This window comes from Pararhizobium sp. IMCC3301 (assembly GCF_030758315.1).
Lineage (GTDB): Bacteria > Pseudomonadota > Alphaproteobacteria > Rhizobiales.
This window is the reverse complement of the sequence record NZ_CP132336.1, coordinates 4,315,956-4,546,641: the sequence shown is the minus strand read 5'-3', so window position 1 is coordinate 4,546,641 and position 230,686 is coordinate 4,315,956. Positions and strand designations below refer to the sequence as shown.

Annotated in this window: 211 protein-coding genes, 1 tRNA gene and 2 pseudogenes (1 of these 214 running past the window's edge); 64 read left to right on the top strand and 150 right to left on the bottom strand. The window is 56.6% G+C overall.

Going from position 1 to position 230,686, the window contains the following annotated elements; translation table 11 throughout:
• Window positions 1–814, bottom strand: the 5' portion of a protein-coding gene (cysS, locus tag RAL88_RS21535) for a cysteine--tRNA ligase (protein WP_306266298.1). Its footprint begins 701 nt before the window's first position; only the first 814 of its 1,515 coding nucleotides appear in the window; it begins with the start codon at window positions 812–814; the stop codon falls past the left edge of the window.
• A gap of 615 nt (window positions 815–1,429) precedes the next feature.
• On the opposite strand from cysS, the gene RAL88_RS21530 reads away from it, so the two are divergent.
• The gene (locus tag RAL88_RS21530; protein WP_306266296.1) at window positions 1,430–2,533 is read left to right on the top strand and encodes a DUF2865 domain-containing protein; all 1,104 of its coding nucleotides are present in this window, start codon (window positions 1,430–1,432) and stop codon (window positions 2,531–2,533) included.
• Here RAL88_RS21530 and RAL88_RS21525 read toward each other — a convergent pair.
• The 12 genes from RAL88_RS21525 to RAL88_RS21470 all read right to left on the bottom strand — a co-directional run bounded on the left by RAL88_RS21525 (window position 2,451) and on the right by RAL88_RS21470 (window position 16,252).
• Entirely contained in the window at window positions 2,451–3,815 is a 1,365-nt protein-coding gene (locus RAL88_RS21525; protein WP_306266294.1) for a glutamate--tRNA ligase, read from the bottom strand. The genes RAL88_RS21530 and RAL88_RS21525 overlap by 83 nt on opposite strands.
• Window positions 3,812–5,056, bottom strand: coding sequence for a nitrate/nitrite transporter (locus tag RAL88_RS21520; RefSeq protein WP_306266292.1), 1,245 nt, complete (start codon window positions 5,054–5,056; stop codon window positions 3,812–3,814). The genes RAL88_RS21525 and RAL88_RS21520 overlap by 4 nt, the downstream gene beginning before the upstream one ends.
• 45 nt (window positions 5,057–5,101) lie before the next feature.
• On the bottom strand, window positions 5,102–6,790 hold the full coding sequence (locus RAL88_RS21515; protein ID WP_306266290.1) for an NAD+ synthase: 1,689 nt from the start codon (window positions 6,788–6,790) through the stop codon (window positions 5,102–5,104).
• Between the two features lie 43 nt (window positions 6,791–6,833).
• Complete coding sequence (locus tag RAL88_RS21510; RefSeq protein ID WP_306266288.1) at window positions 6,834–7,391, bottom strand: hypothetical protein; 558 nt, start codon at window positions 7,389–7,391, stop codon at window positions 6,834–6,836.
• A gap of 70 nt (window positions 7,392–7,461) precedes the next feature.
• On the bottom strand, window positions 7,462–8,433 hold the full coding sequence (locus RAL88_RS21505; protein ID WP_306266286.1) for an ABC transporter ATP-binding protein: 972 nt from the start codon (window positions 8,431–8,433) through the stop codon (window positions 7,462–7,464).
• Window positions 8,426–9,418 (bottom strand): ABC transporter ATP-binding protein, encoded by a 993-nt coding sequence (locus RAL88_RS21500; protein ID WP_306266284.1) that lies wholly within the window; start codon window positions 9,416–9,418, stop codon window positions 8,426–8,428. Before RAL88_RS21500 ends, RAL88_RS21505 begins: the two co-directional genes overlap by 8 nt.
• Window positions 9,415–10,314, bottom strand: a complete 900-nt coding sequence (locus tag RAL88_RS21495) for an ABC transporter permease (protein WP_306266282.1) — start codon at window positions 10,312–10,314, stop codon at window positions 9,415–9,417. Before RAL88_RS21495 ends, RAL88_RS21500 begins: the two co-directional genes overlap by 4 nt.
• A 3-nt stretch (window positions 10,315–10,317) precedes the next feature.
• On the bottom strand, window positions 10,318–11,256 hold the full coding sequence (locus RAL88_RS21490; RefSeq protein WP_306266281.1) for an ABC transporter permease: 939 nt from the start codon (window positions 11,254–11,256) through the stop codon (window positions 10,318–10,320).
• Window positions 11,257–11,317: 61 nt separating this feature from the next.
• Entirely contained in the window at window positions 11,318–12,874 is a 1,557-nt protein-coding gene (locus RAL88_RS21485) for an ABC transporter substrate-binding protein (RefSeq protein ID WP_306266279.1), read from the bottom strand.
• Between the two features lie 157 nt (window positions 12,875–13,031).
• Window positions 13,032–14,357 (bottom strand): MFS transporter, encoded by a 1,326-nt coding sequence (locus tag RAL88_RS21480; RefSeq protein WP_306266277.1) that lies wholly within the window; start codon window positions 14,355–14,357, stop codon window positions 13,032–13,034.
• Between the two features lie 11 nt (window positions 14,358–14,368).
• Entirely contained in the window at window positions 14,369–14,626 is a 258-nt protein-coding gene (locus tag RAL88_RS21475) for a metal-sensing transcriptional repressor (RefSeq protein WP_306266276.1), read from the bottom strand.
• A 243-nt stretch (window positions 14,627–14,869) separates the two neighbouring features.
• Window positions 14,870–16,252: a class II 3-deoxy-7-phosphoheptulonate synthase gene (locus RAL88_RS21470; RefSeq protein ID WP_306266275.1), complete on the bottom strand. Its 1,383-nt coding sequence runs from the start codon at window positions 16,250–16,252 to the stop codon at window positions 14,870–14,872.
• A 209-nt stretch (window positions 16,253–16,461) separates the two neighbouring features.
• On the opposite strand from RAL88_RS21470, the gene RAL88_RS21465 reads away from it, so the two are divergent.
• Entirely contained in the window at window positions 16,462–17,613 is a 1,152-nt protein-coding gene (locus RAL88_RS21465; RefSeq protein WP_306266273.1) for a carboxylate-amine ligase, read from the top strand.
• A gap of 4 nt (window positions 17,614–17,617) precedes the next feature.
• Here the strand turns inward: RAL88_RS21465 and RAL88_RS21460 are convergent, their stop codons facing one another.
• The 8 genes from RAL88_RS21460 to secG form a co-directional block, all read right to left on the bottom strand.
• On the bottom strand, window positions 17,618–17,851 hold the full coding sequence (locus tag RAL88_RS21460) for a hypothetical protein (protein WP_306266271.1): 234 nt from the start codon (window positions 17,849–17,851) through the stop codon (window positions 17,618–17,620).
• Between the two features lie 132 nt (window positions 17,852–17,983).
• The gene (gene gor / locus RAL88_RS21455) at window positions 17,984–19,363 is read right to left on the bottom strand and encodes a glutathione-disulfide reductase (RefSeq protein ID WP_306266269.1); all 1,380 of its coding nucleotides are present in this window, start codon (window positions 19,361–19,363) and stop codon (window positions 17,984–17,986) included.
• 51 nt (window positions 19,364–19,414) lie between these two features.
• Window positions 19,415–19,951 (bottom strand): DUF2059 domain-containing protein, encoded by a 537-nt coding sequence (locus RAL88_RS21450; protein WP_306266267.1) that lies wholly within the window; start codon window positions 19,949–19,951, stop codon window positions 19,415–19,417.
• 18 nt (window positions 19,952–19,969) lie between these two features.
• On the bottom strand, window positions 19,970–20,674 hold the full coding sequence (rpiA, locus tag RAL88_RS21445) for a ribose-5-phosphate isomerase RpiA (protein ID WP_306266265.1): 705 nt from the start codon (window positions 20,672–20,674) through the stop codon (window positions 19,970–19,972).
• An 84-nt stretch (window positions 20,675–20,758) separates the two neighbouring features.
• The gene (gene kdsA / locus RAL88_RS21440) at window positions 20,759–21,601 is read right to left on the bottom strand and encodes a 3-deoxy-8-phosphooctulonate synthase (protein ID WP_306266263.1); all 843 of its coding nucleotides are present in this window, start codon (window positions 21,599–21,601) and stop codon (window positions 20,759–20,761) included.
• Window positions 21,598–22,485 (bottom strand): VOC family protein, encoded by an 888-nt coding sequence (locus tag RAL88_RS21435; protein WP_306266261.1) that lies wholly within the window; start codon window positions 22,483–22,485, stop codon window positions 21,598–21,600. Before RAL88_RS21435 ends, kdsA begins: the two co-directional genes overlap by 4 nt.
• 38 nt (window positions 22,486–22,523) lie before the next feature.
• A complete protein-coding gene (locus RAL88_RS21430; protein ID WP_306266259.1) occupies window positions 22,524–24,152 on the bottom strand; it encodes a CTP synthase in 1,629 nt (542 codons plus the stop codon).
• A gap of 97 nt (window positions 24,153–24,249) precedes the next feature.
• Window positions 24,250–24,621 carry a preprotein translocase subunit SecG gene (secG, locus tag RAL88_RS21425; RefSeq protein WP_306266257.1) on the bottom strand — a complete coding sequence of 124 codons (372 nt, stop codon included), beginning with the start codon at window positions 24,619–24,621 and terminating at the stop codon, window positions 24,250–24,252.
• Window positions 24,622–24,994: 373 nt separating this feature from the next.
• On the opposite strand from secG, the gene RAL88_RS21420 reads away from it, so the two are divergent.
• A complete protein-coding gene (locus tag RAL88_RS21420; RefSeq protein ID WP_306266255.1) occupies window positions 24,995–26,281 on the top strand; it encodes a DEAD/DEAH box helicase in 1,287 nt (428 codons plus the stop codon).
• Window positions 26,282–26,382: 101 nt separating this feature from the next.
• Here the strand turns inward: RAL88_RS21420 and tpiA are convergent, their stop codons facing one another.
• Window positions 26,383–27,138, bottom strand: a complete 756-nt coding sequence (tpiA, locus tag RAL88_RS21415; RefSeq protein WP_306266254.1) for a triose-phosphate isomerase — start codon at window positions 27,136–27,138, stop codon at window positions 26,383–26,385.
• Window positions 27,139–27,346: 208 nt separating this feature from the next.
• Between tpiA and RAL88_RS21410 the strand changes: the two genes are divergently transcribed.
• The 3 genes from RAL88_RS21410 to RAL88_RS21400 are packed head-to-tail and all read left to right on the top strand — an operon-like array spanning window position 27,347 to window position 31,443.
• Window positions 27,347–29,248, top strand: coding sequence for a SurA N-terminal domain-containing protein (locus tag RAL88_RS21410; RefSeq protein ID WP_306266252.1), 1,902 nt, complete (start codon window positions 27,347–27,349; stop codon window positions 29,246–29,248).
• Between the two features lie 31 nt (window positions 29,249–29,279).
• Complete coding sequence (trpE, locus tag RAL88_RS21405) at window positions 29,280–30,794, top strand: anthranilate synthase component I (protein WP_306266250.1); 1,515 nt, start codon at window positions 29,280–29,282, stop codon at window positions 30,792–30,794.
• 43 nt (window positions 30,795–30,837) lie between these two features.
• Window positions 30,838–31,443 (top strand): aminodeoxychorismate/anthranilate synthase component II, encoded by a 606-nt coding sequence (locus tag RAL88_RS21400; RefSeq protein ID WP_306266248.1) that lies wholly within the window; start codon window positions 30,838–30,840, stop codon window positions 31,441–31,443.
• 115 nt (window positions 31,444–31,558) lie between these two features.
• On the opposite strand, the gene RAL88_RS21395 is transcribed toward RAL88_RS21400, so the two are convergent.
• Together RAL88_RS21395 and RAL88_RS21390 are read right to left on the bottom strand one after the other, a co-directional pair.
• A complete protein-coding gene (locus RAL88_RS21395; protein ID WP_306266246.1) occupies window positions 31,559–31,951 on the bottom strand; it encodes a helix-turn-helix domain-containing protein in 393 nt (130 codons plus the stop codon).
• Between the two features lie 267 nt (window positions 31,952–32,218).
• Entirely contained in the window at window positions 32,219–32,947 is a 729-nt protein-coding gene (locus RAL88_RS21390) for an autoinducer binding domain-containing protein (protein WP_306266244.1), read from the bottom strand.
• 417 nt (window positions 32,948–33,364) lie between these two features.
• Between RAL88_RS21390 and trpD the strand changes: the two genes are divergently transcribed.
• From trpD to glp, 4 genes are read left to right on the top strand one after another with little or no spacing between them, the layout of a single operon-like run.
• On the top strand, window positions 33,365–34,390 hold the full coding sequence (gene trpD / locus RAL88_RS21385; protein ID WP_306266242.1) for an anthranilate phosphoribosyltransferase: 1,026 nt from the start codon (window positions 33,365–33,367) through the stop codon (window positions 34,388–34,390).
• The gene (gene trpC / locus RAL88_RS21380) at window positions 34,391–35,188 is read left to right on the top strand and encodes an indole-3-glycerol phosphate synthase TrpC (RefSeq protein WP_306266241.1); all 798 of its coding nucleotides are present in this window, start codon (window positions 34,391–34,393) and stop codon (window positions 35,186–35,188) included.
• Between the two features lies 1 nt (window position 35,189).
• Entirely contained in the window at window positions 35,190–35,669 is a 480-nt protein-coding gene (moaC, locus tag RAL88_RS21375) for a cyclic pyranopterin monophosphate synthase MoaC (protein WP_306266239.1), read from the top strand.
• A gap of 17 nt (window positions 35,670–35,686) precedes the next feature.
• The gene (gene glp / locus RAL88_RS21370; protein WP_306266237.1) at window positions 35,687–36,910 is read left to right on the top strand and encodes a gephyrin-like molybdotransferase Glp; all 1,224 of its coding nucleotides are present in this window, start codon (window positions 35,687–35,689) and stop codon (window positions 36,908–36,910) included.
• Here glp and RAL88_RS21365 read toward each other — a convergent pair.
• The 4 genes from RAL88_RS21365 to RAL88_RS21350 form a co-directional block, all read right to left on the bottom strand.
• Entirely contained in the window at window positions 36,840–38,630 is a 1,791-nt protein-coding gene (locus tag RAL88_RS21365) for a bifunctional diguanylate cyclase/phosphodiesterase (RefSeq protein WP_306266235.1), read from the bottom strand. The two genes, glp and RAL88_RS21365, sit on opposite strands and share 71 nt — an antisense overlap.
• 27 nt (window positions 38,631–38,657) lie before the next feature.
• Window positions 38,658–39,098: a response regulator gene (locus tag RAL88_RS21360; RefSeq protein ID WP_306266234.1), complete on the bottom strand. Its 441-nt coding sequence runs from the start codon at window positions 39,096–39,098 to the stop codon at window positions 38,658–38,660.
• Window positions 39,088–41,130 (bottom strand): ATP-binding protein, encoded by a 2,043-nt coding sequence (locus RAL88_RS21355; RefSeq protein ID WP_306266233.1) that lies wholly within the window; start codon window positions 41,128–41,130, stop codon window positions 39,088–39,090. Before RAL88_RS21355 ends, RAL88_RS21360 begins: the two co-directional genes overlap by 11 nt.
• A 194-nt stretch (window positions 41,131–41,324) precedes the next feature.
• Window positions 41,325–41,447, bottom strand: a complete 123-nt coding sequence (locus RAL88_RS21350; protein WP_306266231.1) for a hypothetical protein — start codon at window positions 41,445–41,447, stop codon at window positions 41,325–41,327.
• 217 nt (window positions 41,448–41,664) lie between these two features.
• On the opposite strand from RAL88_RS21350, the gene lexA reads away from it, so the two are divergent.
• On the top strand, window positions 41,665–42,390 hold the full coding sequence (gene lexA, locus RAL88_RS21345) for a transcriptional repressor LexA (protein ID WP_306266229.1): 726 nt from the start codon (window positions 41,665–41,667) through the stop codon (window positions 42,388–42,390).
• 78 nt (window positions 42,391–42,468) lie between these two features.
• Here the strand turns inward: lexA and RAL88_RS21340 are convergent, their stop codons facing one another.
• The 4 genes from RAL88_RS21340 to cobT all read right to left on the bottom strand — a co-directional run bounded on the left by RAL88_RS21340 (window position 42,469) and on the right by cobT (window position 45,292).
• Window positions 42,469–42,948 (bottom strand): Lrp/AsnC family transcriptional regulator, encoded by a 480-nt coding sequence (locus tag RAL88_RS21340; protein WP_306266227.1) that lies wholly within the window; start codon window positions 42,946–42,948, stop codon window positions 42,469–42,471.
• An 89-nt stretch (window positions 42,949–43,037) separates the two neighbouring features.
• Window positions 43,038–43,688 carry a uracil-DNA glycosylase family protein gene (locus tag RAL88_RS21335; protein ID WP_306266226.1) on the bottom strand — a complete coding sequence of 217 codons (651 nt, stop codon included), beginning with the start codon at window positions 43,686–43,688 and terminating at the stop codon, window positions 43,038–43,040.
• A complete protein-coding gene (locus RAL88_RS21330; RefSeq protein WP_306266225.1) occupies window positions 43,685–44,221 on the bottom strand; it encodes a thermonuclease family protein in 537 nt (178 codons plus the stop codon). The genes RAL88_RS21335 and RAL88_RS21330 overlap by 4 nt, the downstream gene beginning before the upstream one ends.
• Window positions 44,222–44,254: 33 nt before the next feature.
• Window positions 44,255–45,292 (bottom strand): nicotinate-nucleotide--dimethylbenzimidazole phosphoribosyltransferase, encoded by a 1,038-nt coding sequence (gene cobT / locus RAL88_RS21325; protein ID WP_306266224.1) that lies wholly within the window; start codon window positions 45,290–45,292, stop codon window positions 44,255–44,257.
• A gap of 119 nt (window positions 45,293–45,411) precedes the next feature.
• Here cobT and cobS point away from each other — a divergent pair, with 119 nt between their 5' ends.
• From cobS to RAL88_RS21310, 3 genes are read left to right on the top strand one after another with little or no spacing between them, the layout of a single operon-like run.
• The gene (gene cobS / locus RAL88_RS21320; protein ID WP_306266223.1) at window positions 45,412–46,278 is read left to right on the top strand and encodes an adenosylcobinamide-GDP ribazoletransferase; all 867 of its coding nucleotides are present in this window, start codon (window positions 45,412–45,414) and stop codon (window positions 46,276–46,278) included.
• Window positions 46,275–46,451 carry a DUF1289 domain-containing protein gene (locus RAL88_RS21315; RefSeq protein WP_306266222.1) on the top strand — a complete coding sequence of 59 codons (177 nt, stop codon included), beginning with the start codon at window positions 46,275–46,277 and terminating at the stop codon, window positions 46,449–46,451. The genes cobS and RAL88_RS21315 overlap by 4 nt, the downstream gene beginning before the upstream one ends.
• A 2-nt stretch (window positions 46,452–46,453) precedes the next feature.
• A complete protein-coding gene (locus RAL88_RS21310) occupies window positions 46,454–47,137 on the top strand; it encodes a TIGR02281 family clan AA aspartic protease (protein WP_306266220.1) in 684 nt (227 codons plus the stop codon).
• 7 nt (window positions 47,138–47,144) lie between these two features.
• On the opposite strand, the gene dusA is transcribed toward RAL88_RS21310, so the two are convergent.
• The 12 genes from dusA to RAL88_RS21250 all read right to left on the bottom strand — a co-directional run bounded on the left by dusA (window position 47,145) and on the right by RAL88_RS21250 (window position 61,702).
• Window positions 47,145–48,167 carry a tRNA dihydrouridine(20/20a) synthase DusA gene (gene dusA / locus RAL88_RS21305; protein ID WP_306266218.1) on the bottom strand — a complete coding sequence of 341 codons (1,023 nt, stop codon included), beginning with the start codon at window positions 48,165–48,167 and terminating at the stop codon, window positions 47,145–47,147.
• Between the two features lie 311 nt (window positions 48,168–48,478).
• Window positions 48,479–51,565 (bottom strand): efflux RND transporter permease subunit, encoded by a 3,087-nt coding sequence (locus tag RAL88_RS21300; RefSeq protein WP_306266216.1) that lies wholly within the window; start codon window positions 51,563–51,565, stop codon window positions 48,479–48,481.
• Window positions 51,562–52,779 (bottom strand): efflux RND transporter periplasmic adaptor subunit, encoded by a 1,218-nt coding sequence (locus tag RAL88_RS21295; protein ID WP_306266215.1) that lies wholly within the window; start codon window positions 52,777–52,779, stop codon window positions 51,562–51,564. Before RAL88_RS21295 ends, RAL88_RS21300 begins: the two co-directional genes overlap by 4 nt.
• A 1,262-nt stretch (window positions 52,780–54,041) precedes the next feature.
• Complete coding sequence (locus tag RAL88_RS21290; RefSeq protein ID WP_306266214.1) at window positions 54,042–54,182, bottom strand: hypothetical protein; 141 nt, start codon at window positions 54,180–54,182, stop codon at window positions 54,042–54,044.
• Window positions 54,183–54,367: 185 nt separating this feature from the next.
• Window positions 54,368–55,093 carry an SDR family oxidoreductase gene (locus RAL88_RS21285; protein ID WP_306266213.1) on the bottom strand — a complete coding sequence of 242 codons (726 nt, stop codon included), beginning with the start codon at window positions 55,091–55,093 and terminating at the stop codon, window positions 54,368–54,370.
• Window positions 55,094–55,115: 22 nt separating this feature from the next.
• The gene (locus RAL88_RS21280) at window positions 55,116–55,889 is read right to left on the bottom strand and encodes an SDR family NAD(P)-dependent oxidoreductase (protein WP_306266212.1); all 774 of its coding nucleotides are present in this window, start codon (window positions 55,887–55,889) and stop codon (window positions 55,116–55,118) included.
• Window positions 55,890–55,892: 3 nt separating this feature from the next.
• A complete protein-coding gene (locus tag RAL88_RS21275) occupies window positions 55,893–56,459 on the bottom strand; it encodes an SIS domain-containing protein (protein ID WP_306266211.1) in 567 nt (188 codons plus the stop codon).
• Window positions 56,460–56,462: 3 nt separating this feature from the next.
• Window positions 56,463–57,506 (bottom strand): NAD(P)-dependent alcohol dehydrogenase, encoded by a 1,044-nt coding sequence (locus RAL88_RS21270; RefSeq protein ID WP_306266210.1) that lies wholly within the window; start codon window positions 57,504–57,506, stop codon window positions 56,463–56,465.
• A gap of 24 nt (window positions 57,507–57,530) precedes the next feature.
• Complete coding sequence (locus RAL88_RS21265; protein ID WP_306266209.1) at window positions 57,531–58,520, bottom strand: sugar-binding transcriptional regulator; 990 nt, start codon at window positions 58,518–58,520, stop codon at window positions 57,531–57,533.
• A 77-nt stretch (window positions 58,521–58,597) separates the two neighbouring features.
• On the bottom strand, window positions 58,598–59,416 hold the full coding sequence (locus RAL88_RS21260; protein WP_306266208.1) for a carbohydrate ABC transporter permease: 819 nt from the start codon (window positions 59,414–59,416) through the stop codon (window positions 58,598–58,600).
• A 3-nt stretch (window positions 59,417–59,419) separates the two neighbouring features.
• Window positions 59,420–60,286, bottom strand: coding sequence for a carbohydrate ABC transporter permease (locus RAL88_RS21255; protein WP_306266206.1), 867 nt, complete (start codon window positions 60,284–60,286; stop codon window positions 59,420–59,422).
• 72 nt (window positions 60,287–60,358) lie between these two features.
• Window positions 60,359–61,702 (bottom strand): sugar ABC transporter substrate-binding protein, encoded by a 1,344-nt coding sequence (locus RAL88_RS21250; protein ID WP_306266205.1) that lies wholly within the window; start codon window positions 61,700–61,702, stop codon window positions 60,359–60,361.
• 138 nt (window positions 61,703–61,840) lie between these two features.
• Here RAL88_RS21250 and RAL88_RS21245 point away from each other — a divergent pair, with 138 nt between their 5' ends.
• Window positions 61,841–62,857, top strand: coding sequence for an ABC transporter ATP-binding protein (locus tag RAL88_RS21245; RefSeq protein WP_306266204.1), 1,017 nt, complete (start codon window positions 61,841–61,843; stop codon window positions 62,855–62,857).
• 42 nt (window positions 62,858–62,899) lie between these two features.
• Window positions 62,900–63,598, top strand: coding sequence for an HAD family phosphatase (locus tag RAL88_RS21240; RefSeq protein WP_306266203.1), 699 nt, complete (start codon window positions 62,900–62,902; stop codon window positions 63,596–63,598).
• A gap of 144 nt (window positions 63,599–63,742) precedes the next feature.
• Here RAL88_RS21240 and RAL88_RS21235 read toward each other — a convergent pair whose 3' ends face one another.
• Window positions 63,743–66,103 (bottom strand): 1-deoxy-D-xylulose-5-phosphate synthase N-terminal domain-containing protein, encoded by a 2,361-nt coding sequence (locus tag RAL88_RS21235; protein WP_306266202.1) that lies wholly within the window; start codon window positions 66,101–66,103, stop codon window positions 63,743–63,745.
• Window positions 66,104–66,179: 76 nt separating this feature from the next.
• On the opposite strand from RAL88_RS21235, the gene RAL88_RS21230 reads away from it, so the two are divergent.
• Window positions 66,180–66,650 (top strand): Lrp/AsnC family transcriptional regulator, encoded by a 471-nt coding sequence (locus tag RAL88_RS21230; protein ID WP_306266201.1) that lies wholly within the window; start codon window positions 66,180–66,182, stop codon window positions 66,648–66,650.
• Window positions 66,651–66,734: 84 nt separating this feature from the next.
• Here the strand turns inward: RAL88_RS21230 and RAL88_RS21225 are convergent, their stop codons facing one another.
• The 7 genes from RAL88_RS21225 to RAL88_RS21195 all read right to left on the bottom strand — a co-directional run bounded on the left by RAL88_RS21225 (window position 66,735) and on the right by RAL88_RS21195 (window position 73,372).
• Window positions 66,735–67,508: an HpcH/HpaI aldolase/citrate lyase family protein gene (locus tag RAL88_RS21225; protein WP_306266200.1), complete on the bottom strand. Its 774-nt coding sequence runs from the start codon at window positions 67,506–67,508 to the stop codon at window positions 66,735–66,737.
• A gap of 22 nt (window positions 67,509–67,530) precedes the next feature.
• The gene (locus RAL88_RS21220; RefSeq protein WP_306266199.1) at window positions 67,531–68,829 is read right to left on the bottom strand and encodes a TRAP transporter large permease; all 1,299 of its coding nucleotides are present in this window, start codon (window positions 68,827–68,829) and stop codon (window positions 67,531–67,533) included.
• Between the two features lie 17 nt (window positions 68,830–68,846).
• Window positions 68,847–69,320 carry a TRAP transporter small permease gene (locus tag RAL88_RS21215; RefSeq protein ID WP_306266198.1) on the bottom strand — a complete coding sequence of 158 codons (474 nt, stop codon included), beginning with the start codon at window positions 69,318–69,320 and terminating at the stop codon, window positions 68,847–68,849.
• A gap of 81 nt (window positions 69,321–69,401) precedes the next feature.
• Window positions 69,402–70,262 (bottom strand): hypothetical protein, encoded by an 861-nt coding sequence (locus tag RAL88_RS21210; protein WP_306266197.1) that lies wholly within the window; start codon window positions 70,260–70,262, stop codon window positions 69,402–69,404.
• Between the two features lie 4 nt (window positions 70,263–70,266).
• Complete coding sequence (locus RAL88_RS21205; RefSeq protein ID WP_306266196.1) at window positions 70,267–71,406, bottom strand: Gfo/Idh/MocA family protein; 1,140 nt, start codon at window positions 71,404–71,406, stop codon at window positions 70,267–70,269.
• 145 nt (window positions 71,407–71,551) lie between these two features.
• Window positions 71,552–72,574, bottom strand: a complete 1,023-nt coding sequence (locus RAL88_RS21200) for a TRAP transporter substrate-binding protein (RefSeq protein ID WP_306266195.1) — start codon at window positions 72,572–72,574, stop codon at window positions 71,552–71,554.
• Window positions 72,575–72,634: 60 nt separating this feature from the next.
• Entirely contained in the window at window positions 72,635–73,372 is a 738-nt protein-coding gene (locus RAL88_RS21195) for a FadR/GntR family transcriptional regulator (protein WP_306266194.1), read from the bottom strand.
• Between the two features lie 401 nt (window positions 73,373–73,773).
• Here RAL88_RS21195 and RAL88_RS21190 point away from each other — a divergent pair, with 401 nt between their 5' ends.
• The 3 genes from RAL88_RS21190 to RAL88_RS21180 all read left to right on the top strand — a co-directional run bounded on the left by RAL88_RS21190 (window position 73,774) and on the right by RAL88_RS21180 (window position 82,126).
• The gene (locus RAL88_RS21190; RefSeq protein WP_306266193.1) at window positions 73,774–74,175 is read left to right on the top strand and encodes a response regulator; all 402 of its coding nucleotides are present in this window, start codon (window positions 73,774–73,776) and stop codon (window positions 74,173–74,175) included.
• A 75-nt stretch (window positions 74,176–74,250) separates the two neighbouring features.
• The gene (locus tag RAL88_RS21185) at window positions 74,251–80,088 is read left to right on the top strand and encodes a HAMP domain-containing protein (RefSeq protein ID WP_306266191.1); all 5,838 of its coding nucleotides are present in this window, start codon (window positions 74,251–74,253) and stop codon (window positions 80,086–80,088) included.
• Window positions 80,069–82,126, top strand: coding sequence for a response regulator (locus tag RAL88_RS21180; RefSeq protein WP_306266190.1), 2,058 nt, complete (start codon window positions 80,069–80,071; stop codon window positions 82,124–82,126). Before RAL88_RS21185 ends, RAL88_RS21180 begins: the two co-directional genes overlap by 20 nt.
• A 91-nt stretch (window positions 82,127–82,217) precedes the next feature.
• On the opposite strand, the gene RAL88_RS21175 is transcribed toward RAL88_RS21180, so the two are convergent.
• The 6 genes from RAL88_RS21175 to RAL88_RS21150 form a co-directional block, all read right to left on the bottom strand.
• Entirely contained in the window at window positions 82,218–82,988 is a 771-nt protein-coding gene (locus RAL88_RS21175) for a cytochrome c (RefSeq protein ID WP_306266189.1), read from the bottom strand.
• 48 nt (window positions 82,989–83,036) lie between these two features.
• On the bottom strand, window positions 83,037–83,966 hold the full coding sequence (locus RAL88_RS21170) for a hypothetical protein (protein WP_306266188.1): 930 nt from the start codon (window positions 83,964–83,966) through the stop codon (window positions 83,037–83,039).
• Window positions 83,967–84,088: 122 nt separating this feature from the next.
• Window positions 84,089–86,197 (bottom strand): FAD-binding protein, encoded by a 2,109-nt coding sequence (locus RAL88_RS21165; protein WP_306266187.1) that lies wholly within the window; start codon window positions 86,195–86,197, stop codon window positions 84,089–84,091.
• 410 nt (window positions 86,198–86,607) lie between these two features.
• Window positions 86,608–87,594 (bottom strand): LysR family transcriptional regulator, encoded by a 987-nt coding sequence (locus RAL88_RS21160; protein WP_306266186.1) that lies wholly within the window; start codon window positions 87,592–87,594, stop codon window positions 86,608–86,610.
• Between the two features lie 273 nt (window positions 87,595–87,867).
• Window positions 87,868–88,515, bottom strand: coding sequence for a phosphatase PAP2 family protein (locus tag RAL88_RS21155; protein ID WP_306266185.1), 648 nt, complete (start codon window positions 88,513–88,515; stop codon window positions 87,868–87,870).
• A 41-nt stretch (window positions 88,516–88,556) separates the two neighbouring features.
• On the bottom strand, window positions 88,557–89,456 hold the full coding sequence (locus RAL88_RS21150) for a hypothetical protein (protein WP_306266184.1): 900 nt from the start codon (window positions 89,454–89,456) through the stop codon (window positions 88,557–88,559).
• A gap of 431 nt (window positions 89,457–89,887) precedes the next feature.
• Here RAL88_RS21150 and nirK point away from each other — a divergent pair, with 431 nt between their 5' ends.
• Together nirK and RAL88_RS21140 are read left to right on the top strand one after the other, a co-directional pair.
• Window positions 89,888–91,072, top strand: a complete 1,185-nt coding sequence (nirK, locus tag RAL88_RS21145) for a copper-containing nitrite reductase (protein WP_306266183.1) — start codon at window positions 89,888–89,890, stop codon at window positions 91,070–91,072.
• Window positions 91,073–91,287: 215 nt separating this feature from the next.
• Window positions 91,288–92,058, top strand: coding sequence for an SDR family NAD(P)-dependent oxidoreductase (locus RAL88_RS21140; protein WP_306266182.1), 771 nt, complete (start codon window positions 91,288–91,290; stop codon window positions 92,056–92,058).
• 52 nt (window positions 92,059–92,110) lie between these two features.
• Here the strand turns inward: RAL88_RS21140 and petA are convergent, their stop codons facing one another.
• The 6 genes from petA to RAL88_RS21110 all read right to left on the bottom strand — a co-directional run bounded on the left by petA (window position 92,111) and on the right by RAL88_RS21110 (window position 98,651).
• Window positions 92,111–92,722 carry a ubiquinol-cytochrome c reductase iron-sulfur subunit gene (gene petA / locus RAL88_RS21135; protein ID WP_306266181.1) on the bottom strand — a complete coding sequence of 204 codons (612 nt, stop codon included), beginning with the start codon at window positions 92,720–92,722 and terminating at the stop codon, window positions 92,111–92,113.
• 453 nt (window positions 92,723–93,175) lie between these two features.
• Window positions 93,176–93,988 carry an alpha/beta fold hydrolase gene (locus RAL88_RS21130; protein WP_306266180.1) on the bottom strand — a complete coding sequence of 271 codons (813 nt, stop codon included), beginning with the start codon at window positions 93,986–93,988 and terminating at the stop codon, window positions 93,176–93,178.
• A complete protein-coding gene (locus tag RAL88_RS21125) occupies window positions 93,985–95,514 on the bottom strand; it encodes a tripartite tricarboxylate transporter permease (protein ID WP_306266179.1) in 1,530 nt (509 codons plus the stop codon). The genes RAL88_RS21130 and RAL88_RS21125 overlap by 4 nt, the downstream gene beginning before the upstream one ends.
• Before the next feature lie 10 nt (window positions 95,515–95,524).
• Window positions 95,525–96,016, bottom strand: a complete 492-nt coding sequence (locus RAL88_RS21120) for a tripartite tricarboxylate transporter TctB family protein (RefSeq protein WP_306266178.1) — start codon at window positions 96,014–96,016, stop codon at window positions 95,525–95,527.
• 71 nt (window positions 96,017–96,087) lie between these two features.
• Window positions 96,088–97,062 carry a tripartite tricarboxylate transporter substrate binding protein gene (locus RAL88_RS21115; RefSeq protein ID WP_306266177.1) on the bottom strand — a complete coding sequence of 325 codons (975 nt, stop codon included), beginning with the start codon at window positions 97,060–97,062 and terminating at the stop codon, window positions 96,088–96,090.
• Between the two features lie 77 nt (window positions 97,063–97,139).
• Window positions 97,140–98,651, bottom strand: coding sequence for a sulfatase-like hydrolase/transferase (locus tag RAL88_RS21110; protein WP_306266176.1), 1,512 nt, complete (start codon window positions 98,649–98,651; stop codon window positions 97,140–97,142).
• Window positions 98,652–98,774: 123 nt separating this feature from the next.
• Here RAL88_RS21110 and RAL88_RS21105 point away from each other — a divergent pair, with 123 nt between their 5' ends.
• A complete protein-coding gene (locus RAL88_RS21105; RefSeq protein WP_306266175.1) occupies window positions 98,775–99,701 on the top strand; it encodes a LysR family transcriptional regulator in 927 nt (308 codons plus the stop codon).
• Between the two features lie 12 nt (window positions 99,702–99,713).
• On the opposite strand, the gene RAL88_RS21100 is transcribed toward RAL88_RS21105, so the two are convergent.
• The 3 genes from RAL88_RS21100 to RAL88_RS21090 all read right to left on the bottom strand — a co-directional run bounded on the left by RAL88_RS21100 (window position 99,714) and on the right by RAL88_RS21090 (window position 102,821).
• Window positions 99,714–100,607, bottom strand: a complete 894-nt coding sequence (locus tag RAL88_RS21100) for a formylglycine-generating enzyme family protein (protein ID WP_306266174.1) — start codon at window positions 100,605–100,607, stop codon at window positions 99,714–99,716.
• A gap of 133 nt (window positions 100,608–100,740) precedes the next feature.
• On the bottom strand, window positions 100,741–101,451 hold the full coding sequence (locus tag RAL88_RS21095; RefSeq protein ID WP_306269784.1) for a GntR family transcriptional regulator: 711 nt from the start codon (window positions 101,449–101,451) through the stop codon (window positions 100,741–100,743).
• Window positions 101,452–101,645: 194 nt separating this feature from the next.
• Window positions 101,646–102,821: an L-rhamnonate dehydratase gene (locus tag RAL88_RS21090; protein ID WP_306266173.1), complete on the bottom strand. Its 1,176-nt coding sequence runs from the start codon at window positions 102,819–102,821 to the stop codon at window positions 101,646–101,648.
• A 159-nt stretch (window positions 102,822–102,980) separates the two neighbouring features.
• On the opposite strand from RAL88_RS21090, the gene RAL88_RS21085 reads away from it, so the two are divergent.
• The 8 genes from RAL88_RS21085 to RAL88_RS21050 all read left to right on the top strand — a co-directional run bounded on the left by RAL88_RS21085 (window position 102,981) and on the right by RAL88_RS21050 (window position 114,626).
• Window positions 102,981–103,952: a tripartite tricarboxylate transporter substrate binding protein gene (locus tag RAL88_RS21085; RefSeq protein ID WP_306266172.1), complete on the top strand. Its 972-nt coding sequence runs from the start codon at window positions 102,981–102,983 to the stop codon at window positions 103,950–103,952.
• A 112-nt stretch (window positions 103,953–104,064) separates the two neighbouring features.
• A complete protein-coding gene (locus tag RAL88_RS21080; protein WP_306266171.1) occupies window positions 104,065–104,553 on the top strand; it encodes a tripartite tricarboxylate transporter TctB family protein in 489 nt (162 codons plus the stop codon).
• A gap of 25 nt (window positions 104,554–104,578) precedes the next feature.
• Window positions 104,579–106,090 carry a tripartite tricarboxylate transporter permease gene (locus RAL88_RS21075; RefSeq protein ID WP_306266170.1) on the top strand — a complete coding sequence of 504 codons (1,512 nt, stop codon included), beginning with the start codon at window positions 104,579–104,581 and terminating at the stop codon, window positions 106,088–106,090.
• The gene (locus tag RAL88_RS21070) at window positions 106,083–107,096 is read left to right on the top strand and encodes a PdxA family protein (RefSeq protein WP_306266169.1); all 1,014 of its coding nucleotides are present in this window, start codon (window positions 106,083–106,085) and stop codon (window positions 107,094–107,096) included. Before RAL88_RS21075 ends, RAL88_RS21070 begins: the two co-directional genes overlap by 8 nt.
• Window positions 107,093–108,583, top strand: coding sequence for a choline-sulfatase (betC, locus tag RAL88_RS21065; RefSeq protein ID WP_306266168.1), 1,491 nt, complete (start codon window positions 107,093–107,095; stop codon window positions 108,581–108,583). The genes RAL88_RS21070 and betC overlap by 4 nt, the downstream gene beginning before the upstream one ends.
• A gap of 125 nt (window positions 108,584–108,708) precedes the next feature.
• A complete protein-coding gene (locus RAL88_RS21060) occupies window positions 108,709–110,214 on the top strand; it encodes a sulfatase (RefSeq protein ID WP_306266167.1) in 1,506 nt (501 codons plus the stop codon).
• 208 nt (window positions 110,215–110,422) lie between these two features.
• Complete coding sequence (locus tag RAL88_RS21055; RefSeq protein WP_306266166.1) at window positions 110,423–111,412, top strand: efflux RND transporter periplasmic adaptor subunit; 990 nt, start codon at window positions 110,423–110,425, stop codon at window positions 111,410–111,412.
• Window positions 111,405–114,626 carry an efflux RND transporter permease subunit gene (locus tag RAL88_RS21050; RefSeq protein ID WP_306266165.1) on the top strand — a complete coding sequence of 1,074 codons (3,222 nt, stop codon included), beginning with the start codon at window positions 111,405–111,407 and terminating at the stop codon, window positions 114,624–114,626. The genes RAL88_RS21055 and RAL88_RS21050 overlap by 8 nt, the downstream gene beginning before the upstream one ends.
• A gap of 58 nt (window positions 114,627–114,684) precedes the next feature.
• Here RAL88_RS21050 and RAL88_RS21045 read toward each other — a convergent pair whose 3' ends face one another.
• The 9 genes from RAL88_RS21045 to RAL88_RS21005 form a co-directional block, all read right to left on the bottom strand.
• Window positions 114,685–115,365, bottom strand: coding sequence for a class II aldolase/adducin family protein (locus tag RAL88_RS21045; protein WP_306266164.1), 681 nt, complete (start codon window positions 115,363–115,365; stop codon window positions 114,685–114,687).
• Window positions 115,362–116,366: a sugar-binding transcriptional regulator gene (locus RAL88_RS21040; protein ID WP_306266163.1), complete on the bottom strand. Its 1,005-nt coding sequence runs from the start codon at window positions 116,364–116,366 to the stop codon at window positions 115,362–115,364. Before RAL88_RS21040 ends, RAL88_RS21045 begins: the two co-directional genes overlap by 4 nt.
• Window positions 116,363–117,472, bottom strand: coding sequence for an S-methyl-5-thioribose-1-phosphate isomerase (mtnA, locus tag RAL88_RS21035; protein WP_306266162.1), 1,110 nt, complete (start codon window positions 117,470–117,472; stop codon window positions 116,363–116,365). Before mtnA ends, RAL88_RS21040 begins: the two co-directional genes overlap by 4 nt.
• Window positions 117,469–118,731, bottom strand: a complete 1,263-nt coding sequence (mtnK, locus tag RAL88_RS21030) for an S-methyl-5-thioribose kinase (RefSeq protein WP_306266161.1) — start codon at window positions 118,729–118,731, stop codon at window positions 117,469–117,471. The genes mtnA and mtnK overlap by 4 nt, the downstream gene beginning before the upstream one ends.
• Window positions 118,732–119,008: 277 nt before the next feature.
• A complete protein-coding gene (locus RAL88_RS21025; RefSeq protein ID WP_306266159.1) occupies window positions 119,009–120,373 on the bottom strand; it encodes a multicopper oxidase domain-containing protein in 1,365 nt (454 codons plus the stop codon).
• Between the two features lie 11 nt (window positions 120,374–120,384).
• On the bottom strand, window positions 120,385–121,959 hold the full coding sequence (locus RAL88_RS21020) for a cbb3-type cytochrome c oxidase subunit I (RefSeq protein ID WP_306266158.1): 1,575 nt from the start codon (window positions 121,957–121,959) through the stop codon (window positions 120,385–120,387).
• A 31-nt stretch (window positions 121,960–121,990) separates the two neighbouring features.
• The gene (locus RAL88_RS21015) at window positions 121,991–122,467 is read right to left on the bottom strand and encodes a hypothetical protein (protein WP_306266157.1); all 477 of its coding nucleotides are present in this window, start codon (window positions 122,465–122,467) and stop codon (window positions 121,991–121,993) included.
• An 874-nt stretch (window positions 122,468–123,341) separates the two neighbouring features.
• Window positions 123,342–124,133 (bottom strand): DUF2182 domain-containing protein, encoded by a 792-nt coding sequence (locus RAL88_RS21010; protein ID WP_306266156.1) that lies wholly within the window; start codon window positions 124,131–124,133, stop codon window positions 123,342–123,344.
• Window positions 124,133–124,735 (bottom strand): DUF1326 domain-containing protein, encoded by a 603-nt coding sequence (locus tag RAL88_RS21005; RefSeq protein ID WP_306266155.1) that lies wholly within the window; start codon window positions 124,733–124,735, stop codon window positions 124,133–124,135. Before RAL88_RS21005 ends, RAL88_RS21010 begins: the two co-directional genes overlap by 1 nt.
• A gap of 126 nt (window positions 124,736–124,861) precedes the next feature.
• On the opposite strand from RAL88_RS21005, the gene RAL88_RS21000 reads away from it, so the two are divergent.
• Entirely contained in the window at window positions 124,862–126,475 is a 1,614-nt protein-coding gene (locus RAL88_RS21000; protein ID WP_306266154.1) for a winged helix-turn-helix domain-containing tetratricopeptide repeat protein, read from the top strand.
• 47 nt (window positions 126,476–126,522) lie between these two features.
• Here the strand turns inward: RAL88_RS21000 and hutU are convergent, their stop codons facing one another.
• From hutU to hutI, 4 genes are read right to left on the bottom strand one after another with little or no spacing between them, the layout of a single operon-like run.
• The gene (gene hutU / locus RAL88_RS20995; protein WP_306266153.1) at window positions 126,523–128,193 is read right to left on the bottom strand and encodes a urocanate hydratase; all 1,671 of its coding nucleotides are present in this window, start codon (window positions 128,191–128,193) and stop codon (window positions 126,523–126,525) included.
• A gap of 19 nt (window positions 128,194–128,212) precedes the next feature.
• Entirely contained in the window at window positions 128,213–129,001 is a 789-nt protein-coding gene (hutG, locus tag RAL88_RS20990) for an N-formylglutamate deformylase (RefSeq protein ID WP_306266152.1), read from the bottom strand.
• Window positions 128,998–130,527: a histidine ammonia-lyase gene (hutH, locus tag RAL88_RS20985; RefSeq protein ID WP_306269782.1), complete on the bottom strand. Its 1,530-nt coding sequence runs from the start codon at window positions 130,525–130,527 to the stop codon at window positions 128,998–129,000. The genes hutG and hutH overlap by 4 nt, the downstream gene beginning before the upstream one ends.
• 5 nt (window positions 130,528–130,532) lie before the next feature.
• Window positions 130,533–131,747, bottom strand: a complete 1,215-nt coding sequence (gene hutI / locus RAL88_RS20980) for an imidazolonepropionase (RefSeq protein ID WP_371932126.1) — start codon at window positions 131,745–131,747, stop codon at window positions 130,533–130,535.
• 75 nt (window positions 131,748–131,822) lie between these two features.
• Between hutI and RAL88_RS20975 the strand changes: the two genes are divergently transcribed.
• Window positions 131,823–133,190: a formimidoylglutamate deiminase gene (locus RAL88_RS20975; protein WP_306266151.1), complete on the top strand. Its 1,368-nt coding sequence runs from the start codon at window positions 131,823–131,825 to the stop codon at window positions 133,188–133,190.
• Here RAL88_RS20975 and RAL88_RS20970 read toward each other — a convergent pair.
• Window positions 133,180–133,737 carry a HutD family protein gene (locus tag RAL88_RS20970; RefSeq protein WP_306266150.1) on the bottom strand — a complete coding sequence of 186 codons (558 nt, stop codon included), beginning with the start codon at window positions 133,735–133,737 and terminating at the stop codon, window positions 133,180–133,182. The two genes, RAL88_RS20975 and RAL88_RS20970, sit on opposite strands and share 11 nt — an antisense overlap.
• A 73-nt stretch (window positions 133,738–133,810) precedes the next feature.
• On the opposite strand from RAL88_RS20970, the gene hutC reads away from it, so the two are divergent.
• A complete protein-coding gene (gene hutC / locus RAL88_RS20965; RefSeq protein WP_306266149.1) occupies window positions 133,811–134,560 on the top strand; it encodes a histidine utilization repressor in 750 nt (249 codons plus the stop codon).
• Window positions 134,561–134,606: 46 nt separating this feature from the next.
• On the opposite strand, the gene RAL88_RS20960 is transcribed toward hutC, so the two are convergent.
• From RAL88_RS20960 to RAL88_RS20895, 14 genes and pseudogenes are all read right to left on the bottom strand, one after another.
• A complete protein-coding gene (locus tag RAL88_RS20960) occupies window positions 134,607–135,911 on the bottom strand; it encodes a hypothetical protein (RefSeq protein WP_371932125.1) in 1,305 nt (434 codons plus the stop codon).
• On the bottom strand, window positions 135,904–136,917 hold the full coding sequence (locus RAL88_RS20955) for a zinc-binding dehydrogenase (protein WP_306266148.1): 1,014 nt from the start codon (window positions 136,915–136,917) through the stop codon (window positions 135,904–135,906). The genes RAL88_RS20960 and RAL88_RS20955 overlap by 8 nt, the downstream gene beginning before the upstream one ends.
• A 1-nt stretch (window position 136,918) precedes the next feature.
• Complete coding sequence (gene hisD, locus RAL88_RS20950; protein WP_306266147.1) at window positions 136,919–138,247, bottom strand: histidinol dehydrogenase; 1,329 nt, start codon at window positions 138,245–138,247, stop codon at window positions 136,919–136,921.
• Between the two features lie 39 nt (window positions 138,248–138,286).
• On the bottom strand, window positions 138,287–139,087 hold the full coding sequence (locus tag RAL88_RS20945) for an ABC transporter permease (protein WP_306266146.1): 801 nt from the start codon (window positions 139,085–139,087) through the stop codon (window positions 138,287–138,289).
• Window positions 139,084–140,028, bottom strand: coding sequence for an ABC transporter permease (locus tag RAL88_RS20940; protein WP_306266145.1), 945 nt, complete (start codon window positions 140,026–140,028; stop codon window positions 139,084–139,086). The genes RAL88_RS20945 and RAL88_RS20940 overlap by 4 nt, the downstream gene beginning before the upstream one ends.
• A 77-nt stretch (window positions 140,029–140,105) precedes the next feature.
• On the bottom strand, window positions 140,106–141,209 hold the full coding sequence (locus RAL88_RS20935; RefSeq protein ID WP_306266144.1) for a PotD/PotF family extracellular solute-binding protein: 1,104 nt from the start codon (window positions 141,207–141,209) through the stop codon (window positions 140,106–140,108).
• Between the two features lie 32 nt (window positions 141,210–141,241).
• Window positions 141,242–142,324, bottom strand: a complete 1,083-nt coding sequence (locus RAL88_RS20930; RefSeq protein WP_306266143.1) for an ABC transporter ATP-binding protein — start codon at window positions 142,322–142,324, stop codon at window positions 141,242–141,244.
• 224 nt (window positions 142,325–142,548) lie between these two features.
• Window positions 142,549–143,319 carry an SDR family NAD(P)-dependent oxidoreductase gene (locus tag RAL88_RS20925; protein ID WP_306266142.1) on the bottom strand — a complete coding sequence of 257 codons (771 nt, stop codon included), beginning with the start codon at window positions 143,317–143,319 and terminating at the stop codon, window positions 142,549–142,551.
• A gap of 168 nt (window positions 143,320–143,487) precedes the next feature.
• Window positions 143,488–143,904 (bottom strand): annotated as a pseudogene (locus tag RAL88_RS20920) (3-keto-5-aminohexanoate cleavage protein); the annotation flags it as partial.
• A gap of 68 nt (window positions 143,905–143,972) precedes the next feature.
• Window positions 143,973–144,857, bottom strand: coding sequence for a shikimate dehydrogenase (locus tag RAL88_RS20915; protein WP_306266141.1), 885 nt, complete (start codon window positions 144,855–144,857; stop codon window positions 143,973–143,975).
• Window positions 144,847–146,142, bottom strand: coding sequence for a TRAP transporter large permease (locus tag RAL88_RS20910; protein ID WP_306266140.1), 1,296 nt, complete (start codon window positions 146,140–146,142; stop codon window positions 144,847–144,849). The genes RAL88_RS20915 and RAL88_RS20910 overlap by 11 nt, the downstream gene beginning before the upstream one ends.
• Complete coding sequence (locus RAL88_RS20905) at window positions 146,139–146,642, bottom strand: TRAP transporter small permease (RefSeq protein WP_306266139.1); 504 nt, start codon at window positions 146,640–146,642, stop codon at window positions 146,139–146,141. The genes RAL88_RS20910 and RAL88_RS20905 overlap by 4 nt, the downstream gene beginning before the upstream one ends.
• 27 nt (window positions 146,643–146,669) lie before the next feature.
• Complete coding sequence (locus RAL88_RS20900) at window positions 146,670–147,668, bottom strand: sialic acid TRAP transporter substrate-binding protein SiaP (RefSeq protein ID WP_306266138.1); 999 nt, start codon at window positions 147,666–147,668, stop codon at window positions 146,670–146,672.
• Window positions 147,669–147,806: 138 nt separating this feature from the next.
• Window positions 147,807–148,475, bottom strand: a complete 669-nt coding sequence (locus tag RAL88_RS20895) for a GntR family transcriptional regulator (RefSeq protein WP_306266137.1) — start codon at window positions 148,473–148,475, stop codon at window positions 147,807–147,809.
• Window positions 148,476–148,625: 150 nt separating this feature from the next.
• On the opposite strand from RAL88_RS20895, the gene aroQ reads away from it, so the two are divergent.
• From aroQ to RAL88_RS20880, 4 genes and pseudogenes are all read left to right on the top strand, one after another.
• The gene (gene aroQ, locus RAL88_RS20890) at window positions 148,626–149,075 is read left to right on the top strand and encodes a type II 3-dehydroquinate dehydratase (RefSeq protein ID WP_306266136.1); all 450 of its coding nucleotides are present in this window, start codon (window positions 148,626–148,628) and stop codon (window positions 149,073–149,075) included.
• Window positions 149,075–150,139 (top strand): Gfo/Idh/MocA family protein, encoded by a 1,065-nt coding sequence (locus RAL88_RS20885; RefSeq protein ID WP_306266135.1) that lies wholly within the window; start codon window positions 149,075–149,077, stop codon window positions 150,137–150,139. Before aroQ ends, RAL88_RS20885 begins: the two co-directional genes overlap by 1 nt.
• Window positions 150,140–150,470: 331 nt before the next feature.
• Window positions 150,471–150,686 (top strand): annotated as a pseudogene (locus RAL88_RS21765) (SH3 domain-containing protein); the annotation flags it as partial.
• 54 nt (window positions 150,687–150,740) lie between these two features.
• A complete protein-coding gene (locus RAL88_RS20880; RefSeq protein ID WP_306266134.1) occupies window positions 150,741–152,477 on the top strand; it encodes a DUF6600 domain-containing protein in 1,737 nt (578 codons plus the stop codon).
• Window positions 152,478–152,624: 147 nt separating this feature from the next.
• Here the strand turns inward: RAL88_RS20880 and RAL88_RS20875 are convergent, their stop codons facing one another.
• The 8 genes from RAL88_RS20875 to RAL88_RS20840 all read right to left on the bottom strand — a co-directional run bounded on the left by RAL88_RS20875 (window position 152,625) and on the right by RAL88_RS20840 (window position 161,377).
• Window positions 152,625–153,533 carry a DMT family transporter gene (locus RAL88_RS20875; RefSeq protein WP_306266133.1) on the bottom strand — a complete coding sequence of 303 codons (909 nt, stop codon included), beginning with the start codon at window positions 153,531–153,533 and terminating at the stop codon, window positions 152,625–152,627.
• Window positions 153,534–154,439: an NAD(P)-dependent oxidoreductase gene (locus RAL88_RS20870; RefSeq protein WP_306266132.1), complete on the bottom strand. Its 906-nt coding sequence runs from the start codon at window positions 154,437–154,439 to the stop codon at window positions 153,534–153,536.
• Between the two features lie 21 nt (window positions 154,440–154,460).
• Window positions 154,461–155,354, bottom strand: a complete 894-nt coding sequence (locus RAL88_RS20865) for a phytanoyl-CoA dioxygenase family protein (RefSeq protein ID WP_306266131.1) — start codon at window positions 155,352–155,354, stop codon at window positions 154,461–154,463.
• Window positions 155,355–155,486: 132 nt separating this feature from the next.
• The gene (locus RAL88_RS20860; protein ID WP_306266130.1) at window positions 155,487–156,998 is read right to left on the bottom strand and encodes a UxaA family hydrolase; all 1,512 of its coding nucleotides are present in this window, start codon (window positions 156,996–156,998) and stop codon (window positions 155,487–155,489) included.
• Window positions 156,999–157,008: 10 nt separating this feature from the next.
• Entirely contained in the window at window positions 157,009–157,962 is a 954-nt protein-coding gene (locus RAL88_RS20855; protein ID WP_306266129.1) for a phytanoyl-CoA dioxygenase family protein, read from the bottom strand.
• A gap of 113 nt (window positions 157,963–158,075) precedes the next feature.
• Entirely contained in the window at window positions 158,076–159,662 is a 1,587-nt protein-coding gene (locus tag RAL88_RS20850) for a TRAP transporter large permease subunit (RefSeq protein WP_306266128.1), read from the bottom strand.
• A 35-nt stretch (window positions 159,663–159,697) separates the two neighbouring features.
• Window positions 159,698–160,270: a TRAP transporter small permease subunit gene (locus RAL88_RS20845; protein WP_306266127.1), complete on the bottom strand. Its 573-nt coding sequence runs from the start codon at window positions 160,268–160,270 to the stop codon at window positions 159,698–159,700.
• Between the two features lie 78 nt (window positions 160,271–160,348).
• Window positions 160,349–161,377 (bottom strand): TRAP transporter substrate-binding protein, encoded by a 1,029-nt coding sequence (locus RAL88_RS20840; protein WP_306266126.1) that lies wholly within the window; start codon window positions 161,375–161,377, stop codon window positions 160,349–160,351.
• Window positions 161,378–161,578: 201 nt separating this feature from the next.
• Here RAL88_RS20840 and RAL88_RS20835 point away from each other — a divergent pair, with 201 nt between their 5' ends.
• Window positions 161,579–162,229 carry a GntR family transcriptional regulator gene (locus RAL88_RS20835; protein ID WP_306266125.1) on the top strand — a complete coding sequence of 217 codons (651 nt, stop codon included), beginning with the start codon at window positions 161,579–161,581 and terminating at the stop codon, window positions 162,227–162,229.
• 59 nt (window positions 162,230–162,288) lie between these two features.
• Here the strand turns inward: RAL88_RS20835 and denD are convergent, their stop codons facing one another.
• From denD to RAL88_RS20800, 7 genes are all read right to left on the bottom strand, one after another.
• The gene (gene denD / locus RAL88_RS20830; protein ID WP_306266124.1) at window positions 162,289–163,281 is read right to left on the bottom strand and encodes a D-erythronate dehydrogenase; all 993 of its coding nucleotides are present in this window, start codon (window positions 163,279–163,281) and stop codon (window positions 162,289–162,291) included.
• A gap of 39 nt (window positions 163,282–163,320) precedes the next feature.
• On the bottom strand, window positions 163,321–163,746 hold the full coding sequence (locus tag RAL88_RS20825) for a Fur family transcriptional regulator (protein ID WP_306266123.1): 426 nt from the start codon (window positions 163,744–163,746) through the stop codon (window positions 163,321–163,323).
• On the bottom strand, window positions 163,743–164,570 hold the full coding sequence (locus RAL88_RS20820) for a metal ABC transporter permease (RefSeq protein ID WP_306266122.1): 828 nt from the start codon (window positions 164,568–164,570) through the stop codon (window positions 163,743–163,745). The genes RAL88_RS20825 and RAL88_RS20820 overlap by 4 nt, the downstream gene beginning before the upstream one ends.
• A complete protein-coding gene (locus RAL88_RS20815; RefSeq protein WP_306266121.1) occupies window positions 164,560–165,393 on the bottom strand; it encodes a metal ABC transporter ATP-binding protein in 834 nt (277 codons plus the stop codon). Before RAL88_RS20815 ends, RAL88_RS20820 begins: the two co-directional genes overlap by 11 nt.
• Window positions 165,394–165,508: 115 nt before the next feature.
• Window positions 165,509–166,933 (bottom strand): NADP-dependent phosphogluconate dehydrogenase, encoded by a 1,425-nt coding sequence (gndA, locus tag RAL88_RS20810; protein WP_306266120.1) that lies wholly within the window; start codon window positions 166,931–166,933, stop codon window positions 165,509–165,511.
• 55 nt (window positions 166,934–166,988) lie between these two features.
• Entirely contained in the window at window positions 166,989–167,936 is a 948-nt protein-coding gene (locus tag RAL88_RS20805; RefSeq protein WP_306266119.1) for a Gfo/Idh/MocA family protein, read from the bottom strand.
• Between the two features lie 48 nt (window positions 167,937–167,984).
• Window positions 167,985–168,422, bottom strand: a complete 438-nt coding sequence (locus tag RAL88_RS20800; RefSeq protein ID WP_306266118.1) for an NUDIX hydrolase — start codon at window positions 168,420–168,422, stop codon at window positions 167,985–167,987.
• A gap of 211 nt (window positions 168,423–168,633) precedes the next feature.
• On the opposite strand from RAL88_RS20800, the gene phnD reads away from it, so the two are divergent.
• The 7 genes from phnD (at window position 168,634) to RAL88_RS20765 (ending at window position 174,677) form a co-directional block, all read left to right on the top strand.
• Window positions 168,634–169,638, top strand: a complete 1,005-nt coding sequence (gene phnD, locus RAL88_RS20795; RefSeq protein ID WP_306266117.1) for a phosphate/phosphite/phosphonate ABC transporter substrate-binding protein — start codon at window positions 168,634–168,636, stop codon at window positions 169,636–169,638.
• A gap of 90 nt (window positions 169,639–169,728) precedes the next feature.
• Window positions 169,729–170,523 (top strand): phosphonate ABC transporter ATP-binding protein, encoded by a 795-nt coding sequence (gene phnC / locus RAL88_RS20790; protein WP_306266116.1) that lies wholly within the window; start codon window positions 169,729–169,731, stop codon window positions 170,521–170,523.
• Window positions 170,520–171,356: a phosphonate ABC transporter, permease protein PhnE gene (gene phnE / locus RAL88_RS20785; RefSeq protein WP_306266115.1), complete on the top strand. Its 837-nt coding sequence runs from the start codon at window positions 170,520–170,522 to the stop codon at window positions 171,354–171,356. Before phnC ends, phnE (RAL88_RS20785) begins: the two co-directional genes overlap by 4 nt.
• Window positions 171,356–172,174, top strand: a complete 819-nt coding sequence (gene phnE / locus RAL88_RS20780) for a phosphonate ABC transporter, permease protein PhnE (RefSeq protein ID WP_306266114.1) — start codon at window positions 171,356–171,358, stop codon at window positions 172,172–172,174. The genes phnE (RAL88_RS20785) and phnE (RAL88_RS20780) overlap by 1 nt, the downstream gene beginning before the upstream one ends.
• Window positions 172,175–172,388: 214 nt before the next feature.
• On the top strand, window positions 172,389–173,096 hold the full coding sequence (locus tag RAL88_RS20775; protein ID WP_371932124.1) for an ABC transporter permease: 708 nt from the start codon (window positions 172,389–172,391) through the stop codon (window positions 173,094–173,096).
• The gene (locus tag RAL88_RS20770; RefSeq protein ID WP_306266113.1) at window positions 173,089–173,838 is read left to right on the top strand and encodes an ATP-binding cassette domain-containing protein; all 750 of its coding nucleotides are present in this window, start codon (window positions 173,089–173,091) and stop codon (window positions 173,836–173,838) included. Before RAL88_RS20775 ends, RAL88_RS20770 begins: the two co-directional genes overlap by 8 nt.
• A 23-nt stretch (window positions 173,839–173,861) precedes the next feature.
• The gene (locus RAL88_RS20765) at window positions 173,862–174,677 is read left to right on the top strand and encodes a substrate-binding domain-containing protein (protein ID WP_306266112.1); all 816 of its coding nucleotides are present in this window, start codon (window positions 173,862–173,864) and stop codon (window positions 174,675–174,677) included.
• Between the two features lie 4 nt (window positions 174,678–174,681).
• On the opposite strand, the gene RAL88_RS20760 is transcribed toward RAL88_RS20765, so the two are convergent.
• The 10 genes from RAL88_RS20760 to RAL88_RS20715 all read right to left on the bottom strand — a co-directional run bounded on the left by RAL88_RS20760 (window position 174,682) and on the right by RAL88_RS20715 (window position 184,716).
• On the bottom strand, window positions 174,682–175,557 hold the full coding sequence (locus RAL88_RS20760) for a helix-turn-helix transcriptional regulator (protein ID WP_306266111.1): 876 nt from the start codon (window positions 175,555–175,557) through the stop codon (window positions 174,682–174,684).
• Between the two features lie 58 nt (window positions 175,558–175,615).
• On the bottom strand, window positions 175,616–175,744 hold the full coding sequence (locus RAL88_RS20755) for a hypothetical protein (protein ID WP_306266110.1): 129 nt from the start codon (window positions 175,742–175,744) through the stop codon (window positions 175,616–175,618).
• A 4-nt stretch (window positions 175,745–175,748) separates the two neighbouring features.
• A complete protein-coding gene (locus RAL88_RS20750) occupies window positions 175,749–177,086 on the bottom strand; it encodes a c-type cytochrome (protein ID WP_306266109.1) in 1,338 nt (445 codons plus the stop codon).
• Between the two features lie 32 nt (window positions 177,087–177,118).
• A complete protein-coding gene (locus tag RAL88_RS20745) occupies window positions 177,119–178,414 on the bottom strand; it encodes a formate dehydrogenase subunit gamma (protein ID WP_306266108.1) in 1,296 nt (431 codons plus the stop codon).
• Between the two features lie 163 nt (window positions 178,415–178,577).
• On the bottom strand, window positions 178,578–179,186 hold the full coding sequence (gene fdh3B / locus RAL88_RS20740; protein ID WP_306266107.1) for a formate dehydrogenase FDH3 subunit beta: 609 nt from the start codon (window positions 179,184–179,186) through the stop codon (window positions 178,578–178,580).
• Window positions 179,187–179,199: 13 nt separating this feature from the next.
• A complete protein-coding gene (locus tag RAL88_RS20735; protein ID WP_306266106.1) occupies window positions 179,200–182,172 on the bottom strand; it encodes a formate dehydrogenase subunit alpha in 2,973 nt (990 codons plus the stop codon).
• Window positions 182,173–182,301: 129 nt separating this feature from the next.
• A complete protein-coding gene (locus RAL88_RS20730; RefSeq protein WP_306266105.1) occupies window positions 182,302–182,487 on the bottom strand; it encodes a twin-arginine translocation signal domain-containing protein in 186 nt (61 codons plus the stop codon).
• 49 nt (window positions 182,488–182,536) lie between these two features.
• A complete protein-coding gene (locus tag RAL88_RS20725; protein WP_306266104.1) occupies window positions 182,537–183,148 on the bottom strand; it encodes a molecular chaperone in 612 nt (203 codons plus the stop codon).
• A gap of 168 nt (window positions 183,149–183,316) precedes the next feature.
• Window positions 183,317–184,042 carry a DUF3306 domain-containing protein gene (locus tag RAL88_RS20720; RefSeq protein WP_306266103.1) on the bottom strand — a complete coding sequence of 242 codons (726 nt, stop codon included), beginning with the start codon at window positions 184,040–184,042 and terminating at the stop codon, window positions 183,317–183,319.
• A complete protein-coding gene (locus RAL88_RS20715; protein ID WP_306266102.1) occupies window positions 184,039–184,716 on the bottom strand; it encodes a DUF3305 domain-containing protein in 678 nt (225 codons plus the stop codon). The genes RAL88_RS20720 and RAL88_RS20715 overlap by 4 nt, the downstream gene beginning before the upstream one ends.
• A 181-nt stretch (window positions 184,717–184,897) precedes the next feature.
• Between RAL88_RS20715 and RAL88_RS20710 the strand changes: the two genes are divergently transcribed.
• Window positions 184,898–186,889 carry a 4Fe-4S binding protein gene (locus RAL88_RS20710; protein WP_306266101.1) on the top strand — a complete coding sequence of 664 codons (1,992 nt, stop codon included), beginning with the start codon at window positions 184,898–184,900 and terminating at the stop codon, window positions 186,887–186,889.
• A gap of 56 nt (window positions 186,890–186,945) precedes the next feature.
• Complete coding sequence (locus RAL88_RS20705; protein WP_306266100.1) at window positions 186,946–187,524, top strand: histidine phosphatase family protein; 579 nt, start codon at window positions 186,946–186,948, stop codon at window positions 187,522–187,524.
• Here RAL88_RS20705 and RAL88_RS20700 read toward each other — a convergent pair.
• From RAL88_RS20700 to RAL88_RS20680, 5 genes are read right to left on the bottom strand one after another with little or no spacing between them, the layout of a single operon-like run.
• Window positions 187,463–189,004 carry a tripartite tricarboxylate transporter permease gene (locus RAL88_RS20700; RefSeq protein ID WP_306266099.1) on the bottom strand — a complete coding sequence of 514 codons (1,542 nt, stop codon included), beginning with the start codon at window positions 189,002–189,004 and terminating at the stop codon, window positions 187,463–187,465. The genes RAL88_RS20705 and RAL88_RS20700 overlap by 62 nt on opposite strands.
• 16 nt (window positions 189,005–189,020) lie before the next feature.
• Window positions 189,021–189,473, bottom strand: coding sequence for a tripartite tricarboxylate transporter TctB family protein (locus tag RAL88_RS20695; protein ID WP_306266098.1), 453 nt, complete (start codon window positions 189,471–189,473; stop codon window positions 189,021–189,023).
• Between the two features lie 9 nt (window positions 189,474–189,482).
• Window positions 189,483–190,451 carry a tripartite tricarboxylate transporter substrate binding protein gene (locus tag RAL88_RS20690; RefSeq protein WP_306266097.1) on the bottom strand — a complete coding sequence of 323 codons (969 nt, stop codon included), beginning with the start codon at window positions 190,449–190,451 and terminating at the stop codon, window positions 189,483–189,485.
• 26 nt (window positions 190,452–190,477) lie between these two features.
• Window positions 190,478–191,242: an HpcH/HpaI aldolase/citrate lyase family protein gene (locus tag RAL88_RS20685; RefSeq protein WP_306266096.1), complete on the bottom strand. Its 765-nt coding sequence runs from the start codon at window positions 191,240–191,242 to the stop codon at window positions 190,478–190,480.
• Window positions 191,242–192,957 (bottom strand): dihydroxy-acid dehydratase, encoded by a 1,716-nt coding sequence (locus RAL88_RS20680; protein WP_306266095.1) that lies wholly within the window; start codon window positions 192,955–192,957, stop codon window positions 191,242–191,244. The genes RAL88_RS20685 and RAL88_RS20680 overlap by 1 nt, the downstream gene beginning before the upstream one ends.
• 138 nt (window positions 192,958–193,095) lie before the next feature.
• Between RAL88_RS20680 and RAL88_RS20675 the strand changes: the two genes are divergently transcribed.
• Window positions 193,096–193,782: a GntR family transcriptional regulator gene (locus tag RAL88_RS20675; RefSeq protein WP_306266094.1), complete on the top strand. Its 687-nt coding sequence runs from the start codon at window positions 193,096–193,098 to the stop codon at window positions 193,780–193,782.
• A gap of 520 nt (window positions 193,783–194,302) precedes the next feature.
• Here the strand turns inward: RAL88_RS20675 and RAL88_RS20670 are convergent.
• From RAL88_RS20670 to RAL88_RS20650, 5 genes are all read right to left on the bottom strand, one after another.
• Window positions 194,303–196,270: a tripartite tricarboxylate transporter permease gene (locus RAL88_RS20670; RefSeq protein WP_306266093.1), complete on the bottom strand. Its 1,968-nt coding sequence runs from the start codon at window positions 196,268–196,270 to the stop codon at window positions 194,303–194,305.
• Window positions 196,271–196,346: 76 nt separating this feature from the next.
• Window positions 196,347–197,429, bottom strand: a complete 1,083-nt coding sequence (locus tag RAL88_RS20665; protein WP_306266092.1) for a tripartite tricarboxylate transporter substrate binding protein — start codon at window positions 197,427–197,429, stop codon at window positions 196,347–196,349.
• 107 nt (window positions 197,430–197,536) lie between these two features.
• A complete protein-coding gene (locus RAL88_RS20660) occupies window positions 197,537–198,349 on the bottom strand; it encodes a 3-keto-5-aminohexanoate cleavage protein (protein ID WP_306266091.1) in 813 nt (270 codons plus the stop codon).
• The gene (locus tag RAL88_RS20655; protein WP_306266090.1) at window positions 198,346–198,888 is read right to left on the bottom strand and encodes a hypothetical protein; all 543 of its coding nucleotides are present in this window, start codon (window positions 198,886–198,888) and stop codon (window positions 198,346–198,348) included. The genes RAL88_RS20660 and RAL88_RS20655 overlap by 4 nt, the downstream gene beginning before the upstream one ends.
• A 4-nt stretch (window positions 198,889–198,892) precedes the next feature.
• Window positions 198,893–200,170, bottom strand: a complete 1,278-nt coding sequence (locus RAL88_RS20650; RefSeq protein WP_306266089.1) for an aconitase family protein — start codon at window positions 200,168–200,170, stop codon at window positions 198,893–198,895.
• 331 nt (window positions 200,171–200,501) lie between these two features.
• Here RAL88_RS20650 and RAL88_RS20645 point away from each other — a divergent pair, with 331 nt between their 5' ends.
• Both RAL88_RS20645 and RAL88_RS20640 read left to right on the top strand, forming a co-directional pair.
• The gene (locus tag RAL88_RS20645; RefSeq protein WP_306266088.1) at window positions 200,502–202,160 is read left to right on the top strand and encodes a TAXI family TRAP transporter solute-binding subunit; all 1,659 of its coding nucleotides are present in this window, start codon (window positions 200,502–200,504) and stop codon (window positions 202,158–202,160) included.
• Between the two features lie 2 nt (window positions 202,161–202,162).
• Window positions 202,163–202,306, top strand: a complete 144-nt coding sequence (locus tag RAL88_RS20640; protein WP_306266087.1) for a hypothetical protein — start codon at window positions 202,163–202,165, stop codon at window positions 202,304–202,306.
• 170 nt (window positions 202,307–202,476) lie between these two features.
• On the opposite strand, the gene RAL88_RS20635 is transcribed toward RAL88_RS20640, so the two are convergent.
• Window positions 202,477–202,965, bottom strand: coding sequence for a redoxin domain-containing protein (locus RAL88_RS20635; RefSeq protein WP_306266086.1), 489 nt, complete (start codon window positions 202,963–202,965; stop codon window positions 202,477–202,479).
• 59 nt (window positions 202,966–203,024) lie between these two features.
• Window positions 203,025–203,777: a hypothetical protein gene (locus tag RAL88_RS20630; RefSeq protein ID WP_306266085.1), complete on the bottom strand. Its 753-nt coding sequence runs from the start codon at window positions 203,775–203,777 to the stop codon at window positions 203,025–203,027.
• A gap of 86 nt (window positions 203,778–203,863) precedes the next feature.
• Between RAL88_RS20630 and RAL88_RS20625 the strand changes: the two genes are divergently transcribed.
• The 3 genes from RAL88_RS20625 (at window position 203,864) to RAL88_RS20615 (ending at window position 205,652) form a co-directional block, all read left to right on the top strand.
• Window positions 203,864–204,406 (top strand): MarR family winged helix-turn-helix transcriptional regulator, encoded by a 543-nt coding sequence (locus RAL88_RS20625; protein ID WP_306266084.1) that lies wholly within the window; start codon window positions 203,864–203,866, stop codon window positions 204,404–204,406.
• Between the two features lie 107 nt (window positions 204,407–204,513).
• Window positions 204,514–204,708, top strand: a complete 195-nt coding sequence (locus RAL88_RS20620; protein WP_306266083.1) for a hypothetical protein — start codon at window positions 204,514–204,516, stop codon at window positions 204,706–204,708.
• Between the two features lie 239 nt (window positions 204,709–204,947).
• The gene (locus RAL88_RS20615) at window positions 204,948–205,652 is read left to right on the top strand and encodes an AbiV family abortive infection protein (RefSeq protein ID WP_306266082.1); all 705 of its coding nucleotides are present in this window, start codon (window positions 204,948–204,950) and stop codon (window positions 205,650–205,652) included.
• A gap of 160 nt (window positions 205,653–205,812) precedes the next feature.
• Here the strand turns inward: RAL88_RS20615 and RAL88_RS20610 are convergent, their stop codons facing one another.
• The 3 genes from RAL88_RS20610 to RAL88_RS20600 form a co-directional block, all read right to left on the bottom strand.
• Complete coding sequence (locus RAL88_RS20610; protein WP_306266081.1) at window positions 205,813–207,171, bottom strand: hypothetical protein; 1,359 nt, start codon at window positions 207,169–207,171, stop codon at window positions 205,813–205,815.
• A 152-nt stretch (window positions 207,172–207,323) separates the two neighbouring features.
• Window positions 207,324–207,515 carry a hypothetical protein gene (locus RAL88_RS20605; protein ID WP_306266080.1) on the bottom strand — a complete coding sequence of 64 codons (192 nt, stop codon included), beginning with the start codon at window positions 207,513–207,515 and terminating at the stop codon, window positions 207,324–207,326.
• 51 nt (window positions 207,516–207,566) lie between these two features.
• The gene (locus RAL88_RS20600; protein WP_306266079.1) at window positions 207,567–208,352 is read right to left on the bottom strand and encodes a cytochrome c; all 786 of its coding nucleotides are present in this window, start codon (window positions 208,350–208,352) and stop codon (window positions 207,567–207,569) included.
• Between the two features lie 100 nt (window positions 208,353–208,452).
• On the opposite strand from RAL88_RS20600, the gene RAL88_RS20595 reads away from it, so the two are divergent.
• The 4 genes from RAL88_RS20595 to RAL88_RS20580 are packed head-to-tail and all read left to right on the top strand — an operon-like array spanning window position 208,453 to window position 210,972.
• Complete coding sequence (locus RAL88_RS20595; protein WP_306266078.1) at window positions 208,453–208,665, top strand: DUF6494 family protein; 213 nt, start codon at window positions 208,453–208,455, stop codon at window positions 208,663–208,665.
• The gene (locus tag RAL88_RS20590; RefSeq protein WP_306266077.1) at window positions 208,662–209,774 is read left to right on the top strand and encodes an Mrp/NBP35 family ATP-binding protein; all 1,113 of its coding nucleotides are present in this window, start codon (window positions 208,662–208,664) and stop codon (window positions 209,772–209,774) included. The genes RAL88_RS20595 and RAL88_RS20590 overlap by 4 nt, the downstream gene beginning before the upstream one ends.
• Entirely contained in the window at window positions 209,771–210,499 is a 729-nt protein-coding gene (locus tag RAL88_RS20585; RefSeq protein WP_306266076.1) for a biotin/lipoate--protein ligase family protein, read from the top strand. Before RAL88_RS20590 ends, RAL88_RS20585 begins: the two co-directional genes overlap by 4 nt.
• Window positions 210,496–210,972: a DUF6505 family protein gene (locus tag RAL88_RS20580; RefSeq protein WP_306266075.1), complete on the top strand. Its 477-nt coding sequence runs from the start codon at window positions 210,496–210,498 to the stop codon at window positions 210,970–210,972. The genes RAL88_RS20585 and RAL88_RS20580 overlap by 4 nt, the downstream gene beginning before the upstream one ends.
• Before the next feature lie 106 nt (window positions 210,973–211,078).
• On the opposite strand, the gene RAL88_RS20575 is transcribed toward RAL88_RS20580, so the two are convergent.
• Window positions 211,079–212,134, bottom strand: a complete 1,056-nt coding sequence (locus RAL88_RS20575) for a sugar phosphate isomerase/epimerase (RefSeq protein ID WP_306266074.1) — start codon at window positions 212,132–212,134, stop codon at window positions 211,079–211,081.
• A gap of 169 nt (window positions 212,135–212,303) precedes the next feature.
• Here RAL88_RS20575 and RAL88_RS20570 point away from each other — a divergent pair, with 169 nt between their 5' ends.
• Both RAL88_RS20570 and RAL88_RS20565 read left to right on the top strand, forming a co-directional pair.
• Complete coding sequence (locus tag RAL88_RS20570) at window positions 212,304–212,681, top strand: hypothetical protein (protein WP_306266073.1); 378 nt, start codon at window positions 212,304–212,306, stop codon at window positions 212,679–212,681.
• A complete protein-coding gene (locus tag RAL88_RS20565) occupies window positions 212,678–213,283 on the top strand; it encodes a DedA family protein (RefSeq protein WP_306266072.1) in 606 nt (201 codons plus the stop codon). Before RAL88_RS20570 ends, RAL88_RS20565 begins: the two co-directional genes overlap by 4 nt.
• A gap of 7 nt (window positions 213,284–213,290) precedes the next feature.
• On the opposite strand, the gene iolB is transcribed toward RAL88_RS20565, so the two are convergent.
• The 3 genes from iolB to RAL88_RS20550 form a co-directional block, all read right to left on the bottom strand.
• On the bottom strand, window positions 213,291–214,097 hold the full coding sequence (gene iolB / locus RAL88_RS20560) for a 5-deoxy-glucuronate isomerase (protein WP_306266071.1): 807 nt from the start codon (window positions 214,095–214,097) through the stop codon (window positions 213,291–213,293).
• A gap of 21 nt (window positions 214,098–214,118) precedes the next feature.
• Entirely contained in the window at window positions 214,119–216,047 is a 1,929-nt protein-coding gene (gene iolC / locus RAL88_RS20555; protein ID WP_306266070.1) for a 5-dehydro-2-deoxygluconokinase, read from the bottom strand.
• 101 nt (window positions 216,048–216,148) lie between these two features.
• Window positions 216,149–217,246 carry a COX15/CtaA family protein gene (locus RAL88_RS20550; RefSeq protein WP_306266069.1) on the bottom strand — a complete coding sequence of 366 codons (1,098 nt, stop codon included), beginning with the start codon at window positions 217,244–217,246 and terminating at the stop codon, window positions 216,149–216,151.
• 257 nt (window positions 217,247–217,503) lie between these two features.
• On the opposite strand from RAL88_RS20550, the gene RAL88_RS20545 reads away from it, so the two are divergent.
• A complete protein-coding gene (locus RAL88_RS20545; RefSeq protein ID WP_306269774.1) occupies window positions 217,504–217,644 on the top strand; it encodes a DUF2842 domain-containing protein in 141 nt (46 codons plus the stop codon).
• On the opposite strand, the gene RAL88_RS20540 is transcribed toward RAL88_RS20545, so the two are convergent.
• Window positions 217,601–218,692 carry a polysaccharide deacetylase family protein gene (locus RAL88_RS20540; RefSeq protein ID WP_306266068.1) on the bottom strand — a complete coding sequence of 364 codons (1,092 nt, stop codon included), beginning with the start codon at window positions 218,690–218,692 and terminating at the stop codon, window positions 217,601–217,603. The genes RAL88_RS20545 and RAL88_RS20540 overlap by 44 nt on opposite strands.
• Before the next feature lie 8 nt (window positions 218,693–218,700).
• Window positions 218,701–220,131 carry a GumC family protein gene (locus tag RAL88_RS20535; protein WP_306266067.1) on the bottom strand — a complete coding sequence of 477 codons (1,431 nt, stop codon included), beginning with the start codon at window positions 220,129–220,131 and terminating at the stop codon, window positions 218,701–218,703.
• Window positions 220,132–220,353: 222 nt separating this feature from the next.
• Between RAL88_RS20535 and RAL88_RS20530 the strand changes: the two genes are divergently transcribed.
• From RAL88_RS20530 to RAL88_RS20520, 3 genes are read left to right on the top strand one after another with little or no spacing between them, the layout of a single operon-like run.
• Window positions 220,354–220,935, top strand: coding sequence for a polysaccharide biosynthesis/export family protein (locus RAL88_RS20530; protein WP_306266066.1), 582 nt, complete (start codon window positions 220,354–220,356; stop codon window positions 220,933–220,935).
• A gap of 28 nt (window positions 220,936–220,963) precedes the next feature.
• The gene (locus RAL88_RS20525; protein ID WP_306266065.1) at window positions 220,964–222,574 is read left to right on the top strand and encodes an undecaprenyl-phosphate glucose phosphotransferase; all 1,611 of its coding nucleotides are present in this window, start codon (window positions 220,964–220,966) and stop codon (window positions 222,572–222,574) included.
• Between the two features lie 7 nt (window positions 222,575–222,581).
• A complete protein-coding gene (locus tag RAL88_RS20520) occupies window positions 222,582–223,811 on the top strand; it encodes an O-antigen ligase (protein WP_306266064.1) in 1,230 nt (409 codons plus the stop codon).
• 100 nt (window positions 223,812–223,911) lie between these two features.
• Here the strand turns inward: RAL88_RS20520 and RAL88_RS20515 are convergent, their stop codons facing one another.
• The 9 genes from RAL88_RS20515 to RAL88_RS20475 form a co-directional block, all read right to left on the bottom strand.
• Window positions 223,912–224,919: a sensor domain-containing diguanylate cyclase gene (locus tag RAL88_RS20515; protein ID WP_306266063.1), complete on the bottom strand. Its 1,008-nt coding sequence runs from the start codon at window positions 224,917–224,919 to the stop codon at window positions 223,912–223,914.
• The gene (locus tag RAL88_RS20510; RefSeq protein WP_306266062.1) at window positions 224,909–225,157 is read right to left on the bottom strand and encodes a hypothetical protein; all 249 of its coding nucleotides are present in this window, start codon (window positions 225,155–225,157) and stop codon (window positions 224,909–224,911) included. Before RAL88_RS20510 ends, RAL88_RS20515 begins: the two co-directional genes overlap by 11 nt.
• 470 nt (window positions 225,158–225,627) lie before the next feature.
• Window positions 225,628–225,704: transfer RNA gene (locus tag RAL88_RS20505), tRNA-Pro, on the bottom strand.
• Between the two features lie 167 nt (window positions 225,705–225,871).
• Window positions 225,872–226,414, bottom strand: a complete 543-nt coding sequence (locus RAL88_RS20500; RefSeq protein WP_306266061.1) for a MerR family transcriptional regulator — start codon at window positions 226,412–226,414, stop codon at window positions 225,872–225,874.
• Between the two features lie 93 nt (window positions 226,415–226,507).
• On the bottom strand, window positions 226,508–226,807 hold the full coding sequence (locus tag RAL88_RS20495; protein ID WP_306266060.1) for an integration host factor subunit alpha: 300 nt from the start codon (window positions 226,805–226,807) through the stop codon (window positions 226,508–226,510).
• A 116-nt stretch (window positions 226,808–226,923) separates the two neighbouring features.
• Entirely contained in the window at window positions 226,924–227,880 is a 957-nt protein-coding gene (locus RAL88_RS20490) for a beta-ketoacyl-ACP synthase III (RefSeq protein WP_371932123.1), read from the bottom strand.
• Between the two features lie 24 nt (window positions 227,881–227,904).
• A complete protein-coding gene (gene plsX, locus RAL88_RS20485; protein WP_306266058.1) occupies window positions 227,905–228,957 on the bottom strand; it encodes a phosphate acyltransferase PlsX in 1,053 nt (350 codons plus the stop codon).
• Between the two features lie 303 nt (window positions 228,958–229,260).
• A complete protein-coding gene (locus RAL88_RS20480; protein ID WP_306266057.1) occupies window positions 229,261–229,944 on the bottom strand; it encodes a DUF177 domain-containing protein in 684 nt (227 codons plus the stop codon).
• 50 nt (window positions 229,945–229,994) lie between these two features.
• The gene (locus RAL88_RS20475; RefSeq protein WP_306266055.1) at window positions 229,995–230,585 is read right to left on the bottom strand and encodes a ubiquinol-cytochrome C chaperone family protein; all 591 of its coding nucleotides are present in this window, start codon (window positions 230,583–230,585) and stop codon (window positions 229,995–229,997) included.
• Between the last annotated feature and the right edge of the window lie 101 nt (window positions 230,586–230,686).

Sequence of the window (230,686 nt, the reverse complement as noted above, 5' to 3'; positions counted from 1 at the left end):
CCTGAACAAATCCATTATGCATCCAGATGCTGGCCATTTTTGAAGTGCCGAAGGCGCAGCGCGACTGGGCGATCTCGTTTTCATGGTGCGGAAATGTCAGATCAATACCACCGCCGTGAATATCAAACACTTCACCAAGATGTTTTTCCGCCATCGCCGAACATTCGATATGCCAGCCCGGCCGGCCCGGCACTGATATTCCGCCCGGAGAGGCCCAGGACGGCTCGCCCGGAGCGGATGGCTTCCAGAGCACAAAATCGGCGGAATTTTCCTTGTAGTCGGTATCCTCAATACGTGCGATGGCGAGCATTTCGTCCAGAGGCCGGCCCGACAACTGCCCGTATTCAGCCATTGATGCCACTTCAAACAGAACATGGTCCTTATGCACATAGGCATGGCGGCATGTGATCAACTGCTCGATGATCGTTTTCATTTCTTCGATATGGTCGGTGGCGCGCGGCTCGACAGATGGCTTAAGCACCCCCAACTTCGCTATGTCCTCATGGAACTGGCGAGTTGTGCGCCGGGTCACATCCTCGATTGAAACCCCTTCTTGCGCAGCACGGGCATTTATCTTGTCATCGACATCGGTGATGTTGCGGACATATGTGACGTGCTCCGCGCCATACAGATGGCGCAGCAGTCGGAACAGGACATCAAACACAATGATCGGACGAGCGTTGCCGATATGGGCGAAATCGTAGACCGTCGGGCCACAGACATAGAGCCGCACTTTTGACGGGTCGAGTGGCTCAAAGCGCTCTTTTCCGCGTGTCATCGTATTGTAGAGCCAAAGCTCCGGCTGAGTATCCATAAGTGCTTTCCCGCTTCGCCAGACCATATCTGCTGATCCGGACAGACTGAAACCAGCCTGTCATGATCGCCGGCCTCGCGATGCAGCTTCAATATAGGGGAAGAAGACACGGTTCGCGGACCAGCGGGCTGTTAACCCCTGATAATAATTCCGCAAATACAAATCGGCTGATGCGCCATTCTCTGTCCACCGTGTTTACCGGCTGCACTAAAGGCCGTTTCGCGCAAGGCGTCAAGCCTGAAATAGGGAATGGAAAACCGGGAGTTTTCTGAACCGAAACTGAACAACGGGGTCAGTCCAGGTTCATTCCGTTTACGGCAGAATTGGAGCAACAATAAGGGAAGGGAACCAAATGGCGCGTTTTGTGTTTATACTCTCATGTACACTCATCGTCTTGAGCAGCGCTCTGGTCGTGGCTCAGTTTGACCGGTCTGCCGGATCGGGTTTCAGCAATGAGACGAAGGCGTCGATCAATCGATGTATGCAAACGCGCAACTATTGCGGAAAGATGTAATCGGACGGACATTTACCGGCTTGCCTCTCTATGAGGTTTATGGTTCAGCAAGGTAAACCTGAGATAGATAACCGAAAACTTGATCTGAGTGACGGAGCCAAATGCCAAGATTCCCGCTTAAATGTTACCGCTCCGCCGTGCTTTTGGCATTCGGCATTTTGCTTGGGACGAGCGTTGCTGCCCAAGCGCAGTCGCGAATCTGTAATGATCTTGAAAACCGACTGGGATCGCTGCAAAATGGCGGATCTGTTACCAACAACCGCGAATACCAGCGTTACAACAACGCCGCGCAGAAACTGCGCAAACGCCTCGCTGGCGCTCAAAACCAGGCCCGTCGGGCGCGCTGCCGGACCAGCGGTATCCTGTTATTTCAAAGCCGTGAATGTTCCGGTCTGAGCGGGGAAGTCAGGCAACTGGAAAGGGAACTGCGCAGTCTGGAATCGAAACGCTCCCGTTTTGTCCGTAATCCGCGAAGCACGCGGCGCGAACAGCGCGATCTGGTGATTGCGCTGGCACGCAATAATTGCGGCAGACAATATGAGCGGGCAGCGGCCAGATATGGTTACAGAAGCAACCTATTCAACCGGCGTGAAGAACCTGTGGAAGAATACCGGCCACCGAGAGTGACCCACTACCGGACCGTTTGCGTGCGCATTTGCGATGGCTATTTCTTCCCAATCAGTACGTCCACCACGGCGCAGAATTTTTCCCGGGACGAAGCTGTTTGCAAGGAGAAATTCCCGGAAACACAAGTCGAATTATTCTACCACCCAGAAGGCGTGGAGAATGCCATGGAAACGGCACAGTCGATGAGTGGCCAGCCCTACAGCTCTCAATCCTATGCCTTTCGCTATCGCGAAACCTATGACGCATCGTGCAAGTTCGACCGCCGCCGCCTGCAACAGACCCTTCTGCAAGTCACCGGACAAAGCACCGCACAATCCTCAAACCGGCGTATGAGCAATGTCGAATTCGGACAGAACGGTCCTGTACCCCTGCGCCGCCCGGTACTCGGTCTGGATCCGGAAACACAAATGAACCTGGCCGGGGATTTCCGTCCCAATGCGTTACCGTTGCCAGCTGAACTCGTGGTCGATCCACAGATCCGCGATGGTCAGCGCGTCAGGACAGTCGGGCCAGAACGGTTTTACGGCCAATCAGCGGCAAAAGTTTTGTCATCTCCGGTCCGGACTCTGATCCAGTAACCGCTTTGCGCAAGGGCATGAACAAAGCCCTGCCCTTGCGCCCGGTTTCGGATTTTACTGCATTTGCCCAATCCATCCACGTGGATTGCGACCAAGGGTCCTGCGGCAGCAAACCGACCGCCTTGGACACCATATCCCGGTCTTCATCATCAATCAGCGGCTTCGCACCCGATCTGACAATTTCGGCCCACCGGTCAGCATCCGGCAGTTTTTCCAGATTGCCACTGATTGCATCCCAGAACAGCGCGCCATCAACTCCGTCAGGCACAGTCAATCTGTCAGCCACAGCATCATAGGACAGGCCATGCAACAATTTTGCATTCAGGGCGTCCAGTTCAGCCACATTGAATCTGGCTGGTGACTTCGATACTTTCTGCGGATCAAACCGCTGCGCCAGGCCGGCCATGTCCGGGATTGGCTCAACCGCATCGGACGTGCCTATCAGGCTGGCCAGAGACGCTACCGCCATGGCTTCAAATCCGGCTTCCCGAAGTCCCTGGAGCGACAGAGAGCCCAGCCGTTTCGACAGGCCCTCGCCTTCTGATCCGGTCAGCAGATTGTGGTGGCCGAAGGCCGGCGGGATATATCCCAGAGCCCGGAAAATCGCAATTTGCGCGCCGGTGTTGGTAATGTGGTCAGCGCCACGGATGACATGGCTGATGCCAAAGGCGGCATCATCGATGATCGATGGCAAAGTATACAGCCATGAGCCGTCCTCACGCACCAGAACCGGGTCCGACATGGAGCCCAGATCCACAGTTTGCGGGCCCCTGAACACATCATCCCAATGAATTTCCGTACGCTCTATGGATAATACATCGTCCTTGTAATTCGGCAGCAGGAAGCGCCAATGCGGCTGTTTTCCTTCCGCTTCTAGTTTCTGGCGCTGGCCGTCGCTGAGTTCAAGCGCCGAGCGGTCATAAATCGGAGGAAGTCCGCGCGCGCGGCGCCGTGCCCGGCGGCGCTCCAACTCATCTTCGCTTTCATAACATGGATAAAGCAGACCCTTTGCCTTCAGCTCCTCAGTCACAAGCTGATAGTCGGCAAAGCGGGCTGACTGGCGTTCAACGCGCGCTGGCTCAATCCCCAGCCATGCCATATCTGCCAGAATACCGGTGGCAAACTCCTCTTTCGAACGCGCCTTGTCGGTGTCATCAAAACGCAGGATAAAACTGCCGCCATGCTGGCGCGCAAACAACCAGTTATAAAGCGCGGTTCTGGCGTTGCCGATGTGAATGCGGCCGGTCGGAGATGGCGCGAAACGAACAATTGGATTTGTCATGCTGGTTTGTGTTCCTGTGTGGCCGCCATGGATTCCTGCAGGGCTCGGGCACTCAAAGCTCTGGAAACGCCAAAAAGCACTCCCGAGGTGACAATGCAATAGGCGGCCATGGTGAGAAACTGGGTTTCCAGCGGTATGCCGTAATCGATCAGCCAGCCGATCACACCCGGTCCCAATGCGCTGGCAAATACCATGAGCGCGACAATCAATGAACGAATCTCTCCGAGATGTCTGACACCGTAGATTTCCGGCCACAAGGCGCCGAACAAGGTTGAAAACCCACCGCCATTAAGTCCCATCAACACAAATATGACGGGAATACTCCAGGGGCTGTCAAACAGGCCCAGAACCAGCAGTGCCGCCGATAGGGGCAACAGAAAAAACGGTAACATCGCGCGAGCGCTGAAGCGGTCGACACCAAATCCGGTGACAAGGCCGAATATCAGTGTGGTCAGCGCATAGAGTGAAAACCCGCTGGCAAACCATGACAGATCCCAGCCTTTCAGCTCAACCATATAGACCTGGTGGAAGAAAATCGCCGTGCCGATAAAGGGCGGTGACAGATATCCGAATGAGGCAATCCAGAACAATGGATCGCGTATCATTTCCGCGCGCGACCACTGGCGAACCGGATTGGATTTTCTGGATTTCCGGGGATTCTGGGGAATCCGGTCGCGGCCAAACAGCAGCCACATCGCGGGAATTGCGAACAGGACAATGCCCGCCGCAAAGATCAGCCAGGCAAAACGCCAGTCCAAAACCCCTAACAGCAGCACCACACTGAGCGGCAGCAGTGCCTCACCAATCTGATGTCCTGTGTTGGTAATGCTGACGGCCCTGCCGCGCGTCGCCTCAAACCAGCGTCCCACTGCCGTCAGGGCGGTGTGGCTCATCATGCCCTGGCCGAAAAACCGCAGCAGAAAAATCGCGAAAACCAGCATGGGCAACGAGGCAGCAGCGAACAGGAAAAGGCAGGCAATTGCCAGACCAAGCATCGCGACTGCGCCAACCTGGCGCGGCGTATAGATATCGACCAGCTTTCCGGCAAACATCATCAGCGCCGCACTGGCCAGCGTACCGAGCAGGTAAAGGCCGCCAAAATCGCCATTGCTGAGGCCGAATTCGGCGCGGATCTGGCCGCTATACAACGAAATGAAAAATGTCTGACCAAAGCTGGAGGAAAATGTCAGCAGCATCCCGGCCAAAAGCCATGGCGCATTCTGACGCAAAAAGGCAAGCATGCCTGTTCCCTCTCGAAGACCTTATTTCCGAATCGGAAGAATCGCTTAGCCGCGGTCTCTAAAGCGATTTGTGATGGGATAACGGCGATCGCGCCCGTAATTCTTTCTGGTGAGTTTCACGCCAGGCGCGGACTGTCTGCGCTTGTACTCAGCAATATAAAGCAGGTGCTCGATCCGTTCGACCGTCTTGCGATCATGCCCCCGTTCGACAATTTCCGCAATCCGCATTTCATGTTCGACAAGGCATTCCAGAATGTCGTCCAACACCTCGTAAGGCGGAAGGGAGTCCTGGTCGGTCTGGTTTTCGCGCAATTCCGCAGTTGGTGCCTTGGTCAGAATATTGACCGGAACCACTTCACCTTCCGGCCCCAATGCGCCTTCCGGGCGATGTGTGTTGCGCCAGGCACACAGATCATAGACCTGGATCTTGTAGAGATCCTTGATCGGATTGAAGCCGCCATTCATATCGCCATACAGAGTTGCATAGCCGACCGAGACTTCCGATTTGTTGCCGGTGGTGACCAGCATGGGGCCGAATTTGTTCGAAACCGCCATCAACAGCGCGCCGCGGGTCCGCGACTGAATATTTTCTTCGGCAACGCCAGGCTCCGCACCATCAAAAAGAGCCCCCAGGGCATCATGAAAGCCTTCCACCGGTGCAGAGATTGGAACAATGTCGTAGCGCACGCCCAGCGCATCAGCACAGGCCTTGGCGTCCACCAGGCTTTCATCGGAAGTGAACCGGTAGGGCATCATCAGGCAATGCACCCGGTCAGCACCCAGCGCATCGACGGCCATGGCAGCGCAAGCGGCGGAATCAACGCCGCCTGACAGACCCAGCACAACACCGTTGAAGCCATTCTTGTTGACGTAATCCCTCAGACCGAGAACGCAGGCCTGCCAATGCGCCTGTTTCAGTCCAGGCAGATCGGCCAAAACGCCCGGTACGGGCTTCCAGACACGACCGCCGTCAGCGCCCTCCTCCGCCCGCATGGTGACAGTCGCGATATCCTCTTTGAACTGTGGCATCTGCAACGCCAGCGTGCGGTCTGCGGCCAACACGAAGGAGCCGCCATCAAACACCAGTTCATCCTGTCCGCCCAGCTGATTGGTGTAGAGTACCGGCAAACCGGTTTCAACCACCCGGCGCACCAGAACCTGCTGGCGCAAATCCGCCTTCTCTGCCCAATAGGGTGAGCCATTGGGTACCAGCAGCATTTCTGCGCCGGTCTCCAGCAGGCATTCAGCGACTTCGTCATTCCAGGTATCTTCACAGATGGGAATGCCAAGGCGCACGCCGCGAAACGCAATCGGACCGGGCATGGGGCCGACAGAAAACAGCCGCTTTTCATCAAAAGTGCCGTAATTCGGCAGGTCAACCTTGAAGCGGACCCCTTTGACCTCGCCCTCATCTAGCACGGCGACCGCATTATAAAGCTGATCGTTTTCCAGCCAGGGCGTGCCGATCACGACGCCGGGACCGCCATCAGCGGTGTCTTTGGCCAGCGCAGCCACAGCCTCCATGCAGGCTTCAATGAAGGCGGGCTTCTTGACGAGGTCTTCGGGCGGATAACCGCAGATGAACAGCTCGGTCAGAAGCAGCAGATCCGCCTGCTGCTCCGCAGCGCGGCGGCGCGCGTCGCGGGCGAGCGCCAGATTTCCCGCAATATCGCCCAGTATCGGGTTCAATTGCGCAAGGGCTATGTTGAGTTCTGAAGGGGAGTCACTGGTCATGAACAGTCATTTAGCGTGCGAATTTAAATCCGTCTATCCCACATCAGGCAGTCTTTGCTTCAAGCGCTGTTTCGACCGCCGGGCTGAATGCATAGGCGTCCATCATAATGGCGCCAAATTGATGCGAGCGATGCACTTGCGTCGCTGAAGCATCCCTGCCGGCAGCACCGAGAGCGACATAAAATGGCAGCAGATGTTCATCTGTCGGATGGTTCTTTTCGGCAAAAGGTGCAAATTGCCGATACGCCAGCAAATCTTCGAGCGCGCCTTTGGAGAGTCTGTCATCCGTCCAGTTGGGAAATTCAGTGACCCAGTGCGGAGCAGCCGCATCGCGGTCTGCAAGTCCGGTCCTGCCGAAGACCGCACCCAGATTGTGGGTAAAAGACGCTGATCCGACGATCAGGATAGCTGTCGGCTTTCCAATCTCCGCACCCCACTTTTTGAGAAACCTGTGGGCGTCGGTCTGCTGCAGCACCAGATCGGGCGCTCCATGGGAGACAAAAATGGACGGAAGTTCAGCTCTGCCCATGACATCCGCTTTCTGATGATTATCCAGCATATTTTTGAGCTTTGTCAGCGCATCACGGCTTCTGTGTAACATTGCGGTATGAACGACTGATTTGCCGGCAGTCGGTCAACCGAGTGCGGAGTTTGCCGGGGGCACGCGAGTGTCAGATTTCCGGTCGGACAGATTGATCGGCCAGCAGGCAACGGGCCTGTCCGCCATGACCGACAATACGCAAATCCGGCTCATCGGTCCGGCAGGCAGCAATCGAGACCGGACACCTTGTGTGAAAGCGGCAACCCGGAGGAATTGCAGATGGTGAGGGTGGATCCCCTTCAAGCAATTTTCGCTGCCGCGTCGCCTCAATCCGGGGGTCGGCAGAGGGCACCGCGGACAAGAGCGCTTGAGAATAGGGATGTGCGGGCGCATCGAATACGCCTTCCGCGCTTCCTTCTTCCACGACCTGCCCCAGATACATGACCGTTACCGAAGTGCACATTTCACGGATTACGGCCAGATCGTGCGCCACCATGACGATGGTCAGGTCGAGTTCCTGACGCAGTCGCATGAACAGGTTCACTATCTGCGCCCGGATAGAAACATCCAGTGCCGACAATGGCTCATCGCAAATCAGAATGCCAGGGTCCAGCGCCAGCGCCCGCGCGATCGACACGCGCTGCCTCTGGCCCCCGGAAAGAGAACGCGGCAGACGATCCAGAACCGTGTCCGGGAGGGAAACAAGCTGCAACAGATCGGCAATCCGGGCCTGTCTGCCTTTCAGGCCGTGGATAAGCAACGGTTCTTCCAAAGTCTGCCGAACGGTCTGGCGACGGCTCATCGAACCAAGCGGGTCCTGAAATACAAATTGCACGTTGCGTGCAAAATCAAGACGGTTCTCTTTTTGCCACTGGCCGCGTTCACGGCCTGCGATGTGCACCTGGCCGGACGTGGCTTTCTGCAATCCGACGATGGTGCGTGCCAGAGTGGTCTTGCCACAGCCGGATTCTCCGATGATGCCGTGGAAGGCCCCGCGCGTCACACTGAACGATACGCCGTCAACTGCCCGTGTCGCGCCCCCCCGATTATTGGGATAATGCACCTTGAGATGTTCTACCTCAATCGCAGGAATTTCAGACATGAGCATCCCTTTCGCGAAGAGCAACAGGGCATGCCACAGACCGATTGCCGGGCAATGCAACCAGTAACGGACGTTGCACCCTGCATTTGGGTTCAACCTGCGCGCAGCGGTCAGCGAAGCGACAGCCCGGCTCCAACTGTGTCTGGTTAGGCGGCAGACCGGGTATTTCGGTCCGCTCCGCTCCGCGCGGTGCCCGGAAATCCGGGACGGACGCCAATAACCCTCGCGTGTAGGGATGAATTGGATCGGTCAGCACGTCAATCACCGGACCCTGTTCGGCGATCTGGCCTGCATAAAGCACCACCACCCTGTCCGCAGCAGCTGCGACTGCCCCGATGTCATGTGTGATCAGGATGACCGCGATCTGCTCGGTGCGCTGGATATCGCGTAAAAGTTCCAGGATCTGGGCCTGCACTGTCGCATCAAGCGCTGTTGTCGGTTCGTCAGCGATCAGCACCTTTGGCTGCGCCGCCAGTGCCAAGGCAATCATTGCGCGTTGCAGCATCCCACCCGACATTTCGTGCGGGTAGCGATTGAAGCGGTCCCGGGGGTCAGGAATTCCGGTACGGGCGAGCAAAGATACAGCCTTTTCGCATGCCGCAGCGGCCGACAGGCCGAGATGGCGGCGGGCTTGCCTGGCAAGCTGCGGCCCGACTTTCTTCATCGGGTTGAGCGCGCTCATCGGATCCTGGAAAACGACACCGAAAGTGCCGCCGCGCAGGCGCGACAGCCGCGATGCATCCATGGTCAGCAAATCCTGACCGTCGACCTTGACTTTCCCCCTCATATCGATGCGGATACCCTCTGGCAGCAGGCCGAGAGGTGCCAGGGTCATCACTGTCTTGCCAGATCCGCTTTCGCCGACGATGGCGACCGTCTCCCCGGCGGAAACATGGAAACTGACACCGTCAACCGCGCGCACGCTGACTGTGGGTGCATAAAGATCGACGACCAGGTCTTCGATCTCATAGATCGGTGCGGTCATGAGCGGGCCTCTGTCTCAATCTTTGCGCGCGCCACTTCCTCCGCTGTGCGGACAGCCCGCCTGTTGCGAAAGGCGAAACGTGAAATTGGATGTGGCACCTTACTGAGCGCAAAGGCCTCACCCAGCAGATTGAAGCTGACCACGACAAAGGTCAGCGCGAGACCGGGCAAGATCACCAGATGCGGACTTTGTTCAATATAGCTCATACCGTCGACCAGCATCTGGCCCCATTCCGGAGTCGGAGGCTGCACGCCAAGTCCAAGAAACGACAGCGTAGCTATCGAGATTACCAGCGCGCCGGCGTCGGCGCTGGCATAGACGATCACAAGCCCCAGCACATGCGGGAGGATGTGGCGTGTATATATCCAAAGATGGCTTGCGCCCATAACCCGGGCCGCTTCGATGTAGGGCAACTGGAGTTCGGTTGCCACGACAGAGCGGCTCATTCGCGCATAGTTGGCCCACCACGCCATGGTCAGCGCAAAAATCATCGCCCAGTATCCGGCTCCCAGAATACCGATCAGAGCCAAGGCAAAGATCAGACTGGGCAACGCCAGAATGATGTCGATAATCGAAATCATGACCAGTTCAACCACGCCACCGACATAGCCGGCGAACGAGCCAATCACTACGCCAATCACCAAAGCTGAAACAAGCACAATTGCCATTGCCACCATGGAAACGCGGGCACCTCCCAGTAGACGGCTGAAAAGGTCCCGGCCCAGATAGTCGGTTCCCAGCCAATGGGTGGCGTTGGGCCCCTGCAACAGAGCGGAATAGTCCTGCTGGGCCGGATCAAAAGGCATGATCCAGGGCGAGAAGATCGAAACCAAAATGATCACAGTCACCGGTAACAGCGGCAACCAAGGCAACGCGGAAAGTTTTCGAAGAAACATGAGTTAGCCTTCTGCCCGGCGCAGACGCGGATCGATGAACATGCAGAGCATGTCGACGAGAAAATTGACACTGACGAAGAAGACGACCAGCAGAAACAGGCTTGCCTGCATTCCGATGAAATCGCGAAACCGGATTGCGTCGATGAAGAAAGAACCGACCCCACGCAGGGCAAACACCGTCTCGACCACGATCGCGCCAATCGTCATCAGTGTGAACTGGGCGCCGAAAGTCGTCAGATATGGCACTGCGATATTCGGCAACGCCTCGTTTCGCAGTACCTGACCACGGGTCAGACCCTTGGCGAATCCTGTTGTCGCAAATGGCCGCGACATGGTCTCTTGTAAATTAACCCGGACAACGCGGGACAGGACAGAAGCGGGAAACAGAGCAATGGTCAGCGAAGGCAGCACCCAGGAAGACGCCCCCGATGTTCCGAAGCTGGGCAGCCATCTCAGGCTCACCGAAAACACCAGAACCAGCAGCGCAGCGACAAAGAAATTAGGCGTCGATGCACCCAGCAGAGCGCCGCCATGCAGGATTTTGTCGAGGACACCACCATTGCTGGCTGCGCCGCCCAGGCCGGCTCCGACAGAAACCACCAGCGCAATCAGGCCACCGTAACCCAGAAGCAGGCCGGTGACCGGAATGCGCTCTGCAAATTCTTCGGAAATCAGTTTTCCGGTCCGCAGGGAAATGCCGAAATCTCCGGTAATGGCGTTGCTGAACCAAGCCAGATATCGAACCGGCAGCGGATCGTTGAGCCCCAGTTCGTCCTCGATTCGGGCGATCATCGCAGCGTCTGCGCCGGCGCCCGCAGCCCGCTCGGCGATCAGAGCTGCGACATTGCCCGGCGCCGCTGAAATCAGGGCGAATAGCGCGGCCGAAGCCGCAAGAATTAGAAGAACGGCAAGCACAAAACGCCGCATCAGGATGCGTTGCATGAAGGACAACCCTTATTGGTGACGGTCTCCGACCGCGGGCAGTTGGAGACCGTCACGTTTGTCAGGCGGATATGCCTTTAAATGGCAGATCGTAATCAGTTGCAGGGAGGCTGAAGCCTTTCAGGCGGGGCGAGTGCGCCCAGATGCGCTGCTGTACCACCAGTGGGCAGACTGCGACATTGTCCCAGAGCCAGTCGTAAATCGCCTGGATTTTTGCCTCGCGCTCCGGGCCTGTGGCGTCAAGCCCTGCAGCAACAATCGGATCAAGTGCGTCAGAGACGTAAATCTTGCCATCGGGTCCGGTGTCGGTGGCAGTCATAAAAGATGCCCCAAGCGATCCATGGGGATCGTAGGGAGCGCCATAGGTGGTAAAAAACGCTAGGTCATATTGAAATGCCGGCCGCCGTTCGTGCATGGTGGCGTTGTCTACCGACGACACTTTTACTTTGATGCCAATCTCGCCAAGCATGCCCTGCACCATCTCTGCGATCCTGCGGGAGCCGGGCAAAGATTCCTCCGACACAAGCAGATCGAGACTCAAATCCGTTCCATCTTTTGCCCAGCCGCCATCGGATTCGCTCCAGCCGCCTTCTGCCAGAGCTGCTTTTGCAGCAGCAACATCGCGAGTCGGAATTTCGTGCCGCTTGCCGGACAGCGGGATGATACTGGGAAACACATCAGCAACCGGATCGGCGAATCCCTCGAACAGAACCTTGGCAATAGCGGCCCGGTCAATTCCCGTGAACACGGCCTTTCGGACTGCGATATCCTGTACCAAAGGGGAGACCGGCGAGAATCCGATATGCATTACTGCCGTTCCAGGCTCTGCCACGACCGGAATACCTTCACTTTCAAGGGCACGGGCACGGCGTGGTGACAGCGTGGCAACCCAGTCTCCGCCAATTACGTCCAAATCACCCGACCGCAGGCCGTTTGCGCGGGCCAGTTCATCCGGCACCACAATCAGTTCGATTTTTTTGAATTTGGGTTTATCACCCCAATAATTCTCGTTCCGCACCAGTACAGTCCGCGAACTATCATAGCTTTCCACTATCCATGGGCCGGTACCGATCGGTGCCGTCTGCGCACCGTCCGCATTGACTGCTTTGGGTGACAGGAACCGCACCGGGCGAACGATTGTCAGTTCCAGCAGACCCGCAGGCACCGGGCGTTTGAGATGAACGGTGATTTTGTTCGGAGCGTCGATACTGATGCTGTCATAAGCGTCTGCGATGCCGATCCAGTTGAAATCAGCAACTCCCATCCATCGTTTGAGGTTCCATTCTGCAGCGGCCGCGTCAAATGGTGTGCCGTCAGAGAATTTCACGCCTTCACGCAGATCGAAGCTGATCGACCGTTCATCTTGTGCAACCTGCCATGCGGTTGCGAGACCGGGTTCAAGCTTTCCGCCTTGCCCATAGTGGATCAACGCGTCGAAAACGACTGTATAAGCCGAGAGAGTCGAGACGTTCTGGAGAAGATCGAGATCGCCGGTTTCGGCGGCAATGGCGATTTTTAGAACTTCATGTCCGTTTGCCACGGAAATGCGCGGCAGTGCTGCAATCAGCGCAAATGCAGATGCCGCCTGAAACAGGTTTCTGCGGTTCATTGTAAGCATTTTTCCCTCCGTTAAATCGTTGTTTGATCATGAGCGTGACCAATTGACTCATAAAACTACTTTAATGTCTATACATATTTCTGTCATTTACCTTTGTTGAGAGGACGATCATGCCTGCCACAAGAGTAGCTGGCCGTCTCGCAAGTGAGTTGCTGTTTCAGCCATTGGTCGGCCAGTGCGGATGAAGATCGTCGATCACGACGGCGTGCCGGTGATCGGCGGCATCATATTCACGAAGGTGCGGGTGGCCGGCTGGCAAATCGGGATGTGTGTGTGATACGGACGCGGTATCGCCGCGCGGCCACAAAACCACCCCACCCATCATTCCGAAAATTGCAAGCAGAGCGAGGCTTACAAATGCCGAGGCAGCGCCCAACGTGGTTATCAGCCAGCCTGCAAGAGGATAGGTGACAAGCCAACAGGCGTGTGACAGGGCAAAATAAGCCGCATAGATAGCTGGCCGGTCTTCAGGGTGGGCGGAGCGCTTCAACAGCCGCCCGGAAGGCGTCAACACGGTCGAGTATCCGACACCGATGACGAACCATCCTGCCAGAAGGGGATACCATTGGAGGCCCGTGATCAGCGACATTCCGGCGAGTGCCAGTAATGTGACGACAAGCAAGGCGGCCCCGCCTATCATTACCGGTCGGTCCGGCCTGTTACGCAACAGCCGGGGCAGCAGGAGGGCGGCGAACATAGAACCGCCGCCAAATGCGCCAAGGGTAACGGCCACCTGTGTATCACCGAAATCCAGATCGGAGCGCACCAGCACGACGGTGTTGACCAGGACCATTGCCCCTGCAGCCGCCGCCGCAAAGTTCAGCGACAAAAGCCCGCGCAGACGCGGCGTGGCGAGGTATGTGCGCAGTCCTCGCGTGGTGCGGTCGTAGATGCCGCGCCGAGTGGTCGCAACCGGGCTCGGCAGCAAAACGGATAAAACCAAAACGGCAGAGCCGACAAATCCGATGACGGTTCCGAAAAACAAGGCCTGATAGCTGACGAAGGCCAACAGGAGCGCGGCCAGCATTGGGCTGATCAGATTTTCAAGATCATAAGCCAGCCGTGACAGCGACAAGGCACGGGTATAGCGATCTTCCTGTGGCAGGATATCAGGGATCGTCGCCTGGAATGTCGGCGTAAACGCAGCAGATGCGGATTGCAACACGAATATCAGCACATAAACCTGCCAGATATCGCTCACAAATGGCAGGCAAAATGCAACAACTGCGCGGATCAGATCAAGGCTGACCAGCATGGCTCTGCGCGGCCAGCGGTTGGCGAAGGCTCCGGCGATCGGGGCTATGCCCACATAGGCCACCATCTTGATGGTGAAGACCGTTCCCAGGACAAGCCCTGCCCGCTCGCCCGCAAGGTCGTAGGCGAGCAGTCCCAGGGCGACCGTGGCCAGCCCTGTGCCCAGAAGGGCAATGATCTGCGCCATGAAAAGATGGCGGTAAGTGCGATCCGCAAGAACTTCTAACACCAAAAACTCCGCTACAGCAGTTTCGCCATCAAACGCAATTCATCAAGGTCATTCTCACCGCCGTTGCCGAGGCAATGGTCGATATGGTCATGAATCAGCGCACGTTTCGCATTCACTATGGCGCGCTCAACGGCTTGCATCTGGGTCGCAATCTCGACGCAGGGTTTCCCGCTTTCAAGCATGCCAATAACGTGACGCAGATGTCCCTCAGCCCGTTTCAGCCGTGTGACAAGTGCAGGATGAGTTGTATGAATATTCGGATCCGGCATACCTGCTCTATATCCCCCCAGGGGGGATATTGCAAGAACGGTGAAGTCTACCGCGCCCATGACCCGTACGCAGATGAATCGATCCTTGCCGGGATATCCACCAAACCTGGCCTCATTGCCTTTGGCCGACTCTCCCCGGCATCATGATGCCCAATCGACTCGCATGATCCGAGGCACCATCTGCCAAGAAAAAGCCCCGGTCGATGACCGGGGCTTGCAGTAGTTTTTTCGGAAAGTCTGTTGCTATTCGGCCGCGTCGCTGGCCGCAACCTGTGTTCTGTTGCGCTTGCGCTTCAGACGGTCGGCGATCAGAAACGCCAGTTCCAGAGCCTGATCTCCATTGAGACGCGGATCGCAATGGGTGTGATAGCGATCCGACAGCTCGTCATCGGTAATTTCCCGGGCACCGCCGGTGCATTCGGTGACATTTCTGCCGGTCATTTCAATGTGGATGCCACCGGGATAGGTTCCCTCGGCTTCATGCACATCAAAAAAGCCATTCACTTCAGACAGGATCCGGTCAAACGGCCGGGTCTTGTAGCCGTTTGAGGCCTTGATCGTATTGCCATGCATCGGATCGCACGACCACACTACAGAGCGCCCTTCTCGCTGCACTGTACGAATGAGACGCGGCAGGTGCTCGAAGACTTTGTCATGACCAAAGCGGGCGATCAGCGTGACACGACCTGCCTCATCATCGGGATTGACGATATCGAGCAGCTTGATCAGCTCATTTTCATCCAGGGTCGGGCCGCATTTGATGCCAACCGGGTTTTTGATACCGCGGAAAAACTCAACATGAGCATGATCCGGCTGGCGCGTTCTGTCACCGATCCAGACCATGTGGCCGGAGGTGGCATAGTAGTCGCCGGAAGTGGAATCGAGGCGCGTCAGGGACTGTTCATAGCCCAGCAGCAGCGCTTCGTGGCTGGTGAAGAAATCCGTTGTCCGCATCCGCGCGGTGTTTTCCGGGTCGATGCCACAGGCGCGCATGAAATTCAGCGCATTGGATATCTGATCGGATAATTCCTCATAGCGCTCTGACTGAGGGCTGTCCTTGAGGAAATCAAGCGTCCAATTATGGACATGTTCCAGATTGGCATAACCGCCCTGCGCGAAGGCGCGCAGCAGGTTGAGTGTCGCCGCTGACTGGCGGTAGGCCATTTCAAGGCGCGCCGGATCGGGATATCGGCCCTGCGGAGTGAAATCAATGTCGTTGATGATATCACCGCGATAGCTCGGCAATTCTTCAGACCCGATGGTTTCCATATCGGACGAGCGGGGCTTGGCGAACTGGCCGGCAATGCGGCCGACCTTTACGACCGGAACGGCAGCGGCATATGTCAGAACCACCGACATTTGCAGGAATACACGGAAGAAATCGCGGATATTATCCGGATGATGTTCGGCAAATGACTCTGCGCAATCACCGCCCTGCAACAGAAAACCGTTGCCACGGGAAACGTCAGCCAGTTGCGACTTGAGCCGACGGGCCTCACCTGAAAAAACCAGCGGCGGATACGACGACAGACGTTTTTCAGCCGCTTCCAGGGCTGCCTGATCCTGATAATTCGGGACCTGTTTTACAGGGAAGCCGCGCCAGCTTTGTGGGCTCCAGGTGGTCATGTCATCAACTCCTTAACTGTAATCGGCAGGTGCCGTTCCTACGGACCCTGCGCCGACCCTTTTGCGGGTGGCGGTATATACACATGATTACCTCCAGATTCAAAGGTTTCCCGGTCAATTTTCGTCAAGCTGTCAGACAGGTCTGAAAAGTTGTATTTTTACAGGCCTTTGTGGCAGATTGTCTGGACATGCAGGAGGCGCAAGAGACCATGGGAAAACATCAGCAGGAACCGGATTTCACACTTGGCATTGAAGAAGAATATCTGCTGGTTGACCTGGAATCCCGGGACCTGGCTGTCGATCCACCTGCCGGGTTCATGGATGATTGCAAAAAAGCCCTTGGCGAGCATGTCACGCCGGAATTTCTGCGGTGCCAGGTCGAGGTCGGCACAGCGGTCTGTGCAACTCTGGACGAAGCCAGAACCCAACTGAAGCATTTCCGCCGCACAGTTGCCAACGCTGCGGGAAGCTATGGACTTGCGCCAATCGCCAGTTCCACCCACCCCTTTGCCAAATGGGACCGTCAGCAGAACACCGACAAGGAACGCTACAATACACTGGCAAACGACCTGCAGGTTGTAGCGCGCCGCATGGTTATCAGCGGCATGCATGTGCATATCGGGATTGAAAATGACGCCTTGCGCAATGATCTTTTCAACCAGCTGACTTATTTCCTGCCGCATTTGCTGGCTCTGTCGACCAGTTCACCCTTCTGGCAGGGGCGGAATTCCGGGCTGAAATCCTATCGCCTTTCGGTGTTTGACGAAATGCCAAGAACCGGCCTGCCCTATGGCTTCGACAGTGCCGATGAATATCGCCGCACTATCGAGACGCTGGTCAAGGCCGGCGTCATCGAGGATGCGACAAAGGTGTGGTGGGATTTACGCCCCTCACACCGCTATCCAACCCTGGAATTGCGCATTACCGATGTCTGCACCCGGCTGGAAGATGCGCTGTCGATTGCAGCGCTGTATCGATGCCTTGCACGCATGCTGTATCGCTTGCGGGTCGCCAATCAACGCTGGCGCAATTATTCGCACTTTCTGATCAACGAAAACCGCTGGCTGGCGCAACGTCACGGGGTTGAAGGCAAACTGATCGATTTCGGCGCCGGCACGGCAGTGCCCTACTCGGACCTTATCGAGGAATTGATCGAACTGGTTGAAGAAGATGCGCAGGCGCTGGATTGTGCTGCTGAAATTCAACACTGCCGGACCATTGTCGAGAATGGCACCAGCGCGGAGCGCCAGTTAGCAGTGTTTGAAAAAGCCAGGGATTGTGGCCTGGATGATGAAGCCGCCCTTCGAGGGGTGGTGGATCATCTGATCGCCGAAACCCTTGAAGAGTGCGGCCAGAACTGAGCGCTCAAAGGCCGGAGATCGAATAGCCGCCATTTTTGGTTTTTTCGGCATTGATGATCCGGGCGTCCGGCTGCCTTGAGAATTTATGCTGGAGCCATTTCACCCGAAGCACAATGGCCAGAGTAGCCAGGGTCAACATGCCAAGCGCCAGCACACCGGCTCCGACCAGCACCACCAGAGACACCAGAGCGGCAACAATCCGCAAGAGCAGTTGGGCAGTCTGTTTAATCATAATCATAGATCGGTCCAATGTGTGACATTCGCCGGTTTCGTTGTTGTATTATATCGGGTGCCGGTGGCCGGATCACAAGAGGCGGAGGCAGATGCGCCGCGCAGCAGGCATTTCATCCCGGCGGCTCAATCCGGCCAATCAACCGTCCCTTCTGTGGCGGCTGGTCGGCTCTCTCATGGTTACCAGCTCTTCTGCAGCGGTGGGATGCACCGCCATTGTGGCATCAAAATCCGCCTTGGTGGCATTCATCCTGATGGCAATTCCGACCAGTTGCGCCATTTCACCGGATGTCGGTCCGACTATGTGGCAACCGACAACCCGGTCCGTATCGGCATCCACGATCAGCTTCATCAGCATCCGGTCATCGCGGCCCGGCAGAATCGATTTCATCGGCCGGAAGCTCGATTTGTAAACATCGACAGATGCAAATGCCTCGCGGGCCTCGGCTTCGGTAAGACCAACAGTGCCGATCTCCGGCGTGGTGAATACTGCAGTCGCGATGTTGCTGTGATCGACAGTGATATCCTTGCCGCCAAACTCCGTGTCGGCGAAGGCATGACCTTCGCGAATGGCTACGGGTGTCAGATTGACCCTGTCGGTGACATCCCCGACGGCAAAAATATTGTCGATTGATGTGCGTGAATGGGCATCCACCTTGATGGCCCCTTTGGCATTCAGCTCAATGCCAAGCTTGGCAAGGCCCAACCCGTCCGTATTGGCCGAACGGCCAATTGCAAACATGATCTGCTCTGCCTTGAATTCCCGGCCATTGCGGGTATGGCCGACAAGTCCGTCTTCGGTTTTTTCAATATTGGTGAAAACATCACCGCAATCGACCACGATACCGCGGTCAATCATGGATTTTTGCACCAGTTCGCGGACATCTTCGTCAAAGCCGCGCAACACCCGCTCGCCTCGGTAAATCACACATGTTTCCACGCCCAGGCCATTGAAGATACACGCAAACTCCAGAGCAATATATCCGCCTCCGGCAATTATTATCGATTTTGGCAGCTTTTCCAGATGAAAGGCTTCATTGGAACTGATGGTGTGTTCGATCCCGTCAATTGTGGGATCGAAATTGGGAGAGCCCCCTGTGGCAATCAGGATTTTCTTCGCCGTCACATGGCGCTCTTCCTTGACCAGAAACACCGAATGACGGTCACGCAAAGTGGCGCGGCTGTGGAAGATTTCCACACCGGACTTTTCCAGATTGGTGATGTAGATGCCATTCAGGCGATCGATTTCGCGGTCTTTGTTGGCAATCAGTGTTGGCCAGTCAAAACTGATGGCCCCGACCGTCCAGCCATACCCGGCGGCGTCTTCGAAGTCTTCCGAATAATGGGCCGCATATGTAAGCAGTTTTTTGGGAACGCAGCCTCTGATGACACAGGTGCCGCCAACCCGGTATTCTTCGGCGATGGCAACCTTTGCGCCATGCTGGGCCGCAATCCGGGCGGCCCGAACACCGCCTGATCCCGCTCCGATCACAAAGAGATCGTAGTCAAATTCCTGCATCTAATGTTTCCCAACCTGCGACGTTTACTCAGACAATTGCTGTTTGATTTGCTAGAGCTTGTGCCCGCGCAATCCCATTTCGACCCGGACTTTGGCAGCAAGTTCCTGCGCCAGCTCCTCACCCCATTCATTGGTCAACTCCACGGAATCGCGCAGAATAGGCGCATAATTCAAAGCGAATTTTGCACCAACAGGAGATTTATAGAACTCCAGGATGTCTTCCAGTTCTCCCCTTGTGAAACGCATGGTCCACAATTTGGCGGCCTTATCCTGAAGTTCCACTCGTTTGGAAATCAAGCTAACGGCCACCGCATCGGTCACTTCCGCGATGATGGGTGCCAGTTGCGGAGCGCTCCGGGTGAAGGTCTGCCTGGTGCGCGCGGCCATTTCCGGCAAAATATTGTTGTACCCTGCGGTGACGCGCGAGACGTCGAGTATTTCATCGGCGATTTTCAGCGCTTCGGGATCATTCATCATCTTGATGATTTCCGGATCCGTCGGCTGCTGTGCGTCTGAAACTTCAGGCAGCACAGCACCCATCAGCACCAGTGCAAGCAAGGCACTGCGCATCTTGAAGAAATAAGTCATTCCTGGTTCCTCATTCAATTAATCCGCCGGGCCCGGCGTGATCGTAGCCACTCCGTCCGGACCTGCTACAAAGGCAATATCCGCAATATTTATAAACAGGCCATGTTCGACAAGTCCCGGGATCTGAGACAATTCCGCCGCCAGTCCTTCTGGGTCTGGAATGCGGCCAAAAGATGCATCCAGGACCACATTCCCGCTGTCAGTCAACACCGGATTGCCCGCATTTTTGCGCAGTGTCAGAGGTCCGGCGAGCGCGAATGTGTCGCGGCACAAATGTTCTATCGCACGGCGTGTTGCTGCCAGGCCGAACGGGATGACTTCCAGCGGCAGCGGAAACGCGCCAAGTGTCCCGACCAGTTTGCTGTGGTCGGCAATCACAGCCATTCTGTCTGAAGCGCAGGCAACGATTTTTTCGCGCAGATGCGCGGCACCGCCGCCCTTGATCAGGCGCAACGCACTGTCAATCTCATCGGCGCCATCGATGGTCAGGTCGAGATGCGGATATTCGTCCAGAGTGGCGACCGGAATGCCAAGCTGTTTTGCCAGAACGCCGGTGCGCTCCGAGGTTGGCACCGCGATAACGGACAGACCATCGGCGACCAGCGGTGCCAGTGCTCTGACCAGTTCTTCAGCTGTCGAACCGGTTCCAAGGCCGATTTTCATGCCATCTTCGAGCAGTGTCAAAGCGGCTTTGGCCGCTGCGATCTTGAAGTCCCGGCTCATAGCGCATCATCCTTCGCTGCAGTGCATCCGTCACCGGCCTTGTTAAGCCAATCCTGTCGCCATGCGGCCCGGCGCGGCGCTTGTTCAGAATGCTTTGACAACATCGTCCAGGGCTTTCAATTGGTCCAGCAGCGCCGGCATATCGGCGAGTGCAATCATATTGGGTCCGTCAGAGGGTGCAGTGTCCGGGTCCTGATGTGTTTCAATAAACAGCCCGGCCACACCCACCGCGATTGCAGCGCGAGCCAGAACCGGTGCAAATTCTCTCTGACCGCCGGAAGAGCCGCCAAGGCCACCCGGCTGCGCTACAGAATGGGTGGCATCAAAAATAACCGGTGCGCCTGTTTGCGCCATTTGCGGAAGCGCACGGAAATCGGTGACAAGGGTGTTATAGCCAAAACTTGTGCCGCGTTCGGTCAACAGCACATTGCGGTTGCCGCTGCCGGTGATCTTGCTGACCACATTGGCCATGTCCCAGGGCGCCAGAAACTGCCCCTTTTTGACATTGACCACCTTGCCGGTGGCGGCTGCGGCCAGAAGCAGATCAGTCTGACGGCATAGAAACGCCGGGATCTGAAGAATATCGACGGCTTCAGCGACAATTGCGCATTGGTCGCGCTCATGCACATCGGTAATGACGGCCAGTCCCAGATCCTCGCGCAGATCGGCGAATATTGCCATGGCCGCGTCCAGTCCAACACCACGCTGCGCGCCAAGACTGGTGCGGTTGGCTTTGTCGAACGAGCTTTTATAGATGAAATCAATTCCCAGCTTGCCGGTGATTTCCTTCAGCGCGCCGGCCATATCAAATGCATGGTCGCGGCTTTCCATCTGACAGGGGCCGGCAATCAACGTAAAAGGCGCGTTATTGGCAAAGGTGGCGCTGCCCACGGTGACAATTGAATTTGGTGCGGTTGTGTCGCTCATAAGGAGGCCTCTTCAAACACGAAGGGAACGCCCTGCCCCGGTGCTGCCGGCACAATCAGGCGGCCCAGATGAAGGAAACAGTCAATCCCGGCGGCGGTGTAGCGCGCTGCCAGAGCACTGATCGACTGACAGGTGAAAACAGCGCCTTCAAACCGTATCCCCCGCTCGGTTCTGGCCGATGGAATGGCGAAAAGCTGCTGCAGCGCTACCGGGGTAAAACAGAACAGATCGGCACCATCCATATGAAATGACAGCCCGTTTGATGATGACGCGAAATCGCGCATGCCGGTCGCGGCCTGCAGAATGTACTGAAAATCAGTCGGATTTTCCTCCGAGATCAGAACTGCCGAGAGCCCGGTGACGCCGTTTTCGTGCGCGGTTCGGTCCGCCGACCAGAGCGGTTCCATATTAATTCGCTCGCAGGCGAAAAAAGCCGCATCCGGTGCGCGGTCGTCGGCAGCAAAACCCAGCTTCACGCCGATCTCGATTTCACCATCCAGAGTTTTCGCCATGCGTGAAAACGGGAACAATTGCCCGAAACCAAAGCCCTGACTTGCAAATGAGGCCAGGTCTGCGGCAGCGTTTTCAGAGCGCATCGCCAGCATCGAGAAGCCTTCATCATCAACGCGGAACCGATAGGCCTGATCGCGGCGCAGAAATGGGTTGCCCTTTCGGGTTTCGATTTCCGTCAAAGTGCGGTCGGCGATGCCGAGCGGTTCCAGATAGGTGCCATCTGCAAGAAAGATGCAGGCATTTTCTGTACCAAAAGGGTGCTTTGCTTCGGCGGCAACGTGAAATCCCAAAGCTTCATAGCGTACCCGTGCCAGATCCAGATCGCGCACTGGCAACACAAGATGATCGATTGTGGCGGGCGCGTGATCCATGGACCGGTTCCTGGTGTTGTCGGGGGCTTTCCCCGGGCCTAGACGAGACGGCTTTGTTCTATCGCGGCGGCTATGAAAGAGGCAAATAATGGATGGGGGTCCAATGGCCGGGATTTCAGTTCAGGATGATATTGCACACCGATAAACCAGGGATGGTTTGGCAGTTCCACCGTTTCCGGCAATACACCGTCAGGCGACAATCCGGCAAAATTCAGCCCGGCATCTTCCAGTCTCTGGCGATAATCGATATTGACCTCATAACGGTGACGATGGCGCTCGGAAATAAATGTCTTACCATAAATACCGGCAATTTTTGAACCCTCGGCCAAGGTCGCATCATAGGCGCCAAGGCGCATGGTGCCACCCAAATCGCCATCAGCGCTGCGCCTGACAAGCGCATTTCCACTGGTCCATTCCGTCATCAATCCGACCACTGGCGCGTCTGTCGGGCCAAATTCGGATGAGGAGGCCTGTTCGATCCCGGCCAGATTGCGGGCCGCTTCAACGACAGCCATCTGCATGCCGAGGCAGATGCCGAAATAGGGAATTTTGCGTTCTCTGGCGAATGTCGCGGCGGCAATCTTGCCTTCGGTTCCGCGCTCGCCGAAACCGCCTGGCACCAGAATGCCATGGACATGTTCCAGAAATGGTGCCGGGTCCTCTTTTTCGAACACCTCTGATTCAATCCATTCCAGATTGACCCTGGCAGAATTGGCGATGCCGCCATGGGCCAGAGCTTCCATCAGCGATTTGTAGGCATCCTTGAGGCCGGTATATTTTCCGACGATGGCGATGGTCACCTCGCCTTCCGGATTTTTGACGATCCGGGAAATTTCTTCCCAGGCCTGCAGGTCAGGCGCCGGCGCACCGGTGATGCCGAATGCTGCCAGCACTTCCTCATCGAGCCCCTCGTGATGATACGACAGCGGCACATCATAAATCGACTTCACATCAAGTGCCTGGATGACAGCTGATGGGCGGACATTACAGAACAGCGATAATTTGCGGCGCTCTTCTGCCGGTATTTCCCGGTCGGCTCGCACCAGCAGAATATCCGGTTGAATGCCGATTGAGCGCAGTTCCTTGACCGAATGCTGGGTCGGTTTGGTTTTCAACTCCCCGGCCGTGGGGATAAACGGCATCAGGGTCAGATGAATATAAATTGCATCGCCGCGCGGCAGATCATTACCCAACTGGCGAATCGCTTCAAAGAACGGAAGGGCTTCAATATCACCGACAGTGCCGCCAATTTCGCAGAGCACGAAATCATAATCTTCATTGCCGTCCAGCACAAAACTCTTGATAGCGTCCGTGACATGGGGAATGACCTGCACGGTTGCTCCCAGATACTCGCCCCGGCGTTCCTTGGCGATAATTTGCTGGTAGATGCGGCCGGTGGTTATGTTGTCCTGCCGGTTGCCCGGGCGCTGTGTGAAGCGCTCATAATGGCCAAGGTCAAGATCGGTTTCCGCGCCATCATCGGTCACGAACACCTCACCATGCTGGTAGGGGCTCATCGTGCCCGGATCGACGTTGAGATAGGGATCGAGCTTGCGCAGCCGCACTTTAAAGCCACGGGCCTGCAACAAGGCACCAAGAGCTGCGGAACCTAAACCTTTACCAAGGGAGGAGACCACGCCGCCGGTTATGAAAATATATCGCGCCATGGGATTTAAGCTTTACGCCTGTCACATCGATTCGGGAAGCCAAAAGAAAACGCCCGTCGAAGTTGCGGGCGTTTTCCAGAGGATTATTGTTGTCAGTCTATTCAGATACGGGTGCGCTTGGCGCTGCCGGCTCGGCGGGCGTTTCCGGGAGACTGCCTGGCAGAGCATCCAGAATACCGTTGCCGCTGCCATCCAATTGCTCAGAACCGGGTACGTTATCGAGTATCGATCCGGATTGACCTTCATTATTTGCAATGATCGACAAAGCAATCGAAGTGGCAAAAAAACCAATTGCCAGAAAGGTGGTGGCACGGCTGAGCGCATTGGCAGCACCGCGGCCAGTCATGAAATTGCCACCGCCGCCGCCGCCGCCAATTCCAAGGGCGCCGCCTTCCGAGCGCTGTAGAAGAATAACAGCAATGAGCGCAAGCACGACCATCAGATGAATAACGATAATAACCGAGGACATTTGTAACCTGTGTCACGAAGTGATTGTTGCGCGCGCTTCTACACGATCCGCGCCGCAGATACCAGTGTTGAAATGCGCTTGTTGCAGTTGGGGATCATCTGCGCAACTTGCAAGGTGAACTGCTGAACTTCACGATGCAGTGCAACAAAGCCTTGACTTGGCCACACTCCTGTGGGCATAAGCGCGTCATTGGAACGGGGCCATTCTGGCTTTTTGCCGGACATTCGCTATTTCAGCGTCTACCCCGACAACCCCCAATAGTCCCTGAGGTAGGAGCGCATCAGCGCTCGCGCAGACTGGGACATCTTGACCTAGTCCATGCGCCACACAGATCCGCATCATGCGGCTCCCGGGGCCAACCGAAAGAGTTTACGTGACATTTGAATCCCTCGGCCTTGACCGGCCGATTCTGGACGCGCTTGCCTTACAAGGCTACGCGACACCAACCCCTATCCAGGCGCAAGCCATTCCCGAAATCCTGAAAGGCCGCGACGTCGTCGGAATTGCCCAGACCGGCACCGGCAAGACAGCCGCCTTCACCCTGCCCTTGCTGCATCGGCTGATGAACAACAGAATACCCGTCAAGCCCAACAGTGTGCGGGTGCTGGTGCTGTCTCCAACCCGTGAACTGGCTTCGCAGATTGAGAAAGCCGTGCGCAGCTACGGCGCAAAACTGCCACTCAAAAGTGCCACAGTCATGGGCGGCGTTTCGATGCGCCCGCAACGGCAGAAGTTGGCACAGGGCGTTGATATTCTCGTCGCCACACCTGGCCGGCTGCTTGATCTGATCGAGCAGAAAGCACTTGATCTGAAACGTGTGGAAACACTGGTTCTTGATGAAGCCGATCAGATGCTTGACATCGGATTTCTGCCCGCAATCCGGAAAGTCATCGCGATGGTGCCCAAAGAGCGCCAGATGCTGCTGTTTTCCGCAACCATGCCAAAAGAAATCAGAAATCTGACCAGACAACACCTGAAAGATCCGGCAGAAATTTCGGTGACCCCGGTTGCCACCACTGCAGACCGCATCGACCAAAGTGTGATGCATGTCCAGCAACCTTCAAAAATGTTTGTCACCAGCAAAATGCTGAAGCAGCGGGTGCGCGAACAGACGATTGTCTTTACCCGCACAAAACGAGGTGCCGACAAGGTTGCAAAACGCCTGATCGCCGATGGTATCAACGCGGCCGCTATCCATGGCAACAAGTCGCAGAACCAGCGTGAAAAGGCGCTTGCCGCTTTTCGCAATGGATCGCTGCCGGTTCTGATTGCAACAGATATTGCAGCGCGCGGCATTGATGTTCCGGGTGTTAATCTTATTGTGAATTTCGATCTTCCGGAAGTCGCAGAAGTCTATGTGCACCGTATCGGGAGGACGGCCCGGGCCGGCGCCGCCGGCCAGGCGATTGCGCTCTGTGCTCCCGAAGAGCGCAAGCTGCTGCGGGCTGTGGAACGTCTTATTCAGCGGGAGATTCCGGTGATTGCCGCACCTGAGGGCGTGGCTGCGGTTGACATGAGCGTTGAACCTGTCAGCGAACGCAAGGCCGGCCGGCCGAACAAGCCGCACCGGCAACAGCGCAGCAGGCCCAATTCCACCCGCCGCCCGGCTGCCAGATCGCGCGGTCGCTCCGGCCAGCGCCAGGCTGCAGCAGCAGGCTGATCAGAGCTTCTGTTTGAATTTCAGCAAGACACCGGAAAGGGCTGCCATGTGCAGCCCTTTTTGTTGTGTAACCGCCCGGTCGAAATGCCGCGTCTTACAATTCAGGCCACGGCCTGAATAATTCCCAGAAAATCCACCGCTTTCAGACTTGCGCCACCAACCAATGCGCCGTTGACATCGGCAACCGCCAGAAGTTCCGCGGCATTTCCGGGCTTCACAGAGCCGCCATAGAGCAGCCGCATGGCCTTGCCTTCTGCATCCAGGCGCTGTGTCAGAAAGCTGCGGATGAATGCATGGACCTCGGCCACATCCTTTGTACCCGGAGTGAGACCGGTGCCAATCGCCCAGACAGGCTCATAGGCGATGACAGTGTTTTGCGCGGTTGCTCCCTCGGGCACCGAGCCGGCCAATTGCTGTTCCACCACAGCAAGGGTCGTGCCGCCACGGCGTTGCGATTCCGTTTCACCGACACAGATGATGGCTGTCAGGCCGGCATCCCAGGCCGCTTTGGCCTTGTCCGCCACCAGCGCGTCGCTCTCGCCGTGATCCTGACGGCGCTCGGAATGACCGACAATGATCGCGCTGGCACCGCAATCGGCGAGCATCGCGGCGGAAATATCGCCCGTATGCGCGCCGGAGCCTGCGGTGTGGCAGTCCTGTGCGCCCACTGCCATTGCTCGACGATCAGGATGGTTGGCGAAAGCGGCAATCAGCGTAAAAGGCGGGCAGATCATGGCGTCAGCAGCGTTGGACAACTCGGCAGTCAGCCCTTGGGCCATTGCCGCGAACTCAGCCATATCGGCACGCAGACCGTTCATTTTCCAGTTGCCCGCAATCAGTGGCTTCAGTGTGCTCATGAAATCTCTCCGCATTTACTCTTAGGCGCTGGATATCAAAGCGCGATCAGAAAGACCAGCATCAAGCTTGTTGCCTGCTCATCCGGCCAGGTTAAGGTACTGCCCGAAAATTGGCTTTCCTTGTTTCCACAAATTGACTATCACACGGCACATCTATTCCGCACCCGGCACAATAGCCGGTCCGGCTCAAAAATAATCAGGGGAAACCATGCTCAACGCATTGCGTAAATCGGCCAGCACCTGGGTGGCCAAGGTTCTGATCGGCCTGTTGGTGCTCAGCTTCGCTGTCTGGGGTGTCAACGACTTCATCGGCGGCATCAACCGCACCACAATTGCGACCGTCGGGGAGACCACAGTCAGCGCAGAGCGTTTCGACCGCGCCCTGTCAATCGAGATATCCCGTCTGCAACGCCAGATCCAGCAGCCGATAAGCCGGTCTCAGGCGGTGGCTTTCGGCATCCCTAACCAGGTGATCTCGCAACTTGTGACCGAAGCGGCGCTCGACGATGTATCTACGAAACTCAATCTTGGCGTATCCGATGAGCGACTGCGCGATGACATTACTGAAAACCCTGCGTTCACAGGCCCGGATGGCCGATTTGACCGCTCCTTTTTGCAGCAAATCCTGCAATCAAATAGTATGACTGAAAATCAGTTCGTCGCTGATCAACGGGCCTTTTCGGAGCGCCGGCAGATCGCCGAAGGTGTGTCTGGTGGAGCGAAAGTGCCGGAAACGCTGTTGAAAGCCATTCATATTTTTCGCAATGAATCCCGCACTATTCGGTCCATTGCTCTGGATTCCAGCGATCTGCAGGAAATCCCGACGCCAAGCGAGCAGAACCTGACAAGCTATTTTGATGACAATAAAGCGCGCTACCGGGCACCGGAATACCGCTCTGTCTCATTGATCCATCTGACCCTCGACGACATTATGGATGCGGCGGCAGTTTCCGATGATGATGCAAGGCGCATTTACGATGAACGCAAGGACCGGTTTTCCGAACCTGAAAAGCGGCGTGTCGAGCAACTGGTTTTCGCGGATAAGGAAGAAGCTGACGCCGCCAAAGCCAAACTGGACGAGGGCACAGAGTGGGAAACACTGCTGGACCAGCGCGGCGTTGTGCCGGGAGACATTGATCTTGGCCTTGTGGCGCGGGAAGACATTATTGACCAATCGGTTGCGGATGCGGTGTTTTCCATGGCGGAAGGCTCGGTCAGCGATGTTATCGAAGGCCGCTTCGGCCCGGTTCTGGCGCGGGTCACGGCTATACAGCTTGCCTCGACCCGGCCGTTCGAGGACGTCGCCGGTGATATCAAACAGGAAATTGCCCGTGACGAAGCCATCGACCAGATATTCACTGTGCGAGATGCGGTCGAAGACAGCATCGCCGGAGGTGCATCGCTTGCAGAGGTGGCCACAGCGAACAGCTTGAACTTGCGACAAGTCGCAGCCGTCAGCGAAACCGGGCTTGATGAGACGGATGCAGTTATTTCCGATCTGCCGCTCAGCGAGGACCTGACAAGCGGCATCTATGCGAGCGATATCGGAATTGAAAACCCGCCTCTGGAAGGTGACAATGAATTTGTCTGGTACGAAGTCACCGGCGTAACGCCCGAGCGCGAGCGCACGCTTGAGGAAGTCAGCGACAGGGTTCAACAGGACTGGATCCGCGACGAGACAGCAAAGGCGCTTGATGCTCTGGCCTCAAGCCTGGCAGGCAATCTGAAGTCCGATATCAGCTTCACCGCGCTGGCCGAGGCACGCAACAAGCCGATCACTGCCCTGGAAGGCATCACACGGCTGGAAGGCAAGGACGGATTGGCTGCAACCAATATTGCAACTATTTTCGAAGCGAAGGCTGACAGTTTCGGCTTCTTGACCCCGGCAGACCCGACGCAGCGTCTGGTGTTTCAGGTTACCGATGTAACAGTGCCGGCGTATTTCAGCGAAGAGCAGACGGCACTCCAGATTGCCGAGGCGGTTGCTCCGGCGATCGAAAATGAGTTGCTGACACAATATGTCGCCGAGTTGCAGACCAATCTGGGAGTGTCGCTGAATCAGGCATTGCTGAACCAGATGCTGGCTGGAAACGCGGATCAACGGCGCTAGAGCGTTTCATGGTTACATTGAATCATTTGATATGTTGATTGAGCCGCCACAAGATGCCGTGCTTGCGAGCTATGCAAAGGGCGCGCCACAAGTGGTATGGACCACGCTTGTGGCCGATCTGGAAACTCCCGTATCAGCGATGCTGAAACTGTCGCGCAGCGAAGAACATTGCTTCCTGCTGGAATCGGTTGAAGGCGGAGCCGTTCGCGGCCGTTATTCGATCATTGGAATGGACCCGGATCTGGTTTTCAAGACTGTCGCCGACACGGCCTGGTCGGGAAGTGCCGAGGACCTGGCCAAAGATACAATGTCCCGTCTCGACAAACCATCGCTGCAGGCGCTGCGTGATGTGCTGGAAAGCTCCAAGATTGACCTGCCGGAGGCACTGCCGCCGATGGCGGCCGGAATGTTCGGTTATCTGGGCTATGACAATGTGCGGCTGATGGAAAATCTTGCCGAGTCGGGCCCTGATCCGCTGGGGCTCAGCGACACATTGCTGATCCGTCCGCAGATGATCGTCATTTTTGACAATATCAAGGATGAGATCACTCTGATCACACCGCTTCGCCCCGACCAGCATGTCACTGCGGAAACCGCCTATTCACGTGCGGTTGACCGTCTGACACGGGTCATGGACCGCCTTGATGCGCCACTGGAACGCGGATTAGATGCGGACGGGGTGGATCTGACGATCAACATGCAGTCCAATACAACGCCTGACGACTATTACGCGATGGTCCGCAAAGCCAAGGAATATATTTCCGCCGGCGATATTTTTCAGGTGGTTCTGTCGCAACGCTTTGAAACCGAATTCACGCTTCCGCCATTTGCCCTCTATCGCGCGCTGCGGCGCGTCAATCCGGCACCGTTTCTGTATTTCCTCAAATTCGGTGATTTTGCCATTGTCGGCTCAAGTCCGGAAATTCTGGTGCGGGCGCGCGATGGTGAAGTCACGATCCGTCCGATTGCCGGTACAAGGCCGCGCGGCGACACGCCGGAGAAGGACGCTGCCTTTGCCAGGGAGCTATTGTCTGATCCGAAAGAACTGGCCGAACATCTGATGCTGCTTGATCTTGGCCGCAATGATGTGGGCCGGGTGTCGAAAATCGGCACGGTTGAAGTCACCGATCAATTCTTTCTGGAATATTACAGCCAGGTCATGCACATCGTCTCCAATGTGGTGGGAGAACTGTCCGACGAGTTTGACGCCATTGACGCCCTGTCTGCCGGCTTTCCTGCAGGTACTGTGTCCGGCGCTCCGAAAGTGCGGGCGATGCAGATCATTGATGAATTGGAGCGCGACAAACGCGGCCCCTATGGGGGAGCCGTCGGTTATTTTACCGCCGATGGCAATATGGATACCTGCATCGTTTTGCGCACATCTGTGGTGAAGGACGGAAAGATGTATGTCCAGGCCGGTGCCGGCATTGTCGCCGATTCCATTCCGGAAATGGAACAGCAGGAATGTATCAGCAAAGCAAAAGCCCTGTTTCGCGCGGCGGAAGAAGCCGTGCGATTTGCCTCCAGCACAGCGCGCGGTCAATAATGTACCGCCGTAACCCGCAATCGGCAGGCTTTGGGGTCCCGCAATGTTCCTAGTGATCGATAATTACGACAGCTTTACCTACAATCTGGTGCATCTGATCGGACAATTGGGCGTCAAGCTGGAGGTGGTGCGTAATGATAAAATCCGCGTCGAAGATACCCTGGCGCTGAACCCGGAAGGTATTATTCTCTCGCCCGGGCCCTGCACGCCGAATGAAGCCGGCATCTGCCTCGACATCATCACAGCAGCAGCAGGACAGATGCCGATCTTTGGTGTCTGTCTTGGCATGCAGGCCATTGGTCAGGCCTATGGCGGAAACGTCATTCGCGCCAACCGTCTCATGCATGGCAAGATGAGTGACATCGTTCACGATGGTACTGCAATGTTCAGGAAAGTGCCCTCGCCGTTCAGGGCCACCCGGTACCATTCGCTGGTCGTCGAGGATGCCTCACTCCCCGAGACTTTGCAGATCACGGCCAAAACCGACGATGGCAGTCTGATGGGATTGTCGCACACATCACATCCGGTTCACGGAGTGCAATTCCACCCGGAGAGTATCGCTTCGGAACATGGCGACACGATCATGCGCAACTTTATTGAAATCGCGCGTGATTTCAATAAGGTGAACCGGCCACAGGCCGCCGCCTGACTGCAGATTTGCAGAGAGGCTTCAGCTTTGGTTCACAAGATTTTGGGGCATCAAGTCCGATGGAATCAAAGGGGCGATTGCCAGGATTTCAGACTTCAAGGGGCATCCAGGATGATCAGTCTTGTTCCGAGCAAGCCTCGATCAGACTGATGATCTGCTTTTGCAATTTTTCATCCTTGATGGACTCGATCTGCTTTGCCAGATTCAGCAGCCACCAGGGCACGGTTTTTTCTGACGATACGGATTCATCAATCCCGTCAAAGAAATAGTCGATCGGCACCTGCAGAACACGGGACATCTCCCAGAGGCGCCCAGAGCCAATCCGATTGCTGCCCTTTTCATATTTCTGTATCTGCTGAAAGCTCACGCCGAGCTGATCACCCAGTTCTGTCTGACTCATTTCCATCGCCTTGCGCGCCTTGCGCACTTTGCGACCGACATGAAGATCCGCATCAAGCGCCGAGCGTGCATTGTGCATGACAACTTTTGAAGAGGCTGGTTTTTCCATAGATAACATCGTCACCTTCCCACAATTTCTGCCTGTGGTTGCAGCTTTAGCCACATTTAAATGATTAATCAACCCTTAATTATAAGGGTGTTGTATTTTCTTACACGCAATCCTTTGAAAAACGTCGCAAAACCCCGATGACTCGTTCAATTTACGACATCTCCGTCAATGTTGCCAATGAATTAATGGCAACTTGGGAAGCAGCCTGTTGTCCAGACCCGCGATTACTATCGGCTTCCTGGTGAAATCGATATTTTTGAGGGTGTTTTAGTTTCCGATCAAATCGAGTTCGCGTGCTCGCCACAGCGCCGCAAGCTTATTCCTGACACCGAATTTCTGGATGAGGTTACGCGAAATTTCCGCCACATAAATCGGGGAAACGCCGATAATCAGCGCGATTTCAGTTCCCGACATTCCAAGCGCACTGAGCTCGAGCACTTCCTGTTCGCGCGGCCGCAGAACGATTCTGTCTGTGGTCGTCATCACGAGAGCAGACTGATGAAAGGTTTCTGACAGCACCCGGCAGCAGGCGGTCAGCTGTTCTATCGACATGTCCTGCGGGCGATGCGAGGTGCTGGATGCCGAACAGGTTAGAAGTATCCCCACTGTTTTGGACGAGGTTTTCAACCGGGTCGCGACACCCCAGGATAGTCCGTAGCCATTGGCCTGTCTGAAATATTCCACCAGTCCGGGCTTGCCGGTAAATTGCTCCGCTGACCAGTAAAACGGGTCTGCTTCGCTCTGTGCCAGTTCCAGTACCGGGTCAATTCGCGCGAAATCTTTGCGCACATAGATGTCTATCCAGTCAGCAGCATAAGTATGGATAGACTGATCGAACAAAATGACGTTGCCGGAAATCTTTGTATAGGCGAATTGTTGCAGGCCTATCGGGGATATCGCATTGCCAAATGTGGCGCGCAATTCCTTCATCGTGGTGCAGGCTTTCAGCTTGCGCACGCTCAGTTGCAGATATTGGCGAAGCTCCCTTGCCCCCACGCGATCATCCTTTTTATTCGGTTAGACCGTCCATCCTTGAATTTAAACTATAGCATTGATCCTTGTTTGGCGAGTTTGTTTGGTTTGACCTTAGATCCCCCGATTTTTTCAATCTATAACTGCGGTTTGTCCGATTTTTCCCCACTGTCCTACAGCTTTAACATCCAGGTTACTCCATGATTATCAGGCTGTTTCTATGCCTGGGGAGAAACGGTCGGCGAGGACTTCCGGCGCTTGGCGGAGGCAGTCGTCGGTGCACAGCATCGGCGCATGATCAGGCCCCGAACGAGGCTGCTGTTTTGGTGGAAATTGCTGTCATTATATGGCAAGCAGGCAGAACAGGCAGGATGTTAACTGGGAGCGCAGCTCTGACAACGCGGACCTTCAGGACTTGCCGACAGTGCGGATGAGTAGAACATGTTTGATATGAAAGCTACGCTGGCCCGGGTGGCGAGCGGCGATGCCCTTGATCAGGAAACCGCCGAGCAGACCTTCGACATTATCATGTCCGGCGATGCCACACCGGTCCAGATCGGTGCTCTGCTGATGGGCTTGCGGGTGCGCGGCGAAACCATTGACGAGATTTCAGGTGCGGTCAAAGTGATGCGCTCCAAAATGGTGCGCGTGCAGGCGCCGGCCGACGCCGTCGATCTGGTTGGAACGGGAGGTGATTCATCCGGAACCTATAATATTTCGACCTGTGCCAGTTTTGTCGTGGCCGGGATGGGCATTCCGGTGGCCAAACACGGCAATCGCGCGCTGTCCTCAAAATCGGGCGCGGCCGACACGCTGATGGCGCTCGGTGTCAATCTGGACCTCACCCCCGAACAGATCAGCATCTGCATCGACAAGGCAGGCCTTGGCTTCATGTTTGCTCCGGCGCATCACAGCGCGATGAAACATGTTGGTCCGGCGCGTGTGGAACTTGGCACAAGGACGATTTTCAATCTGCTCGGCCCGCTGTCCAATCCGGCATCGGTGAAGCGGCAGATGGTCGGTGTGTTCGATGAAAAATGGCTGGAGCCGCTGGCCCATACGCTGTCACGCCTCGGCTCAATCAAGGCGTGGATCGTGCATGGGTCTGACGGTCTTGACGAGATTACCACCACAGGGCCGTCCCAGTGTGCAATTCTGGATAATGGAACGGTCAGCCGGTGCGTCATTGAACCGGGAAAACTTGGCCTTGAACTGGCGAAGCCGGCAGAACTGGTCGGCGGCGATGCGGCGTATAATGCTGACGCTCTGAAACGGGTTCTGGATGGCGAGCAATCCGCGCACAGGGACATTGTGCTGCTGAATTCAGCGGCAACCGCTGTGGTCGCGGGCCGGGCTGAGACGTTGTCGGACGGGCTGGAGATGGCCCGCGCCAGTATTGATGACGGCAAAGCCCACAGCGCGATGCAAGCCCTGGTGACACTCTCCAACTCGTTCGGAAGCAAATAGATGCAGGGCGTTCTTGATAAAATATGCCGCTACAAGCGGGACGAAATTGCCGCCGCTAAAACCCGCTTGCCTGATTCAGCAATCAAGGCTAAGGCCCGTGATGCCGAGCCAGTCCGAGGCTTCAAATCCGCGTTACAGAGCAAAGTTGATCAGGGCGGGTTTGCGTTGATTGCCGAGATCAAAAAGGCGAGCCCGTCGAAGGGCCTGATCCGTGCGGATTTTGATCCTCCTGCGCTGGCAAAATCGTATCAGTCGGGGGGCGCAGCCTGCCTTTCGGTGCTGACCGATACTCCGTCGTTTCAGGGCCATCCCGATTTTCTGCTGGCGGCACGCACCGCCACCGACCTGCCGGTGTTGCGCAAGGATTTCATGCTTGATCCGTATCAGGTCTATGAAGCCCGTGCGTGGAATGCGGATTGCATTCTGATTATCATGGCCTGCACCAGTGACGATCAGGCCAGGGAATTGGAAGACACTGCATTTCTGCTGGGTATGGACGTCCTAATCGAAGTACACAATGAGGCGGAGACGGAGCGTGCGCTGCGCCATCTGACATCGGATCTGATCGGCATCAATAACCGCAATCTTGATACGTTTGAGACAAGCCTGAGCACCAGCGAAAAACTGGCGGCGTTGATGCCGGATGATAAATTACTGGTCGGGGAAAGTGGCATCAACACCCATGCCGACCTGCAGCGGCTTAAACGATGCGGCATCAGCAGTTTTCTGGTCGGAGAGAGCCTGATGCGCCAGCACGATGTGAGCGCCGCCACCAGACATCTTCTGACCGGGGCCTGATATGGCGAAGCTGACACATCTCAATGACAAGGGTGAAGCCAATATGGTGGATGTCGGTGACAAAGCCGTCACCCATCGCATTGCCCAGGCGGAAGGCCGGGTTGCGATGCTGCCGGAAACCCTTGACATGATCCTGTCCGGCAACGCCAAAAAGGGCGATGTTCTGGGCACGGCGCGGCTTGCCGGTATTATGGCGGCAAAGCGCACGCATGAGCTGATTCCGCTGTGTCATCAATTGCTGATCAGCAAAATTGAAATTTCAATTACGCCGGAAGTGGACAGTTCGACCCTGCATGTCGTGTCCACTGTCAGGGTAAAGGGTCAGACCGGCGTGGAGATGGAAGCCCTGACAGCGGTTTCAATCGCCTGTCTGACAATCTACGATATGGCCAAGGCGGTTGATCGCAGTATGCGCATTGAGGGCATCAGAGTGCTGGAAAAGAGTGGTGGAAAATCCGGCACTTACCGCGCCGACGCCTGACAGAGCTGGAGTTCAGAATGTCACTTCTTCCCGTTGCCGAGGCCAGACAGTTGATCCTGGATGGCAGTTCAACCCTGCCGGCCGAAATTGTTCCTCTGAGCGAGGCGCATTTGCGGGTCAATGCCGATGCCCTGGCCGCGCAGCGGACACAGCCGCCCTTCTCCAGCTCGGCCATGGATGGCTATGCGGTACGCCATGCGGATCTGGCCTTGAACAAATCATTGACCGTGGTCGGCGAAGCGCCGGCCGGACACGGATTTAAAAGCAGGCTGCTGCCACACCAGGCCGTGCGTATTTTCACCGGCGCACCGCTGCCTGTTGGCGCAGACACGATCCTCATTCAGGAAGATGCGGAACGGGCGGAACAGGCGGAAAACACAGAGATCCGCCCGCTGGAGATTCCGCAACCGGGCGCCTATGTGCGCGCCGCAGGCCTGGATTTCACGCTGGGCGATGTTCTGATCCCTGCCCGGCAAATTCTGCGCTCAGCAGATATGGCCCTGCTTGCCAGCATGAACCACGCAAAGGTGTGTGTTATCCGAAAACCGCGCATTGCTGTTCTGGCAACGGGCGATGAACTGGCAATGCCGGGAAGCACCATCGGCCCTGATCAGATTGTTGCCTCAAATAATTTCGGTATTGCGGCGCGGATTTCCGAACTGGGCGGATATCCGGTCGATCTTGGCATTGCCAAGGATACTGAGGCGGATCTGCTGGATGGGTTGAAACGCGCACAGGCCGAACACTGTGACGCAATCATCACGCTTGGCGGCGCCTCGGTGGGAACCCACGACCTGGTTCAGCAGGCTTTTCAGAGCGCCGGGCTGCAACTTGCTTTCTGGAAAATTGCCATGCGCCCCGGCAAACCCCTGATGTTCGGCACTGTCGGCAATATGGTGTTTCTCGGATTTCCAGGCAATCCGGTGTCCAGCATGGTGTGTGCGGAACTGTTTCTTGCACCTTTGATGAAGCAATGGCTCGGCTTGCCCACCACAATGCCTTTCCGCACTGCCAGATTGCTGGAACCGTTGCCGGCCAATGACCAGCGCGAAGATTATCTGCGGGCGGTTCTGCAGGAGACCGACAATTCTGATGCGCTTCCCGGGGTGCGCCCGCTCGGACGCCAGGACAGTTCGATGCTGGCAAATTTCGCCAGAGCGGACTGCCTGATCAAACGGCCACCTTTTGCTCCACAGACGGACTCTGGATCAATTGTGGAGATTCTCCCGCTGCGTCACTGAGCTTGCGCGTCCAGAGTGTCGTAAGTTGTTCCGCGTCCACCGGTCGCGAAAAGTAGTAACCCTGGAGATGGTCCACGCCGATACTTGCGAGGATAGCCGCCTGCTCCTCAGTTTCCACACCTTCGGCGACAATCTTGAGATTGAGCTTGCGGGCGAGTTCGACAACCGCTTGGACAATCGGCTCGGCACCGCCTTCTTTATCGAGATCATTGACAAAACTGCGGTCAATCTTGAGCACGTCGAGCGGCAAATCCTTCAATATGGACAGCGATGAATAGCCTGTTCCGAAATCGTCGACGTGGATGCCGACGCCATACGTCTTCAAAAAGTCCAGATTCCGCTTCGTCATTTCAATATCCTGAATGATGCTCGACTCGGTAAGCTCGATATTGATCAATTCTGGCGATATGCCGGACTTCTCGATCACTGCAATCAGCCGCAGAGCGAAGGTTGGACTGCGGCACTCAATGGGCGAAATGTTCAGCGAAACGCCAACGGCAGGCAGACCGGCATTCTGCCATCGAAGAATGTTGGCGCATGCCTGGGCGAGAAGTTGTGTGCTGAGCTGCGAAATCAGGCCGGATTCCTCTGCCAACGGAATGAAATCCACAGGAGGAATGAACTGGCCGTCCGCGTCGCGCCAGCGGGCAAGTGCCTCGACGCCGATTAACTCATGCGTCTTCGCATCAACGATCGGCTGATAGTGGAGAAAGAACCGGTCGGCGGCGATATCACCCGACATGCGGCGCTTCAGCTCATGTTGCACCTTGACCCTGGCATCCATATCGTTGTCATAAAAACTTATCGAGCCTCTTTTGGTAGCCTTCGACTTGTACATTGCGACGTCGGCGTGGGTAAGCAGCATGTCGGCGTCTGCATCGGTGTCTACCGTTGGAAAAACGGCAATCCCGATGCTGACCGTGGCTTCCAGATTTGTCCGACCGAAGGTGGTAATCGCCCGCACCGTGGTGGAAATTTTCTCGGCGGCGTCGATGGCGCCATCCGCACCATTCAGGTGGGTGGCAAGAACCGCAAATTCATCGCCGCCGACGCGGGCGATGCTGTCGGTGTCACGCAGTTGAGCGCGCAGGCTGTCGGCAATCGCGATAAGCAGGGTGTCTCCGGCCTTGTGGCCATAAAGATCATTGACCTCCTTGAAGCGATCAACGTCGAACATAATCACCGCGCAGTCGAGGCCCGTACGGCGAGCATTGCGTCGCGCCCGTTCGACTTCCTCAAAAAAAGCGCGGCGATTAAGGAGGCCGGTCAAGGGATCGGTGCGCGCGAGGTGGATTAGGGCAATCTCGCTCTTTTTGCGTTCGATGGCGTAGCGGATCGCCCGCAGCAAAGGTCGCGATTGAACTTCGGCCTTGTCGAGGTAGTCGCAGGCGCCGAAATTGAGCGCCTCGGTCGCCGTGGTGATATCCGAATTCCCGGTGAGCACAATGATCGGCACTTCTGGGAGAGTGGCGCGCGCGGCGCGCAGACCATCAAGCCCCGTAGCGTCGGGCAGCCCGAGGTCAAGCAGCACCGCGTCGAAGCGGTTGGCGGAGTCGGCCAGCCGGGCAATGCAGTCGGCGAGAGTGCCAACCGACTGGATGTCAATGCGCATGTCACCCTCAGTCGCGGCCTCCCGCAATGCGATCTCGGCGAGCCGCCGATCACCCGGATTGTCTTCAACCAGGAGAATGTCAAGTTGGGTGCCGTCAAAACTTGACATTTTCCGCTCCGCTGAATTGGTTTGCGCTCACGGAAGTTTCACGACGGTAAACCAGAAGTTTTCGATGGAGTGAACGACGCTCATAAACCCTTCGAAATCGATAGGCTTTGAAACAAATGAGTTGGCGTAGGATTCATACGCCCTGACAATATCAGTTTCTGCTTCCGACGATGTGAGTACAACGACCGGGATCACTTTCAAGACCTGATCGTTCTTGATCTCCTTGAGGATGGAGCGGCCATCGACACCCGGCAGGTTGAGGTCGAGCAGGATGACATCAGGCCTCGGTGCGTCGCTGTATTCCCCCCGGCGATACAGGAAGTCCAGTGCTTTTTTACCGTCCATCACAACACTAAGATTGGTTGCTATCCTTGCCTCTTTGAAGCCTTCCACCGTCAGACGGACATCTGCCGGATTGTCTTCGACCAAGAGTATCTCGATCGCACGTCCTACAATGCTATTCGCCATTGTCTCTTTTCTCCAAATGTTGAAGCGCCGGAAGCGTGAAGCGAAAGGTCGTGCCATCTTCGGGTGCCGGGTCGATCCAAATTGTGCCGCCGTGACGTTCAACGATACGCTTGCACGATGCCAGTCCGATTCCGGTACCCTGATATTTGTCCCGACTGTGTAAGCGCGTAAAAATCACGAAGACCTTTTCCCTGAACTCGGGTGCAATGCCGAGGCCGTTGTCGGAAATAGCAAACTCCCAGAAGTCGCCTTTGAATTCTGCGGCGACACTCACCTGCGGTGGCAATTCGCTGCGGTACTTGATGGCATTTTCTATAAGATTGGTGAACAGCCGCTCCATCTGCACCGAATCGGCCTCAATCACCGGAAGTGGCCCGACATCAATTTTGCCATCGCACTCGGCAAGGCGCTCGCTGAGTGCCTGCAATGCGGACTGGACGACTTGGCCGGTATCGATCATTTCCCGATTCAACGGGCGGTTGCTGACCCGCGAATAGGCCAGAAGGTCGTTTATCAGACATTTCATGCGCACGGCACCGTCAACGGCAAAGCCGATAAACTCGTCGGCTTCCGTGTCGAGCTTGCCGCTATAACGTCGCGACAGCAGGCCCAGATAGCTGCTGACCATCCGGAGTGGCTCCTGCAGGTCATGCGAAGCGATGTAGGCAAACTGCGACAATTCCTGGTTGGATCTTGACAATTCCTCAGTCTTCGCCTTGAGGTCAAGTTCGCGCCTCATGATCCCTGCGACCATCTCCTCGAAAGCACGCGCCAGCGCGCCGGTTTCGTCTTTGCGGTGAACTGCTTTGCGCAGATCGAAGTCCCGCGCCCCGGCTGCAATATTTGTCGCTGCGACCGTCAAATCGCGAAGCGGCCGGATGATGATGCGCGCCAGCAATACGGCGACGATACCAACGGCAATTATAAGAACCAGCGCGAGGAGCACCGTAGAATAGCGTAGGGAATTGATGCGCTGGAATAGTGCCGCCCCGTCCAGAGTCGCCACCATGACAATGTATCGATCCGCCTCCGCCTTGCCGAAGGATACGCGCCTGGCGAAGGCGAGTTCCTCGCCGCGGACGGTTCGAACACTGGTGGAGTATGATTGCGCCTTATCGCTGAACAAGCCGGACAGATGAGGCATATGGTCCTGCATGAGCTGTCGTTCACCGCGATCGAAGCCAAAGGGCAGCGCCGGATCGGGATGGACAAGAAAATCGCCGTTTTGATTCGCAATCATAAGCTGCTCGTCCGCGCCAAGGGTTTCCTGGAGAAGGTCAAACCAATAGGTCGCGTCTACATTGACGACCAGTTCTCCACGCAGGATGCCTGCGTCATCAAAAACCGGTGCCGCGGTACGAACAACCGGGCGATAGGGTTCGACAATCCTGCCAAAATCCCGGTCGAGTTCGAAATCTGACATGTACACGGCACCGTCTGTCAGCTTTGCGGCTTCCCTGAAGAAGGGTTCCTGACCCTTCTCCTGCAACTGGGCCGTCGGCGTGCGCAAGATCATGCCGTTCGTGGGGCGCTCGACGCGGACAACTTCGTGCCCGCCATCGGCGATCTTGATATAGCGCAGCCGAAAGTAGGCAGGCCGGTTTTCCAGAAGCACCTCGAAAAGCGCCGCGAGGCGCCGGGTCCACTCGGCTTCGCTGAGATCGGTTTCCGGGTCGATGCCGCCGTTCAACTGCGCGCGGACAATCCCTTCAACTGGAAGGGTTTGAGACAAAAACAAGGTATCCCGGCTGGCGAATTCGGTCCGCGATGCGAAACGACTGGCGGTGGTGTTGATTGAGGACGAAAGGCGGAACTGTTCGCGCTCGACCAAGGCGTCGACTGCGCCTTGATACATGAAGAAGACTGTACCGGCGGCGATGATTGCTCCACACAAGGTCGTCCAAAGGGCGATCTTTGCCGCAAGCCCGAACAACAACGGCCTGAACCCGGCCTCTTCCGATCGCTCGGACAAGAATTGTGCGCCCTCCAGACCCACCATCCCGGTGTCTGGGTGTGTATCGGAAACTGTCATTGCGACCCCAACCAATCAATAGAGATTAAAATCCCAATAAATTACAAAGATTAAGAATTACGCAAAACGTTTATGGAGCTTCTTTTGCATTGGTCTTTCAACGAGATTTTGTTAACGAGTTAACCTGACTATCCGGTGAAAGTGTTCTGGCGCCAGTGTGTGAATCCTGACTGCGCTCAGGACCGAGCGTTGCATCAGGGATGCAACTCATCGATTTTGCGTTCGCGATGAATGGCTGTGCTGTGCGCCATGCGGATATGGCCCTGACTGCCGGCAAGAACCACGCAATGGTGCCTGTAATCCGCAAACAGGCGCATCGGGTGTGGCCCTGCCGCTGCGATCCGGAGCCGACAGGTCCTGTCCTGTTTACATGCAATGTTTCCGACCGGAGCAGATGTTCCTTCTATGTCTCGGATTTCCGCCTTGCGGAACAAGACAGGAACAGTTACAGTGTTCATGCTTTGTACACATCTGATTTCTATAGTGATGTCGCTTGTGACTACTATGGACAGTCAGAACCCGGGATTGATTGACATGCTGACGCGCAAACAACATGAACTTTTGATGTTCATTCACGAACGCCTCAAAGAATCTGGCGTTCCACCTTCGTTTGACGAGATGAAGGTTGCGCTGGATCTGAAGTCGAAATCCGGGATTCACCGGCTTATCGTCGCACTTGAGGAACGCGGTTTTTTGCGCCGCATGCCGAATCGGGCGCGCGCCATGGAAATCATCAAATTACCGGAATCGGTTTCGCCGAGCCTTGCCGCGCCCAGAAGCAAGGGCTTCTCTCCAAGTGTGATTGAAGGCAGTCTTGGCAAGAAGCGTGAAACCGTCCGCCCGGCCAGTGAGTCCGCAGGCGCGCAGGGTGACGGGCGCTCGGTGTCCATTCCTGTGATGGGCAGAATTGCTGCAGGAACGCCGATATCGGCGATTCAGAACCACAGCCATACCATCCCCGTCCCGGCCGACATGCTGACTTCGGGCGAGCATTTCGCTCTGGAAGTGCGCGGCGATTCGATGATTGAGGCGGGCATTCTGGATGGCGACACCGTTGTCATCAAAAGAGGAATGACAGCAGAAACGGGCGACATTGTCGTCGCACTTATCGACGATGAAGAAGCAACCCTGAAGCGACTTCGCAAAAAGGGTGGCTCTATTGCTTTGGAAGCGGCCAATCCAGCCTATGAGACCCGCATTTTCGGGCCGGATCAGGTCGAGGTTCAGGGCAAACTGGTCGGGCTGTTGAGAACCTACTAAAGCTGCATCGGCGCGTGTGTAACGCGACCTAAGAAAGTAATAGACCGGTGACGTGAGTCATTATTCCAATGAGACAGTTTAGCTGTTAGATTTTGCCAGAGACATATAGTCCAGTGGCAAGATGCTGGTGTTTTTGAGTTCTTCCATTGCGAAGCTGGAACTGACATCGGAAATGTCGATCTTGGCAATCAGTTTCTGATAGAATTTGTCATAGGCCGCAATATCCGGCACCACCACTTTCAACAGATAATCAACCTGGCCGCTCATGCGGTAAAACGAGACCACTTCTGCAAAATCGCTGATGATTTCGGCAAAACGCGTCAACCATTCCTTGCTGTGCTGATTGGTGCTGATTGAAACAAACACCGTCACACCTGCCCCGACCAAAGCCGGATCGAGCACGGCGACACGCCGCTTGATGACGCCATCTTCTTCCATTTTCTGGATGCGCCGCCAACACGGGGTTGTTGACAGGCCGACACGTTTGCCGATTTCCGCAACAGGCACGGTGCTGTCCTTTTGCAGAATTGCCAGAATGCTGCGATCAATTCTGTCCATATCGCCCTCATTGATGCTTCAATGTGTGCCCCTCTTACAGGAACCACCCTGGCACTTCCAGCGCCATTCGCACTGAAAACCGGTCTGGATCAGGGCAGCAGATCGGCTTCGCCGGTCAGGCGCGTGACTTCCTGGCGCAGCACCGGCAACAATTCCTGCTCAAACCAGATATTGCGCTTGAGCCACGCATTATTTCTCCACGAGGGATGCGGCAACGGCATGATGCGCGGTGCCGCGTTATCCCGCTCAGTATCATACCAATATTCCCGCCACGCACTGACGGTTTCGGTCAGACTGGCTTTGCGTCTGAGACCAAGATGATAAGCAATGGCATATTGGCCGATAGCGAGCAGAATTTCGATCTGAGGCATTTCTGCAAACAGCTGATCATGCCAGCTCGCCCGGCATTCAGGCCGGGGTGGCAAATCGGAACCGCTGGCGTTCTGTCCCGGAAAACAGAAGCCCATCGGCACAATGGCGACTTTCGACGAATCATAGAAATCAGTTGCCTCCAGCCCGAGCCAGTCTCTCAGCCGGTCGCCGGACCGGTCGGTAAAGGGCTGGCCGGATTTGTGGACCCGCGTCCCCGGCGCCTGGCCGCAAATGCATATTCTGGCGGTCGCAGACACCTGGAGCACCGGCTTTGGCGTATGTGGCAGCGGATTTCGCAATGGCCGTTCAATGCAGATCCGGCAGGACCGGATGTCTTTGACCAGGCTGTGCAATGGTGCTGTGGTCATTGTCCTATACCGTTGTCGCGGCGCCAGTCTTGCGGCACCTCGAAGTCCAGCTCCCACAATCCGCGCCCCGCCAGCGCTGCCAGCACCTCGAGAGCCTTGTAGTCGCCATAAGATACAGCCCAGCCATCATGCACCATCTGGGCATTGATCGAGGCTTGCGAGCCGGCAGCAACCAGCGCTGCATTGCCCGGCTGCTCTGAGCTTTGCCAGCGGCATACAGCAAGGGTTCGGCCGTGTTTATCCACACCGCGATCGCTGCAGGCCAACGCTTCCTTGCCTACCAGTTGCGCCAGATGGTCTCTGGCAAGACGACCGCATGGCACGGCCCTGCCGGCGCGCAGACAGGTTTGATCCAGCTCCGGCGCATCGATCCCCAGAAGTCGCATTTTTTGCCCGCCGACAGCCAGCGAATCGCCATCAACCACCCGAACTGCCGAATTCAAAGGCTCCCAGCTTTCATCATCCAGCCAGACCACCAGCACTGCAACGGCAAGAATGAACATTGCAGCCTTCAGCAGATCCCGAATCTTCAATTGACCATTCCTGAAACAGGTTTTCCGGCTGGATCAGTCGGTTTCAACGTCGCTGCCGGACACTCCGGCCTGATCAAAAGTTGCCATTCCGGAATGCACTGCTGCCGCCGATTTCACAATTCCTGCTGCAAGTGCCGCACCACTGCCCTCGCCCAGCCGCATCCCCAGATCGAGCAGAGGCCGTTTGCCCAGCCGTTTCAGCACCGCCGCATGGGCCTGCTCGTCCGATACATGGGAAAACAGGCAGTGATCAATTGATGCCGGACTGACTGAATGCAGGATCGCTGCAGAGGCTGTTGCGACAAATCCATCGACTATGACCGGAATGCGCTCAACCCGTGCTGCCAGCATGGCGCCGCACATGGCGGCAATTTCGCGCCCGCCAAGGCGGCGCAAGGCTTCCAGTCCGTTGGTTTTGCTGACGCCGGCTCTGCCGACAGCGCGGCGCACCACATCGGCCTTGCGTTTCAGACCTGCCGCATCGACGCCGGTTCCCGCACCGACCCAGTCTTCCGGACGGCCGCCATACAGCGCATGAAAAATCGCCGCTGCGACTGTTGTATTGGCAATGCCCATTTCACCGATGCACAGCAAATCTGTGCCGCCGGCAATTGCTTCCATGCCGAAAGCCATGGTCGCAGCACAGGTCTTCTCATCGAACGCATCTTTCAACGTGATGTCCGGTGTCGGCAGATCAAGCGCCAGATCAAACACTTTCAGGCCGAGATTATTGGCCGTGCAGAGCTGATTGATCGCTGCGCCGCCAGCTGCGAAATTTGCCACCATCTGCTGGGTGACGTTGGACGGAAATGCCGAAACGCCAAGCTCGGCAATCCCGTGATTTCCGGCGAAGATCGCCACCAAAGGCCGGGTTACCGCCGGAGGGGCCTTGCCCTGCCAGGCGGCCAGCCATTCAACCAGTTCCTCCAGACGACCCAGCGAGCCTGCCGGTTTTGTCAGCGTCGCGTCGCGCGCGCGCACCGCTTCCACCGCTTCAGTGACGGGACCTGGAAGCGACCGGATCAATTCCCGGATGTCTTCAAATGGAAGTGCTGTTATCGATGTATTCATGAGTCCTGGAGCCTATCGGATAAAGGGGCCTGGCAGGCGTTGGGCGGAGTTGCAAACTGATTCCTGCCCATTGCCAACATTCACATTCGATCTATAAAGCGCCTTGGAGAAGACGCAAGATGGCAAACCAGATGAATGACCCGCTGAAAGGTGACAAGAAACCGTCTGGAGCGACGCTCAAAACGGTGATTCCAAGGCTCCGTGCGATGCTGCGTGACTTCCTGCTGTGTCTGGCATTCTTCACAAGACTACCTGTTTCGCTCTCTTTTGAACAGCCAGCCGACATGTCCAAATCATCACGAATGTTTCCGGCAACCGGCCTGATTATCGGCGGTATCGGGTCGCTGGCCATGGCGGTGGCATGGCTGCTTGGTCTGCCGGTGATCGCGGTGTCCGTTCTGGCCGTTGCCACAATGATCCTTGCTACTGGGGCGCTGCATGAGGACGGTCTTGCCGATATGGTGGATGGATTTGGCGGCGGCCGGGACCGCATGCGCAAGCTGGAGATCATGAAGGACAGCCATATCGGCACATATGGTGTTCTTGCCCTGGTGCTTTCACAGGGCCTGCGCATAAGCCTTCTCAGCGCGCTGATCTCGGCCGATCTGATTATCGCGATGGCGGCGCTGACCGGGTCGGCTGTGGCCTCACGTGCCGCCAGTATGGTGTTTTGGTCGGCCCTGCCCCCGGCCCGCAAGGATGGGCTTTCCAGAGATGTCGGTCAGCCTGACAGGGCGGCGTTGACTTTTGCCATGGCGATGACACTGATCGTGCTGCTGGCAGTGTTGTGGTGGAGCGCGGGCCCGGCAGCGCTTGTGGCTGCGGTTGTTGTCAGTGGTCTGTCAATCTGGCTGCTGATCGGGCTGTGCCATCACCAGATTGGTGGTCAGACCGGCGACACGATCGGTGCGGCGCAGCAGATCAGCGAACTTGCTTTTATGGCCGGTCTTCTTATGTCAGTAGGCAATATTGTGGATCTGACATGAAATCACCCTGTGTAAACATCTGCCTGATTGATGAGCCCACCCGGCAATGTCTGGGATGTGGCCGGAGCTTGCGGGAAATAAGCGGCTGGAGCCAGATGAATGATGCCGAGCGCGACGCCATCATGAAAGTGCTGCCGCACAGGCTGCAGCTTCTGCCACAGGTGACCAGTTGAACGTGCTCTGGACACTGCTTCTGGGTCTTGCGGTCCTGTTGGTCGTGCTGATCGTCAGAAACGACGCTGGAACCGTACTTGGCATGGATATCGGGGCCTTCGGGCAACTCGGCGTGCTGTTTGCCCTTCTGGCCTTCATAAGTATCGGCGTGTTTCGCGGGATGCGGACATCCGAGTTTTTCAAGAACGCGCTGATCTGGACCGGCATCGCACTGGCGCTGGTAACGGTCTATGCCTATCGTTTTGAATTAGAATCGGTTGCCACCCGGGTCACCGGGGAACTGGTACCCGGGGTTGCCCTGACCAGCAGCGATGGAAATTCCATTACGGTCAATCGCGGACGCAGTGGTCATTTCTCAGTGAAGGCGGAAATTGGCGGGGTGCCGGTCGACATGCTGGTCGACACCGGCGCCAGCACTGTGGTTCTGAACTATACAGATGCGGAAAATGTCGGGATCGATGTCAATTCACTGAATTTTTCGACGCCCGTGGGCACCGCAAATGGAAATGCCTTTTTTGCCCGTATCGTGCTGGATACAGTGACCGTCGGCGGCATTGAACTGAACAATGTCCGTGCAGCCATAGCCCAACCCGGTAAATTGCAGCAAAGTGTGCTGGGCAACAGCTTTCTCAACCGGCTGTCATCGTATGAATTCAGCGGCTCAAAACTGGTTCTGCGACGCTGATCCCAGCTCAGGCAAGCACCGCCAAATCTTCCGGCAGATGTATCAGATCAGGTTGACTTTTCGGTACAGCAGCGAGAGCGGCTTCAACCACTTCGATACCCGCCGATGGCCTGGCCGCTTCGCAACTTAGGATACGGCGATAGGCCCGCGCGCCTGCAACGCCATGGAACATGCCGATCATATGACGGGTGATCTGGTTCAGCCGACCGCCCGACTGCAGATGCTGTTCAATGATCGGATACATGCGGCGAACCGCGCCGTGGCGGTCTTCGGCAACAGCCGCTTCGCCATAAAAACCATGGTCAACGCCGAACAGCAGTGCTGGCTGGTGATAGGCCGCCCGGCCGAGCATCACGCCGTCGACATGGGATAGATGGCTGCTGGCCTCAGTCAGGTTCTGAATGCCGCCATTGATGCCGATGAACAGATGTCCCAGTCTTTGTTTCAACCGGTAGACCCGGTCATAATCCAGAGGCGGAATATCCCTGTTCTCCTTTGGTGACAAACCATCCAGCCAGGCTTTGCGCGCATGCACCCAAAGCCCGTCGACACCTTGCTCAACGCAGGCATCCGCCAGATCATCAAGCGCAGTTTCGATATCCTGATCATCAACGCCGAGGCGGCATTTTACCGTCACCGGCAAATCGACAGCATTCTTCATGGCGCTGACACAGGCGGCCACCAGTTGCGGCGAGCGCATCAGACAGGCACCGAATGTGCCGGACTGGACCCTGTCGGACGGACAGCCGACATTCAGATTGATCTCGTCATAGCCATAATCTGCGGCAATACGCGCGGCCTCAGCCAGTTTGGCCGGGTCCGAGCCGCCCAATTGCAGCGCCACCGGGTTCTGCCCCTGCGGAATCAGCAGATGACGATCACGGTCGCCATGCAGAATGGCCTCGGCAACAATCATCTCGGTATACAGCAACGCCTTGCGCGACAGGATGCGGTGAAACGACCGGCACCAGCGGTCCGTCCAGTCCATCATGGGGGCGATGGAGAATGTGCGTGCGTTAGTTAAGGTCATTGTTCAGAGTAAAGCAGTGCTTTCAAGCCCGATCTTTGGGCGGAATGGATCATATTTGATCGCCTTTTACCGTGTTTGATCGCTATGTGCACGGAATTTACGCGGATGGGTAATCGTGCGCATTTATTAGTGCCAGACAAAAAGTTAGAGTGCGTCAGCGCAACACGATAGTACTTGGTCCTTATGGATTAAACGGAGTTTGAGGCGGTTGAATTGACTACCATCTTTGCCAAAATTGTTCCCGACGCGTTCGATATTTAGCGGTGTAGGCCTAGAAGAGGCTTACCACATTGAGTGCCAAAACTCCGCCGCTACTCGATCGCCGCCACTTCATGCCTCAACCGCTTGGATGCCATACCGGGTTCAAAGCCCCATACCGCTACCCAACGATAAAACACTGGCGTGAGAAAAAGCGTGAACACGGTGGCGAAACCAAGACCACCAACAATAACCCAGCCAACAGCAATTCGCGCTTCGGCACCAGCCCCAGATGTCAAAATAAGGGGCAGGCCGCCGAACACGGTCGATAGCATCGTCATCATCACGGGTCTGATACGCAGGCGTAACGCATCGCGGATAGCGCTATCGATATCTTGCCCCGCCTCACGCAGCTGATTGGCAAATTCAACGATCAAAATACCGTTCTTTGCCATCACCCCGATCAGCATTACCAGGCCGATCTGGCTGTAATAGTTCAATGACCCACCGGTAAGTAAAATCGCCATCAAAGCAGCAGCAAGGCCGAAAGGGACCGTCAGCATGATAACGACGGCGCTGGCAATGCTTTCGAACTGGGCCGATAGCACAAGAAATACAACTACAAAGGCCACCCCAAATACCAAGTACATACTGGATTGGCTGTCTGTCAGAGATGCGGCTTCTCCTGTAAATGTGATGCCCATGCCTTCGGGTAGTGTATCTGCTGCGAGCTCAGTCAATCGTGCCATGGCATCGCCAAGATCGACTCCCGTACCAAGATTGGCCTGCACCGACACCGCCAGCGACCCACCCTGACGTTCAATCTGAGATTCACTGACCACCGGAACTAGCGTCGCAGCAGCCGAAAGCGGGATATAAGCGCCATCGGGAAGGCGTAGAAAGATTGATTCAAGATTGGAAGGATCATCAATCGGCGGACCACCCGGCACGACGTTTACATCTGTTTCGGTATCGTTTTCGAAGACGGTAACCGCGACACTTCCCTGAACCATTGAACTTATAGTCTGGGTAATTTCGGCTTCAGTTAGACCGAACACACCTGCCATGTCTTCGTCTACACGCACCTCATACTGGGCTTGTACGCTGTCGTTGGATAATTGCGGATTCAGAAAACTATCATCGCCAGACATGGCCGCCACCAAGTCATCGGCGGCCTCAGTCATCGCCGTAACGTCATTTCCGGTGACTGCGAATTGTAAACCTTGTCCTCCGCCACGGATGTTCAGACTGTTGGTTGACCGAGCACTCGCTTGCACGCCAGGCACACTCGTCAACTTACCACTGAGTTCAGAGATAATCTCTGCCTGACTACGGTCGCGTTCGACCCAATCTTGCAGGCGCACAATGATGAAGGCGCTGGTGCCCCCACCAATACCAATGATGCTCTGCACAGCGGTCACTTCGCCGCTTTCACGATATGGGGTTAAAATCTCTTCGATCATTGCGACCTGACCATCGAGATAAGTGGTTGTGGTGTCAGATGCACCACGCGCCTGAACAAGGAAAAACCCCCGATCTTCGGTCGGCGTAATGCTAGAAGAAAGCGTCGTGGCCCCTCCTATTGCAATAATGGCAAAGCCGATTGCAGTGGCAATCACGATCAGCGGTGAGCGGATAGCGTGATCCATAACGAAATCAAAAGCGCGAGACAGCCTCCCCGGTTCGGCAACTGGCTTTTCTGAACCGGCGCGACCTGGGTCTAGAAACGCAGCCATGACCGGCGCCAATGTCAACGCGGTGATGGAAGACAGAGTCACGGCAAAAGCCAAAACAAATCCGAACTCGCTAAAGACGCCGCCGGCCTGACCGGGCAAAAACGAAATCGGAATAAAAACGGCTGCTAGCGTTGCTGTGGTTGATATCACAGCGAAGAACACTTCGTTGGTGCCAGCAGCAGCAGCGGCGAAAGCCCCCATACCTTCTCTGCGCTTTCGCACAATATTCTCAATGACCACGATTGCGTCATCCACAACCATGCCTGTGGCGAGAACCAGCGCAAGAAGGCTTATGGTGTTGATGGAAAATCCAGTTAACCAGATCGCGGCAACTGTTCCCACTAGAGCGACGGGAATCGTTATAGCTGGGATTAACGTCGCAGTGGGTGAGCGCAGAAAACCGAAGATCACTGCGATCACAATGACTGCCGCCAAACCGATAGATTTGACCACTTCGTCTATAGAAGATTCGATAAACACACCATCATCGGAGGTGATGACAATCTCTACACCTTCGGGCAAAACTTGACGCAGTTCTTCAACTGCGGCGTTCACCGCTTTAGATATTTCAAGGGTGTTTCCGGCCGATTGGCGACTAATATCTAGGCCAATGGCCAACTGACCGTTGACGCGAGACAAGACCTCGTTGTCCTCAGGGACGAGCTGCACAAAGGCCACGTCGGACACGTGGGTTGTGGAATTGATTGAGACCTGACCAACGCTATCAACGGTCACATCTGCATTGCCGACACGTAGCGCGAGAGTCTGTGAATTGGTTTCTAACTCACCTAAGGGGGTGTCGTCGCGCAAAGAAGCCAACGCATTGGTGACATCCGAGACGGTCAACCCACGGCTAAGCAGTGAAGGAATATCCAAGGTGACACGGAATTCATTGGTCCGGTTACCACGGGTGGTCACTTCGGCAATCCCGTCAATGACCGAGAGCCGATCATATATCATCCCTTCAGCCAGAACGCTCAGTTCGTCTAGGGTCGCGTCCCCCAGCACGGCCAGACGAATAATGGCATCAGCGTTGCTGTCGCTTTTCGACACTGTTGGATCGTCGATATCGTCAGGGAGCTGACGCAGGGTTGCAGATACAATCTCACGTGCCTCATTGGCAGCGATATCGACGTCAGTGCCTTCAGAAAGATCAATGGTTATCTGGCTCGAACCGGTGCTGGAACTCGATTCGATATAGGAGAGGCCATCGAGAGCGCTCAAGGCGTCCTCAAGAACCTGTGTCACTTCTTGGTCGACTGTTTGAGGAACCGCACCTTCATAAGTGGTACGAACCGACAGGACCGGCTGGTCCACATCGGGCATCTCACGCACGTCTACCGATGTGAGGGCTGCCAAACCGGCGATCAAAATCAGCAAATTAATGACGATACCCAAAAGCGGGCGGGACACGAACAATCCCGCCATCCGGTATCCGCCCTTTGATGGTGTCTGCGCACTCATTGTGCTGCCTCACTCGTGGCGGTTTTTGCTGCATCGGACTCGTCAGTTGCATCTTCAGCGCGCGCAGGCGCGGTGCGCTTTCTGTCGCCGGTCCGTGCGCCTTCTGCCCCTGCCACCGCGATGGCGGATCCGGCCCGCAGTTTTTGCGCCCCTTCAGTTACCACAAGCGTACCTGGGGCAAGATCAGTCTCAATCCAAACCTGCTCATTACGCCGAAACAAAATTGTTGCAGCGACCTGCTCGGCAACGCCATCATTGTTGACCCAGATACTCGACCCGTCGCGTGACCAAGTAATTGCCGTAGCGGGAACCAAAGCCAACGGCTCACTCTCTTGCACAATACGGACTGTAAATGTCATGCCCGGCCAAAGCTGAGCGTCGGCATTGTCAATTAGCGCATGTACAGTCACGCTACGCGTAACGTCGTCGATGCGGCTATCGAAGGATATGATCTCACCTTCGAATATCTCTCCGGCAAATGTCGGCGTGGTTGTCAGCACCTTCTGTCCTGTTGCCAACAGCCCGACAGCGCGTTCCGGTAATTCGAAAACCACCAGCAGTTGTTCAGCGTCATCAATGGTGACAACATCACTGCCCACCGATAAGACATCGCCGACTTTAATATCGCTCATACCCAGCTTACCGGAGATGGGAGCCCTGATTGTCCGGTCATCTAGCGCAATCTGGACGAGTCCAACATTGGCCTCTGCAAGGCGCAGCTCAACCCGCGCCTCTGATATAGAGACATCGGCAATCGACGAGTTTCCTGCCGCGCTCAATTTCTCATATCGCTCAACCTTTTCACGCGCTTGGTCAAGTTCGGCTTGGGCAATTTCGAGATTGAATGTCTCCGTACGTGCGTCAAGCTGAACCAGCACGTCTCCGGCCGAAATCTCCTGATTTGCCGTAAGGTTGGTTTCGATCACTTCGCCCGAAACACTCGAGATCACACTGGCACTATGCACAGCATCGGCGCTGCCAATCGCTAGCAGGATACTTTCATACGGCTGCATGTCCAATGGGGTTACACTCACCGTTGTCGCTTGTAATGCACCGCCACGACCGCCAGGGCCACCGGTAGGTCTACCCGTTTGCGCATCACCTGCACTTTCAGTCGCAGAAGGGTCTCCCCAAAATGATGGGACGCCAAATGTAATTAAATATGCTCCTGCAATTATCAGTGCCGAAACAATCAATATGACAATTCTACGCAAGTTAGTGTCTCCTGAATTAGTCTGTGTTACCCTGGAGCGCCTTTTGACGGCACATCCATTTGGTTGCCACCATTGGCAGCTTCAAAAAAGTTAAATGCGGCCTCAGCAGCGTAACGGTAAAAAATTTCTATTCGGCGATAGCCGAACTTAAAGCGCAGCGGCAACTATCCATTTTGTCAGGAAACTAACCAATTTGTTAGAAATGCATTCAACTCTCACCTCTGAGCGACTTAAGCCGGTATTTGGCCTTGAGGCTGAGGTCATCCGCGATCCTAAAACACGCGATTTCTTTGACCTCTCGTTTCCCACTGCACAAGGTCGTTTTGAAGAGATGTCAAAAAACAGAAATAGGATAAACTCTGCGGTGTGTCCTAAATGAATTTGCAAATCTGATTCAATGGGCGGTGAAATGATCAGAGCATTTGAAACCAATACGCTTAGATTAGTCGGTTCCAGTAAGCATCACTGCAGGCTTTTCCAAAAACATTTACATCCGACATGCTGAAAATTGTATTTTTCATTGCATGTGGCTTTGACTGCACTGGATCATCATTGATTTCCTGGTGCACGTATTGTGCACGCACGCTACAATAACCAGTTGATTTTTATGGGCGTCCCATCCAATCCATCATCGGGGCAATGGAAATTTTAGTGTGTTGATTTATTTGCATTTTGCATCTTCAAACAGTTTCGGCGAGTTATAGCACACACAGCGCGCACGCGTTGGCCGCCATAAACAAGCTTCCCTCCGGTGCCTGCCGGGATCAGAACCGACGCAAGGGCCACTATGCCAGCGAGACCTTGCAGCGCCACGATTGGCGTTCTCGTTGACCAGCATATAGACGATGTGTGCGCAGTTGGGAAACCGCCCGTCACAGCAAGGCGGCCATGCATATAGCTCCCGCCGAAACAGTCAAACGAGTGACGTTTCCGGCAAGATCCTATCGTGGTCATGAGTTTTTGATGTGAGAAGCCGGAGTGAACCTGGTCGACAATGCCGTGGGCCATGGTGCCGACGACAGCAAAATCAGCACCCATATCGGCGTTACCGATATCGGCCCGCTTTGATGAAGCTACACTCATCGCGCGCTTCAAGCCCTTTTCAACGGGCGAACAGACCAACTCCGGCTGTGGATCTGGATTGTCTCTGGCCAAGGATGTCGCGAAGCCGCGTGGCTGTTACCTCGACATCAGCACCGGCGAAGCGATGAGTCAGCTGGCGAAAACGGTATCGCTCAACCTACCCTGCCAGAGTGAATCTGTCAGCGTCTGAAGGTGTCCTTCATATGGGGCGGCATGCCCAAAATATCGAGATCGCTTGCTGCAGGCGTGCGGCCCGATTCAAAAGCAGTTGCCAAACGCTGAGCGGCGAAAATTTGTGCGAAGAATGTTGGTTTTTTCATGATTGTATCCTTTCGCACACTATATAGGTGCAAATGGCATTGTGGAGACCTGTTCAATTGGCATGGCAGCCATGCCTTGCCGCATGCAACGTCTTGACCGGATTTGCGGACTGATCATGTGGATTGACTGCCCCGCTTGAGAGCCGGTGATCCGGTCAAATTATTCAGTGTCATCACGAGACGATCTAGAGATCGACGGCGTTGGGCAACAGGACGAGGTCCCGGATTGTCACATGCTTGGGCCGTGTCAGCATGAAGACGACACACTCCGCGACTTCTTCGGGTTGCATCAGGCTGCCTTCTGCCAGAGCCTGCTCCAGTTTGGCCTTTGGCCAGTCATCCAGAAGTGCCGTCACCACAGGCCCTGGCAGGATCGCCCCGACGCGCACGCCATGTTTTGCCATCTGGCGGCGCACCGTATGGGTAAAGGCCTGCACCGCATGTTTCGAGGCGGTATAGATCGGCTCCCACACCACCGGGATCACCCCGGCGACAGAGCTCGTCAGGATCACATCGCCGGATTTCTGCGCCGCCAGATGGGGCAGCACCGCATGGACCGACCGGAAGGTCGCATTGATATTGAGGTTCAGGACCATATCCCACTGATCCGGGTCCCCATCAAGAATATCGCCGCCCACATAGGCGCCAGCATTGGCATGAAACACATCAAGCCTGCCTGCCGCTGCAAGGATCTGCGGCAGCATCCGGGCTACGCTATCGGGGACAAGCAGATCGGTCACAATGGGATGCGCACCTGCCCCCAGATCGGCGCAGACTTGCCGCAGCGCCGCCTCGTCGCGGTCCACCAGCGCAACCTGTGCGCCAGCTGCCAGACAGTGCCGCGCGCAAGCCAGCCCGATGCCCGATGCCCCGCCGGTGATGGCCACGACCTTTCCTTCGAGAGTGTTCATGGCGTTCTCCTCAAAACCTTGCTCAGATACTGGAATAGCCGCCCTCGATCATCATGATCGCCCCGTTGACGAGGTCGGATGCAGGCGAGGCGAGATAAAGCGCCATGTCAGCAATTTCCACCGGCTCACCGAACCGGCCCAAGGGGGTGCGCGCAATGAAAGGGTCTTTTTTCTCCGGCGGCGACCAAAGCTGTTTGCCCATCTTTGTCAGCACAACCGTGGGACAAATCGCGTTGACCTGCACATTATGGGGGGCGGCCTCGACCATCAGGGATTTTGTCAGCGCGTTCAGCCCGCCCTTGGAGGAGGCATATGCCGCGTGATCCTCAAGTGCGATGACCCCTGTCTGGGACGAGATGTTGATGATCTTGCCCATGCGCCGCGCCATCATCCCCGGCAGCAACGCCCTGGACAGGATGAAGGGCGCGGTCAGGTTCACGGCCAAGGTCCGGGTCCAGTCCTCGACGGCGAAATCCACTACCGGACCGGTGACAGCAATCCCTGCGGAATTGACCAGAATGTCAATCCTGCCTCCCGCTGCGGCCAGCGCCTCGGCCGCGATGGCGGCGGTTTGCTCGCTGGACGCCAGATCGCCCGTGATGGCAGTGAACTTGCGGCCTTTTGCCATGACGACGCGCCCAAGATCGGCCAACCTTTCTGTCGATCGACCATGGCCGATGATATCGGCACCGGCATCGGCAAAAACCTCGGCAATCGCATAGCCGATGCCCGAGGACGCGCCGGTGACAAGTGCTGTGCGACCGGAGAGGCGAAAGCGGTTTTCCCAATCGGACATGATCTATTCCAAATTTGTGTGACGTGCGCGCATGGCTTCGGGAGCAATGCTCAACCGGCCTCGCAGGTCGAGAACAAGAAGTTCGAAAAACAGGACCATCAGCACCTCATACAGCGAGCCCATCGGCAGAACGGAGCTGGCCGCCGGACCCTGATCCGAGGCCATGGTCTGGGCTGGCAGATGCACGATCAGATCGGCCATGGCGGGCACGGGACCATCGCGCGTTGCAGTAATGCAGATCACCTGCGCACCGGCCGCGCGTGCGACATTGCACAGCGCTGCAACGGTGCCAAAATCACCCGGCCCGGCGCTGACAAATAAAACATCCCCGGTTGCGATGGGTGGTGTGGTCATGTCGCCGACCACATGCGCCTCGAGACCCAGATGAAACAACCGCATGGTCAGTGCCTTCATCATCAATCCCTCACGCCCCACTCCGAAGCAGGCGATGCGCCGCGCTTTCGCCAGCACTTCGGTCAATGGCGCAATCTGCGCCAGGACGGATGGGGCAAGACCGGGGCGCAACTCCTCCAGAAGGCGGTCGCACAGCGTGTCTGACGCGCCACTCATGGCTTAGCTGCCCTGCAGTCTGATCTGGATTTTCACATCCGTCGGTCGTGCCTCTACCGCGCGATCAAAAGCGGCAATGCTGTCGGCAAAAGCGAATGTCTCCGAGACCAGCGGCTTGAGGTCGACTTTGCCCGAAGCCAGCAGCTCAATCGCGCGGTCATACATGTTGGCATAGCGAAACACCGTCTCCATCCGGATTTCCTTGGACTGCGCCAGGACGATGTCCATGGGCACCCGTTCAACCGGCATGCCAACCCAGACCACGCATCCTGCCGGAGACACAGCTTCAAGTGCTGTTTGCACCGACGCAGCGGCGCCCGCGCATTCAAAGACCACATCCGCGCCCCAGCCCCCGGTGCCGCTGCCAATCACATCGGCAACAGAGGATTTTGTCACATTGATCGGGTGGATGTTGTCGTACTGCGCGGCAATGCCCAATTTTTCGTCTACAAGATCAGAGATATAGACCTTGGAGCAGCCCCCGGCCAGGGCGGCCAGCGCTACCATGATCCCAATGGGGCCGGCACCTGTGACCAGCGCCACATCGCCGGGTTTGATACGCGCGCGCGCTGCTGCCTGCATGCCGATGGCGAAGGGTTCGACCATCGCGCCTTCGGCAAAGCTGACGTGATCGGGCAGTTTGTAGGTGAAAGCCGCGGGATGGATGACCTCGGGTGTCAGACAGCCATGCACCGGAGGGGTCGCCCAGAACCTGACATCCGGATCGACATTATACGCACCCAGTTTGCTTGCCTTGGACGCCATGTTGGGTATGCCGGGCTCCATGCAAACGCGGTCGCCGACAGCCAGATGGCTCACATGCTCGCCCAACTGCGTCACCACACCCGAGGCCTCATGCCCCAGAACCATGGGCGCTTTGACGACGAAGGGCCCGATCTTGCCGTGGGTGTAATAATGCACGTCACTGCCGCAAACCCCGACCGTATTGATCGCGATACGCACATCTCCCGGTTCAAGCTTGTGCGGCAGGTCAATCTCCCGCAACGACAGCCTGTTTTTTTCTTCGAGAACCAAAGCAATCGACATGTTTTCCCCCTCTTCCTTCATCCCTTATGCGCCTGCCAGTGCAGGCACGTCTTCCCCTTGCAGCAACGCGCGGGCGGTGTGCTCGTCAGTGACCAGCGAGTTGACAAAACAACGTCGCAGCGCAGCGCGGATCACAGGCACCTTGTGCAGACCCCCTGCAGCCAGGATTACATTGGGTATATTATGCAGATCTTCCAGCGAAACACCGATGACCCGTTGGTTCACGACGTGGTCGAGAAGCCCGCCTCTGGCGTCAAGGACATGACCAATGATGTCTCCGACACCGCCTTTGGCGATCAACTCGCGGGAATCAATATCGCGCGGCAGGGCATCGCGTACCAGCAGCGAACTGGACAGATCGCCCGTCGCAAGTGCGACCGCGCCGCAGGAACGCACTTTGTCCAGCATCTCTTTGATTACGTCCTGCTCCATGAAAACGGCCTGGCTTTCCGCGCTACCGGCAAACAGCGGTGCCGTGAAAAAGCTGTGCTCCGCATTGCACAGGTCCGCCAGCCTTGTGGTGATCTCGTAGCCGTTTACATCGGAGCCACGCGTCACCCCGCCCATGATGGATACGATCTCCAGATCCGGCCTGTCGATGGGCTGCATGAATCGTGTCGCCAGATTGAGCGTGTTGCCCCAGGACATCCCGAAGGTCCGCAGGTCCGGCTGCGACAGGACTTTGCCAAGATAGCTGCCAAGCGCCGCGCTCACCAGCGGCGTAACCGAGGCGGGATTCTCCGGAGTTGGTACCACGATGCTGCGCGACAGGCCGTATTGGCGCTCAAGCTGCCATTCCAGATCAGCGGCGGCGGCATAGATTGAATCGACACTGACCCGCAGGATGCCACGCTGCCGCGCCTCGGCCAGACCCTTGTTGACACGCAGCCGCGTGATACCAAAGCGTTTGGCGGCTTCAGCCTGTGTCAACCCTTCGACTTCGCACGCCCAAGCCAGACGGACCAGCAATTGCTCTTCCTCGTCGATCTGGTCAATCTTGATGCGTCGCGCCATGAAACCTCTCTATAAAACACACAGAGTATCGCGCAACGACGAATGAGCTGCTCCAAGCCTGCTGGGCAGGCAAAGTGTCACTTCACTGCCCCCATGGTCAAGCCACGCACGAGCTGCTTGGACGCGATCAGCGCAAAGATCAGGACTGGAATAACAATCAGCGTTGAGGTCGCCATGATCTTGCCGTAGGGCAGATTGTAACCCTCCATGAAGGACACAGCCATAGCCGGGGCGGTCTTGGCTTCCGACCGGGTCAGGATCAGACCGAACATCAGCTCGTTCCATGAGAAAATAAAGGAAAAGATTGCCGAGACTGCCACGCCCGGCATTGCCAAAGGCAGGCAGATCTTGCGCATGATGGTGAATTGAGAGGCCCCTTCAAGACGTGCCGCTTCGTCCAGATCATAGGGAATGCCCCGAAACTGGTCCGTCACAATCCAGATGACAATCGGCAGGTTGAAGGTCAGGTAGATCAGGATCAGCGTGATGTGCTTGTCCAACATCCCAAGATTGCGCGCGATCAGGAAGAACGGCAGCGCCAGCACGATGGGCGACACCATACGGTTGGTGATGAACCAGAACCACAGGTCTTTCTTGCCGCGAAATTCAAACCGCGCCAAAGCAAATGCAGCAGGCACGCCCAGGATCAGCGCCAGTGTCGTTGTCGATATGGCAATCACCAGCGAGTTGATCAGCGTGCGCAATACGCCGTCCTCGAACAAGGCTTCGCGGTAGTTGTTGAGCGTTGGCTCGAATATCCAGACGGGAGGCGATTCAAGCGCCACGATCTGCGTTTTCAATGACGTCGTGACCATCCAGTAGAATGGAAACACGCAGATCGAAATGATGATCAACAACAGGATAATCTGCCACAGGATCGACCGGGAGGTGTTCATGTCTCAGACCTCCTTGTAGAAGACGCGAATGTAGATTTGCGCCAGAACGATGGTGATGATCAGCAGGATAATCGCCTGCGCCGAGGCCAATCCCTGGTCGAAACCACGAAAACCCACGCGCTGGATCATGAGCGATATGAACTCAGTTGCCGCCCCCGGCCCGCCGCGTGTCAATGTGAACACCATGTCGAACAGTTTCAGCGTATCCGCCGTGCGCAGGATCAGCACCGCCACCAGACCGGGCAGCAGGAAAGGCAACTGCACATAGCGCAGCACCACCCACCAGCTTTTGGTCTCCAACCGGGCGGCCTCCTCGACTTCGCCCGGGACCATTGTCAGCCCTGCCAGAAGCACCAGCGCCACGAAAGGTGTCCACTGCCAGACATCCCAGAAAATGATCATCGCAAAAGCATTGGTCGGATCACCAATCCAGTTGATGTTGGCGCCGCCCAGAAGCTGGTTCACGACGCCGAATTTCTGGTTGAACATGACCTGCCCGAGCAAGCCCACAACCGCATAGGTGGTGGCCATCGGCAGCACCAGTCCGAGGCGCGCCAACGTCTTGAGGATCGTCAGCCCCGGCTTGTGCAAGACCAGTGCAATCCCGAGGCCAAGCGCCAATTGCAAGGGCAAGGCGGTGCCGAGCAAGAAAAACGTGCGCCCCATTGCCTGCCAGAAAACTTCATCCGTCAGAACGGTCCCATAGTTCTCGAGGCCAATGAATTCGAGGCGCTTCAACTTTGTCAGATTGAAGAAATGAAGCGAGGTCCAGGCCGCGTAGAGCAACGGCGCGATCCCGACGATCGCCAGACCAAACACAGCCGGAGCTATAAAAGCAAAAATCGTGCGTCTGGAAACCTGTCCGCGCATAGTGCCCTCCCGGCATTCAAATGAGGGGCGGCACGCGCTGCGCCGCCCCAGGTGTTTCAGGTGTTTCAGGTGTTATTGTGCCAAAGGCTTGTCACCGGAATAGTAGCCGGCAGCATCCAGAACGGCTTCCATACGGGTACCAATTTCGGTTGCGCCTTCTTCCGTCGTGACGTCGCCGAGCATTATTTTCGTGCCCCACTCCTGCACGATCTCGGTGATTTCAGGCCACTCCGCGAACCGCGGACGGAATTCAGGCACACCGTCCTGCCAGCTTTCAACCAGCGCAGGGACGAACTTGTAGGTCTCTGCCAGCGCAGGGTCCGCATAAGCGGACTGACGCGCCGGTACACCGCCGCGCTCAAGGTATTCACCTGCATTTGCTTTGGACGTTGCCCACTGGATGAACAACCAGGCTGCTGCCTGCTCCTTCTCGTCAGCTTGTGCAGCAACGGACATGGAGAACCCGCCAAGCGCTGGTTTGCGCCCTGCTGGCCCTTTTGGCTCTGGTGCGATTTCAACGCAATCGGCCACTTTGGAGGTTTCCGGCGACATCACGCCGGAATAGAAAGCCGACCACTCGGTGATCATGGCCACATCGCCCTGAGCGAAACCGTTGACGACTTCAGCGTGGTCATAGGCCACGATCCCATCGGGCATATACTGCATCAGGTCCTGGCGGAACTTGAGACCTGCCTGTGATTCCGCAGAGTTCAGATTGGACTTGAAATCTGCATCCAGAAAAGAGCCGCCAAAAGGCCAGATGACGCGGGCAAAGCTGTCCGCCGACTGCGTTTCATTACGTTTGGACTGCAGAGCGAATGCGTATTTGCCGTCCTTGGTCAGCGCCGGACCATAAACATCCTTCAAATCGGACCATGTCTCGGGCGGGCCATCAAAACCGGCCGCTTCCAGCATGCATTTGTTGTAGAACAGCAGGCCGGAATAATTGTCGACCGGCAGGCCATAAATCGTGCCATTCCAGCCGCCAAACGCGTTCAGGACCAATGGAAAGAAGTCGTCAATGTCCAGATCGGGATCGACAAGGTCCGGGTTGGAGGTGAATTTGTCGATCGGCAGAATCCAGTCGTTCTCAGCGAAATTGCCGATCCAGACGAGATCTATCAATGCCACATCCAAATCACCGCCGGACACGAAGTCACGGACCTGTTCACCCAGCGCATTTTCGTAAGGGTGCTTGATGACGTTGACCTTGATGCCGGTTTCCGCCTCAAAAGCGGGCAGCATGGCTTCGATTGCTTCGTAGCCCGGCCGCAGCAGGAAAACCACGTCCACCGTCGTCCCCGCATATGGCTCGGCCGCTTTGGCCAGGCTCCACTCACTATGACTGGCAGCTGACGCTCCAGTCGCCATGACGCTCGCCATAGCAGCGGAGCAAAGAAGTTTTCTCAGTCTCATTTTGATTTCTCCCAGTAAATATTTGACATTCATTTGTGTCACTGTGCATACAAATGTAAATATTGCACCGTTGTCAATGCAAAGTTTTGGAAAGATTAGCGACACGGCGGCAAATCACGAGGTCAGGGGAGGACGAAAGTGGCAACGGTCGAAATCAGAAAAATCAATAAATTCTATGGCAATACGCAGGCGCTGTTTGATGTGGACCTTGAGGTCGCCGATGGCGAATTCGTGGTTTTTGTCGGGCCTTCAGGCTGTGGTAAATCCACGCTCTTGCGCACACTCGCCGGGTTGGAGGCGATAGACGATGGCACCGTGACCATCGGCGGCAAAGACGTCTCCCATGCAGAACCGGCGGACCGCGATGTGTCCATGGTGTTCCAGTCCTACGCGCTTTATCCACATATGAGCGTGCGCCAGAACATGGAATTTGGCATGAAGGTCAATGGCGTCGATCCAGCCGAACGCACCCAGCGCATCAATGAGGCCGCGCGTATTCTGCAATTGGACGACTACCTCGATCGCAAGCCGGGTCAGCTTTCCGGTGGCCAGCGCCAGCGCGTCGCCATTGGCCGCTCTATCGTGAAAAACCCCAAGGTTTTTTTGTTTGATGAGCCGCTGTCGAATCTGGATGCCAAGCTGCGTGTGCAAATGCGGGTTGAACTTGAAGCGCTGCACAAGCAGCTTGATGCCACCATGATTTACGTCACCCATGATCAGGTCGAGGCGATGACCATGGCGGACAAAATCGTCGTGCTAAATGCCGGGCGTGTGGAACAGGTCGGCTCCCCTATGGAGATCTACCACAAACCAAACAGCAAATTCGTGGCTGAATTCATCGGCTCCCCGGCGATGAATGTGTTTGATGCTTCAGGCCTGCGGGGCCTGGATTTGCGGGCAGAAACCCATTTTGTGGGTTGCCGCCCAGAGCACTTTGAGGTTCTGGAAAAGGGCCAGGGAAATGTCGACGCCGTTGTAAAGGTCAAAGAGCAACTGGGCGGCGAGAACCTGTTGTATCTTGGTGTTTCCGAAGGTTTGACCCTCGTCGCGCGCCTTGATGGCGATGACGAAACTGCAGTGGGTGATCAGGTCGGTCTTGGCATACCGGCGCATCGTTTGCACCAGTTCGATCGCGACGGACGTGCCCTGCGCTAGGAGGCGCGGAGATTCAGGATTCCCAGACCATTTGAAAACCACATGTTCCCCGACCTACTGATTTTTGATTTTGACGGTGTCATTGCGGACAGCGAGAGCATCTCCTTGTCGACCTTGCAAAGCGCCTTGCGCGCCTATGGCAACGATTTGCCGTTGGACGAAGTGCGCCGCCGCTATCTTGGCAAGGCGATGAAGCAGATCAAAAAGGACATGCAGGCGGAATATTCTGGTGCCGACTGGGATGGATTCGACGTACACTGGAATGCAATTCTATTCGACCGGTTCCGCAAAGAACTCAGGCCTCTGCCTGGACTCGTCGCCCTGCTTGATCGGGCCGAAGCTCGCGGCCTGCCCTATTGCATTGCATCCAGCGGCAGTTTGGAGCGAATTGGCTTCGCTCTGGGTGCAATGGGCCTTGGCGCGCGGTTTTCTCATGTGTTCAGCGCAGAACAAGTCACCCATGGCAAGCCGGCTCCCGACCTGTTTTTGCACGCGGCGAAAACCATTGGTGTGCCGCCTCACAGATGTCTTGTGCTTGAAGATTCACCCTATGGAATCCAGGCCGCAAAGTCTGCCGGAATGCGCGCGTTGGGTTTTGTCGGCGGAGCACATCTTGAGGACATTCGGGCAGAACACCGCGATTTACTACTGGAACATGGGGCTCATGATGTGGTGGAGCACCTGAACGAGATCACGTTCGAGAAGATGAGAACACGGTGGAAAATGCCGAATACCGATTGAAGTCAGGGATCGCGGAAAACCGGATCGAAGCAACAAACACACACACAAAGGTTGCTCCAGACCGCTCGCAAACGTCTGGCACCGACAACGGGGTCAACCCATTGTTGTCAACCCATTGTTGTCAACCTATTCTTGTCCGGCACCTCATTCGACATTGCGGCCGAATGTCAGCCCGTTGACCTTTTCAACGATGCTTTGCGCGTCGATGCCATGGTGGCGATAAAGGTCGCCTATCGTGCCGGTTTGCCCGAAATGCTCCACACCCAGCGGGATCGACTGATGGCCGGCGACGCTGCCCAGCCAGGACAATGTGGCGGGATGGCCGTCAATAACTGAGATGATCCGGCAGTGTCGTGGCAAATCGCCCAACAGGCGCTCCACATGCGCAACCGCCGCTTTATTGCCACGCGAACGGGCACGTTGGGCTGCGGTCCAGCCGGCATTCAGTCGATCAGCAGAGGTGACCGCAAGAACGCCGACATCACGTCTACCCTCGCCGATCATGCCCGCAGCCTTGATCGCCTCGGGTGCCACCGCACCCTGATAGGCAATCACCACATCGCAGTTGGGACCGGGTTTGCGCAACCAATAGGCGCCGTCGATCGAGCCTCGCACAAAGTCATCATCGACGCGTTTACCTGGCTGTTCGATCGGGTTTGTGGTCAGGCGCAGATAGACTGAACCGCCGGTTTCGTCGCGCAGCCAGGTGCGCTCGTCCGGGTCGCCTTCGCCGTCTTTTTGCATGTAGGCAAAGGCCCACTCCATGATCACTGCCAGTTCATCGACAAAAGCGGGTTCAAACGAAGCCAGACCATCCTGCGACATGCCGATCAGAGGCGAACCGACCGACTGATGTGCGCCTCCTTCCGGGGCTAGCGTCACCCCTGAGGGCGTGCCGACAATCATGAAACGCGCATCCTGATAGCAGGCATAATTCAGTGCATCGAGGCCACGCGCGACAAACGGATCATAGATCGTGCCAATGGGGATCAGCCGTTTGCCAAACAGCGAATGCGAAAGCCCCGCCGCGCCCAGAAGCAGGAACAGGTTCATCTCGGCAATGCCAAGTTCGATATGCTGACCTTCGGGATCAAACTCCCATTTTGCGGTCGAAGGAATGTTTTCTTTTTTAAACGTATCTTCCTGATGCCACCGAGAGAACAGTTTACGCCGGTTTACCCATGCTCCGAGGTTTGTTGTTCCGGTCACGTCCGGTGATGTGGTTACAATCCGCTCGGCAAGCTTGCTGGTCCCCCTGGACAGTTCATCGAGTATTTTGCCAAAACCCGTTTGCGTCGAGATCTCCCGTTCCAAACTCAGTTCGATTGCAGGCACGTCAATGATATCATCGGCATAGCGCCGCCGCCCCTTTGCAAAAAACGGCACCGAGTCGAGAAAAGCCCGAAGAGCGGCCGGGTCTTCCACCGTCGCAAATTTTTCCCATTCGTCGCCCTCGGCAACACCCATATGTTTCTGCCAAGCCGCCATCTGGGTCTTGTTCATCAAACCGCCATGGTTATCCTTGTGCCCGGCAATCGGGGTTCCCCACCCTTTGATCGTATAGGCGAGGAAACACACCGGGCGATCATGGTCGATGCCGGCAAAGGTTTCAGCCAGGGTCTCGACGCAGTTTCCGCCGAGGTTTTCCATTAGTTCAGCCAACTCGTCGTCGCTATAGGATTCCAGTAACGCGGTTACATCGCCCTGATCTCCCAGAGCATCCATCAGGCGTTCACGCCACACCGCCCCGCCCATGAAAGTCAGCGCCGAGTAAAGCTGGTTGGGACAGTTGTCGATCCAATCGCGCAGCTTCTCGCCGCCCGCCCGGGCGAAGGCGGCTCGCTGCAAGGTGCCGTATTTCAGGCGCACCACATCCCAGCCGAAGGCTTCAAAAATCTGCTCGATCCGCTTGAACAACCCCTCACGCACCACCCCATCGAGGGACTGCCGGTTGTAGTCAATGATCCACCAGCAATTACGCAGCTCGTTCTTCCACCCCTCTTGCAGGGCTTCATAGATATTGCCCTCGTCCAGTTCTGCATCTCCAACCAGGGCGACCATCCGGCCCAGTTTCTGATCCTGTCCCCAGCTCTTTGCCTTGATGTAATCCTGGACAATCGACGCAAAGGAAGTGATCGCAACACCGAGCCCGACCGAACCGGTTGAGAAATCCACGTCATCGACATCCTTGGTGCGGCTTGGATAGCTCTGCGCCCCTCCATATCCGCGAAAGTTTTCCAACTTCTCGCGGGTTTGGTTGCCCATCAGGTATTGCATGGCGTGAAAGACTGGCGATGCATGTGGTTTGACTGCCACCCGGTCCGCGGGCTGGAGCACGGTGTAATACAATGCGGTCATGATCGACACCATTGACGCCGACGATGCCTGGTGCCCACCGATCTTGATGCCATCAGTCTTGGGTCGAATGTGATTGGCATTGTGAATCAGCCAGTGTGACAGCCACAAAAGGCGCTGTTCCACGGTCTTCAGATGATTTGCAGTCATGGCTCAGCCTTTGGTTCGCAGATGTTTCGTGGAGATATTCAGGGCAATTTGTCCCCAATCAAGAAATTCGAATATCATGGCAGAAAACACCAAGTTTGATGAGTTTGATATCAGGATACTGCGCGCGCTCCAGCATGATGGAATAATCCCGATAAACGATCTCAGCGAACAGGTCGGGCTAAGCCCTTCGCCCGTGTCGCGGCGTATTCGAAATCTGGAATCATCTGGCATCATCACGGGCTATCGCGCGGTCATTGACGAGGCGGCGCTGGGGTTCAGTGTCTCGGTTTTTGTCTCTGTCCAGTTGGACAAACAAGTAGATGAAGCACTGGCCCAGTTCGAAGCGGCTATTGCAGAGTTTCCCGAGGTTGTCGAATGTTGGTTGATGACGGGTAACCGCGACTATTTGCTCAGAATCGCGACAACGGGTCTTAAGGAATACGAACAATTTCTGGTCGGAAAGTTGACCAAGGTAAGCGCCGTGGCTTCAATTGAATCCTCAGTTCCCTTGCGGCGGGTGAAAGCCGGAATGGCCAGGATTCCCTAGACTTCACTGAAGATGGAGGCCTCCTCACTGAATCCGGCAGGCCCGGTCCGTCGCCATATGAGAACAGCACTGCAAACTGGTTTGTCATCGGCGCCACAGGTCCATACGGTCCTCAAGTGCGGATGCCAGTATCCTGCAATCCATTCCGGCGAGGACGAAATCGACGGTCAACCCCGGATGATCCAAAAGAACCTCGGGCGATGGAATACCGCCAAGACCGAAATACAGTCCCGCAGAATTGACCGCCCGCCCAATTTTTTCCAGAGCCTCTACCATGGCAGGAGCTTTGGGCTCGCCGATCACGTCAAGATCGACAGATAGGTCGATACACCCGACCAGGATGCCATCGAGACCGGGGACATTGGCGATCGCATCGATGTTTTCGATGCCATTCGCTGATTCAATCATCACAATAGCCAGTGTGGTTCGGTTGGCTTCGTCCATGAGCTGTCTGGTGGGTTTTTGTGGATGACCGAGTTGGGGTGAGGCACCGCCCCAGGAGCGGGCCCCCACCGGCGCGTATTTGCACATGTCAACCAGTTGCCGTGCTTGCTCGGCAGTTTCGACATGCGGACGGATGATGCCCTGGACGCCGCTATCCAGCAGGCGAGCGATGTCGAACAGAGCGGCATTGGGGATCCGCGCCAACGGCGTCACATCCAGAACCCTCAACATATTGGCTAGCAGATCCACATCCTGGGGCGAGATCAGCGTGTGTTCCAGATCGATGAAGGCCCAATCGAAGCCGGCTTTGGATGCGAGCATCGGCACTTGCGCCGAGGCAGGCATGGACGCGGCAAGCCCGATGGCGGTTTTACCGGACTGCATCGTCCGGATCATGATATTATCGATGCTCATGAGCAGTCTCCTGATTTGTTACTCACTGGAAAACCTTTGCGGGGAGCCATTGAGAGATTTCCGGAAACGCGGAGAGTGCCAACAAACAGGTCAGCATGACCGCGTAGAATGGAGCAATCGATCGCAGGATATCACCGATCTTTAAATCACTGACCGAGGATACGGCAAAAATACTGAGACCGAAGGGAGGCGTCATCATCCCGATCATGGTGTTGAACACCATGACGATACCCAGTTGTTCGGGCTGTATCCCCAACGACAAGGCGATGGGCAGCAACACCGGAGTAAGCAGGATGATGATGGTCAATCCGTCGATAAACATGCCGACGACGATCAGGATCAGATTGATGACAAGAAAGAACACCAGCGGATTGTTGCCGATATTGTCGAAAGCGCTGGCGGCAAATTGGCTCACGCCCTCGTTGACCATGATAGTCGAATAGAGCGAGCCCGCAGCCAGCAGGATGACCACTGCCGAAGAACTGACGATTGCCGAGCGGAATGCCAGCCAAAGACTGGAAAACGTAAAGCGACCATAAGCCACCGCCAGCGACAGAATGTAGACTACCGCTGCCGCACCGACCTCCGAGGGACTGAGCAACCCGAAAATCATGCCGCCGGTAATTGTCGGGATGATCAGCAAAGTGGGGAGCGAAAGCGCGAGATCCTTCCAGAATGGCGTGCCCGATGGTTGCGGTGTTGGCTGGTGGACGCCGCTGATTGACCGCTTTCGCTTCAGCATGACGATGTAAATGCTGACAAAGATATAAAGGATCGCGGCGATGATGATGGCCGGAAGCACACCGGCGATGAGCATACGAACGCTCGAGGTGTTGGCTGCGATGGCATAGACAAGCAGCGGAATGCTTGGCGGGAAGATGGGCCCGATAGTGGCGCTGGCCATGGTCAACCCGGCCGCAAACGGCTTTTTGATTCCCTCCCGGTCGGATGCGTCAATCAGCATTTTTCCGGTTGCGCCGATATCAGCAAGGGCGGAACCCGACATGCCGGAAAAGACCAGGCTGAGGATGACGTTCAAGCGCAGAGAGTATCCGAATTTTTCGCGGAACATACGTTTTGTGATGCGTATGATATCCTTGGCAAAGCCGAACCTTGACAGCAACTCCCCCATGAATATGAACATCGGAATTGCGACTATGGTGAAGGTGTTGAGCGTCTTGTACATCGTATAGGGAACAATGGTCAGCGGAAATCCGCTGATATAGAAATAGGCAAAGGCTATCGCGATCAGCGACAGCACAATTGGAACCTGCAGCAACATAAAGATCGCGAAGACCGATAAGATCGTTAGCGCAACCATTTCGTCACTCCCCGCGCTTAATCATCTGGCTGACTTTCAAAAAACTCAAACACCAGAATGAGCAACCAGCTCGCGATGCCGTAAATCATCAGGTAGTAGACGTATCTCACCGGGATCTGCGCTGCCGTGGAATAGGTGTTCATCACACTCTGGAGCATACTGATTGAAAAAAAGCCGAGTGCAGCCAAGGTTGCCAGACCGATGATCCTGCTGATGATATCGAGGATCCTTCCGACGTGAGGCCCCATGAAAAGCGAAATGTAATCAATCCGGAAATGCTGCTTGTCTCTGGCCGCCGCGGCAGCGCCGATGAATACCATGGCGATCACTGCAAATTGCGACAATTCGAGCGACCACAATGTCGGATTGTTTTGATAACGGGTGACAATCTGAACCACTACGCTCAGGGTCGCAACCAGCAGCATCAGCGCAGCGACAACAGCGGCCAGGCCGCCTACGACTTTGCGAAATCGAGAAATAAACCGATCCATTGCCCGCTTGCTCCGACCCTAGTTTTCCATCGCGGTGGTCCGCAGAAAACCCTGCCACGAACCACAGTGACGATCCACATTCTAAATCTCGCGGACGATTTCCTTCAACTCGCTTTCGGTGAGCTTTTGATAGGGAACGGCTCCCAAATCCTTCTGAATGTTGTCGATCGTCAACAGCCGTGTAACGTCATAGGGACGGGCTTCTATGACAATAGAGGGATCATATTCCCATTCGATTTCCAGTACGGTCTCCGGTTGCTGCAGCAGGAAGGTGATTTTCTTGTATTCGAAGTTTTCACTGGTCAAAGCCCCGCCGACATCGCCGCGGAATGTGATATCGACGGCGCGGTCAACGATCCATCCGCGCTTGCGCAGGGCAGCCAGCCCGCGCTTTGCGACTTCTTCGGGATGAACGCCCATCCGCACCACCAGATGGCCGTGCTTGTTTCGTTGAACGTTGTACACCATCAACTCGAGCAGCCGGTGCCAGGGCGCGGAATCAAAAAACGCATCTATCGTCCCGGCGGCTGCATCATCCACCGGGCGGAACTCGAATTTCTTGTAGTGCTCGGCCATATAGGCGTCGTCCCAGATGTCAATATTCTTGCCGCCGATGGCCTCTTCGGCGGGCATCGGCTCGATGACGACTTCGGGGTTATAGCGCTGCATAATCTCGAAATGACACCTGGTCTGCGGCGCGATGTAATAGCAATTGGAGAATCCCGGGCCTTCGCTCGTCAGCCAGATCGAGCGTCGCAACGGTTCGTCTTGTTTGGCGAAGTAGGCGCGGGTCAGATAGAGCAGATTGGCGGGATGGATTGACGAATCGACCGACAGGTGCGCATGGCGCACGCCTTTCTTGAGCTCGATCTGGTCAAGGAAAGAGAGCCAGAAATCTGATTTATAAAAGTTCGCCAGTTCTCTCTGTATTACTTTCTTCATGTCTTCACTCCGTTGGATGGGCCGATACGGTCGATTGATGCATTGATGGCGCGGTGCTTTGGAGGGACCTCTCCTGACCATGCGGGCTGATGTATTCACCGTCTGCAGCAGCGCTTTGCTCAACCGCGATGGCAATTTCCAGGGCACGCTGGCTGTCGGTTATCCCCGGCCCGGTCTGAATTCCGGATTGCAGATCGGACACGAATGTCTCGAGCCTGGGGTAATATCCGTTGTGATGATAACTCTGATATTCCAGCCTGCTGACATTGCTGTAGTTGGGTTCCAGATATTGCGCCGGAGACGGGATCTCGACACCGGACTGGTGTGAACTCTGGGTCTGGCCCACCGCTAAAGGCGGCTTCTGCCAGGTCAGCTCCCGCAGATTGACAAGCGAAACGAAATTTCTGTCGCCGCGGATCTCCAGCGATTCCGCACCCTTGGCCGACCACAGTCCCAGGGAGCTGAGGAAAAAATTGCCGACGGCGCCATTTTCGAACTGGACGTTGACTGCGAAATGCGCCTGGCCTGATTGTTTTTCGTAGGACAGGGCTGAAACTCGGGAAATCTCGCCAAACAGGTAACGGGCCAGGTCGAAATAATGAATGGCGCCAACGCGCAGCAGATCTGTTGGCCCGTTGCGGTAGCCACCGGCAAACTTGCCGAAGAAATAGGACGGCGCGCCGAACTCTTCCAGAGCAATGATCGACTTGATCTGCTGGATGTAGGGCGAATAGCGCTTGTTGAAGGTCACTGAAACATTGAGGTGCGGTTTCGCCTGGGCGGCCTGCGCAACCTCAACCAGATGTTCCGCCATGATGAACATCGGTTTCTCGATGAAGACATGGAGGCCAGCCTTGATGCACTGGCATGTCAGCTGCGCATGGACGAAGGGCGGCGCAACGATGATCGCCGCCTCCGCATCGCAGCTTTCAAGCATGACAGCGGGATCAATGAATTGGGGACAATTTCCAAAGCGGCGCGATGCGCTTGCGGCGCGGCTGGGGTCCAGATCGCAAACCCCTACAACCTCGAGGCCTTCCAACAGGCTAACGGACGTGTGGATGACAACCGAGGCATGCTCTCCACAGCCGATCAATACCGTTCGAATGCGCCTGGATGCATGAGAATTGCTGTTGTTTGACACATGATCACCATGATTGTGGATCCGGCGGCGCACAAGGATCTGCGGTCACGCGCTGTCGCTTGCAGCCGGAATCCCCGGCCGCCGGATTCGTTTTATGAAAGTTTTGATATGTGGTGAAGTGAGACCGGGCCGACGGCTCGGCGCGCTATTTCATATCCTTGATGGTTTTCACCCAGTCGCCCCATGTGTCTTTGTAGTCGACATAAAGCTGGTCGGCCTGGTCGATGAAGGCCTGACGATCCAGCCCGTCTTCCTGACGGATAATTGTGACGCCCTTTTCTTTGAGAAACACTTCATATTCGCCAAGCTTCTTCGGGTTGTATTCTGTCTGGAACCACTCCTTGGCCTTGTCGAAGGCTTCATTGAGGGCTGTCTGCTGCGCTTCAGACATTGAATTCCACTTACCCGCATTCATCCAGACCCCGGCGAAGGTCACGACATGTTCGGTTTTCATCAGGTATTTGTTGACGTCGTAAATACCTTTGCCGATGATATCATGCCACTGGTTTTCCTGGCCCTCGATAACATTGGTCAGGATTGCCGAAACCGTTTCGGTGCTCGGCATCGGTACGGGAACAGCGCCAAAATTCTTCCACATGTCACTCCACAGCGGCGACGGGATCACCCGCATCCGCTTGCCCTTCAATTGGGCCGGACTGAGTACGGGCTCCTTCATCGTCAGGTCGCGGACGCCAAAGTTGAAAAAGCCGAGCAGTTTGATGCCATCACCCAACATTTTCTCATTAATTTCAGTGAAGACGACGCTGTCACGCGCAGTGACGTTGTCGAAGTGCTCGTTGGATTCGATCAGGAACGGGGCCTCCAGAAGGGATATCCAGGGTAATACATCGGCTGCCAATGTCGGCGAAACCTGGGTAATGTCCGCGATCCCCGCACGTACGGGCTCCAGGCTGTAACCTGCCAGCGTGCCGCCGGGATGAACCACGATCTTGATCGAGCTGTCCGACAATTCAGCCGCATAGTCCGAGAACTTTTTGGCGAATGCGATTTGAGCTTCCGCCGGACCGGCGGTATCGGAATAGTTGAGAACGATTTGTTCGTCATTTGCGGCCAGACCGGGGGATGTTGCCAATCCTCCCAAAGCACAGCCGCCTATCAATAGGGCCAGGGTTTTCGATTTCCATATATTCGCGAAGTGTTTTGCCATGATGTCCTCCTCTATGGCGCTGCAGTTCCGATCCTGCGACTCCTCCAGCCGCACAATCGTTTAGGTGTCGTGCTGTGATTGGTGAGCGACGATATCGGTCAGTTTTTGCTCGGCTTCGAGCTTGCTGGAAAAGTCAAAATGCTCGCGGAGCTTTGTTTCAGCCACATCTTCACGTTTGAGAATGATCGCCTTGTAGATATCCCGGTGGCACTCAATGAGATCCGGAATCAGCTCCGGCTTGATTGTGGTTCTTTGGCGCCGCCGCAAATGGCTGTGGCGCATCAGCTCAGAGATTGCCCGATAGACCGTAATCAAAGAGGCACTGTGACTGGCCCCTACGATTGCGCAGTGAAAGCGAAAATCGGCTTCCGCGCCGGCCGTCGTGTCGAGCGCTGTATCGAGCAGGTCTGCAAGACAGCGCTCCATCAGGCTGAGGTCGCTTGACGTGGCGAAGTTGCAGGCAAGCCGTACGGCCTGGGATTCAATGGCAATGCGCGACTGGATGATGTCCGACAGCGCGTCACCATTCTGGGCCAGATAGAATGTAAAATATTCGGAAAACGACTCGATACTGATCCTGCCGACATAGGTGCCGTCGCCCTGTCGGGTCTCCAGAATGCCGAGAATGGATAGGGAGCGCGTGACTTCGCGCAGAAGCGGACGCCCGACATCAAGCTTCCTGGCCAACTCGCGCTCATTGAGCAGCCGGTCTCCCGGCTTGAGCTCACCTGTGATGATCGCGTCACGAATGCTGGCGATGACTTTCTCGGACTTCGATGTTTCAGCGACAGCTTTCATTATATTGCCCTTACCTTGGTAAGACCAATTAACATGAAGGCTTCAACGGCGTCAAGTGGTGGTAGGTGACGCTCTCAATATGGCGAGCGATAATATGGCGAGCGATTGCAAACTGCGCGGGAATGACGTCGTTCGCTTGAAAGTGGCGGACGACGATGTGACCTGGTTGGCCGCAAAAATATCGCCGGGTCTATGTCGTTAAGCGGCGGCAATGGTTGTGAGTTTCCTCGTACACCAGCGAACGGAATCGAGACGCAATCATGTTCAAAAAATGGTGCAACCGGCGCATTTTGATGGTCGGAACATCTTTATTCTTGCGGGGGATTGCACAGTGTGGACACCGCACGTCGGTTCGACTAAAACTCGGGCGGGGGCATGTCATAACAGTGGAACTAACAACCATGACAACATCGCTCCCCGGTGGAAGCTCCGCCAAAATCCTGGTAGTCGAAGACCAGATGATAATCGCCATGTTCCTGACAGACCTATTGGATGATCTTGGTTTTTCTGTGCTCGGACTTGCGTGCAACGGGGCCGAAGCTTCGAGACTGGCCGAACAGGAACAGCCGGATGTCGCCATGGTCGACATCAGCCTGGCTGCTGAGCGTGACGGGGTTGAAATCGCTCGCGATCTTGTCGACCGGTTCGGGACCAAAATCATATTCATGTCCGGCCATGACGGTGTAGCGGAATGGCCTGAGGTTATGGCCCTGTCTCCTGTCGCAGTGTTGAACAAGCCCTGCTTGCCAGCCCAAATTGAGGCTGCATTGCACCAGGCGGTCAGCACCGCTGTTTCAGTCTAGAACGATCACTTTCGAACAAATTCAGTCACACGTTCCCGGTGAAGGAGCGGCGTGTTATCGCTATGAGGATAAACCATGGAAAAGACCCTGAACGACGATCAGGCAATGTTGAAAGACAAACAGCTCCTTGCTGCCCTGCGCGGGTTCCGACGGGGCGATTTCTCGACCCGCCTGCCAGAGAGTTTTACAGGGACCGACGGCGAAATTGCCGAAGCGTTCAATGATGTCGTCTCCCAGAATCAAGCGCTGACGAATGAGTTGGCACGCCTGCAGAAATCCTTCGGGCGGGACGGGCGGACGGGCGAGCGCGCAAAACTGGATAATGTATCCGGTGGCTGGCGGCACAGCATCGATTCCATCAACGAGCTGATCGGTGACACCGTTCAGCAAACGGCCGAAATTTCCCGCGTTGTCAGCGCAGTGGCGCAAGGCGATCTGTCGCAGTCGATGGACCTGGAAGTTGATGGACGCCGCCTTAAGGGCGATTTTCTGAGTGGTGCCAAGACGATCAACACTATGGTCGACCGTCTCGGCATCATGTCCTCAGAGGTGACGCGGGTGGCGCGCGAGGTTGGCACAGAAGGTAAGCTGGGCGGCCAGGCCAAGGTCAAAGGCGTCGCAGGCACATGGAAAGATCTGACCGACAATGTCAACGCCATGGCGACCAACCTCACCGGCCAGGTTCGCAACATCGCCGAGGTCACCACCGCAGTTGCACGGGGTGATCTGTCGAAAAAAATCACAGTTGATGTGAAAGGCGAAATTCTTGAGCTGAAAGACACCATCAATACGATGGTCGATCAGCTGAACTCCTTCGCTTCAGAGGTGACACGGGTTGCCCGCGAAGTCGGCACGGAGGGTCAACTGGGCGGCCAGGCAAAGGTCGAAGGCGTTGCAGGTACGTGGAAGGATTTGACCGACAACGTGAACTCGATGGCGGGTAATCTGACGGTGCAGCTGCGCGATGTGTCCAAGGTGGCGACGGCGATTGCCAGTGGCGACCTCACCCAGAAAATTACCGTCGATGTGCAGGGCGAGATCCTGCAGATCAAGGATGTCATCAACACCATGGTGGATCAGCTTTCGTCTTTCGCTTCCGAGGTGACGCGCGTGGCCCGTGAGGTTGGCACCGAGGGGCAGTTGGGTGGCCAGGCTCAGGTCGAGGGGGTTGATGGCACCTGGAAGGATCTGACGGAAAACGTCAACGCCATGGCAACCAACCTGACCGGACAGGTGCGCAACATCGCCGAGGTGACCACGGCGGTTGCACGGGGCGATCTATCGAAAAAAATCACAGTGAATGTCCAGGGAGAAATTCTGGAGTTGAAGGACACGATCAACACCATGGTCGATCAGCTGTCTTCGTTTGCGTCAGAGGTGACGCGCGTCGCCCGCGAAGTGGGAACGGAGGGCAAGCTGGGCGGTCAGGCCAAAGTGGAGGGAGTCGCCGGCACATGGAAGAATCTGACCGACAACGTGAACTCGATGGCGGGCAATCTGACGGTCCAGCTGCGCGACGTGTCCAAGGTGGCGACGGCGATTGCCAGCGGCGACCTCACCCAAAAGATCACTGTAGATGTGAAGGGCGAGATCCTGCAGATCAAGGATGTGATCAACACCATGGTGGATCAGCTGTCGTCATTTGCCTCCGAGGTGACGCGTGTTGCCCGTGATGTCGGCGGCGAAGGCAAGCTGGGTGTTCAGGCAAAGGTCGAGGGAGTCGCAGGTACCTGGAAGGATTTGACCGACAACGTGAACTCGATGGCGGGCAATCTGACGGTGCAGCTGCGCGATGTGTCCAAGGTGGCGACGGCGATTGCCAGTGGCGACCTCACCCAGAAAATTACCGTCGATGTGCAGGGCGAGATCCTGCAGATCAAGGACGTAATCAACACCATGGTGGATCAGTTGTCGTCGTTTGCCGACGAGGTGACGCGCGTCGCCCGCGAAGTGGGAACCGAAGGCAAGCTGGGCGGCCAGGCTCAGGTCGAGGGTGTTGATGGCATCTGGAAGGATCTGACGACAAACGTCAACGCCATGGCAACCAACCTGACCGGACAGGTGCGCAACATCGCCGAGGTGACCACGGCGGTTGCACGGGGCGATCTGTCGAAAAAGATTACTGTGGATGTGAAAGGCGAAATTGAGGAACTCAAAGATACCATTAACACCATGGTCGACCAGTTGAACTCTTTTGCGTCAGAGGTGACGCGCGTCGCCCGCGAAGTGGGAACCGAGGGCAAGCTGGGCGGCGAAGCACGGGTTGAGGGTGTCGATGGCACCTGGAAGGACCTGACGCAGAATGTCAACGCGATGGCCACCAATCTGACCGGACAGGTGCGCAACATCGCCGATGTCACCACTGCGGTTGCCCGCGGCGACTTGTCGAGAAAGATCACCGTAGATGTGAAGGGCGAAATCCTCGAGTTGAAGAACACCATCAACACCATGGTGGACCAGTTGAACGGCTTTGCCTCCGAGGTGACGCGGGTGGCCCGCGAGGTGGGCACCCAAGGCAAGCTGGGTGGCCAGGCCAAGGTCGAGGGCGTTGCCGGCACCTGGAAGGACCTGACCGACAACGTCAATATGATGGCCACGAACCTTACCAATCAGGTGCGCGGCATTGCCCAGGTCGTCACGGCAGTAGCCAATGGCAATATGAAGCGAAAGCTGACCGTTGACGCCAAGGGCGAAATCGCGGAGCTGGCGGAGACCATCAACGGTATGATCGACACGCTCGCCACGTTTGGCGATCAGGTGACCGACGTGGCCCGCGAGGTTGGGATCGAAGGTAAGCTGGGCGGCCAGGCCAAGGTGCCCGGCGCGGCAGGTCTGTGGCGCGATCTGACCGATAATGTGAACCAGCTTGCCGACAATTTGACCACGCAGGTGCGCGCCATTACCGAGGTCGCCACAGCGGTTGCTGATGGCGATCTGACCCGGTCCATCTCGGTTCAGGCATCGGGCGAAGTTGCCGCGCTGAAAGATAAAATCAATCAGATGATCGGTAACCTGCGCGAAACTACCAAATACAACGAAGAGCAGGACTGGCTGAAAACCAACCTTGCCCGGTTCACCCGGATGATGCAGGGCGAACGTGACATGGTCACCGTATGCAACCTGGTTATGTCAGAAATTGCGCCGCTGATCGAAGTGCAGCACGGGGTCCTTTATGTGCTTCGCCACGATGCCGAAGGTGACGGCCAAGCGGACGAAAAGGAAAAGGTGTTCGAGCTGACTGCCAGCTATGCGCTTAACGAGCGCAAGCATATCTCCAACACCGTGACCATGCGCAAGGGACTGGTTGGCCAATGTGCCTTTGAACGCCAGCGCATTCTGGTGACGAATGTCCCAAATGACTATGTCACGATCAATTCGGGCCTTGGCGAGGCCCCACCGTTGAACATCGTGGTGCTGCCGGTCATTTTCGAGGAAGAGGTCCTTGCCGTGATTGAGTTGGCCTCATTCCAGCGGTTCACTCCAATTCACCTGTCGATCCTGGATGAACTGGTTGAAAGCATCGGCATCGTGCTCAATACGATCAGTGCCGGGATGCGTACCGAAGAGCTGCTGAAGCAGTCGCAGATTCTGACGCGCGAACTACAGAGCCAGCAGGAGGAACTGACCAACACCAACGACCGGCTTAAGCAGCATGCGGTGACAATGCGCAAATCCGAAGAACTGCTGAAATCCCAGCAGGATGAGTTGCGCACCAAGAACGAGGAACTGGAAGACAAAGCCGTGCAGCTGCAGGTTGAGAAGCGCCAGGTCGAAGCCATTAACCGCGAAGTCGAAACCGCCCGTTCATCGCTTGAGGAAAAGGCGGAGCAACTGGCGCTGACTTCGAAATACAAATCCGAATTCCTCGCCAATATGAGCCATGAATTGCGCACCCCCCTGAACAGCTTGCTGATCCTTTCGAAGCTGCTTGCCGACAACACCCGCGGCAACCTCAACCCCAAGCAGATCGAACAGTCAGAAACGATTCATTCGGCTGGTGCCGATCTTCTGCGGATGATCAACGATATTCTCGATCTGTCGAAAATCGAATCCGGCACGGTCGACCTTGACATCGAAGAGATGCAGTTCGAGCAGTTCGCGCATCAGACCGAACGCACGTTCCGCGAGATAGCTGAACAGAAGAAGGTCGAATTCACCATCGAGATAGGTCGAAATTTGCCGCGAAGCATGACAACGGACGCCATGCGCCTGCAGCAGATCATCAACAACCTGTTGTCGAATGCGTTCAAATTCACAGATGAGGGTTCTGTTGCGCTTACGGTCTCTGCGGCTAAAGCCAATGAAGTGGACAGCTTGCGAATCGAACACTCCGAGGATGTGGTCACCTTTTCCATCATTGATACCGGCATCGGGATCGGGCCAGCGCAACAGCAGATCATTTTCGAGGCCTTCCAGCAGGCAGACGGTACCACCAGTCGACGCTATGGAGGCACCGGCCTGGGCCTGTCGATCAGCCGCGAACTTGCCTCGTTGCTGGGCGGAGAAATTCGCTTGTCCAGCGAAATCGGCAAGGGCAGTTCCTTTGTTCTGGTTTTACCTATCAAGAATAGCGCGCCGGTCCAGCCGCGCCGTGCGGACGCACCGGCGCTCAGCCATGAACGGGTCAACGCTCCGCTTGTTGCGCACATTGCGCCCGCCGAAATTGCGGCGCCGGCGTTGTCGGTACCACAGGCGGTCCCGTCAGAGGTGCGCGACCAGCCCTTGATCATGATTGTCGAGGATGACCCGATCTTCTCGCGCATTCTGAGGGAAATCGCCGAGGAACAGGGATTTTCCAGTATGTCGGTGGCGCGGGGCCGTGAGGTTATGACCGCCATCCGCCAATATCGCCCGGATGCCCTGAGTCTTGATATCCAACTACCCGATATCGACGGTTGGGCGCTGCTGGACATGATGAAAAGCGAAAACGCCACCCGGCATCTGCCGATCCACGTAATCTCGGTGGTTGAGGATCAAATACGCCTGCGTTCGCATATGGGCTCTGTCGAATTCAGCGGCAAGCCCGCCAGTCGCGATGAACTTAAAGAAGTTTTCACCCGGCTGAAACTTCTCACCGATCGCAAGGACCGCGCCCTGCTGGTGGTGAATTTCGGCAAGACCAAGAGCGCCGCCGAAGCGTTCTATACCAAGGTCAAGACACTGAAAGTGCTGACTGAAACGCCCCGTAAAGCGACCGCAATGGTCAAGGACCAGTCGTTTGACAGCATTTTGATCACAGGCACCAAGTTGACCCGCGAGTTCGCCGAATTGCTGCGCACCATCCGCCAATCCGAAGTGAATGTCGACGTGCCAGTGCTGTTGGAGCTTGAGACCGAGCCCGACGCCGCACAGACCGAAATGCTCGCGGAGGTGGGGGCAATGACATTCACCGCTTCGCACGACCAGGCCCAGATACTGGATGAATTGATCAGTGCATTGCATCTGCCAGTGGAGTCATTGCCAAGTGAGGTGCGCGCTTCCGTTACTGCTCTGCAACAGCGTGCGCCCATCCTCAAAGGGCTGAAAATCGCTGTCATCGACGATGATGTGCGCAACATTTTTTCCCTGACGGCTCTGCTTGAGGAGCACGAGATCGAAGTGCTTCAGGCCGAGAATGGCCAGGATGGTATCGAATTGCTCAAAGACAACGAAGGGGTGTTTGCGGCACTGATCGACATCATGATGCCTGGTATGGATGGCTACGAAACCATACGCCGTATTCGAAAAATGAAGCGGCTCAAGGATCTTCCCTTGATTGCGATCACCGCCAAAGCGATGCCGGAAGATCGTGAAAAATGCTTTGAAGTCGGCGCTTCGGACTATCTGTCCAAGCCAGTGGACAATGACGAGTTGATCGCTGTGCTGCGCACATGGGTAAAACGTAGCAGCGAAAATGATGAAGCTTTTGGATGATATGTCAGAAAATTCGAAAAATCAGAACGGAAAAGGCAATCAGCCGGTGGCCAGAATTCTTGTTGTTGATGACGATGAGGGAAACCTCGTCGCGATGGAGGGAATCCTCGCCGATCTTGGCCATCCCGTTGTCTGTGTGCGTTCAGGCGAAGACGCCTTGCGCCAGGTATTGCGCAACGAATTCGCGGTGATCCTTCTGGACGTTCGTATGCCTGGCATCGACGGCTACGAAACTGCCGAACTTATCCGCGGAAGGATGCGCAGCCGCAGCATCCCGATCATTTTCCTGTCGGGAGTGGACAAGGACCCGTCGAACCTGTTTCGCGGTTATGCGACCGGTGCTGTCGACTTTGTTTTCAAGCCAGTCGAGCCGATGGCGTTGCGCTCCAAGGTAACGGTTTTTGCCAACCTCTATAACCAGGCGCAGGAAATCCGCCGCCAGGCCGAGCATGAAAAACGTCTGATGGCCGAGAATCTGCGGGTCAAGCTGCGCCAGATGGAAGTGGTCGAGGCGCTGGACCGTGCCCAGATTCAGCAATCTCTGGTCATCGACACGCTGCCCATCGCGCTTTATTCAGCGTCGCCGCAAGACCGCTATCAGACACGCCGCTTTGTCGGTGGGAATATCGGGCGGCTTCTGGGGGAAAGCGAGGATATCCTGACGGATGTCGGGGCCAACTGGCTGCAACATGTCCACGAGTCTGACCGAGACAGGCTGGCGACAGCAATCGACAACGCCACCGAGACTGGACGGCTTGAAATTGAATACCGGTTCAACGGCCCCGGTGATAATCAGCGTTGGCTGTTCGAAAGGGCCGGGTTCCGTAAAAGCGAAAATGGCGGCCCGCCAGAGATGTACGGAATTCTGTCGGATATCTCCAGTCAGAAAAGCCTCGAGGGACAGTTGGTCCACGCCCAGAAGATGGAAGCCGTTGGGCAGATGAGTGGCGGCATCGCACATGATTTCAACAATATGTTGAGCGTTATAATCGGAAGCCTCGACCGGGTGCTGGATGCATCCGACCTTTCGGAGAAAACCCGACGCAGGCTGGACCTTGCCATGCAAGCTGCCAACAGTTGCGCCGATCTGACCAAGCAATTGCTCGGATTTGCGCGACGTCAGTCGCTCGACCCCCGGCACCTTCAGCTAAATGAGGAAATTAACCGGTTCCAGGGGCTGTTCGATCGCCTTCTGGGCAGTTCGGTAACCACGGAAATCAGCTGTCCCGAGGATTTGTGGCCGGTATATCTGGACCCCTCGCAATTCGAGGCCGCCATTGTCAATCTGGCCGTAAACGCCCGGGACGCCATGCCGGAAGGAGGTCGTTTGACCATCGGCGGCGAAAACCTGTCTCTGGATTCCGAGGCGGCCAAGGCGGCCAATCTCAAGCCGGGCGATTACGTCCGCCTGTCGGTGGCCGACACCGGGACAGGAATGGATCAGGCCACACAGAAGAAAGCTCTGGAGCCGTTTTTCACCACCAAGGACCCCGGCAAGGGAACCGGCCTGGGGCTCAGCTCCATCTACGGTTTCATGCGCCAATCCGGCGGGGGACTGGAAATCGACAGCGAGCCGGGCAAAGGCACGGCCATGCACTTGTACCTGCCGCGCTCCAACGATCCCGCGTCCGCTCGTCGCACGGAAGAAGGCGGCCCCACGAGCGAACGTTTCGATGGTCTCAAAGTGTTGGTGGTCGAGGACAATGACGACGTTCGCGAAGTCGCAGTTTCCATGCTGGAAGCGTTGGGATGCGAGGCGTCAACGGCTGCAAGCGGTGATATCGCCGCAGCCTGTCTGGACGATTATCACGACATATCCGTCCTGTTTACCGACTGCGTCATGCCCGGAAAATTGGACGGCGTGAAACTCGCCGAAACCATGACAAGCCGAGACCCCAACCTTGTTGTCATATTCACTTCCGGCTATCGCGGGAAGGAAGTCCCATTGCCAAAGCGCAAATCGGTATTTCTGCGCAAGCCCTACACAACCGCCCAACTTGCAAGCGCGCTGGTCACGGTGAGCCGAAATACACCATAACACGGTAAGCTCGGCCACAAGGGTGTGATAGTGCTGCGGCCAACCTGCCAGATCAGGCGGGTTCGCCGCTCAAGACACGCCGTGCCGGATGCTACTCGGCGGCCGGGTTCTTTTCGATCAGGATATCCGCCAGTACGCTCATATCGGGTACGAGTTTTTCATCGCCTGCGGGGAATTTTCCGTAAGAGAGCATATAGGCAATGACGTCGATATATTGCTTGTCACTGAGCTGGCCCGGGTTTCGGATGGGCATCGTGGTACGGGCGTATTCGAAGAGCGCGGCCAGGGTGCGGCCGTCCCATTCACGCAGGAAAGCGACCCCTGCCAAGGGCGGGCCGGGCGACATGTCCGCTTCATCGGGGGCTCCGTTCAGTCGGCTGCCGTGGCAGGCGGCGCAAGCGCCCAGATAGATTAGCCGGGCGCTCTTGGCCTGGGACTCGGTGTAGACGCCGTCCAGGATCGACCGTGATGCCTCCGTCACCTTCACAGTGGTCAGGATCTGCGCCGCCTCGGTGGCCGTGACGGGACCGAAATCGTTGCTCCATGCATTGCGGATATAGCTTGCGACAGCGGCGATTTCCTCCGCACCCAGATCCGTAAAGGCGGGCATCGCCTCTTTGCCTGCCCGGACCTGCCGCACTATGAAAGCGTGGTCGGCAAGACGGCCATTGCCGTTAAGCGCAGGGAAATTTGGCGGTACGCCTTTGCCCGTTTCCTGGTGGCACGCTGCGCAGTTTTCCTCGTAGATCGCCCTGCCCTGATCGAACAGCGGTCCGTTCCCCTCCTGGGCTCCAGCCTCTAGGCTCACGGCAGCAAGAATCGACGCTGCGACGCCAACGACCCGGAAAACTACTTTTTTCATCGCAAGCTCCAGTTTATTATGGATTGAATATCGGTCTGTTTGCAGCACTTACCAGTCCTTCGACTGGGGCGGTTCGGCTTCCAGTGCGGCACGGGTCGTGACGTCCTTGTTCACGTCCATTTCGCGCCGCATTGGATAATATCCGCGTCCCGAAAGGAAGACCGAATAGCTTCCGCGCGCCACTCTGATCTCGGCGACACCTGCATCATCGGTGCGGGCACGATAGGGATGCATGACGACACTCATATTTCGCAACGGCTCGTCCTTCACGCTGTCTACAGCCTCAATCCGAACGGTACAGTTTGCTCGCGTCACAGTGTGCACGCCAAAGCAGATCACTGCTGCTTGGTGTGAATATGCTGTCTCGTGTGAGGTTGCCTGGATCTGCCACTGGTACTGACCGCTGGTGTCAGGTGCCGTCAGGTCCACCTCGACGAAATAGAGGCCGTCACATTCCGGCCAGAGCGCGCCGGAAATCCGGGCCGCACCGACTTCCGCGTCGAAGTGATCCATGATCGCCACCCTGCGCCCTTCCATGTCACAGCCGCTGGAGCATTTCAGGCCGATTTTGATGGAAAAACGCGCGCCGGTCTCGATCGCCGATGGCACATCCCAGACCATCAGGCGCGTGGCGTGAGGAGCCACTACGAAGGAGAATGGGGTGGACTGTCCGGTGAATGGGCGCAGGGCGTCGTCTTCGTCTTCCTCATCCGATACAACCATTGCGGACCAGGTGTAGCTCCCCGGTAAATCGGGCGCGCAGACAGTAGCCCGCGAGGCGATGTTCACCGTACCATCGAAATCCTTGAACAGGACCTCCACCATCCGGTTGCCATCGTGATCCAAAATCCAAAGTGGCGATCCCCTCAGATCGAAAGGGGGATCACATACCACTCGGGCCGTTAAAATGAATTCAGCACCGGCCGCCACTTCCTGAGGCGAATTCTGGACGTCGCAAGATCTGATCGTGAAGCTCATCTTTCGTACACTCCGTGTAAATAGACCGTATGAAGAGATTTGCCTGGGTCCCGACCACCTCAAGCCTGAGGCGCGGCCCGGGCGGGAGGGTTCCGTCCGGGCCGCGTCTGATCTGCGTGCAGCTATTGGCCTTCGACCGCGGCGCCGCTGTTGACGGCGTTGGTAGCGGCGATGTAGCCGTGCACCGTAGCGCGTCCAAGTCCGTGCATCTGGCCACCACCACTGGCTTCGCCGCCAGCGTAGAGCCCCGGTATCGGCTCGCCTTCCATGTCCAGCACCTGACAATTCCGATTGATCCGCAGGCCGCCATAGGAATCGTGCCAGACGACCATAATCGATGCAGCATAATATGGCGGCTTATCGATCCGGTGCATTGGCGCGTCGTTCTGACCGCGCTCAAAATCCGGATCCTGTCCGTTGTCGACATATCCATTCCACTGCGAAATCGTGGCGGGCAGGTGTTTCAGTTGCATACGCTGGAATTCGTTGCCGGCAAATATCTTCTCGGCAAGTTCCTCGATTGTGTCGGCCTTGAAGAAGGTACCGTTCTCCGTCGAGACGAAGGGTTCGCGTAGCGGAAAATCGCCCCTATCTGCACCGGCCTGGTCGAAGATCGCCCAGATGGGTCCGCAATAATATTCAGGTGCTTCCGATCCCTCGTTGATCTGAATAGCCGCATCCACGCCGTGCGAATAGTCATACATCTCCCGAACCCACTCCGAGCGGCAATTGCGCCAGTCATAAGGCGTGTGGTTGTTCCACTCATTGGGAACCCCTTGCGCCTTGCCGCCGGGATAACGCGGTTCGATCGCTTCGTCCGCCAGCAGCATCTCATTGAAAAAGCGCTTGCCGACCTGGTTGACGGCGATCAGATGCTCAAAGCCCGCCTGCCCGATTGAGATACCGGCAGATTTCCGGAAGGGAAAGGTCGGATGTCCCGGATACATTGAGGTATAGGCGTCGCGGGTGGCGATCCGCGTCTGGATATGATAGGTCCGCCTGCCGAGATTCTGGTGAAGCCCGTCGAGGCTGGCGCCCACTTTGATGCCTGCCTTGATGCCGCTGGCATTGGCCGCACGTCCTGCGCCACCCAATAGCGCCCAGCCACTGGTTGGAAACCAGGGCTCGTTCATGCGCGGGTAAAACTGGCTGCGGAAGGTCGGATTGCCGGAATGGCCACCGGTGCCGACAACAACTGCCCTGCGCGCCCGAATCCGAATCTTTTCGCTGGTTTCTTCGATATTGCCCTGGCTCCAGTAGCTCGTGAGCTGCTCGCCGCTATCCGGGTCGTGGCGCGGTTTGTAGCTCGCTTCGACGCCTATTACCCGGCCGGTTTCGTCGCGTATCATCTCGTCCATGTGGCGGTTGAACATGAACTGGACACCTTTTTCGCGCGCGGAAAATTCCAGACACCGCGCCATGATACCGCCGCCCCGGACGGCATCTATCGTGGCCTCCTGCGCTCCGATAGACTGTTGTACCGGGCAGAATGGGCTGGCGCGTTCAGGGTCGGCAACTCCCGCGTCCTCGGCGGTAATCGTACCCGCCTTGATGTCTGTAACCTCGCCGATCTTGAGGAAGCAATAAGCCGCACGAGCGCGTGAAACGCCGCCGCCAAAATGGGTGCCATTTATGCGGGTGAAGCGGATATAATTGTCGATCAGGAACTGCCGCGTGGCAGGGCAGTTCTCGGCCCAGCCACGGTGCTGGTCGGGATTGTTGAAACGATAATAGCCATAACCCTGTTCGTCGAGCACGGACCAGTCGGTGACGTCTTTGAAAAGCAACTCGACATCGTCTTCAAGCGCCCCGGGCGGCACCAGCGAACCGACAGTGATAAAGCCCTCGGCATCAGCTTCATTGTTGAGATCGCGCATCTGAACGGGATCGCCACCGCCGAGCGACACCCAGGACCCGCTGTGCATCATCCGGCCACCGGCATCAAAGTTCTGGTCGATCACCAGAACCGAAGCATCAAGGTCGCGGGCCCGAATTGCCGCGGGCAAACCCGTGCATCCGGCCCCAAGGACCACTATGTCGGCTTCATAATCCCAATTCATTTCCTCATGGCTGGCGGCAGCAGCGGGTCCGGTGCCCCCGGCACTCAATGCTGCGGCACTTACACCGGCAGCAGCGCTGGCCTGAAAGAAGTCGCGACGGCTCAGCCCTCCGGCACCTTCGTCTTTGATCTTGGGGTGGTCGATCTTGGGGTGTTTTTTGTTGTCAGACATTGCGGTTCCTCCGTTCACGCTGTGTGATCCAGCGCATATTGGTTGAATGCACGGCTAGGCGCACGCTCTGCTCCGGCCCGGATGGCAACCTGATCGGGCTCACTGTTCGAATGTCTGCGCCTGGGCTTGGATCAACGCCACGATCCGGTTCCGCATCCACGGTGACCGTCGCGCCCCAGCTTTCATTGCAGCCCGAATTCGGCACGCTACGCTGTTCGGCAAGGCCGTCTTTCGTGTCTAAGACACACCATGACTTGCAGCACCGACGCACATGCGAGCAACGCAGGCTATGCCCGGCAGCCCGTCTTCTGATTGCGTGACGCCGTCAGAAAAAAGCTATGCTAACAACCTAGCAGCCGTCCAAATCAAAAATCCGCTAAGGGCAAGTCAAAAAATGACTAGCTGCGCGGTCAGGCCGTCTTTGCCTGTGCGAGCGACGGCATCACGATTCCTGTCAGATGCCCCAAACGACGACTCTCGGCTCCAATTTCGCGGAAGAAATCGTCCAGAAGGTCATCCAGAAACGCCAGCAAAGGAAACTCCGCCTCGGTCGGCGGCTGGGCGCTGTGCATGATGAATTCGAGCGTCATCTCAAGCGGCGGATCGACGATATCGTGTATTTCGAGTTCGCCGCGTGCAACAGCATCTACAACGTAATCGGAAGGCATGATCGACGTGCTTCCGTATTGAATAATCATCTGATTCAAACCCGGAAGAGAATCAATTTCGTAGACGATGTTGGGAACCAGGCCGAATCCGAGAGCAGTTCTGGACACAATGTCGAGCGCATGGCTGGAATCCCGGCGAACAACGAGATCAGTGGCAAGCGCTGCGGCAAAAGATATCGGGCGTCGATCAGGCAGGGTGCCGGGACGTGAAACCAGAACGAGTGGTTGCCGCAGGATCGGCATCGCGCGCAGCGCCCCGCCCGAGCCGACGTCATGGGTAAAGATATAATCGAACTCGCCGGCCTCCATGCCCCTGATCAGTTGATCGCGCAGCCCCTCGGCCAGATGCAGATGCATGCCAGGCACCCGCCTGTCCGCTTCTCGCACTGCCCGCGGCCCGATCCCATGCATCAGGGTCGGAGTCAGCCCCAACGAAACTTCGCGACGTGCCCCGGCGGCAAGACTGGCCACCTCCTCCGCCAGCGCATCCACACTCTGGAGAATCTGGCAGGCGCGGTCATATATGTAGCGGCCAGCCTTGGTGACCGTCACGCCATTGTGATGCCGACGCAACAGCACCGTTGCAAGCCCTTGCTCAAGCATTCGAATCTGTATTCCAAGCGCCGTCTGCGCCACATGAAGCTGATCAGCCGCGCGGCTGATGCTTCCGGCATCCACCACATGGACGAAATATCGAAGTTGTTTTACGGTCGGCGCGGGGGTGGCCATCACAAGCTCCTGTCCGGCTATATACAGATCGTACAGATCAGTCGTTTCAACGGGTCCGTTGACGATGTCTACAGACCAACATTATCGAATTTTCGGACAAATTGAAAGTTGATCCACGGGGACAGCCGGTCACGTCCACCTCGCGCTGCAGCGGATAGTCTCCGAGCACCGGGAGAAAGACCGATTGGCTGAAGTGGAGCACGCGACAATGAATGTGACGGTGAAGCGCTAGAATGTTTCATGATTACAGAAAAGGTACCCTGACAATTGCTATCAACGCTTGCTTTGAACTCCGCGCGCTGCAGCCAGGCTGCCCACCCAAATCCCGATAGTTGCACCAATCAGCGCACCGGACAGGAATTCAGACAGCCAGTGAAAGCCGAAGGTGACGCCGATGCCGATGAAGGCGGCAAGGGCAAAGCTGACATGATGCAGGGCGCGCGCTGCGGGCAGTGCCACCGCAACGGCAACAGCCACCGCAAATGCCACCGTGGCGTGGGACGATGGCCAGCCGCCCAGGAGTGCTTCGTTCATGAAGCCGAATTTGAACGCAGCGCTGTTGTCAGCGTTGGCCAGGTCAAGACCAAAATTGTGGTGCGGCGGTGACGCCCGTCCGGAGAACGCCTTCAGCGTCATGGAAACCACTAACGCAAGACTCGCTGCAATCAGCGCCGCCACCCCGGCGAAACCGTAACCTCGTCCTGGCCGCAACACTCCGGCCAGCATCAAGCCGCCGGAAAGCAGTACGGGAAACGCGTAGCCAAACCCATCCGCAACCATCAGTGGCCCAAACAGACCCACATTCTGAATCAGGACGAAATAGGCCCAGTCCATCCCAGTCATTACGAGAAGAGCGGTCAGGAGCAGCGCCGCTGCAATACTGGCAAGGATCATCCACCAGCCCCGCAGCGTGCCGATCACGCGCCGGATTTCGATTGCAAATCTATTGGTGGCCCGTTCGCTTACCACTGGATGCCGTCGGCGCTGTCAGCAAAGCCGCGTTCAAGCGCGGCCTGGTTGCTCACCCCACCAAGGGGGCGGATGGCAGCATCGAGGCGGCGGGCGGCGTTGTAGCCCTCGGCGGCCCAGCGGCTGGCTGGCTGGCTGTAAGCAGAAGCATACCGGGCGGCGAAACTGCCGGGTTTTTGAGTTTCATCCGCGCGCCAGCTGTTGGCGCTGGAAAGCGTCCCAGGAGAGATAACCACGCTTTCTGCACCGGTCTTTTCGATCTCGGCGGCGACGGCGTCGGAAGGCCCGATCACAACAGTAATGTCGGGGCGCTCGCCGGGCGCGGTTTTGAGGTCCGGGAAGCGGGTAGCAAAGCCATCGGACTGCGGCAGGATGTAGACATCCAAGCCGCCGAGGTGGCCATTCGATGTCTCATCTGCGTGACCGTCCTGCTCTGCTGTCGCCAGCAAAAAGCCCCGAAGTGCGTCGGTCAGAATCGTCTCCTGCTCCACCCCGACGGCTCGCAGTGCGACGATGAATTCATGTGAAAGAGCTGGTTGGGCCGGCAGCGCCAGAAATGACAGGAGACTGAAGGCCGCCAGCCCGGCAATACGTTTTAAACTGAAGGGTGCGTTGTGCATGATCTTTCCCGCTTGCTTCATAAATTGATGGTTTCTTTCAGATTTTTCCTTGCCAGACCCGGGGTCCGCGCATTGAATTCTGCCGATAACTATACCAGTCCGTGTCGAAAACAGAAGCGAACAAACTTGACAATTTCGTGTCCACTCTGGTGATCTGCTCTTGCTGCACAATGCATGTTCCCGCTCTGCTTCAGTGTCTGCCGGCATCTGCAATCCGACCACAATTTCGACATCACCGGTTCCCGCATACGCACGGAATTCCGGCAGTTTCACATTTGCCAGCTAACGCTGCACCAGTCCGCCAGCGAGATAGACAGATTCGTTGCAGGGACCGAGACCGCGAAGGAGCGTCACAAGTACCCCTTCGCAGTTTTCGGTAACCTCGCTTCTGTAACCACTTGCCTGATCCGGCTTGTTGATCAGAAATCGGGCCTTTCCGCCGAAGTCGTTGCGCCATGTCCTTTGCGCTTCCCTCGGAGCCAGTGTGCTCTATGCGCTCACCAGGATTCTGATAGGCCCATTCATTGCCGCCTCCGCGATGAGAGCGTCGTCGCTGTCGGGCGTGCTGAACACACTAAGTTTGCGGCGGCAGACGTTGCGAATGGAAAACCCGGAGAATTGATCTGGGTTTGATCTGGAACAAAGTTCGCACTCCCGAAACAGCTATCGTCCAGACATTATTCGGAGCAACCAAGGAGTTCGCCATGTCCGATAAACCCGATCATATCCCGGTCGATCAGGAGGCCGCTTTGAGCCCTGAGAAGGGTTTCGCTGTACCCGTCAGCCGACGCAATCTTTTGGCAAGCTCTGCCGGTCTCGCGGTCGGCAGCATGCTGGGCGCTTCGCCTGCAGTTGCCCAGTCTGCCGATACAATCGGCAGCCCGCACGCCGGTGCCGTCAGCAATTCCGGCAACCGGCTCTACACCGCCAACCCAACCCACCCCAACATCACCGACATCAGCCAAAATCCTGCGAACGTGCCCCCTCCTATCACCCGGACGGAACCTGCCACTGTCCGGCTCGAATTCGAAACGATCGAGATCGAGGGCCATCTCGACACCAATACCCGCTACCGGTTCTGGACCTTCAACGGCAAGATACCGGGGCCTTTCCAGCGGGTGCGGGTCGGCGACACGGTTGAGGTTTACCTGAAGAATAATGAGGAGAGCTGGTTTGCGCACAATATCGACCTGCATGCCGTGACCGGCCCCGGCGGCGGGGCTGCACTGGGAATGCCCGGGCCGGGCGAGGACTACAGTTTCCGCTTTAAGGCGCTCAACCCCGGTCTTTATGTCTATCATTGTGCGGTTGCGCCGGTGGCGCTTCACATTGCCAACGGCATGTACGGGTTGATCCTCGTGGAACCCGAAGGCGGACTGCCGCCGGTCGATCGCGAGTACTACGTCATGCAAGGCGAGATCTATACTGAAGAGCGGTACGGAACCACGGGTCTTCTGAACGAAAGCTACGACAAGCTGATCGACGAGCGAGCCGAGTATCTGGTTTTCAACGGCCATACTGGTGCTCTGACCGAACACTACCCTTTAAAGGCAAAAGTCGGCGAGACAGTGCGTATCTTTTTCGGTGTTGGTGGTCCCAACTACATCTCTTCGTTCCATGTGATCGGTGAAATTTTTGACAGGGTCTATCTGCACGGCTCCTTGCAAACGCCACCGCTGGAAAACGTTCAGACCATCGCCGTTCCGGCCGGTGGGGCTGCAATGGTGGAGTTCAAATGCGATGTGCCAGGGCGCTACGTTCTGGTCGATCACGCGCTGTCCCGCGCCGAGCGAGGTCTTGCCGGCTACCTCTACGTGGAAGGCGATGAGAATCCGGACATATTCGCGTCGCTTGACGGCGCACCGGCAACGGAAGGTTCGGAAAACTAGAAGCCCCGCGGCGCACTGCCCGGCCATCACTCCGCTAACGGAGTGCAAATAGGTCTGCCGGCACTTCAGAGTGCCGACAGACCAAAACCGATGAAGCTTGTCTGCGCAACGTTCCGGCGGCCAAAAGGGATGGAATGACCGGCTATATATCCGGCCTGGAACCGCCGCAACACAGCACTGCAAGCAATGAAAATTCACGCATAAGGAGATTTGCCATGAAACGTCTCAAGGACAAGGTTGCCCTGATTACCGGTGGCGCGGCCGGCATCGGGCTGGAAACGGCCAGGCTGTTCCTGAACGAAGGGGCCCGCGTTGCGCTGGTCGATCTGAAAAAACGCGATCTGGAGAGGGTCGCGAGCGAACTTGACGGCCTTGGCGATGTTCTCACCATTGCCGCCGATGTGTCGCAGGCCGACGACACTGCACGATATGTGAAAGAGACTGTGGAACGGTTCGGACGCATTGACGTGTTCTTCAACAATGCCGGCATCGAAGGCAAGGTTGCGCCACTGGTCGATCAGAAGCTCGACGATTTCGACCGGGTTATGGCCGTCAATGTGCGCGGCGCCTTTTTGGGGCTTCAGCATGTTCTGCCGGTGATGACCGGCCGCAAATCCGGCAGCATCATCAACATGTCCTCCATTGCCGGGCTGAAGGGCAGCCCCAACGTGGCGCCCTATATCACATCGAAACATGCGGTCGTCGGCCTGACCCGCGCCGCCGCAATCGAAGCCGCTCCGTATGGCGTGCGGGTCAATTCCGTCCACCCCTCGCCCGTCAACACCCGTATGATGCGTTCGCTCGAAGACGGGTTCAGTCCGGGTCACGGCGAGGCGGTGAAACAGCAACTTGCGTCGACGATTCCGCTCGGCCGCTATGGTGAAAGCGCAGATATTGCCAAACTTGTCCTGTTCCTCGCCTCGGACGACTCCGCTTTCATTACAGGTGCGCAATATCCAGTCGATGGCGGCATGGCCGCAGGTTGATCGCCTGCTTTCACGGCGTCTTCCTGCATTTCCCAGGCTTCTGCAAAATAACTCAGGCGCCGATAGTCAGCATCAGATCGGGTCCAAGGGTATAGGGTGGGATATCCAGATTGCGCGGCGCAGGTCCTTTGCGGATGCGGCCGGACCGGTCGTAGTGCGAGCCGTGGCAGGGGCAGAACCAGCCTCCAAAGTCTCCGATGCTGGAGCCATCCTGGCCCAGAGGAACACAGCCCAGATGGGTGCAAATTCCGATCACAACCAGCCATTCTCCAGTCTCATCTGCAGCCCGGTTCACATCGAGTGCAGGCATATCCTGACTGTTGTTGGGATTTTCGGCAGTCTTGTCGATCTGGTCGACAAGGTCATCAAGCGGTGTTGCCCGCGCCTCTGAGATCGTCTCGGGCGAGCGGCGCCAGATGAAAACTGGTTTGCCGGCCCATGTGATGGTGATCCGCGACCCCACAACCACGTCTGTCAGATCGAGAGAAATGACCGACTGGCTCAAAACGTCCGCAGCGGGGTTCATGGAATCGATCAAGGGCCAGATGGCGGCACCTATCGCGACCGCGCCTGTGGCAGCGGTTGCCAAATATAGAAAATCGCGGCGGTCACCCTTGCCGGGTTCGTCCGCGGATTGGTCAATTGTCGGGCCTGCGTCGGACATCTCGCTCTCCTTCACTTGCTGCGGGCCGGTTTCGCGACACCGTCCCTCACGGCCCCGGCCTGCCCCATGACCAGCATTCGTCAGTGACCTTCGACGCGGCAAACAGGTGCTGTGACATTCGCGTGTTCGGACAGCGCGCAGGTGCACACTCGCGCAACACATCTGGTGAACGAGGGTCTACAATTCCATGGCGGACGCTGGGCGCACCGGCGGTTCCTCGTCTGGCCAGGACACGTTCTGACGCATTATGGGAGTAGACGCTTCCTAGCGGCATCCGTTACACGTAAATAAAGCGCGCGGTCCGGCGGATACTCCCGCTTCCACGCCGGACCGATTGCGCTATTCCATAGCCCATCGAGCCCAGACCAATGACGACATTGTTCATCATACTTGTATTTCAATTACGTGTTCAGGTTGAGATCACGGCTGAGGTCCGGTCCCTGTACTGGCGGCTCATCCCGCTGGTTCTGAAAAGAAACGGGCGATGCGGGCAAAGATCGCATCATCCCGCCATAGCATCTCGTGGGTTCCGTCGATTTCTTCAAACCGGCTTCCCGGAATTCGCTGCGCCATCGCTTTCTGGGGTGCCAACGGTGCCTGTCCGTCGCTGCGCCCGCCCAGAACCAGCGTTGGAACCGCAATCCACGGTAGCCGGTCATAAGTGTCATGGGCCGCCCGCGCCGCCAGTTGCTGGCGCCGGCCGGTCGCCGCGCCAAGCTCTGCGGCAAAACCCAAGCCGGTCGCCATTTTTGCATCGATGCGGGCTTTGGCTTCCTCAGGGTGGGCCGCCTGCCACTCGGGTGTGAAGCTGAGATCCGTGATCTCCAGGCCTCTGCGCGCTCGATCTGAACCGGCCAGTGCGTCCAGCTCATGGATCGGATAGGAAGCGCCACCCTTGCCTCCTGCAGTCGTTGCCACAAGCGCCAGCCGCGTGACTCGCTCCGGCCAGCCCAGCGCCAGTTCCTGCGCCACCATGCCACCAAAGGAATATCCGGCAACACAGGCTGCCTCCCAGCCCACAGCGTCCAGAATGGCTGCGGCGTCCTGCGCGTAATCCCGCATTGTGTACGGGAGATCGGGTTTGTCGCTTTGACCCATGCCACGTTGATCGAATGTCAGCACCTCGAAATGCCGCGTGAGAGACGCTTTAAGCGGTGTGTTGGCGTTTCGCAGATCCCCGCTGCTGCCGGTCAGAAATAGCAGCCGTGGCCCCGTTCCCGCAATGCCGACCATGAATGTCAGGCGATTTGCTGATATCCGCTTCATTCCGAAAGGTCATCAAAGGGCCGCACCGGTTTGGGGTCGTGGGACGGGCGCATCTTCTTCCAGATGCGCTGCCCGGAAACAAGCACCGCGAATGCGAAAAATACCAGTGCCCAGGGCCGTTCAAAAAAGACCAGCCAGCCGCTGCTCGACAACAGCAGAGACTGGCGGAACGCCTCTTCGGCACCTGACGCCAACACGAAGGCGATGATGAAAGCGGCAGGCGAAAAATCGACCTTGCGCATGAGGTAGCCGAAAAGGCCCGCCGCACTCATGATGAAGACATCGAAAACGCTGGTGCGGGCGGAATAGGCCGACACAATGCAGGTCAGGAAGATGTAAGGATAGATCAGCCGTGGTGGCACCAGGGCAATAACATGGCCGATCAGCGGTCCGCCGTAATAGCCGATAATTCCGTACAGCACTATTCCAACCAGACCGGCCGCAAACAGCCCGAAGATCAGATCGCGCGAAGTATCGAATATGGACGGGCCGATCGGAATTCCGTGGATCAGGAAGACGCCGATCAGGATAGCGGCGATGGTGCTGCCGGGGACACCGAGTGCCAGCAGCGGGATCATGGTCGGGCCAGATACGGCGTTGTTGGCCGATTCTGGCGCTGCGACGCCCTCAACGATACCCGTACCCCACTTTTCTGGCTCCTTTGCGCGTCGTTTCTCTTCGCCGTAGGCTGCGAACCCTGCCACTGCCGAGCCAAGGCCAGGCAGAATGCCTATGAATGCACCGATCAGCGATGATCGCAGCATCACGGGGATGCAACGGCGAAATTCCGGCAGCGTGAATCTTGAAGCATCCGGATCATCGCTGATTTCACGCTCCTTCAACACACCGCCCCTGGCTACGATCTCAACCTGGATCGCCAGCTCGGAGAGGACGAAAATCCCCAGCAGCAGCGGGATCAGTGCAAGGCCCGACTGAAACTCAAGCAGCCCGAAGTCGAGCCGTGGCTCTGCCGAAATCGGATCAATTCCGATCAACGCCACAAGAATACCCAGGACCGTGCTCAGCAGCCCCTTGATAATTGAATCGCCGGTTACGGAACTGATGATGATAAAAGCCATCATATAGACCGCGAAATATTCCGGAGGACCGAATTGTTGCGTTACCGAGGCAATGGCGACGGCACCGAAAATCAGGATCAGCTCGCCAACGGTATCGCCGAATACGGACGCTATGCTTGCCGTCTTAAGCGCCTTGCCAGCCTGGCCCCGCCTGGTCATCGGATAGCCGTCAATCAGCGTCGCTGCTGACGCCGCAGTACCAGGAGTATTGAACAGAATGGCCGAGATTGATCCGCCGAAGCGGCCGGATTTTCCGATCACGTACAGAAATGCCAGGGCCGTCAGCGGGTCCAGATAGAAGGTCACGGGAACCAGCATGGCGATAGCGGCAGCCGCAGTCAGTCCCGGTATCGCGCCAACGATGACACCAACAAGGGCCGCGAGAAACACAAAGGCCACAGCGGTCGGGTTGCTGAACAGGTAAACGAAGCCGTTGAGAATATCCATTTGCCCGCTCCTACCAGGTCAGGAAACCGGAGATGTCCAGGATCGTGCCCGGCGGATCATAGATACCCATCCCCTTGATGAAAGCGATGTAGAAGATCAGCGAACCTGCAGTGGAATTGACGAGGGTCAGGGCCAGCGAATTTGCGTAGAGCCGGAACACCAGCAGCGCGGCGACAAATGTCGCCACAAGATATCCGAACCAAACCATCATCTGCCCATAGAGAACAGCAGCAAGGATGAGAGGCCCGGCCTGTAAAAACAGGCTGCGTATGCTTATATGGTCGTCTCCAGCCAGTTCGGTCCCTGCCACCCCGTCTGCGTGAAAATCAAAATACAGCTGCACGCCAGCCAGACCGATTGCCGACATCGCGATGATCAACGGCACCAGCCTGGGGCCGATGGAATCGCTCGCTCCCACAGGAATAGCCCAGGCCTGCCAAAGGAAGACCAGACCGACAACCAGCGCCAGCAACACAGTTATGAAATCGATTTTCCGGTCCATGACAATTCTTTCAGTCTGATGCCGCCCTTGTCCCGCAGCGGCCAACACACGGACCGCTGCGGAAGCGTTCATCACTTCAGTTTGGGAAGGATTCTGCGGACGTTTTCAAGGATGGCACCGGCCTGTGCTGCGGTCTCGGATTGCGGCACCACGGCGATTGGAAATTGCAGCTTTTCCATAGCTTCACGGTAGGCGTCGCTGGTTTCAGCCTCTGCGACAGCAGATGCAAGGATTTTCAACACATCTTCCGGGGTTCCGGCCGGAGCCAAAATGCCGACCGGGCTGTCGATGGCGATGTAGTCGATGCCCAGTTCACCTGCGGCCGGCACGCTCTTGTCGATCAATTCTTGCTTCGACCCGCGCAAAACCCCGAGGATGCGCATCTTTTCGCCGAAATTCATGCTGGCATTCATGTTCTGGATGCCGAAATCAACCTGACCGCCAATAATGGCGAGGCGCGCTTTCGCCGTCCCGCTGAATGGCACCGCCTGCACTTCCAGACCGTTGGCCTCGATGAATCCGACACCAGAGGCCATGAACGCCGATCCGGCACCGCCATGGGCCCAGCGCAATTCGCCCGGCCGCGCCTTGGCGTCGTCAAGCAGATCCTGCAGCGTCTGGTAGGGGCTTTCGACAGGAACTGCAATGGCGGGCACCAGACGCGTGGTTGTGCCTGCCTGAACGAAATCGGTGTCAACTCCAAGTTCCGACTTTTCCAATTCCCGCGCCAGAATCATCGTGCCCACTGAACCATACCAAAGAGTGTATCCGTCCGGTCGGCTGTCGGCCACGAATTTGGCCGCAATCATGCTGGCGGCACCAGGTTTGTTGACGACGACAACGGGTTTGCCGAGAACATTGCGCAGGTGTACCGCCAAGGCGCGACCGGTCAGATCGGTGCCGCCTCCTGCGGAAAATCCGATTACAAGGTTGATTGGCTTTTCAGGGTATTCAGCGAGGGCGGGAGCGGTTGCGAAACCGGCCAGGGCAATCATCGTGCCCGCCAGAATTTGTGTGGCGCTTCTGCGATTCAATCTATGCTTCATTTTTAATTCCTCCTCCTGGAAGCTGCTACCTCACTGTTTTTAAGAAGCGGAATGAGGCGGCCCCGCTTCGCATTAATTCAACCGTTTTTTGCTGTGCCGGACGGACGTTCTCTGGTCCACTCGATTTGCGGAATCTCGACTTTGGGCGACGGCGGCCAGCCGTCGCCGCGCTGCGAGTTCAAACTGCGGTGCGGTGCCCAGGAGTAGTCCCGGTCAGGTTTGCCGACAAGCGCCCCGTCCTCAATCCAGTCCAGATCGACGCCGTACATTTCGGAAATCAGGATTTGCTGAAGCCGCTGCAGCGTGTCGGCATGTTCCGGCTGGCGTGCAACATCGGACATTTCGTGCGGGTCATCGATCATGTCGAAAAGCTGGCAATGATCGCCAACCGGATAATAGATCAGCTTGTGATGGCCGTCGCGGATCATGCGGCTGGAATGATCGTCCTCGCCGCATTCCCCGTAAATGTGCCCGCGCTGCGCCGTGCCAACCATGGAGACGCCATCGACCGTATCGGGTGCGTCGATGTCGCACAGGTCAAGAAGCGTCGGCATCACATCGGCAAACGTCACCAGACGCTCGTCAATCACACCCTCTCCTGCTTTCTGATTGCCCTTGTTGGGCGACAGAATCATCGGGATATTCGCAGAACTTTCGTAAAACACCCGCTTTGCCGCCATATCGTGGTTACCCAGCATATCGCCGTGATCGGAAGTAAACATCACGATGGTGTTGTCGAGCAATCCTTCCAGACGCAGCGTGCCGATCAGATAACGGATCTGATAGTCGATCTGGGTACACAGTGCATAGAAAGCCTTCTTTGCCGCCATCAGCTGGTCATGAGTGTAGAGATTTGTGCGGCTCAGCAATGCTGAAATGGCGAAGGGCAAGTCATCGGGGTTCCTGGCCCAATCGCCGATATAGGGCTGTTCCAGCTCAACGTCGCGATAGAGTTCGAGAAACGCCTGCGGTGGCACCAGCGGCGGATGTGGATGGCGGAAGCCCAGATACCAGAAGGACGGTTTGCCCGGATCGCGCCGCTTGATTGTGCGCGCCATGTTGCGGCCGGCCCATGCCGTGGCGTGATGTTCTTCAGCCAGGTGCCAGGGGCGCCAGTTATACTGATTGTTCGACATACCGTGGTCGAATTGACGTCCTGCCAGCCCCTGATCGCCGAGGTAAATATCATAATCGTCGAGTGTGCCCCATTGCGGCCGGCCCTCGTCATCCAGCAGGACGCTGTCAAAACCAATCCGGTCACGTTGCGGATGGACGTGAAGTTTGCCGACCGCATCCGCCTGATAGCCGGCATCGCGAAACGCCTGTGCCATCGTGGTGACATCGGGCATGCGCAGATCGTCCCTGAAAACACGGTCGCCGTGGGATTTCGGGCTCATTCCGGTCATCAGGGTGCGGCGCGCGGGAATACAGACCGGGCATTCCGAATAGGCGTTGGTATAGCGCGTACCGCAGGCCGACAATTCATTCAGTCCAGGGGTCAGGATCGAGGAATTGCCAGCAAATCCCAGATGTTCCGCCGCCCAGTGATCGGCTACGATCAACAGGACGTTCGGTCTGTTATCTTCCACGGTAAACTCCTCCCAGGCAACGTCATCCATTGCAGCCAACCTACCCCAGTCAAAAAATAAACCAAATGAAGGTTCTTTGGTTTATCATTCCATATTGGAATGTATTTTGCAGGGAATATGACTATGTCGAATCGACTTGGATTGCGCCAACTCAGAGCGTTTCACGCAGTCATGGTCACAGGCAGCGTAACTGTTGCCGCCACTCGGCTGAATCTAACCCAGCCGGCCATCAGCAAGCAGATTTCTGCTCTTGAACATGCTGTCGGATTGCGGCTTTTTAACCGCCGCAGCGGGCGTGCAACAACACCTACGCAGCAGGGAATTGAATTCTTTCGCACAATCGAGCCGACCATTGCAGGGCTCGACGAGATCGAGACCATCGCCCGCGATATCGGCAATCAAGCCCGTCGGCGCCTGCGCATCGCGGCCACTCCACCCTTGATCAACAGCGCACCGTTGATGGCAGCGATTGCGCGGTTTATGGAACGGGAGCCCGACGCCCGGCTGGCACTTGAGCCAAGGCACAGACTCGATATTGAAGACTGGGTCGCTGCCCGGCACATCGATCTTGCTCTTGCGCTTTTGCCGACAAAACATCCTGCCCTGAAAACGATCCCACTGGTCGAAACCCAAGTGGTAGCCGTCATGACCAAAGGCCACCGCCTTGCACGGGAGCGGGTCATCACACCTGAGCTCATCGACGGTGAAGTCCTTATTCTTCCCAGTCGTCAACCTTTGCGCACTCGCATTGATGCGGAGTTGAAACGGATCGGACGGGAAGTGTCCGTGTCAATCGAATCGTCCTCCGCGATCACCTGCTGCCGGATGGCAGCCGCCGGGCTTGGCATTGCTGTGTGCGATCCGTTCAGCGCAACGGCGTTCCCGTCTGACGATGTGGTCACACGGGAATGGACGCCACAGGTCAGTCTGACCTATGGCGCCCTGGTGAACAAGGAGCAGGAAATGGAACCCGCCACATCTGCCTTGTTGGAGGCGGTCAGTGCCGAATTCGCCCGGTTCCGTGGCATTGCGGCGCAACGACCACAGTGAATCACCTGCGACTTACACATCGTAGACCAGGCGAAACCCGTGATGCGATGTGGAACTGTCGGGCGATGTGCCGCTGCGCGCTGCGATCCGATAACGGTAGCAATAGCTTGCGTGGCACAGGAATGACCCGCCCTTGCTCAGCTTGAAGCCATGCTTGCCGACATGGGCCTGTTGCACGGATTTCTTCAGTGACTGCACCTTGAAGGGTTGCGACGTCCACTCCCAGACGTTTCCGACCATGTTGTAAAGGCCGAAGCCGTTCGGCTCGAAGGAGCGGGCCGGCGCAGTGCCGAAGAATCCATCGAGGGTCAGGTTCGTCTTTGGAAAGACACCCTGCCAGATGTTGCAGGGAAAGAAATCCTCGTCGTTCGGCTCATGGTCGCCCCAGGGAAAACGGACATCGCCCAATCCGCCGCGCGCTGCATGTTCCCACTCGGCTTCAGTTGGCAATCGGCCACCGGCCCAACTGGCAAAGGCATTCGCGTCATTCCAGCTCACATGCACCACGGGGTGTTCGGGGTCACAGGCGTCTTCGCTTCCCGGGCCATAAATGCATCGCCAACTGGTGCCTTGCAGTGGCTGCCACCAAGGAGCGACCGCCACGCGTGGCCCATCCGGCGCATCCTTCGGCAGCAACGCTTCGAAAACGAAGGAATCGCCGAGGGTTTCGGCTTCTGTCCTGTAGCCGGTCTGCTCAACAAATTCGCGAAAGCGCGCGTTGGTCACGGCGGCGCCGTCGATGCGGAACGGCTTTATTGATCTAGTTCGCAAAGGTGCCTCACCGTCGATGGGTAGTTCGGGCGAGTTGGTGCCAAGGTGGCCTTGCCCGCCGGGAATGTCGACGATACCGGATCGGGACACTCCAGGTGCCGCAGCAAAAGCAATGGGATGCTCAGACGGCTGCATTCTGTCGGTCTTACGCGGTGGAGCGCCGCAGCAAGGGGAATGTTCAGGCAATGACGCGCCGCCGCGCTCTGTCTTCAGAGGCTGCGGCGAGCGTTTCGTGGCCCATTGTGAGATCTCGCCGGGTTTCGTCATGTCAGCCCGCCGCCCGTTCTTTCAACGCGGTTTCGATATTGTTGATCGCGTTGTTGAGGTGATTGCGCAACGCGGCTGCGGCGGCGTGCCCATCACGGGCCAGTAATGCGTCGACAATATCCTGATGTTTGCGCATCTGCATCTCCCGGTTGGCATGGCGCTGAGACGACACAAACCGTGCCCGCCAGAGCCGGGCATTATACTGGTTATGCGTCTCCTGCAACGGTGGATTGTGAGCCGCGGCAACGATGGCCCGGTGGAAATCCATATCCAGGCCAAACAACGCCAACCGATTGTCGCTTTCAGCCAAATCGACCATGCGTTTTTGAATGGATGCGATGTGGTCGAGTTCCTTATCGGATGCCAACAGACAGGCCTGTTCCCCCGCCAGGCCTTCCAGTGTGCCCTGGATCATAAGCCATTGGGACAGTGTTTTCATCGACGGATCTGCAACACGCGGGCGGCGGGTTTCGGTATATTCCACAAGCCCGTCGGCTTCGAGCTGCTTGATCGCCTCGCGCACCGGCGTCCGGCTGGTGCCAAGGATTTCCGACAATTCGCGCTCGTTGAGAGCCAGTCCCGGCGGCAGTTTTTCAAGCAAGATCAAATCGCGCAATTTGTCGACGACTTCTTCTGAAAGGCTGCGCCGCCGCAGCGCAAGCGAATCCTCTTCCACCAGATCCCGCAGCGAACCGGGTCCATCCGGCCGCATCACACAGCCCTCCTGACATACAGTTGGCGCCACGGATGCACATGCGAGCAACAATAAGTTCGGATATTTAACATTGCTCTTTCATTCTCCATTTGCCGCGCGTCCGTCAAGAAATTGTCGAATCGTCACCCTCTGCAGTCAAGCTCGCCTTGCAGACATTGTTTCCGTAGCGTCCATGGCTTTCCCTACCATGGCTACTCCGTGATCTGGAAATGCTCAAGGTGCTTGTCAGAGATAGTGATGCCGAGGCCCGGCTTGTCATCATCAAGCTGCAGGAATCCGTCCACTGCTTCAGGATCGCCTTCAAAAATATAATAAAACAGCTCATTGCCGACCTCGACATCAAACACAGGAAAATACTCGCTGATCGGACAATTCACATTTGCCATGGTGAGGTGATAATTGTGCATCTGTCCCGCATGCGGGATGACCGGCACCTGAAACGCCTCGGCGATGGCGTTGATCTTCTGCGCAGCGGTAATGCCACCGACGCGGTTGGTGTCATATTGCAACACACTGACTGCGCCGCTGCGGATCAGATCGGCGCAACCGATGACGGAAAATTCGTGTTCGCCGCCGGAAATCGGAACTATGTTCATGGCATTCAGCGTGGCATAGCCGTGGACGTCGTCGGCAATGACAGGTTCTTCCAGCCAACGCGGCTCATATTTCGCCAGCTTGGGAAGCATCCGCCTGGCGTAGTCGAGGTTCCAGCCCATATAGCATTCAAGCATGAGGTCGTTGTCGTAGCCGATCACCTCGCGCACAGCTTCAACCCGCTTCAGGTTTTCGCGCATGCCAGCCATGCCGTCCCCGGGTCCATACCCGAACCGGGATTTGTAGGCAGTATATCCGTTCTTCATCGCCGCTTCAGCCTCGCGCTGCATGTCCTCAACAGGGCCGGCATAGAGTTTGGAGTAATAGACCGGGATCTTTTCCTTGGTGCGACCGCCGAGCAATTTGAAGACCGGTTTGCCGGTGAGCTTGCCCATCAGGTCCCAGATTGCGATGTCGATTGCCGAAATCGCCGTCATGCCGATGCCCTTGCGCCCCCAGGCGTGGGTGCGGCGGTACATCTTTTCCCAGATGTAAGCGTAGTCGAACGGGTCCTCGCCAATGACAAGAGGCGCGTACCAGTCGTCTATGGCTTTTTTGACGACGGTCGGAGCGAGTGCCGCGTTGCCGATGCCAATTGTTCCGTCCTCGGTCTCGACCTCGCAGGTCAGCCACTGGTGAAATCGGAACGAAGACATCGCATCACCCTTCATCCACAATGCGTCCGAAGCATTGGTACAGAAATTCCCGGAGGGCGGTACTGTGGGCCCGGTCCAATTCCACACACGGGTGCGAACAGATTTGATTGCGGTCATATCGGTGTCTCTTCAGGTTCCGGCGCCAAATATTGGTGGCCTGTTAAAAGGTAACTTGATTTAGTATACCAAATGCCGTATACCAAATGCAACCGGAACCTTTAATTTCGGTCGAACCAATTTGAACAACCCACACATCTACCCATAGGGGGAGGACTAATGCTAAACAATATCAGGAAGTTGGCGCTTCTCGGCCTTGCCGCAACATTCGCTATCCAGGCGATTCCCGAACGTGCCGTGGCTCAGGATTTTCCGAATGGGCCTATTGAAGTGATCAACAATTCACGTCCCGGCGGCGGTTCGGACATCTTTCTGCGCTTTGCGACGGAAAAGGCCGGCGAAATCCTCGGCACCGATTTCATCCATATGTCGAAAACCGGCGGAGTTGCGACAAACACCCTGAAATATGTCAGCGGCAAACCTGCTGACGGGCAGACACTTTTCATCGTCAATGCAGGAACACTGCTGACGATCATGCGCGGCACGGTGGATCTGTCCTTCGATGATATTGTTCCGCTGGCGCGCGGCACGATTGATCCCAACTATATTGTCGTGAAGGCGGGAAAATATGCCGATGCCGCCGCATTTATCGACGCGGCCAAGAGCGGCCCGGTCAAACAGGGCGGAACCAATGTCGGCGGAAACCCGCATGTGGAGGCACTTTTGATGAGCAAAGAAATCGGCATGAACAAGCAAGTCTATGTGCCATTCGAGAAGTCCGGTGAAATTGTCATCAATTTGGTCAACGGAAACCTTGATGTCGCTCTGTTGAACTTGGACGAGTTCGAGTCGCAGTGGAAGGCCGGTGAAGTCGTACCTCTGGCGGTTCTGACCGAAGAAAGAGTCGATTCATCGCCCGACGTGCCGACCGGCCATGAGGTCGGCCTTGATCTCGACCTGGCCACGGTTCGCGGTATTGGCGTTCTGAAGGGCACGCCGCAGCCGGTGGTAGACCAGTTGGAAGCCGCGCTGATCGAATCCATGAATTCCGAGGGCTACCTGAAATATCTCGAAGGTGCCGGTCAGACTTCCGCCAGCATCGCCGGAAGCGAGGTTTTTGCCAAGCAGCTGGTTCGCCTGAATGCAGGATACCAGGCTGTAGCCGAAGAGCTGCGCCTGATTTCCAAATAGTCGAAGCCTGATCCGTCCCGTTTCACATGGGGCGGATCAACAAACAGGTTTTAGAGATGGCTGGGCCTGTCGCGGGCCAATGAGGCGATCTGGAAATGGGGAGGGTAACTTGATGTCATCTGAACAAAAAACTGCCAATGGCACCGGGCGAGCAGTCGACAAGGAATTGTTGTTTGAGTCGCTGTTTGTCATGGCTTTCGCCGCGTTCCTCTTCGGCGTCACCTATACGTTCGAAGAAGTGCCTCCAATTCTCGCCCAGGGTATCCAGCCAACGGTGTTTCCCCGGGCTGTAATTTTCGTGATGTTCCTACTCGCAGTGTTTCAGGCACTGAAGGCGATCCGGCTGAAGCCTGCGGAAGCTGAGGCGCTGAAACCGCACAAGCGCATCGCCAGAATCGTTTACCTGACCGGCCTGGTGCTAATCGGCTTTCTCATGCTGATGCCGCTCATCGGCACCTTTCCGACGCTGATCCTGTTCTGTCCGGGCCTGGCGTTTTTGTGGGGAGAACGTCGCTGGCTGTTGATGGGGCTCAGCTTCGGCGGCTTTCTGGCCTTCGTCTATCTGCTGTTTGTCGTTCTGCTCAACGTTCCCCTGCCCTGAGGCAGCATTTTCGAAAGGTCGAGACATGGACTCCCTCATGATGGTCATCCAGTTTTTGCTGGACCCTTACAACATCGTTCTGATCATCGTTGGCACATTCGTCGGCGTGATTGTCGGCGCCCTGCCCGGCCTCGGATCAGTGATCCTGATCGCGCTGCTACTGCCCTTTGTCGTGCGCATGGAGCCAGTCACCGGCATCGCACTCACCGGAATCGTCTATTGTGCGACGATCTATGGCGGCTCAATTACGGCTATTCTCATCAACACGCCCGGAACCGCAGCAGCAGCGGCCACCACATTCGACGGCTATCCGCTGGCACAACGCGGTGAGGCCGGCCGCGCGCTTGGTATCGCGACTTTTTCAAGCGCCATTGCGGGGATCATGGGGATCATCGTGATGGTCATCGCGACTCCGCTGCTGGCACGACTGGCCTATAATTTCGGGCCTGCGGAGTATTTTGCACTGGCAATCTTCGGCATGTCGATGCTGGCTTCTATCAGCGGTCAATCAGTGTTCAAGAACCTGATCGGCGGCGCCTTCGGCGTTCTGCTGGCGATCGTTGGAACCGACATCGCCACTGGAATTGAACGCTTTACCTTCAACCAGGCCGACCTTGCCGAGGGCATTGCGCCGGTGCAGATGATGATCGGCATTTTTGCCGGCGGCGAGTTGCTGCGTCAGGCCACTCTGGCTGGTCAGACGCGGAACCTGATTGCAGATGCCGTGGCAAAGCTGCCCTCGATAGAGGATTTCAAACGCATCTGGAAAACCATCCTGCGCGGCACTGGCATTGGCGTATTCATCGGCATTCTGCCGGCTGAAGGCGGTACGGTTGCCGCGATGATCGCCTATAATGAGGAACGGCGCTGGTCAAAAAACAAGGCCGAATTCGGCAAAGGCGCAATCGAAGGTATCGCCGCTCCAGAATCCGCCAACAACGCGGCGACCGGCGGTACGATGGTTCCGACACTGGCGCTGGGCATTCCCGGCGGCGGTTCGACCGCGATTATCCTGACGGCAATGCTGATCCTTGGTCTGCGGCCTGGCCCGCAATTGTTCGTCGAGCAGCCAGACCTTCTGGCCGGCCTCTTCGCTGCGATGCTTGGTGCCAATATCTGTTTTCTGGTATTCGGCATGTTGGGTGCCAAATATTTCAGCAAGATCACGCTGATTCCAACGACGATCCTGTGGCCGATGGTTTTTGTGCTGGCAGCGCTCGGTGCCTACAGCCTGCAACAGAGCATGTTCGATGTCTGGCTGATGTTGATCTTCTCGTTCCTCGGATACTTCATGAAGCGCCATGGCTACGCTCCGGCACCGATCGTCATGGGGCTGATCCTCGGCGGGCTGATCGAGACCTCGCTGAAGCAGTCCTTCCTGATTTATGACGGCAACCTGTTCGTGATCCTGCAACAACCGATCGCGCTGGTGTTCCTGGCACTCTCGGTGCTGGGGATCGCAATGCCGTTCATTACCAGGGCAATTGGCTCGATCCGCGAGCGGCAGGCAGCTATGATAGGAGGCGATGATGACTGATACGCCGGTAATTTTCACGACGCTCGGCGACGCCGGGGGAATCGGTCCGGAACTCGTAGCCAGATCGTTGACGCACAAGGACATCACGCAAGGTGTCAAACGTCTGATCGTGGGGCCGCGCGCGCTCTACGAATCCGGCTGCAAGGTGGCCGGCACCGAGCCGGATCTGACCACCTTCGACAGCGTCGAAGAGGCCATCAACGACCCCTGCCCCATCGCTCTGGTTGACTGTAACCCGACTGATTTTGCTGGCGTCGGCTTTGGCGAAAGCAGCAAGGCGGCCGGTACGCTTGACCTGGCGCTCGGCCGCTATGCCGCAGATCTTTACAAGGACGGTATCATCGACGGTTTCGTCTTCGCGCCTGTCAACAAGGTTTCCCTGAAAATGGGCGGATCGAATTTCGAAGGCTACAAAGCCTATATCGCCGACTATATGGGTGAAACGGGGCCTGCTGCCGAGATCAACACAATTGGACATCTGTGGACGACGCGCGTCTCCTCGCACGTGTCCATCGCCGAGGTGCCCAGCTATATCACACGCGAAAACGTCCTCAGGATCATACGGTATTTCGACCGTGAGCTCAGGCGTTTTGGCTACGACAACCCGAAGATCGCGGTTTCCGGCCTGAACCCGCACAATGGCGATGGCGGCATGTTCGGGCGCGAGGAAATCGATGCCATCGGCCCCGCTGTTGAAGACGCCAGACAACACCAGATCAACGTTGCCGGTCCCTATCCGCCGGACACGATCTTTCTGACCGTCCGGCAGGAAGACTATCTCGGCGTTGTCTCAATGTATCACGACCAGTGCCAGATCGCGACGAAGTTGATGGGGTTTGACGAAGGCGTCACCTATTTCGGCGGTCTGCCCTATCCGATCACCACCCCGGCCCACGGCACAGCCTATGACATTGCCGGCAGTGGAAAAGCCTCGGAGACGCCGATGGTCAACGCTCTGAAACTGATGCGCCGCGCCGCGCTGACTGCCAAGGGGATGCCAGTATGACCGAACAGCCCAACATTCTTCTGATTGAAGCCGACCAATTGACGGCTTTCGTGCTGTCGATCTACCGGCCCGGTGGCCAGGCCATGACACCAAACCTTGACGCTTTGGCGCGTGACGGCGTGGTGTTCGAAAATGCCTATTCGAACTCGCCATTGTGTTGTCCTTCGCGGGCCTCGAAGTTCTCCGGCCGACAGCCATCAAGCCATGAAGTCTGGGGCAACGGCGCAGAATTTCGCTCCGAAATCCCGACGATGATGCATTTCCTGCGCTCTGCAGGATACCGTTGTGTGGTCTCGGGCAAATGTCACTTCATCGGTGCCGATCAGCTTCATGGCTTCGACAAGCGGCTGACGACGGACATGTATCCGTCCGGTTTCGACTGGACCATCGACTGGTCCAAAGGGCCCGAACACCGGCTCGGAACATCAACCAAGAAACTCGAAGTCAGCGGCCTTTGCAGAACCAATAACCAGCTTCTCTATGACGCCGAAGTGCAGTTCCGTGCCCTTGAATTTCTCCGCCACGAGGCGCTGGCCCAGCCGGAGCAACCCTTCTTCCTGCATGTTTCCTACACCCAGCCGCATGAGGCTTATCAGTCGATCCCGGACTATTGGGACCGTTATGAGGGTGTCGAGATATCATTGCCGGAAATTCCCGAGGACGCCGATCCGCACCCCACGACAGAGTGGCTGAAAATCCATCACGGGATCGACCAATACCCGCCCGACGAGGAAACCATAAAGCTGTCGCGCCGCGCCTATTATGCGATGATCAGCCATCTCGACGATTATCTGGGAGAGTTGGTGGCAGAGCTGAAGCATCTCGGCCTTTATGACGACACAGTGATTGTCTTCACCAGTGATCACGGCGACATGCTGGGCGAGCGCGGCATGTGGTTCAAACGCACTTTCTACGAAGGCTCGCTGCAGGTGCCGATGATCTTTCATGCCCCCGGCCGGTTCCAGCCGGGACGGGTCACCGAATGTGTCACACTTGCCGATCTTTGCCCGACACTGGCTGAACTTGGCGGTGCCAAAGCGGACTCTGACCGCTATGGCAGCGCTGACAGCGCCAGTTTCCTCAGTCTGCTGACCGGTGAAGGTGACAGCCGCAAGGATGAGGCAATCTCGGAATATTTCGGCCCGGGCGTCATCGAGCCCTGGCTCTGCATCCGCAGGGGCGACTGGAAATATGTCTGGACCCGCAACCACGCGGATGTTTTGTTCAATATTGCCGACGATCCGGCTGAACAGCACGATCTGACCGGCGATCCTGCCCATGCCGGCATCAAGGATGAACTGTGCGCGCGTCTTCTTGACCGCTACGACGTCGAAACGGTGACGGCGCGTGCAGTCGACAGCAAGAAAACCCGCATGTTTCTTCACAGCGCATTAGAGGGCAGCGAAGGCTATCATTGGGACTATCAGCCGATTTTCGACGCAACCCGGCAGTATGTCCGTGGCATCAACAGTCCGAGCACGGCTTGAAACGTCAAACATTCCATTTGGAACTGACCGCGTAACAAACATTCAATTGGGAACTTTTTGCTGCGCTGTTAAACTACCTTGCATCAGCCAGACCGGTTAGGTGAGCCAAATAAAGCGAGGGCAAATTGTCTGTCAAAAAACCCAACATTCTGATGATCTATGCTGACCAGATGCGGTATGACTGTATGGGCTGCTCGGGCAATCCGGACGTCAAGACGCCGCATCTCGACCGGCTCGCCAATCAAGGCGTGATGTTTGAAAACGCCTATACTTCTTATCCGCTTTGCACGCCATTCCGGGCCTCGCTGCTGACCGGAAAATATGCCCATCAGGCCGGTCTGTATTCCAATCATTTCCCGATCAGTGCCGACCAGCCATCGCTCGCACCCTGTCTCAACGACAGCGGCTACAGTTCTGGTTATATTGGTAAATGGCATCTTTTTGGCGGCCCCAAACCCGGCTTTGTTCCACCCGGCCCCGACCGCATGGGATTTGACCACTTCGTCGGCTACAATCGCGGTCATCAGTATATGGATGCGGTGTACTATCGCGACACCGACCAGCCCTATCATTGCAAACGTTACGAGCCGGATTTTCAGACCGACCACACCATCGAATTCATGGAGAAAGTCGCCGGGTCGGGCGGTGATGATCCGTTCTACGCCTATGTCTGCTTCGGCCCGCCGCATTTCCCGATGGACATGCCGGAGCATTGGCGCACGATGTATGACCCGGACAAGGTCAGACTGCCCATGGGCACACCCAATCCCGAGTTGCAGAAACGGCGGGCGCAGGAGCGGACCGCGCTGGATTATGACGGCGACGGGCGGTTTGGCGAGCGCAGCAAGGCCGACAAGTTCGAGGGTATGGACCCGGAGATCGAAACAGAATGGCAGATCCGTAAATTCACCGCCGAATATTACGGCATGATCTCCAATGTCGATTACAATGTCGGCCGGTTGCTGAACTGGCTGGATGCAAACGGGCTGGCTGACGACACCATTGTCATCTTCTTTTCAGATCATGGAGACATGCTGGGCCAGCACGGTTCTTATTGCGGGATCAAGCGTCAGGCCTACCGCACATCGGCGCATGTGCCGCTGTTCATCCGCTATCCTGCCCGTTTTGCCCCTGGCAAACGCGTGACCTCACTTGTCGATGTGGCGGTGGATACGATGCCGACGATCCTTGAAACCTGCGGCATCGCCATTCCCGATGGGGTGCAGGGGACGAGTTACCTGCCGCTGCTTGAGGGCAGCAGCGATGCACCGACCCGTGACCATGTCCAGTTTGAATTGATGAAGGCCGATTTCGGCGGCCGCAGCGAACGCCATGTGAAGCCGGAGCGCGGCATCCGCACCAGGGAATGGCTTTATGTGCGCAAACAGGACCGGCCGCTCTATCTGTTCGACCAGACCAACGACCCGGACGAGACCAACAATCTGGTCAACGATCCGGCCTATGCCGCCATTCAGGCCGAGCTGGATGCACGGGTCCTGAAAAACATGGCAGAAACCGGCGATGCGTGGGAGCTTGAAATGCAGTTCCCGCCCCCCGGCTACATGACCCACAAGGATGCGCACCGCTACCTGCTTGAAGACGTCAAACCACGGGCCATCGAAGTTCCCTAGCAAAAGATCAGCAATATCCTCCCAGGACTGGCGGCGCGCGGCTATCACTGCCGCGTGCCGCTCGCTTTCGGTGTGCCAATTTGTGCAACTGCCGTTCGACGCCGGGTGGCGGAACCAGTTGATCGAAGTCAATGCACAAGAGATACAAACCTTGTTTTGTCGGCCTGGAAGCTGCAGCATTGCTGGGGTGAACTCATATGAGGCAACGATGCGGATTCTTGCGATTATTTTTGCGGCACTCACGGCGAGCACACCGGGCGCGGCCGAAACCCTGACTGTGATGCCCGGCACCATCGTGGAATGGAAAGCTGTCTATGGTCAGGTCGAAACCCGCAACCGGGTGCCAGCGCGGGCACGCATCGGCGGTACGGTTACCCAGCTTGATGTCGCCGAGGGCGACAGAGTTGAAGCCGGCGGGCGCATCGCGATGGTCGAGGACGACAAGCTGGTGTTTCAGCTTGCTTCAATCGACGCGCAGATCTCGGCGCTATCAGCGCAGATCGAAACCGCACGTGCCGACCTTGAACGTGGCCAACAGCTTATCGAGCGCGGGGTTATCACTACCCAGCGGCTTGATCAGTTGCAGACTACTGTCGATGTCCTTCAAGGCCAGGAGCGCAGTCTTCAATCCGAGCGACAAGTGAATGAACGGCTTATTGTCGAAGGTGAAATCCTGGCCCCCGAGGCGGGCGTGGTATTGTCCGTGCCAATCTCGCGCGGTTCGGTCGTAGCACCGGGTGAAGCTGCGGCGGTGATTGGTGGCGGTGGTGTTTTTCTGCGCCTTGCAATCCCCGAACGTCATGCTCTGACGCTGGCAGAAGGTGATGAAATTGAATTGGGCGCTGGCGCTTCCGGGGTGGCCAGCGAACGCCGCACCGGGCGGCTGGTGAAACTTTATCCGCAGATCGAAGGCGGCCGTGTGCAGGCGGATGTCGAAGTCGAAGGTCTGGACAGCCGATTTGTCGGCCAACGCCTGCCGGTGCGGCTGCCGATCGGCGAGCGGCTGGCCATACTGGTTCCCGCAAAAGCGCTGACCCGCTTGGCCGGGCTGGATTTCGTCACCGTGGAAAGCAGTCATGATGGCGCGCGGCGGCGCGCCGTGGTGCCTGGTGGCACGGTAACACGGGACGGCATCGTCTGGCGCGAAATCCTGAGTGGCCTTTCCGCCGGAGATCAGGTGGTCATAGAGGATGAGTGACGCCGCACCTGAACCTGGCGGCGCGCTTGGCCTTGCCGGACGTCTGACCCGGGCCTTTATCGCCTCACCACTGACGCCGCTGTTGCTGCTGGCATCGCTGGCCATGGGACTGATTGCCCTTGCCGCGCTGCCGCGTGAGGAAGAGCCGCAAATCTCGGTTCCGCTGGTCGATATCCTTGTCCGTGCCGATGGGCTGAAAGCGGTTGATGCGGTGAAATTGATCACGGAGCCGCTGGAAGCCATCATCATGGGCCTTGATCAGGTCGAACATGTCTATTCCGAAACCCGTGACGACCAGGTGATGGTAACGGCAAGATTTCTGGTCGGAGTGTCCGCGGATACCGCAATTCTGCGGGTGCGCGACAAGATTCTGGCTAATCTCGACCGTATCCCGGTCGGCATTCCCGAGCCACTGGTGGTGGGAAGAGGGATCGATGACGTGGCCATCGTCACACTGACCTTCTCTCCGGCTGACGGACAGGAAGCTGTAACGGCCGCAGATCTGACGCGGGTGGCGCGTGAAGTCGAGGTCGAACTTGCCCGGACTGACGAAATCGGATTGACCTATCTGGTCGGAGCCACCGATGAAGCTTTGCGCATTGCCCCCGACCCCGAGCGGTTGGCGCTTTACGGCGTGACGCTGCAACAGCTGGCGGCAAAGGTTTCAGGTGCCAACAGTGCTGCGCCCGCCGGATTGCAGCGTGATTCTGGCGAACAGATCGGTTTGATCATCGGCAAGACACTGTCGACACCTGAAGAGATCGGCAATCTGGAACTGACCACGCGCGACGGGCGCACTGTCTATGTCCGCGACGTTTCCGATGTCGCCTTCGTCGCTGATCTGGATGAACAGCATGTTGCTACCCTGACCCGTAGCTCTCGGGACGAAATCATCCGCCGCCCTGCCGTGACGCTGGCTCTGGCCAAGCGCGCCGGGGCCAATGCGGTGAGTGTTGCCGATGCCATCCTGGACCGGGTCGAGGCGATGCATGGCGGGATCATCCCAGACAGCCTGGACGTCGAGGTCACGCGGAATTACGGCGAGACGGCCAATGAAAAGGCCAATGAGTTGCTGTTTCATCTGGCTCTTGCGACATTGTCGATTGTGGCGCTGGTGATGCTCGCTATCGGCTGGCGCGAGGCAATCGTCGTCGCTATCGTGATACCGGTCACCATCCTGCTGACGCTGTTTGCCTCCTGGATCATGGGTTACACGCTGAACCGCGTTTCGCTGTTCGCGCTGATCTTCTCAATCGGCATACTGGTGGATGACGCGATTGTGGTGATCGAAAACATCGCCCGTCACTGGGCCGGGAAACGCGGCACGCAAACGGCGCATTCTGCGGCTATCTCAGCTGTCGCAGAGGTTGGCAATCCGACCATCGTGGCAACGCTGACAGTCGTGGTGGCGCTGTTGCCGATGCTGTTCGTCTCCGGGCTCATGGGCCCCTATATGAGCCCGATTCCAGCCAATGCTTCGGCAGCGATGATCTTTTCATTCTTTGTCGCCGTGATGATCACACCCTGGTTGATGCTGAGAATCGCCGGGCCGGGGGGGACTGCACACCACGCAGGCAGGGACAGCCATCCCGGTGGCCGGCTGGGCCGGTTCTATGCCGCCATTGCCCGGCCATTGTTGCGCAGCAAATGGCGCAGCGCACTGTTTCTGCTGATTGTAGCGATACTGTCGTTCGGATCGCTGGGCGCACTCTTTACCCGTGACGTCACAGTGAAGCTGCTGCCGTTTGACAACAAATCCGAGCTGGCCATCGTGATCGACCTGCCCGAAGGCAGCTCGGTCGAGGCTACCGATGCGGTTGCCCAGGACGCCGCACGCCTGGCGCTGGCATTGCCCGAAATTCTGTCGGCGCAGACTCATGCAGGCACTGCCGCAGCGTTCAATTTCAATGGCCTCGTGCGCCACTACTTCCTGCGCCAGAGCCCTGAATTGGGCGAAGTGCAGTTGAACCTTGCGGCAAAAGATGACCGTGAGCGGCCCAGTCACGCCATTGCGCTGGACCTGCGCCAGCGATTGAACAGCCTTGATGTTCCGGCCGGCACTGTGCTGAAGGTGGTCGAACCACCGCCCGGCCCGCCCGTGCTATCCACGCTTCTGGCCGAGATTTACGGACCTGACGCTGTGACGCGCAGGGCCGTCGCAGGCAAGGTGCGCGACGCCTTTGAGGCGGTCCCCTACATCGTGGATGTCGATGACAGTTCCGGCGAACCTGCCCGGCGGCTGCGGGCCGAGCTTCTGGCCGGCGATATGGATTTCTTTAAGGTTCAGGAACGTGATGCGCTCGACACATTGCGGCTTTTGACCGGCTCCACCACCGTGGGCTATTCGCACCGCGGCGAAGGCCGCCGCCCGATCCCGATTGTCATTGCCCGCGCCAGGGCTGATCAGGTCATGGACGAGCGTGCCCTGTCCACGCCGGTGCCGGCCAATGCAGTGCCCGGCGGGCGCGGAATTGTAGAACTTGGCGATGTGGTCAAGCTGACGGAAGAACGCGCCTCGTATCCAATGTTCCGCCACAATGGCTATGATGCGGTGATGGTAACGGGCGAGCTGGCCGGCGATTTCGAGGCCCCGCTCTACGGAATGCTGGCAGTGGCCGACCGGCTTGACGCCACGGCGTGGGGAGACCTTGAACCACCGGAAATCCGGCTTAACGGCCAACCCGAAGAGACAGACAGGCCGGTATTGTTGTGGGATGGAGAATGGGAGGTGACCTGGGTCACTTTCCGCGATATGGGCGCAGCGTTTGCCGTAGCGCTGCTGGGCATATATGTGCTGGTTGTGGCGCAGTTCGGCTCGTTCCGGCTGCCACTGGTCATCCTGACGCCAGTGCCGCTGACCTTTCTCGGCATCATTGGCGGACACTGGTTGTTTAATGCGCCATTTTCGGCAACTTCGATGATCGGGTTTATCGCGCTGGCCGGAATCATCGTGCGCAATTCGATCCTTCTGGTGGATTTCATCCGCCATGCCGACCCTGACGGGCGGGTCGATCTTGAGATCCTGATCATGGCCGGGGCAACACGCTTCAAACCGATCCTGCTGACCGCGATTGCGGCGATGATCGGGGCTGCTGTGATCCTGATTGACCCGATCTTTCAGGGCCTCGCAATATCGCTTTTATTCGGGCTGCTGTCCTCAACTGCCCTGACAGTGTTGGTGATTCCGGCGATCTACCGGCTGTTCAAGACATAAGTGTTGGCGTGGCCGGATGGCCGGATCACAATCAGCCGCGCATGTTGGAGTATCCGTGTCAGCTGTCCTTCAATCCATAGTCAGCAAACGCCTGCAGAGCCTCTTCGATTTCCGCAGCGCTCAGAATCGCCGGTGTTCCAAGCATTTGGGCCAGCGTATAACTCTTCGCCAGCACCTCCAGTTCTCCAAGGCGCCAGAGGCCACGTGCCAGTGTTTCACCAAGAACCAGAGCGCCATGATTGGCCATCAGGCATCCATGACGGTTTGCGCTTGCGCGGACAACATTTTCCGCCAGGGTTTTGCTGCCAAAGATCGCATAGTCCGCGACACGCAGGCTGTCGCCGCCAAAGGCGGCAATCATGTAGTGAGATGCCGGGATCGGCTTGCGGATCATAGCCAGTGCCGTCGCATAGGCCGGATGGGCATGAACGACAAAGCCCATATCAGCATGGTTTTGCAACAGGGCCTTGTGAAACCGCCATTCACTGGACGGCCGCAGCGCCGGCTGAGACTCGCCGGGAAATGGAACATCCAGCCCGCCAGCCAGTGGCAGCGACAGCAGCATCTCCGGGGTCAGTGTCTCGTAAGCAATGCCGGAAGGCGTAATCAGCATGCGCTCACCGCAGCGTGCCGAAATATTACCCGATGTTCCCTGATTGAGCCCAAGCTGGTTCATCGACAGACAGGCATCGATAATGGACTGGCGCAACGCCTTCGTATCGGACTGATGAGATATCATGCGTCTGCCTCCAGAAGATGGCGGGCCGTATCGCTGCAGATCGCCAGATGGGTGACAAAACCACCCTGCAATGCAGCCAGCACAGCGTGTACGCGGTCGATGCCGGCGCTGGCAAGCAACGCCATATCCTTGCCTTGCATCTGTTCAAGGGACACACCCAGCATCCGATCCTCATTTTCCGTTGGCATATGTCTGCCGTTGCTGTCGATCAAACGTCCGCAGATCACACCAGCCGCGCCTTTCGCGACATAGGTCTGAAGCGCGGCAGCGCTCAAAATTCCGGTCTGGACAATATGACTGTCCGCATTGCAGGTGCCGCAGGCAAACAGCACCTTGTTGCAGGCAGCAACCGCCTGTAATTGCTCTGCAATGACTGGCTCCGATCTGAGCCGCGCGGCTAAATCAGCGTCCGACACCAGCAGCGGCACATGCAGATTTATGCAATGGGCACCAAAACGCTGCGCCAGAGTTGCCGAACAGGTCTCCGCGGCAAATCCCATTGCTGCCGGGCGCGAGCCGACAAGCTGCACCACCGTCAGATCTTCGAGAACCTGCGGCGCGGCAGCTTCGCAGACGCGAAAAATGGTTTCCCCCCAGGCCACACCCAGCCGGTCGCCGGGCTGCAGCAGGCGCGGCAGCCAGTCCGCTGTCATCCGGGCCACACGCTCGATAGTGCGCTGGCCTGCTGCCGGCACGACGCTGGCATCTTTCAGTCCGAATTTATTAACGAGCGCCCTGGCCTGCTGGTGGCTGCGAAAAATATCCGGGTCAAGACTGATGCGGACATAATCGCGGCGGCGCGCTTCGGCGAGATAATTCACCACAGATGCCCGCGACAGCCCGAGCTTGTCTGCAATCTGGTTCTGGTTAAGGCCTTCATGATAGTAACACCATGTTGCATCCAGAATGGCCTCTTCCTGACGCCCGGCGCGTAATTCGGCTGCGCCCCGGGATCTGATCTCAGGTGCGTCCTCCACAGATATGCTGAACTGGCTCGTCAAGCGATCTTCTCTATTTTGCTGAGGTCAGGGAACATCGCCGCAAGCGCCTCCGGCGTTGCCTCGCACACGCCGCGTTCGGTGATCAGACCTGTCACCAGCCGGTTGGGCGTAACGTCAAAAGCCGGATTTCCGCAGGGGCTGCCGTTCGGCGAGACCTGTGCATGTCCGATTGTGCCATCTGCCAGAGCGCCCTGCACATGGCTGACCTCCATCGGGTCGCGTTCTTCGATCGGGATTCCGGCGACGCCATCATCAACCGTCCAGTCGATGGTCGGTGACGGCAGTGCCACATAGAACGGCACGCCATTGTCACGGGCCGCCAGCGCCTTCAGATAGGTTCCGATCTTGTTGCAGACATCGCCGCGCCGCGTCGTGCGGTCGGTGCCGACAATGACCATATCGACCATGCCATGCTGCATCAGGTGGCCGCCGGCATTGTCGACAATATAGGTGTGCGGGACGCCATGGCTGCCCAATTCCCAGGCTGTCAATGCACCCTGGTTGCGGGGCCGCGTTTCATCGACCCAGACATGGATCGGAATGCCGGCATCATGGGCCTCATACATGGGACTGGTCGCGGTTCCCCAATCGACGGTTGCGAGCCAGCCGGCATTGCAATGGGTCAGCAGACGCACCGGCTCGCCCGCCGGTTTGCGCGCCGCAATCTGGCGGATCAGCGCAAGGCCGTTTTTCCCGATACTGCGGTTGATGCCGACATCCTCATCGGCAATCTCGTGCGCCAGTTTCAGCGCAGCATCAACGCGGTCCGCTTCAGGCAGAGGACGCAACGCATTGCGGCACCGGTTGAGAGCCCAGCGCAGGTTGATCGCAGTCGGCCGTGTCCTGTTGAGGGCATCCCAGGCCGCGTCCATGTGGCTGTCCGAAGCGTCAAGCCGCATGGCAAGCGCCATGCCATAGGCCGCCGTTGCCCCGATCAGCGGCGCGCCCCGGACGCGCATTTGTACAATTGCGGCAGCAAAGTCTTGCAGTGTGGCAACCGCCTGAATGCGGAAATCATGCGGCAACCAGCGCTGATCAATAATTTCCAGCACGGCTTTTTCGTGGTTCCACCACAAGGACCGGTAATGGGTTCCATCTATGTTCACAAGAACGTCTCCTTATCGTATGTCCGTGCCAGAGCGACCAGCGCTGCTGTATCCGGAACTCCGCCGGGTTGCAGGATCAACTCGGCTCCCATCATCAGATTGCGCGCTTCCAGCTGCGCCCGAACAGCTGTGTCCCCGATCCGTTCAAAATCGGCGTTATGCGCCAGTGACAGCACACGGCGGTGCATCTCAATGCCGCAAAAACTCAACGCGTCGCGCCAGATGTCGGCCAGCACAGCCTCGCAAGCCGGTTCTGAGGAATGGCCCTGATCCTCAAACAGACAGGCTGGATAAAGCATACCGGTCCGCTCGGTTTTCCAAAGCTGCCCGAACTCGGTGGTGAACGCCGCGAAAGTCTGGGAAATAATCGACAGAATCCAGTCCTGATAGCTCTCCAGTTCTGCCACCTGGCGGTGGCCGGGCTGGCTGAAATAAGCCATCAGATAATTGGCCGTCAGCATGCCGATATCAAAGCCCATCGGGCCGTATTGGGCAAATTCCGGGTCAATCATCCGGCTTTCCCGATCCGTCGACATGATCGAGCCGGAATGCAGATCGCCATGCAGCAGGGTCTCGGTATTGGAGGCAAAACGCATCAGCATCGCCTGGACGCAGCGCTTGAGCTCGGCATCTGCGCGCAATTTGCCGACAACCGGATCAAGACCAGCAGTGTGATGATTCATCTCGGCATCGTAATAGGGATCTGTAAAAATCAGAGCTTCGGTGATGGCCGGGACCTCGACATTTCCGGCAAATATGGCCACATCGGCTTTCTTGTCGCTGCTTTTCATCGACAGCTCCGAGCCCCTGAAGGCAGTCCGGGCGCAATACCGGCCCATGGTTTCGCCAAGACCGGCGACTTTTTCGCCGCGGATGAATTTCTCACGCAGAATGGTGTGGGGCTGCAGATACTCCATGACGATCAGCGCCTGATCGCGATCGAAATAATAAATCTGCGGTACTGTTCCCGGATCACGCTGACTTTGCCGGGTCAGAGCTTCATGTTCGAAATATGCACGGGACAGCGGCAAGGGCCAGCTATCCCCAACCAGCCTGACATAGGGCAACGCCTGTTTGACGATGATGGTCTCACGCTGGCTTTCGACAACAAACACCAGATTCAGATTGCCGTCACCGACCTCTTTGATGGACCATTCCGCCGGATCCGCGCCGATCCGTCTGGTGATCGCATCGATATTGCTCAGCCGCGCGCCAAGTGAATCGACGCTGAGCGCCAGATAACCGGAATTTTGACTCATGAAGGACTCCCCTGACCATATGGTGAGCCATCAACACTCACTTCGGGCAGAAGTTTCTGTTAAATTCTTCAAATGTCAATGGTATTGACAAGTATGTAGATGACACACAGAAATGAGCGCCGGAGAGGAAGCGGCGCGGCCATTGACGGGAAGATAACCGGGTTGATGGGTGCCGGCATTGTTCAGAAGGGCTCGGCAGTCACAAATGTTCTCAAGTCAAAAATCAGCGGCGGCGCGTTGCGAATTATGCGCCGCCGCCGGTTCCTGGTGACCCGACTTACATGCTCATAGCCATGCCGGGCGTCGCCATCTGCCCCATCATGCCCATCTGCATGTGATAAGGCAGCATGCACATGAACATCCAATTGCCGGTTTGTTGTACCTCGACCACAAACGAAATCTCACCGCCAGGCAGCAGCAAAGACTTTTCGAACAGGGCTTCATGCTCGAGCAGATTCCAGTCAGCCCGCTTGGCGCGGTAGTTTACGGCTGCCATGGCAGGCATTGTCATGAACATGAACTCATGCAGGATCTGGCCGTCATTGCGCACGGTGAACCGAATTCGTTCACCCTTTGCCACCTCAAGGTTGAGATCGGAAAAAGTCCATTCAGACATCGCCAAAGTGATTTCCCGGTCAAAGCCGCCGTCATCGCTGAAGGCAAGTCCGCCCTCCGCCATGGCCGTTTCACCCATATCCATGCCATCCATGTCCATTGCGGTATCGTCCGCCGCCGTCATGGTCTCGTCGCCCTTGTTCATGTCCATCGCTGTGTCACCAGCTGCAGGCATGTCGCTGTTCTTCATGACGGTGCCATCCGGCATCGTCATCGTGCCCTCGCTGTTGCTCATATCCATCGCTGTGTCACCAGCTGCGGGCATGTCGCTGTCCTTCATGACGGTGCCATCGGGCATAGTCATCGTGCTTCCGCCGTTACTCATATCCATCGCTGTGTCACCAGCTGCGGGCATGTCGCTGTTCTTCATGACGGTGCCATCCGGCATAGTCATCGTGCTTCCGCCGTTACTCATATCCATCGCTGTGTCACCAGCTGCGGGCATGTCGCTGTCCTTCATGACGGTGCCATCCGGCATCTTCATCGTGCCCTCGCCGTTGCTCATATCCATCGCTGTGTCACCAGCTGCAGGCATGTCGCTGTTCTTCATGACCGTGCCATCCGGCATCGTCATCGTGCCCTCGCCGTTGCTCATATCCATCGCTGTGTCACCAGCTGCAGGCATGTCGCTGTTCTTCATGACCGTGCCATCCGGCATCGTCATCGTGCCCTCGCCGTTGTTCATATCCATGGCGGTGTCACCAGCTGCAGGCATGTCGCTGTCCTTCATGACGGTGCCATCCGGCATTGTCATCGTGCTTCCGCCCATATCCATGCCACTCATGTCCATATCGGCCGTGGCGCTTTCGAGCATGACTTCGTCCTGTGGGGGAACTTCAAAAATGCCATGCTCGATTTCTTCATTTTCGGCAATATCGCCGGTTGGCAGTATCCCTTCACCCTGCAACACGGTCACAGCAGAAATTTTCGGCACGAGTTGAACATTTGGCGGTGGCACCACCACCACGAAATAGCTGGTTACCCCAAGCAGAACGAGGCCAACCCCGAGAAACAATCGCATAATCATATCGTTTTTCCTTATTCAGCGGGGGCTGCAACAGCCGGACCGGTCGGGGTTTCGTGGATGACAGGCCAGGCGTCGCCTGTCACAATCCTGCCGCGCTTTGCACTCCAGATGATGTTGAAAACAAAGACGATAAAGCCAAGGCCGATCAGATAGGCGCCGCCGGTCAGCATCATTTGCGGCATCGACCACTGCGGCAGATCGAGATAATCGACAACCCAGCGCGGGAAATAGGCATAGCCCAGCACATACATCATCATGACTTTGGTAAAAATGCCGATTTGCCACATCCAGAAATGGGTATTGGCCATCCCCTGGCTGAACATGCGTCCGGTAAAATAGGGATACAGAAAATACATGCCGGCCATCGCCATATTGGCAACGAATCCCACAAACATCGCGTGGAAGTGGGCGGGGACCCAATAAGTGTTGTGAATAAAGTCGCTGTCAACCGCGACCTGGGCATTCACATAACCGGTTACGCCGCCGATAATCAGAAATATGATCGAGGCGATCATGAATTTGAACGGCACTGACCGTTTGGCCGAGGCAGCGATGGGTGCAGACCACAATGTCGCAATCCAGTTGAACACATGCAGCGTTGAGGGAATGAAGATCAGCAACGTCAGAATCTGCGTGGTGCGCCCGATCATTGTGGTTACGGTTGCGGCCGGCTGAAAATGATGCGGAAAAACCACGAAGGACAACAGCGTCAGCAGCAAAAACGCAACGACAGCTGACCAGTAGCTCCACATCGGGCGGCCCAGCATGCGCGGCAACAGTGTGTAAAGCAGCGCAATGGCTGGCACCAGAGGCAGGTAGACTGCGGGGTGACCATAGAACCAGAACAGGAACATGAAGCTCATGATATTACCGCCCCGGGCCGGATCAAACATCGCGGTATACTGCATCCAGTCGGTGAACAGATAGACCGCCACCAATCCCAGAACCGGTGTCGAGATAGTCAGAAGCAGCCCTTCGGAGAGTGCGGCCCAGCCCATCAGCGGCATTTTCTTCCAGCGCCCCTTTGCGGCCAGTCCGTTGCGCAGCAACACGGCGCCTGCAAGGAATTCCGAAATGGCAACCAGCAGAATGGCGATGTATCCCATCCAGACCAGATTGCCCCCGACCCGCAGCGACATCGGCGGATAGAACGTCCAGGTGAAATCCGGGCGCGAAATGATCAGCAATACGGCAGCGGCGATCAGCAGCCAGTAGCTCCATTGCGCACCGCGCGCCCAAAGCAGTGTTTCCGTGCCCAGAACCCGCGGCATCATGTAATACATCAGCGAGATGACCAGCGGAATTGCAAAGCCGAACACCATGAGCATGCCGTGCAATGTCAGCAGCGACATATAGGGCCGGGCGTCAAAAAACTGCAGATCGGGCAAGGCCAGTTCGGTTCGGAACAATATTGCCATCAGTCCGCCAAGGCCAAGCATGACGATAGAGGTCAGCATGCCTTTGATGGCGATATGGCGGTAATCGTTGGAAAACAGAAGCGTGCGAAGCGACATCTGCGAGATGACGTCCTCAGGCTCCCAGTTCAATGTGCCGCCCATACGTTCGGCGTCTAGTGAATTTGCCATCAGTTTTCTTTCCTGAAATTTTCAAGGGCTCTCATGTGCCGACCTCGGTGTTCTCTTCATCGCCCTCGACGACGAGCCATGCCTTCATCTGCGCGTGTCCGATACCGCAGTAATTGACGCACTGGATGAGGTATTTGCCCGGTTTTTCCGGAGCCCTGATCCAAACCTGGCGTTCTTCACCTGGGTCGAATTCGGTGGTGATGCCAACAGCAGGAATATTAAAGCCGTGAATCACATCGTTGCTGAAAATCTTGAACAGCACCTTCTCACCCGGTTTGACCATCGCCGCGTTTCTGCTGATTTCATTGTCGTCTGTGAGAAAGGCAAAGCCCCACTGGAATGCGATAACGCGCAATTCGCGGTCGAATCCGCCGCCTTGCTCTGTTGAATCCGGCTTGACCGTCCCGGATTCACGCAGAGATGATTGATAGGTCTGATAAATTTCGGTGCTGCGGAAATCCGCAAACCACGTGAGCCCTAGCAGGAGGACAACGAAGCCGACCTCCATGCGATATTTCATTTGCCATCGTTTCGGCCAGAACAGGGCCAGAAGCAGTCCGGCTATGCCCAACAGGCCCAGTCCGAACACGATGGACATCATCAGACCCTGATAGCCTGAGATTCCGAGTGCATTTTCCATTGGATTGCGTTTCCTCGCATGAATGAGTGTTTATCGGTGCGGCGCAGCAGCGCCACATGACAGATTCACTCAGACTCGCGGAGGCTGTATCAATACTTCGGGCGGGGGATTGTGATGCATCCGCGCAGGCGCTGCATCGAAAGCAGTTGGCGACACGGCCACTGTTGAAATAAATTCTACGGTACTACCGGGAAACATCGCGATCCAGCAGGATACCATCATATTCATTGATACAGGGCATCCAGGCATCGTGGAAGCCCTGTCAATTTCTGGAATGTCAGTGTCCGCAGCGTCAGAGATCTCGACATTTGCGAAACTCACAAGCTGCTCGCTGGCTGGCGTCCCAGTTTCCGCTGCTACTTGCCAAATCTCCGGGTATTCAGCGAAAACGTTGAAAGCTGAGAGTACAACCACGCTTGCAATCATCAACAGTTTGACCGCCAGGGGCGTAGTTTTCGCCCCGCGCGAACAAGTGCTCAATGCACGCTGATGATAGGACCTTTTGCATTTCATTTTTTTACGCTATCCGAATTTCCGATACCGGTCAATTTTGCAGAAACAACATAACCCGGTTGGGCCGAATTGGCTGGTATCTTCCTCACAATGAGATTCGCAGTACACTAAATGACGTTTTCGTAATGTGCCGGGGAAGCAGCCAAAGTACGTTTTAGGCGTGTAAAACCATGTAGTTATGTCAGCGTTCAGACGCATTGCGGCCCCGCAAACCAGGGCCGCAATAGTGTCAAATGAGAAACCAAACCAGGCCGACACCAGCCATGATCGCCCCAAGCAGTTTTGAAATCTGCTCGCTGCCCGGAACAGTTTTCTCGACCAGCACATACAGTGTGATGGCGATGATCCAGCCCGGATTCATCACCCCGACGACGAATAAAAGCCCCATCAGCGCCCAGCAACATCCGACACAGAAGAGCCCGTGTCGCCACCCCATGCTCAGCGCTCCGACCCGGCCTTCCCGCCATTGCGTCATCAGGAAACTGAGCGGTGTGCGGCACTGATGCAGGCAGGATTGCTTCAGCGGTGTAAACTGGTACAGACCTGCAGCAACAAGAATGCCAGCGGCGAGTGGTCCTGTAACCGCTTTCATCATCATCGGCGACATCATTGCAAAGTTTGTCAGACCGGCCTGCAACGTTGCAGCCGCCAGACTGAACCCGGCCCAGGCGAGGATGTATCCGCTACAGAACATCAATACCGGCAACCAGCCGGCGCCGTGATCGCGGTCCGGTGCCTGCATCCTGGCATAGGCGAGAATCATCGGAGTGGCGGTTGGCAGCATCATTGCCGCCATCATCACCGACCACATCACAAACAGGCCGAACAGCATCATCGGATCAAGTATCTGTGGTGCCATCATCATCGATGACATGCCGGGGATTATCGACATGTCACCGATCATCACAGACAGGTAAATCCACGACCCGAAAACAATCAACACCGGGCCGCTCAGCAGCAGGGTGAGACGCGCTGGTGATATCCACCCCCCTGCTTCGCGGTGAAAGCCGGCGTCTGCCATCACTGCTCGCTCTGATAGGCAAAGGGTGAGAAAACACCAGTCTTTTCGGACAGGTCCCACGCCATGCCGTGATCGTTGTAAACCAGTTTGTCTGATTTTGCCGCTGTCGCCGCAAACCCCGGTGCAATGCACAGGGGATGACCGGAAATCGTCACGGGCCCGTCACCCTGCCCGGCCATCTGCGTAATTTCCACGTCAGCAATATCCGGGATTTTCAGCGCGTGATTTCCACCGTTGATGGAATAGTCAATTGGCACGGATTTGACGCCGAGAATTTTGCCGATATGGGTGGCGAGCCGCGCCGGATGGCCGCCGCCCTGTCCGCCGAAGATTTTCATCAAACTGGCATTCTGTGCCTCAGTCGCACGCTCGTCGATGTAAACCGCGACATTCCACTGGGTGGTAGCCATGTGACCGGGAGAGTGGACAGCAAGCGCCACATTGAGTCCGGACAGATCCACGCTCTCGTCGTCGCCCTTTTCAATGTGCCAGCCAACCAGCGCATTACACTCGCCTTCTGTCGGCGGGCTGAGGAAAAGACACGGGCAGGCAACATTGCAGTTGCAGCTCTCAAAATACGTTCCCTTAAGTGACCAGGTCATCGAATATCTCCTTTTCTGATGTTTGGAAGGCATCAGTTCTGGCAGATGGCGGGCGTCCTTGCTTGAAGATGGCATTGAGAATACATTCAGATAACCTCGTTTTTCGGTCAGGGAGATCGATCTTAGATGATCTACCGCTTCGGTGCCTTCGACCTTGATCCAACGATCTATGAATTGCGCAGACACGGCAAAATCGTTGCCCTTGAACCACAAGTCTTCAATGTGCTGTGGCATTTGATGCAGAACCGCGACCGGATTGTATCGAGGGATGATCTGATCGAAGCTGTGTGGGACGGGCGTGCGGTTTCCGATACCACTCTGAGCAGCCGGATATTTGCCCTCAGACGCGCGGTTGGCGATACCGGTGAACGGCAAAGTGTCATCCGGACAATTCCGCGACGCGGCTTCCGATTTGTCGCCGATGTTACCTGCGATGCTGAAGATGTGGTGCCCGAGGCTGTCTTGAATGATGCTCCTGGGTCCACGACTGAAGCTGAAAAGACACTGGCTGCGACAGTCTTGCCAATCAACAAGAGACAACCTGCCGCATGGTGCGAAACACAACAGACAACAAGCATGCCGACCGTAGCAGTTTTGCCATTCAAAATCGCCAGCGAAGGCCTGGACGCCTATTTCTGCGACGGTCTGACCGAAGATGTAATTTCCAATCTGACGCAGTTCCGTGAATTGCGGGTAATCGCCAGCGGATCGTCATTTCACTTCAAAAGCCGCGATGTTCCTCTGGCTGAAATTGCCGGCAAACTCGGAGCGGATTACATTGTCGACGGCAGTGTGCGCCGTGATGGTGAGCGGCTTCGCGTCGCGGTGCAACTCATTGAGGCGGCATCCGGCGTTTCGTTGTGGGCAGACCGCTATGACCGGCAATTGGAAGATATTTTTGCAGTGCAGGATGCGGTGACGCGTATGATCGTCGCCTCACTCGGTGTCAAAATGCAGAATACCGCATTGTCACGGGCGCTGCGAAAAAGTCCCGCCGAGCTGGATGCTTATGATTGCCTGCTTCGGGCGCGGCCCTATACGGCGACACTGAATGAGACGATGCATGCCGAAGCCCGTGATCTGCTTGAAAAGGCGGTGGAGCTGGACCCGAATTATGCCGAAGCTTACGCCTTGCTGGCTAATGTCTATCTTGCCGAGCACCGGTTCGATGCCAATCCGCGACCGGACCCGATTGAACGGGCCCTGAAAATGGCGCTCAAGGCGATTGAGCTCGATCCGCAGAGTGCTTATGCGCATTGCTGGCTGGCGATCGTGCATTTCTTTCGCAAGGATAATGGCAAGTTCGAAGCTGAAGCGCAGCGCGCGCTGGACGTTAATCCAAATGACCCGGAGATCCTTGCGGAAGTCGGCCATTATCTGTCTTTTATGGGGGAATATGAGCGCGGCATTGCGTTGTCGAGGCGGGCGCAACAACTCAACCCGTTACATCCCGGCTGGTATCATTTCAGTTTTGCACGGCTGCATTACCATCAGCGCCAATACGAAGATGTGCTGGTGGATGTTCAACGCATCAGCATGCCAAGTTTTTACTGGAGCCATATATTGAACGCAGCCGCATTGGGACAATTGGAGCGTCCGGAAGCTGCCGCATCGCTGGCGAAGATGAAAACAGTCAAACCCAATATTTCCGCGGCTGCCGAAATCCGCAAATGGAATGCCACAGCAGGCGATTTCGCCCATATCATGGAAGGCCTGCGCAAGGCCGGGCACGACGAATAGAGCGAACCGTTTGACTGATCAAATGGCGCGATACTTTTACAACGTGGTTAGTTTCCCAGAATGGCGGGCAGATGCAGATTGTTCTCCCGGGCGCATTCCAGCGCAATGTCATAGCCTGCATCGGCATGGCGCATGACGCCGCTGGCCGGGTCGTTCCAGAGCACGCGTTCGAGGCGCCGGTCAGCGTCATGCGATCCATCGCAGCAAATCACCATTCCAGCATGCTGGGAAAATCCCATGCCAACGCCGCCGCCATGATGTATCGAGACCCATGTCGCCCCGCTTGCCGTGTTGAGAAGCGCATTGAGCAATGGCCAGTCGGACACCGCATCCGATCCGTCTTTCATGGCTTCGGTCTCGCGGTTGGGAGAGGCTACGGACCCGGAATCCAGATGATCGCGCCCGATGACAATGGGGGCCGATAATTCGCCAGTTCGCACCATTTCATTGAACGCCAGCCCGAGCTTGTGGCGCTGACCGAGACCAACCCAGCAGATCCGGGCGGGCAGCCCCTGAAAGGCAATGCGCTCGCGCGCCATATCCAGCCAGTTGTGGAGATTTTCGTCGTCAATGAGTTCCTTGACCTTGGCGTCGGTGCGGTAAATATCTTCCGGATCACCGGACAATGCACACCAGCGGAAGGGGCCGATGCCTCGGCAGAACAGCGGCCGGATATAGGCCGGCACAAAGCCGGGAAATGCAAAGGCGTTTTCCAGACCTTCGTCCAGAGCGACCTGGCGGATATTATTGCCGTAATCAAAGGTCGGCACGCCGGCATTCCAGAAATCCACCATGGCCGCCACCTGGGTTTTCATGGACGCGCGTGCAGCCTTTTCGACAGATCGTGGATCAGACTCCTGCTTTTCGCGCCATTGCGCCACGGACCAGGCTTGCGGCAGGTAACCATGGATTGGGTCGTGAGCACTGGTCTGGTCGGTTACCATATCCGGCCTGACGCCACGGCGGTACAATTCGGGAAAAATATCAGCAGCGTTGCCAATCAGCGCGACTGATTTGGCTTCACCGGCGCTGGTCCATGTTTCAATCATCTGCAGCGCTTCATCGAGAGAATTGGTTTTCTCGTCAACGTACCGGGTGCGCATGCGGAAATCGGCTCTGGTCTCGTCACATTCCACTGCCAGACAACAGGCCCCTGCCATTGCGGCAGCCAGCGGTTGCGCGCCGCCCATACCGCCAAGGCCGGCGGTGAGTATCCACCTGCCCTTCAGATCGCCGGCATAATGCTGGCGGCCCGCTTCAACAAAGGTCTCATAGGTGCCCTGAACAATGCCCTGGGTGCCGATGTATATCCAGGAACCCGCGGTCATCTGGCCATACATGGCAAGACCCTTCTTATCGAGTTCGTTGAAGTGGTCCCAGGTAGCCCAATGCGGCACCAGATTGGAATTTGCGATCAGAACCCGCGGTGCGTCGGTGTGAGTGCGGAACACACCGACCGGCTTGCCGGATTGAACCAACAGCGTCTCATCGTCTTCAAGCTCTTTGAGGCTGGCGACAATCTTGTCAAAATCATCCCAGGTGCGCGCCGCGCGCCCGATGCCGCCATAGACAACCAGTTCGTGCGGGTTTTCAGCAACATCGGGATGCAGATTGTTCATCAGCATCCGCAGCGGTGCTTCTGTCAGCCAGCTTTTGGCATTCAGTTTGGTGCCGGTCGGCGGAAAAACATCGCGCGAATTCTTGCGGGGATCATTCATGGCACGTGGTCCTTCTTTTTTACTGGGTCTGACAGGCGGCGAGAGCGCGCAGAATTTTTGACAGGTGAGGACGGATTTGGGCGGCAAGATCGTCCCGGTAGGTCCAGGGTGCCTGCTCGTTCATATAGGCGCGCTGGGCGATTTCCATCTGGAGGGCATGAACACCCTGCTCCGGCACGCCGTAGTGCCGGGTGGTCCAGCCGCCCTTGAAGCGGCCATTCAGGACGTGATCGAAGCCGGCCGCATTGCTGCAGATCGCGAGCACCGCCTGTTCTATTTCAGCCGCGCAGGTTGTTGCATTATTGGTGCCGATATTGAAAATCGGAAGCAACCCGTCAAACAGAAACGGAATTTCCGAGCGGATCGAATGACAATCATAGAGGATTGCGTAGCCGTGCACCGCCCTGACGCGCTCGATTTCCACTGCCAGGGCATCATGATAAGGCTTGTGGAATTGAATGCAGCGCTGCCCGATCTCATCAGCGGACGGCTCTTGACCCCCGCGCCAGATCGGCCTGCCGTCAAAATCAGTCAGCGGGCAAAGGCCAGTTGTGTTCTGGCCGGGATAGAGTGACACGCCTTCGGGATCGCGATTGGCATCAATCACATAGCGATGAAATGTCGCTGTGACAGTGGTCACATCCGGCAGCAGGCCATCATAGAGCTGGCTGATATGCCAGTCCGTATCGTCCAGTCCCTGACCAGGATCATTGAGACGCTTGAAAATTTCCGCCGGGACAAATGTTCCGCCATGGGGCAGACCCAGTATGACCGGGCTGTCGCCGCTCTGCACCGTGACCGGACTCATACTGCCAGCTCCGGCAGGTCGATGCCTGATGCGTTGAGGATATCGCTTGAGGACACCAGACCACGGGCTGCCTCCAGATCGGGTGCCAGATAACGATCGGCCCTGATGGTGGCAACCTTATTGCGCAGACAGCGCAGAACGGACTGCAGCGGCACGCTGGTTTGCAGTGGTGCGCGGAATTCGATGCCCTGGGCAGCACACAGCAATTCCACGCCAAGAATATAATTGAGGTTGACGGTCATGCGCAGCAGGCGGCGGGCGCCATGGGCGGCCATCGACACATGATCTTCCTGATTGGCGCTGGTTGGTGTGCTGTCGGTGACACAGGGATTGGCCTGATGTTTGTTTTCACTCATCAGAGCCGCCGTCGTCACTTCGGCAATCATCAGTCCTGAATTCAAACCCGGGTCCGGGGTCAGAAACGGCGGCAGGTCGTGATTGAGCGCCGGATCGACCATCAAGGCGATGCGGCGTTGGGCAATGGCGCCGATTTCCGCGATCGCCAGTGCAATCATATCCGCAGCAAAGCCGACCGGCTCGGCATGAAAATTGCCGCCGGAGACAATGATGTTGGCCTCTGTCAGCACCAGCGGATTATCCGTGGCGGCGTTGGCTTCGATTTGCAGTGTTGTAGCGGCCTGACGCAACACATCCATCGCCGCACCGGTGACCTGGGGCTGACAACGAATACAATAAGGGTCCTGAACCCTGGAATCGCCGTCTATATGGCTTTGCCGGATAATCGAGCCGTCGAGCAAGGTTCGGATCGCCGCTGCCGCCTCGATCTGTCCGCGATGGCCGCGCAGGGTATGAATTTCAGGTTGGGTCGGAGCGGTCGATCCCATAATGGCGTCGGTCGACATCGCCGATGTCAAGAGGGAATTCTGCGCAGCGCGCCAGGCTTCAAACAGGCCGGCCAGCGCAAAGGCAGTGGAAAACTGGGTGCCATTGATGAAGGCAAGGCCTTCTTTGGGCCCCAGAATGACCGGAGCCAGACCGGCGCGGCGCATCGCTTCCGCTCCGGAAAGTGTTTCGCCGTCAAATTCTGCTTCACCTTCGCCGATGAGTACAGCGGTCATATGCGCCAAAGGAGCCAGATCGCCGGAAGCGCCGACCGAGCCTTGCGCCGGGATGATTGGGGTCACGCCCCTCGCCAGCATGTTTTCAAGCAGTTCAACAAGCTCCCATCTGACGCCGGACGCGCCGCGCCCGAAGGAGAGCAGTTTCAGCGCCATCATCAGCCGCACCATGTGCCGCGCAATCGGCTCGCCGACACCGCAGCAATGGCTGAGAATCAGGTTGCGCTGCAGGGTGGCGGCATCCTTTGGCGCGATCTTTATGCTGGCGAGCTTGCCGAAACCGGTATTGACGCCATAAACCGGTGCGTCTCCGCTCGCGGCTATTGCAATGCGCTCGGATGCCTCAATCACAGCGTCGCGGCAGCCGCGATCCAGCCTCACATTGGCCGAGGTCCAGTAAATCTCGCCTAATTGTGCCAGAGAAACCGAGCCCGGCAGCAAAGTCATGTGCGTCAAGTTTCGCCTCCGAAGATACGTTTTTCCAGTGGGTTAAATCCGATGCGGTAGGACAGTTCTGCCGGGTGCTGCGCGTTCCAGATGGCAAGATCAGCGCGTTTGCCAGCCGCGATGACCCCGCTGTCGCTGACGCCAAGCGCCAGAGCGGCGTTGCGGGTGGTACCGGCCAGTGCCTCTTCCGGTGTCAGCCGGAACAGGGTGCAGGCCATGTTCATCGCCAGCAGAAGCGATGAAAGCGGCGACGAGCCGGGATTGCAATCCGTCGCAACAGCCATCGGAACGCCGTGATTTCGCAACAGCGCAATCGGTGGCATGCGGGTTTCACGAAGTGTGTAATAGGCTCCCGGCAGAATGACAGCCGCCGTTTTGGACGCTGCAAGTGCGCGGACGCCTGCCTCATCGAGGTATTCAATATGATCAGCAGAAAGCGCCCCGTAAGATGCCGCTAATTTGGCACCGCCCAGATTTGACAATTGTTCGGCATGAAGCTTGACCGGCAGGCCCAGTTCCACAGCGACATCAAACACACGGGCGATCTGGTCCGGCAGAAACGCGATTTTCTCGCAGAACCCATCAACCGCATCGACCAGGCCTTCCGCTTGGGCCGCGCGCAGGGCTGGGATGCAGACAGTGTCGATGTAGGCGTCGGCCTTGCCGCTGTATTCCGGCGGAACAGCATGCGCGCCAAGAAACGAGGTTTTTACCCGGACCGGCCGGATCTCGGCGATACGCCGCGCGGCACGCAGCATTTTCAGTTCCGTCTCCTGATCGAGACCATAGCCGGATTTGACTTCGATCAGGCTGACGCCCTCCGCAATCATCGCATCGACACGGCCAAGAGCATCGTCAAGCATCTCATCTTCGCTGGCAGCTCTCGTTGCCTTGACGGTTGAGACAATTCCGCCGCCGGCCTTGGCGATGTCCTCATAAGAGGCGCCCTGCAGCCGCATTTCAAATTCCTGCGCCCGATTCCCGCCCGAAACCACATGGGTGTGGCAATCGATCAGCGCCGGTGTGACAAGCCGATTGCCAAGATCACGGGATTTCAGGTGGCGATAGTCGGGCGGCATGTCTGCGCTTTTCCCGACCCAGCCGATCAGGCCGTTCTCAATAACCATCGAGGCTTCCACCAGCTCCCCGTAGGGTGCAGGATTTGCCCGATCCATGGTTGCCACATTACGGCATGTCAGAATGTAAGGTTGCTCGGCCATATTCGCTCAAATTTTGATTGCCAGATACAATCCTAATCGCTTAAGAGTATTATGTCTATACATAGAGGAATGCCGATGAAGATTTTTTCAAATCGCGCCTGGCTGCCCTCCGGCTGGCGGGAAAATGTGCGCGTTTCACTCGATCAGGGTGTTGTGGCCGGAATTGAAGACAATGCAACTGCCGGTGCTGCTGACATCCGGGTCGACACATTGCTTCCGGCGCTGTCCAATCTGCACAGCCACAGCTTTCAGCGGGCCATGGCTGGAATGACAGAGTTCCGCGCGGCAGGACAGGACAGTTTCTGGACCTGGCGGACGCTGATGTACCGGTTTCTCGATCATCTGACGCCCGACCATATGGAGGCAATCGCAGCCCTTGTCTTTATGGAAATGCAAGAGGCCGGATATGCCTCGGTTGGTGAGTTCCACTATGTCCACCACCAGCAGGGTGGCCATCCCTATGATGATCGCGCCGAGCTTTCAACGCGCATTCTTGCGGCCGCTGCGCAGACCGGCATCGGTCTCACTCACCTGCCTGTGCTCTATAGCTATGGCGGCGCCAACAAAGCTGAACTGAGCGGCGGGCAGCTCCGGTTTGGAAATTCCGTGGAAGATTTTTCTGAGCTTCTGGGCGCTGTTGAAGCAGCAATGACAGCAATGCCGAGCGATACCAGACTGGGCATTGCACCCCATTCTCTGCGCGCCACTGCGCCGGATGATCTGGCGGAAGTCGTTTCCCGCCACGGCAACGGACCGATCCATATTCACATTGCAGAACAGCCCAGGGAAGTCAGCGATATTGTGGACTGGCTCGGAGAACGGCCGGTGCAATGGCTGTTGAAACACCAGGACGTCAAGCCGAACTGGTGCCTCATTCATGCTACCCATATGACGCAGACAGAAACCGCCAGTCTGGCGAAGTCCGGCGCGGTCGTTGGGCTCTGCCCGATCACCGAGGCCAATCTGGGGGATGGCCCGTTTAACGGACCGGCCTATCTGGGCGCCGCTGGTGCGTTCGGTCTTGGGTCGGATTCAAATATCCGCATTTCGCTGACAGAAGAACTGCGGACTCTGGAATATTCTCAGCGGCTGCGGGATCTTTGCCGCAATGTCATGGTCAATGGCGCAGGCTCTGTCGGCAAAACCCTGTATCTGGGGGCAGCTGCCGGCGGCGCGCAGGCCCTCAACCGCAAGGCGGGCAAGCTTGAAATCGGCTGTCTTGGCGATCTGGTCGCAATCGACAGCACACATCCGCAATTATGCGCGTTGCATGGCGATCAGTTGTTTGACGGATTATGCTTTGCGGCCGATGATCGCGTTGTCTCAGATGTCTGGTCTGCCGGGTGCCATATGGTCAAGGACGGCAGACATATTCAGAGAGACAGGATCACAGCGAATTACTGTCGCGCGATCCGGGATCTGACAAACGCCCTCAATGCCTGAGGCCGAGCGCAACATGCAGCGCAAGCGTGGTCTCCGGCCCGGTTGGTTGCGGCAATTCCGTCGGATTCAGAATTCCGCTTCCGGCAAACAACGTCTCTTGCCCGTTAAGGTCGAGGCTGCCGGACAGACAATAAACAGCGCAGAGAATGCCTGTCTCTCCGCCAATAAAATCCAGCGTATCGATCGGACCCACCTGCACTCTGGCAACCAGTTTTTCAGCCTCGTAAATCAGATTGAAATTTTGTACCGGCCCGTCACGCAGCACGCCTTCGACCGGGACATCGCCTGAGAAACCCACAGGAATGTTCAGATCGGCAGGACGCGCCCCATCCGGCAGATTCAGAGTCATACCCGCGCCGGATACCACCGTCAGAATGCGGTGCAATCCGGGGAACCCGGAAAACGGCCCGTCTTTTTCAACACCGGCAATGCTGAGCCGCCAGAAAGGATCGCCGGGGCAGGATTTTGCAATTTGCCGGGTGACGCCGCCAGCGTTTTTCCAGGGTGTGACAGGAATTGAATCGAAATGAAACCTGTGGTTTATCACGGTCGAACTGACTCTTGGCGGATTCTGGTAAATGATGGTTTCAGCATTGCTGGAACATGTATATACTTATTAAATGAATTCTGAGATCAAAATCAAACCGGACACCGAACCAAAGAAAGCCCAGTCCCTGCACCTGCGTATCCTGAACGAGGTTCAGGAAAACATCGTGTCGGGCAAGTGGCCGCCGGGTTTTCGCATTCCCTTTGAAACCGATATGGCCCTTGAGTATGGCTGTTCGCGGATGACCGTGAACAAGGTTCTGACACAACTCACCAAATCCGGTCTGCTGGTCAGAAACAGAAAATCAGGCACCTTCGTCAAAGCACCGCAATCCCTGTCGGCAGCGTTGCAGATTACCAATATCCGGACCGAGGTCGAGGATGCCGGCAAACACTATTCCTATCAGCTCCAGCACGACGTCATCAGGGATCAGAAAGCAGAGGATTATAACCGGCTTGGGTCTGGTCCGGTCAGAAAAATCCGCGAGATAGCATGTCTACATTACGCCGATGAAGTGCCGTTTTGCTTTGAAGAGCGGATCATCAACTTGAATGCGGTCCCGGAAATTCAGCACGTCAGCTTTGAACAGCATCCGCCCGGCAACTGGCTGCTGCAAAAAGTGCCCTGGAATACGGCCGAACACCAGATTACCGCCTGCTCCGCCTCGCGAGAGATGGCCAACGCACTGCGCATCACTGAAGGCGATGCCTGCCTGGTGATGGAGCGAACCACCCAGAACGAAAAAGGCTATGTGACCTGGGCCAGACTGTCCTATCCCGGCGATCAGCACCGGTTATTTGCAACGTTCACGCCAAAAAGCTGACCCTGATGCCCGAGCATTTTTATCAATGTCGAGCCATTGACCAGCCCTAATTGTTCGGGTCAATCAGGTCAAAGAAATCGGTAAACATATTGGCACCGCTGACTGGTTTTGAACCGGCCAGGGCGGTGACGTAAAAGCCGATGGCAGACGACACCGGATTGTGCCGGTCCGCGCCGCTTCGAAGGTTCATGACCAGCGTCGGTGACATTGCCAGTGCCGAGCGGATTGTGGACTGCCAATTGCCCGGCAGCATGTTGTGCTGCTGAAGATGCTTTAAAAATGGCTGCCAGAAGAACATTGCCTTTGCTTTCAGAAGCTTCTGCCGGATCGGGCTGAGCGCCCAATCCGTCTCGATCGACAGAACACCGCCTGCATATTCGGCACGAGCATGAAAAATTGTGGCGGCATCCTGAGGATCATAGAGCCAGAACGGGTGGGCAAATATATTGTGAAAGGTGGCCTTTGCTTCGGCCAGCAGCGAAGGAACGTGCTCGCCGGCAAAAGCAGGATCAAAATAGGACAGTCTGGGCTGTGCCGCTGTTGTTTCAAACCAGACATTTGCATTATGGGCGTCGCCATGGGCAACAATTCCTCCGGCGCCGGTCAGATTGTCAGGATGGAGGTTTTTCAGGGCGTCGTTGAAAATGTCTCCAATTGACACTTTCATCGGCTGGCCGTTGAGCACCAATTGTGCGGTGGATAATTCATCCCAGGACAGCTCTGCGCCCGGAAATGTGAATCTGTGGCCAATATAGAAGCTTTTATAGCGGCCGCCGGGCACCGCTCCTGTCGCCGGATCAATCAGACGTTCGTAAAACAGCCGGTGAATCGGTTCATTGCGGACCTGTTGTCTGGTAACCGGATGCAACGTCTTGACCGCAACTGCTGTGATTTTTTCGTTGAGCCCGCGTTCCGCTTCCACTGCCAGTGCTTCAAGCGCGTCATCAGCTGTCTCATCGAGGGCACGCAGGACATCAGAAAAGCGCTGGTCTTCGCGTTTGCGATAGACCAGAATCTGCTCGCCCGGCTGGACCGATTTCAAAACCGGCAGATCAACCGGCAGATCGGCCTTTGCGATGAGGTCGGCACGGTAATATTCACCGCTCATGTCCTCTTCACCCTCCTCCTGATGAAATTTGAAGAAGAACTCCTCTGCGCCGATCCGGAAGAAGCCATTTAAAGAATTCAGCGAATAGCGATCATAATTGATGGCAGGGTCCGATATCTTGATCGAAAAAATTTCCTGCAGGAAAGCCGTCAGTTCGGCCAGTGCCGCGGCCTCATTCGACTTGGCAAGACTGCGGATGCGAGCTGTGCGCGACATGGTACCGACAGGCGGGTGGTCAGACATGATTGATCTCGATCAGGGTTTTGATTGCCGCCGACTGGCCGGAGGCAATGCTCTGATAGCTCTGCAAAGTCTGATCCAGGGTGATCTTCTGACCGATCACAGCTTCAAATTTTTCCGGTTTGGACTGCAGCAGATCGACAGCTTGGCGCAATTCATCGAAAAAGGCATGACAGCCCAAAACCGTGATTTCCCGCTCGACCAGCATAACCGGATCGAATGTGAGATCGCCGGAGCCAATGCCGACAAGGCCAATGCTGCAGCCGGTGAGCGATTGAATGAGGGAAGAGATCACGCCGACATTGCCGGTGGTATCCAGGACATAACGCAGCGGTTGTCCGGCCGGGTTGTCAAATTGCCTCAGGCTCGACAGATCGACCGGCGTCGCGCCGGACAGTTTGGCGGTATGTGAGACGCGGGCGGCGTTCACATCACAAATCAGCAGCGGCCGGGGCGACAGGCAGTTGGCTGCGATAGCTGCCAAAGCTCCAATCGGGCCGCAACCGATAATCAGCAAAGGTTCATCATCCGGCAGCGCCAGGCGCTTCAGCGCGTGAAGCGCAACCGCCAGTGGTTCCGCCAGCGCGACGATATCGAGGCGTGCATCGGCAGCACATTTGAGGAGCAATTTTGCCGGCAGCGTCGAGAATTCGGCGAAACCACCATCAATCGCCTCGCCGACAAAGCCGAGATTTTCACATAAATGCGTCTTCCCCGAACAACAATTGACGCATTTTCCGCAATAAAACCGGGAATCCACAACAATTTTGTCACCAATGCTGAATTTGCTGATATTTTTGCCGATTGCATCCACCCATCCCGAAAATTCATGTCCGGCAATCGAGGGTCTCCGGGTAATCCACTGCCCGGTTTTGAAATTGTGAATATCCGATCCGCAAATTCCGGCATAAGCAACCCGGACCCGCACTTCATCAGGTCCCGGATCGGGTGCCATGGCGACAGTTTCGCATCTCAGATCGAGCGGATCATAGAGCCTGACTGCTTTCATCTCAGTTGGCACCGAGATATTTGTCCCGCATTGGCGAAACAGCATTTTCGTGGGAGGAGAAGCCTTCATAGCGGGCCAGGACCCGCGCGTGTTTCGCCATTTCCGCATAGGCCGGTCTGGTGACATAGCCAATTGAGGAGCATTTGACGAAATCATGTACCGATAACGGACCGTAAGTGCGCGCGCCCTGGCTGGTGGGAAGCACCGCATTGGGACCAAGTGCAAAATTGCCGATACAGACCGGCGTGTGCGGCCCCATCAGAATTTCAGCAGCTTCCGTGATGTGGCCAAGATGCTCGAACGGCGCGGTCGATAACAGTTCAAGATGCTCCGGCGCATAATCATTGATGAACTGATAGCTTTCCTCCAGCGATGCGGTCAGCAGGATGCCGCCGCTGGAACCGCCAAGAACCGCTTTTGAAAAGGCAACGCGCTGCTCGCTCATCTGCGCCCAGTGCTCGGGCAATGCAGCCAGCGCTTCCTCGGCAACCCGTCGCGAATGGGTCACCAGATAGGCGGAACTGTCCGGCCCGTGTTCCGCTTCAATCAGCAGATCGAGCGCGGCCAGACCGCCATGAACGCTGTCATCAGCAAAGATGATCGCCTCGGAGGGTCCGGCCGGCAGGCCCGGATCGATGACGTCCGATAGCCGCCTTTTTGCAGCCACGACCCAAGGGCTGCCGGGACCGACAATCTTCAGCGCGGGCTTGATAGTCTGAGTGCCAAATGCTGCAGCAGCCACAGCCTGCGCACCACCGCATTTATAAACCGTGCCGACGCCTGCAAGCCGGGCGGCCACCAGGGTCGCAGCGTCAACCGAACCATCGGGCGTTGGCGGCGTGAAAATTGCCAGCTCCGGCACTTCTGCAACCACGCCGGGAACCGCCGTCATCATGGTAACGGATGGAAATGCGCCTTTGCCGCGCGGCACGTAAAGCGCCACCGAGCGGATTGGCGTATAGCGGTCTCCGGCAAAAGCCCCCGGACGAATTTCCTTCATCCACATTGCAGCAGGTTTTTGTTCCTCATGGAATGACCGAATATTGGCAATTCCGTATGTGATGGCTTCAATAACTTCGGCGTCGACGCTGTCAAAGGCTGCATCGAACTCGGCTTCGCTGACCTTCAATGTGGCTTCCGTAAGCGGCTTTGCACCGTCAAAATCCTGTCCGAACCGCACCAATGCAGCATCACCCTCGTTTTTGACGGCTGCAATGATGGGGTCGACCTTTTCCATGAAGCCAGACAGGTCCGCTTCTGACCGTTTCATCAGAGCGGCATAGGCGTTGGCGCTCAAATCCCTGGTTTCGTAGAACGATGCTGATGACATGACTTGTTGGCCTTCCTCGACTGCGTCCTACAGGACGGCTTATTTTGACTTCAGGAATATTTCCAGGCCAACCAGCTTATCCAGCGCGGCAATGGCAAGCGTCGCCACCACGATGAACACCACCGAAACGGCAGCCAGATCGGGGGTGATGATGGATCGGATCGAATTGTAAATCTGCACCGGCAAGGTCACGATCCGGGCGTCGACGAGCAGCAGGCTGACCAGAAATTCATTCAGCGAGAGGATGAACATCAGCAGCGAGCCGGTGATGACACCTGGCGTGACAGCTGGCAGGGTGACGGAAAAGAAAGTCTGGACCGGGCCAGCACCGCAGCTTTCGGCGGCCAGTTCCAGATCAGGATCAAGACTGGCGGCGCTGGAAGACACCGCCCAGATCATGAACGGCAGATTGATGACTGCCATGGCAATTCCGACCGGCCACAGATTGCCAAGAATGCCGGCATCGCCAAAGGCTAGCATCAGGCCGATACCCGATCCGATCAACGGGATGGTAAAGGGCAGCAGCAAATATGTCTGGATCAGATTGCCGCCTCTGATAGCGTATTTTGCCAAGGCAATTCCGGCGAGTGTGCCCGTAGGCAAGGACACGGCTACACAGATAAACGCAACCCAGAGTGAGCGCAGAAAGGCGTCTCTGAGGTCTGGTTCACCGATAATTTTACCATACCATTTCAGTGAAAAGCCATTTGGCGGAAACTGAATGATGTTGCCTGATGTGAACGACGCACCTAGCACGACAAATGTCGGCGCAGACAGGGTCACCAGGGTCAATATGACGAGACACCAGAAAACGACGGACTGAGAGCGGGCGCGGTTCATTTGCCGTGCCCCCCCAAGGCCAGAGTGCCGGCTCCAAAGACGCCAAATATCAATCCGACCAGCATCGACCCCAATGCAATCAGCAGAAGCGCCAGAGTTGATCCGTACCCTTGGTCGGAGGTGCGGAAAAACTGGTCGTAAATCGCATTGGCAATAAAATCCTGCGAACCGCCGCCCAGGATGGCCGGCATGGCAAAATCCGTCAGCGACAGGGTCAACACCACAATGCCGGCGCCAATCAGACCGGGCTTTGCCATCGGGATCACCACATGGCTCATGGTCCGGACCCAGTTTGCGCCCAGAGAACCGGCAGCAGCTTCAATCTCCTCAGGGATGGCCGTCATGGCCGGAGCCAGCATCAGGACGGCAAAAGGAAGCATGTACTGGACAAGACCGAACAGCACAGCGGGATAGTTGAACAGCAGACGCAGCGGCTCCACGCCCACAAGCCCCAGCATGTCATTGACGATGCCCTGATTGCCCAGAATGATGAGCCAGCCGTAAGCGCGCACAACCTGGCCGATGAAAAACGGCAGGAACAGCGCTATCAGCAGGAATTTGCGCAGCGCCGAATTGTTGGTGCGAACCATCATATAGGCATAGGGAAAGGCCAGGCACAGCGTAACGATGGTCACAATCACAGCGCCGAGAAGGCTGCGCCACAATACGGTAAACATGAAAGGTTCGGAGAACGCCCGAATGTAATTCTGAATGGTCCAATAGTCGGAAAACTGAAACGTCGTCCGGTCCAGCGTGCGCAGTGAGGAATCGGCGATATAGAGCAGCCCGACCACTAGAGTGCCGACCAGCAGAATGGCAGGCATCAGCATCAGATACGGGGTGTATTTTCCACCGCCTTTCGGCCAGAGGGCCGCGAAGGCCGCTTCCAGCAGATCCATGATCCGCCAAGCGGCTGGGTATGAAGATTTGCTGCGTCGCATTGCCGCTTTCCGAGTGGGTTTCAGGGTCCGCCGGGCGAAATTGTGCCGCCCGGCGGCGGGGTTCAGAGCGAAGCTGGTCAGCCCTGCATGATCTGCTTGAACTTGGAGAACCACTCACTTTCATTTTCGACCTGGACCTTGCCGGAAATGCGAATAAGCTTCTCAAAATCCTCAGGCTTGGTCGGATAGGCCGGATCACCGGCCATTCCTGGCGGAGGCGTAAGACCTGGCACCACACCGGGCAGGCCCAGACCGTCGAGCCAGACCTGCTGAGCTTCTTTGGTCAGCGCCATGTTGATATATTCGCGTGCCCAATACAGATCACCCTCGGAATGGCCTTTCGGAATCCAGAGGCCGTCAGTATCGAATTTGCTGCCCTCTTCCGGTACCGTCCATGCGATATCGACACCGTTTTTCCTGGCACCGAGCGCGTTCGTGGAAATCGTGCACGCAGCATCGATTTCACCGTTCTGGAACCAGGTCACGAAGTCAGGATCCTCGCCCAGCAGCGGATTTTGCTCCTTCATTTTGGTAATGAAATCCCAGGCCGGGCCCATATTGTCGGGAATACCGTCCAGCGTGCCACCGCCGGCGATTTGTGCCGGGAAATGGAATCCGATGCCATCATTGTAGAACGCTATGCGACCCTTGAATTTCGGATCGAGCAGATCGTGATAGGATTTGGGCGGGCCATCGGGGAAGGCAGAGGGGCGGTATGCCAGAACATAGACATAACCATAGGTATTAACGATGGGGTATCCCTCTACACCAACGGGTTTGGCAAGGTCTGTGGTGCCTTTGATGTTAGGAAGATCGGATAGATCCTCACAAACACCGCGCAAAGCGGATTTGGTGGCGTTGGTCGTGGTATCCCAGTTGATATGGATCGGTGGTGTCCGTCCCTGGGCGACTGCGGCCCAGACTTTCGGCTGAATCTCATTATCTTCGGTCAGATCATGCTTGACGCGAATTCCGGTTTTTGCGGTAAACGGGTCGGAGACACCAGCCTTGAGTGCTTCCACCCAGGGGCCGCCCCAGGCACGGACGATAAGTTCGGCTGGCTTGTCATGCTCCGCCGCTCGCAGAATGGAAGGTGTGCTGAGCGTGAACGCGCCGGCAGCACCCACTGCCGCTGACGTTTTCAAGAGATCTCGTCTGTTCATCGTCTTGTCTATGGTCATGATAGACTCCCTGTTTGCGGTTATGGCCCAACTTATGTCGGACCGGTTTGGTCCGCGACAAATACATGAAGGTCGCGGGTTGCCCACCCAATGTGGACTGTGACTCCCAACTCGTGAGTTGCAAAGTCGTTTTGATCGTGATGAAAAATCCGCACCGGCTGACTGCCCAGTTCCGGAACGAAAACCTCGTAGAGCAGACGTTCGCCTTCGAAAATGACATCGGCAATGGTGCCCTTCAAAACCGTATCAAGCTCATCAGGGCCGTATTGCTGCGCGGAAATTCGGATCTGCTCGGCCCGGACCGCACAGCAAACCCTTATTCCCGGAACCATCTTTTCAGCTTGCCCGCGCACCACGCCGGACAGATCAATGCCAGCTGATTCAAGTCTGGCTATATCGTCGTCGACCGACGTCACCCTGCCCTCAAATACATTCGTAACGCCAATGAAATTGGCGACGAAGGGATTACCGGGATTGCGGTACATCTGCCTGGGAGATGCGTCCTGCTGAATTTCTCCCTCATCCATGACAATCACCTGGTCGGACACGACAAGGGCCTCACGCTGATCGTGAGTGACATTGATGGTTGTCACTCCCAGCTCTTTCTGGATGCGGCGGAATTCCAGTTGCATTTCCTCGCGCAGCTTTCTGTCAAGCGCGGCAAGCGGCTCATCCAGCAACAACAGATCGGGCTCGAACACCAACGCGCGGGCAATGGCGACGCGCTGCTGCTGCCCACCGGACAATTCGTTGATACGCCGGTTTTCAAAACCTGAAAGCCGAACCAGATTAAGGTAATCCGATACTCTGTCGGGAATTTTGCGCGCATCAAATCGGCGCATTTTCAGTGGAAACGCCACATTTTGTGCGGCGGTCATATGCGGAAACAGCGCCAGTCTCTGAAACACCATGCCAACCGAACGCTTGTTAGGGGCGACCGCATTGACTGCTTTTCCGTTGATGAATATCTCACCTCTGGTCGGTTTGAGAAACCCGGCAATCATCCGCAGCAAGGTCGTTTTCCCTGAACCTGATGGGCCGAGGATTGTCAGAAAGCGACCATTCTCCAATTCAAAACTAACATCCTTGACAGCTTGAAAATCACCAAATTGCATCGTAACATCGGATGCTGAAACAGCCGGTATAGAGTTTGTCTTCACTATCTGAGCCTTGTCGACTGTTTCAGTTTTCCAGCCATTGTTTCATCCAGCAGAGTGTTATGTCTATACATAGGAAACTCGGCTCGCTAAAATGTCAAGCCGCGAGTGCGCATTCGATTTAAATCCCCGCTCCAACCTGATCACGCGATGGGATGGCCTCATTGCTTTGATCAAAACCTTCAGATCGACGCCAGATAGCCCCCGTCAATGCCAAGGCACTGACCGGTCACATAGCTCGACGCATCGCTTGCCAGAAATACAATTGCGCCCTGCAGATCATCCGCCTTGCCGAAAGCACCCAGGGGAATTTTTTTCAGCATAGCCTGTTGCCAGTCCTGATCCTGATAAAAAACATCGGTCAGGTCCGTTCTGAAATAACCCGGGGCGATGGCATTGACGCGAATCCAGTTTTGCGCCCACTCCGCTGACAGCGCACGCGTCATTCCCAGCAAGCCGGATTTTGATGATCCGTAAGGCACAGCCGTGGGCACGCCGACATAGGATGTCAAAGAGCAGACATTGATGATGGCACCGCCGCGGCCGGAGCCGACCATGCTTTTTGCTGCGGCCTGAGCGCAGAAAAAAGCCCCCTTCAGATTGGTCCCGGTAATTCTGTCCCAAAGCGCTTCCGACACCTCCAGAGAGGGGCAGACTTCTTCATAGCCGGCATTGTTGACGAGGATATCAAGCCCAGCATATTTTTGGTCAATTGCGGCAAAACGTTCGGCGATGGAAGACACATCCTGTACGTCCAGTTCCAGGGGATGAGCCGTACCGCCAGCCTTGGAAATCTGAGTCCTCGTGTCTTCAAGAGCGTCAAGGTTTCTTGAGGTGACAATCAGGTTGGCACCAGCTTCCGCCAATCCAATCGCCATTGCCCGGCCTAATCCCCGGCTGGCACCGGTCACCAGAGCAGTTTTCCCGGACAGATCAAACAGTGACAGCGCCATTGAGAAAACCTCCTTGTCAAATAATCTTTATGTCTATTCATATCGCTCGCGCATACGCAATAGATTTGCAGATTCGCAGGCCCGAATGAATCAGTTGGATAAGATCCTCCGCCTGGCGCTCAAAGGTCTGTATCCGTAGAGATTTGGATAGTGTGATGAATCCAGCCCTCAGCTTCGCGGTGTACCCGGCATGCCCCTGCCCGGCAGAGTGCGCTTTTGTGCGGCTATCCTGAACTGCGCATTGGCAGCGCCATAGCCCTTATAATCGCTTCTGCGTTCGACGATTTCGAAGAAGAATCCCGCGCGGTAATTGGGGCTGTAAAGCTGGAAATATTCGCCGCCGTCATCGCGGTCATAGAGGATGTTCTGGTTCCGCAGGGATTGCAGCATAGCGTCATCAAGGGCAAATCTGGCTGCCAGATCATCATAGTAATTGGCCGAAATCTGCAGCGGCCGGAATCCAGAGGATTGCAGCAATTTGGCAGTTGAAAAAATATCTTCGCAGGCAAAGGCCAGATGCTGCACGGCAGATCCGAACTGCTCTGCCAGAAAATCATTCTCGAAAATCTCAATCCCATCAAAACCTGCTGAGGCAATGGCAGCGAGTTTCTCGGTCAGATCGCCGGAGATTGAGACTGTCGCAATTGCGGTTTTCATGATTGCCGTCCGATCTGATCGCCGTTGGCGGCATTTGCTGCCAGATCCCGCCGCATCCAGGCACTGTCGAGCGGCGCTCCGGCAAATAATTTCCAGGCGTCGACAGCCTGGTTGAAAAACAATTCATAACCGGAGATGATTTCCAGCCCAGCCGCAGCGGAATCGCTCAGAAACCGGGTCTCGACCGGTGTATAGACAGCATCGAATGCCCAGGACCCACCACGCAACAGGCCAGCCGGCAGCGGCGTTCCCTCATAACCGACCATGCCGACAGGGGTGCAATTGATAAAACCATCAGCCCCTCGCGCGCTGATTGCCGCATCCTGTGATACGGTAATGCGGCAATCTGCAGCTGCCGCCTGAAGATCGGCGGCCAGATACGTTGCCTTGCCGATATCCTGATCGAGCAGACATATTTCTTCAGCGCCCAGGCTCAGCAGGCCAAAGCTTACGGCCCGGCCCACACCGCCGGTGCCGACAAGGATAACCTTGCCGGGAGTGCGGCTTTCTCTGACCGAGCGATAGGCGGCGATAAACCCGGAATGGTCGGTATTGTAGCCGCGCGGCGTGCCCGGCCCGAACAGAACCGTGTTCACCGCGCCAATCGAAGCCACGATTGGATCGGGGATTTCGACATGGCGCACGACGCGCTCCTTATAAGGATAGGTCACATTGATGCCGTGAAAGCCGGAGCTGGCGCAATGCGCAAACAGAGTGTCGAAATCCATTTCCATCCGGCTGGGAACCAGCCGGTCGTAAGTGACATCAAGTCCGCACTGAACGCCGGCCAGTCGATGAAATCCCGGAGCCTGCGACGCGGCGATATTATCGCCGATAAGGCCGAGCCTGAGATGTCTTGGGAAGGTGCTGTTATCCGGCATAGCCAAAGACCCGCGGTAACCACAATATGATATCAGGAAACAGGATCAACAGCAGCAGGGCAAACACCAGAACGCCAAGAAACGGCCATATCTCGCCAATAATCTGACGCAATGAAATTCCGGTCACAGCATTGATGACGAACAGCAAGATGCCGTAGGGCGGGGTCACCAGGCCGATCATGGTGTTGACCACCGCGACCACGCCGAAATGGATCAGATCAATCCCCAATTCGCGGCTTGCCGGCAGGAACAGCGGCAGAATGACCAGTATGATCGTCGTTGCGTCCAGCACGCATCCAAGCACCAGCAGCAGCAGATTGACGGATAACAGAAACACCAGCGGGTGGACATCAAGACCGACCAGGTTTTTGGCCAGTACATTGGGAATATTCTCCGAAACAACGACATAATTGAGGATCAGCGCGCCACCAATCAGCAGGCCGACCGCTGCAGATGAGCGCGCCGAGCTTACCAGAATCTGGTAAAGTGCTCGGAAGCTGAGGGCCCGGTAAAACAGGGCAGACAGCAACAACGCGTAAGCGGCGGCAACGGCCGCGGCCTCCGTCGGTGTCGTCACGCCGCCATAGATGCCGTACAGAAGAATGGCGGGCATCAGCAGAGCCGGAAAGGCGTTGGCGGTATGACGCGGCAATTCTTTCAGCGGTACCGGGTCTTCAAGGGCGAAGCCGCGCTTCACCGACAGGTAGTAATTCAGCCCCATCAGTACGGCTCCAATGACAAGGCCCGGCATGATGCCACCTAGAAACAAATAACCAATCGAGGAATTTGAGACCAATGCGTAGAGCACCATCGGGATGGAGGGCGGAATGATCGGACCGATGGTGGCCGAGGCGGCGGTGATGGCGGCGGCGTATCCCGGCGGGTAACGGTTGTCCCGCGTCATCATTTCCACAATGATTTTGCCAATGCCGGCGGCATCGGCGACCGCAGATCCCGACATGCCGGAGAAAATCAGTGATGCCACCACATTGACATGGCCAAGGCCACCTCGAAACCGTCCGACGGCGGCGACACAGAAATTCAGCAAACGCTCGGAAATGGTGCCGGCATTCATGATATTGGCGGCCACTATAAACAGCGGCACCGCCAGCAGTACAAAACTTTCATAGAGCCCCTGCAATATCTGTTCACCGGCCAGACCAATGTCCTGCCCGGCCGCCGCCAGATAGAAGATCGCGGCCACGAGTATCGAAAAACCGATCGGTGTGCCGATTGACGCCAGCAGGAACAGGGTCAGCAGACACAGCGCAAATTCCACACTCATTGCTCTGCGGCCTCGCGCTCAGCGCGGTCTTCGGGCGCGCCATGGCGGAAAATTGTCACAAACCTGACGCTGTAGGCGACGATCACGGCAATCAGAAACACCGCATAAATGCTGAACACCGTACGCAACGGAATTTTCAGCAGCGGGCTTTTCTTGATTTTCAGAAAATCAATATAGTCCCAGCTCGGGAGCAGAGAGACGGCAAGCCCGACGGCGATGGCTGCCGCCGAAATCAGAGCCAGAATCCGGCGTGGACCGGGCGGTACTGACAGATAGAGTATGTCAAACGCCACATGATCCTTGTCGCGCACGACAAATGCATTGCCCCAGAACACGATCCAGACCCACAAGGTCAGGCATAATTCCAGTGTCCAGCCAATCGGATTGACCAGCACGTATCGGGAAAACACCTGCAGAACGAAAGTGAGAAACATGGCGGCAAGCATTGCCGCCGCCACGCCCTCAGCTGCTGTGTTCATCCAGCGGAATGCGGACCGCATAGAGGATCGCCTTCCGGGCCGTGCTGATTACAGCGCGTTGATCTTTTCCAGGACACCTTCCGGCCATGTCTCTGCAAATTCCGATTCCAGATACATGCCCTGAACCCGGCTGCGGAACGCATCCAGATCAGGCTCATAGATATCCAGACCCTGTTCCTTCAGGAAAGACACCAGATCTTCCTCTTTCTTCAACTGCGCCTGGCGGCCGGATTCTGCAGCCGCATCCGCGGCCGCCTGCAGCGTCGTCTGCTGTTCAGGTGTCAGACTGTCAAACACCTTCTTCGACATGGCAATGTAGTTCAAATCCACCAGATGACTGGTCAGAATGATCTGTTTCGTAACTTCATAGAATTTGGCATCGACCACTGTTGGCAATGGATTGTCCTGGCCATCGACAGCACCGGTCTGAAGCGCTGTATAGACTTCGGTAAACGCCATTGGCGTCGGGTTTGCGCCCAGCGCCTTGCCGAGGAACTGCCAGGCATCGCTGCCGGGCATACGCAAATTCACACCGGCAAGATCATCCGGCGTCATGACTTTCTTGTCGGTCCTCAGATTGACGTGACGGCGTCCAAGATACATCACACTTAACAATTTGACGCCGAGTTCGTCCTCAACCTTCTTTTTGAACGGGTCCATCAGCGGATCGTTGAAGACGGCGACCTGATGCGCCGCATCACGGTGCACATAGCCGGCGGTAAAGATCGAGAATTCAGGAAAGAACACGGCCAGTTCCTGGGCCGAGGCGATCGACATTTCCAGATTGTCGCGGGCAATGGCTTCCAGCTCGGTGCCCTGCTTGAAAAGCGATGCGTTCCAATGCGGCTCCAACGTCGCGAATTCGGAAATTGCAGGTGCAAACACATTCATCAGCGCAACAGCACGCTGATCTGTGTCAGACGATGGCGATGACAGACGCAGCGTGACCTTTTCAGCAGAAAAAGCTGTCTGTCCGGCGATTGCGGCAAACAGTCCGGCAGCCATTGATGCGCCCATAAGCGCACGGCGGGTGAGACGTGATTTCATTGAGATTTCCTCCCGGAAAATTTTGTTATCAGAAAAAATGAAGCAATAACTCGGCTCGACTTTTACATACTCCTCTTTTTCGTTCCACCTATACTCCATAAATCATAGGACATTAATGGATATACCGGCAAGAAATGCTCATACCGCAAAACCTGCTGTCTCGGCATGTTTCACACCATTCGAAATGTGCGTTTTCAGAATTGTCACCGCTGTTCTGGCATCGCGGGCAAGAGCTGCCTCGAGGAGAGCCCTGTGCTCGCTGGCGGCAATTTCACCCCTGAAGGTCAGGGTCTGCATCTGATAGCGCAGATATTTGTCAAAGATAGTGTTATGACTTTGCAGCAATTGTCGAGAGCCACAGCCCTCGATCAGCCGGTGATGAAACTCCGAGTCGCTGCGTTTCCACTCCTCGCGCACGGACTCATCCCCTGCCGCCATGCGTTTTTCCAACGCCTGAAGCTTATGATGTGCGGCGACGACACGGACCTCCCAATCCAGATCCCCGGCTTCGAATGACTTCGCAAGTGCATGACTTTCAAGCAGAATACGCAGTTCAGCAATTTCATTCAAATCAGTGGGTGAAACGTTGGTGACTTCAAAACCGCGCTGACCTTCCGCAGTGACAAAGCCTTCTGACGTCAGCCGGCTGAGGATTTCACGTAGCGTCGTGACGCTGGCATCATAGCGCTTGCGCAACGCTTCCAGCCGCAAACGCTGGCCCGGAGTCAATTTGCCGAAAATGATGTCCTGGCGGATCGCCCGGTAGACCTGATCTCCGACAGAGTCGCGCTCTGTTGCTCTGCTCATCACCACTCCGATTCGAAAGCACCTTGACGGCGCTCAAATTTATAGGACAAATACTATTTTATAGGATATTTTTGAGAAATCCACTGAATCCTGCCGGATTGTGGGTTTTGGACTGTCAAACCATCGTACCGGACCCAATGGAGTTTAGCTGTGCCTCTGATTTTCATCCTCAACGGACCAAACCTCAACCTGCTGGGCAAACGCCAGCCTGATATATACGGCCACGAAACCCTGGCCGATGTGGAGCTCGCCTGCAGCCGTCTTGCGAAGACGCTGAATGTCGATATCCGGTTTCATCAATCCAATCGCGAATATGAACTGATTGACTGGATTCATGAGGCACGCGAGAGCGGCGCAGCCATCATCATCAATGCCGCCGCGTTCACACATACCAGCCTTGCCATACTTGATGCGCTGAAGGCGTTTGAGGGGCCGGTCATGGAAGTGCATATTTCGAATGTGCACCAGCGCGAAGCGTTCCGCCACCATTCCTATGTGGCCCTGCGTGCCGATGGCGTCATTGCCGGAATGGGTACTGAAGGCTATCAGCTGGCGCTGCGCCGCGCCGTCAGCCTGATCGATAACAACACACCAGGGTGATGACGAAAGTCGCAAGCCTTGCGGTGGCGGGGGCCGGTCTTATCGGGCAACGTCACATCGCCGCTATTCTGGCAAATGACACCACAGAGCTGGCTGCGATTGTCGATCCGTCGGAGCCGGCACAACGTCTCGCCAAGGATCTTGATGTGTCCTGGTATCCGGGTCTGGATGCGCTGTTTCAGGCCAGCAAGGTTGACGGCGTGGTGATCTCAACGCCGAACCAGCTTCATGTCGAAAACGGGCTTCAATGTGTCGCTGCTGGGGTCCCTGCCCTGATTGAAAAACCACTGGCTGTAAATCTGGCTGGCGCTACTGCACTGGTGGAGGCAGCTGAAGCCTCCGGTATAGCATTGCTGGTGGGCCATCACCGGCGTCACAATCCGCTCATAGCTTCTGCAAAAGCGCATCTGCAAGCCGGTACCATCGGTGAAATCGTTTCGGTTCATGGCATGTTCTGGTTGATGAAGCCGGACGATTATTTCGAGGTGGAATGGCGCCGCACGGCGGGAGCCGGCCCGGTCTATCTCAATCTCATTCACGATATTGACCTGCTGCGCCATCTGGTCGGCGAGATCGTCATTGTCCACGCCATGACTTCCAACCGGATACGCGGCCATGCGGTTGAGGATACTTGCGCCATCATGCTGAAATTCGCCAATGGTGCTCTGGGCACGGTGAATGTATCCGATACCATCGTCGCGCCCTGGAGCTGGGAATTAAGTGCCGGGGAAAACCCGGCCTACCCGAATGCCCGGCAACATTGCTATCTCATCGGTGGAACCCGCGGATCGCTTGAATTGCCGGCGGCAAAGCTGTGGCAGAACCCCGGCGAACGCAGCTGGTGGGAACCGATTTCGGCCACGGTTTTTCCGGTCGCCAACGAAGATCCACTGCTGCGGCAAATCCGCCAGTTCGCCAAAGTGATCACCGACAGCGAGCCACCCCTTGTCCCGGCCAGAGAAGGTCTGAAAACGCTGCAAGTTGTTGACGCCATCATGCGCTCGGCTGAAACATCACAAACGGTTCATATCCGAGACGGGGCCGTTTTAGTCAAACCCACTTGAACTCGCCGCCTCTGGCGTTCTGCGGTTCCTGGATTTCGCATCGCCGTCCGCTGTGGTCTGGCCATGATCTTCCGCCATTGCAATCCGGGCTGGTCTCGGATTTGTTCCGGCAATGTTCATAGCGAAGATAACTATTTGAAAGAATTTTACTTGGCGATGCAGTAAAAATTAGATCGAGATTAAAATCGTCAAGTTCCTCTGACACCGCCACATTCAAAACAACTTCTGCAAAGATGCTGCGGTTCCTCATTCATCTGGGGAATATTGGTTTAAAGGAGGCGGCCCTGTGCACGTTCTGAAGCATCTGATAACGAGATCTGTGGTCGCCGGCATGTTGGTGGCTGCTGCAATGTCCATCCCTAGCGTGGCCAACGCGCAGCAAGTCTACGCCAATACCACCACCAATTTGAACCAACGTGCGGGGCCCGACACACGCTACCCCGTGCTGGTCGTCGTCCCCCAGGGTGCTCCGGTGACCCTGTTCGGGTGCGTCCGCAACCTCACCTGGTGCGACGGTTCCTATCGCGGCTATCGCGGATGGTTCAGCGCAAGCTATCTCACCGTTCCGTATCGCAACACCCGGCTCTCCATCGCGAGCTATGTGCGCTACGCCTATCTTCCCACTGTTGCCTTCAACATCAACACTTACTGGGACCGCTATTATCGCGAGCGGCCGTTCTACGCTCAGTTGAACATCTATGCCGGCGGCGGTTCGGTGAATGTCACGGTCGGTTCGTTCTACCGTCCGCTTTCCGCGTATGGTCGCTGGGTCGATGTCAGTGGTCGCTATGTTTGGGTGCCGCGGGTCCGTTCGGACTGGCGTCCCTACACTGAAGGGCGCTGGGTCTATACAAACCGCAACGGCTGGACCTGGGTGTCCAGCGAACCGTTTGGATGGGCGACCTACCACTATGGCCGCTGGGCCTATTCGCCGCGTTACGGCTGGTTCTGGGTACCCGGAACCACCTGGGCACCGGCCTGGGTCGCTTGGCGCCGCGACAACGACCATCTCGCCTGGGCGCCGTTACCACCCGAGCGTGACGACTCGTTCGGCCTCAGCGTCAACATTTCATTCGGCGACATCCCGAACTACTACTGGCGCGTGGTGCGCAACCAGGACTTCCAAAGCGACAACATCCAGAACGTGATAATCGGCGACAACAATAACGTCGTCAACATCATCAACAACAGCCAGGAAGTCGGCACCGTCAACGTCGTCAACAATGTCGTCATCAACAACTACATCGACGTCACCTATGTCGAGCAAGCCAGCGGCCAGCCGGTGCAGGTGCGCGATATTGCGCTGACAGCCTCGGAGCAACAGGGCGGCCAGATTGAAGGCAACACGCTGGAGATCTACCACCCCGAACCGCAGGCGCTGGCTCCGAGTGAAACGCCGCCGGACGTGGCGACCGAAGAACAGGCGACGCAAGAAGCCAACACCGCCGGACAGGAAGGCACCGAGCCAACGACCGAGGCGAATGTGCCCCCGGCTCCGGCAGCGAACCAGGTGCCACCGGAAGCCGTGACATCTGCGCCTCCGATGGAAGGCGTCGCGATGGAAGGCGATCTGGCCAGCGCTCCGACCGCGGAAGCGGTGCAGGAGGGCCCGGCGCCGGAGGGTGTCGAAGCCTGCGAAACCGGCACGATCCGGCAGTCGGATGGCACTTGCGCGGTACCTGCCGCAGAGGCTGCCCAGGCGGCCGAGGAACTGACGCCGGAGACACCGGCAGCCGACGCTCCGCTACCGACGGCGGAGGGTCAGCCGGCACCGGATGTACAAAGCGCGCCGGCGGACACCGGTGCCTGCCCGGAACGGACAGTGCGTCAGCCGGACGGCCTGTGCGCCGCTCCGATTGGAGAGACGCAAGAAGTGGTAACGCCGGAGACACAGCCCCAGCCGGAAGCCCAACCTCAGCAGGAGGCACAACCCCGGACTGAGCCGCAGCCAGCTCCCGAAGCACAGCCCGAACCGATAGCGCCGGTCGAGCCACAACCCTGTGCCGAAGGAACCATGCGGCAGGCAGATGGTGGCTGCTCCGGGCCTGAACAGTCTCAGCCCGAGGCCCAGCCACAGCCGGCACCTGCTCCCGAGCCTGCGCCTGAGCCACAGCCAGCACCTGCGCCACAGCCAGCACCTGCGCCCGAACCACAGCCAGCACCTGCTCCCGCTGAGCCTGCGCCGCAGCCAGCACCTGCTCCCGAGCCTGCGCCCGCTGCGGAACCGGCACCTCAGGCCGCGCCCGAGCCAGCCCCGGCGCCAGAGCCCCTGCCGCAACCGCAGTGCCCCGAGGGCCAGGTGGTCGGACCGGAGGGTGCCTGCGTGACGCCGCAGTAAGCAACAGAAGTGGCCGGGCACGTTGCCCGGCCACTCTCATTCCAGACCTGGACGATTGCAGAGCTAGAGCGTTTCATCTCTACATTTGTTGTTCTTCAGATTAATCCCTCTTCGCTGATCGGAGAGCGCAGTTTTTCTCCTATCAGCCTACATCGGGTCAGGAACCCGGCTCAGCTTTCGCTCACGGAACCAGATTATCAGGCCTGAGACGATGATGATTGAACCGCCGAGGATCGTCCAGCGGTCCGGCAGATGGTCAAACACGAAGTAGCTCGCCAGCGTCAGATAAAGAATAAACGTATATCCGAATGGGGTTAAGGTGCTGGCCGGGGCAAATCGGTGTGCATTGGTCAGCAACTGGTGCCCCAACCAGCCAAAAATTCCCATTGCGACCATGATAGTCCAGTCGAACCCGGTGGCCGGATTCTGCCAGAGGGAGACGGCAAAAGGCAACAGCACCATGGTGCCAACCAGCCCCGAATAAAACTGCATTGTGTCAACGGCGACAATACCCGCCAGCTTTCGTGTCAATATGGAATACAGCGCGAAACAGAAGGCCGCGCCAAGCGAGAGTGTCACCGCCCAGTGGAAGCTTTCGTCGAACGGGCGTATGGCAATCAGAATGCCGACAAATCCGATCATGATGGCGCTCCAGCGCCAGAAACCGACACGCTCACCCAGCAGCGGCCAGGACAGGGCACAGATGATAATCGGTGCGGAAAACAGGATCGTCGAAGTCAGTGTCAAAGGCAGATAGCGGACCGAAATGAAATTGAGGATAGTCGATCCCATCAACAACGCTGCGCGCAACAGCACAAGACCCATTTTCTCGCTGGAGAACCGGTTCATCGACAGGCCTCCTTTTGCGATCAGGAAAAGCGAGATCAGGAAATGACCGAGATAGCGCATAAAGGCCAATTGCAGGGCCGGAAGTCCTGCCAGAGCAAGCCATTTGGCACTGACATCAATGAAAGCAAAAAACAGATAGGCGCCAAGCATCAATACAATGCCTGTCATCACACGATCTTCGTTCGCCTTTGCGAGAAGCCCGGACATTCAGGACTGACTTGAACCGGAATCAGAATATTTCTTCGACAGATAATCCACCATTTCAGGAATCATGCGGTCGCCAAAACCATCATCCGTGGCGGCTGCAAGCACCTCGCGCACCGATTTCGACATAATCGAATCGACATTCACATTAGATGCCATCTGCGCGTAGTAGCCGACATCCTTTTTGGCATTCCTGACAGCAAAGGCCAGAGCATCCGGTTTACCGTCAACGGCATAGGCCTTGATGAAATCCATCATGCCTGAATGCAACGGTCCTGCAGACATCACAGCATACAGCTTTTCACGGTCGACGCCCATCTGATCCGCCATCGCAAACGCTTCAGCCATGGCGTTCGCCGTGGTCATGGCGAAAAAATTGTTGATCAGCTTGATGGTGTGGCCCGATCCGAGCGCGCCAAGATGAAACACGTTCTCGCCAAGATCGTTGAGAACCGGCTCGACCCGGTCATAGGCATCCCGATCGCCCGAGCACATGATATTCAACTCGCCGTTCAATGCGTGAGCCGGTGTCCGGCCCAGCGGCGCATCCAGATAGGCGGCATTGCTGGCAGAAACAGCCTCGCCGATCGTGCGCGTAGACTTCGGCAGCGAGGTGCCGAAGTCAATCGCCACGGCTTGCGGTTTCAGGCCGGCAATCACGCCATCATCGCCGAACATGCGGGATTCAACCGATGCGGAGGTGTCCATGCACAGCATGATGATATCACTGCGTTCGGCCACTTCGCGCGCCGTTGCTACTTCAACCGCACCGCGAGCCACAGCCTTCTCGACATTTCCGCGAGACCGGTTGGCCACAATCGTCAATGGATAGGACAGGTCCAGCAGGCGCTGACACATGGCGGAGCCCATCAGTCCAAGGCCGATAAAGCCGATAGAGGGTTTTGACATTTTAGTCCTTTTATCAAATACTTACATGAGAGTTTTAAAAGTTCGATTCTTCAAGGAAGACTGCACTTCATAGATTGATTTGTTGTTGTCTGGCTGCGGTTGCGGCACCCGGACAGGAATTTCCGCCAGCCGCGGATGCAGGGTCGGGCTGCCGCACAGCATCCGCGAATCATATTCGTCGATTGTATCGAATTTCGTCATCGAACCCATGATCGGAAAGGCGTCGGCGGCGAGCATTTCATAAAACAGAAGGCGGCGATCATGAGCTGACGTGTTGAGGGCGGAGCCGTGGACGATACGCGCGTGATGCAGCGAGATAGAGCCCGCCGGGCCGCACAGTTCCACCGCATCCTTCAGCTCGTACCCGCAGGCCTGCAGATCCATCGCACCGGCAAACACGCCATCGACATGATGGTCGTGAATCGGAGCCCTGTGGGAGCCGGGGAAAACCATTAACGGGCCATTCTCGCTGTGCATATCATCAATGATGACGCCAATTGCCAGGGCGTCATCATTGGTGTGAGGATAGAAGGCGAAATCCTGATGCCATTCGATGGCAGCGCCGTAATTAGCCGATTTCATGTTCAACTTGGTGGTGTGCAGCCTGATATCCGGCCCAAGCAGATCGCGCGCCGGTGCCAGAATATGATCGGAGAGCATCAACTGTTTGATGACCGGGCTGATGGTGTGCGGCAGCTTGATGCGCCGCACCCGAGGTTCGTCCGGCGTGTGACTGGTTTCCAAATCGAGCCGGTCATTCGATTGTGTCAGTGACCGGGCCTCGCCGGCAAAGCGCGCAATCTCATCTCTGATGGAGCGAATGATATCCATCGGGACCCGGTTTTCCAGAATCAGATAACCATTGTCCTGATAAAAACCGATCTGGTCCACTGTAAGGGTTTCAGGCTGTTTCATTGCCATCCTGTCTGCCATGTTGCACCAGTCCCTCAGTTTCCGGCGCTCCTGTCTGAACGCCTTGTCTTCGCAGGTGATCCGGTCGGCGGGTGGAAGGGCAGCACTCCCCTGCCCGGTCGACGCAGGTCCATTTTACATTGTGGCACCGATCTGCCATGGCACGAATTCGTAATCACCCAGGCCCTGGGCTTCTGATTTCGATTGCTCGCCGGAGGCAACGCGGATCAACAGCTGATAGATCTCGCGGCCCTTCTGTTCCAGTGAAACACCGTCTGACAACATCTCTCCGGCGTTGATATCCATATCCCCGGTCATGCGTTCATACATCTGCGAATTGGTTGCAATCTTGATGCAGGGCGCAGGCTTCGAGCCGAAGGCCGAGCCGCGGCCGGTCGTGAAGGCAACCAGATTGCAGCCGGAGGCGATCTGACCGGTTACCGAGGCCGGGTCGTATCCAGGCGAATCCATAAAGGTGAAGCCTTTGGCCGTGACCGGTTCGCCATAGCGGAAAACGCCTGTCAGCGGCGTCGTTCCGCCTTTCGCGGCAGCGCCGAGCGATTTTTCCAGGATCGTGGTCAGACCGCCCTTCTTGTTGCCGGGGCTTGGATTATTGTCCATTGAACCCTTGTTCCGCTCGGTATAATCTTCCCACCAGCGCACCAATTTTACCAGTTTCCGGCCGGTCTTCTCATCGACAGCGCGCCGCGTCAGCAAATGTTCAGCGCCGTAAATCTCCGGCGTTTCCGCCAGCACACCGGTGCCGCCCTGAGCTACCAGCAGATCGCAGGCATAGCCCAGAGCGGGATTTGCGGTGATGCCGGACCAGGCATCCGAGCCGCCGCATTGCAGGGCAACGCAGAGTTCAGAAACCGGGCACGGTTCGCGCTGAAACTTGTTGGCCTCAGGCAGCATGGCGCGGACTTTTTCAATGCCGACTTCGATGGTTTTTTTCAGGCCTGCGACATCCTGAATGTTCATGGCGTGAAACAGCGGGCCGCTCTTGATGCCCATTGCCTCCAGAAGCCAGTCGATCTGGTTCATTTCGCAACCAAGGCCGACCATCAGCACGCCGGCATGATTGGCGTGGCGCGCATAGCCCCACATCACCCTTTGCAAAGCATCGAAGCCTTCACCATCACCCGCCATGCCGCAGCCGGTGCCATGGACAAAGGCCACGACGCCGTCGATATTGGGATAGGCTGCGAGCTCTTCCGGCCCGAACGCCTGGGCAATCATCCGTGCCGCAGTCGCAGAGCAGTTCACCGAGGTCACGATGGCGATATAATTTCTGGTGCCGACTGTGCCATTGGCCCTGCGATAGCCCATGAAAGTATCGCGCGCATCTTCCGCCACCGGCTGAACCGGGCGCAGATCGGTGGCAAATTCATAATCCGCCACGGTGTTGCGAAACTCGATATTGTGGGTGTGCACATGGGAACCGGCCGCAATATCCTCTGACGCATAGCCGATAATCTGATTGTATTTGCGGACTGCTTCGCCCTTGCGGATCGGAGCGGTTGCAACCTTGTGGCCACGCGGTACCAATGACAATGTTGTAGCGCTCTCGATAGCCTGCCCGGTTTCTGTGGGCCGGGTGACCGTGACTACATTGTCTGCAACATCCAGGCGGATGAAATCCGACATGATAATTTCCTCATGCGCAATAGGGCGCGTCCGGCGCCCAGCGGTGAATGTTCTGATGGGCCTGCTGCGCAAGCTGCGCGCGCGCATTTTCCCAAAGTGATCGCCAGATCCGCCAGTCCGTCAACTCGGTTTCAGGTGCTTGCTGGCTGCGGGCCACGAATTCGGGAAATTGCGGCCGGCCGGTTGGCTCTCCTGTCTTATTATATCGGATATCAAATGACCACCGGAAAGACGAGGTTGTGTTGGCAAGTGATGCATGGGGGACCAGCGGATGAAACAAAACCACCCCGCCGCTCCTGACCGGAAGTGGTATGGCCGCAGCTTCGTCAATGAAACCATCAGCAATCGCGGTCTGGATTTTCGGGCAATGCGGTTTCATACCCTGCAGATGGCCTCCGGGAATCACCTGCAGGCAGCCATTTTCCACGGTAGCGTCTGTGATGGCGCACCAGACGGTGACCATATTGGTCTGGTCGGCCTCTGCCAACGCCACACCGCGGTCCTGATGCCAGTCGGTCGCTGTGATATGGGCGCGGATTTCATCTTGGCGTAAAGCTGTCGCCGGCGGCTTGATGCGGACATGCTGGATCGGGTTCGAGGTGATCTCACTGCCGAGCAGACACTGCACCAGATCCAGCAACCGCCCATCAGTCACGAGATCAAACACTGCCGGACCGAAATGCATCGGCGTGTCGGCCTTGATGCGGTCGCCCGGCAGGGAAATATCCATTGGCTGGAACCAGTCGCAACCGGCCTGATAGGCGCTGAGTAATTTGCCTTCAAAATCCAGTGCATCGGGCGGTCTGGACACGAGCCCCTGTTCGAACCAGGCCTGATAGAGCCGATCCAGCAACACACTGTATTCCGCCCTCAGAGGCTGGATAATGGCTGTTTCATCCAGAACATTTTCAACCACCAGATATCCGAATTCCTCAAAGAACCGCATCTGATCTGACGTAAGCATGGCCAAACATTCTCCAATTACTGGACGCTATCGAGCGCAGTTCACATACCACTATTTTCGGTGGTGTGTGAACTGCTCCATTTCATAGAAATGGTATCTTCACCGCTGATTATTCAAGATCGGAAGAACATGGTCAGTTCGGGGAAGAACAGGATCAACATCAGCACGAATAACTGAATTACGATAAACGGCATGAAACCCCGGAATATATCCGGCAGGGTAATATGCGGCGGTGCAACGGATTTCAAATAGAACGCCGCCGGTCCAAAGGGCGGTGACAGGAACGACACCTGCATGTTGACGCAGAACAGGATACCAAACCAGACCGACAAAAAGCGCGGATCGGAGACAAGCGGGCTTAAAAGCCCGATTTCGTCAATCGGCAGTTTCAGCACGATTGGCAAAAACACCGGCATCACAAGCAGAACAATCCCGACCCAGTCCATGAAGGCCCCGAGGAACAGGAAGATGAGCATCATCACCATCAAAATACCAAGCGTCGGCAGATCGGCGCCGACAATCAGATTGGCCACATAACTCGGCCCGCCGGCAATGGTATAGGCTCCGGCCAGCGCGGTTGCGCCGAAGGTCACCCAGATAATCGTGCCGGTGGATTTGAACGTCCGCATCAGAGCATCGCGCAACAGGGCAAACGAAAACTCACCGCGAAAGATCACAAGAACGAGGACTGCGATTGACCCCATGCCTGCGGCTTCGGTAATGCCGGTTATGCCGCCATATATCGAGCCGAGCACGACAAACACCACCAGTAGCGGTGCCACCATTCCCTTGCCATTTTCCCAGGCTTTTTTTGTGTTGTCCTTGCCGATGAAGAAGATCAGAAACGCCGCCAACACGGCAATTGTTACAGATGCGCCAATGATAAATTCAGTACTGATATAGCCAGTATCCTCGTCAATCCTGTCAATGAAATTCAGGAAAAGTGCCCGCACAACCATCAGGCCGAATCCGAGAATACCGAGCATGGCCAGTAGCGCGGGACCATAAATTGCCTTTTCACGCCCGGTCATATCTTCCGGAGATGGTTCGGGAAGCGGTGCCAGAGACGGGTTCAGCTTTGTTCTGATGATAATGTAAAGGATGTAGCAGGAGGCGAGAATAAACCCGGGAACAAACGCCCCTTTGAAAAGGGCGTGGATTGAGGTTTCCGTGATCAGGCCATAAAAAATCAGCACGATCGACGGCGGAATCATGGTGCCCAATGACCCTGATGCGCAGATCGTGCCGATGGCCAGATCCTGATTGTAACCAAGCCGCAGCATCTGCGGCAGTGCAATCAACCCCAGAAGCACCACCTCTCCCCCGATAATGCCGGACATTGCCGCCATCACAACGGCCATCAAAGATGTGACGATGGCAATACCGCCGCGGGTCCGGCTGAGCCAGAGGCTGAGGCTGGAATACATGTCCTTGGCAATGCCGGATCGTTCCAGCAAGGAGGCCATCAGAATAAACAGAGGCACAGATATCAGTACGTAATCGGTGGTCAGTCCGTACATGCGCTGGGCAAGAATGTTGAGCGGTCCAGTGCCGAAACTGGAGAACAGCAGCTCCGGGCCGAATTTCAGCACCAGCACCACAACGGCCAGGAATCCTGAGGCAAAGCCTAATGGCATGCCGATAGCCAGCAGGAATAGCATTCCAAACAACAATATGAGTGAGATCGTCCCGATATCCATGCGCTGGAAGCCTTTTTATATGCTGAAGCAGTGTTCTATTTTTTGTCGAGTTCGGCCTGTTCGATCCTGAGCAATTCAACATCGATGTCGATTTCCTCAAGTGCGTCATGGCTCTCCGGCGGCTTGTCCCAGTCATAGACAAGATTGGAGATTGCCTGAATGGCCACAACAATGAGTGTCAGGAGAATAAGGGGTTTCATTGTTGCCGGGATGGGAGGATCAAAGGCAGTGCCAAAGGTTTCCCAGCGCATTAACTTCGCATAAGCCTCGCCGAAACCACCCCATATCACTGCGAAGACGAACATCAGCAGGAATACGACAGAGATGACATCGAAGGTTTTGCGCAGCCAGCGTGGAACCGCGTCGTAAAGAATGAAAATTCGGATATGGCTGCGTTGCTGCATGGCATAAAGCCCAGCAAGCAGGTAAATCATGCCGCCGAGCCACAGCGACATCTCATTGACCCACAATGTGGGTTTGGCGAAGACATACCGCATGACGACTTCATAAAACATGATCACCACAATGACGGCAGGTAAAATCATGGCAAGACGGCTGAACCGCCACGTCAAAAAGTCAACCATTCCAGTCCGCTCGTGCTCGACCATTATTGCCTCCCCCCAGATTCGTAAATGCCCGATGGAGTCAGGCCCCGTTTTGTCACGGGGCCTGAACCGGTGTCAGAGTTACTTGGAAACGAGGCCAAGCTGGGTCAAATAGGCCATGTGGCTTTCGACCAAGGCTTTAGCTTCCGGTGTTGTGGCAAATTCAGGCCAGGAAGCCTGCGCCGCATCGCGGAATTTCTGCAAATCTTCGTCCGTCCAGGCGTAGAGATTTACACCATCGGCACGAAGCTGGGCTGCTGCTTCTGCATTTTTCTTTTCAAATGTCAGAGCCGTTTTCAAAGCCAGCGCCTGCATGGCAACGGACATGATCGTCCGGTGCGCTTCCGGCATGGCATCCCACCTGGATTTGTTACAGGCCAGGTGATCAGACGGCATGGAATGGAAGCCGGGGAAGTTGGCATGCTTGACCAGATCATACAGACCAAGGCCCATATTGTTGGCAAGACCGGACGCATCGGCGCCATCGATGATGCCGGTTTCGAGTGCGGTGAAGATTTCCGTGAAATCCATCACGATCGGCTTGGCACCGAGTTTTTCAAAAATCTTGGTTTCCATGCCCGGAGGCGAACGGAATTTCCAGTCCTTGAAATCATCAGCGTTGCGGATTGGTTTTGAGGACGCAAGGGATTCCTGTCCATAAACCCACCAGCCGACAAGCTGCATGTCATATTTGTTGTACAATTGCTGTGCAGCATCAAGCCCGCCACCATAATACAGCCAGGAAAGCTGCTGATACGGGGTTGCATAGCCACCCATAATATCGCCGACAAACTGGAAGGCCGGGTTTTTGCCTGTCTGATAGGCACCACCGGTCATGTCGCAATCAAGTATACCGGTTGCTGCCGCATCAAAGGTCTCAACCGATTTCACAACCGACGATGAATAGAACATTTCCACCTGGATCGTTCCATTGGACATTTTCTGGATGTCATCGACATATTCTGCAGCGAGTTTTCCTGAAACAGTTTCAGGCGCATAGTGTGTTTGAATGCGAAGCTTGGTCACTTCGGAGTGGGACGCCGCGAGTGCCGTCGTCGCCATTAGGGCCGTCACAGCCGCAGCTGTCAGAGCAGTTTTCAAAATTGTCATAGATTGCTTCCTCCACGCAAAAATCTATATCGCCACCTCTGTCGGATGGCGTTTTGTATTCGAACCCGACTTGATCAGGTTTGATAACGATAACAATGACACCAGATCCCCACAAGCATTTATTGGAATAAGTGGATAATCTCGTTGTTAATTGATTTTCACGAAATTTTTTCATAGGCTATGGCCTGAGAGGAAAGCAGAATGACCAGGACGGAAAATCAGGTAAGCGCGTCGGAAATCTACGATGATGTGCGCAAGAAATTGTTGCTGGCGTGGTTTCAGCCAGGTGACAAAATGAAGCCTGAGCACTTGCGGAAGCAGTACAATTGCGCCGCGAGCACAATGCGCGAGGTGTTGTTCCGTCTGGCCTGTGACAGCTTTCTGAGCTTCCAGGAACAGCGCGGCTTCCGGGTTGCCATCTGCACGCCAAGCACACTTCAGGATCTTACAGAGATGCGTATTCTGCTTGAAACTGAAGGTGCCAGATTATCAATGCTGAACGGTGATATCGAGTGGGAAGCGCGGTTAAGTGCCGCGCATCATAAACTGGCATATATTGAACACAAGATGGGTACGGAACAGCAGACCAGCCTGCTGGTCGACGTGTGGTGCAAGGCAGAGTGGGAATTTCACGAAACCCTGATGTCCGCCTGCGGGTCTGCCGTGCTGCGCGAACAGCATCACACGATCTATGACCGTTTCCGGCAACATTTGCTGAACCAGCGGAAGCATTACGGTTTTCGTAAAACCAATCATCTGGAGCATCAGGAGATTGTTGACGCTGCAATGGCCCGTGATGTGGAATTGTGCAGGCAATGCATCATCAGGCACCTGGAGGCAAATTTTATCTGAGCCAGTGAGTGCTGCCGGTTTGAATTGCGTCACGCGGCCGTGACTGTCCCGATCATGCCTTATCGGCCCGGCTTGTCATCGGCGATGTAAATCCTGATAATCTCTTCAAAACCGGTCTCGGCCGTGAACCCCAGATCCAAAGCCCGCTGCGGCGCAAAATTGCGCGGCCAGTTTTCCACAATCTTCATGATCGCTGCGTCGGGCTCGCGCCGAATCAAAGCCACGGCATCCGCGCCTGCGACCTGGCGCAATGCTTCGATCTGCTCGGCAACCGTGCATGACACGCCCGGCATGTTCAAAGCCCGCCGGGAGCCAAGCAATGCAGTATCAAGTTGGGCTGCATGGATCAGAAAGCCGATGGCAGAGCGCGGCGAAGCGTGCCAGTGACGAACGCTGTCCGACACCGGAAGGATTGCTTCGCGGCCATTCAAAGGCTCGCGGATAATGCTTGAGAAAAACGATGACGCCGCCAGATTCGGCTTGCCCGGGCGCACGCAAATGGTCGGCAGACGAATCGAAATCCCATCGATGAAGCCCTTCCGGCTGTAATCATTGATCAACAGTTCGGTCATGGCTTTCTGGGCACCATAAGAAGTTTGTGGAGCTGTCAAAAATTCATCATCGATTCGATCCGGAAAAGGACCGCCAAACACCGCAATCGACGAGGTGAACACCAGACGCGGCACATAGCTGCGGCCACTTGCTTCGTACTCGTCGCGCAGCGCCTCCAGAAGCCACCAGGTGCCTCTGGCATTTATATCCCATCCCTTAGCGAAATCCTGCTCGGCTTCACCGGAAACGATGGCCGCCAGATGGAAGATCAGATCAGCGCGCAGAGCTGCCAGCTCAGTGGCCTGCCGGGGATCAGCAATATTGCCGACCAGCGTTTTTACGGGAAAGGGGGCTGCAGGCACGGCAGATTCCACGACATCGTGCAATATCAACTCACTGACCGGACTGCTGGAGAGGCCATTGGACAGGCCGGAAGTTGCAATCTGGCTGGCAAGTTTCTGCCCGACCATGCCGGCTCCGCCGATTATCAGTATTTTCAAACCACTATCTCCATTTGCTGTATTGCCCGAGCAACTTCGTCATTGCGGCGCCGAGGATCGGGCTGCACAGTTGCGGCACAGGCCGCGCAATTCCACGATCGATTGTTTCAAGGTAAACCCGTCATGCTGCGCGACCGCCGAAAGATGTGCTGCTAGACGGTCGTCAGCCACTTCATCAACCTGGCCGCATCCGTCACAAATGGCAAAAGCGACCGTTTCATGCGCTCCGCAGGCCGGATGGCTGCAGGCGACAAAAGCGTTGAGCGATTCCAGCCGATGCACCATCCCCAGATCCATCAATTTATCCAGTGCGCGGTAAATCTGGAGCGGCGCACGCAACCCGTCATCGCGCAACCGGTCGAGAATTGTATAGGCGCTGAGGGGCTCTTCTGTTCCTGTCAGAGCATCGAACACAAGTGCCTGATTCTTCGTCAGAGGTTTTTCATTCTGGTCAATCGGCTTCATTTCCGCAAACCCTCGCCTGTGCCGGACCGACCGGCAAACAACCGAAACACCGAGGTCAGACTGAGTATGAAAAGGCCAAGCGCTGCCACCACAATCGAGGGACCGGAAGGCGTATCCCAGCGCAGCGAGCCAGACAGACCGCCGACTACAGAAATTGCGCCGATAGCTGCTGACCACAGCGCCATCTGTTCCGGCCCGGAAGACAATCTGCGCGCCGTTGCTGCCGGGACGATCAGCAGGGCCGTTATCAGCAACACCCCGACAATCTTCATCGCTATCGCAATCACAACCGCCATCAGCAGCATGAAGACCACATTCGCAGCATCCGGCCTCAGACCTTCGGCTGCTGCCAGTTCGGGGCTGACGGTTGCGGCAAATAATTGCCGCCAGATCAATGTCAGTGCCAGCAGCACCGCCAGGCCGCCAGCATAGATTATGGCGATATCCGTCTTTGATACCGACAGAATATCGCCAAACAGCAATCCCAGCAGATCGATACGCACGGTGCCAAGAATGGCGATCACGACAAGTCCGATCGCCAGGGCTGAATGCGACAACAGGCCAAGCAGTGAATCTGATGAGAGAGATGCCCTTTTCTGCAGCAGTAACAGCAACAGGGCAACGGCAGCGGACACAACGAACACCGCAGCGGTAACATTTATTTCCAGCAGAAATGCCAATGCCACGCCAAGCAGAGCGGCATGGGCCAGCGTGTCACCAAAATACGACAGACGGCGCCAGACAATGAAACAGCCCAATGGCCCGGCAATCAGAGCCACGCCGATCCCGGCGATCAGGGCACGGACAAAGAAATCATCCAGCATTGTCGGGCCCCTCACCTGTCGTGGCGTGCTGATGGTGACCATCATCGGGATGACAATGCCCGGTTACAGTTCCGTCAGAATGCCTGACGCGCCCGTCGGGCAGATGAGTATGATCGTGTTGGTGCTGGTACACTGCCAGTCCCGCTGCAGCGCGACCGCCAAACAGTTTCTGATATTCCGGGCTTTCGACGACCGAGCCCGGCGTGCCCTTGCAGCAGACATGGCCGTTGAGGCAGATCACCTGATCGGTTGCAGCCATCACCACATGCAGATCGTGTGAAATCAGTAATATGCCGCATTGCAGGCTGTCGCGGATTTCCGAGATGAGATCATAGAGCGCCAGTTCACCGGAAAAATCGACGCCCTGAACCGGTTCGTCGAGGACCAGCAAATCCGGTTTGCGGGCAATAGCACGGGCCAGCATTGCCCTTTGAAATTCGCCGCCCGACAAATGCCGGACTTCCGCATCGGCCAAATGAGAAATCCCGGTGCTGTGCAAAGCCTGTGCCATATCTACAGCGCTGAGGCGGCATGTCAGGGACATCAGACGGCGCACCGTCAGCGGCAGTGTCCAGTCGATCAGGAGTTTCTGCGGCACATAACCGACGCGCAGACCATCCAGCCGCGTGGCCTGCCCCTCCGTCGGTTTCAAGAGGCCAAGAACCATTTTGGCGGTGGTCGACTTGCCGGAGCCGTTGGGGCCGATCAGTGTGACAATCTCGCCTCTGTGAATGTCAAACCCGATGCCGCGCACCAGCCATCTTCCATCACGGAAAACACCGGCATTCGTCAGAGAGACTATGGGCGATTGTGAAGCTGGCACAGAAAACGGACAACCGATCTTTCGCGACAAGACCAAAACTTATCACATATGTAATAACATTACGCAAGCGCGCGGCAGGTCCTGTCAGTCATGCTGCAGCATTGGTGCCGGTGCTTCAATCCTGTTTCCAGGGCCCGTGATGGCTGCCGGACGAATCCAGTCGTTCAAACGAGTGCGCGCCGAAGAAATCGCGCTGACCCTGGATCATGTTTGCAGTGGACCGGCTTGTCCGCATCATATCGAAATAGGACAATGCGTTGCTCAAAGCGGGAAGCGGCAGACCATTCAGGGCAGCGGTGGAGACCACGCGGCGCAAGCTACCCTCAGTTTCCGACAGTTTTGCCGAGAAATACGGGGCAAACATCAAATTCAGATCGGCATTTTCAGTCAGTGCTTCTGCCATGTCATTGAGCATTGTGGAGCGGATGATGCAGCCCTCCCGCCAGACCCGTGCCACATCGGGTAACGGCAGAGACCAGCCGAAATTCTCGGATGCCGTGCGCAACAACTGGAAGCCTTGCGCGTAACACACGATTTTTCCGGCAATCAAGGCCATTTCCAGCGAGTCTGTCGACAGTGCTTCAGTGCTCAGGGCCTGCGGAGCTGCGCCAAAAATGGCTTCCCCTGCCTTGCGCTCTTCAAGGCGTGATGAGAGATTTCGGGCCGCAACCGCAGCATCAATGGCGGTGATTGGCGCGCCAAGGTGCTGGGCTTCGATGACAGTCCAGCGCCCGGTGCCCTTCTGTCCGGCCTTGTCGAGAATGACATCCAGAATTGGAGCGCCGGTTTTGGTATCTTTTGCATTGGAGACCCGGGCCGATATTTCGATGAGATACGATTTCAGCGTGCCCTTGTTCCATTTCTCGAACACACTGCCAATGCGGCCCGCATCCATGCCGAACCCATCCCGCATAATGCCATAGACTTCGGCGATCATCTGCATGTCGGCATATTCAATGCCATTGTGCACTGCCTTGACGAAATGGCCGGCCCCGCCCTCACCCATCCATGTGGCGCAGGGAACGCCTTCATATTTGGCCGAAATGGCTTCCAGGATCGGCGCGACCCGATCCCAGGCCGGCTTTGGACCTCCGCCCATTATTGATGGCCCGTGGCGCGCACCCTCTTCGCCGCCGGAAACACCCATCCCCACAAACGGCACTCCGGCTGCCTCTGCTTCCGCTGCGCGCCGGTTGGTGTCATGGAAATTGGCGTTGCCCGCATCGATGATCAGATCGTCTTTGTCCAGCAAAGGCCGCAAAGCGGCAATCTGCTGGTCGACCGCGTCGCCCGCAGGAACCATGAGAATGATGGCCCGCGGCGGCTTGATCGCCTTCACCAGTTGTTCCAGCGAATCTGTCGGCACAATCTGATCGGTCAATTCGCCGGCACTGGCATAGAACTCGTCTTTGCGCGCCAAGGTGCGATTAAAAACCGCAATGCGAAAGCCCTTTTCGGCAATATTCATGGCCAGATTGGCACCCATTGTACCCAGTCCGATAAGGCCGATTTCTGCACTATTTGAATCACTTGTCGTCATATATGTCTCTATTGGTTTAACCGCTGTACTAACCTGCCTTGTAAACAGGTTTTCTTCAATCCTCAAACGAACTGACCTCAATCCGTCTGCCCAGCATGAATGCGTCGGCGACATGGCGCAGCGGGGCCACGTCAATGTCGGATATCTGCTGTCGCAGCAATTCGGAAAATCTTGCATAGAGTAACGGATATTCTTGCTCCGCCTCGACAATAATCGTGGTGCCGTCGATCAGCAAACGCGCTCCGCCATCCAGCAATTGCAGCGATCCAGCATCGGTCTCAATGTGGATATCCCACGACTGCGGCCCCTCCTGACGCCAGTCAAATACCGCATTCACCTCGGCACCGGTCGGGTCTGCGAAGTCGAGGCGCGCTGCAATCGGCGTGTCGCGATTAGCAGGGAATTCCAGAACAGCATTGGTCAGATGAACCGGATGCGGCATGATTTCAGTCATGATCGACAGGGCATTTATGCCCGGATCGAACACACCCATGCCACCGGCCTGCCAGATCCAGTCCTGGCCGGGATGCCATCGCCGGACATCCTCCTTCCAATTGATATGAAGTTGCCTGATTCGGGTCTCAGCCAGTTTCTGCCGTGTTGTTTCCACGGCCGGCGCATATCTTGAATGCCAAGTTGCGAAGATCGTGACACCATGGCGTGCCGCCTCTGTGCGCAGACTTTCGACTTCACTCAGCGTCGCACCCGGCGGCTTTTCCAGCATGATATGCCGCCCTGCGGCGATGGCCGCCATCGCGTAGCCGTAACGGACTTGAGGCGGCATGCAAAGCGCCACAACAGTGATATCCGGCCGTTCGGAAAACATGGTCCGCAGATCAGTGAAAGCATCAACGCCCTGAATGCAGCCATTACGGCTGACGGTGGCAGCCAATTCAAAATCGGGATTGTTACGAATGGCAGGCAGGTGCTGATCGCGTGCAATCTTGCCCACCCCCACAATTGCAATGCGGTACGGTGTTGGCACTGTGGAATCTGACGTCATAGTCTACTCTTGCAAGCGGCCTGTCCGAGTGCCCACTGACAAGACGCTCTACAGGCCGAGTTTCTTCGGATTCAGCCTGATCTTGCCCAGAAGATCCTTCAGGTCCGGCTCCATAACACGTTTTGCCGCGCCCTTTGCGGAAAACCATTTTCGTTTGCGTTCTTCACGCTCCGGCCAGTGGCGCAGGAGCTTGGTCACTTTCATCGGAAAGAGCACCACTTCGCAAGGAATGTCGACCCCATCTTCGATTCTCTTCAAATAGTGATAGACGCCGAAAGGCTGTTTGGAAACGCGTCCCAGAACACCTGCCTCCTCCAGCGCTTCCTGCTCAGCTGCCTGGCGCAGGTTCTTGCCCTTCATTGGCCACCCTTTGGGCAGAACCCAGCGGCCGGTATCGCGCGACGTAATCATCAAAATGCGTAGATCGCCCTTCTCCGTCATCCTGACAGGAAGCGCCGCCATCTGGGTTTGTGTCGTTTCAGGCAAAATATTCCAATCCTCTTCGGTCCAGGGTCTAAAGCGATTCGATGACAGGGCAGAAATGTGCAACAATGCGGCACCGGGTCTAACAACTTGACACCGGATACATCCGCCGGAATTGTTGTTTTTCAGTGGCAAGGACGAATCGCTGTTTGCCAAGGATTACTTATCCGACTAATAATCTATAATTAAAATATCGTTAAGCTGGGAGGCTTCCATGAAATCATTAAAGCGTATTTTGGGTGGTAGTGCCGCCGTCATCGGGACCGTTGCCCTGTTGTGGGGCGGGGTTCCGGGATTGATCACAACGGCCAATGCTGCCGAGGATTGTCCAAGGGGAACTCTTGATGAGCGCTATTGCGACCGCGACGGCGATCTTGTTGCCGACACACCGAGCGATCCGGCAGAGCTTGTCGATCCGGACACGCTGATCTTTGCCTATACGCCGGTTGAAGATCCCGCTGTCTACAAACAGGCATGGGCCGATTTCCTGACTCATCTGGAAAAGGTAACCGGCAAAAAGACGCTGTTCTTCCCGGTTCAGTCGAATGCTGCACAGATTGAAGCGATGCGTTCAGGCCGGCTGCACATTGCCGGATTCAACACAGGGTCCAATCCGCTTGCAGTCAATTGTGCCGGCTTCAATCCGTTCACAATTATGGCGTCGAAAGACGGCAATTTCGGTTATGAAATGGAAATCATCACCTATCCCGGTTCCGGCATCGAGAAGGTTGAAGATATCAAGGGCAAGCAACTCGCCTTTACCGCACCGACATCCAATTCAGGCTTCAAAGCGCCCAGTGCCATCCTGAAAGCTGATTTCGGCCTGGAAGCGGAGCGTGATTTTGAACCGGCTTTCTCCGGCAAGCATGACAATTCCATTCTTGGCGTTGCAAACAAGGACTACCCTGCAGCTTCCATCGCAAATTCGGTTCTGAAGCGCATGATCAGCCGCGATGTGATCAAGCCGGAGCAGGTCAAATCGATTTACAAATCCCAGACCTTCCCAACCACCGGTTTTGGGGTCGCCCACAATTTGACCCCGGAACTGACAGCCAAGATCCGGGAAGCGTTTTTCACATTTGAATGGGAAGGCTCAAGTCTTCAGGAAGAGTTTGAAAAATCCAATGAAGGCCAGTTCCTTGAAATGACCTACAAGGAATTCTGGGACGTGATCCGCAAAATCGATACGGCAAACGGGGTTTCCTACTCCTGCGAATAAAGTCCGGATTTATTCTGGACTGATATGACGGGTGTGCAATTCTAAACGGGATTGCACACCCGTTCTTTACGCGTTTCCCATGAGGCATTAATGCTGAAATTAGAACAGCTTACAAAAATCTACCCGACTGGCGACAAAGCATTGACGGATGTAAGCCTGGAGATTCCCAGCGGTCAGGTTGTTGCGCTTATCGGCCCCTCCGGGGCTGGCAAATCAACTCTGATCCGCTGCATCAACCGGCTGGTCGCTCCAACGTCCGGCAAGGCGATACTGGACGGCACCGATCTGACCGCTCTGGGATCCCGTGGTCTGCGCAAGGAACGCCGCAGGATGGGCATGATTTTCCAGGAGTATGCTCTGGTCGAGCGGTTGACCGTGATGGAGAACGTCCTGTCCGGCCGTCTGGGATATGTCGGATTCTGGCGCAGCTTTTTCCGCAAATTTCCGCAAAACGATGTCGATGAGGCTTTTCGGCTGCTAGACCGCGTCGGTCTGCTGGCGATGGCGGACAAGCGTGCAGACGAATTGTCCGGCGGTCAAAGACAAAGGGTTGGCATAGCGCGGGCTCTGATTCAGAACCCGGCCCTGCTTCTCGTAGATGAGCCGACCGCCTCTTTGGACCCGAAAACCTCACGCCAGATCATGCGGCTGATCTGTGAGCTGTGCGAGGAAAGAGATCTGGCTGCCATCATCAACATTCACGATGTCGCACTTGCACAGATGTTCGTGCAGCGCGTTATCGGCCTGCGCTTTGGCGAAGTTCAGTTTGATGGGCCGCCCGATGCTCTGTCCGCAGACGTCCTGACCAAAATCTATGGCGAGGAAGACTGGAAGGAAACCATCCAGAAAGTGGATGAAGACGACCAGCCGATAGTCGCATCATGAGCCGCGCCGCGACCTTGCATCCAGACGTCCAGCTGGAAGAGTTGATCGGCAGGCAGTGGCGAAAGCCCCCCTTTATCAGCTCTCCCGTGCTGCGCTGGGGCATGGCGCTGGGTGCAATCATCTATCTTGTGCTGGCTTTTTTTTCATTCGATGTGAACTGGTCACGGGTGTATGAGGGCCTGGATCGCGGTCTGCAGTTTATGCTGGGGTTTGCCAATCCTGATTTCACCTCCCGGGCAGTCGACATCAAGGAAGGTCTGATTGAAAGCGTTATCATAACCGTGACCTCCACAGTTGTGGGCATCATGATTTCAATTCCGATCGGTCTTGGCGCGGCCCGAAATATTGCGCCCCTTCCGGTCTATTATCTGTGCCGCGGTATTGTTGCACTGTCACGCGCTCTCAACGAAATCATTGTCGCAATCCTGCTGGTGGCGATTTTCGGTTTCGGGCCTCTGGCAGGGTTTCTCACCCTCAGCTTTGCGACAATCGGCTTTCTCGCCAAATTGCTCGCTGAGGAAATCGAAGCCATGGACAGGGCTCCGGCAGAGGCGATACGGGCAACCGGCTCCAACTGGATGCAATGGATCAATTACGGTGTTCAGCCGCAGATCATGCCGCGCCTGATCGGGCTGTCAATCTACCGTCTGGATATCAATTTCCGGGAATCCGCAGTGCTCGGCCTGGTCGGTGCCGGCGGCATCGGTGCGACGCTCAACACCGCCTTTGACCGCTATGAATTCGATACAGCCGCGGCCATCCTCCTCATCATAATAATCGTCGTTATGGCGCTGGAATATCTGTCCGGCATCATTCGCGCAAAGGTTCAGTAATGCCCGTAATTTCACCCGAAAACGGACCGAAGGTCTGGCAAAGACGGGAACGCCGGACACAAATTACGATTTGGGCAGCATGGCTGCTCGGAACAGCGATCTTCATGTTTTGCTGGCAGCGGATTTCCAGCGCCACCGAGTGGTGGTTTGTCTGGGATGCACCGCGCATCGCCGCCGATATTGGCGGGCGCGCCCTGCCGCCGCGCTGGAGCTATATCGACACCTTGTGGGAGCCGATCTGGGACACTTTGAACATTGCCACGCTGGGCACGCTTTTTGCCCTGATCATAGCTGTTCCGGTGGCGTTTCTGGCAGCGCGCAACACCACGCCAAACCGTTATATCATTCGCCCCATTGCGCTGTTGATCATAGTCTCCTCGCGCTCCATCAACTCACTGATCTGGGCTTTGCTGCTGGTTGCGATTGTTGGTCCCGGGATTTTTGCCGGTATGCTGGCGATTACGATTCGCTCGATCGGATTTTGTGCAAAATTGCTCTACGAGGCCATCGAAGAGATCGATCAGAGCCAGGTGGAAGCCATCACTGCCACCGGCGCCAGCCGCTGGCAGATTATGGCCTATGGGATTGTACCTCAGATATTACCGGCATTTGCTGGAATTGCGGTGTTCCGCTGGGACATCAATATTCGCGAATCCACCGTGCTCGGCCTGGTTGGCGCAGGCGGCATCGGGTTGCAGCTTCAGGGATCTTTGAACACGTTGGCCTGGCCGCAGGTCAGCCTTATTCTTCTCGTCATTCTGTTTACGGTTCTGATCAGCGAATGGGTCTCGGCTAAAGTACGCGGTGCAATTATCTGACGGTTGTGCAAAGCGCCACGCCACGATAACTCCGTAAAGCCAGGAAACCGGGCGGCGCAGCGTAATTTCTGCATTCTTGCGGCATACGCTTTTCTGCTGCCGGTTCTCATCTGACAATTTGGCCGGCTTGTCGCATTGATTTTGCGGTGACTTTTAGTAAATTTCAGCAGATAATGCATAAAAATGCACCAGAACGCACTTTAGGGAGGGCTGTGTGCCGGAGATCTATGCAGCTTTCGGGGCGGCATTCAGTCTGATTTTCAATCTGGATGCGGATCTGGTTGAAATCGTTTCCCTGTCTCTGAGCGTTACTCTCAGCGCCGTCGCCATTTCATGTCTGCTGGGATTTCCCGCCGGTGCTTTCCTGGCCATTGCGCGCTTTCCGGGGCGCGGCACCGTTGTCGTCCTGATCAGCTCCTTGATGGGGCTGCCGCCGGTGGTCGTCGGCCTGACCGTCTATCTGTTTTTATCAAGTACGGGCCCGCTTGGCAGCTGGCAGCTGCTCTACACTCCAACTGCAATGATCATTGCCCAGACCCTGCTGGTGACCCCCATCATCGCCGCCCTGACCAGACAGATCATCGAAGATCTCCATGGTGAATATGACGAATTGCTGCGCTCCATGAGTGCGGGCCGGCGTGCCACTCTGACAACGCTATTGTGGGATGCCCGCTATTCGTTGAGCACAGCGGCTCTGGCCGGCACCGGCCGTGCCCTGGCGGAAGTTGGTGCTGTGATGATCGTGGGCGGCAATATCAACCATGTCACCCGTGTGATGACCACCGCCATTGCGCTGGAAACCTCGAAAGGCGAGTTGGCGCTGGCGCTCGGGCTTGGTCTGGTTCTGGTGCTGCTGTCGGTCTCAATCAACGCGGCGCTGATGTCGCTTCGCGCCGGCATGGAGCGACTTTCCTATGCCTGATGCAACCATCATCCCGATCAAAAAAAGGCAATTGCCAAGCGCGCGGAAACTGGTTGTCCATATGGAAAATGTGGTTTTCCGCGAAGGCTCCAGGAATCTGCTCGACGGTCTGAACCTGTCACTGCACAATGATGGCATCACCACATTAATGGGACCCAATGGGGCGGGCAAATCTCTTACCTTGCGGCTTCTGGCACGGTTGCTGGCACCGACCAGTGGGCATGTTCGCGAATGCGGTCTGACGCAACGCAATGTGGCGCTGGTGTTTCAGACAGCGGTTATGCTGCGGCGTTCGGTCAGGGCCAATTTGAACCACGCCCTGAAGCTGGGCGGCATCGCTCGAAAGCAGCGTCCGCTGCGGCTGTCTGCGCTTCTGAAAATGGCAAATCTGGAAGCAGTTGCCCATGCGCCGGCAAGAAAATTATCTGGCGGCGAAAAACAGCGCCTGGCTGTCGTGCGCGCGCTGGCTGCCGATCCCAAGCTGCTGTTGCTGGATGAACCCACAGCCAGCCTTGATCCACAAGCGACATTGTCAATTGAAAATCTGATCCGCCTGACTGCGGCAGGCGGAACCAAAATTGTTCTGGTCACGCATGATATCGGCCAGGCCAGACGACTGGCATCCGATGTGGTGTTTCTGCATCAGGGCTTTGCTGTCGAACATTCCCCGTCGGCCCGGTTTTTCACCGAACCGCAGTCCCCCGAAGCGGCGGCCTATCTCGGTGGTGAACTGCTGGTCTGAGACAATCAATTGGAACCATTAACATGACCCGGATGATAGCCTTCTTTCTCTGTCTCACTATGGCCGGTCTGTCCGCCGGCCCCGCATTGGCCAGGGCATTCATCATCGTGCAATCCACCACTTCGACGCAGAATTCGGGTCTCTATGATGCCATCTTGCCGCAATTTACCGCGGCTTCGAATATCGAGGTACGGGTTGTCGCCGTGGGAACCGGTCAGGCTATCAAAAATGCCAAAAACTGCGATGGCGATGTGTTGCTGGTTCACGCCAAAGCGTCGGAAGAAGACTTCGTCGCCGCAGGCTATGGGCTGACGCGGTCTGACGTGATGTATAATGATTTTGTCATTGTGGGACCGCAGAACGACCCTGCGGGAATCGCAGGCAGTACAGACGCAACAACGGCTTTGCAGATGATCGCAGCTAAAGGCTCTGTCTTTGCCTCCAGAGGTGACGACAGCGGCACTCATAAAAAGGAACTCTCGCTGTGGAACAAGGCTGGCATCGACGCGGTGGCCGCCAGCGGAGGCTGGTATCGCGAAACCGGCTCCGGCATGGGAGCAACGCTCAATGTCAGTGTCGGGATGGATGCCTATGTGATGACCGACAGGGCCACCTGGATCGCGTTCGGCAACAAGGTCAATCACAGGATTCTGGTTGAAGGGGACCCGGCACTGTTCAACCAATATGGCATCATTGATATCAATCCTGCGCGCTGCCCGAATGTGAAAACCGAAATGGCAAGCAAATTCATCAACTGGATTCTGTCATCGCAAGGCCAGAGCGCAATTGCCGCCTACCGCAAAAAGGGCCAGCAACTGTTCTTTCCGAATGCGCATTAGGGCGTTATCCGTTCCAATGAATTTTTCCATGGCCGGTCAGGTGGTAACCGCCCAGCTCGTCAGCCCGTTGCCGGAATTCCAAAGAGCGGCAAAAGCTCAGTAAAGTCTGCATTGGCGGCTCAAACCAGGAGCGGCGGTCAATCAGCAGATCATATCGCTCGGTTGCAATTGGCAGAAACCCCAGATCGAATTGCCGGGCCAGACCGGCAAGCCCCGGCGCTGCATCGGCCCGGCCAGAGACAACAGCCAGAGCGGCATCGGTCTCGGTGCGGGCAAAATCTGCGGGTATTTCAAAATCCTCCGGGCCCATCCCGCTGGCATGCAGTGCGTGATGAAACAACCGCCCGGCCCCGGATGCAGGCTGGCGCTGAGCAATCCGCAGGCCTTTCAAATCGGACAACGAAGTGACGTTCTGCAGCGCGCGAGACAGAATCAGGCCCTGTTCGCGCTCTGCCCATTGCATCAGCACCATAGCTGCATTCGCAAAGGCTTCGCGAACAAAGGACAGGTTCCATTCACGGCCGTTTTCCTCGACTAGATGAAGTCCTGCAGCCAGAGCCTGCCCCGCCTGAAGCTGTTTGATCCCGTCCATACTGCCATCAAAGAATGTCGCAAGACCGCATCCGCTTTCGCGAATAGCCCATTCAAGAAGCGGGTCATGACTGCCGGCGACGATATTCGGTAATGTGGTGGCGGCAGTTGCGACAGGCTGTGCGGTGTCGCTCAGCCATGCATCAATTTCGGATTTGGGAAAAAGCAGCTTTCCGGTAACGCGGCGGCAGGGCAATTCGCCAGCATTCGCCAAATCGTAGATTTTACGTTCCTTGACACGCAGAAGCTCTGCCAGTTCTCTGGTGGTGAGGAATTGCGGTTCAGTCATGATTTGGGCGCGGATGTGTGATCACAGAAATACAGGCCCCTCTTCCCGGCTCCCACAATTATTCGTCGAGCCGTACTGACGGTCCCGTGCGGCTGTCCGCGCTGGAATAATCCAGCTGCGCCAGCCCGTAGTCAAACAAGATGGCAATACCGGCAATCGCGACAATTGCACAAAGAAACGCGCGCATCTGATCAATTTCCCCCATCTCTGGTTTTCGGGTCGCTGGTTTTTGGGTCGCTGGTAGCACTTCTGAGATAGTTTACCAGATCAACCCGGTCTTGCGCAGCGGTAATTCTCTGCATCGGCATTTTCGAGCCTGGCGTCAATTCGTCCGGTCCGACCCGGAACAGGGCATCAATGGTTTCATCGCCCCAGATCAGGTCCGCTTTACGCAGGGCCGGCGAGTAATTATACCCCGAAACGGTTCCGGCGGCACGGCCGAACAGACCTCCAAGCGGCGGTCCGGCCTGCCGGGTCGGGTCGGTTCCAAGACTGTGGCAGATCGAACATTTGCGGACGAACTGGCGCTCGCCGTTCTGCATTTCAGAGGGCGGGCGATGAAACGGCTGTTGCGCCATTCCCGGCACAACCGCACTGCCCTCCTGCGGCCAGAGTGTCGCTGACCGGTCCAGTCCGCCGGACAGCAATCTGCCGTCGCTGGCATAGGCCAAAGCCCAGACCGGGCCTGATTTTGCAGCGCGAAAATCGCGCGCAATGGTCCAGTCGGAGGTATCGAGTACCATGATATAGCCATCACCATCGCCGACCGCGAGCCGGGTTTTGTCATTGCTCAGAGCCAATGAAAGGATGGGGCGGCGGTCAAGCGTGACATCCGCCACCACATTGCCGCTGGCAATATCGATAATGCGGGTGCCGCCATCAAGGCCGCCATAAGCGAGCCATCCAGCCGCGTCATTGACCACCAGCGTATTGACGCCAAAGCCGTGTTTGACCTCAACGCGGCGCTGCGATCCCTCGGCAATCGTCCAGCTCCGGATTGTGCCATCAGTGGACGCTGTATAGAGAATTGCGCTGTCACTGCTGAAAGCGACATCGTTGACAGCGCTGGTATGGCCCTGCAGCCAGTTCAGCAACTGACCGGTGCTGGCATCCCACAAGCCGGCGCGTCCATCCCAGCCCGCCGAAGCGATCAGCCTGGCGTCAGGTGAAACCGCAACCGACTGAACCTTGCCCTGGTGGCCTTGCAGACGATGCAGCGGCTGACCGGTTTGCAGATCCCAGATAATAAGCGCGTAATCATCGCCGCCGGAAACAGCGTGATGATTGCCTAGAAACGCAACGCTGTTGGCAGCCGCCCGATGCCCTTCAAGCCAGAGCGGCGCGGCGTTGTGATTGGTGCCACTTGCGGGCCAGTAACCGATTGAATAATCAAAGCTTGCGGTCAGTCTGGTGCCATTGTCGGGGTTGGTGGCAACGCCCATCACCGGGCCGCCATGGCCGGCAAGGCGTTCATACCCGCCATTTGCGCTTGCCAGCGTTGCCGCCAGCAGGCTTGAGAGTGCAAACAAGATTCTCACTTTATCGGCAGGCGGTCCCATCCCTATTCTGCCGGAAGCGCGGTTTCTCTGGCCTTGCCATCCTGTTCGGCCTCAATCCTGGCGACCCACAGATCGTGATGTTCCCTCGCCCAGTTCTTGTCCACCTTGCCGGAACCCATCGCCGCAAACGCACCCTGCATTCCCACCGAACCGATATAGATGTGAGCTAAAATAATGACAATCATGATGAAGGCAACAATCGTGTGCCACAATTGAGAATATTGCATTTCCTGATGCGGCTGAAGCTCGGTGGGCAGATTGAAATTCTGGCCGATCAGCAACCCCATTTCATTGAGCCAGGCAAAGGTTCCGGCAAACAGCGGAAACTCAAATGGAAACAGGAGTGAAATACCCGATGCGGAGAGCGACACGCCCAGCAAGATCACGCTCCAAAAGATGATCTTCTGGCCGGCATTGAATTTTTTTGACGGCGGGTGAACGCCCTTCTTGAAAATTCCGCCACCCTTCAACAACCAGACAAGGTCGTGGCGGTTTGGAAAATTCTGCAATACCCACTGGAAGAAAACCAGAACAAGTCCGGCCATAAAGGCCCAGGCGACATTGTTATGAACCCATTTTCCGGCGCTGGAGATCTGCGCATAAAGCTCGATCCCGAACCATTCAATCAGAACCGTTCGGCCGAACAGCAGCCACAGCCCGGTCAGGGCCAGCAGGATAAAGGATACCGCCAGCAGCCAATGGCCAAAACGCTCGATCGCCGAGAAACGGTGGATCAGAATACCGGAAAGGCCATGCTCAACCTTGATGCGGCCACGGATGAGATAAAACACGGCCAGTAACACCAGCATACCGCCAAGTGCATAGGCACCGTATCGGGCCACCGGCCCTTTGCGCCATTCCAGCCAGCGCATGCCGCCATCCTGAATGAGAATGGTATCGACCGGCCGGCCGGTGGAGACATTCACATCACCAACGCCGAAGCGCAGTTGCCGGAAGATATCTGAATCAGATGCCGCCCCTCTGGTGCCAAGTTGTGAAGTGATCGCATCGGCATTCGCCCGCGCGCCGGTTTGCGCGCGCCGGAACGCATCATCAACCGGCAATCCACGCTGACGGCGCAGAATGTCTTCAAGCGTCTGGCCTCCGCCGGTAGAGGGCCGGGCCACCTGCGGATCCACGGTTTCAGGGGGCCTGACTGCCGATCCGGAGGTCTGCGCCATCATCGGGCTGTTGATGAAAACAGTTCCGATTATCATCAGAAACGCAACAGCCAGACTTTTCAGGAAACCCATTTTCAGTGGAGCTGAAACTGAAGCGAACATACTGGAAGCAAACATACTGGCAGTGTCCTTTGAACAAGCGCTTATCTGAGTGTGAACCAGCCCGGCTGGCACGTTCGGTCTATCTGCCCGGACAAGGCGAAAACGGGCCGCTTGCGGCGGCCCGTTTCAGTCGTTGCCATGGTCGAAGGCCGGTCAGTCGGGAACCGGGCAATTTGCCCTAATTGCCCTTCTGGCCATAAGCCGTGCCCCAACCCCAGGCGCCGGAACCGAAGCCGCGGGCCACGACACGTTCGCGATAGATCGCGGACACATCGTCACCATCGCCAGCCAGCAACGCCTTGGTGGAGCACATTTCCGCACAGATCGGCAATTTGCCTTCCGCGATACGGTTACGGCCGTATTTCTGGAACTCGACGGTCGAGTTGGCTTCTTCCGGGCCGCCGGCACAGAACGTACATTTGTCCATTTTGCCGCGTGATCCGAAATTGCCGGCCTGAGGATATTGCGGCGCGCCGAACGGACACGCATAGAAGCAATATCCGCAACCGATGCACAGATCCTTCGAGTGAAGCACAATGCCGTCTTCGGTCTGATAGAAGCAGTCCACCGGACACACCGCCATACACGGCGCATCCGAACAGTGCATACATGCAACTGAAATGGAGCGTTCTCCCGGTGTGCCATCATTGATGGTCACGACACGGCGGCGATTGATGCCCCAGGGCACTTCATGCTCGTTTTTGCAGGCAGTGACGCAGGCGTTGCATTCGATACAGCGTTCCGCGTCGCACAGGAATTTGGCTCTAGCCTGTCCTCCAAGTGCCATAATCTATTCTCCCCTATGCCGACCAGATCTTACAGAGCGTTGCCTTGGTCTCTTGCATTTGAGTGACCGAGTCATAGCCGTAAGTCTGAGCTGTGTTTGAAGATTCACCGAGCACATATGGATCGGCACCTTTTGGATATTTGTGTCGCTGGTCCTCGCCCTGGAACTGACCGCCAAAGTGGAACGGCATGAACGCTACCCCGGAACCGACACGTTCCGTAACCATCGCCATGACTTTCACCTTGCCGCCCTCAGGTCCTTCAAGCCAGACCTGCTGACCATCGCGAACTCCAAGATTATTGGCATCCCGTGGATTGATTTCCACGAACATGTCCTGCTGTAGTTCCGCAAGCCAGGGATTGGACCGGCTTTCATCACCACCGCCCTCATATTCGACCAGCCGGCCGGATGTCAGGATCATTGGATAATCCTTTGAGAAGTCCTGCTTCTGGATCGTGGCGTAAAGCGTCGGCAGACGGTAGAACTTGCGATCTTCATAGGTCGGATAATCTTCGACCAGATCGCGGCGGTTGGTGTAAAGCGGTTCGCGATGCAGCGGTATCGGGTCCGGGAAAGTCCAGACCACCGCTCGGGCCTTGGCATTGCCGAAGGGAGCGCATTCATGCTTGATGGCCACCCGCTGAATGCCTCCGGACAGATCGATCTTCCAGTTCACCTTTGCGACCTTGTCATCAAAGTCTGACGGGAATGGACTCATGCCGGCTTCGCCGACTTCCTCCTGACCTTTCTGGAATTCCGGAATGCCGCCGGCGCGTGCAATTTCTGCACGCTCCACATCGGTCAGATCGGTGTGCCAGCCCAGCTCTTTCAACATGGCATAGGTGAATTCGGGATAACCGTCCTGTATTTCAGAGCCGAGCGAATAGACGCCTTCCGCCAGCAGATTGTCACCATTGCGTTCCACACCGAAACGGGCACGGAAAGTCAGGCCGCCTTCACTGACACGTTTCGACATATCATAAAGGTTCGGTGTTCCCGGATGGCCCAATTCAGGAGTTCCCCAACAAGGCCATGGCAGGCCGTAATAATCACCATCCGCAGGACCGCCAATCGCCTGCAGCGTGGTGCGGTCAAAGGTATGCTGATTGGCCATGTGAAGCTTCATCCGCTCCGGAGACTGGCCGGTATAGCCGACCGTCCACATGCCGCGGTTGAACTCGCGGGTGATGTCTTCAACCACCGGCTCGTCACCGTCCAGAGCAATGTTGCGGAAGAAGCGGTCTGCCCAACCGAATTTCTTGGCGAATTTCGCCAGGATTGTATGGTCAGGAAGGCTTTCGAACAGCGGCTCAACCACCTTGTCGCGCCATTGCAGCGAGCGGTTTGATGCGGTCACCGAGCCATAGGTTTCAAACTGCGTGCTGGCTGGCAGCAGATAGACGCCATCCTTGCGGTCGGACAGAACGGCAGACACTGTTGGATAGGGATCGACCACGACAAGCATGTCGAGTTTTTCCATCGCCGTTTTCATTTCAACCATGCGGGTCTGGGAATTCGGAGCATGACCCCACAGCACCATGGCGCGGACATTGGTGTCCTGATCCATGTTCTCGACATCTTCAAGAACACCATCGATCCAGCGCGAAACGGGAATACCTGTCTCGGTGATCAGGTTCTTGTCCTTGCCATCGGCACCCTTGATTGTTGCGAACCGCCCTTTCAGCCAGTCCAGATCTTCTTCCCAGACTCGGGCCCAATGAGCCCAGGATCCCATTGCAAGACCGTAATAGCCCGGCAAAGTATGGGACAGAACGCCCAGATCGGTTGCGCCCTGCACATTATCGTGGCCGCGGAAAATATTGGTGCCGCCGCCAGAGGTGCCCATATTGCCGAGCGCCAACTGGAGCACACAATAGGCCCTGGTGTTGTTGTTGCCGGTAGTGTGCTGGGTGCCACCCATGCACCAGATCACGGTGCCCGGCCGGTTATTGACCATTGTACGGGCAACGCGGCGCATCTGCGAACCCGGCACGCCTGTTACGCGCTCAACCTCTTCAGGGGTCCATTTGGAAACTTCTTCCTTGATCTGGTCCATGCCCCAGACGCGGGTCCGGATGAATTCCTTGTCTTCCCAGCCATTTTCGAAAATGTGCCACAAAAGACCCCAGATCAGCGCCACATCGGAACCGGGACGGAAGCGCACATATTCATCGGCATGCGCAGCTGTACGGGTGAAGCGCGGATCACATACGATCAGGGGCGCATTGTTCTGCTCTTTTGCGCGCAAGATATGCAGCAGCGAAACCGGATGAGCTTCCGCCGGATTTCCGCCGATGATGAAGATCGCCTTGGAGTTGTGAATGTCATTGTAGCTATTGGTCATCGCTCCATAGCCCCAGGTATTCGCGACACCGGCCACTGTGGTTGAGTGACAGATGCGGGCCTGGTGATCCACATTATTGGTGCCCCAATATCCGGCAAACTTGCGGAACAGGTAAGCCTGTTCGTTGCTGTGCTTGGCGGAGCCCAGCCAATAGACCGAATCCGGGCCGCTTTCCTCGCGCATTTTCATCATGCCGTCGCCGATCTCGTCGATGGCGGTATCCCAGCTCAAGCGGGTCCATTCGCCATTGACGAGTTTCATCGGATATTTCAGACGGCGTTCGCCCTGGGCATGAGAGCGCACTGACGCGCCTTTGGCGCAATGAGCGCCCAGATTGAACGGGCTGTCCCAGCCAGGCTCCTGGCCGATCCATACTCCATTCTCGACTTCCGCAATGACAGTGCAACCCACCGAGCAATGTGTACAAACCGATTTGATGTTCTTGACCTTGCCAGCTGTTGCAGCCTGGGCGCCTGCCCGGCGCACTGTGCCACCAGTTGCAGTCAGCGCTGCCAGTCCGCCGACAGCGAGACCGGAACCGCGCAGAAATCCGCGCCGGTCTATCGAAGTCGATGCCACACGGGATAGGACTGACTCATCACGGGAGCGTCGCGCAACCCCGTTCGTCTTTTTCCTAAGCATTGGTATTCCTCCAAAAGAGCCTTGCGGCCCGGTTGTTTTGTTGGCCTTTTGCAAACCAACAGGGACAGATCATGCAGGCTCTGGGCGTCACGCAACCGTCACCTGGAGATGATTTTCCCCGAGTTTTCCTCAGAATCGTGCCGTTTCCAGATATTTTTTCACATGATCTGTCTTGCGCAGACCTTCACCTGTAACCGGCTCGGCAGCTTCCGCTTCCACGCCGCCAGTAACAGCCGCTACGGCAGCAACCGGCGCACCGGCACCTGCAAGCTTGAGAAAATCCCGCCGGCTGGCAGTCGTCGCTTTTTCGCTCATCTTCCTCTCCTTTTTCAGCCGCCTGTGACGGCTCTTGATTTGAAAGGTGTTACCCTTCCATCCGGAACGCTTCCTGCTCAATATGCACAAAGGCCCGGCCAATCATTCCGATTGGCGCATAGAGCACCGATGCTTCGGCAGCTTCCAGATCCTTGAAGAACAGCTCTGCCCACGGCGCGAGATGGGCTTCAAAGAATTGCTTTTGTTCAGACAGACCGGCCGGCGCACCAAAGCGCCCGCGGATCAGACCGGCCATCATTTCGCAAAGCGACGCAATGTTGTCCTCCGGCTCATAGACATTGTCTTCCCGCTCGATGCCAAGACGCGCCATATCGCCGCGCAATCTGGCTAGGGGTTTTTCATTGAGAAATCCGGTCAGATAATAACTGCCATAAGGCAGCAATTCGCCGCGCCCCAACCCGATGAAAAGGGCATTGAATTCGCGGTGGGCATCCCTGGGATCGACAGCATCCGCAAGGCGCGCCAGAGCCGCTATGCCACGACCGATGTCGCTATCATCGCCGTTTAATTCTGCAGTCTGGGTGAGGAGAATGCCGGAGGGCTGGCGCGCCAGAAATGCGCCCAGGAAATCGTACAAATCCGCCCGAAGCACATCTTCGGCGCTGATATCTTCCAACCGGGCTGTGTTTTCCGTAGTCATACCCCTCCCCGAGCACGACGAACGCCAAATTCTACCTCAAGCGTACCACTGGAGGGCGCAACTGTCCAATGTATGCATTGCGACACAATGGCTGCGACCGGGCCTGCAACCAGCCGCTGCGAAAGCCGTGCAGCAAACCCGGGGCGGTGGTGTGCATCTGATTGCATGTCAGGCCTCGAAGCGAAAATGCATGCGCTGGACAGCAACGGCGGCATCCCCGGGCTCCTCCGAATCCGAGTGGAGCGGTTCGTTTGCGCCGGACGCGTCAACCGGGACGGACACATGGTCATCTGGTACGGGATCGATATTCTGCTGCGCATGGCCGGTGGCCGCGTCATCTACAGAGACTTGCTGCTGTTCCGGTGCGCTGTCTGGCACAGCCCCGGCAACATCCGATTCGGTATCAGCCGCTTCCAGAACGTCATGCTCTGCGAGGTCTTCCAGCTTGCGGACAATGCCCCTGCCAACCTGATAGGCGGTCGTCATGCCCGGAACGATCATCGCTGCATCTGTAAAATCGTCCCCGTAATCGACCAGCATGTCGACATTTGCCAAAGCGGGATTGCTGAGCCAGAGCTTTCTGAGGGCGCGATTGCGCAGACGGGCCGGCACAGCGGCTTTCATGAAAGCGGAAAAATCATCCCCCTGCTGCAAGCTGTCCGGCTCGGGCAGATCAAAATGCTGCAGCAATTCATCATCCGTCATGTCTTCCAGTTGCTGCGGAGTCAATTGCGGAGCCATATCCGCGCTGGTCGCAGAGCCTTCGCCCTCCGCCTGCAGAGCTTCACTTTCAACCGGCTTTTCTTTGGCCTCAGCTTTCAGCCGTGACCAGCGCGAGAGAAATTCCTGCCCGGCTGCGTCCTTGCTGGCATCTGGCTTGTCTTCAGCGGTCAATGCAGGGTTTCCTTGGGTTTGTCCGGTCTGGCATTTCCGGATTGAGCCGGCTTGGTCTGGGCTGGCTTGGTCTGGGCCGGCTTGGTCTGGGCCGGCTTGGTTTGGGAAGGCTTGGTTTGGGAAGGCTTGGTTTGGGAAGGCGTGCGATAAATATCTGCTGCCTGGCGGATTCGCGGATCGCCGATGCCATCTTCCTTCAGATCCTCAAAATGCCGTTTGCGTTTGCGTTTTTTGAATTCCTCCTGTGCGAAGTGAGCATCCGTGAACGAGCGTACCCACGCCACCAGCCCGGCAGGCATGGGCACCGGCTCGATGATTTCCTCGCCGCTGTCCTGATAGTCCTGTGCCTCATAAGCCGAGACTGTTGCGGTGTGCACAACATATTCGTGGGGTGATTGAGCATCGTCATCTCGTCTCAGAATGACAAAGACTGTGGGCGGCTCCATGCTGAGCGAGACCATATAAGCTTCCGCATCCGCCCGGTGCAGTTCCAGCGGCACTGTTGCTGCATGGTATTCCACAATTTCGCCTTCGCGCCGCAACTCGGTCCAGTCAGCGGCACCCGCGCCCGGCAGCACAGCAACGACCCGCCAGACCCATTTGGCCCATCGCGTCGATCCGGGCTGGCGGCGGATCACGATACCAAGCGGCATTGCAATCTTGCGGGTCTCCATGAACTTCTCCCAAAGGATACTTGTCGATGCCGCTTACATACTTGTAGTCTGGCCTGTAGGTTGGTCTGTAGGTTGGCCCACAGGCTGGCAGAATGACAGCATTCCGAACAATCCCTGGTCAAGAATTGCATTCTCGGGCCGTGGTCCGCAATCAGCAATTGGAATAAGAAAAGGTGTTTCATTGACGAAGAACAAACGACTTCTGGTCTGCGATTGCGCCGGGTCAATGACGCTGGAGCCTGAAATGCTTGGCAAGGCGGCGGGCGTGGATGGTGTGACTGCGTGCAGTTTTCTGTGTACCGATCAGGTTCAGATTGCCCGTGACGCCTTTTCAGAGGGCAGCGAAGTCGTCATTGCCTGCCGACAGGAAGCAAGTTTCTTTGTCGCGATGGCCGATGAAATGGGCGCGACAGATCGCCTGCGTACTGTAGACATCCGCGATCGCGCCGGCTGGACGGAAGATGAAAACGCCTTGCCCAAACAGGCCGCCTTGCTGGCGGAAATGCAGATACCACGCCCGCCAACACCCTCGAAAGATGTTACATCCCAGGGAATTTGCCTCATTCTGGGTACGAACGATACCGCCATGGAAGCCGCGAAGCGGCTGTCAGAAACGTTGGCCATCACCTGTCTGCTGACAAATGCGCCGGAATTCGTCCTTCCGGTCAGCAGCTATGATCTGGCCATCGGAACGATTACCGAGGCCCATGGTACAGCAGGCCGGTTTGAAGTGACAGTGGACAATTATGCCCAGATGGAGCGCACCGGACGCGGCGAACCGGGATTTGTCGACCCAAAAAATGGAGCAAAATCGCGCTGCGATATCATTCTTGATCTAACCGGTAATGAACCGCTGTTTCCAGCACCTGAAAAACGCGATGGGTATTTCCGCGCTGATCCGAAGGACAAGCTCTCCGTCGAGCGCGCCATATTCAATACCTCGCACATGGTCGGCACGTTCGAAAAGCCGATTTATATCCGGTTCGATGCATCGATCTGCGCCCATTCCAGAGCCGAGCAGACCGGTTGCCAGCGCTGCCTGAATGTGTGTCCCACCGGTGCGATTTCCCCAGCTGGTGATGTGGTATTCATTGATGAAAATATTTGCGCCGGTTGCGGGGCTTGCGCTGCTGTATGCCCATCCGGCGCGGCGAGTTATGATGATCCGCCGGTGGATTATCTGTTCCGCCGGCTGCGCGCCCTGTCAGTGGCGTTTCGCGAGGCCGGCGGTGTTTCGCCGCGGGTGTTGTTCCACGAAGAGGAGCACGGCGCGGAAATGATCCGGCTGTCAGCGCGGTTCGGCCGCGGGCTGCCTGCAGACGTCATTCCGGTTGAAGTGGCCAGTGTCGAAGGCGTCGGCCATGCGGAGTTGATCGCCGCAATGGGCGTCGGCTTTACCGAAGCGCTTGTGCTGATGAACCCGAAGTCGGATATGACGGCCCCGGAATCTGAACTAGAGATCGCGCGGGCCATCCTGGAAGGCGGCGGACACAACCCTGATTGCCTGCGCCTGTTACGCCTTGAAACCCCGGACGATCTGGAAGACGTTCTCTATGACCGGCCGCATGAACCGCTTGACGTGGAACCTATCCTGCCGCTTGGCGGCCGCAGGGATGTCACGAGGCTAGCATCGATTGCCCTGGCGCCTGATCTGGAGGCGCCGATTGAATTGCCTGCAGGCGCACCATACGGCGCTGTGCTGATCGATAAGGACAAATGCACACTCTGCCTGTCGTGCATATCGCTGTGTCCGGTGGGTGCGCTGACTGATAATGCAGATCGTCCGGCTGTCAATTTTCAGGAAAGCGCCTGTCTGCAATGCGGCATCTGCAAAAGCACCTGCCCGGAAGATGCAATTACCCTGAAGCCGCAACTGAACCTTGCCAAGCAGGCGATTATTCCCCAGGTGCTGCACGAAGAAGAACCCTTTGCATGTATTGAATGCGGCAAGCCTTTCGGCGTCAAAAGCACCATCACAAAAGTGATTGAGAAGCTCGAGGGCAAGCACTGGATGTACACCAATTCCGACAATTCCAAACTGATACAGATGTGTGATGACTGCCGGGTCAAGGCGCAGTATCACGGCGAAAATACGCCCTTTCATGCCGGTGAGCGGCCCAGAGTGCGCACCACGGATGACTATCTGAGCGGCGATCTGGATGATAAGGAATGACATGACCGCCCCTACTCCTGCTCTCGCATCGAAGGGTAGTTTCAGGTCTTTGAAAATTGCCTGATCTGCTGCGCTATCTGTCGCATCCGCAGGTCCGGATCGACCCGGCAGTTGCGGTGCCGCACTGGGGTCTGTCCGATCTTGGCCGGACGCGGGCCGAACGCGCCAGCCGGTCGGAAGCGCTGGCAGATACCACCCGCATATTCAGCAGTTCAGAGCGCAAGGCGGTGGAGACCGCAGACATATTTGCTGCGGCTTTGCGGCTGCCCGTGGAGCAGAAACCCGCAACCCATGAAAATGACCGCAGCGCCACGGGTTTTCTTGACGCCGCGCTGTTCGAGGCGACCGCCGACCGGTTTTTTCAGTATCCGGATACGAGCATTGATGGCTGGGAACGGGCTATTGACGCGCAAAGCCGCATCGTCGCAGCCATCGAAGACATCATCCACGAGCACAGTTCGGGAGATATTCTGGTGGTGGGGCATGGCGCTGTCGGCACCCTGCTGTACTGTCATTTTGCCGGCATACCGATCTCGCGCAGCCATGATCAGCCCCCTGGCGGTGGGCATTTTTTTACGATTGATCTCGCGAGTCGGAAACCGCTTCACCCCTGGCGTCCGATGGAGCAGCTTTAGACAGTTTCCTTTCTCTGTGCCCGGCATATGCGGGCCACAGAATGGCCAGAAAAGCTGCGAGCAACAGGCTGAGCGCCAGCGGGCTGGCCAGGAACGGCCAAAAACTGCCATCTGTCAGAATCAGACCCTGGCGCAGGGCAACTTCGAATTTCGGACCAAGCACAAGGCCGATGACAATCGGTGCCAGCGGCACGTTGAACACTCTGAGGACAAAGCCGAGAATGCCGGCGGCAAGCATTACATAAAGGTCAAATACATTGCCCCGCACCCCGTACGAACCAAGCACGCTCAACAGCACAACCGACATCATCAGCAACGCTTCCGGCATCCGCAACACAATGGCGAACAGGCGGGCAGATGCAAAGGCCAGCACCAGCATGGCAATGTTGGCGAGGAACAACGCCATGAAGCTGGCATAGACGATCTGGGGATTGTCAACCATCAGCCGCACACCCGGCGTGACGCCATTGACGACGAGCGCTGTCAGCATTACGGCGGTCACCGCGTCTCCGGGAATGCCCAGAGCCAGCGCCGGCACCAGTGCACTGCCCGTGACGGCATTGTTGGCGCTTTCGGGGGCGAGAATGCCGTCCGGCTCGCCTTCGCCCATGCCCGCCCTGCGCGGCGACGAGCGTTTGGCTTCTGCATAGGCGATAAAGGCTGCGGTCGCCGCTCCGGTTCCCGGCAGAACACCAATGATGGAGCCCAGCCCGGAGCTTTTCAGCAAAACACCCCAGCGCCCCCGCATGTCAGATAGTGACGGCAGTTTCATGCCGGTATAGCGGACCATCCGGCCCTGGGCTTTTTGCGGCTCGGCCGCACGGATGAACACTTCCGACAGGGCGAACAGGCCGACGACAACAGGGATCACATCAAACCCAGCAGAAATTGCAAAAATATCAAACGTATAGCGCATGTCTCCGGTCAGCGGATCGGAGCCGATGACGGCAACAAACAGCCCCATGATTCCCGCCAGAAGGCCTTTTGCCAGAGAGCCCCGCGACACGGATGCAATGCAGGTCAGGGCCAATACGATCAGCGCAGCGATTTCGATGGGTCCGAAGTTCAATGCCAGGGCGGCCAGTTGCGGCGCGGCAAAGATCAGAACCAGACACGAGAACAAGCCACCCATGACGCTGGCAAAGGTAGCCCATCCCAAAGCGCGGTCCGCCTGCCCTGCCACGGCCATCGGATAACCGTCGAATGTGGTGGCAGCGGCCTGCGGCGTTCCGGGCGTATTGATCAGAATGGCCGAGATCGAGCCACCGTAAACCGAGCCGACATAGACCGCCAGCAGCAGCGCGATGGATGTCACCTGCCCCAGCGCATAGGTAAAGGGCAGGCAAATGGTGACCGCAATCACGGACCCCAGCCCCGGCAGCGCGCCGGCCACTATGCCGAAGGCTGTGCCGATCAGCAGAACCGCAAACACGCCGGGGTCAAGGACGAGCCAAAGCGACTGAGAAAGGATGTCCAGCATCATCGTGCTCCGTTGATCATGTCAGGCGCCAGCGCGGCAAGGGAATGCCGAGCATTCTGTCAAACAGCCACCAACTGACGAATCCCGCCAGTAATGCCACCAAGATGAGAATGACTATTCGGCGGTAGCCCAGCAACCATCCGCAGGCAAAGGCGAGCGGCGCAGCGATGCCGATATAGCCTAGCCAGCGCATCGCCCAGACAGAGAGCGCCATCAATAGAACCATCGCCAACGGCGCGCTCCAGCTTTGCGGAGCCGGGCCAACATGTCCCGGCACACGGATCGCTTCGACAAGGACAAACAGACTGAGAACAATCCACAGGCCGAGCAAAATGCGCGGATAGAACACCGGGCTGACCGGCGATCCGATTCCCATCGTCGCATAGCTGGGGGCAAAACTATGCGCGAACAAACTCCCGCCCAGCAAAAGCAGGGCGAGAGCGAAGCCAATACGCGAGGAGCGGTTCATCGTCGCAGCTTATTTGGACAGGCCGGCATCTTTGAGCACCTGGCCGTTCTTTTCAAATTCGGATAGCACGAAGGTCTCGAATTCTGCGGAATCCATGTATTGCACATTGGTCGAGGTCGATGTGGTCACCTTGGTGAAGTTCGGCCCTTGGGTTGCAGCGCCGCAGGCGTCGGACAATTTCTGCACCACGTCATCCGGCGTGCCGTCAGGAGCGACAATGCCGACCCATATCGAAAAATTGAGTGGATAACCCGACTCTTTCATGGTCGGCAATTCCGGCATCCCCGACAGGCGCTCGTCGGTAAAGCTGGCCAGTGCCTTGACGTCATAGCGCGACAGGACCAGTGGCGGATCAGCGAAGAACTGGATTGTTCCGGCGGCCATCGAGCGCATACCGTCGGCGGTGCCGCTGTCGGGCAGATGTTTTGCCTCAACGCCCATGCCGCTCATGCTGGCTGCCATAGCCAGATGCGGCAGCGTTCCAGGACCGGCAGAGCCGTAGACATATTTGCCCGGCTTGGTTTCCAGTTCGGCTTTGACATCTGCGATTGAATTAAACGGCGAATCCTTGGCCACCAGAAACAGCACCGGATTTTGCGTGATGTTGCAGACAAAATCCCAACTGTCGATATCATAGGGCAGTTTCCGCAGATGCGGCTGGGTGGTCAAAGGACCGATGGGAACGACGCCCAACGTGTAACCATCGGGGTCGGCGGCTGCCACTTCGGCTGTGCCGATGGTGCCGGCTGCTCCGGCCGTATTCTTGACCACGACTTCGCCGCCAAGGGCTTCGGCAAAATCGGCCTGAAAGGCGCGCGCGACCGCATCGGTATTGCCACCGGCACCGAAGGGCACAATCAACGTTACCGGCCGTTCGGGATATTCCGCCTGTGCGGCAAATGCGGTTGCCAAGACACTCGCGAGGGCTCCAACTGCCATCAATGCGGTTGTGGTCATCAGTTTGCTAATAATCTTCATGGGTATTCCTCTCTCTGATTGATTTTTTATTTGTCGCCGCAGACTTCCTGCAAAGTTGCCCGTGCGGCGCGGGTCATTAAGGCGATGTCGTTGCTGACCGGCACGAAATCGTAACCGGCATGCAGCAACCGCTGTGCCATTGCAGTATTCAAAGCTAGCCCTCCTACGGGCTTGCCTGCTGCATGCGCACGCTTGGCACAGTCCTCCATGAGCAGCAGCATTTCGTCCGATCCGGCCTGGCCGATGCGACCCATCGCGGCGGACAGATCACCTGGACCGATAAAAACTCCGTCGATTCCCTCAACGGCCAGAATGTCATCCAGAGCTTCGACCGCTGCGGGCGTTTCAATCTGCGCGATCAGAAGAACAGACTCATTCGCCGTGCTGATGTAGTTGGCATCAGCGCCGAAGCGGCTGGCGCGATGCATGGCTGCAAAGCCGCGGATTCCTTGCGGCGCATATCGCGTCGCGCGAACAAGGTTGCGAGCCTGCTCGGCGGTGTCGATCATCGGCACCATCAGGGAGGCAGCGCCTGCATCCATCATTTGCTTGATCATCGTGGGATTGTCGTCGGGAAGCCGAAGCAGCGGCAGACAGGGCGTTCCGGCCACAGCCTGGAGGCAATGCAGAGCGTTCATCGCCGAAAGCGGTGTGTGCTCCGCATCAATGACGATCATGTCGTATCCGGTCCAGGCCATCGCTTCAGCCACCAGCGGGCTTGCGAACATTGTCCAACATCCGACGAGTTGGCGATCACGCGCCAGAAGCGCCGTTTTCAACGGGTTCGCCATCAGAAAATCTCCGGTTCTTTCAAGGGGGTATTGTCGGTCTGCAAAAAGTCGAAATCGCAGCCATCCTGGGCTTGACCGACATGGGCGACATAAAGCGCCGGCCAGCCACGTGAGGGCGCAACAGGAGGCTTCCAGCCAAGGCGGCGCTCTGCCAGCGTGGCCTCATCGACCAGCAGATCTAGCCGGCCTGCGGCGACATCCAGTGCAATTCGGTCACCGCTGTGCACCAGCGCCAAAGGCCCGCCAACGGCGCTTTCAGGAGAAACGTGCAAAATGCAGGTGCCGTAATGGGTGCCGCTCATCCGCGCATCGGAAATCCGCACCATATCCACCACGCCGTTTTTCAAAAGCGCCTTGGGGATCTGCAGATTGCCCCACTCGGGCATGCCCGGTGCACCGACCGGACCACCGCCGCGCAAGACCAGAATGTCGTCTGCGGTGATGTCTTCTACATCAATGCGTGCGGCCAGATCCGCAGGCCCGTCAAAGACAACAGCGCGCCCTTCATGGCAAAGCAATGCTGGCGTTGCGGCACTGGGTTTTATGACTGCGCCGCCCGGAGCAAGACTGCCTTTCAACACGGCAAGGGCGGGACGGTCGGTGACCGGCACGTCAGGCCGGCATATTACCTTGTCGTTCCAGACTTTTGCCCCTTCGATGGCCGCACCCAGGCTTTGTCCGTCGACACATAGCGCATCAAGATCAAGCCGATCCTTCAACTGCCACAACAGCGCAGGCATGCCGCCGGCATCATGAAAATCCTGCATCATGTATTCGCCGCTGGGGAAAATATTGGCCAGCACCGGCACATCGCGCCCGGCCTCGGCTATATCGTCCAGGCCGAAATCCGCCAGGCCGACACGTCTTGCCATTGCAACCAGGTGGATTGCGGCATTGGTCGAGCCGCCAAGCGCCATCAGGGCCACCACACCATTGTTAAAATGGCCGCGCGTCAGCTGTTCGGACAAGGCCCGGCCTTCCCTGGCAAGACGCGTTGCAACTGCGCCTGCCTCTGCCGCCATTCTGGGATGACCGCTGTCAACGGCGGGAATTGTTGCTGCACCGGTCAGGGTCAGACCCATGGCCTCGACAATACAGGTCATGGTCGAGGCGGTTCCCATGGTCTGACATGTGCCTGGCGACCGGGTCATTGCGGTTTCCAGATCAAGCCAGTCCTGTTCGGTGATACCCCCGCTCTGGCGCTTGTCCCAATATTCTTTGGTGTGCGTTCCCGCGCCAACTGCACGGCCGCGAAAATTGCCCGATACCATCGGCCCTGCCGGCACAAAAACCGCAGGCAGACCGGCTGAGGCCGCACCCATCAGCAGGCCGGGCGTGGTCTTGTCACAGCCACCCAGCAATATCGCTGCATCAATGGGATGGGCGCGCAGCAGCTCCTCGGTCTCAATGGCCAAAAGGTTGCGGTAGAGCATCGTCGTCGGCTTGACCACGACCTCGCCCAGCGAGAATGTTGGCAGTTCGACGGGAAAGCCACCGGCGAGCAGAACACCGCGCTTCACATCTTCGGCGCGGTGCCGCAGATGCTGGTGGCAGGTCGCCAGATCGGAATGCGTGTTGATAATCCCCACCACCGGCCGGCCCATGAAGTCGGAACGTCGATAGCCCATCTGCAGGCTTCTCTGCCGATGGGCGAAGCCGCGGATGCTGTCCGGTTCGAACCATCGTGCGGACCGCAAAGACCGTTCTTTCTTCATTTTGCCCCGCAAGAGGCGTAAAACAACAGGGAAAGACCCGTTTGAGGAGGCATTTGAACCGAACTCCTATAGACGCAACACAACAATAGTGATATCTAATATATCAGATATCATACAAACGCAATGAGTGATTTAATCATGAAGCTGGATCGCCTGAACCGCCCGGAATCCCTGACAGATATGGCCTATCGTGAGTTGCGCGCCGCCATCGTCGATGGCCGATTGAAGCTTGGAGATCAAGTGTCAGAGCTGCGTCTTTCCCAGATGCTGGGAATCAGCAAGACACCGGTGCGAGAGGCCCTGCTGGCGCTGAAGCGCGAAGGATTGGTGGTGATCGACCCCCAGCGCGCCACATCGATTTTCCACATTGATGAAACTGAAATTGAATCCATTCGCGCTTTCCGCGAGCTGCTCGAAGAGCAGGCTGCACGCAATGCCTTTGCCGGAGATACGGTTGCCTTTGCCAGGAGCATTGGAACTGTGATGGAAAAAATGAGTGCAGCCTTGGAGAGCGGCGACAGGACCGAATACAGATTGCTCGACGCAGAATTCCATGACGTCATTCTGAGCTACGGAAACAACCCCTATCTGACTGCGGCCTACAATTTGATAGCCACAAAGATAGGGGCGTTGCGCACTCGTGCGCAGGATTTCGACAATGTGGTCAACAATTCACTGAAAACCCATGCCAGGCTGCACAGCCTGATCGAAAGCGGCGATGTCGAACAATTCTGCAAGCTGCTGCGCCTGCATATCGACAACACCGGAAACGACTATCTGAAATGGATGACCAGCCAGAAGGAAGAAGCGGCTGAGATTACCTAGAGCGGCAAATGACGCCGACGGCTGCTTGCTGGTATCTGCAAAATTTGGCCGGATCGTGCGCATGGTCTGCTGGGCGGGGTCTCCGACCACACAACCTTGTCGCCATCGTGACGATCACGATCAGCGGAATCGATCAAAAAAGCTAGGGCCAGCAGGGACGCACGAATGCGCCTGAGGAGCACTTCTTGCGCCTCGGGTTCAGACGCCGCCGTTACGTAGTTGGTGACTTCGCCGATCGCCGCCACTGCGTCGACTGGGCCGAACTCCTTGGTCCGGATAGCGCTTTCCTCGAAGCATCCCGCGGGCAATCGTGTCAATGAGCGTTCAAAACTAACCCGTTTTCAGCATTTAAAAGTGACCCACCCTTGATGAAGCAATGGCAGCGCCAAGGATTTGCCGCCGGTTAAGCCCGTGCAATGGCATCAGATCTGATCTCATTTCATTCTCCCGAGTATAAAGGGCATCGCCCGAGTGGATCATCATTGATGATTGGTATTGAAGGCAAGAAAACGCTTCTTCTTCAGGATATGAGCGGAAGAAACGGTTGCAGCAGGCTTGGAGGAAATTTCAGATTGAGCACGTATGACAGCAGCAGCAGCAGCGCACTTACAGCGACGGCCACGACTCCGGCCTGCCAGGTCAGACGGCGCAACTCAAAGACGATCATGGCCAGGACGAACAAACCCGACGCCAACACAAAGCCAAGCAAATAGATCGCGATCAGAAGTCCGACAAGCCAGCCGATATAGACATGCAGCGTCCGGCGCCCCTCGTCCGTGCGCACTTCATCGTAATGTACCGCGTCGTCGACCGAACCGCGCAGGAATCTGTAGCCGATAACCGCCAGAAGAGTCGCCGTTGCGATTGACGTACCAAGTGGGAAAATCTGCGCCAGATAGGTTCTTTGCAGCGCATCCACGAAAGCCCAGACACAAAGTGCTGCGAAGACCAGAAGAAACCCCATTTCGTGAGCGCGAACGCTGCGCGTGGCGGGGCCCTGCCCGGTGTCCGGTTTGGGTGCCTTGCGGGCGCGGGCGAAAGTGATCGTCACGGAGGCCACGATCACAACGATCAGACCTATGACGATCGGGCGCTCAAGAAAGGAGAAACCATAAATCTGCACCGCCTGATAGACGGAATCCTCGAGCCCCTTGGACAAAAAGAACCCGATCAGCAGGGCCGGACGCGACCAACCGAAGCGCTTCATATAGACACCAAGAATGCCTATGCCGAACAGCGCGATGAGATCGAGCCAGTCGCGGGTTGCCTGAAAGGCGGCAAAGAATACGATGACGATCACAACCGGGCCGATGTAACCGTATGGAATGGTGGTCAATTTTGAAATCGGCCGAACCAACAAAAGACATACAAGCGTGCCCACGATATTGGCAATCGCAAGCGACCAGATGATCGTATAGGTCAGATCGAGGTTCTCCTGAACCATGCTGACTCCCGGCTCAATTCCCACCAGAACCAGACCACCCAGAAGAACCGCCATAGTGGCCGAACCAGGCACCCCGAAAAGCAGGGTCGGCACCAGCGAGCCACCTTCTTTGGCATTGTTGGCAGATTCCGGTGCAAGCACGCCGCGAATGTCGCCCTTGCCGAATTGCGATTTGTCCTTGGCGGTCTGAACCACGTGCCCATAGGCGATCCAGTCGATGACCACGCCCCCCAGGCCTGGCAGCATCCCGATCAGCGCGCCAATTCCCGAACACCGCAGCACCAGCCATTTGTGCCTGACAACGTCGCGCAATCCGGTCCAAATGCCGTGGCCCAGTTTCTGTTGCGACGAAGATGAAATCGTCTTCTTTTGGCTGAGAATTTCAAAAATTTCCGGGATGGCGAAAAGTCCGATTGCGATGATCAGCAAGGGAAAGCCATCATAAAGATAGGTCTGACCAAACGCCATTCGCAGTTCGCCGGTGCTGGTGGCGAAACCGATGGTCCCCATTATTAGTCCCACTCCGCAGGCCGCCAGTCCCTTGAGTGGGTGGCTTCCGGTCAAAATGCCGACCATGGTCAGGGCAAACAGGACAAGCATGAGTTGCTCACCAAACCCCATCATGAGTATGAGCGGACGGGCAAAAAGGATGGCAACGCTCAAGACTAGAGCGCCGAAAACGCCCCCGAACAGCGATGCTCCGAATGCCGCAGCAAGGGCGCGTGCCGCTTCGCCGCGCCGCGCCATTGGAAAGCCATCCATGACTGTGGCCTGCGAACCGGACGTGCCGGGGATGCCCATCAGGACCGAAGGAAACGTATCCGATGTGGTGGTGATCGCCAGCAGGCCGACCATCATCGCCAGAGCCTGGGATGGATCCATGCCATAAACAAACGGCAACAGCAGCGACAGCCCGGCAAGCCCACCCAGTCCGGGCAGGATTCCCACGATCAGCCCGACGAAAACGCCGAGTAGAAGATAGCTGAGATGGCCGACGCTAAACAGAGTTGTCAGCGCGTCCAGGGCCGTAATCCACACGTCCATCGCGAATCCCTAAAAAAGAGTGCCTGGTCGAAAAAGAAGGCAGTCGGCCTTCGCCGTCTGCCTTCATGACGGAGTGCTAGAGTTTGAGGTCGTATTTCTCTTGCAGCCAATCGGCGAGATAGCTCTTGAGGTCTTCGTTCAGCCCCAGCGCTTGGTTCAGATTGGATTGCGCCTGATCACCAACAGCCTGAAGGTGACTTCCGAAGAACTGGGCGTTTTCTTCGGCGTAGGCTGGGTCGTCGAGAATGGCCTGGATCGCCTTTACATAGGCATCATAAACCGCATCGGGCGTGTTCGCCGGCAGGAACAGCGATTTCGAGGCACCGGTGAACTGGAGATGCATTTCGTAGAGTTCTCGCTGCGGACCGGAAAGTTCGGTTCCGTTTATCTGCTCGTAGACTTCCAGATAGGTCGGCAGATCGGGGAATGTCGCGTCCCGAACGATGTTGCCGTCAGCGTCGAGATCGCCATACGAGAAGATCGGTACAACGGTGCCATTTTCGACCATGGCGGAATAATCCTTGCGGTAGGCTGCCGATGACGCAAACGCCAGGGTAATTTCACCGCGCTCCACGGCAATCCGGGCCGGGCCACCGCTGACACCCCAGACAGGTGTCACCGTCAGCCCCAGACCGTCAAAGCCGAGCAGCCGGAATATGGACAGACCGCGCACGCTGTGGTCGGCATATAGCAGTTCCACATCCTGCAACGCCTCGATATCCTGCGGACCGGTGGCACCGGTGTCGGTATGAACCAGAGCGACTTCACGCTGGGGCGTCAGGATGAGCGGCCGCCATTCCTTGAGTTGGAATTGCGCCGCCGGATCTTCGAACAGCCAGTTCAACTGAGTTGAGACAGTCATGGCGATCAGCGTCGTTCCGTCGGGTTCTGCGCGGGCTTCGAACTGGTTCGCTCCCGGCATGCCGCCGGCTCCGGGGATGTTGCTGACGATGACGGTTGGATTGCCGGGCAGGTGCTCGCTAAGCTTGCCGGCAAAGAACCGGCCATACACATCGGTTGCCCCTCCCGCCTTAAACGGAACGATCAATTCGATCCGTTCGCCTTCGAAATCAACCGTTTCCTCCTGGGCTTGGGCGGGGCCCGTCATCGCGGTGCCGAGCAGTATCGTCGTGGCCGCAGCCAATAGGTTTAGTTTCATTCTTCTTCTCCTTTTTGAGTTTAGTAATTTCAGTGTTTTACGTCTCAACTTCTTTTTTTCGACCCGGTCCGGGTTTTCCCCGGATGGCCGTCGCATGGGCTCGGCGCTCAAATACGCTTTAGTCCCAGCATCTCGCGTGCCTGTGCGGGCGTTGCCGCCGGGCGACCGACGGTTGCGCCCAATGTTGCGACACGCTCCACCAAATCGGCATTCGACCTGACTGATTGGCCATCCACGCCCAGCAGACAGTCCTCGAACCCGACACGGCAATGTCCGCCCAGGCCCAGAGCCAAAGTTTGCACCAATGCATGGTTCGTGGTGCCCTTCGCCGCCCACCAATGGGCGCCGTCGGGCAGGCTGGATGACAGGCCCAGTATATGTTGCGCCGCTGCGTGAGGGCTCACTTCATGCTTGAGAAACAGGCCGACGCAGGGGTGCCGCAGATCCTTGATGGACTTGCAGACCTCAATCAGGCGGTCGATCATCTCTTGATCTGACGCGTCAAATTCGGGGCACACGCCGCCCGCAATCATCGCCTTTGCCATCTTTTCGACGCGGCGCCCAACATCTGATCCCTGCTGCGGTCCGACATCCCGCAAGGCCAGCGACGCCATTTCCGGCGCAAGGCTGACCGGTTCGAGCGCCTGTTCCACCGTCATGCCGCGCGTGCCGGTGCTCAGCTGAACAATGATATCGCAACGCGCTTTGATCCGGTCGTGGATGTCGCGGTAGGTCTCAAGATCCTGGGTCGGGTTTCCGTCCGCATCGCGCGCGTGCAGATGGGCGATGGACGCCCCGGCCTGTGCGCATTCCACGACCGTGTCGGCTATTTGCTTTGGAGTAAGCGGGACAGCAGCGTGATCCTTGCGATTGCACCACGCGCCAAGCGGCGCCACGCAGATGATGTTGGGTCGGCTCACCGGAAGTCCTCTGTTTTTTTCGGTTCCTGCCGTTCGGACCACCATTTGCGCAGAACCCCCTTGGAGCCACCCACCGCGATGATATCGCGCAGGTTGCGATCAAGCGGCGGATAGGTTCGGGATTCGCCGCTCGCAAGGTTCTCGACACGCCCTGTCGCAAAATCGACCTCGATGCCGTCGCCGTCTTCAAACAGGTCGGACACCCCTTTGCATTCCGTCATCAACGCCAGCCCGCTGCTGATCCCGGCACGAAGCGAATTGTAAGGCATGTTTTCGCAGATCACGCCGATCCCCATCGCTTGCAGCGCGATGAACCCCTGCGCATGTGGCTTTCCACTCGCGAAATCAGCGCCACCCACGACGACATCCCCTGCGTTCGCCCGTTCCGCAAACCCCGGGCGGATGTCTTCGAATAGATGGAGGATCAGTTTGTCAGGGTCGGTAACCCGCCCGATCGCCAGGCGAAAGGGAATAAAGCCATCGTCCAGCGGCACACCATCACCAAACTTGTGCGCCTGACCCCGGTAAATCCAGTTCATCCTGTCACCTTCCCGCAACGATCGGACGGGGGTCGCTGATCACGCCCGCCACTGCGGAGGCGGCAACGGTCGCCGGGCTTGCCAGAAATATGTCTGCATCCTTGGCGCCCATGCGTCCAAAGTTGTTGACGGCTGCAGTGCAAATCGACGTTTCGCCAGAGCCTAACGGCCCCATCGTTCCGCCAGCGCAAGGCCCGCATCCGGCGGGAAGCACGATGGCACCCGCCTTGCGGAAAATGTCGCCCAGCCCTTCGCGCTCCATGCGCGCGATGGTGGCGGTGCTGCCCGGTGTTATCAGAAACCGCGTTCCGGGCGCGACCGTCCTGCCCCTGAGAATGTCTGCAGCGACCGCAAGGTCGTTGAACGTGCCTGACCCGCAGGACCCCAGATAAGCGTGATCGACGGCCCGCCCAAGGTCGGTTGAGGTCAAATCCACGGTCGTCTCTCCACCCGGAAGAACGGCTTGCGGCACAAGCTTTGACAGATCAATCGACAATTTTTGTTCGTATTCCGCGTCGTCATCGGCGGCCACGGTGTGGCCTCTGCCAATCCCCCGGTCGCTGTACCAACGGGCCGTCTGCTCGTCCGGCGTGAAATAACTCGCGCACAGGCCGATTTCGGTCAGCGTGTTGCAAAGCGCGATCCGTTCCGCCACCGGCATATGCGCAAGCGCGGGACCGTGAAACTCGATTGCCCGGTAGTCATAAGTGCCATACAGACCGGCCGTAAAATCCGCCGCAAGGCGGAACCCGAGATCGCGGGCCATGACACCCGCAGCCATCTGTCCCGCCAGTTCGATGCGGATCGTGTGCGGCACCTGAATCCAGATAGTGCCTTGGGCCAGCACCGTGATGATCTCGGATCCGGTGCGAAGCGCCAGCGCGCCCACGGCACCGAAATTCGTGCAATGCATGTCATAGCACAAAAGGAACATGCCCGGCCGAACGATGCCTTCTTCCATCGGAAAGATGTGGCCCTGCCCGCCTTGCCCGACGTCATAGAATTTATAGATATTCCATTTTTCCGCGACGAGCCGATTTTGGCGTGCCCGCTCGGCAGCAAGGGGTGTTGCGTGGATCACGTCATGGTCGGTGACGAACATCAGCCGGTCGGGATCGAAAATCCTGTCGATGCCCAACTGGCTCAACTCCCGGTATGCCGCGGCAATATAGCCATCATGCACAATGACCAGATCCGGATCGGGGTGGACGATATCGCCCGGAGCGACCGCATCGACGCCCGCAGCGCGTGCCAGGTGCTTTTCGATCGCCGTCTGACCCATAGCCATCCCCCCCCTTTTTCTAAAAATTGTGCCAACATACGGGACAATATTTCAAATAGTTGTACCAACATGCGGAACACTATGTCAAGGTTGCAGGTCGGCGTTGCGTGCTGCGCGACCACGTTCACGTCTGCCAAGGGGCTGAATTTCCGTGGCACAGTCCGGTCGCTGACTTCGAAGGTGGCAGACGGAACAAAAATCGTGCAAACAGAGCGAGTTTCGCCCCGTTGCACTACTGACTCTCTTGTTTGTACGAGGGGGCCGGGCGGTTTGGTGACGCCGCCATACTGATGACAACACACATTGGACTTTAGACGTAAAGGTACGACCCATGAGTAACAAACCGGCACGAATTGAAGGGTCACGTGGCAAAGGCGGCGCAGCAGGCAAGACACTTGATGTCTTGAAAGCGTTTGCCGATGGCCAGGAAGCATGGGGAGTAAGGGAGTTGGCCGCAGCGCTCGAACTGCCGACGAGTTCGGTTCACCGATCTCTCAAAATCCTTCAGGAATACGGCCTTCTTGGCCGCGATGACGTATCCGGACGCTATCGGCTCGGCAATGAATGGCACCGATGGTCCGCTCTTTCGCGCCGTCAGTTCCGTTTGCCCGGACTGGTCCGTCCGGTGGCTCAAGCGCTTGCATCCGAAATCGACAGCACGGTTTGGCTCGCAGTGTTCGATCCTTCCGGCCCGCATGTATGGGCTGCCTTTGAAGCGTCTGCGGGTACGGTGGAATCCGCAGTTCAGATCGGGCTGGAAGAACCTCTGACAGCGGGTGCCGCCGGATTGGCAGTGCTGGCCAATACCGCGCTGGCCACTCCCGCAGAAACTGGAAATCTCGACATCTCCGAACGGTTCGTGGCGGAATTTGCGCAATTGGCAGAGCACGGCTATCTCTGCTACACGGACGACAACGACAACTTTTCGGTCAGTCTGGCAGCACCGATCCTGAACGCACAACGGCAACCGCTGGGCAGTCTGGTTGTCACAATGCCTGCGCGACAGTTCAGCCCGGAGCGCTCCGCCCAGGCAGGCGCGGCCGTTGCATCAGCCGCCCGGCGCATTTCCATGACCTTTGCAACGCGTTTCCTGACCGGCAGTGACGCGGCAAGTTCGCAACCCGGCATGCAGACTTTGGCGAATATCCTCCGGGTCAGGAACAAGCGGCTCGAACTTACTCCATGGCGCAGCGGCGGCAGCGACAAACTGCGCGAAATCAATGACGGTTGCGCTGCCTATGCCACGGCAGTGGGAAGTGCCTTGAATGATGCAAGGTCCGGGGTCGCCCCCTATCCCCAGCCGCTCGATCGTCTACGGACCGTGATGGCACTGGCACCGCTCCAACTCCATATCCTTGTAGCGGCAGACTTGCCGCCGATATCATTCTGCGATCTTGCTGGCCTGCGTGTTTCTGCCGGAGAGAGGGACTACGCCACCGCTGTGCTTTATCTCCGATTGATGGAGGAAGCCGGAATCGGGGAAAGTGACTTCGAGCGTTTGGGCGGCGGATGTTTTTTCCTGGATTACAAGGAAAGCAACCGTCTGTTTCAGCAGGGGCGGCTGGATGCACTTGTCTCGCTGAACGCCGCGCCCAATCCGCGGTACCGAAACCTGGCACGCAAACGGCCCTTCCGGCTTCTTGGATTGGAGGACGATCTCATCTCTCGGGCTATGGAGAAAAGCAGTGGCTTGCACAGAGGGACGATCGCAGCCGGGCTCTACACCGGACAGCCCGACGCCATTTCGACCGTTGCATCGCCGCTTGTAATCGTCACCACGCAGGATCGCGAGGACGACGAAGTTCATGATTTCGTTCGGGCCGCAAGTGATCATGCAGAAGAGTTGGCACAAATGAAGCCAGGATTTACGATCCAGAACCCGAACACGGTCTTGCCTGGCTGTCTTGTGCCAATGCACCCCGGAGGGGCCCGTTTCTTTGCCGAAAACACGACTCGGACCCGAAAAGTTGACACATACGGAAGCACCTGAATTTGGAGACAACGCGACCCTCATCGGACGTCCTGCGCGATGTCGAACAATTCTGCACGCTTCTGCGCCTGCATATCGACAACACCGGAAACGACTATCTGAAATGGATGACCAGCCAGAAGGAAGAAGCGGCTGAGATTTCGTAGAGCGGCAAACGACGCCGACTGTTGCTTGCTGGTATCTGCAGAATTTGGCCGGATCGTGCGCATGGTCTGCTGTGCGGGGGTAAGTTCAAAGGGTTGTTCGGCAAACCTGCATCAAAGTCTTCGTTCGAGAAATAATTTCAACCATGCTGTTTCCAGGCCACCACCCTGCCCTACAACTTTTTAGCTGACTTCGCCTCCTCGGTTGAGTTTTCGTTCAACAGCGTTGCGATCTCTGCGCCGAGCCGTAACTCGTTGACCTCGCCAAAATGATGCGCGCGCAGAGTGCCCGCCTTGTCGATCAGGAGCATGCTGGGCGTGCCGCGCAGATGGAATGCTTCCATTGTCTTTGGAATTGGCCCAGTCCCAACGGCATCTACGCCGACAGGGAAAGTGATCCGGTACTCGTATAAAAACGCGGCAAGAGATACCGGTGTCATCGCTTCGTGATGCTCAAACACGGTATGCAGCCCAAGAACAGTCACAGCGTCGGATGCAAAGGTCTGCTGCACCTTCTGTGCCAGAGGCAATCCGTGCAAGACACAGCCTGGGCAGAGCATTTGAAACGCCTCGATCAAAACGACCTGACCACGCAGGCTATCGAGGTCGATGTCTTTTTCCGTGTTGAACCATTGCGAAACCGAGAGTTCTGGAGTGGTCATCGGGAGGTCTCCAAAGGTGTGGCTGGAGATGGGCCGCGTGAACCGCAGCCCCATTCGGGTTAGTTCAGTTTGCCGGGCAAGCTCAGATCGCCGGAGGCAACGTCAAAAACATCAACCACGCAAAGCAGTGGCGCATGCACGTTTGCATTCACACGCAATGCCGAGGTGAGGCCGTCATATGCGACAGCTTCCAATTCCAAGTCACTGTTGAAGGCCACGTTAACCACAATTTCAGGCCCATCAAACAGCGGAGTAAAACCGGGGCTATCGAGAAAGATTGGAAATCCAGGCCATGTTGCCGGTAACTTTGGTGACGTCCCCTCGGGAATATCACGGACGGCCAATATACCAGGGCCGCAGGCGTCTGTCGGGGTCAGAACGACCCAGTGGCTGTGCCAAACAACGCCGTCGTTTGTCGGATTGCCGTCCAGATCCTCATCAAAAAGTGGCGTGTCGTCAAAGTTCGGATGGCTGGTTGCTGCCAGGGCAAGGATGCCTGTCCCGCCTTCAAACCCAACTGATGATGGATCAAGCGAGGTTGGCCAGACGTAGGCCAAGACCTCTGCCCCGCCCACAGCGCCGGTCGCCGTGGGAACATCCGCACCCGCAACACCCTTTGTGGTCATGTGGAAGGTAACCACGTTGCCGTCGCGATGGGCGTGAGCGGCCAAGATATCGAACGATGCGGTCCTGGTGGTGTCCGCATCCGACAGGATCGCGCCGACTTGGTCAATAGCATGGGTGCCCTCGGCGAACGCCGGACCGGTTGCCAGGGTCAGTGTCGCGAGCAGAGCAAAGAAACGATGGGTCATGTGAAGTCCTCTCAATGTTACCGCCTCACTCTTAGTATCGAGTCGAAACTATTGCAATAGTTATTTCGACTCGATACTACCTGACCATGGAACAAGACCTATATATCCGGGAACTGATCAATCGCCTTGCACGCCTCGATGCCGCGACAGCGTGGGGCGGTGATCTGAACCCCACCCAACGCGCCGTTTTGGAATATCTTGGGCGGGCCAACCGGTTTTCGCGCAGCCCGTCGCATGTGGCCGAGTATCTGGGGACCACGCGCGGGACCATGTCGCAGACATTCAAGTCGCTGACCCAAAAGGGCTACGTGACCGAACACCGATCAACGCTTGATAAGCGCGCGATTAGCTTTGAATTGACACAGACTGGAAAGGACATTGCAATTGCACAAAATGCGCTGACGGGGGCGTTGGCTGATTTCCCGGGTGGCGAAAAAGACAGGTTATTGGAGTCCCTAAGGGCCGTGCTTGGGGATGTGCTGTCGCACAATAGGGGTCGTCCGTTCGGGATTTGCAAATCATGTATTCACCATGAAACCTCATCAAATGGCGGCTATTGCACGTTGCTGGCAGAACCGCTGCTTCCCTTCGAGACAGATCAAATTTGCTTTGAGCAGGTAGCGACATGACCGATACAGATTGCTCGACGCCAAATTCCATGATGTCATTCTGAGTTACGGCAACAACCCCTATCTGACTGCAGCCTATAACCTCATCTCGACAAAAAATCGGGGCGTTGCGCACCCGCGCCCAGGATTTCGACAATGTGGTGAATAATTCACTGAAAACCCATGCCAGACTGCATGGTCTGATCGAAAGTGGCGATGTCGAACAGTTCTGCAAGCTTCTGCGCCTGCATATCGACAACACCGAAAACGACTATCTGAAATGGATGACCAGCCAGAAGGAAGAAGCGGCTGAGATTTCCTAGGGAGTGGGCCGATAATCGGTCAAATAAGCCATCTGCGGCTTTCTGCGGTTTGCAGAATTTGGCCGAATCTTGCGCAAGGCCTACTGTTCCGACGAATCGACGGCAACCAAAATGAATATCGATTGCCGAAATGGGCGGGAAGGACGTTCGCTGCGACGTGCACTAATGTCTGCTCTGCGGACAAACCGGCCATACGCACTCGTGGTATGCTACTGCCTCTATAATAATCAGGAGCCACCATGGGTTCACCGCACCTACCCAAGCTGACAACCACGCTTCTGCATTTGTACAGCGAAGCCGCACTCCGCAACGCGGATGAACTGCTCGTTGAATCTTTGCTCTTACGTGACCATGACCACATGGCACGGGCCTACTTCTTGGCCGTCTCTTGTATTGAAGAAGCGGGTAAGGCGCTGCTCACTTTCGATTCCCAGCACCGCAACCTTACCGATCCAGCAGTTTGCAAGAAGCTGAAAGCGTCGATGGAAAACCACGGGCAAAAGATCAACTACGCATTGAGTATTTGGGCCTTTAGTAGCCCTGATCCACGCGAAGCGCTGAGGGTGGCGCTTGATCTGACCTTTCACCTTAAAAACGGGCGCGAACCGTCAATGTATAGCGATTTGAGGAACGACCCAGAACGGGTGCAAACGCCGCGTGAGATCGTCCGGGCTACCGCTGCGCGGGACTGTGTCAGGCTTGCCGAGAACTGTCTTGCACTCGCACACCGTCACGTCAGTGAGAAAATACCAGCCAAGTTCACGACCGCTCACGATAGGCTCTTCACAATGAAGCCCGGCAAGTTTCAGGAAATGCTCAGCGCGGAAGACTTTTGGTGGTACTACATCTCGCGCATGGAAGCAGGCCAGCAAGACATCGCGGAGGCAGTACTCGGATATGAGCGGGATCACATCAAGACTGGCACGCCGTTTCGTCCTGCGTAGTAGACGAAGAATGTAGTTCGTGGCCACCGTTGCAAACTGCAACAAAGGGCTCCTTGCAGCCTTTCGCTGCGGTTGACATGAAGGTCGGCAATGGGCCGTCAAAACCACAGATTAGCGATAGTAGACCTTAGCTCCAAGAGCGGGGGTCGACAAGGAAGGTTCAAGGATTATAATCTTGCGCGTCTTCTGAAATGGCAGTGGTGGACACGTCTTCAGCCGACAATCTGTCTTCCTTGATCTTTGGTGCCTGCTTTTGCCATGTCGTCAAATATGAGCCGACGTCGCCATAGAAAGTTGGCACCAATTCTTCGAGATCAATTATGAAATTGGACTGTTGTGTGAATCTGGCTCCCAGTCGTTTGGAACGGAAAACATGGAAGCTGTGCGGTGACAAATGGTTCTTGGCCTCTGCCGCTAGATGAGGGTTCTTCCGTAAGTCTGCAACCAAGTGCTGTGTGGGTTCGGATTTACCAGGCCACAACAAACGCAAATAAAGGTCTTCCAGCTTGTCCGTCCTAATTTGCCGTAAGACCCAATTGACGCGCGCTTTGGTTGATACTTTATCCTCAGGAGCGCGCAGCGTCATGCCGACGTCCAGGCTTCTACGATTAATATCTGCAACAACCGAAATTGGCGCAGCAGCGTTGGGAACTTCGAGTTCTGTTTGCAGCTGATGTTTCTCTCGAAGTGTGCTCAATTCGTCCTTTAACCGCGCAGCACCATCAGATTTGTGTTTGCGGCTTAGTCGTTCTGCCACGTTCGTTTCTGTCATCCGGCTTAAGATAAGAGTAAGATCTCGGATTTCCTGCTGCCATGCGGCAATCACGGATACGGCATCTGTTGATTTAGAAGGAATAATACCACCGCTCGACACTAGCTTGTTCAGTTCGCCCCATTCCTTCGGCATGCGGTCGAAGCCTTTCACGCCAGCACTCTCGTGCGTCAAAAAGCGACGCAATTCGTTCAGCAGCAACCGTTGATCGACATCTGACACAGTGTCCTGGCTTAGAAGAAGGTCCGCTTCTGTCAGGATGTGCATCCAAGACCAATGGAATACAGGAACTCTGGATCTGCTCTTAGTTACTTCTGCCACAGGGTGCGTCGATGGAGTTGTTGAGAACTGATTGGATATCGAGATCACACAATCGATAGCGTTATCCTTGGCTAATTGGCGGTACTTCTCGATCTGCCCGGCATTTAGTTCACTTGAACCAATTTTCGCCTCAACTAAAGCTCTCCATTCACGGCTGCCTGTACGCAACACGATCAATCCGTCTGGGCGATCCTTTAGTTTTAGGGGGCGGTTCTTACATACAACTTCGGTGTAGGTTGCGATCTTTGAGCGAACACTAACTTTTTGACCCAAGCTCCTGAGGAGTGATGCACCGAATTCATCCACCTTTGCCATACAGGCCAGCACAATTGATGTCGTACGGCCTTCCTTTGAGGTAGTGGATAGAACTGGGAACAATCGGGCTTGCTCACCTTGAACGAGATATTCGGGAAGTTGCTCAGACATAATTGATCCATACAATTGATGGCATCATAAGAGCCCGTCGTATCTCTTCAGTCAATTCAGCACTTATGTTCCTGATGGATGATATTCACAAATAGTGGATGCTTCGATATCCTCGAATGTCAGCAATGCGGAAGCTGCGCTGCGGCGTCTGGTCAACTGGCGAATGCCTGGTAAGGGCCGGAAGTGACGATCAGCTTTAAAAATCGAAGGTCCAAGAAGAATTCGGAGCTGTCATCAGGCTCATATCCTCGGATGACTGCTTTCTTAATGCTGACCAGTTGTAAAGATGACCGAGAATGGTCTTCGAAGCTATCGCCGCGCCGCAATGGTATTGTCTTGGTCATAAAGCCAAGTTGACCCATCACACCTTCAAGTCTCCGCCCAACCCCGCGCAGTCAGCGCGCTTCAACACCACCGCCAAGATCTTTCGGCTTCATTCGTGAGACAAAGGACGAGATAGCCTCGACCTCCTCCAGGGTCAGGATCAGCGGAGCGATTGGTGGCGGGCGGGCCGGGTCGAAGGGCTCGGTAATGCCTTCAATCTGGGTGAAGGCCGGGTGCGGATTGATGGACCAGAAAGCGGGGAAACTGGTAGCCCATTTCGGCATCCCTCTCATAGCCCCGAATGAAGGCGTGGAGCCGATACCGCCGAACGGATTGCGGCTGTCGATAACATGGCAGCGCCCGCAATGCAGCAGCGCCAGTTTTGATCCGAGGTCGGCATCGCCTTCGATTTTGACTTTTTGCGCTTTAACAATTTTTTTGGCACCTGGGGTGAACATCTGAGTGCCATCGGGTTTGAAACTTTCTATGGCCGAACGCCCCGGAACACTTTGCAGCCAGGCCTGAAGGCTGCTGATCTTTTTGCGGTGCTCAGGATCGCCCGACAGCATAGCAAGATAATAGGGTTCACCTTCAGCCGAACTCATCACGGCGACGCCCCCCTCTGCATCGGGCAAAAGGCTTGCCTCGCCCTCACCTCCCTCAGGCACCGCCTCAACACGAATTCTGGATTTGAAGCGAAACCTCGGCAGCAGATGCCGGATCAGGCCAGTGTCGATCAGCCGTTGCGGCACGATGAGCCGCAGATCGGCCTGCTGTGCGCCCGCGGATTGCGGCTTTTGCAGCCCTATAAACAGGATTGCGACTAATAGACGTCCTATCACGCAGCTGACAGGCATTTCCCTCTCCCGAGATTTTCGCTACACCTTACAACAAGACAGGCGACACTCAAATTCGTGGCTCAGCGATAGCGGTCTCTGTCAACAAAGGGAGAACATTATGGACAGTGAAGCTTTCAACATGTCCCTTCGCAAATTTCTGAAAAAGGTCGGCGTGACGTCGCAGCAGGAAATCGAGGAAGCGGTGCGTGCCGCCCGGGATGCGGGCACGCTTGGCAGCGGGCCGCTCAAAGCGCGGATGGTGCTGACGCTGGACGGGGTCGATCTGGAACATGTGGTCGAAGGTCAAATCACACTGACGGATGCTCAATGAGCGAACCGACACTGGAAGCGGTGCGGGCCGCTCTTTCCAGAATTATCGATCCTGCCAGCGGGGAAGATATCATCTCCACAGGTCAGGTTCAGGGCCTCGGCGTCAATGGCGAGCGTGTCAGCTTCATTCTTGAAGTCGATCCTCAGCGCGGATCGGCGATGGAGCCGTTGCGCAAGGCAGCGGAAGAAGCGGCAAAATCCGTGCCCGGCATTGTCGCGGTGAATGTCGTCATGACCTCCCATGCCGCGCAAGGCCAGGCAAAGACGACACCTCCTCCTGCTGCCAAAGGAGCGCCTCCGGGATTTCCAATCAAGCCGCCCAAACCGCTTGAGGGCCAGTCAAAACGGGTTCCGGGGGTTGACCGGATCATCGCAATCGCCTCGGGCAAGGGCGGCGTCGGCAAATCCACAGTCGCGGCAAATCTGGCGGTGGCGCTGGCGGCGCAGGGCAAACGGGTCGGCCTTCTGGACGCCGATGTCTATGGCCCCAGCCAACCGCGCATGCTGGGGGTGTCTGGACGGCCCTCCAGCCCCGATGGCCATATCATTCTGCCGTTGCGCAACCACGGTGTGACGCTGATGTCGATCGGATTGATGACAGGCGAGGATGAAGCCGTGGTGTGGCGCGGTCCAATGCTGATGGGCGCCTTGCAACAAATGCTCGGGCAGGTGCAATGGGGACGGCTGGACGTGCTTCTGGTCGATCTGCCGCCGGGAACCGGTGACGTGCAGATGACGCTTTGCCAGAAAGCGGAAGTCGATGGGGTGGTGATTGTCTCGACACCCCAGGATATTGCCCTGATTGACGCCCGCAAAGGCATCGACATGTTTCAGAAAATGAATACACCGATCCTCGGCATCATCGAAAACATGTCGTCCTTTGTCTGTTCGACCTGCCAGACCGTGCACCATCCGTTCGGCCATGGCGGTGCCAAGTTGGAGGCTGAAAAGCTTGGTGTTCCTTTCCTTGGAGAAATTCCGCTGGATCTGGACATCCGGATTGCCAGCGATGGCGGCGCGCCGATTGTCGCTTCTAAACCGGATAGCCCACAAGCAAGGGCATTCTGGGAGGTTGCTGAAAACCTGTTGAACTTGGACGCGCTGAAATGATCATCGGCCAGCCTGATCCGGACACACCACAGTTTCCGCCGATGTTCCGGGGCGAGGCGCTGCGGGCGGACCTTGATCCCTTCGCAAAGGCAATTTCGGCGGCAATGCGGGGGATCGATCCGGGCCTGATCGTCTGGTCTGAAGACAGAACCATGGCCAGAGCAGCCCTGGTGCTGGCACCTGAAGAACCGCTTGAAAAAGCAATCGGCGCTGTGTTTGCCGGCGAATTGGGCCTCGCCGACAGTCTTGGCGCGCTGGCCCCGCCGGAAGTCGCGGTGCATTTCCGCTGGCCGGACCGGATCAAGGTCAATGGAGCGCTGTGCGGACGCCTCAGAGCCGCAGCATCGACAACCATACCCGGCGCGGAACCGGACTGGCTGGTGGTGGCTATTGAAATGCCTGTGCTGCCAGTGGGCAACCGCGAACCGGGCCAAAGCCCGGATCAAACCACATTACTTGAAGAGGGCTGTGGAGACATTACCATTCCCCAACTGATTGAAAGCTGGTCAAGACACACGCTGGTCTGGATCAACCGTTATATGGATGATGGCTTTGCGCCGCTGCACGCAGCCTGGCGAGCGAAATGCGACACTCTGGGTGAAGTGGTACAGAGCCCGCGTAAAGGCGTTTTCATGGGGCTTGATGAATTGGGCGGCATGCTGATCAAAAATGAAAGCGGCACAGATATCATACCCCTCACCTTTATACTGGAGGCAAAGGCGTGAAGCTTGCCCGGACCATCCGTTTCGACGATTCTGATCTCAATGTGTTTGAAACCACTGCGCAGCTGGATGAGTGGGCTGTGTCAGGCGCTTTTGAGTTTTCCAACTGGACGGAAGCCAATCTTGCCGGCAAGGCCAGACAGGCTTTTTCCAATGGCTGGCTTGGGCTGGAGACATTCGGCAGATCCACATTTGCCGCTGTGACAGCAATCAGCGAACGCGAATATGACGACCTGATCGACCAGCTGTCGGCGCATTTCGTCCAGCGCTATGGTGCCCCAAGCCTGGACATGGCGCGCGGACCCGCCACTGAGGAAATCGCCCATATGCGCCAGATGTGCGAGGACCATGAAGACAATACGCTTCTGATCGTCGAACGCGAACTGGTCGATACGGGCGTGAAGGAGCGCTTCCGGGTTCTGAAACCGCAAGATGCCGATCTGGCGCAATTTGCCGTCCATGGCGACATCGAATAAGGCCCGGCCGGACGCAATACGGGCCCGGTTCGAAGCTGACATTCTGATTCAAATGAGACAGCTTACCGACTGATTTGAAAGAGAAACTCAGATACATTACCTCCCGTCAGAGGCCAAGGATCTTCTTGATCTGGGCGTGGTCGGTTGACCCACCGGCAAAATCATCAAACGCCTTTTCGGTGACATGAATGATGTGATCTGCGATGAAGGGCGCGCCTTCCGCTGCACCCTGTTCGGGGTGCTTCAGGCAGCACTCCCACTCCAGAACCGCCCAGCTGTCATAATTATATTTCGCCAGCTTTGAAAAAATCCCGGCAAAATCCACCTGGCCATCGCCAAGCGAGCGGAACCGCCCTGCCCGGTTCTCCCAGGACTGATAGCCGGAATAGACGCCCTGGCGGCCATCGGGATTGAACTCCGCATCCTTGACGTGAAACGCCGAGATTCGTTCGTGATAAATATCGATGAAGGCCAGATAATCCAGTTGCTGCAGCAAAAAGTGCGAGGGATCATAATTGATCATGCAGCGCTTGTGGCCTTTGAGCTGCTCCAAAAACATTTCAAAGGTAACGCCGTCAAACACATCTTCGCAGGGATGAATCTCATAGGCGACATCGACGCCGTGATCCTCATAGACATCGAGAATCGGCTTCCAGCGCCGCGCCAGTTCGGCAAAGGCTTCTTCAATCAGACCGGCCGGGCGCTGCGGCCAGGGATAGATGTAGGGAAAGGCCAGTGATCCGGTAAATGACACCGACACATCGAGACCGAGATTGCGCGAGGCCACTGCAGCCTTCTTCATCTGGTCGACAGCCCATTCCTGCCGGGCTTTCGGATTGCCGTGAACTTCAGTCGGCGCAAAAGCGTCGAACTGGCTGTCATAGGCGGGGTGGACCGCAACCAGCTGGCCCTGCAGATGGGTCGACAATTCGGTAATCTCAACGCCGGATTGCGCACAGATACCTTTCACTTCATCACAATAGGTTTGGGACTCCGCCGCCTTGTCCAGATCGAACAGGGAGCTGACAAAGGTCGGGATCTGCACACCCTTATAACCCAGATCGGCGGCCCATCTGGTGATGTTCGGCAAAGTGTTGAAGGGTGCTGCATCTCCGGCAAACTGCGCCAGAAAGATTGCCGGGCCTTTTATCGTCGTTGCCATTGCTTACTCCTGAAAATTCGTGTTGGCCGGATTGCATCGATCAACAAAAACACCAAACAATGATCACTACAAGACGCTGTGCTATTGATCATAGATCTGCCGTCCGGGGAACGACAACATTTTCGACCAACCGGGCGTCAGCATGAGTTGAAATTCAAGGACAATGCCTATGCCGCGGCAGCCTGCCATCTGGACCCGAATGAGACATGTCGTGCGCACCGCGCCGAGACTTTCCGTTGCCTTTCTGATCGTCACTGGACTGGTTGTATTTTTGGCAATTCGCCTCGTGGTGTCCACACTTTATTGGGAACAGCATCGAAATGAGCCCATTCAACCCTGGATGACGCTGAACTACGTGTCCCGCTCCCATTCCGTGCCGAAAGATTATCTGGCCGATGCACTGGATTTGCCCCCGGATCTGCGGAAACGGGTTTCACTTGCTGAAGTGGCGGCGCGGAGGGGACAGAGTGTTGGAATTCTGACCGCAGAGATGTCCGCGATCATTGCCGCTTACCATGAGGCGGAACTTCGGCAGGTTGACCGATGAGTGACTGGGTGCTTGGTCTTTTGCCGCAATATGGCATTCTCGCGCTTTTCTGTCTGACGTTCGGCAGCTGCCTTGGAATTCCAATTCCGTCAAGCTTCGCGCTGCTGTTGGCAGGGTCTTTCGCCGCCGTCGGGGATTTTGACCTCATCGCTGTGCTCAGTGCGGGCTTGTCCGGTGCCATTGCCGGAGATCAGGCAGGATATTTTCTAGGCCGCTGGAAAGGCCGTGCCGTGCTGCAATATGCCAGTGCGCGACCATGGCTTAAAACGCAAATCAGGGAAGCCACCGGATTCAGCGCGCGCCGCGGCGTCTGGGCGGTGTTTTTCTCCCGCTGGCTTGTCAGTCCGCTTGGACCCGCGATCAATCTGCTGTCCGGATCATTGCCTATGGTCTGGTGGGGATTTGCGCTGGCCAGCATGGCTGGCGAGCTGGTCTGGATTGGGATGTATGCCGGGCTTGGATATGCATTCAACACACAGATTCAGCTGATAGGCGACCTTCTTGGCAACATGGCATGGTTGCTGGCGGCACTCCTGATCATGATCCTGCTGGGACGCCGTATTCTCAGACATGTGAACCATTCAGGCGTGAAAATTCCGTAGAATAGTTTTATGCTTTCGCATCCCGCTGCGCGATCCAGTCATGATCGGGATGATTTTTGAAGCGCCATTTGCGCAGCGGCCCGGCCATGACATTCAGATAGTACATTTCATAGCCGTAAGGGCTGCCGCAAGGATGATGCCCTTTGGGCACCAGCACGACATCGCCGTCAGAAACCGCCATGGTTTCATCGAGGCTGCCATCTTCGGTGAAAACCCGCTGAATGCCGTAGCCCTGTTTTGGATTGAGCCGGTGGTAATAGGTCTCTTCCAGATAGGTCATCTCCGGAAAATTGTCCTCGTCATGGCGGTGTGGCGGGTAAGAGGACCAGTTGCCCTGGGGCGTGAACACTTCGGTGACCAGCAGACTGTCGGCGATATCCCGCTCTTCCATTGCAATTGGATGGATGAACCTTGTATTGGCACCCTTGCCGCGCTCTTCAAAGCCGATATCGGTGATGCGCTGCGCCGGATAGTTGCCCTTGCCGGGCGCGCTGCACACTGCCAGTTCGCAGCGCGTGGTCGCGGTTGCGCTCCAGTCCTGGCCATTGGGTATGTAGACGCAATGCGGTTTGCCGCGTTCAAAAACACTCATCCGCTCACCCAGTTCGCCGAAGTCCTGTCCGGCGCCCGAGATGGTAGCCTTGCCTTCCACCAGAACCAGAATGACCTCCCGGTCACCGCTGTGTTCTGCAACACTGTCCCCCGGCTCCAGCCTGTGCAAGGCAAATCCGACATAGCCCCAATCCGCGCTTTGCGGCGTGATATCGTGCACCTTGCCGGTAGTGCCCTGGGGTTTGATATGCAGTTTTGCCATGCGTGTGGTCCTTGAAGCGGTTCAATTTTCGTCGATGGTTGTGGTCTGCCCTGACCTGCGTCTGGCCTTGTCCCAGAGCCGACACAACCGGTCATAACGCCGCGCCATCTCTTCAATGGCCTCTTCATCCGTCAGGGCGGAACGGAACCACTGACGGGCCACATCGGCGAAAATGGTTCTGCCGACAGCAAATCCCTTGACCAGCGGATAAGAGGCTGCAATGGCAAAACTTTCAGCCAATTCAGCTTCGGGCGCATCGAGACCGAGTATCACGATGCCGCGCACATGCGGATCATTGCGGGAGATGGTGTCGCAGGCCGCTGTCCAGGCGGCCTTGCTGCGCATCGGCTCCAGCTTCCACCAGTCCGGAAACACGCCAAGCTGGTAGAAACGGCTGATGATCTCGGCTGTTGTCGTATCGCCAACCGGGCCGACTTTCGAGGGTATCACTTCCAGCAGAAATTCAAGGCCATTGCTGCGGGCGGCTTCCGCAAGCCGCAGGATTGTGGCTTCCTGACCGGCCTTCATCGCAGCAGCATCATCAGGGTGATAGAAACACAGTACCTTGACCACCTGCTCGCGTGGCCACTCGGCCAAGGCTGAGCCATAGTCGAGGCCCAATTCGGCCTCAAGCGCCAATGGCCGGGACCCTGGCAGTTCCACAGGCCGGCCGATCCACAATCCCGAACCGCTGGCGGCATACAGCGCATCGCGGCCAAGCCGGTTGTCACACAGAATTCCGTAGCCAGGACGGCCTTCAGCAACCGTATGGGCAGCCTTGAGGCACAGTTGCTTGAAAACGCCGATTTGAGCATCGTCTGCATTGGCGTCCAGGGCGATATCCTCCAGCTGCGAGCGGTGGTCGAATGCGAAAATGCGGATCTGAGGCCACTCGCCAACCCGGTTGGTCGACCAGTGAATTTGCTCCAGCTCCTGATCCTTGCGCAGCGCCGGATTGCGCACGCCGTGTTCGAAGAAGAACTGCAATTCCTGCCAGCTGGGATAGGCCGGGGCGCAGCCATGACGCGATACGGCAAAGGCGCCGCAGGCATTGGCGTATTTCAACGTTGTCGGCCAGTCTTCATCAGTCAGCCAGCCTTTCAGCAGGCCGGACATGAAGCCGTCTCCTGCGCCCAGTACATTGAAAACCTCGATCGGAAAGCCCGGGCCCGACAACCCGTCATCCAGATTTTTTGCAATCGCTCCATCAAATGCCACGGCGCCCATCGGGCCGCGCTTGCACACCAGCGTTGCTGACGACACCTGACGCACGGCATTCAGAGAAGTCAATGTATCGGTGCTGCCACCGGCGATGTGAAATTCTTCCTCGGTTCCCACAATCAGATCGAACAGATGCAGCGTCGACATCAGCTTCTGCGTCACCTTGGCAGAGGCGACGAACCGGCTTTCTCCCTCGCCGTGGCCGGCCAGACCCCACAGATTTGGACGAAAATCGATATCCAGCGCTGTTTTCAGGCCCTTTTCCCGGGCGATGCGCAGAGCCTTCAGCACCGCCGCCTCGGTTTGCGGGTTGGATAAATGCGTACCCGTCACCGTGACGCAGCGGGCCCGGCCGATAAACTCCGGGTCGATATCGGCTTCACACAGCGCCATATCCGCACAGTTTTCGCGGTAAAAAATCAGGGGAAACTGCTCCTGATCGCGAATCCCCAGCAACACCAAAGCTGTCAACCGCTGCGGATCGGTGACGATGCCGCCGATCTCGACCCCTTCGCCTGCAAGCGTCTCACAAATGAAGCGGCCCATATGCTCATCACCGACACGGGTGATGAGAGCCGATTTCAAACCGAGCCGCGCTGTTCCAACCGCCATGTTGGTCGGAGAGCCACCGACATATTTGTTGAAGGAGCGCATGTCCTCAAGGCGACCACCGATCTGTGCGCCATACAAATCCACCGACGAGCGTCCTATGGTGATGACGTCGAGCATTGATCTTCCCTTCCGCTGCTTTTGACACAGAGTTAAAGCATTCGGCCGTTTCTGCCCAATATCAGATTTGAGATGAATCCCTCAAAACCGCCATCTTCCAGCTAACTTGCCCTGCGGGCCGCTGCCGTTTCCGCTCCGGCCCGGCGCATGTTCTGACTGTGCATGACAAACACTGCAAGCACGATTACGGCAAAGCCCTGATGCAGGGCACCGGCCCAAAGCGGCACTGCCAGCAACAAGGCGGCTATGCCGATGACCGCCTGAATGCTGACAACCAGCACCACAATCTTTGCGGTTGTGCCTGCAATCCCTGTTTTGGCAAAGCCAATCTGGAAAAGGTGAAACACAGCCAGAGCGAGCAACAGATATGCCACCATGCGATGGGTGAACTGAACTGTCTGGATATTCTCAAACAGGTTCAGCCATCCGCCCGGTGCGTCATTGAGCAGCCCTGAGGGGATAAAGCTGCCATCCATCAAAGGCCAGGTGTTGTAAGTCATGCCCGCATCCAGACCGGCGACCAGACCGCCTGCAAACAATTGCAGGAACAAGAGGATCAACAGCAGCTGCGAAACCAGAAGAACGCCACCGGAGACATATTGATAGCGCTGCGTTGACGCCGGGCCGCGCAGTCCCCGCGCCACCCACAGGGTTGCTGCGAAAATAAAGAAGGCCAGCGTCAGATGAACGGCGAGCCGGTACTGGCTGACATCAACACGTTCTGACAGTCCGGAAAAGACCATCCACCAGCCGACAAAACCCTGCAGCCCGCCGAGGGCAAACAATATCAGCAATTTCGGATAAAGCGGCTTCGGTATGGCTTTGCGCCAGGCAAACCAGACAAAGGGCAGCAGATAAACAAGCCCTATCAGGCGCCCGAAAAAGCGGTGACCCCATTCCCACCAGTAGATAAACTGGAACTCGGCAAGCGACATGCCCTTGTTCTGCAACTGATATTCCGGAATCTGCCGGTATTTTTCAAATTCCTGAAGCCAGTTGGCTTCGTTCCAGGGCGGGATTGCCCCGAGCAGGGGTTTCCACTCTGTTATAGACAGGCCGGAATCGGTCAGCCGGGTTACCCCGCCAATAATCACCATGATAAAAATCAGAAAACAGATCAGGTACAGCCAGAGCCGGATTGCGCCGGTATTGTGCTCGGCGGCGTCTGGTATAGCGGTGGTTTGTGCGGAAACTGTCATTTGCATCTGCCCGTTATTATGCTGCTCGCTAAGTATCGCGCGGCAGGTCTGATGACAAGGGCTCAGTCGGCTTGTTGCACGAGGCCGGGTGGCACCGATCCGGCACATCGGATGGTTCCATCCAAACAGGAAATGGTCTACAGGCTGTCAGCACGAGACATCACAGTTGCGGACCAGAAAAATTGCCCAGACGAATTCGAAAATTGCTTGGAACAATCGTGCTCGTTGTTTTCGTTGTGGCTTATTCCCTTATCGTGATGAAACTTGCATCGGCAACCCTGCCAACTATCGGTGGATTGGGGCAGTTGGGATTTTATATATTTTTTGGTTTGATCTGGGTGGTGCCGGCAGGCGCTATAATCTGGTGGATGCAGCGCCCTGGCGCTCCAGGCCGCTAGATTTCCGGAATATTGTGCCCAATCCGGCCCTACGGCAGATATAAGGAAAACCGCTGATCAGAGCGCGCAACGCCCTGATATCCTGGTAGTGTCCGTTCACCGACACTCTGGGCAGTGCCGTAAGATGCTCCTTGCCATCACCTTTCAGAATTCCGCCGCGTGTTGTCACGGCGGTGGCAAAGCCCAGTTGCTCGACCATGTCGAACATGGTTTTCTCAACCGCATCGCTGCCGCCATATGGATAGGCGAAGTGTTCGGGAAATCTGCCGAGCTTTTCCTCAATTCGCTCGGCGCCAAGTACAATCTCGGCCCTGGCTTCACTTGCCTTCAGTCTGGCAAGGATGGGGTGGCTCAGCGTATGTCCACCAATCGTGGCCAAAGGACTTTCCGCAAGGGTCTCAAGTTGTTGCCAGTTCATGAAATTGTTGTTCATGAGGGCGTCGACATTCAGCCCGTGCATGGCTGCAAAATCCTGGACTTTCGCCTGCTTTTGCCGCTCGGGCACCATTTTGAACTGGCTCGAAAGTCGCGTGAATGCGCGCCGTTTTTGTTGCAGTGAGCCAAGAACTTCAGCACTGTTTCCACCAAGTGGGCGGGCATCGACGATGGCCCGGCTGGCAATAACCTCCTCCAGTACGACCCACCAGGGCAGTGTCGTGCGATCCACAAACCCGGATGTCACATAGACGGTGAAGGGACAATCGTTGCTGTCAAACACATCCAGGCCGTAGGTCAGATTGTCGAGTGACGCATCGTCAAGTGTTACGACTATGAAACGTCCGGCGCGCGCGCTTGCAAGCCGTTCGGGGATTTCATCAATGGAAATGAATTCCATGCCACGACGCCGTAAATCCGTTAAGGCCTCGTCAACATATTGCGGCGTGACTTCCAGATGAGCATTCGGCTGAAACGGCGTGTTCTTCTGCGGACGGACACGATGCAGCATCAAAATGGCACCGCGACCTCCGGTCCACGGTTCCATGGCATTTGCCAGCCCCGAGGACGAAAGCGTCGCCAGTGCGAATTTGATAAGCCCCCTGCGCAGCATAAATTTTGTCAGGCCGCCATTGGACGGCTGTTCTCCTTGCGGTCTTCGTATCTGTTACGGCGGCCATCGCGCTGTACGGCCACCTCGCCGATCCCTTGCTGGATACCCAGTGCACGACCGGACAACAATTCACGGAGCACGACAAAGCCGATGCTCAGCAGCAACGCGGCGAGCGTGGCGGCAGCAACAAGTATAATGAGACGCGGGCCGGAAGGCTCCAGTGGTGCGTCTGCGGTCTCAATCATTCTGGCTTCGGCAGGCTGTCCGCCCGATCCCTCTCGCGCCAGCAGGGTCCTGTATTGTGCCAGCAGGGTTTCGAGCAATTCCCGTTCAGCGCGTGCTTCACGTTCCAGGGCTCGCAGTTCAACTTCATTTTGCTGAGCGGTGCCGGATTCCAGTTTCTGTGTCGAGAGTAATTCACTGAATTGCGCCACTTCCTGCTCTGCACGGTCTGCTTCCTGTTGCAGACCAGTCAGAACGGAACGCGCTTCACGGGCGATCTGCCGGTCCAGGACAGACCGTTGATCCAGCAGCGCTCGCATGCGCGGATGGCGCGGCAGAAGACTGGCAGACAAATCAGCAATCTGTGCTTCCAGAGTAGCCCGCGACTGGCGCAGGGCCTGAATCAGCGACTGGTTGGCGATGGCAGGCGAGGACAGCAACCGTTCAACGTTGCCATTTGCCTGGTCAAAAACCCTCTGCAATCCCATCAGGGCGCTTTGCGCAAGGCTTCCCCGTGTGCGTGCGTCGGCGAGGCTCTGCGACAGAGTGGCCAGTTGCTGTTGCGGCAATGTCGTGTTGGAGGCCGTGGCAAACAGTCCGGCGCGGCTGCGGAACTGTTCCGCACTGGTTTCGGCCTCGACAACACGTTTGCGCAAAGTTGAAATCTCATTTTCCAGCCAGGCGCGTGCCTGAGTGGTTGCTGTCTGCCTGGCGAAACGTTCGGTCTTAAGAAATTCCTCGATCACACCATTTGCGACCGCAGCCGCAAGAACCGGATCCTTGCTCTCAAACTCAACGAATATGACCCGAGACGTATCGATTGGATAGACCGCCAGCCTCTCCTGGAATTTATCAAGCACTGTGTCTTCAATGCGCTGCGGTTCCGATTCTTCGCCCGGCTCAGGGCGGAATTCAGCTACCTCGACGAGGCCCATGCGGTTGATGACAGCCCGTGCCAGATCGCGCGACCGGATGAGTTGAACTTTCGAATTGATGGCCTCAGCACTTAACCGCAATGACGCATCGGAAACGGAATTGCCTGTGGCGCCTTGAAGGCCGGAAACCTCAGGAATCTCGATCAGCACCGACGCGGTGGCGCGGTATACCGGATCCTGCTTTGAGAGATAATACCACGTTCCTGCAGCCACAATCAGAGCGAACGGCACAGCCCAAAGACACGCCCACAAAATGGCGCGAAAAATTATATAAATATCCAAAACCGGTTCATTAGAAACCGAATGGGAAACCGAATGACTGCTTTTCTGGCCCATGACAACACTAACGACCACTTTGTGAACGGAGCCTCAATAGTCGCAGATGGAAGTAACAACGAAGTTAATGCGCAAATATATCGCAGCGGCCAGACCTTCAGCTTTGGTTAACCGTATTCTGCAATAGTCGGTTAACAAAATTCACAGCACACTTATGATGGAAGAAAGATGCTCAGCACCGGATTCTTGAAGGCAATTGGTATTGCGTTTCTTGCCCTTGTGGTGAGCGGTTGCGCCCGCGAATTGCCGCGGTCCAGCGCGGTGCTCGGTGCGCCGAGTGTCAGTGCCTACCAGTTCGACGCCGGAGACAAATTGCGGATCATCGTATTTGAGCAGGATTCCTTGTCCGGGACATATGAAGTGAACTCCGTGGGCAACATCATGATGCCTCTGGTTGGTGAAGTGCGCGCCAAAGGCGCGACCATTCACAGCCTGGCCAAAACCGTTCGCGCGAAACTAGCGAATGGATATCTGCGTGATCCCGATGTCAGTGTGGAGTTGACGGAATCCCGACCTTTCTTCATTCATGGCGAAGTTACAAGACCCGGCGCATACAGCTTCTCCTCCGGACTGAGCATGGAGCGCGCAATAGCGCTGGCTGGCGGCTTCACGTCCAGAGCAGATACTCAATTTTTTGCAGTCGACCGTGCTGACGGGTCAGGTCATCCGGAACCAATCACTTATCGTCTTGGCCTGCGTGACGCAGTTGTGCCCGGTGATACAATTTATGTGCGTGAACGTTTGTTTTGAGTCACCGGTCAAAGGTTGTTGAAGCGTCATGTCTGAACAGGTTGTCGATCCACTCAAGGGAACCAGCGTTCCCCGGGAGCAGGCTGTCTCCCGACTGATGAAACGCCTCAGCGAAGCTGTCGCGTCCGATGACCTGAAAGACATTGAAGCTGGAGAATTAGGCGATGAGGCGCGACGTGTCGCCTCACAACTCACGGATGATAATATTTCACCCCGAGTGCTGGCAGGCGTCGTGCGGCTGATTGATTTCTGTGCAGTCACGGCCCTTGGTTTTCTGATCTATCTGTTTTATGTGCGGCCGCTGGAGGAATTCACCGGTGTAAGCGCTGGCGATCTGCGTGTGCTGGATATCCGTCATGGCGTGATTGCCATCGCCGGTGGCGTGCTTGCAGTCGTCTTCATTCAGGCGGCCGATGCCTACAGCGTCAGTTCGCTGCGCCTGATATCGAGACAATTGGGCCGGATGCTGGCTGCATGGACCTTCGTATTTCTGGTTTTCGCCATTACCGCGTTTTTCTTCAAACAGAGCGAAAGCTTTTCCCGGGTGTGGTTCGGAGTCTGGTTCCTGGCCGGCGCCATCATACTGACGCTTTCACGCTTCGCGATTTCGCATTATGTGCGCGGACTGTTTCGCGATGGCCGCCTGCAACGACGGGCAATACTGGTTGGCGGTGGTGAGCGCGCCGCCGAACTCATTCGCTCGCTGGAAAGTCAGGCCGAGCAGGAGTTGCAGATTTGTGGCATTTTTGATGACCGGGATGATACCCGATCTCCGCCGATGCTGCTCGGATATCCAAAGCTCGGCACGTTTGCTGACCTGGTGGTATTCGGCAGGATCTGCAAAATTGACATGCTGGTGGTCACCTTCCCTCTGACTGCAGAAGGCCGGGTGGCCGAAATGCTGAAGGATCTGTGGGTTCTACCGGTTGATATTCGCTTGAGCGCCCACGGCAATAAATTGAACCTGCGGCCCAGATCCTACTCATATGTCGGCGCTGTTCCGTTTCTCGATATTATTGACAAGCCTCTGGCAGATTGGGACTATTTCAAAAAACGTGCCTTTGATCTGGTGTTCGCATCACTGGCGCTGATAGTTCTGTCACCTGTGATGTTGCTGGTTGCCCTTGCGGTGCGTCTCGACAGCGCCGGGCCGGTGTTTTTCCGCCAGACCAGATATGGCTTCAACAACGAAAAAATCTCGGTGCTGAAATTCCGCTCAATGTATCATCATCTGGCCGATCCTGGTGCCAAACAGGTTGTCGCCCGGCATGATCCGCGGGTGACCCGGGTCGGGCGGTTTATCCGCAAGACCACTCTGGATGAACTGCCCCAGTTGATCAATGTTCTGCGCGGCGAGTTATCGCTGATTGGTCCACGGCCTCACGCGGTGCATGCGCATACGGAAAACCGCCCCTGGGAAGCGGTGGTCGATGGATATTTTGCCCGCCACCGTGTCAAGCCCGGAATTTCCGGCTGGGCGCAGATCAACGGCCTGCGCGGGGAAATCCGCAATAACGAGATGATCCGCAAACGGGTTGAGCACGATCTGTATTATATTGAGAACTGGTCACTCAAGCTTGATCTCTACATTCTCCTTATGACGCCGTTCAAGATTCTCGATACGCGCGATTCCTACTGAATTGGCCATGGAAGCCAGCCTGGCCCGATCCGGTACCATTTCCACCCGAACTCTGGGCGCTGTTTTTCTCTGGCTGCTGATTTTTTCCGGTGGCTTCGTGTTCCGCGAACCTGCCCCATACGAATTGTTCGCTGTGGTTCTGGTTCCAACCTGGTTTCTTGCCGGGCTTCCACTGCCGCGACAAATCGCTCCCCTGTTTGTGTTTCTGCTGCTGTATCTGATCGGTGGTATCATCGGGCTCAGCCAGGTGAAGACCTACGATCAGGCACCGATGTTTATCGCTGTAACGGGCTTTCTGGCTCTGACCTCAATCTTCTTCGCCTGTCTGGTGGCAGAGGATCACAGGCGGCTCAAACATATTGGCAATGCCTATATTGCATCAGCTTGCTTCAGTGTCGCACTCGGTCTGGCGGGATATTTCCAGCTCGTTCCAGGCGCATTCGAATTGTTCACGCTGTATGGCCGCGCTTCCGGGGGATTTGAAGACCCCAACGTATTCGGTCCGTTTCTGATCCTGCCTCTCGGCCTGTTGTTCTACGGGGTGATGAACCGGGAACCGGGCAGTATGATGCTGCGTCTCGTGCTGATGCTTTTCATTTTACTTGGCATTTTCATGAGCTTCTCCAGAGCAAGCTGGGGCCTGGCAGTCTTCACTCTTGGTGGAATTTTTGTGCTGAGTCTGATCAATGCGAAACGTCCGACAGACCGTGTGCGTATGTTCGCCTGGCTGGCTATTGCCATTGTCGGTGCCGTCGGTCTGGTACTGATTGCCCTGTCATCGGACCAGGTTTCTGCACTGTTTGCGGAACGTGCCCAGATTGTCCAGAATTATGATGGCGGCCGGTTCGGCCGGTTCGCCCGCCATGCTCTTGGTTTCAAGCTTGTGGCCGACCGGCCTTTGGGCCTGGGCGCGCTGGAATTCGGCCGGCGTTATTATCCGGGCGACCCTCACAATATCTGGCTGAAAAGTTTCACAGCCTATGGCTGGCTCGGCGGGATCTCCTATCCGATCCTGGTGTTCTGGACCATCATCCGGGCTGTCCCGTTGCTGTTCAAACCACGGCCATGGCAACCGGTTCTGATCGTGTCATTTGTCGTGTTTTTTGGACATCAGGTAATTGGCGCCGTCATCGACATTGATCACTGGCGGCATTATTTCCTGCTGCTGGGACTGATTTGGGGGATGATCGCCGCTGAAGCCCGCTGGTCAGACGAGATGCAGCGCCAAACAATCTGAACTGTCTCACATTCCCAAACCGGAGGTCGCATTCCTCCAGTTTCGCCAGGGACCTTGCCCGGAAAGATAGCATCTGAAAGAAGATTGGGCCGGACCTACGTCAGGCGATGCGGCGATCTATCTGTTCTGGTTCAACAACACTGGTGATGCAGCAATTACGACCAGACTGCTTTCCTTCATAGAGAGCCTTGTCCGCACGTTCGATCATTTCGTTCAATTTATCGTCTCTATCGCGGAGCTGAGTCAGCCCCACGCTGATTGTTGTGCGGGTTCCCTCAAGTTCATCCACGCTTAGACTCGAAAAGGAAGATCGGATACGCTCGGCAAGTTTCAGAGCGTCCGGTGTCGAAGTTTCGGGAAGCAGCAGCACGAATTCCTCTCCGCCGTAGCGGCCAAATGAATCGGTCTCGCGGATAGAGTTCTGGGCGAGTTCTGCAAGCTTTTTAATGACAACGTCGCCGGCAGCATGACCATAGGTGTCGTTGACTGATTTAAAATGATCAATATCCATGATCATCAGGGATAGTGGTCTGTCGTAGCGTATGGATCGCTTCACTTCAGCCTTGGCCTTCTCCATCCATGCGCGACGCGAAAGGGCGCCACTCAACACATCAGTCGAAGCAATTTTACGCAGCTCAAGTTCGTCAACAACGACCTTGGTAAAATTCTTCAGTATTTCGATTTCCTGGGGTGGGAATTCACGTGCCTTCGTATCAATCGCACAAAGTGTCCCGACCACATAACCTTCCGATGTCTGCAAAGGAACGCCAGCATAGCTTCGAATATGAGGTTCACCCGTAACAAGCGGGTTGTGGGCAAACAGGGGATTCTGCAGCGCGTCTCTGACTATATACGGTTCGGTGCTTTGTATTGCGTGAGTGCAAAATGAGATGTCGCGTGCAGTTTCGCACACACCAAGCCCACGGCGGGCCTTAAACCATTGCCTGTCCCGGTCGACCAGAGACACAGCGCATATTGGCACCTGCAGGACCTGCTCGACCAAAGTCACGATCTTTTCAAACGGTTTTTCCTCGGAGCTATCCAGTATCTCGAGCCTCTCCAGAGCCCCGATACGGCCATGTTCGTCTTGTTTGAAATCAAAGAGCATCGGTATCCTCCTTCAAGGATGATATTGTCCGCGCAAGTTCCTCATTGAATGAGTTCAAAACCGTTTCAATGGTCAGTTGCACCTGTTTGGCTTCCTGTCCGCTGGCCAGCAGAGAAGATGCCAAGTCAGTCAGATTCTTCCTGTGATCCTCAATTCGTGCCTTCAATACACACGAAATTTCCACTTTTGGCAGCGTTGTCATAGCCAGCGATACGACATTTTGAGCCTGAGATGGCATGGCTTTCCTCCCGATTTGAAAACAAGCAGTAGCGGCGTGAATCTTAACAAATCGGTAATTTGCCACTTTTGCCACACCGTGCGGACTTCATTCGACCAGGCGGTCAATGGCGGCCGGCATTGATCCGCTATCGTGCAAATCCCGCCATGAACGCAGAAATTGTTGGCAATGGTCTTTATTGCCGCATCGGAAATTCGACCCAATGACACGAAATCACGGATATGTTCATGGCTTCATCGCCAAAAACAGCTTTCTTTCGGCTTGATCGCTGGCGCGCGAGAACTTTTCAGCAAAAGGGCGGTTCAAGTCCGCGGACCTGGCGACATGGCAATATCCTGCCCGAAATACCGGGTGGGCGGACAAACATCGATTTTGGAGAGAAGACGATCGCGAATTCGCCGCATGGCTGATAGCCGCACAGATCAGGGCTGATCACCAAACTGCTCGGCGATCGCGAACACTTTAAAAAATGGTCGGAGCGATAGGATTCGAACCTACGACCCCTTCACCCCCAGCGAAGTGCGCTACCAGGCTGCGCCACGCTCCGACTTTGGTGTGTATAGCGAGGCGGGAATTGCAACGCAAGTGACCATTGTGCCGAGACATTGTTTTGGAGCACGTTCCCGGGTTTTGGAGCACGTTCCCGGGTTTTGGAGCACGTTGCAGGAATATTGAACCATTTGATGTTCGATATCCTTCCTGCCGCCCGTCGGCTTATTTCACCTGATCGAGAATTCGCTTGCATTCGAGCAGTTCAAACAGGGTGCCATGGAGTTTTTCGACATCTTCTTCAGAAAGCCCTTTTGCTGCCGGCGCTTCGGAACTGAAAGGCAGATCGGCCTTGTCGTATCCATCAGACCCCTTCTTCAGGCCCAGTTTGGAGAACAGTTTTGCAGCTTTTGTATCACCGGGGTTTGCGCGCACTGCCGACGTTGCAGAACCGCCGCTGTCCAGATCCGGGCCGTCAATGTCGATGCTGGCCTCACCGCGCCCCACCGCCATCACCACCTTTACGCCGCGTTCCTTGAGGAGACGCTGCACGCCTTTGATGGTATAGCCTTCGCCATACAGCAAAACGCGGATGCCACGCAGCAATTCCACGTCCTGGGGCCGATAATAGCGCCGCCCGCCGCCACGCTTCATGGGCTTTATCTGATTGAAACGGGTTTCCCAGAAGCGCAAAACATGCTGCGGCAAATCCAGATCATCAGCAACTTCGCTGATGGTACGAAATGCATCGGGGCCTTTTGCCGTCATCGCATCTATCTCCGGCGAAATGGATTTCGATGGTACGAACCAACGAACAGGTCGTCATTGAAAATGATGATTCTTTTCCGAAGCTTAGCAGATTTACTTGGAGTTGTTGTTTACAATTTCTTTCAACACATTGCTGGGCTTGAAAACCATCACCTTGCGCGGCGGGATGGGCACTTCAACCCTGGTTTTCGGATTGCGACCGATGCGTTCGTTCTTGCTGCGCACAACAAAGGAACCGAACGAGGACAATTTGACATTCTCGCCGCGTGCGACGGTATTTGAAATTTCCGCAAGGACCATTTCAACCAGATCCGAGGATTCCGAACGGGAAAGTCCAACCCGCTCATATACAGCCTCTGTCAAATCGGCCCGGGTAACTGTCTTGCCGCCCATAATTCCAATCGCTCCGTCTTTCGCCCCAAAGGCGGTTCGTGTTCGGTGGAGAACGTTAAGTGCAGGAGTGTGACCCGTCAATAGCACAGAATCACTCCCGGTTAAGGTTTTGTTACCTACCAGCGCAACAGAACACTGCCCCAGGTAAATCCGCCACCCATCGCTTCCAGCATCACCAGATCTCCGCGCTTGACGCGGCCATCCTTGACGGCGACATCCAGCGCCAGCGGAATGGACGCTGCAGAGGTGTTGCCATGTCCCTCGACGGTCATCACCACCTTATCCATGTCGATACCGAGCTTCTCCGCACTGGCCTCAATAATCCGGCGGTTGGCCTGATGGGGAATAAACCATGCCAGATCATCCGGTGTTGTACCTGTTGCAGCGAACGCGTCGGTGACGACACCGGAGATCATCCCGACCGCATGTTTGAACACTTCCCTGCCCTGCATGCGCAGATGACCGGTGGTCTGCGTGCTGGACGGGCCGCCATCGACATAGAGTTTGTCCTTGTGGACCCCGTCGGAGCGCAGATGACAGCTCAAAATACCCTGCTCCGGTTCACCATCGACAACCGGCTGGGCACGCAGCACGGCTGCGCCGGCGCCATCACCAAACAGAACGCAAGTGCTGCGATCGGTCCAGTCGAGGATGCGGGAAAAGGTTTCCGCGCCGATCACCAGAACCGTGTCGGCAGAACCGGCACGGATCAGACTGTCGGCGATTGTCATAGCATAGACGAAGCCGGAGCAGACCGCCTGCACGTCAAAGGCAAAGCCATGATGAATACCAAGCCGGTGCTGAACCGTTACGGCCGTTGCCGGGAAGGTATTGTCAGGGGTAGATGTGGCAAGGATGACAACATCGATATCAGCCGGGCCCAACCCGGAATTCTGCAGTGCCCGCTGTGCAGCAGCGGTTGCCAGATCGCTGGTGTATTCGCCTTCCGCTGCGATATGACGTCTTTTAATGCCTGTGCGCTGAACGATCCATTCCCCGGAGGTTTCGACAATTTTCGACAGATCATCATTGGTCATGACCTTTTCGGGCAGATAGGAGCCTACGCCTGCCACAACGGCCCTTCGGTTCAACACACATCAGTCCTTTAATTTCGGCTCATTGTTGAGCACATTTCGAAATTGTTCCAGATCATCACTTAGCTTTTTCAGCAAATTGTTTCTGGCCATGGCGTCGCCCATGCCAATGGCGCTTGCAAATCCTTCTGGACTGGCAGATCCATGGCTCTTGATGACCAGGCCGTTGAGGCCAAGAAAGACGCCGCCATTGGATTTGCTGGGGTCCATTTTCTCGCGCAGCCGGTTGAACGCGCCCTTGGCGAAAAAATATCCGATCTTGGTCATCAGGCTTTGTTCCATGGCAGCCCGAAGATATTGCGCGATCTGCCGTGCGGTGCCTTCGGCTGCCTTCAAGGCGATATTGCCGGAGAAGCCCTCAGTGACGACCACATCGGACGTGCCTTTGCCAAGATCATTGCCTTCGACAAAGCCGATATAATTGATGAAGGGCAGATCGACCTCGCGCAGAATCTGCCCGGCCTTGCGGACTTCTTCAACGCCCTTGATTTCCTCAACTCCGACATTCAACAGACCCACTGTTGGTCGCTGAATCGCAAACAGCGCTCGCGCCATGGCCCCGCCCATGACCGAAAAAATGACCAATTGTTCAGCGTCTGCGCCAATTGTCGCTCCGACATCAAGCACAATGCTGTCGCCGCGCAAGGTCGGCCAGATCGCCGCGATGGCCGGGCGCTCTATGGCCGGCATGGAGCGCAGACAAAACCGCGCCATGGCCATCAGCGCGCCGGTGTTTCCCGCCGACACACACACGCTCGCCTCACCGTCCTTGACGGCCTGAATCGCCCGCCACATGCTGGAATGATAACGGCCCTGGCGCAGCGCCAGACTGGGTTTGACATCCATTTCAACGGTAACGTCGCAGTGCCGCACTTGCGACGCTGCCGCCAGGGCAGGATGGGCCGTCAGACCGGCAGTGATGACGTCTTCCCTGCCGAACAGAAGGAACCTTGTATCGGGCTGCCGCTTCAGAGCGATTTCTGCACCGCCTAAAACAACATCCACTCCGTCGTCGCCGCCCATGACGTCCAGCGAAATTATGATGCCTTGCGTCATCAGGGCGCGCACTCATTATGTGGAATGAAACGGCCGTAACCGGCGATGGGGATCAATTGGGCCCGGACTGGTAATTCGCTGCGGGTGCCCGCATCAAAACGGCAGAGCGGACCCCCTGCCCGCTCGCCATCAACTTCCCAGGATATTTTTGCGATTTGGTCTGCCATTTCGTCACCCGAGAGGGGCCAGCTCCCTAAACATTCGATCTCTTGTTCCGCCCAAGCGCGGAACATAACCGCTTCGTGTCACAACACAACCCAAATAACATTGCAACAAAACAAAAGCCGAATGGCCTGAATCGTGTCAACCGGACTCAGCCACCTTGAGCCGCGCCAGGGCCGCAAATGGAGATTCCGGTGGCAGTTCGGCCGAGGATTCCGAAGTTTCGGTCGGTCCCAACGTGGGTTCGGCTCCGGCTGCCCGGGGATAAAGATCAAGGCCAAGAACCACATGTTCAAGCGCGATTGCCGCCAGATCAAGACGGCCTTTTTCAATGATTTCGGGGGGATCAATTTCCTCCGGATCGATCATCATCTCGCGATTTGAATTCAACCGGCTTGCCACAATTTCGATGTCATCGCGGTCAGTAACAAAGGTCCGGTCGATTTCCTCATGCAATGTCTGACGCACAGGCTCCAGTGTCACCACACAGCTCTGCTCGACAACAGCGTCGACGTGACCGCGGATCCGAAGGCTTTTACGAGTGCGGTGGATTCGCAGCAGGGCTTTCAGTTCCAGAACGCCCAGCACATTCAGTTCATCAGCCAGAGCCCCGTAATCGGCCTTGTCGGGCTGAATGACAATATCCTTCGCATCACTGGTAATGTCCCCGGCCACGACCGGGTAGGTCCAGGACCAACTGGAACTGGTGGAACTGGTGGAACTGGTGGAATTGGGAGATTTGGGGGATTTGAGGGATTTGGCGGATTTGGCGGATTTATCGGGAAGATTTGCATCGCGGTTTGAAGCAGTTCGGACCTTGGTCATATCAAGCCTCGCAGAGAATTTGAGAATCGACTGTTGGACTGTTTGATCATCTATATATAATCGGTGGGATCTGGAAAGAAAAGGGAACCCGCCAGGATGTCGGTTTCGCTCTGCTGCTGCAAACCCTCCACTGATCCAAGCACATAGGCTGCAAGCCGTGCTGCATGCGCCTCTCGTTCAACTTTGGGAAATGGCGCCGCGGGACCGTCGCCGAACAGGGTATCATTGTAGCTCAGAATGTTCCGGGACACAGCATCGGCCAGTGCCGCCTGTGGGTCGGAACCGCGCAGCGCCGAGCCATAGGCATCGGCGCGGCCATAAAATATCTGCATCATCGTTTTCATGCGTTTCGGTACTGTCGTATCGCCAACGCCGAGCTCACGAAGCGATCTGTCCATATCGAGCCGAAACAGATCAAAAACTTCCTGACTCAGGGCGCTGGTGGCCGAATCCGGGGCCTGCAGCCGGTTGAAAAGCAGAAAATTGTGCAGCACAATCATATTGAAGCGACCGTCCAGATTGTCCGGCACACCAAAATCCGAATAGAAGGCAGATTGCCGGGCTTGTGCCACAATCTGCGCATAAACAGTCCGGGTTATGGTCGCGTTGGCTTTGCTGGATTTGAAAAAGTGGCGAAGCATTACGGGGTCCGTGGCAGGATTGATATGGAGAAGCACCCTTCAGCGTCAGCCAAATGATCGGCCCTTATTGCAAATCCAACTAGTGCGCGCTAGGAGTTTTG

Coding starts and splice junctions, on each gene's coding strand:
- RAL88_RS20915 (WP_306266141.1), bottom strand. CDS start 144,857: ATGCCGGATAACAGCACCTTCCCAAGACATCTCAGGCTCGGCCTTATC.
- RAL88_RS21465 (WP_306266273.1), top strand. CDS start 16,462: ATGGGAAAACATCAGCAGGAACCGGATTTCACACTTGGCATTGAAGAA.
- RAL88_RS20765 (WP_306266112.1), top strand. CDS start 173,862: ATGACCCGGATGATAGCCTTCTTTCTCTGTCTCACTATGGCCGGTCTG.
- petA (WP_306266181.1), bottom strand. CDS start 92,722: ATGTCCGACGCAGGCCCGACAATTGACCAATCCGCGGACGAACCCGGC.
- gndA (WP_306266120.1), bottom strand. CDS start 166,933: ATGACGACAAGTGATTCAAATAGTGCAGAAATCGGCCTTATCGGACTG.
- RAL88_RS21290 (WP_306266214.1), bottom strand. CDS start 54,182: ATGAAAAAACCAACATTCTTCGCACAAATTTTCGCCGCTCAGCGTTTG.
- RAL88_RS20895 (WP_306266137.1), bottom strand. CDS start 148,475: ATGAGCAGAGCAACAGAGCGCGACTCTGTCGGAGATCAGGTCTACCGG.
- trpD (WP_306266242.1), top strand. CDS start 33,365: ATGTTTGATATGAAAGCTACGCTGGCCCGGGTGGCGAGCGGCGATGCC.
- RAL88_RS20925 (WP_306266142.1), bottom strand. CDS start 143,319: ATGGCGCTGTCACTGTTTGATCTGTCCGGGAAAACTGCTCTGGTGACC.
- RAL88_RS20725 (WP_306266104.1), bottom strand. CDS start 183,148: ATGACTACGGAAAACACAGCCCGGTTGGAAGATATCAGCGCCGAAGAT.
- RAL88_RS21520 (WP_306266292.1), bottom strand. CDS start 5,056: ATGCTTGCCTTTTTGCGTCAGAATGCGCCATGGCTTTTGGCCGGGATG.
- RAL88_RS21435 (WP_306266261.1), bottom strand. CDS start 22,485: ATGGATCACGCGCCCGCCACAATCGATCATCTTGTGTTGCCAGTGCGC.
- RAL88_RS20700 (WP_306266099.1), bottom strand. CDS start 189,004: ATGCTGGACATCCTTTCTCAGTCGCTTTGGCTCGTCCTTGACCCCGGC.
- hutU (WP_306266153.1), bottom strand. CDS start 128,193: ATGAATGATCCCCGCAAGAATTCGCGCGATGTTTTTCCGCCGACCGGC.
- RAL88_RS21190 (WP_306266193.1), top strand. CDS start 73,774: ATGACAACATCGCTCCCCGGTGGAAGCTCCGCCAAAATCCTGGTAGTC.
- RAL88_RS21315 (WP_306266222.1), top strand. CDS start 46,275: ATGAAATCACCCTGTGTAAACATCTGCCTGATTGATGAGCCCACCCGG.
- RAL88_RS21505 (WP_306266286.1), bottom strand. CDS start 8,433: ATGTCTGAAATTCCTGCGATTGAGGTAGAACATCTCAAGGTGCATTAT.
- trpE (WP_306266250.1), top strand. CDS start 29,280: ATGTTGATTGAGCCGCCACAAGATGCCGTGCTTGCGAGCTATGCAAAG.
- RAL88_RS21515 (WP_306266290.1), bottom strand. CDS start 6,790: ATGACCAGTGACTCCCCTTCAGAACTCAACATAGCCCTTGCGCAATTG.
- RAL88_RS21220 (WP_306266199.1), bottom strand. CDS start 68,829: ATGGTTGCGCTAACGATCTTATCGGTCTTCGCGATCTTTATGTTGCTG.
- RAL88_RS21160 (WP_306266186.1), bottom strand. CDS start 87,594: ATGGCCACCCCCGCGCCGACCGTAAAACAACTTCGATATTTCGTCCAT.
- RAL88_RS20565 (WP_306266072.1), top strand. CDS start 212,678: ATGAGTGACTGGGTGCTTGGTCTTTTGCCGCAATATGGCATTCTCGCG.
- RAL88_RS20680 (WP_306266095.1), bottom strand. CDS start 192,957: ATGAAGAAAGAACGGTCTTTGCGGTCCGCACGATGGTTCGAACCGGAC.
- RAL88_RS20870 (WP_306266132.1), bottom strand. CDS start 154,439: ATGTCAAAACCCTCTATCGGCTTTATCGGCCTTGGACTGATGGGCTCC.
- RAL88_RS21115 (WP_306266177.1), bottom strand. CDS start 97,062: ATGAAGCATAGATTGAATCGCAGAAGCGCCACACAAATTCTGGCGGGC.
- RAL88_RS20745 (WP_306266108.1), bottom strand. CDS start 178,414: ATGTTTGCTTCCAGTATGTTCGCTTCAGTTTCAGCTCCACTGAAAATG.
- phnD (WP_306266117.1), top strand. CDS start 168,634: ATGAAATCATTAAAGCGTATTTTGGGTGGTAGTGCCGCCGTCATCGGG.
- RAL88_RS21090 (WP_306266173.1), bottom strand. CDS start 102,821: ATGACCGCAATCAAATCTGTTCGCACCCGTGTGTGGAATTGGACCGGG.
- RAL88_RS21020 (WP_306266158.1), bottom strand. CDS start 121,959: ATGGCAAATTCACTAGACGCCGAACGTATGGGCGGCACATTGAACTGG.
- RAL88_RS21500 (WP_306266284.1), bottom strand. CDS start 9,418: ATGACCGCACCGATCTATGAGATCGAAGACCTGGTCGTCGATCTTTAT.
- RAL88_RS21070 (WP_306266169.1), top strand. CDS start 106,083: ATGACTGATACGCCGGTAATTTTCACGACGCTCGGCGACGCCGGGGGA.
- RAL88_RS21215 (WP_306266198.1), bottom strand. CDS start 69,320: ATGGATCGGTTTATTTCTCGATTTCGCAAAGTCGTAGGCGGCCTGGCC.
- RAL88_RS20625 (WP_306266084.1), top strand. CDS start 203,864: ATGGAACAAGACCTATATATCCGGGAACTGATCAATCGCCTTGCACGC.
- RAL88_RS21125 (WP_306266179.1), bottom strand. CDS start 95,514: ATGGATATTCTCAACGGCTTCGTTTACCTGTTCAGCAACCCGACCGCT.
- hutH (WP_306269782.1), bottom strand. CDS start 130,527: ATGACTTTGCTGCCGGGCTCGGTTTCTCTGGCACAATTAGGCGAGATT.
- RAL88_RS21365 (WP_306266235.1), bottom strand. CDS start 38,630: ATGTCAAGTTTTGACGGCACCCAACTTGACATTCTCCTGGTTGAAGAC.
- RAL88_RS21260 (WP_306266208.1), bottom strand. CDS start 59,416: ATGAACACCTCCCGGTCGATCCTGTGGCAGATTATCCTGTTGTTGATC.
- RAL88_RS21185 (WP_306266191.1), top strand. CDS start 74,251: ATGGAAAAGACCCTGAACGACGATCAGGCAATGTTGAAAGACAAACAG.
- RAL88_RS21080 (WP_306266171.1), top strand. CDS start 104,065: ATGTCATCTGAACAAAAAACTGCCAATGGCACCGGGCGAGCAGTCGAC.
- RAL88_RS20645 (WP_306266088.1), top strand. CDS start 200,502: ATGAGTAACAAACCGGCACGAATTGAAGGGTCACGTGGCAAAGGCGGC.
- RAL88_RS21120 (WP_306266178.1), bottom strand. CDS start 96,016: ATGGACCGGAAAATCGATTTCATAACTGTGTTGCTGGCGCTGGTTGTC.
- moaC (WP_306266239.1), top strand. CDS start 35,190: ATGGCGAAGCTGACACATCTCAATGACAAGGGTGAAGCCAATATGGTG.
- RAL88_RS20865 (WP_306266131.1), bottom strand. CDS start 155,354: ATGAAACAGCCTGAAACCCTTACAGTGGACCAGATCGGTTTTTATCAG.
- RAL88_RS20685 (WP_306266096.1), bottom strand. CDS start 191,242: ATGGCGAACCCGTTGAAAACGGCGCTTCTGGCGCGTGATCGCCAACTC.
- hutI (WP_371932126.1), bottom strand. CDS start 131,747: ATGGCCGAGCAACCTTACATTCTGACATGCCGTAATGTGGCAACCATG.
- RAL88_RS21095 (WP_306269784.1), bottom strand. CDS start 101,451: ATGCGGCCGGATGGACCCGGTTCGCTGCGGGATCTGGTGGAAGAGGAT.
- RAL88_RS20690 (WP_306266097.1), bottom strand. CDS start 190,451: ATGAAGATTATTAGCAAACTGATGACCACAACCGCATTGATGGCAGTT.
- RAL88_RS20545 (WP_306269774.1), top strand. CDS start 217,504: ATGAAACTTGCATCGGCAACCCTGCCAACTATCGGTGGATTGGGGCAG.
- dusA (WP_306266218.1), bottom strand. CDS start 48,167: ATGACCTTAACTAACGCACGCACATTCTCCATCGCCCCCATGATGGAC.
- RAL88_RS21015 (WP_306266157.1), bottom strand. CDS start 122,467: ATGGAGGTCGGCTTCGTTGTCCTCCTGCTAGGGCTCACGTGGTTTGCG.
- RAL88_RS21280 (WP_306266212.1), bottom strand. CDS start 55,889: ATGTCCGATTGGGAAAACCGCTTTCGCCTCTCCGGTCGCACAGCACTT.
- hutC (WP_306266149.1), top strand. CDS start 133,811: ATGAATTCTGAGATCAAAATCAAACCGGACACCGAACCAAAGAAAGCC.
- RAL88_RS21105 (WP_306266175.1), top strand. CDS start 98,775: ATGTCGAATCGACTTGGATTGCGCCAACTCAGAGCGTTTCACGCAGTC.
- RAL88_RS20900 (WP_306266138.1), bottom strand. CDS start 147,668: ATGAAATCACGTCTCACCCGCCGTGCGCTTATGGGCGCATCAATGGCT.
- RAL88_RS21010 (WP_306266156.1), bottom strand. CDS start 124,133: ATGGCAGACGCCGGCTTTCACCGCGAAGCAGGGGGGTGGATATCACCA.
- RAL88_RS21175 (WP_306266189.1), bottom strand. CDS start 82,988: ATGAAAAAAGTAGTTTTCCGGGTCGTTGGCGTCGCAGCGTCGATTCTT.
- RAL88_RS20585 (WP_306266076.1), top strand. CDS start 209,771: ATGATCATCGGCCAGCCTGATCCGGACACACCACAGTTTCCGCCGATG.
- RAL88_RS21170 (WP_306266188.1), bottom strand. CDS start 83,966: ATGAGCTTCACGATCAGATCTTGCGACGTCCAGAATTCGCCTCAGGAA.
- RAL88_RS21460 (WP_306266271.1), bottom strand. CDS start 17,851: ATGATTATGATTAAACAGACTGCCCAACTGCTCTTGCGGATTGTTGCC.
- kdsA (WP_306266263.1), bottom strand. CDS start 21,601: ATGAGCGACACAACCGCACCAAATTCAATTGTCACCGTGGGCAGCGCC.
- RAL88_RS21400 (WP_306266248.1), top strand. CDS start 30,838: ATGTTCCTAGTGATCGATAATTACGACAGCTTTACCTACAATCTGGTG.
- RAL88_RS20930 (WP_306266143.1), bottom strand. CDS start 142,324: ATGCAATTTGGTGATTTTCAAGCTGTCAAGGATGTTAGTTTTGAATTG.
- RAL88_RS21085 (WP_306266172.1), top strand. CDS start 102,981: ATGCTAAACAATATCAGGAAGTTGGCGCTTCTCGGCCTTGCCGCAACA.
- RAL88_RS20525 (WP_306266065.1), top strand. CDS start 220,964: ATGTCTGAACAGGTTGTCGATCCACTCAAGGGAACCAGCGTTCCCCGG.
- RAL88_RS20530 (WP_306266066.1), top strand. CDS start 220,354: ATGCTCAGCACCGGATTCTTGAAGGCAATTGGTATTGCGTTTCTTGCC.
- RAL88_RS21525 (WP_306266294.1), bottom strand. CDS start 3,815: ATGACAAATCCAATTGTTCGTTTCGCGCCATCTCCGACCGGCCGCATT.
- RAL88_RS21450 (WP_306266267.1), bottom strand. CDS start 19,951: ATGACTTATTTCTTCAAGATGCGCAGTGCCTTGCTTGCACTGGTGCTG.
- RAL88_RS20500 (WP_306266061.1), bottom strand. CDS start 226,414: ATGACGGCAAAAGGCCCCGATGCATTTCGTACCATCAGCGAAGTTGCT.
- RAL88_RS21430 (WP_306266259.1), bottom strand. CDS start 24,152: ATGGCGCGATATATTTTCATAACCGGCGGCGTGGTCTCCTCCCTTGGT.
- RAL88_RS21025 (WP_306266159.1), bottom strand. CDS start 120,373: ATGATTATGCGATTGTTTCTCGGGGTTGGCCTCGTTCTGCTTGGGGTA.
- RAL88_RS20520 (WP_306266064.1), top strand. CDS start 222,582: ATGGAAGCCAGCCTGGCCCGATCCGGTACCATTTCCACCCGAACTCTG.
- RAL88_RS21240 (WP_306266203.1), top strand. CDS start 62,900: ATGTTCCCCGACCTACTGATTTTTGATTTTGACGGTGTCATTGCGGAC.
- glp (WP_306266237.1), top strand. CDS start 35,687: ATGTCACTTCTTCCCGTTGCCGAGGCCAGACAGTTGATCCTGGATGGC.
- tpiA (WP_306266254.1), bottom strand. CDS start 27,138: ATGAGCACACTGAAGCCACTGATTGCGGGCAACTGGAAAATGAACGGT.
- secG (WP_306266257.1), bottom strand. CDS start 24,621: ATGTCCTCGGTTATTATCGTTATTCATCTGATGGTCGTGCTTGCGCTC.
- RAL88_RS20655 (WP_306266090.1), bottom strand. CDS start 198,888: ATGAACTGGATTTACCGGGGTCAGGCGCACAAGTTTGGTGATGGTGTG.
- phnE (WP_306266114.1), top strand. CDS start 171,356: ATGCCCGTAATTTCACCCGAAAACGGACCGAAGGTCTGGCAAAGACGG.
- RAL88_RS20805 (WP_306266119.1), bottom strand. CDS start 167,936: ATGACGTCAGATTCCACAGTGCCAACACCGTACCGCATTGCAATTGTG.
- iolB (WP_306266071.1), bottom strand. CDS start 214,097: ATGGCAAAACTGCATATCAAACCCCAGGGCACTACCGGCAAGGTGCAC.
- RAL88_RS20940 (WP_306266145.1), bottom strand. CDS start 140,028: ATGCGACGCAGCAAATCTTCATACCCAGCCGCTTGGCGGATCATGGAT.
- RAL88_RS20675 (WP_306266094.1), top strand. CDS start 193,096: ATGAAGCTGGATCGCCTGAACCGCCCGGAATCCCTGACAGATATGGCC.
- plsX (WP_306266058.1), bottom strand. CDS start 228,957: ATGACGCAAGGCATCATAATTTCGCTGGACGTCATGGGCGGCGACGAC.
- RAL88_RS20695 (WP_306266098.1), bottom strand. CDS start 189,473: ATGAACCGCTCCTCGCGTATTGGCTTCGCTCTCGCCCTGCTTTTGCTG.
- RAL88_RS21495 (WP_306266282.1), bottom strand. CDS start 10,314: ATGTTTCTTCGAAAACTTTCCGCGTTGCCTTGGTTGCCGCTGTTACCG.
- RAL88_RS21140 (WP_306266182.1), top strand. CDS start 91,288: ATGAAACGTCTCAAGGACAAGGTTGCCCTGATTACCGGTGGCGCGGCC.
- cobS (WP_306266223.1), top strand. CDS start 45,412: ATGGCAAACCAGATGAATGACCCGCTGAAAGGTGACAAGAAACCGTCT.
- RAL88_RS20955 (WP_306266148.1), bottom strand. CDS start 136,917: ATGAAAGCAGTCAGGCTCTATGATCCGCTCGATCTGAGATGCGAAACT.
- RAL88_RS21270 (WP_306266210.1), bottom strand. CDS start 57,506: ATGTCGATTGCTTTGGTTCTCGAAGAAAAAAACAGGCTGTCGTTGCGG.
- RAL88_RS20610 (WP_306266081.1), bottom strand. CDS start 207,171: ATGTCTGAGCAACTTCCCGAATATCTCGTTCAAGGTGAGCAAGCCCGA.
- RAL88_RS21000 (WP_306266154.1), top strand. CDS start 124,862: ATGATCTACCGCTTCGGTGCCTTCGACCTTGATCCAACGATCTATGAA.
- RAL88_RS21530 (WP_306266296.1), top strand. CDS start 1,430: ATGCCAAGATTCCCGCTTAAATGTTACCGCTCCGCCGTGCTTTTGGCA.
- RAL88_RS20595 (WP_306266078.1), top strand. CDS start 208,453: ATGGACAGTGAAGCTTTCAACATGTCCCTTCGCAAATTTCTGAAAAAG.
- RAL88_RS21100 (WP_306266174.1), bottom strand. CDS start 100,607: ATGCAGCCGTCTGAGCATCCCATTGCTTTTGCTGCGGCACCTGGAGTG.
- lexA (WP_306266229.1), top strand. CDS start 41,665: ATGCTGACGCGCAAACAACATGAACTTTTGATGTTCATTCACGAACGC.
- RAL88_RS21335 (WP_306266226.1), bottom strand. CDS start 43,688: ATGACCACAGCACCATTGCACAGCCTGGTCAAAGACATCCGGTCCTGC.
- RAL88_RS20905 (WP_306266139.1), bottom strand. CDS start 146,642: ATGCGGTCCGCATTCCGCTGGATGAACACAGCAGCTGAGGGCGTGGCG.
- RAL88_RS21275 (WP_306266211.1), bottom strand. CDS start 56,459: ATGAGTGGCGCGTCAGACACGCTGTGCGACCGCCTTCTGGAGGAGTTG.
- RAL88_RS20665 (WP_306266092.1), bottom strand. CDS start 197,429: ATGAAACTAAACCTATTGGCTGCGGCCACGACGATACTGCTCGGCACC.
- RAL88_RS21195 (WP_306266194.1), bottom strand. CDS start 73,372: ATGAAAGCTGTCGCTGAAACATCGAAGTCCGAGAAAGTCATCGCCAGC.
- RAL88_RS20735 (WP_306266106.1), bottom strand. CDS start 182,172: ATGCTTAGGAAAAAGACGAACGGGGTTGCGCGACGCTCCCGTGATGAG.
- RAL88_RS20885 (WP_306266135.1), top strand. CDS start 149,075: ATGACGAAAGTCGCAAGCCTTGCGGTGGCGGGGGCCGGTCTTATCGGG.
- rpiA (WP_306266265.1), bottom strand. CDS start 20,674: ATGAGCCGGGACTTCAAGATCGCAGCGGCCAAAGCCGCTTTGACACTG.
- mtnK (WP_306266161.1), bottom strand. CDS start 118,731: ATGAGTCAAAATTCCGGTTATCTGGCGCTCAGCGTCGATTCACTTGGC.
- RAL88_RS20495 (WP_306266060.1), bottom strand. CDS start 226,807: ATGGGCGGCAAGACAGTTACCCGGGCCGATTTGACAGAGGCTGTATAT.
- RAL88_RS20570 (WP_306266073.1), top strand. CDS start 212,304: ATGCCGCGGCAGCCTGCCATCTGGACCCGAATGAGACATGTCGTGCGC.
- RAL88_RS20975 (WP_306266151.1), top strand. CDS start 131,823: ATGAAGATTTTTTCAAATCGCGCCTGGCTGCCCTCCGGCTGGCGGGAA.
- RAL88_RS21250 (WP_306266205.1), bottom strand. CDS start 61,702: ATGAGACTGAGAAAACTTCTTTGCTCCGCTGCTATGGCGAGCGTCATG.
- RAL88_RS20910 (WP_306266140.1), bottom strand. CDS start 146,142: ATGAGTGTGGAATTTGCGCTGTGTCTGCTGACCCTGTTCCTGCTGGCG.
- RAL88_RS21225 (WP_306266200.1), bottom strand. CDS start 67,508: ATGAGCATCGATAATATCATGATCCGGACGATGCAGTCCGGTAAAACC.
- RAL88_RS21165 (WP_306266187.1), bottom strand. CDS start 86,197: ATGTCTGACAACAAAAAACACCCCAAGATCGACCACCCCAAGATCAAA.
- hutG (WP_306266152.1), bottom strand. CDS start 129,001: ATGAGTCCGGTCACGGTGCAGAGCGGCGACAGCCCGGTCATACTGGGT.
- RAL88_RS21045 (WP_306266164.1), bottom strand. CDS start 115,365: ATGATATCTCATCAGTCCGATACGAAGGCGTTGCGCCAGTCCATTATC.
- RAL88_RS21410 (WP_306266252.1), top strand. CDS start 27,347: ATGCTCAACGCATTGCGTAAATCGGCCAGCACCTGGGTGGCCAAGGTT.
- phnC (WP_306266116.1), top strand. CDS start 169,729: ATGCTGAAATTAGAACAGCTTACAAAAATCTACCCGACTGGCGACAAA.
- RAL88_RS21470 (WP_306266275.1), bottom strand. CDS start 16,252: ATGACCACCTGGAGCCCACAAAGCTGGCGCGGCTTCCCTGTAAAACAG.
- RAL88_RS21200 (WP_306266195.1), bottom strand. CDS start 72,574: ATGGCAAAACACTTCGCGAATATATGGAAATCGAAAACCCTGGCCCTA.
- RAL88_RS20540 (WP_306266068.1), bottom strand. CDS start 218,692: ATGCTGCGCAGGGGGCTTATCAAATTCGCACTGGCGACGCTTTCGTCC.
- RAL88_RS21490 (WP_306266281.1), bottom strand. CDS start 11,256: ATGCAACGCATCCTGATGCGGCGTTTTGTGCTTGCCGTTCTTCTAATT.
- RAL88_RS21300 (WP_306266216.1), bottom strand. CDS start 51,565: ATGAGTGCGCAGACACCATCAAAGGGCGGATACCGGATGGCGGGATTG.
- RAL88_RS21055 (WP_306266166.1), top strand. CDS start 110,423: ATGCGGATTCTTGCGATTATTTTTGCGGCACTCACGGCGAGCACACCG.
- RAL88_RS21130 (WP_306266180.1), bottom strand. CDS start 93,988: ATGAAGCGGATATCAGCAAATCGCCTGACATTCATGGTCGGCATTGCG.
- RAL88_RS20550 (WP_306266069.1), bottom strand. CDS start 217,246: ATGACAGTTTCCGCACAAACCACCGCTATACCAGACGCCGCCGAGCAC.
- RAL88_RS21395 (WP_306266246.1), bottom strand. CDS start 31,951: ATGGAAAAACCAGCCTCTTCAAAAGTTGTCATGCACAATGCACGCTCG.
- RAL88_RS20475 (WP_306266055.1), bottom strand. CDS start 230,585: ATGCTTCGCCACTTTTTCAAATCCAGCAAAGCCAACGCGACCATAACC.
- RAL88_RS20480 (WP_306266057.1), bottom strand. CDS start 229,944: ATGACCAAGGTCCGAACTGCTTCAAACCGCGATGCAAATCTTCCCGAT.
- RAL88_RS20860 (WP_306266130.1), bottom strand. CDS start 156,998: ATGTCGGATTTCATCCGCCTGGATGTTGCAGACAATGTAGTCACGGTC.
- RAL88_RS20875 (WP_306266133.1), bottom strand. CDS start 153,533: ATGTCCGGGCTTCTCGCAAAGGCGAACGAAGATCGTGTGATGACAGGC.
- RAL88_RS20575 (WP_306266074.1), bottom strand. CDS start 212,134: ATGGCAACGACGATAAAAGGCCCGGCAATCTTTCTGGCGCAGTTTGCC.
- cobT (WP_306266224.1), bottom strand. CDS start 45,292: ATGAATACATCGATAACAGCACTTCCATTTGAAGACATCCGGGAATTG.
- RAL88_RS20945 (WP_306266146.1), bottom strand. CDS start 139,087: ATGAACCGCGCCCGCTCTCAGTCCGTCGTTTTCTGGTGTCTCGTCATA.
- RAL88_RS20515 (WP_306266063.1), bottom strand. CDS start 224,919: ATGCTCTTTGATTTCAAACAAGACGAACATGGCCGTATCGGGGCTCTG.
- RAL88_RS20770 (WP_306266113.1), top strand. CDS start 173,089: ATGCCTGATGCAACCATCATCCCGATCAAAAAAAGGCAATTGCCAAGC.
- RAL88_RS21355 (WP_306266233.1), bottom strand. CDS start 41,130: ATGACAGTTTCCGATACACACCCAGACACCGGGATGGTGGGTCTGGAG.
- RAL88_RS20835 (WP_306266125.1), top strand. CDS start 161,579: ATGACCAGGACGGAAAATCAGGTAAGCGCGTCGGAAATCTACGATGAT.
- phnE (WP_306266115.1), top strand. CDS start 170,520: ATGAGCCGCGCCGCGACCTTGCATCCAGACGTCCAGCTGGAAGAGTTG.
- RAL88_RS21075 (WP_306266170.1), top strand. CDS start 104,579: ATGGACTCCCTCATGATGGTCATCCAGTTTTTGCTGGACCCTTACAAC.
- RAL88_RS21050 (WP_306266165.1), top strand. CDS start 111,405: ATGAGTGACGCCGCACCTGAACCTGGCGGCGCGCTTGGCCTTGCCGGA.
- RAL88_RS21285 (WP_306266213.1), bottom strand. CDS start 55,093: ATGAACACTCTCGAAGGAAAGGTCGTGGCCATCACCGGCGGGGCATCG.
- RAL88_RS20605 (WP_306266080.1), bottom strand. CDS start 207,515: ATGACCAAGACAATACCATTGCGGCGCGGCGATAGCTTCGAAGACCAT.
- RAL88_RS20855 (WP_306266129.1), bottom strand. CDS start 157,962: ATGCTTACGTCAGATCAGATGCGGTTCTTTGAGGAATTCGGATATCTG.
- RAL88_RS20670 (WP_306266093.1), bottom strand. CDS start 196,270: ATGGACGTGTGGATTACGGCCCTGGACGCGCTGACAACTCTGTTTAGC.
- RAL88_RS20850 (WP_306266128.1), bottom strand. CDS start 159,662: ATGGATATCGGGACGATCTCACTCATATTGTTGTTTGGAATGCTATTC.
- RAL88_RS20820 (WP_306266122.1), bottom strand. CDS start 164,570: ATGCTGGATGATTTCTTTGTCCGTGCCCTGATCGCCGGGATCGGCGTG.
- RAL88_RS21485 (WP_306266279.1), bottom strand. CDS start 12,874: ATGCTTACAATGAACCGCAGAAACCTGTTTCAGGCGGCATCTGCATTT.
- RAL88_RS21230 (WP_306266201.1), top strand. CDS start 66,180: ATGGCAGAAAACACCAAGTTTGATGAGTTTGATATCAGGATACTGCGC.
- RAL88_RS20755 (WP_306266110.1), bottom strand. CDS start 175,744: ATGCGCGCGTTTCTTTGTGCAATTGTCGCGATTGCCGGTATTGCCATC.
- RAL88_RS21265 (WP_306266209.1), bottom strand. CDS start 58,520: ATGGCGCGACGCATCAAGATTGACCAGATCGACGAGGAAGAGCAATTG.
- RAL88_RS20715 (WP_306266102.1), bottom strand. CDS start 184,716: ATGGAGACCCGCAAGATTGCAATGCCGCTTGGTATCGTGATCCGCCGC.
- RAL88_RS20935 (WP_306266144.1), bottom strand. CDS start 141,209: ATGACCATAGACAAGACGATGAACAGACGAGATCTCTTGAAAACGTCA.
- trpC (WP_306266241.1), top strand. CDS start 34,391: ATGCAGGGCGTTCTTGATAAAATATGCCGCTACAAGCGGGACGAAATT.
- iolC (WP_306266070.1), bottom strand. CDS start 216,047: ATGCTCGACGTCATCACCATAGGACGCTCGTCGGTGGATTTGTATGGC.
- RAL88_RS21210 (WP_306266197.1), bottom strand. CDS start 70,262: ATGAAGAAAGTAATACAGAGAGAACTGGCGAACTTTTATAAATCAGAT.
- fdh3B (WP_306266107.1), bottom strand. CDS start 179,186: ATGGCACTTGGAGGACAGGCTAGAGCCAAATTCCTGTGCGACGCGGAA.
- RAL88_RS20825 (WP_306266123.1), bottom strand. CDS start 163,746: ATGAAGCCGATTGACCAGAATGAAAAACCTCTGACGAAGAATCAGGCA.
- RAL88_RS20845 (WP_306266127.1), bottom strand. CDS start 160,270: ATGGTCGAGCACGAGCGGACTGGAATGGTTGACTTTTTGACGTGGCGG.
- nirK (WP_306266183.1), top strand. CDS start 89,888: ATGTCCGATAAACCCGATCATATCCCGGTCGATCAGGAGGCCGCTTTG.
- RAL88_RS20635 (WP_306266086.1), bottom strand. CDS start 202,965: ATGACCACTCCAGAACTCTCGGTTTCGCAATGGTTCAACACGGAAAAA.
- RAL88_RS21510 (WP_306266288.1), bottom strand. CDS start 7,391: ATGTTACACAGAAGCCGTGATGCGCTGACAAAGCTCAAAAATATGCTG.
- betC (WP_306266168.1), top strand. CDS start 107,093: ATGACCGAACAGCCCAACATTCTTCTGATTGAAGCCGACCAATTGACG.
- RAL88_RS20510 (WP_306266062.1), bottom strand. CDS start 225,157: ATGCCATCTCAGGCTCAAAATGTCGTATCGCTGGCTATGACAACGCTG.
- RAL88_RS21475 (WP_306266276.1), bottom strand. CDS start 14,626: ATGCCGGATCCGAATATTCATACAACTCATCCTGCACTTGTCACACGG.
- RAL88_RS20730 (WP_306266105.1), bottom strand. CDS start 182,487: ATGAGCGAAAAAGCGACGACTGCCAGCCGGCGGGATTTTCTCAAGCTT.
- RAL88_RS20960 (WP_371932125.1), bottom strand. CDS start 135,911: ATGTCTGACCACCCGCCTGTCGGTACCATGTCGCGCACAGCTCGCATC.
- RAL88_RS20650 (WP_306266089.1), bottom strand. CDS start 200,170: ATGGGTCAGACGGCGATCGAAAAGCACCTGGCACGCGCTGCGGGCGTC.
- RAL88_RS21340 (WP_306266227.1), bottom strand. CDS start 42,948: ATGGACAGAATTGATCGCAGCATTCTGGCAATTCTGCAAAAGGACAGC.
- RAL88_RS20760 (WP_306266111.1), bottom strand. CDS start 175,557: ATGACTGAACCGCAATTCCTCACCACCAGAGAACTGGCAGAGCTTCTG.
- RAL88_RS21360 (WP_306266234.1), bottom strand. CDS start 39,098: ATGGCGAATAGCATTGTAGGACGTGCGATCGAGATACTCTTGGTCGAA.
- RAL88_RS21180 (WP_306266190.1), top strand. CDS start 80,069: ATGATGAAGCTTTTGGATGATATGTCAGAAAATTCGAAAAATCAGAAC.
- RAL88_RS21235 (WP_306266202.1), bottom strand. CDS start 66,103: ATGACTGCAAATCATCTGAAGACCGTGGAACAGCGCCTTTTGTGGCTG.
- RAL88_RS21255 (WP_306266206.1), bottom strand. CDS start 60,286: ATGCGCGGACAGGTTTCCAGACGCACGATTTTTGCTTTTATAGCTCCG.
- RAL88_RS20615 (WP_306266082.1), top strand. CDS start 204,948: ATGGGTTCACCGCACCTACCCAAGCTGACAACCACGCTTCTGCATTTG.
- RAL88_RS20630 (WP_306266085.1), bottom strand. CDS start 203,777: ATGACCCATCGTTTCTTTGCTCTGCTCGCGACACTGACCCTGGCAACC.
- RAL88_RS20590 (WP_306266077.1), top strand. CDS start 208,662: ATGAGCGAACCGACACTGGAAGCGGTGCGGGCCGCTCTTTCCAGAATT.
- RAL88_RS21350 (WP_306266231.1), bottom strand. CDS start 41,447: ATGCGCCTGTTTGCGGATTACAGGCACCATTGCGTGGTTCTTGCCGGC.
- gor (WP_306266269.1), bottom strand. CDS start 19,363: ATGCAGGAATTTGACTACGATCTCTTTGTGATCGGAGCGGGATCAGGC.
- RAL88_RS20600 (WP_306266079.1), bottom strand. CDS start 208,352: ATGCCTGTCAGCTGCGTGATAGGACGTCTATTAGTCGCAATCCTGTTT.
- RAL88_RS20840 (WP_306266126.1), bottom strand. CDS start 161,377: ATGACAATTTTGAAAACTGCTCTGACAGCTGCGGCTGTGACGGCCCTA.
- hisD (WP_306266147.1), bottom strand. CDS start 138,247: ATGTCATCAGCATCGTTCTACGAAACCAGGGATTTGAGCGCCAACGCC.
- RAL88_RS21005 (WP_306266155.1), bottom strand. CDS start 124,735: ATGACCTGGTCACTTAAGGGAACGTATTTTGAGAGCTGCAACTGCAAT.